This window comes from Streptomyces sp. RLA012, from assembly GCF_056270325.1.
Genome location: NZ_JBWDPA010000002.1, coordinates 9,446,821 through 9,677,506, shown reverse-complemented (window position 1 = coordinate 9,677,506; position 230,686 = coordinate 9,446,821). Strand labels below are relative to the sequence as shown.

183 protein-coding genes, 13 pseudogenes and 1 riboswitch are annotated in these 230,686 nt (G+C 70.0%); of the genes and pseudogenes, 92 read left to right on the top strand and 104 right to left on the bottom strand.

The features are described from left to right. Nucleotides 1-140: 140 nt before the first annotated feature. On the bottom strand, nt 141-464 hold the full coding sequence (locus RV986_RS43935) for a hypothetical protein (RefSeq protein ID WP_475922719.1): 324 nt from the start codon (nt 462-464) through the stop codon (nt 141-143). 495 nt (nt 465-959) lie between these two features. On the opposite strand from RV986_RS43935, the gene RV986_RS43930 reads away from it, so the two are divergent. Both RV986_RS43930 and RV986_RS43925 read left to right on the top strand, forming a co-directional pair. Next, entirely contained in the window at nt 960-1,607 is a 648-nt protein-coding gene (locus RV986_RS43930; protein ID WP_475922718.1) for a cysteine hydrolase family protein, read from the top strand. Nucleotides 1,608-1,759: 152 nt separating this feature from the next. Then, nucleotides 1,760-2,161: a DUF1622 domain-containing protein gene (locus tag RV986_RS43925; protein WP_475922717.1), complete on the top strand. Its 402-nt coding sequence runs from the start codon at nt 1,760-1,762 to the stop codon at nt 2,159-2,161. Between the two features lie 79 nt (nt 2,162-2,240). Here the strand turns inward: RV986_RS43925 and RV986_RS43920 are convergent. Further along, nucleotides 2,241-2,354 (bottom strand): annotated as a pseudogene (locus tag RV986_RS43920) (IS5/IS1182 family transposase); the annotation flags it as partial. Between the two features lie 3 nt (nt 2,355-2,357). Between RV986_RS43920 and RV986_RS43915 the strand changes: the two are divergent. Next, nucleotides 2,358-2,531 (top strand): annotated as a pseudogene (locus RV986_RS43915) (IS5 family transposase); the annotation flags it as partial. Nucleotides 2,532-2,553: 22 nt separating this feature from the next. Here the strand turns inward: RV986_RS43915 and RV986_RS43910 are convergent. Beyond that, on the bottom strand, nt 2,554-3,501 hold the full coding sequence (locus RV986_RS43910) for a pyridoxamine 5'-phosphate oxidase family protein (RefSeq protein WP_475922716.1): 948 nt from the start codon (nt 3,499-3,501) through the stop codon (nt 2,554-2,556). 558 nt (nt 3,502-4,059) lie between these two features. Between RV986_RS43910 and RV986_RS43905 the strand changes: the two genes are divergently transcribed. The 3 genes from RV986_RS43905 to RV986_RS43895 all read left to right on the top strand — a co-directional run bounded on the left by RV986_RS43905 (nt 4,060) and on the right by RV986_RS43895 (nt 8,563). Continuing rightward, nucleotides 4,060-4,926 (top strand): alpha/beta fold hydrolase, encoded by an 867-nt coding sequence (locus tag RV986_RS43905; RefSeq protein ID WP_475922715.1) that lies wholly within the window; start codon nt 4,060-4,062, stop codon nt 4,924-4,926. Between the two features lie 260 nt (nt 4,927-5,186). Beyond that, a complete protein-coding gene (locus tag RV986_RS43900; RefSeq protein WP_475922714.1) occupies nt 5,187-6,962 on the top strand; it encodes an MOSC domain-containing protein in 1,776 nt (591 codons plus the stop codon). Nucleotides 6,963-7,153: 191 nt separating this feature from the next. Beyond that, nucleotides 7,154-8,563 carry a dihydrolipoyl dehydrogenase family protein gene (locus RV986_RS43895; RefSeq protein WP_475922713.1) on the top strand — a complete coding sequence of 470 codons (1,410 nt, stop codon included), beginning with the start codon at nt 7,154-7,156 and terminating at the stop codon, nt 8,561-8,563. 34 nt (nt 8,564-8,597) lie between these two features. Here the strand turns inward: RV986_RS43895 and RV986_RS43890 are convergent, their stop codons facing one another. From RV986_RS43890 to RV986_RS43860, 7 genes are all read right to left on the bottom strand, one after another. Beyond that, the gene (locus RV986_RS43890) at nt 8,598-9,917 is read right to left on the bottom strand and encodes an IS701 family transposase (protein WP_475922712.1); all 1,320 of its coding nucleotides are present in this window, start codon (nt 9,915-9,917) and stop codon (nt 8,598-8,600) included. Between the two features lie 165 nt (nt 9,918-10,082). Next, nucleotides 10,083-10,781, bottom strand: coding sequence for a hypothetical protein (locus RV986_RS43885; RefSeq protein ID WP_266998003.1), 699 nt, complete (start codon nt 10,779-10,781; stop codon nt 10,083-10,085). Nucleotides 10,782-11,106: 325 nt separating this feature from the next. After that, a protein-coding gene (locus RV986_RS43880; RefSeq protein ID WP_475922711.1) for an IS3 family transposase occupies nt 11,107-12,359 on the bottom strand; the annotation gives its coding sequence in 2 pieces (ribosomal slippage) (nt 11,107-12,077 and nt 12,077-12,359; 1,254 coding nt in all). Beyond that, nucleotides 12,331-12,906 carry a hypothetical protein gene (locus RV986_RS43875; protein WP_475922710.1) on the bottom strand — a complete coding sequence of 192 codons (576 nt, stop codon included), beginning with the start codon at nt 12,904-12,906 and terminating at the stop codon, nt 12,331-12,333. Before RV986_RS43875 ends, RV986_RS43880 begins: the two co-directional genes overlap by 29 nt. Before the next feature lie 94 nt (nt 12,907-13,000). Further along, nucleotides 13,001-14,184 (bottom strand): IS3 family transposase gene (locus RV986_RS43870; RefSeq protein WP_475915484.1). Its coding sequence is split into 2 segments (ribosomal slippage): nt 13,001-13,920 and nt 13,920-14,184, totalling 1,185 coding nucleotides; the frame shifts between segments, so codons are not numbered across the junction. Then, nucleotides 14,114-15,337 (bottom strand): TIGR02391 family protein, encoded by a 1,224-nt coding sequence (locus RV986_RS43865; RefSeq protein ID WP_475922709.1) that lies wholly within the window; start codon nt 15,335-15,337, stop codon nt 14,114-14,116. Before RV986_RS43865 ends, RV986_RS43870 begins: the two co-directional genes overlap by 71 nt. Nucleotides 15,338-15,412: 75 nt before the next feature. Beyond that, complete coding sequence (locus RV986_RS43860) at nt 15,413-15,691, bottom strand: hypothetical protein (RefSeq protein ID WP_475922708.1); 279 nt, start codon at nt 15,689-15,691, stop codon at nt 15,413-15,415. Nucleotides 15,692-15,873: 182 nt separating this feature from the next. Between RV986_RS43860 and RV986_RS43855 the strand changes: the two genes are divergently transcribed. From RV986_RS43855 to bioD, 6 genes are all read left to right on the top strand, one after another. After that, nucleotides 15,874-16,215, top strand: coding sequence for a hypothetical protein (locus tag RV986_RS43855; RefSeq protein ID WP_475922707.1), 342 nt, complete (start codon nt 15,874-15,876; stop codon nt 16,213-16,215). Nucleotides 16,216-16,218: 3 nt separating this feature from the next. Next, nucleotides 16,219-16,443 (top strand): hypothetical protein, encoded by a 225-nt coding sequence (locus tag RV986_RS43850; RefSeq protein WP_475922706.1) that lies wholly within the window; start codon nt 16,219-16,221, stop codon nt 16,441-16,443. 171 nt (nt 16,444-16,614) lie between these two features. Then, nucleotides 16,615-16,986 carry a hypothetical protein gene (locus tag RV986_RS43845; protein ID WP_475922705.1) on the top strand — a complete coding sequence of 124 codons (372 nt, stop codon included), beginning with the start codon at nt 16,615-16,617 and terminating at the stop codon, nt 16,984-16,986. A gap of 924 nt (nt 16,987-17,910) precedes the next feature. Further along, nucleotides 17,911-19,092: a biotin synthase BioB gene (gene bioB, locus RV986_RS43840; RefSeq protein ID WP_475922704.1), complete on the top strand. Its 1,182-nt coding sequence runs from the start codon at nt 17,911-17,913 to the stop codon at nt 19,090-19,092. Beyond that, nucleotides 19,085-20,365, top strand: a complete 1,281-nt coding sequence (locus RV986_RS43835; protein WP_475922703.1) for an adenosylmethionine--8-amino-7-oxononanoate transaminase — start codon at nt 19,085-19,087, stop codon at nt 20,363-20,365. Before bioB ends, RV986_RS43835 begins: the two co-directional genes overlap by 8 nt. Before the next feature lies 1 nt (nt 20,366). Further along, the gene (bioD, locus tag RV986_RS43830) at nt 20,367-21,083 is read left to right on the top strand and encodes a dethiobiotin synthase (RefSeq protein ID WP_475922702.1); all 717 of its coding nucleotides are present in this window, start codon (nt 20,367-20,369) and stop codon (nt 21,081-21,083) included. Between the two features lie 109 nt (nt 21,084-21,192). On the opposite strand, the pseudogene RV986_RS43825 reads toward bioD, so the two are convergent. The 3 genes and pseudogenes from RV986_RS43825 to RV986_RS43815 all read right to left on the bottom strand — a co-directional run. Then, nucleotides 21,193-22,143 (bottom strand): annotated as a pseudogene (locus RV986_RS43825) (LuxR C-terminal-related transcriptional regulator); the annotation flags it as partial. A gap of 112 nt (nt 22,144-22,255) precedes the next feature. Then, nucleotides 22,256-23,641, bottom strand: coding sequence for a group II intron reverse transcriptase/maturase (gene ltrA / locus RV986_RS43820; RefSeq protein ID WP_475917391.1), 1,386 nt, complete (start codon nt 23,639-23,641; stop codon nt 22,256-22,258). Nucleotides 23,642-24,308: 667 nt separating this feature from the next. Continuing rightward, nucleotides 24,309-25,721: pseudogene (locus RV986_RS43815) on the bottom strand (LuxR family transcriptional regulator); the annotation flags it as partial. Between the two features lie 115 nt (nt 25,722-25,836). Between RV986_RS43815 and RV986_RS43810 the strand changes: the two are divergent. Then, the gene (locus RV986_RS43810) at nt 25,837-26,523 is read left to right on the top strand and encodes an esterase/lipase family protein (RefSeq protein ID WP_475922701.1); all 687 of its coding nucleotides are present in this window, start codon (nt 25,837-25,839) and stop codon (nt 26,521-26,523) included. A 149-nt stretch (nt 26,524-26,672) separates the two neighbouring features. Continuing rightward, nucleotides 26,673-27,398, top strand: a complete 726-nt coding sequence (locus RV986_RS43805) for a class I SAM-dependent methyltransferase (protein ID WP_475922700.1) — start codon at nt 26,673-26,675, stop codon at nt 27,396-27,398. Here the strand turns inward: RV986_RS43805 and RV986_RS43800 are convergent, their stop codons facing one another. Together RV986_RS43800 and RV986_RS43795 are read right to left on the bottom strand one after the other, a co-directional pair. Beyond that, complete coding sequence (locus RV986_RS43800) at nt 27,399-27,773, bottom strand: fic family toxin-antitoxin system, toxin component (protein ID WP_475922699.1); 375 nt, start codon at nt 27,771-27,773, stop codon at nt 27,399-27,401. It abuts the gene before it with no gap. A 4-nt stretch (nt 27,774-27,777) separates the two neighbouring features. Beyond that, nucleotides 27,778-28,053 carry a toxin-antitoxin system HicB family antitoxin gene (locus RV986_RS43795; protein WP_475922698.1) on the bottom strand — a complete coding sequence of 92 codons (276 nt, stop codon included), beginning with the start codon at nt 28,051-28,053 and terminating at the stop codon, nt 27,778-27,780. 152 nt (nt 28,054-28,205) lie between these two features. On the opposite strand from RV986_RS43795, the gene RV986_RS43790 reads away from it, so the two are divergent. From RV986_RS43790 to RV986_RS43725, 14 genes are all read left to right on the top strand, one after another. Then, nucleotides 28,206-29,081: an ABC transporter ATP-binding protein gene (locus tag RV986_RS43790; RefSeq protein ID WP_475922697.1), complete on the top strand. Its 876-nt coding sequence runs from the start codon at nt 28,206-28,208 to the stop codon at nt 29,079-29,081. Between the two features lie 7 nt (nt 29,082-29,088). Next, on the top strand, nt 29,089-31,656 hold the full coding sequence (locus RV986_RS43785; protein ID WP_475922696.1) for an ABC transporter permease: 2,568 nt from the start codon (nt 29,089-29,091) through the stop codon (nt 31,654-31,656). Nucleotides 31,657-31,809: 153 nt separating this feature from the next. After that, on the top strand, nt 31,810-32,688 hold the full coding sequence (locus RV986_RS43780; protein WP_475924651.1) for an LLM class F420-dependent oxidoreductase: 879 nt from the start codon (nt 31,810-31,812) through the stop codon (nt 32,686-32,688). 99 nt (nt 32,689-32,787) lie between these two features. Next, complete coding sequence (locus tag RV986_RS43775; protein WP_475922695.1) at nt 32,788-34,416, top strand: M1 family metallopeptidase; 1,629 nt, start codon at nt 32,788-32,790, stop codon at nt 34,414-34,416. Between the two features lie 228 nt (nt 34,417-34,644). After that, nucleotides 34,645-36,657 (top strand): N-acetylmuramoyl-L-alanine amidase, encoded by a 2,013-nt coding sequence (locus RV986_RS43770; protein ID WP_475922694.1) that lies wholly within the window; start codon nt 34,645-34,647, stop codon nt 36,655-36,657. Between the two features lie 301 nt (nt 36,658-36,958). Next, nucleotides 36,959-39,619 carry a Pls/PosA family non-ribosomal peptide synthetase gene (locus tag RV986_RS43765; RefSeq protein ID WP_475922693.1) on the top strand — a complete coding sequence of 887 codons (2,661 nt, stop codon included), beginning with the start codon at nt 36,959-36,961 and terminating at the stop codon, nt 39,617-39,619. 17 nt (nt 39,620-39,636) lie between these two features. Then, the gene (locus RV986_RS43760) at nt 39,637-43,035 is read left to right on the top strand and encodes a non-ribosomal peptide synthetase (protein ID WP_475922692.1); all 3,399 of its coding nucleotides are present in this window, start codon (nt 39,637-39,639) and stop codon (nt 43,033-43,035) included. 23 nt (nt 43,036-43,058) lie between these two features. Next, the gene (locus RV986_RS43755; protein ID WP_475922691.1) at nt 43,059-44,063 is read left to right on the top strand and encodes a TauD/TfdA family dioxygenase; all 1,005 of its coding nucleotides are present in this window, start codon (nt 43,059-43,061) and stop codon (nt 44,061-44,063) included. Then, nucleotides 44,060-45,130 (top strand): 2,3-diaminopropionate biosynthesis protein SbnB, encoded by a 1,071-nt coding sequence (gene sbnB / locus RV986_RS43750; protein ID WP_475922690.1) that lies wholly within the window; start codon nt 44,060-44,062, stop codon nt 45,128-45,130. The genes RV986_RS43755 and sbnB overlap by 4 nt, the downstream gene beginning before the upstream one ends. A gap of 214 nt (nt 45,131-45,344) precedes the next feature. Further along, a complete protein-coding gene (gene sbnA, locus RV986_RS43745) occupies nt 45,345-46,430 on the top strand; it encodes a 2,3-diaminopropionate biosynthesis protein SbnA (protein WP_475922689.1) in 1,086 nt (361 codons plus the stop codon). 199 nt (nt 46,431-46,629) lie between these two features. Beyond that, entirely contained in the window at nt 46,630-47,049 is a 420-nt protein-coding gene (locus RV986_RS43740) for a GNAT family N-acetyltransferase (RefSeq protein ID WP_475922688.1), read from the top strand. 176 nt (nt 47,050-47,225) lie between these two features. Then, nucleotides 47,226-48,674, top strand: a complete 1,449-nt coding sequence (locus RV986_RS43735) for a hemolysin family protein (RefSeq protein WP_475922687.1) — start codon at nt 47,226-47,228, stop codon at nt 48,672-48,674. Then, entirely contained in the window at nt 48,671-49,684 is a 1,014-nt protein-coding gene (locus RV986_RS43730; RefSeq protein ID WP_475922686.1) for a hemolysin family protein, read from the top strand. Before RV986_RS43735 ends, RV986_RS43730 begins: the two co-directional genes overlap by 4 nt. A gap of 216 nt (nt 49,685-49,900) precedes the next feature. Beyond that, a complete protein-coding gene (locus tag RV986_RS43725; protein ID WP_475922685.1) occupies nt 49,901-50,740 on the top strand; it encodes an SGNH/GDSL hydrolase family protein in 840 nt (279 codons plus the stop codon). 1,413 nt (nt 50,741-52,153) lie between these two features. Here the strand turns inward: RV986_RS43725 and RV986_RS43720 are convergent. Next, nucleotides 52,154-52,729, bottom strand: a complete 576-nt coding sequence (locus tag RV986_RS43720; RefSeq protein ID WP_475922684.1) for an acyltransferase family protein — start codon at nt 52,727-52,729, stop codon at nt 52,154-52,156. Between the two features lie 898 nt (nt 52,730-53,627). On the opposite strand from RV986_RS43720, the gene RV986_RS43715 reads away from it, so the two are divergent. Together RV986_RS43715 and RV986_RS43710 are read left to right on the top strand one after the other, a co-directional pair. After that, a protein-coding gene (locus RV986_RS43715) for an IS3 family transposase (protein WP_475922683.1) occupies nt 53,628-54,868 on the top strand; the annotation gives its coding sequence in 2 pieces (ribosomal slippage) (nt 53,628-53,901 and nt 53,901-54,868; 1,242 coding nt in all). A 344-nt stretch (nt 54,869-55,212) separates the two neighbouring features. Then, on the top strand, nt 55,213-56,034 hold the full coding sequence (locus RV986_RS43710) for an HARBI1 family protein (protein ID WP_475924329.1): 822 nt from the start codon (nt 55,213-55,215) through the stop codon (nt 56,032-56,034). Nucleotides 56,035-56,250: 216 nt separating this feature from the next. Here RV986_RS43710 and RV986_RS43705 read toward each other — a convergent pair whose 3' ends face one another. The 4 genes from RV986_RS43705 to RV986_RS43690 all read right to left on the bottom strand — a co-directional run bounded on the left by RV986_RS43705 (nt 56,251) and on the right by RV986_RS43690 (nt 69,255). Further along, nucleotides 56,251-57,639: an IS1380 family transposase gene (locus RV986_RS43705; protein ID WP_475916098.1), complete on the bottom strand. Its 1,389-nt coding sequence runs from the start codon at nt 57,637-57,639 to the stop codon at nt 56,251-56,253. A gap of 256 nt (nt 57,640-57,895) precedes the next feature. Continuing rightward, on the bottom strand, nt 57,896-58,303 hold the full coding sequence (locus RV986_RS43700) for a hypothetical protein (protein WP_475922682.1): 408 nt from the start codon (nt 58,301-58,303) through the stop codon (nt 57,896-57,898). Beyond that, the gene (locus RV986_RS43695; protein WP_475922681.1) at nt 58,300-64,707 is read right to left on the bottom strand and encodes an RHS repeat domain-containing protein; all 6,408 of its coding nucleotides are present in this window, start codon (nt 64,705-64,707) and stop codon (nt 58,300-58,302) included. Before RV986_RS43695 ends, RV986_RS43700 begins: the two co-directional genes overlap by 4 nt. A 129-nt stretch (nt 64,708-64,836) precedes the next feature. Then, entirely contained in the window at nt 64,837-69,255 is a 4,419-nt protein-coding gene (locus RV986_RS43690; RefSeq protein ID WP_475922680.1) for a LamG-like jellyroll fold domain-containing protein, read from the bottom strand. A 153-nt stretch (nt 69,256-69,408) separates the two neighbouring features. Between RV986_RS43690 and RV986_RS43685 the strand changes: the two genes are divergently transcribed. After that, nucleotides 69,409-69,681, top strand: a complete 273-nt coding sequence (locus RV986_RS43685) for a hypothetical protein (protein ID WP_475922679.1) — start codon at nt 69,409-69,411, stop codon at nt 69,679-69,681. Between the two features lie 559 nt (nt 69,682-70,240). Here RV986_RS43685 and RV986_RS43680 read toward each other — a convergent pair. The 5 genes and pseudogenes from RV986_RS43680 to RV986_RS43660 all read right to left on the bottom strand — a co-directional run. Then, nucleotides 70,241-70,834, bottom strand: coding sequence for a hypothetical protein (locus RV986_RS43680; protein ID WP_475924750.1), 594 nt, complete (start codon nt 70,832-70,834; stop codon nt 70,241-70,243). Between the two features lie 214 nt (nt 70,835-71,048). Further along, nucleotides 71,049-71,216, bottom strand: a pseudogene (locus tag RV986_RS43675) (recombinase family protein); the annotation flags it as partial. A gap of 237 nt (nt 71,217-71,453) precedes the next feature. Beyond that, on the bottom strand, nt 71,454-73,157 hold the full coding sequence (locus RV986_RS43670; protein WP_475924650.1) for an IS1182 family transposase: 1,704 nt from the start codon (nt 73,155-73,157) through the stop codon (nt 71,454-71,456). Nucleotides 73,158-73,297: 140 nt separating this feature from the next. Further along, nucleotides 73,298-75,001 (bottom strand): IS1182 family transposase, encoded by a 1,704-nt coding sequence (locus RV986_RS43665; RefSeq protein ID WP_475924650.1) that lies wholly within the window; start codon nt 74,999-75,001, stop codon nt 73,298-73,300. Nucleotides 75,002-75,185: 184 nt separating this feature from the next. Further along, nucleotides 75,186-75,470 (bottom strand): annotated as a pseudogene (locus tag RV986_RS43660) (recombinase family protein); the annotation flags it as partial. A gap of 190 nt (nt 75,471-75,660) precedes the next feature. Here RV986_RS43660 and RV986_RS43655 point away from each other — a divergent pair. From RV986_RS43655 to mug, 3 genes are all read left to right on the top strand, one after another. Then, nucleotides 75,661-76,011 (top strand): DUF4326 domain-containing protein, encoded by a 351-nt coding sequence (locus tag RV986_RS43655; protein WP_475922678.1) that lies wholly within the window; start codon nt 75,661-75,663, stop codon nt 76,009-76,011. 320 nt (nt 76,012-76,331) lie between these two features. Then, a complete protein-coding gene (gene purB, locus RV986_RS43650; protein WP_475922677.1) occupies nt 76,332-77,774 on the top strand; it encodes an adenylosuccinate lyase in 1,443 nt (480 codons plus the stop codon). A 44-nt stretch (nt 77,775-77,818) separates the two neighbouring features. Continuing rightward, complete coding sequence (gene mug / locus RV986_RS43645) at nt 77,819-78,316, top strand: G/U mismatch-specific DNA glycosylase (RefSeq protein ID WP_475922676.1); 498 nt, start codon at nt 77,819-77,821, stop codon at nt 78,314-78,316. A 216-nt stretch (nt 78,317-78,532) separates the two neighbouring features. On the opposite strand, the gene RV986_RS43640 is transcribed toward mug, so the two are convergent. After that, nucleotides 78,533-79,258: an ABC transporter permease gene (locus RV986_RS43640; protein ID WP_475922675.1), complete on the bottom strand. Its 726-nt coding sequence runs from the start codon at nt 79,256-79,258 to the stop codon at nt 78,533-78,535. Next, on the bottom strand, nt 79,255-80,196 hold the full coding sequence (locus RV986_RS43635; RefSeq protein WP_475922674.1) for an ATP-binding cassette domain-containing protein: 942 nt from the start codon (nt 80,194-80,196) through the stop codon (nt 79,255-79,257). The genes RV986_RS43640 and RV986_RS43635 overlap by 4 nt, the downstream gene beginning before the upstream one ends. Nucleotides 80,197-80,304: 108 nt before the next feature. Between RV986_RS43635 and RV986_RS43630 the strand changes: the two genes are divergently transcribed. The 3 genes from RV986_RS43630 to RV986_RS43620 all read left to right on the top strand — a co-directional run bounded on the left by RV986_RS43630 (nt 80,305) and on the right by RV986_RS43620 (nt 83,532). Continuing rightward, nucleotides 80,305-81,465 carry a sensor histidine kinase gene (locus tag RV986_RS43630; protein WP_475922673.1) on the top strand — a complete coding sequence of 387 codons (1,161 nt, stop codon included), beginning with the start codon at nt 80,305-80,307 and terminating at the stop codon, nt 81,463-81,465. A gap of 146 nt (nt 81,466-81,611) precedes the next feature. Beyond that, the gene (locus RV986_RS43625) at nt 81,612-82,274 is read left to right on the top strand and encodes a response regulator transcription factor (RefSeq protein WP_475922672.1); all 663 of its coding nucleotides are present in this window, start codon (nt 81,612-81,614) and stop codon (nt 82,272-82,274) included. A 100-nt stretch (nt 82,275-82,374) separates the two neighbouring features. Then, nucleotides 82,375-83,532 (top strand): ROK family transcriptional regulator, encoded by a 1,158-nt coding sequence (locus RV986_RS43620; RefSeq protein WP_475922671.1) that lies wholly within the window; start codon nt 82,375-82,377, stop codon nt 83,530-83,532. Between the two features lie 112 nt (nt 83,533-83,644). On the opposite strand, the gene RV986_RS43615 is transcribed toward RV986_RS43620, so the two are convergent. Both RV986_RS43615 and RV986_RS43610 read right to left on the bottom strand, forming a co-directional pair. Next, nucleotides 83,645-84,406: a GntR family transcriptional regulator gene (locus tag RV986_RS43615; RefSeq protein WP_475922670.1), complete on the bottom strand. Its 762-nt coding sequence runs from the start codon at nt 84,404-84,406 to the stop codon at nt 83,645-83,647. A 254-nt stretch (nt 84,407-84,660) separates the two neighbouring features. Continuing rightward, the gene (locus RV986_RS43610) at nt 84,661-85,545 is read right to left on the bottom strand and encodes an RNA polymerase sigma-70 factor (protein WP_475922669.1); all 885 of its coding nucleotides are present in this window, start codon (nt 85,543-85,545) and stop codon (nt 84,661-84,663) included. Nucleotides 85,546-85,737: 192 nt separating this feature from the next. Between RV986_RS43610 and RV986_RS43605 the strand changes: the two genes are divergently transcribed. Then, complete coding sequence (locus RV986_RS43605) at nt 85,738-86,568, top strand: alpha/beta fold hydrolase (protein WP_475922668.1); 831 nt, start codon at nt 85,738-85,740, stop codon at nt 86,566-86,568. Between the two features lie 156 nt (nt 86,569-86,724). On the opposite strand, the pseudogene RV986_RS43600 reads toward RV986_RS43605, so the two are convergent. Further along, nucleotides 86,725-87,276, bottom strand: a pseudogene (locus RV986_RS43600) (EamA family transporter); the annotation flags it as partial. Nucleotides 87,277-87,610: 334 nt separating this feature from the next. On the opposite strand from RV986_RS43600, the pseudogene pdxR reads away from it, so the two are divergent. From pdxR to RV986_RS43575, 5 genes and pseudogenes are all read left to right on the top strand, one after another. Further along, a pseudogene (pdxR, locus tag RV986_RS43595) lies at nt 87,611-89,074 on the top strand (MocR-like pyridoxine biosynthesis transcription factor PdxR). Nucleotides 89,075-89,207: 133 nt separating this feature from the next. After that, complete coding sequence (locus RV986_RS43590) at nt 89,208-90,800, top strand: alkaline phosphatase D family protein (protein WP_475922667.1); 1,593 nt, start codon at nt 89,208-89,210, stop codon at nt 90,798-90,800. A gap of 144 nt (nt 90,801-90,944) precedes the next feature. Next, nucleotides 90,945-91,331: pseudogene (locus tag RV986_RS43585) on the top strand (SWIM zinc finger family protein); the annotation flags it as partial. A gap of 8 nt (nt 91,332-91,339) precedes the next feature. Continuing rightward, complete coding sequence (locus RV986_RS43580) at nt 91,340-94,015, top strand: DUF7824 domain-containing protein (protein WP_475922666.1); 2,676 nt, start codon at nt 91,340-91,342, stop codon at nt 94,013-94,015. Between the two features lie 147 nt (nt 94,016-94,162). Next, nucleotides 94,163-95,599 carry a GNAT family N-acetyltransferase gene (locus tag RV986_RS43575; protein ID WP_475922665.1) on the top strand — a complete coding sequence of 479 codons (1,437 nt, stop codon included), beginning with the start codon at nt 94,163-94,165 and terminating at the stop codon, nt 95,597-95,599. Between the two features lie 33 nt (nt 95,600-95,632). On the opposite strand, the gene RV986_RS43570 is transcribed toward RV986_RS43575, so the two are convergent. Then, nucleotides 95,633-96,784, bottom strand: a complete 1,152-nt coding sequence (locus tag RV986_RS43570) for an RNA-guided endonuclease InsQ/TnpB family protein (protein ID WP_475924649.1) — start codon at nt 96,782-96,784, stop codon at nt 95,633-95,635. Nucleotides 96,785-97,347: 563 nt separating this feature from the next. Beyond that, nucleotides 97,348-98,541: a trans-sulfuration enzyme family protein gene (locus tag RV986_RS43565; protein WP_475922664.1), complete on the bottom strand. Its 1,194-nt coding sequence runs from the start codon at nt 98,539-98,541 to the stop codon at nt 97,348-97,350. 60 nt (nt 98,542-98,601) lie between these two features. On the opposite strand from RV986_RS43565, the gene RV986_RS43560 reads away from it, so the two are divergent. Beyond that, nucleotides 98,602-99,144, top strand: coding sequence for an Lrp/AsnC family transcriptional regulator (locus RV986_RS43560; RefSeq protein WP_475922663.1), 543 nt, complete (start codon nt 98,602-98,604; stop codon nt 99,142-99,144). Nucleotides 99,145-99,225: 81 nt separating this feature from the next. Then, nucleotides 99,226-100,917 carry a DUF885 domain-containing protein gene (locus RV986_RS43555; RefSeq protein WP_475924648.1) on the top strand — a complete coding sequence of 564 codons (1,692 nt, stop codon included), beginning with the start codon at nt 99,226-99,228 and terminating at the stop codon, nt 100,915-100,917. A 144-nt stretch (nt 100,918-101,061) separates the two neighbouring features. Here RV986_RS43555 and RV986_RS43550 read toward each other — a convergent pair whose 3' ends face one another. From RV986_RS43550 to RV986_RS43540, 3 genes are all read right to left on the bottom strand, one after another. After that, nucleotides 101,062-104,064, bottom strand: a complete 3,003-nt coding sequence (locus RV986_RS43550; protein ID WP_475922662.1) for an AAA family ATPase — start codon at nt 104,062-104,064, stop codon at nt 101,062-101,064. 34 nt (nt 104,065-104,098) lie between these two features. Further along, nucleotides 104,099-105,262, bottom strand: a complete 1,164-nt coding sequence (locus tag RV986_RS43545) for an exonuclease SbcCD subunit D (RefSeq protein WP_475922661.1) — start codon at nt 105,260-105,262, stop codon at nt 104,099-104,101. Nucleotides 105,263-105,331: 69 nt separating this feature from the next. Further along, complete coding sequence (locus RV986_RS43540) at nt 105,332-105,958, bottom strand: YigZ family protein (RefSeq protein ID WP_475922660.1); 627 nt, start codon at nt 105,956-105,958, stop codon at nt 105,332-105,334. 231 nt (nt 105,959-106,189) lie between these two features. Between RV986_RS43540 and RV986_RS43535 the strand changes: the two genes are divergently transcribed. Beyond that, complete coding sequence (locus tag RV986_RS43535; RefSeq protein WP_475922659.1) at nt 106,190-108,181, top strand: APC family permease; 1,992 nt, start codon at nt 106,190-106,192, stop codon at nt 108,179-108,181. Nucleotides 108,182-108,213: 32 nt separating this feature from the next. On the opposite strand, the gene RV986_RS43530 is transcribed toward RV986_RS43535, so the two are convergent. After that, nucleotides 108,214-108,759 carry a SixA phosphatase family protein gene (locus RV986_RS43530; RefSeq protein WP_475922658.1) on the bottom strand — a complete coding sequence of 182 codons (546 nt, stop codon included), beginning with the start codon at nt 108,757-108,759 and terminating at the stop codon, nt 108,214-108,216. Continuing rightward, nucleotides 108,756-109,496, bottom strand: coding sequence for a hypothetical protein (locus RV986_RS43525; RefSeq protein WP_475922657.1), 741 nt, complete (start codon nt 109,494-109,496; stop codon nt 108,756-108,758). Before RV986_RS43525 ends, RV986_RS43530 begins: the two co-directional genes overlap by 4 nt. A 308-nt stretch (nt 109,497-109,804) precedes the next feature. On the opposite strand from RV986_RS43525, the gene RV986_RS43520 reads away from it, so the two are divergent. The 5 genes from RV986_RS43520 to RV986_RS43500 all read left to right on the top strand — a co-directional run bounded on the left by RV986_RS43520 (nt 109,805) and on the right by RV986_RS43500 (nt 114,166). Further along, on the top strand, nt 109,805-109,987 hold the full coding sequence (locus tag RV986_RS43520; RefSeq protein WP_475922656.1) for a hypothetical protein: 183 nt from the start codon (nt 109,805-109,807) through the stop codon (nt 109,985-109,987). 55 nt (nt 109,988-110,042) lie between these two features. Continuing rightward, nucleotides 110,043-110,723, top strand: a complete 681-nt coding sequence (locus RV986_RS43515; RefSeq protein ID WP_475922655.1) for a response regulator — start codon at nt 110,043-110,045, stop codon at nt 110,721-110,723. Between the two features lie 126 nt (nt 110,724-110,849). Beyond that, nucleotides 110,850-111,611, top strand: a complete 762-nt coding sequence (locus RV986_RS43510; RefSeq protein WP_475922654.1) for an SDR family NAD(P)-dependent oxidoreductase — start codon at nt 110,850-110,852, stop codon at nt 111,609-111,611. Between the two features lie 210 nt (nt 111,612-111,821). Further along, nucleotides 111,822-112,994: an acyl-CoA dehydrogenase family protein gene (locus tag RV986_RS43505; RefSeq protein ID WP_475922653.1), complete on the top strand. Its 1,173-nt coding sequence runs from the start codon at nt 111,822-111,824 to the stop codon at nt 112,992-112,994. Between the two features lie 2 nt (nt 112,995-112,996). After that, nucleotides 112,997-114,166: an acyl-CoA dehydrogenase family protein gene (locus RV986_RS43500; RefSeq protein ID WP_475922652.1), complete on the top strand. Its 1,170-nt coding sequence runs from the start codon at nt 112,997-112,999 to the stop codon at nt 114,164-114,166. A gap of 166 nt (nt 114,167-114,332) precedes the next feature. Here RV986_RS43500 and RV986_RS43495 read toward each other — a convergent pair whose 3' ends face one another. From RV986_RS43495 to RV986_RS43485, 3 genes are all read right to left on the bottom strand, one after another. After that, nucleotides 114,333-114,851 carry a MarR family winged helix-turn-helix transcriptional regulator gene (locus RV986_RS43495; protein WP_475922651.1) on the bottom strand — a complete coding sequence of 173 codons (519 nt, stop codon included), beginning with the start codon at nt 114,849-114,851 and terminating at the stop codon, nt 114,333-114,335. Between the two features lie 139 nt (nt 114,852-114,990). Beyond that, entirely contained in the window at nt 114,991-115,656 is a 666-nt protein-coding gene (locus RV986_RS43490; protein ID WP_475922650.1) for an SDR family NAD(P)-dependent oxidoreductase, read from the bottom strand. A gap of 128 nt (nt 115,657-115,784) precedes the next feature. After that, nucleotides 115,785-117,179, bottom strand: coding sequence for an MFS transporter (locus RV986_RS43485; protein WP_475922649.1), 1,395 nt, complete (start codon nt 117,177-117,179; stop codon nt 115,785-115,787). 361 nt (nt 117,180-117,540) lie between these two features. Here RV986_RS43485 and RV986_RS43480 point away from each other — a divergent pair, with 361 nt between their 5' ends. Further along, the gene (locus tag RV986_RS43480) at nt 117,541-117,948 is read left to right on the top strand and encodes a CoA-binding protein (RefSeq protein ID WP_475922648.1); all 408 of its coding nucleotides are present in this window, start codon (nt 117,541-117,543) and stop codon (nt 117,946-117,948) included. A gap of 3 nt (nt 117,949-117,951) precedes the next feature. Then, on the top strand, nt 117,952-118,392 hold the full coding sequence (locus RV986_RS43475) for an N-acetyltransferase family protein (RefSeq protein WP_475922647.1): 441 nt from the start codon (nt 117,952-117,954) through the stop codon (nt 118,390-118,392). Between the two features lie 16 nt (nt 118,393-118,408). Here RV986_RS43475 and RV986_RS43470 read toward each other — a convergent pair whose 3' ends face one another. After that, nucleotides 118,409-119,257 (bottom strand): alpha/beta fold hydrolase, encoded by an 849-nt coding sequence (locus RV986_RS43470; RefSeq protein ID WP_475922646.1) that lies wholly within the window; start codon nt 119,255-119,257, stop codon nt 118,409-118,411. A 227-nt stretch (nt 119,258-119,484) separates the two neighbouring features. Here RV986_RS43470 and RV986_RS43465 point away from each other — a divergent pair, with 227 nt between their 5' ends. From RV986_RS43465 to ppk2, 3 genes are read left to right on the top strand one after another with little or no spacing between them, the layout of a single operon-like run. Continuing rightward, nucleotides 119,485-120,639, top strand: coding sequence for an inorganic phosphate transporter (locus RV986_RS43465; RefSeq protein WP_475922645.1), 1,155 nt, complete (start codon nt 119,485-119,487; stop codon nt 120,637-120,639). Between the two features lie 18 nt (nt 120,640-120,657). Further along, nucleotides 120,658-120,894, top strand: coding sequence for a hypothetical protein (locus RV986_RS43460; RefSeq protein WP_475922644.1), 237 nt, complete (start codon nt 120,658-120,660; stop codon nt 120,892-120,894). A gap of 21 nt (nt 120,895-120,915) precedes the next feature. After that, nucleotides 120,916-121,800, top strand: coding sequence for a polyphosphate kinase 2 (gene ppk2 / locus RV986_RS43455; protein ID WP_475922643.1), 885 nt, complete (start codon nt 120,916-120,918; stop codon nt 121,798-121,800). Nucleotides 121,801-121,839: 39 nt separating this feature from the next. On the opposite strand, the gene RV986_RS43450 is transcribed toward ppk2, so the two are convergent. Continuing rightward, on the bottom strand, nt 121,840-122,199 hold the full coding sequence (locus RV986_RS43450; protein ID WP_189184496.1) for an ArsR/SmtB family transcription factor: 360 nt from the start codon (nt 122,197-122,199) through the stop codon (nt 121,840-121,842). Between the two features lie 62 nt (nt 122,200-122,261). Between RV986_RS43450 and RV986_RS43445 the strand changes: the two genes are divergently transcribed. Continuing rightward, complete coding sequence (locus tag RV986_RS43445; protein ID WP_475922642.1) at nt 122,262-123,407, top strand: cation diffusion facilitator family transporter; 1,146 nt, start codon at nt 122,262-122,264, stop codon at nt 123,405-123,407. Between the two features lie 12 nt (nt 123,408-123,419). Here the strand turns inward: RV986_RS43445 and RV986_RS43440 are convergent, their stop codons facing one another. Further along, complete coding sequence (locus tag RV986_RS43440) at nt 123,420-123,983, bottom strand: YbaK/EbsC family protein (RefSeq protein WP_475922641.1); 564 nt, start codon at nt 123,981-123,983, stop codon at nt 123,420-123,422. Nucleotides 123,984-124,026: 43 nt separating this feature from the next. Continuing rightward, a complete protein-coding gene (locus RV986_RS43435; RefSeq protein ID WP_475922640.1) occupies nt 124,027-124,599 on the bottom strand; it encodes a helix-turn-helix domain-containing protein in 573 nt (190 codons plus the stop codon). Between the two features lie 107 nt (nt 124,600-124,706). On the opposite strand from RV986_RS43435, the gene RV986_RS43430 reads away from it, so the two are divergent. Further along, nucleotides 124,707-125,564, top strand: coding sequence for an EamA family transporter (locus RV986_RS43430; RefSeq protein WP_475922639.1), 858 nt, complete (start codon nt 124,707-124,709; stop codon nt 125,562-125,564). 124 nt (nt 125,565-125,688) lie between these two features. Here the strand turns inward: RV986_RS43430 and RV986_RS43425 are convergent, their stop codons facing one another. Beyond that, nucleotides 125,689-126,456 carry an acyltransferase gene (locus RV986_RS43425; protein WP_475922638.1) on the bottom strand — a complete coding sequence of 256 codons (768 nt, stop codon included), beginning with the start codon at nt 126,454-126,456 and terminating at the stop codon, nt 125,689-125,691. A 148-nt stretch (nt 126,457-126,604) separates the two neighbouring features. Here RV986_RS43425 and RV986_RS43420 point away from each other — a divergent pair, with 148 nt between their 5' ends. Further along, nucleotides 126,605-127,135 carry a gamma carbonic anhydrase family protein gene (locus RV986_RS43420; RefSeq protein ID WP_475922637.1) on the top strand — a complete coding sequence of 177 codons (531 nt, stop codon included), beginning with the start codon at nt 126,605-126,607 and terminating at the stop codon, nt 127,133-127,135. 14 nt (nt 127,136-127,149) lie between these two features. Here the strand turns inward: RV986_RS43420 and RV986_RS43415 are convergent, their stop codons facing one another. The 4 genes from RV986_RS43415 to RV986_RS43400 all read right to left on the bottom strand — a co-directional run bounded on the left by RV986_RS43415 (nt 127,150) and on the right by RV986_RS43400 (nt 133,334). Beyond that, on the bottom strand, nt 127,150-127,800 hold the full coding sequence (locus tag RV986_RS43415; RefSeq protein ID WP_475922636.1) for a DedA family protein: 651 nt from the start codon (nt 127,798-127,800) through the stop codon (nt 127,150-127,152). Between the two features lie 71 nt (nt 127,801-127,871). Continuing rightward, nucleotides 127,872-128,483: a carboxylesterase family protein gene (locus tag RV986_RS43410; protein WP_475922635.1), complete on the bottom strand. Its 612-nt coding sequence runs from the start codon at nt 128,481-128,483 to the stop codon at nt 127,872-127,874. A 195-nt stretch (nt 128,484-128,678) separates the two neighbouring features. Next, the gene (locus RV986_RS43405) at nt 128,679-131,135 is read right to left on the bottom strand and encodes a beta-glucosidase (RefSeq protein ID WP_475922634.1); all 2,457 of its coding nucleotides are present in this window, start codon (nt 131,133-131,135) and stop codon (nt 128,679-128,681) included. A 348-nt stretch (nt 131,136-131,483) separates the two neighbouring features. Next, entirely contained in the window at nt 131,484-133,334 is a 1,851-nt protein-coding gene (locus tag RV986_RS43400; RefSeq protein WP_475922633.1) for a TIGR03767 family metallophosphoesterase, read from the bottom strand. A gap of 365 nt (nt 133,335-133,699) precedes the next feature. Between RV986_RS43400 and RV986_RS43395 the strand changes: the two genes are divergently transcribed. Together RV986_RS43395 and RV986_RS43390 are read left to right on the top strand one after the other, a co-directional pair. Continuing rightward, nucleotides 133,700-136,078, top strand: coding sequence for a beta-galactosidase (locus tag RV986_RS43395; RefSeq protein WP_475922632.1), 2,379 nt, complete (start codon nt 133,700-133,702; stop codon nt 136,076-136,078). A 256-nt stretch (nt 136,079-136,334) separates the two neighbouring features. Further along, nucleotides 136,335-137,321: a LacI family DNA-binding transcriptional regulator gene (locus tag RV986_RS43390; RefSeq protein ID WP_475924647.1), complete on the top strand. Its 987-nt coding sequence runs from the start codon at nt 136,335-136,337 to the stop codon at nt 137,319-137,321. A gap of 73 nt (nt 137,322-137,394) precedes the next feature. On the opposite strand, the gene RV986_RS43385 is transcribed toward RV986_RS43390, so the two are convergent. Then, nucleotides 137,395-137,847 carry a DUF4442 domain-containing protein gene (locus tag RV986_RS43385; protein WP_475922631.1) on the bottom strand — a complete coding sequence of 151 codons (453 nt, stop codon included), beginning with the start codon at nt 137,845-137,847 and terminating at the stop codon, nt 137,395-137,397. Between the two features lie 225 nt (nt 137,848-138,072). Here RV986_RS43385 and RV986_RS43380 point away from each other — a divergent pair, with 225 nt between their 5' ends. The 3 genes from RV986_RS43380 (at nt 138,073) to RV986_RS43370 (ending at nt 141,611) form a co-directional block, all read left to right on the top strand. Then, complete coding sequence (locus tag RV986_RS43380) at nt 138,073-138,987, top strand: IS982 family transposase (RefSeq protein ID WP_475922630.1); 915 nt, start codon at nt 138,073-138,075, stop codon at nt 138,985-138,987. A gap of 44 nt (nt 138,988-139,031) precedes the next feature. Next, nucleotides 139,032-140,102 carry a DUF8017 domain-containing protein gene (locus RV986_RS43375; RefSeq protein ID WP_475922629.1) on the top strand — a complete coding sequence of 357 codons (1,071 nt, stop codon included), beginning with the start codon at nt 139,032-139,034 and terminating at the stop codon, nt 140,100-140,102. A 192-nt stretch (nt 140,103-140,294) separates the two neighbouring features. Continuing rightward, a complete protein-coding gene (locus RV986_RS43370) occupies nt 140,295-141,611 on the top strand; it encodes an MFS transporter (protein ID WP_475922628.1) in 1,317 nt (438 codons plus the stop codon). On the opposite strand, the gene RV986_RS43365 is transcribed toward RV986_RS43370, so the two are convergent. The 3 genes from RV986_RS43365 to RV986_RS43355 form a co-directional block, all read right to left on the bottom strand. After that, nucleotides 141,573-142,418: a spermidine synthase gene (locus RV986_RS43365; RefSeq protein WP_475922627.1), complete on the bottom strand. Its 846-nt coding sequence runs from the start codon at nt 142,416-142,418 to the stop codon at nt 141,573-141,575. The two genes, RV986_RS43370 and RV986_RS43365, sit on opposite strands and share 39 nt — an antisense overlap. Before the next feature lie 134 nt (nt 142,419-142,552). Next, nucleotides 142,553-143,734, bottom strand: coding sequence for an elongation factor Tu (tuf, locus tag RV986_RS43360; RefSeq protein WP_475922626.1), 1,182 nt, complete (start codon nt 143,732-143,734; stop codon nt 142,553-142,555). A gap of 318 nt (nt 143,735-144,052) precedes the next feature. Further along, on the bottom strand, nt 144,053-144,787 hold the full coding sequence (locus RV986_RS43355) for a DNA alkylation repair protein (protein ID WP_475922625.1): 735 nt from the start codon (nt 144,785-144,787) through the stop codon (nt 144,053-144,055). Nucleotides 144,788-144,836: 49 nt separating this feature from the next. Here RV986_RS43355 and RV986_RS43350 point away from each other — a divergent pair, with 49 nt between their 5' ends. Continuing rightward, a complete protein-coding gene (locus tag RV986_RS43350; protein WP_475922624.1) occupies nt 144,837-145,616 on the top strand; it encodes a TVP38/TMEM64 family protein in 780 nt (259 codons plus the stop codon). A gap of 79 nt (nt 145,617-145,695) precedes the next feature. Here the strand turns inward: RV986_RS43350 and RV986_RS43345 are convergent, their stop codons facing one another. Beyond that, nucleotides 145,696-146,865, bottom strand: a complete 1,170-nt coding sequence (locus RV986_RS43345) for a thiolase family protein (protein ID WP_475922623.1) — start codon at nt 146,863-146,865, stop codon at nt 145,696-145,698. Between the two features lie 102 nt (nt 146,866-146,967). On the opposite strand from RV986_RS43345, the gene RV986_RS43340 reads away from it, so the two are divergent. Continuing rightward, a complete protein-coding gene (locus tag RV986_RS43340; protein ID WP_475922622.1) occupies nt 146,968-147,429 on the top strand; it encodes a winged helix-turn-helix transcriptional regulator in 462 nt (153 codons plus the stop codon). Nucleotides 147,430-147,534: 105 nt separating this feature from the next. On the opposite strand, the gene RV986_RS43335 is transcribed toward RV986_RS43340, so the two are convergent. Genes RV986_RS43335 through RV986_RS43325 form a run of 3 tightly spaced genes read right to left on the bottom strand, consistent with a single transcriptional unit; the run spans nt 147,535 to nt 150,517 of the window. Beyond that, nucleotides 147,535-148,332 (bottom strand): cupin domain-containing protein, encoded by a 798-nt coding sequence (locus RV986_RS43335; protein ID WP_475922621.1) that lies wholly within the window; start codon nt 148,330-148,332, stop codon nt 147,535-147,537. Beyond that, nucleotides 148,329-149,270 carry a DUF6807 domain-containing protein gene (locus RV986_RS43330; RefSeq protein WP_475922620.1) on the bottom strand — a complete coding sequence of 314 codons (942 nt, stop codon included), beginning with the start codon at nt 149,268-149,270 and terminating at the stop codon, nt 148,329-148,331. The genes RV986_RS43335 and RV986_RS43330 overlap by 4 nt, the downstream gene beginning before the upstream one ends. Next, nucleotides 149,267-150,517 carry a Gfo/Idh/MocA family protein gene (locus RV986_RS43325; RefSeq protein WP_475922619.1) on the bottom strand — a complete coding sequence of 417 codons (1,251 nt, stop codon included), beginning with the start codon at nt 150,515-150,517 and terminating at the stop codon, nt 149,267-149,269. The genes RV986_RS43330 and RV986_RS43325 overlap by 4 nt, the downstream gene beginning before the upstream one ends. A gap of 331 nt (nt 150,518-150,848) precedes the next feature. Between RV986_RS43325 and RV986_RS43320 the strand changes: the two genes are divergently transcribed. Further along, entirely contained in the window at nt 150,849-151,724 is an 876-nt protein-coding gene (locus RV986_RS43320) for an undecaprenyl-diphosphate phosphatase (protein WP_475922618.1), read from the top strand. A 514-nt stretch (nt 151,725-152,238) separates the two neighbouring features. On the opposite strand, the gene RV986_RS43315 is transcribed toward RV986_RS43320, so the two are convergent. Both RV986_RS43315 and RV986_RS43310 read right to left on the bottom strand, forming a co-directional pair. After that, the gene (locus RV986_RS43315) at nt 152,239-152,754 is read right to left on the bottom strand and encodes a hypothetical protein (protein WP_475924749.1); all 516 of its coding nucleotides are present in this window, start codon (nt 152,752-152,754) and stop codon (nt 152,239-152,241) included. 158 nt (nt 152,755-152,912) lie between these two features. Beyond that, nucleotides 152,913-153,305: pseudogene (locus RV986_RS43310) on the bottom strand (sacsin N-terminal ATP-binding-like domain-containing protein); the annotation flags it as partial. A gap of 264 nt (nt 153,306-153,569) precedes the next feature. On the opposite strand from RV986_RS43310, the gene RV986_RS43305 reads away from it, so the two are divergent. Continuing rightward, a complete protein-coding gene (locus RV986_RS43305) occupies nt 153,570-155,117 on the top strand; it encodes a hypothetical protein (protein WP_475922617.1) in 1,548 nt (515 codons plus the stop codon). A gap of 148 nt (nt 155,118-155,265) precedes the next feature. Continuing rightward, nucleotides 155,266-156,506, top strand: a protein-coding gene (locus RV986_RS43300) for an IS3 family transposase (protein WP_475915430.1) whose coding sequence is annotated in 2 segments (ribosomal slippage) — nt 155,266-155,539 and nt 155,539-156,506 — 1,242 coding nt in all. Because the reading frame shifts where the segments join, the coding sequence is not laid out codon by codon here. Nucleotides 156,507-156,730: 224 nt separating this feature from the next. Here RV986_RS43300 and RV986_RS43295 read toward each other — a convergent pair. After that, complete coding sequence (locus RV986_RS43295; protein ID WP_475922616.1) at nt 156,731-158,419, bottom strand: serine/threonine protein kinase; 1,689 nt, start codon at nt 158,417-158,419, stop codon at nt 156,731-156,733. 319 nt (nt 158,420-158,738) lie between these two features. Here RV986_RS43295 and RV986_RS43290 point away from each other — a divergent pair, with 319 nt between their 5' ends. Further along, entirely contained in the window at nt 158,739-159,407 is a 669-nt protein-coding gene (locus RV986_RS43290) for an AAA family ATPase (protein ID WP_475922615.1), read from the top strand. Here RV986_RS43290 and RV986_RS43285 read toward each other — a convergent pair. The 3 genes from RV986_RS43285 to RV986_RS43275 are packed head-to-tail and all read right to left on the bottom strand — an operon-like array spanning nt 159,358 to nt 161,242. Next, nucleotides 159,358-160,299, bottom strand: a complete 942-nt coding sequence (locus RV986_RS43285) for an IS3 family transposase (protein ID WP_475915735.1) — start codon at nt 160,297-160,299, stop codon at nt 159,358-159,360. The genes RV986_RS43290 and RV986_RS43285 overlap by 50 nt on opposite strands. Next, nucleotides 160,287-160,577: a transposase gene (locus RV986_RS43280; RefSeq protein WP_102914224.1), complete on the bottom strand. Its 291-nt coding sequence runs from the start codon at nt 160,575-160,577 to the stop codon at nt 160,287-160,289. The genes RV986_RS43285 and RV986_RS43280 overlap by 13 nt, the downstream gene beginning before the upstream one ends. 35 nt (nt 160,578-160,612) lie before the next feature. Next, nucleotides 160,613-161,242: a hypothetical protein gene (locus RV986_RS43275; protein ID WP_475922614.1), complete on the bottom strand. Its 630-nt coding sequence runs from the start codon at nt 161,240-161,242 to the stop codon at nt 160,613-160,615. 185 nt (nt 161,243-161,427) lie between these two features. Here RV986_RS43275 and RV986_RS43270 point away from each other — a divergent pair. Then, nucleotides 161,428-162,611, top strand: a protein-coding gene (locus RV986_RS43270; RefSeq protein WP_475915484.1) for an IS3 family transposase whose coding sequence is annotated in 2 segments (ribosomal slippage) — nt 161,428-161,692 and nt 161,692-162,611 — 1,185 coding nt in all. Because the reading frame shifts where the segments join, the coding sequence is not laid out codon by codon here. Between the two features lie 136 nt (nt 162,612-162,747). Here RV986_RS43270 and RV986_RS43265 read toward each other — a convergent pair. Then, nucleotides 162,748-164,109 (bottom strand): UvrD-helicase domain-containing protein, encoded by a 1,362-nt coding sequence (locus RV986_RS43265; protein ID WP_475924646.1) that lies wholly within the window; start codon nt 164,107-164,109, stop codon nt 162,748-162,750. 88 nt (nt 164,110-164,197) lie between these two features. Here RV986_RS43265 and RV986_RS43260 point away from each other — a divergent pair, with 88 nt between their 5' ends. Further along, entirely contained in the window at nt 164,198-165,913 is a 1,716-nt protein-coding gene (locus RV986_RS43260) for an IS1182 family transposase (RefSeq protein WP_475922613.1), read from the top strand. Here RV986_RS43260 and RV986_RS43255 read toward each other — a convergent pair. The 3 genes from RV986_RS43255 to RV986_RS43245 are packed head-to-tail and all read right to left on the bottom strand — an operon-like array spanning nt 165,897 to nt 168,387. Further along, nucleotides 165,897-166,499, bottom strand: a complete 603-nt coding sequence (locus RV986_RS43255) for a UvrD-helicase domain-containing protein (RefSeq protein ID WP_475922612.1) — start codon at nt 166,497-166,499, stop codon at nt 165,897-165,899. The two genes, RV986_RS43260 and RV986_RS43255, sit on opposite strands and share 17 nt — an antisense overlap. A gap of 3 nt (nt 166,500-166,502) precedes the next feature. Further along, nucleotides 166,503-166,700 (bottom strand): hypothetical protein, encoded by a 198-nt coding sequence (locus tag RV986_RS43250; protein ID WP_475922611.1) that lies wholly within the window; start codon nt 166,698-166,700, stop codon nt 166,503-166,505. Between the two features lie 4 nt (nt 166,701-166,704). Next, nucleotides 166,705-168,387, bottom strand: a complete 1,683-nt coding sequence (locus tag RV986_RS43245; protein ID WP_475922610.1) for an ATP-dependent nuclease — start codon at nt 168,385-168,387, stop codon at nt 166,705-166,707. Nucleotides 168,388-168,727: 340 nt separating this feature from the next. Here RV986_RS43245 and RV986_RS43240 point away from each other — a divergent pair. Next, nucleotides 168,728-169,827: pseudogene (locus tag RV986_RS43240) on the top strand (integrase core domain-containing protein). Nucleotides 169,828-170,093: 266 nt separating this feature from the next. Here RV986_RS43240 and RV986_RS43235 read toward each other — a convergent pair. The 11 genes from RV986_RS43235 to RV986_RS43185 form a co-directional block, all read right to left on the bottom strand. Further along, complete coding sequence (locus RV986_RS43235; RefSeq protein ID WP_475922609.1) at nt 170,094-171,218, bottom strand: restriction system modified-DNA reader domain-containing protein; 1,125 nt, start codon at nt 171,216-171,218, stop codon at nt 170,094-170,096. Nucleotides 171,219-171,223: 5 nt separating this feature from the next. Next, the gene (locus tag RV986_RS43230) at nt 171,224-172,864 is read right to left on the bottom strand and encodes an AAA family ATPase (protein ID WP_475922608.1); all 1,641 of its coding nucleotides are present in this window, start codon (nt 172,862-172,864) and stop codon (nt 171,224-171,226) included. Between the two features lie 34 nt (nt 172,865-172,898). Next, nucleotides 172,899-174,050: an HsdM family class I SAM-dependent methyltransferase gene (locus RV986_RS43225; protein ID WP_475922607.1), complete on the bottom strand. Its 1,152-nt coding sequence runs from the start codon at nt 174,048-174,050 to the stop codon at nt 172,899-172,901. Nucleotides 174,051-174,160: 110 nt separating this feature from the next. Then, a complete protein-coding gene (locus RV986_RS43220) occupies nt 174,161-174,397 on the bottom strand; it encodes a hypothetical protein (protein WP_475922606.1) in 237 nt (78 codons plus the stop codon). Then, nucleotides 174,394-174,837 carry a restriction endonuclease subunit S domain-containing protein gene (locus tag RV986_RS43215; RefSeq protein ID WP_475922605.1) on the bottom strand — a complete coding sequence of 148 codons (444 nt, stop codon included), beginning with the start codon at nt 174,835-174,837 and terminating at the stop codon, nt 174,394-174,396. Before RV986_RS43215 ends, RV986_RS43220 begins: the two co-directional genes overlap by 4 nt. Then, nucleotides 174,828-175,733: a restriction endonuclease subunit S gene (locus RV986_RS43210; RefSeq protein WP_475922604.1), complete on the bottom strand. Its 906-nt coding sequence runs from the start codon at nt 175,731-175,733 to the stop codon at nt 174,828-174,830. The genes RV986_RS43215 and RV986_RS43210 overlap by 10 nt, the downstream gene beginning before the upstream one ends. Nucleotides 175,734-175,741: 8 nt before the next feature. Next, nucleotides 175,742-178,642: a DEAD/DEAH box helicase family protein gene (locus RV986_RS43205; RefSeq protein WP_475922603.1), complete on the bottom strand. Its 2,901-nt coding sequence runs from the start codon at nt 178,640-178,642 to the stop codon at nt 175,742-175,744. 221 nt (nt 178,643-178,863) lie between these two features. Beyond that, the gene (locus tag RV986_RS43200) at nt 178,864-179,868 is read right to left on the bottom strand and encodes an IS3 family transposase (protein WP_475916208.1); all 1,005 of its coding nucleotides are present in this window, start codon (nt 179,866-179,868) and stop codon (nt 178,864-178,866) included. 20 nt (nt 179,869-179,888) lie between these two features. Beyond that, nucleotides 179,889-180,272, bottom strand: coding sequence for a transposase (locus tag RV986_RS43195; RefSeq protein WP_475916209.1), 384 nt, complete (start codon nt 180,270-180,272; stop codon nt 179,889-179,891). 1,229 nt (nt 180,273-181,501) lie between these two features. Then, on the bottom strand, nt 181,502-181,639 hold the full coding sequence (locus RV986_RS43190) for a hypothetical protein (RefSeq protein WP_475922602.1): 138 nt from the start codon (nt 181,637-181,639) through the stop codon (nt 181,502-181,504). Between the two features lie 213 nt (nt 181,640-181,852). Next, nucleotides 181,853-183,436: an ATP-binding protein gene (locus RV986_RS43185; RefSeq protein WP_475922601.1), complete on the bottom strand. Its 1,584-nt coding sequence runs from the start codon at nt 183,434-183,436 to the stop codon at nt 181,853-181,855. Between the two features lie 697 nt (nt 183,437-184,133). Here RV986_RS43185 and RV986_RS43180 point away from each other — a divergent pair. Continuing rightward, nucleotides 184,134-184,271 (top strand): annotated as a pseudogene (locus RV986_RS43180) (undecaprenyl-diphosphatase); the annotation flags it as partial. Between the two features lie 1,163 nt (nt 184,272-185,434). Then, nucleotides 185,435-185,614 carry a hypothetical protein gene (locus tag RV986_RS43175; protein ID WP_405878241.1) on the top strand — a complete coding sequence of 60 codons (180 nt, stop codon included), beginning with the start codon at nt 185,435-185,437 and terminating at the stop codon, nt 185,612-185,614. A gap of 55 nt (nt 185,615-185,669) precedes the next feature. Here RV986_RS43175 and RV986_RS43170 read toward each other — a convergent pair whose 3' ends face one another. From RV986_RS43170 to RV986_RS43155, 4 genes are all read right to left on the bottom strand, one after another. Beyond that, nucleotides 185,670-186,410, bottom strand: a complete 741-nt coding sequence (locus RV986_RS43170; protein ID WP_475922600.1) for an SDR family NAD(P)-dependent oxidoreductase — start codon at nt 186,408-186,410, stop codon at nt 185,670-185,672. Nucleotides 186,411-186,583: 173 nt separating this feature from the next. Beyond that, nucleotides 186,584-187,717, bottom strand: coding sequence for a hypothetical protein (locus RV986_RS43165; protein WP_475922599.1), 1,134 nt, complete (start codon nt 187,715-187,717; stop codon nt 186,584-186,586). Nucleotides 187,718-187,908: 191 nt separating this feature from the next. Next, nucleotides 187,909-188,154, bottom strand: a complete 246-nt coding sequence (locus tag RV986_RS43160) for a hypothetical protein (protein ID WP_475922598.1) — start codon at nt 188,152-188,154, stop codon at nt 187,909-187,911. 357 nt (nt 188,155-188,511) lie between these two features. Further along, nucleotides 188,512-189,213: a maltokinase N-terminal cap-like domain-containing protein gene (locus RV986_RS43155; protein WP_475922597.1), complete on the bottom strand. Its 702-nt coding sequence runs from the start codon at nt 189,211-189,213 to the stop codon at nt 188,512-188,514. A gap of 205 nt (nt 189,214-189,418) precedes the next feature. On the opposite strand from RV986_RS43155, the gene RV986_RS43150 reads away from it, so the two are divergent. The 3 genes from RV986_RS43150 to lnt all read left to right on the top strand — a co-directional run bounded on the left by RV986_RS43150 (nt 189,419) and on the right by lnt (nt 193,988). Further along, nucleotides 189,419-191,482, top strand: a complete 2,064-nt coding sequence (locus RV986_RS43150; protein ID WP_475922596.1) for a restriction endonuclease — start codon at nt 189,419-189,421, stop codon at nt 191,480-191,482. Between the two features lie 242 nt (nt 191,483-191,724). After that, nucleotides 191,725-192,210 (top strand): nuclear transport factor 2 family protein, encoded by a 486-nt coding sequence (locus RV986_RS43145; RefSeq protein ID WP_475922595.1) that lies wholly within the window; start codon nt 191,725-191,727, stop codon nt 192,208-192,210. Nucleotides 192,211-192,365: 155 nt separating this feature from the next. Further along, nucleotides 192,366-193,988: an apolipoprotein N-acyltransferase gene (gene lnt / locus RV986_RS43140; RefSeq protein ID WP_475922594.1), complete on the top strand. Its 1,623-nt coding sequence runs from the start codon at nt 192,366-192,368 to the stop codon at nt 193,986-193,988. On the opposite strand, the gene RV986_RS43135 is transcribed toward lnt, so the two are convergent. Further along, entirely contained in the window at nt 193,906-194,817 is a 912-nt protein-coding gene (locus RV986_RS43135; RefSeq protein WP_475922593.1) for a Gfo/Idh/MocA family protein, read from the bottom strand. The genes lnt and RV986_RS43135 overlap by 83 nt on opposite strands. A gap of 197 nt (nt 194,818-195,014) precedes the next feature. Between RV986_RS43135 and RV986_RS43130 the strand changes: the two genes are divergently transcribed. Together RV986_RS43130 and RV986_RS43125 are read left to right on the top strand one after the other, a co-directional pair. Then, nucleotides 195,015-195,527 carry a DinB family protein gene (locus RV986_RS43130; protein WP_475922592.1) on the top strand — a complete coding sequence of 171 codons (513 nt, stop codon included), beginning with the start codon at nt 195,015-195,017 and terminating at the stop codon, nt 195,525-195,527. 130 nt (nt 195,528-195,657) lie between these two features. Beyond that, nucleotides 195,658-196,128, top strand: a complete 471-nt coding sequence (locus RV986_RS43125; protein WP_475922591.1) for a hypothetical protein — start codon at nt 195,658-195,660, stop codon at nt 196,126-196,128. A gap of 22 nt (nt 196,129-196,150) precedes the next feature. On the opposite strand, the gene RV986_RS43120 is transcribed toward RV986_RS43125, so the two are convergent. The 9 genes from RV986_RS43120 to RV986_RS43080 all read right to left on the bottom strand — a co-directional run bounded on the left by RV986_RS43120 (nt 196,151) and on the right by RV986_RS43080 (nt 205,638). Beyond that, nucleotides 196,151-196,750 carry a hypothetical protein gene (locus tag RV986_RS43120; RefSeq protein WP_475924645.1) on the bottom strand — a complete coding sequence of 200 codons (600 nt, stop codon included), beginning with the start codon at nt 196,748-196,750 and terminating at the stop codon, nt 196,151-196,153. Nucleotides 196,751-196,929: 179 nt separating this feature from the next. After that, nucleotides 196,930-197,613, bottom strand: a complete 684-nt coding sequence (locus tag RV986_RS43115) for a uracil-DNA glycosylase (protein ID WP_475922590.1) — start codon at nt 197,611-197,613, stop codon at nt 196,930-196,932. 128 nt (nt 197,614-197,741) lie between these two features. Next, nucleotides 197,742-199,322: an ABC transporter substrate-binding protein gene (locus RV986_RS43110; protein ID WP_475922589.1), complete on the bottom strand. Its 1,581-nt coding sequence runs from the start codon at nt 199,320-199,322 to the stop codon at nt 197,742-197,744. A gap of 211 nt (nt 199,323-199,533) precedes the next feature. Further along, on the bottom strand, nt 199,534-200,295 hold the full coding sequence (locus tag RV986_RS43105; RefSeq protein WP_475922588.1) for an SDR family oxidoreductase: 762 nt from the start codon (nt 200,293-200,295) through the stop codon (nt 199,534-199,536). A gap of 17 nt (nt 200,296-200,312) precedes the next feature. Beyond that, entirely contained in the window at nt 200,313-201,074 is a 762-nt protein-coding gene (fabG, locus tag RV986_RS43100; protein WP_475922587.1) for a 3-oxoacyl-ACP reductase FabG, read from the bottom strand. 159 nt (nt 201,075-201,233) lie between these two features. Next, on the bottom strand, nt 201,234-201,617 hold the full coding sequence (locus tag RV986_RS43095) for a DUF3037 domain-containing protein (RefSeq protein WP_475922586.1): 384 nt from the start codon (nt 201,615-201,617) through the stop codon (nt 201,234-201,236). Beyond that, a complete protein-coding gene (locus tag RV986_RS43090) occupies nt 201,614-202,414 on the bottom strand; it encodes a HipA family kinase (protein WP_475922585.1) in 801 nt (266 codons plus the stop codon). Before RV986_RS43090 ends, RV986_RS43095 begins: the two co-directional genes overlap by 4 nt. A 96-nt stretch (nt 202,415-202,510) precedes the next feature. Continuing rightward, nucleotides 202,511-205,180 carry a LuxR C-terminal-related transcriptional regulator gene (locus tag RV986_RS43085; protein ID WP_475922584.1) on the bottom strand — a complete coding sequence of 890 codons (2,670 nt, stop codon included), beginning with the start codon at nt 205,178-205,180 and terminating at the stop codon, nt 202,511-202,513. Between the two features lie 203 nt (nt 205,181-205,383). Continuing rightward, nucleotides 205,384-205,638: a hypothetical protein gene (locus RV986_RS43080; protein ID WP_475922583.1), complete on the bottom strand. Its 255-nt coding sequence runs from the start codon at nt 205,636-205,638 to the stop codon at nt 205,384-205,386. Between the two features lie 242 nt (nt 205,639-205,880). Here RV986_RS43080 and RV986_RS43075 point away from each other — a divergent pair, with 242 nt between their 5' ends. Beyond that, on the top strand, nt 205,881-206,354 hold the full coding sequence (locus RV986_RS43075) for a Rieske (2Fe-2S) protein (protein WP_475922582.1): 474 nt from the start codon (nt 205,881-205,883) through the stop codon (nt 206,352-206,354). Between the two features lie 23 nt (nt 206,355-206,377). Here the strand turns inward: RV986_RS43075 and RV986_RS43070 are convergent, their stop codons facing one another. Continuing rightward, nucleotides 206,378-207,016, bottom strand: a complete 639-nt coding sequence (locus RV986_RS43070) for a cysteine hydrolase family protein (RefSeq protein WP_475922581.1) — start codon at nt 207,014-207,016, stop codon at nt 206,378-206,380. Between the two features lie 194 nt (nt 207,017-207,210). Between RV986_RS43070 and RV986_RS43065 the strand changes: the two genes are divergently transcribed. Then, entirely contained in the window at nt 207,211-207,678 is a 468-nt protein-coding gene (locus RV986_RS43065) for a pyridoxamine 5'-phosphate oxidase family protein (protein WP_475922580.1), read from the top strand. A 50-nt stretch (nt 207,679-207,728) separates the two neighbouring features. Here RV986_RS43065 and RV986_RS43060 read toward each other — a convergent pair whose 3' ends face one another. After that, nucleotides 207,729-208,631, bottom strand: coding sequence for a LysR family transcriptional regulator (locus tag RV986_RS43060; protein ID WP_475922579.1), 903 nt, complete (start codon nt 208,629-208,631; stop codon nt 207,729-207,731). Nucleotides 208,632-208,706: 75 nt separating this feature from the next. Between RV986_RS43060 and RV986_RS43055 the strand changes: the two genes are divergently transcribed. Further along, nucleotides 208,707-209,675 (top strand): DMT family transporter, encoded by a 969-nt coding sequence (locus RV986_RS43055; protein ID WP_475922578.1) that lies wholly within the window; start codon nt 208,707-208,709, stop codon nt 209,673-209,675. Nucleotides 209,676-209,882: 207 nt separating this feature from the next. On the opposite strand, the gene RV986_RS43050 is transcribed toward RV986_RS43055, so the two are convergent. Then, the gene (locus RV986_RS43050; RefSeq protein WP_475922577.1) at nt 209,883-211,214 is read right to left on the bottom strand and encodes an aminotransferase class I/II-fold pyridoxal phosphate-dependent enzyme; all 1,332 of its coding nucleotides are present in this window, start codon (nt 211,212-211,214) and stop codon (nt 209,883-209,885) included. 47 nt (nt 211,215-211,261) lie between these two features. Here RV986_RS43050 and RV986_RS43045 point away from each other — a divergent pair, with 47 nt between their 5' ends. Further along, nucleotides 211,262-211,975 carry a pyridoxamine 5'-phosphate oxidase family protein gene (locus RV986_RS43045; protein WP_475924644.1) on the top strand — a complete coding sequence of 238 codons (714 nt, stop codon included), beginning with the start codon at nt 211,262-211,264 and terminating at the stop codon, nt 211,973-211,975. Between the two features lie 26 nt (nt 211,976-212,001). Here RV986_RS43045 and RV986_RS43040 read toward each other — a convergent pair whose 3' ends face one another. From RV986_RS43040 to RV986_RS43030, 3 genes are all read right to left on the bottom strand, one after another. Next, nucleotides 212,002-213,015: a DMT family transporter gene (locus RV986_RS43040; RefSeq protein WP_475922576.1), complete on the bottom strand. Its 1,014-nt coding sequence runs from the start codon at nt 213,013-213,015 to the stop codon at nt 212,002-212,004. Between the two features lie 202 nt (nt 213,016-213,217). Further along, nucleotides 213,218-214,228, bottom strand: coding sequence for an EamA family transporter (locus tag RV986_RS43035; protein ID WP_475922575.1), 1,011 nt, complete (start codon nt 214,226-214,228; stop codon nt 213,218-213,220). A gap of 149 nt (nt 214,229-214,377) precedes the next feature. Further along, nucleotides 214,378-214,974: a peptidase gene (locus tag RV986_RS43030; protein WP_475922574.1), complete on the bottom strand. Its 597-nt coding sequence runs from the start codon at nt 214,972-214,974 to the stop codon at nt 214,378-214,380. A gap of 170 nt (nt 214,975-215,144) precedes the next feature. Here RV986_RS43030 and RV986_RS43025 point away from each other — a divergent pair, with 170 nt between their 5' ends. Then, entirely contained in the window at nt 215,145-215,333 is a 189-nt protein-coding gene (locus tag RV986_RS43025) for a hypothetical protein (protein ID WP_475922573.1), read from the top strand. A 116-nt stretch (nt 215,334-215,449) separates the two neighbouring features. Then, nucleotides 215,450-215,878 carry a type II toxin-antitoxin system Rv0910 family toxin gene (locus RV986_RS43020; protein WP_475922572.1) on the top strand — a complete coding sequence of 143 codons (429 nt, stop codon included), beginning with the start codon at nt 215,450-215,452 and terminating at the stop codon, nt 215,876-215,878. A 137-nt stretch (nt 215,879-216,015) separates the two neighbouring features. Here the strand turns inward: RV986_RS43020 and RV986_RS43015 are convergent, their stop codons facing one another. Then, nucleotides 216,016-216,681, bottom strand: coding sequence for a PadR family transcriptional regulator (locus RV986_RS43015; protein ID WP_475922571.1), 666 nt, complete (start codon nt 216,679-216,681; stop codon nt 216,016-216,018). 149 nt (nt 216,682-216,830) lie between these two features. On the opposite strand from RV986_RS43015, the gene RV986_RS43010 reads away from it, so the two are divergent. Together RV986_RS43010 and RV986_RS43005 are read left to right on the top strand one after the other, a co-directional pair. Continuing rightward, the gene (locus RV986_RS43010) at nt 216,831-217,283 is read left to right on the top strand and encodes a hypothetical protein (protein WP_475922570.1); all 453 of its coding nucleotides are present in this window, start codon (nt 216,831-216,833) and stop codon (nt 217,281-217,283) included. 108 nt (nt 217,284-217,391) lie between these two features. After that, nucleotides 217,392-218,207, top strand: a complete 816-nt coding sequence (locus RV986_RS43005; RefSeq protein ID WP_475922569.1) for a PhzF family phenazine biosynthesis protein — start codon at nt 217,392-217,394, stop codon at nt 218,205-218,207. Between the two features lie 76 nt (nt 218,208-218,283). Here RV986_RS43005 and RV986_RS43000 read toward each other — a convergent pair whose 3' ends face one another. After that, nucleotides 218,284-219,084 carry a CPBP family intramembrane glutamic endopeptidase gene (locus RV986_RS43000; protein ID WP_475922568.1) on the bottom strand — a complete coding sequence of 267 codons (801 nt, stop codon included), beginning with the start codon at nt 219,082-219,084 and terminating at the stop codon, nt 218,284-218,286. A 243-nt stretch (nt 219,085-219,327) separates the two neighbouring features. Here RV986_RS43000 and RV986_RS42995 point away from each other — a divergent pair, with 243 nt between their 5' ends. Then, the gene (locus tag RV986_RS42995; RefSeq protein WP_475922567.1) at nt 219,328-221,103 is read left to right on the top strand and encodes a substrate-binding and VWA domain-containing protein; all 1,776 of its coding nucleotides are present in this window, start codon (nt 219,328-219,330) and stop codon (nt 221,101-221,103) included. 129 nt (nt 221,104-221,232) lie between these two features. On the opposite strand, the gene RV986_RS42990 is transcribed toward RV986_RS42995, so the two are convergent. Then, nucleotides 221,233-222,750: a glutamate-cysteine ligase family protein gene (locus RV986_RS42990; RefSeq protein WP_475922566.1), complete on the bottom strand. Its 1,518-nt coding sequence runs from the start codon at nt 222,748-222,750 to the stop codon at nt 221,233-221,235. Between the two features lie 537 nt (nt 222,751-223,287). Between RV986_RS42990 and RV986_RS42985 the strand changes: the two genes are divergently transcribed. Continuing rightward, nucleotides 223,288-223,884, top strand: coding sequence for a hypothetical protein (locus RV986_RS42985; RefSeq protein ID WP_475922565.1), 597 nt, complete (start codon nt 223,288-223,290; stop codon nt 223,882-223,884). A gap of 473 nt (nt 223,885-224,357) precedes the next feature. After that, entirely contained in the window at nt 224,358-224,564 is a 207-nt protein-coding gene (locus tag RV986_RS42980; RefSeq protein WP_475922564.1) for a DUF5999 family protein, read from the top strand. Nucleotides 224,565-224,697: 133 nt separating this feature from the next. Here RV986_RS42980 and gcvP read toward each other — a convergent pair whose 3' ends face one another. Beyond that, the gene (gene gcvP / locus RV986_RS42975) at nt 224,698-227,583 is read right to left on the bottom strand and encodes an aminomethyl-transferring glycine dehydrogenase (protein ID WP_475922563.1); all 2,886 of its coding nucleotides are present in this window, start codon (nt 227,581-227,583) and stop codon (nt 224,698-224,700) included. Between the two features lie 180 nt (nt 227,584-227,763). Beyond that, nucleotides 227,764-227,860: riboswitch (glycine riboswitch) on the bottom strand. Nucleotides 227,861-227,974: 114 nt separating this feature from the next. Between gcvP and RV986_RS42970 the strand changes: the two genes are divergently transcribed. Further along, complete coding sequence (locus tag RV986_RS42970) at nt 227,975-228,346, top strand: PRC-barrel domain-containing protein (RefSeq protein WP_475922562.1); 372 nt, start codon at nt 227,975-227,977, stop codon at nt 228,344-228,346. Here the strand turns inward: RV986_RS42970 and RV986_RS42965 are convergent. Beyond that, nucleotides 228,268-229,805, bottom strand: a pseudogene (locus RV986_RS42965) (DNA polymerase IV). The gene RV986_RS42970 and the pseudogene RV986_RS42965 sit on opposite strands and share 79 nt — an antisense overlap. 44 nt (nt 229,806-229,849) lie before the next feature. Next, nucleotides 229,850-230,494, bottom strand: a complete 645-nt coding sequence (locus tag RV986_RS42960) for a MerR family transcriptional regulator (protein WP_475922561.1) — start codon at nt 230,492-230,494, stop codon at nt 229,850-229,852. Nucleotides 230,495-230,686 lie beyond the last annotated feature (192 nt).

The following is a 230,686-nucleotide window of genomic DNA, read 5'->3' as shown; positions in this document are numbered from 1 at the left end:
CTTTCCGCCGGGTCTCGGAATTGGGCGAGCCCATCGCCCGCAGCCACACGGGAAAGTCGTTGGCGGACCGTACGCATGGCTCATCACCGCCCAGTCGATGCTGGCAAGTAGGGGGCAAGACTCTCCGCGGCGAAGGTGCATTAGGGGCTGAGCTGCGGGACCAGTGCATATAGGACGCTGGGCCGGATTTCCGGCTTGCCGACGTATCCGCAGGCATGCGGGCAGAGCACCCACTTCCAGGGCTGGGCGTACGGGGCTCGCTGGGACTCGGGGCGCGGCCCGGGGTCGTCGGCGGTGCAGCGGCGCTGGACACGGCCACGGCATCCGGTGCGCAAGCCGAAAGCCTCGCGGTACGGGCCGCACCGTTCGGCCTCGATGGTGGCGATCTCCCGCGGGAGGACGGGGTGCGGGGAGGGGCGTCCACTGCTGGCCGGGGGTGCTGGTGAAGACGTGCCGGCCGTCATCGACAAGGTCTCACTGATCGGTTCATCGAATAGTCGGAGGGCGCCCGCGGTCACGCGGCCCTTTCATGTGCTCGTTACGGGCCATCCCCCTTGGGCCGACAGCACTCCGCGCACCTGTCCAGAGTGGTGTCATGCCGGCAGACCACCGACCTCCCCGAATGCACGGAGCTAACTTCTCCTCCCCACCATCGCCGCAGACCGTTCACACCTCGGGGATGGCATGGACGTCGACCGAGTGCAGCAATTCACCGATGCAGAACACCCCGCGATGGGGCACAGTGGAATGGAGGGCCGGATGACCGGGACAGCGCCCTCTCAGGGCACACACCCCGAAGGTGAGCACGGCACTCGAGTGATGTCGCTTGGTATCGGAACAATCCGCACCGGCTCAGGGAAGAGACCTCGCGTCACCAGACCGGAATGTGCTTCGGAAGGACATCCGGTGTACCGAATACTTACTACACCAGTGGTTTGTTATTTCGTGAGGAGCGCCAGGTGGAAATCACGAAGACCGACACGGCCGTTGTGTTCATTGACCCACAGAACGACGTGCTGAGCGAGAGCGGAGCGAACTGGGACGCGGTGGGAGCAAGCGTCACAGAGAACAGGACCGTCGAGAATATGGAGAGAATCTTCGAGGCGGCGAAGGCAGGCGAATATGAGGTCTTCATCTCGCCCCATTACTTCTACCCGACGGACAACGGATGGCGAATGAACGGGCCGCTCGAGACAAACGAGCTCGAGACCCACACGTTCGCACGGTCGGGACAGCTTGATCTGACCGGGTTCCGAAACTCCGGGGCAGACTGGCTGGACCGCTTCAAGCCCTATATCGAAGACGGCAGAACGGTGGTCGCCAGCCCGCACAAGGTATTCGGTCCGGAAACCAACGACTTGGTACTGCAACTACGCAAGCGGGGAATACAAAGGATCATTCTTGGCGGGATGCTGGCGAACATGTGCGTCGAGTCCCATATGCGTCACCTGATCGAGGAGGGATTTGAGGTCGCAGTGGTCAGGGATGCAACAGCCGGACCCCGACACCCGGTCTGGGGCGACGGCTATCAGGCGGCGATCATCAACTACCGTTTCTTCGCCCATGCGTTGCTGTCGACTGACGAAGTACTCGATCGAATGCACTGAGGAGCTCGCAGCCGGAAATAGTGCTCACATAGTCCGATAGTTACGCTTTCAACAGCGTCGTCGGTCGCCTCTCTACTGCGCGGGAGTGCCGTGGAAACATGTCTACCCGACAATAGCCGGTGCTCGGAACGACGTGTCGGTAGCAACAGAGGTTGCCGACCACAAACGAGCGGATTCGGGTCGGCGCGAGAGGGCATACTGTGGAGTTCCAACACATCGTGGAGCTGGTCGGTCGAGCCGTTGACGCCGCCGGCGTAGCCATCATAGTCGTGGGAACGCTCTTGGCGACCGTTCTCGCGGCTATCCGGCTCAGTCGCCGACAGGCGGGTGTGTACCGCGGCTATCGCCGTCGCGTCGGGCGGTCGATCCTGCTGGGGCTGGAGTTCCTCGTAGCCGGCGACATCATCCGTACAGTCGCCGTCGCACCGACGTACGCAAGCGTCGGAGTGCTGGCCGTGATCGTGGGCATCCGCACCTTCCTCAGCTTTTCTCTCGAGCTCGAGATCACCGGGCGGTGGCCATGGCAGAAGCCAGTGGCCGAAGCCGAAGACTGACCCCGCGTGACGCCGGCGGGCAGCGGAGCGGCGCCATCCCTGCCGTGAATTCCTAGGCCGGAGCTCAGTCTCATCGATCTCAATTGGTGAGTCTGCGGCAGCAGACGAGGGTGCAGGCGATGCTCGTGAAGGAGCGGAAGTGCTCTGCTTTGCGCTCGTAGCGTCGGTGGAGGCGGCGGCAGCCGGCGACCCAACCGGCTGGCTCTTGCTGCACCGGCTCCTGGCGCGCGACTACGAAACCCACCCGCACCGCTCCGAAGCCATGATCCATCTCGCCATGACCGACCTGATAGCCCGCCGCCTCACCGGCGAGAACACCATCTCCTGGCGCGACCCGATATCACCGGATCAAATTCGCATCCCGGGATGAAACAACGGGAGAAAGCGACCTCTTAAAGGGCCCCTGGCGCTGCCGGCGCCACCGGCGGGTTGAACCGTGAATACTGCGGCGCGGACGAGACCAGGGCGCCGTCCGGGTGGTCGATCTCGACGACCTTGGCCAACTGGAACTCCACCGTTCTCTCCGCGCCGGGGAATCCAGCGGCGGTGTCCGCACTCCAGTCGATCACCGCCGTACCTGTCAGGTGCAAGGTCCTGCCGATCTCCCAGTCGATGAACAACAGGCCCGCGGCCGGGTTGACGGTGAGATTCCCCAGAGTCATCAGCATCGTGTTCCCTTCGTAATCGGGCCATTGGACCCGTTTCGGGGACAGGCTGGTGACGAAGCCGGGGTTGCCGCCGCGATGGGAGGCATCGGCGTCACCCGCCGTGGAAGCGGAGGCAATGAAGAACGTGTCCGCGGTGTCAATCATGCGGCGCTGCTCCGGGAGCAGTTCGCTGCCCTTCGATACCTGGGGCTTCGCGGGCGCAGGTGCTGCCTCCTGCGGTTCGCGGCTCTGGATGTATTTGGGGCAATTGCCGTATGCCTGGTCCACTGAAAGCCTGAGTCCCCCTGTCGCGGGCACGGTCCGGCCGTTGATCCTCAGTCGTCGACGGTTTTTCAAGTCGATGGCAAGAGTGCCCACAAGTGCAGGTGCCGCCAAGACCGCCGCCAGCGGGTCGACATCCAAAGGGCGCGCTCCGATGAGCACCTCGCGGGGGCCAAGCGCCTGCAGGAATCCCGGCTGTCCGTACACCATGGACGCCCACACTTGACCGTCCGGTGCAGTTGCTCCGACAACCAGGAACCGCAGATCGGCAAGGAAGTCGCGGGCACCACGGGGAAGTCTGTCGCTGATGATCGGCCGCAGGTGATCGGCGTGCTCACGGAATCCTGCGCGGTCCTGAGCGGCCAACTCACCCTTATGGTAGGAGGCCAGATGGGAGCTGCTATTGCGCATAGTGGCATTCCTAACTGCTGTCAGCGCCTTCAGACAGCGGCGTCATACGGGCGGAAGAAGAAATTTCATGCCGCGTATGACCGCGCTAGAGCTGGCTACCCCGCCAAGCCGACGGTGCGGTGGCCGGGAGCGGACGGTTCACTCCAGCGTAGACCCGCAGCCATCGCGAGGCGCCGCAGTGATAGGTGAAGACGCGTATTTGAAATTCGGGCTTACCCGAGGATGTGGCGTTGGGCAGACAAGGTGCGCTCCCAGAGCGGGACGTGGTGACCCTCCGCTACCTCCCCGTGCCTTAATGTGTCCGCGATTCTGGTTTCGCCATCTGCAAAGAAAATCTAAAAGGTCGCACTTATCCGTCTCTGTGTTGCTGTCCCCGGGGGGGCGGGTCTAGCGTGAACACGTTGCGCCCAACGCCGTCTGCCTCGACGCACCACGCCGCCGAGGGGAAAACACTTCCGAGCCTGAGGCAGTGACCACCCCTCCCTCTATCGCAGCGAAAGGGGTTGCCTGCGGGCGGATTGACGCATATTCCGCGCTCGAAGATCCCAGGAGGTCGTCATGCTCCCCACGCACCACAAAACAGCGACTGTTAACGGCCAAAAGGTCTTCTACCGCGAGGCTGGTCCCACTGAAGCACCGGTCGTCCTGCTGCTGCATGGATTTCCCAGCAGCTCACACATGTTCCGCCATCTCATCCCGGCACTGGCCGACCGGTATCACGTGATCGCTACCGATCACATCGGCTACGGCCAGTCCTCCATGCCCAAGGTCGGAGAATTCGACTACACCTTCGACAACCTGGCCAATATTACTGGGGGGTTGCTCGACCAGCTGGGAATCAAGCGCTTCTCCATCTATGTGCACGACTATGGGGCACCCATCGGGTGGCGGCTGGCCCTCAGTCCCTCCTACGAAGTCACCACGATTATCTCGCAGAGCGGCAACGCCTACATGGAGGGCTTCGCCAAGCCCTTCTGGGACGACCTGTTCGCCTACGCCACTGCTCCCGGACCTGACACCGAACCGGGCGCGCGGGCCAAGTTCGCCTCGGAGACGACCCGCTGGCAGTACGAGAACGGTGCCACCGACAAGAGCCTGGTCAGCCCGGACAACTGGCTTCACGACCAGGCCCTGCTGGACCGGCCAGGCAACGACGAGGTGCAGCTGGCACTGTTCCGCGACTACCCGACCAACATCGACGGCTACCCGCAGCTGCAGGAGTACTTCCGCACCAGCCAGGTGCCAGTGCTCGCGGTCTGGGGCGAGAGGGACGAGATCTTCGGGCCGGACGGCGCGCGGGCGTTCTCCCGTGACCTGCCCGACGCGGAAGTCCACCTGCTGCCGGCCGGGCACTTCGCCCTGGAGACGCACCTGGATGCCATCAGCGGCTACATCCACGGATTCCTCGGCCGCGTCCTCACCTGAGGCGCGGACGGAATCCTGGGCTGCACCTGGGCGAAAAGTAGGAGTCATGACCCATGAAACAGCCCACGAGGCGAGCACCCGCGAGACCGGCGGGAGGATTTTCCGGCTGCTCGGTGAGGGCGACACCGACCTGGTCGCTCGGGCCGTGACCGCAAGCGACAGAGAGGGCGGCCAAGAGGCCCGGAACCGGTGCAAGTCGCTTCCCCGTCAAGGCTCTACCAGTTCCTGACATGGGAAGTAGCGGTAAGAAAGGTGGCGTGGTGGCCACGTTGATGGCAGTGAACGTCGGGATGCCCCACGACGTGCCCTGGCACGGCAAGACGGTGCACACCGGCGTGTACAAGCAAACCGTCGCCGGGCCGCAGATGGTACGGCGCCTCAACATCGATGGCGACGGCCAGGGTGATCTGGGCGGGCATGGCGGCGAGCAGCGGGCGGTGCTGGTCTACCAGGCCGATTCCTACCTGTTCTGGGCGAAGGAGCTGGGCCGCGACGACCTGGCGCCCGGCCATTTCGGGGAGAACTTCACCGTCGACGGTCTGCCGGACGACGAGGTCTGCATCGGCGACCGCTACCGCATCGGCGGCGCCCTCTTCGAAGTCACCCAGCCGCGGGTGACCTGCTACCGCGTGGGCTTGCGTATGGGAGAGCCGCAGATGGCGGCCCTGCTCGTGGCCCACCACCGCCCCGGCTTCTACCTGCGGGTGATCGAGGAGGGCCAGGTCGAGGCCGGGCAGGAGATCGTCAAGGTGTCCACCGGCCCCGAGGCGATGACCGTCGAGGAGATCGACCGAGTGCTCTACCTGCCTGGACACACACGCGAGCAGGTCGAACGGGCCCTGCGGATCCCGGCTCTCAGTCCCGGCTGGCAGGGCTCCATGCAGACTCTCCTGGACCAGGCCGACAGCGACGCGGCCGACGGCTCCTCCGGCAGCGCCGGCCTGAACAAGGCCGCCACTGCCCCGCCGCCCAGCTGGCCCGGCTTCCGCCCGCTGACCGTCACGCGCATCCAGCCCGAGAGCCGGAGTGTGTTCTCACTGTCCCTGGCCGCAGCCGACGGTTCAGCACTGCCCACTGCTCTGCCCGGTCAGTTCCTCACCGTGAAGGTCCCGCTCGAGACAGACGTGCCGCCTCTGATCCGCAGCTACTCCCTGTCCGGCGAGCCCGGCACTGGCACGTACCGCATCAGCGTCAAAGTCGAACCGCACGGCGCTGCCAGCAACGAACTACGCGCCCACATACGCGTCGGCGATACTCTGGAGGCCGCCGCGCCCCGCGGAACGTTCTGCCTGTCCAAAGGCGACAACCCGGTGGTGCTGCTGTCCGCGGGAGTGGGGGTGACTCCCGTGCTGGCCATGCTCCACGCGCTCGCGCGTGACCGCTCCCCGCGCCAGGTGTGGTGGCTCCACGCAGCCCATGACAGCACCGAGCATCCCTTTGCTCAGGAGAGCCACGACCTGATCGAAGGCCTTGCGAACGCCCGGTCGAGCATCTTCTACAGCAAACCTAGCGACGCCGACCGTAGGGGCGTCGACTACACAGAGGCCGGCCGGCTCTCGACCAACCGCATCCTCGGACTAGGCCTGCCGACCGACGCCGACGCCTACCTTTGCGGGCCCGTGGGTTTCATGAACAGTGCCACCACCGCGCTCGTCGACGCCGGGCTGGAAACGTCGCGAGTGCACACCGAGATCTTCGGCGCCGGGCCCTCCCTCACCCCGGGAGTGAAAGGTTCCTCGACCGCACCCGCGCCCCACCAGCCCGCAGGCCCCGTCGGCACCGGTCCTTCCGTGTCCTTCGCCCGTAGCGGCCTCACTGTCCCCTGGAACAACAGTCAGGACTCCCTGCTCGAACTCGCCGAAGCGTGCGACGTCCCCGTCCAGTGGTCGTGCCGCACCGGGGTCTGCCACACCTGCGAACTCGCCCTGATGTCCGGCACCGTCGCCTACTCACCTGATCCGGTCGAACCACCAGCCGGAGGCAACATCCTCATCTGCTGCTCCAGGCCCACCGAAGGCGTCGTTTTGGATCTGTAAGTCGACCGGGATGCCGGTGCACAGACTGCATCGTCACTGCGAAGCCTCCACCTCCAGGCCCTTCGGCGAAACCTGGGGCGCAGGTAGTCCGCCGTCCGGCATGTCAGTCCCCACCCAGGACGCCCCAAGAGCCAGGAGTGATCTACCCACGACGACACGTGCCCCTCCTTCGGCGGACCGCGGCAGAGGGCATGCCACACAGGACGGAGATGGTCGACATGGTCGACCCGGTTGAGGAGTTCGACCTGCTCGTCGTAGGCGGCGGAAAGGCCGGCAAGACGCTTGCCATGGATTGGGCCAGGAGCGGCAAACGGGTGGCCATGGTAGAGCGGGGCATGATCGGCGGCACCTGCATCAACGTCGCCTGCATCCCCACCAAAGCTCTGGTAGCCAGCGCCCGCGCCATGCGCACCTTCGCCCGGGCGCGACAGTTGGGGTTTGTGACTGAAACCCCCGTGGCCAGCGCCGAACTGCTGCGCACGCATAAGTCCGGCGTGGTGGAAGGCATGGTCACCATCAATCACAAGCAGTTCGTCGACTCCGGCATGGACTTCATGCTCGGAGAGGCCCGCTTTACTGCGGAACGCACGGTGGAGGTGACCCTGAACAGCGGCGGCACCCGGAGGCTGCGCGGCGCCGAAGCGGTCGTCAACACCGGGACGACCCCACTCCTGCCCGACATCCCAGGCCTGGCGGACGCGCGCATACTCACCAGTGAGACCCTGCTGCACCTGGAGCGGCTGCCGGAGCACCTGATCGTGATCGGCGGCGGCACGGTCGGTCTGGAGTTCGCGGACATGTTCGCGGCCTTCGGCAGCCGGGTGACCCTTGTGGCCCGGGGCACGCGGCTGTTGGCGAGGGAGGACGAAGACATTGCGCAGGCGGTCACCAGCCTGCTAGCCGCCGGTGGTGTTGACGTACTCACCCACCGTTCCACAACCTCCGTCCGACGGGGCGCGGTCGGACGGATCATTGTGGCACTGTCCGACGGCACGGTGCTGAGCGGCGACGAGGTGCTTGTCGCAGTCGGCCGCCGACCCGTCACTGCCGGACTTGACCTCCCGGCCGCCGGGGTCCGGACCACAGCAGCCGGCTTCGTCGCCGTCGACGACCGCCTGGCCACCTCGGCCCCGCACACGTGGGCCGCTGGAGACGTCGCCGGCAGCCCGCAGTACACACACATCTCCCTGGACGACTACCGGATCCTTAAGGCCAACCTTGCCGGCGGTTCCCGCTCCACAAAGGACCGGCTTGTTCCTCACACCACTTTCCTCACCCCGGAACTAGCCCGCATCGGGCTTACGGAGTCCCAGGCCCGTGCCGCCGGACATCAAGTGCGCGTCGCCCGACTGCCGGTGGCCGCCATTCCGCGGGCGCGTACGATGCGGGATACGGACGGCCTCTGGAAGGCCGTGGTCGACGCCCGCACCGACCGCATCCTGGGCGTGGCCCTCCTAGGCCCGGAGAGTGGCGAGACCCTCACCACAGTGCAGACCGCCATGCTCGCCGATCTCCCCTACACCGCCCTCCGCGACATGATTATCACGCACCCCACGATGACCGAGGGACTGAATCTTCTCTTCGCCGTACTCCAGGACTAACTTGAGCTTCGCGGTTTTGGCGGGCCTGTTGTGATCATGCTGCGTGGGTGAGTCCTGCTTGGGCCCAGGCTTGCTGGACGGTCCGGATTTCGGCGTCGGTCAGCTGGCCTGTGGCAGCGGGGAGAAATCGGGCGGCGATGATCACACGGCGGAGCTTGGCGAGCATGTCGGCGAAGGCCGGGTCGGCCTTGGTGGTGTACCAGGGGGCCTGCTCGCGGCGGTCGGCGGCGTCGTTCGGGCGGTGGCCGTGCAGCGCGTACCAGACGACGGTGATCGAGTAGCAGTACAGGCCGAACGGGACGGTGCGACGCACCGCGTTCTCGGTGCGGCTGCGGGCCTGCCCGACGCCGAGCAGGGCGCGGGCCTCGGCGAAGGTGACCTCGATAGACCACCGCCAGGCGTATCTGGTGATCAGCTCGGTGGCCGGCGTGTCGGGGTCGGTGGTGACCAGGGCCAGGTCGTAGCCGGTGTCCGTGCCGTCGTCGTGGATCAGGATCACGCGGACGGTCTGGGTATGGAAGGAGCCGTACCACAGGCACCGGACCTCGGCGATCCGCACCTGGTCGGTGCGGTCATAGCGCTTGACCCGCGCGGTCGTGAAGGTCGCGGTCGCCGCGAGGTCGGCGGGCGTGCCCAGCCGGGCGCCTTTGAGTCGGGGGCGGCCGCGTCTGCCGGTCGGCGGTGGCGCGAGGTCGAACAGCACGGCGTTGGCCGGCAGCCGGGTGGTGAGGGTGATCGCCTCGGGCAGGTGGCGCAAGGCTTTGCCGTGATAGGCGGCGTCAGCCACGACATGCAGTCGCCGGTCCAGGCACACGGCCAGCAACTGGACCATCGACGCGGCGAGTTCGACCTTCGACGGCCCGGTCTTCGGCCGCCACAGCCGGGCTGCCACGGGCAGGCACACCGGCCGGGTGAGGAACGGCAGCTCCACGACGATCCCGACCACCACGAAACACGTCCCCCGCCCGACCGGCTTGGCACCGGCCGCCGCGCCGTCGTGCTGCCACGCGGCACCGAACACCTTCTTCCCGCGCCGCTTGAACAGCGTGTCGTCCACCGCGACCGTCACCGCCGCGCCGTGTGGCAGCAACGTCCTCACGATCAGGTGCGCCAGCGCGATCCCCAGGATCTCAACGTTCCAGCTCGCCCGGGAGAAGAAGGAGTGGGCCCGGTCGTGCGGCCAAGCGCGGGCCAGACCCGCCCCCGTCAGCATCCCGGTCACCGTGCCGGCCCCGGTCTGCGCGACCAACCCGGTCACCATCGCGGTGAAGGTCTCGAAGCTCGGCGCGGTGAACACACGCAGCGTCTCCAACACGGCCAGCAAGGACGCCGGTACCGGCGGACTCGGAAGCATCGGCGGATCCCCTCCCCGGCGTGGTCGCCACACCGCTGATGCTGCCGCCGTCCGGCCTGCGGACAGCCCGAACCAGCCGGCCCGTCACCCGCCGGGGTGATCGTCTGCCGGCTCACGCGCCCCGGACAGTTACCGGCGCGCCCGAAATAGCCGACGCCGCCGCGGCTACTCGGGGAAGGCGAGGGTGTAGTGGAAGCCGTCGTCGCCGACGGCGTGCCGCAAGGTCCGCACGATCGCCTCGGGATCGTCGTAGGGGCCGTTGACGTAGAACGGCTTGCCATCACGACCGAAGCGGATCGGGCTGGGGCCGGCTGGCTCACCAAGCACAACAGCGGCGGCATCGAAGTCCGCCTCGGGAGCGAACCCGAGCTCGCGGGCGTAGCCGGCCGCACCGAACACCAGGGCACGGGCAAGCTCGGCGGGAACCTGTACATGCCCCTCGAAGGCGCTGAAGTAGGCGTGCCGGTGCGCAGCCAGCTGACTCGGGGTCATCGGCTCCGGAGGCAGCGCGTTCTTCACCCCCAGACACCACACATCCAGCAGGAACCCGGCAACCTGGGCCTTCGCGGAGCGCGCGCTGTCCGCGGCGACGAGCACGGCGACAAGGCCGCGTACCTCCTCGGCGTCGGAAGCCCCCGGGTCAAGGCCCGTCCACTGCGACGTACCCTCAAGATCCACACTGCGGCTCCAGCCGGCGTTCACCCAGCAACGCGGCTCGCCACGGCCCGACACCGAGACCTGCACAGCGCCGTTGAGCACCCCGACGACATCCCTGACGCCCACCCCCAGCGTCCTCGCGATCGCCTTCGCCGACCGACCCTGCTGGTCCAGTTGCTGTACCTGCGCTACAAGCCGCTCATCCACGGTCCCACCCTACGGCCGCCGCCAAGGCAACAAACCCCATAGGGTTCGGCTCGTTTCGAGGGACGCCTGACCAGGGAGCCGTGCCGGCTCCGCGCCGCCCGCACGGTGCCGTTCCGCCCGGCGTCAGATCGGGCCGCCTCACCCGGTGTCCGGGAACGAAGGCAGGTCAAGTGGCTGACCGGAGCGGTCCGGCGCGATCTCGGTGCGGGAGAATTGCATGCACTTCGCTTGAAGCGGCGGGGACTGGAAACGGAGCGACAGCCACCGCGCCAGTCCCGACCCTACTCAGGCCCGACGCTGAATCGCCCCGGGTTCGATAGAGATCTCAGATTATGGTTGTGACCTGGGGTTTCGTGGATTCCATGTAGTGGTTGGCTTCGTACTCAACGGGCGGAACGTGCCCTATCTCACCGTGGAGTCGGCGGTGGTTGTACCAGTCGACCCACTCTGCGGTGGCCAACTCGACCCGGGAGAGCGACTTCCAGGGCCGTTGGGGCTTGATCAGCTCGGTCTTGTACAGGCCGATCGTGCTCTCCATCAGGGCATTGTCGTAGGCGTCGCCGACCGATCCGATCGAGGCGGCGATGCCGGCGGCGTCCAGATGCTCGGCGAGCCGGAAACTCGTATATTGCGACCCGGCATCCGAGTGGTGGATCAACTCGCCTGGCTGAACCGGGAGTTGGTCGCGGTCACGTTGCCACACGGCCATCTCAAGGGCGTCCAGGACGAAGACCGTTTCCTTCACAGTGGCCGCGGACCAGCCGACGATCCGGCGGGAGAACGTGTCCACGACGAAGGCGACGTAGACGACACCGGCCCAGGTCTTCACGTGGGTGAAGTCCGCGACCCAGCAGCGGTTCGGGGCGGCAGCGACGAAGTCGCGGTCCAGCAGGTCCGGCGCCCGTTCGGCCTGCCCGCCGGGCAGCGTGGTGATCACGCGTTTACCACGGACCGCCCCAGCGATGCCGAGTTCGCGCATCAGGCGTTCGACGGTGCAGCGGGCCACGCGGCGGCCCTGCCGGTTCAGCTCACGCCAGATCTTCCTCGCCCCGTAGACGTGGTAGTTGGCCTCGAAGACCTCGCTGATCTGTCTCTTCAGTTCGGCATCCCGCACGGTCCTGGCCGAGGGCGTGCTCCGACGTTTGTGGTGGGCGTAGTAGGTAGAAGGGGCGATCCTGCAGTCGTGCTCGGTGAGCGTCCTGCAGATCGGCTCGACGCCGCCGAAGCGGTCCCGGTGCTCGTCGATGAACGCTACGAGCGTGTGTGTGGCCGGTCGAGCTCGGCCGCGAAGAAACTCGCCGCGGCCTTCAGGATCTCGTTGGCCCGCTTGAGTTCGGCGTTCTCCTTCTTCAACGCCTTGAGCTGGGCGGACTCCTCCGTCGTCGTCCCCGGACGTGTCCCCGCATCGATCTCGTGCTGCTTCACCCAGTTCCGCAGCGTCTCGCGGGAGCCGATGCCGAGCTTCTCGGCCACCGCCTGCAGGGCGGCCGTCTCGTTCGGGTAGTCGTCGCCTACCTCGGCGACCATGCGCACCGCACGACGGCGGAGCTCAAGCGGGTAACGGGAAGGTCGTGCCATGACTCGATCCTTTCATGAAATCGAGTCTCCATTCGAACCGGGGCGATTCAGAGTGCCATTCGACGTAGTGGCCTACCTGATAGATCTCGCGGGTGGGCGCAACGCGCTGACTGGCGACTCCTCCTTCCAGGACTTCCAGCCGGACCCCGGAGACGTCGAGCAGTTGTTGCCCGAGGGCGTCCTTGTAGAGAGGGACGCCTACTTCCGTGATGCGGTACCAGGTCGAGCGTTGCGGATCGCGCACCAGCCATACAGGGTGCGCCGGCCCGTGGCGTGTTCCGTCGACAAGGTGGACGCGGTGCTCGCCGGGGGAGACGGCGGAGACGTCGACGACCAGGGTGCCCGGCTGGAAGCTGCGTGTGGTCAGTGGCACCGTCTCGTCCAGCCAGACCTGGACTCGGGATCCGGTCCGCTCGACCCACAGCGTGAGATCTCCCTGGTCGTGCTGGTATCCGCGGACCGCCGGCGCACGGTCGAGGTCACGGTCGAGCAGGTCCAGTAGCGAACTGGCGTGGGCGAGGATCCGAAGGCATTCCCGACGCGACACGCATGGCAGACTCGGCCGGTCCTTGTGGGAACGGTCTCCTTTGAAAAGTCTGAGGGGCCGCGCGTTTTCCGGACAGCTGCCGTGCGCCTGAAATCTACGCTGCGAGCCGCATGTTGCGATGCTCGAGATATGCCTCACGTGGCGTCAAGTATCCGATTGCCGAGTGAAGTCGCATGCGATTGTACCAAAATTCAATGTACCTCGTGATGTCCTGTCGGGCTTCCTCCCGCGTGCTATACGTGATTCGACTCACCCGCTCGTTCTTCAGGGCCCCGAAAAAAGACTCAGCCATGGCGTTGTCGTAGCAGATTCCGGTCCGGCCGGCGGAGCGCCGGAGGTTGAGCTGGTCGAGAGTCTTGCCATATTCGGCGGACATGTAGTTGCTGCCTCGATCGGAGTGGAATATGGCCTTCTTGGCGAGCTTTCGGTTGCGCGCAGCGTTCTTGATGGCTCGGGATATGAGTGGCGTTTGGTAGTGGTCGTCCATGGCGTACCCGATGACTTCTTTTGTGCAGCAGTCGATGACGGTCGCCAGATAGAGCCAGCCTTCGCCGGTAGGGATATAGGTGATATCCCCGACCATCTTTTCTCCTGGCCGTTCTGCGGTGAAGTTGCGGCCGACCAAGTCGGGCACGGGGAACGGCATGTCGGCCTTGGTCAGGCTGAAACGCTTGGGCTTGGGCTGGCAGGGCACCAGGCCCAGCTCCCGCATGACCTGGCGGACGAGCTCCAGCCCGGCCTGCACGTCCCAGCGGCGCAGCTGCGCGTGCACGCGCCGGTAGCCGTAGGTGCTGTCGGAGTCCTCGAATATCTTCTCGATAATGACCTTGAGTTCTTCCCGACGGACAGCCGTGGCGGATTCCGGCCTGTTGCGCCATTCGTAGTAGCCGGAGCGGGAGACGTCGAGCTTGGTGCACATGAAATCTACAGGGAATGCGTACTCCGCTGTGTCGAGTCTCGTCTGATCGATGAACTCGAACTTGTCACTTATCGGTGATCCTTCGCGAAGTACGCTGCGGCTTTTTTCAGGAAACTGTTTTCCATCTCCAGCTCGCGGTTCCGCCGTTCAAGTTCCTTCAGGCGTGCGCGCTCATTTACGGTCAGTTCCGCATCAGCCGAAGGCTCCTGCTGCATCTGATGCTTCTTCACCCAGCCGCGAAGGGTTTCCGAATTGAGGCCGAGCTCCCGAGCAACCTCGGTGACGGTCTTACTCGACCTCAGCGCGACCTGGACGGCTTCCTCGCGGAACTCCGGTGAGTACTTGCTGGGTGGTGCCACAGTTACCTCGTTTCCTTTGAACAGAGATCCTATTGGGTCTCTGTCCGGAAACCTCGGGGCACCTCAGTCCGATGGCGCCCGCGAACAGCTGGACCATGCGGTCCATGTCGCCGTCGCGGTCGGAGATCCGGATCGGGTTCTGCTTCTCCTTAAAGGCGGCCTTGATCAGCACGTCCCCGATTGCCGAGTTGCCCGACCGTTGCTGGACCTCGTCTTCCAAGCGTCGGAAGGCGGCGAAGACGGCTTCGTCGTACAAGTCGGCGCGCAGCGGCGCCTGGCAGGAGTCCACGATCTCCTCGCGCAGCAAACTGAGCAGCACGTCCAAGCCGTGATCCTGGACCGGCGTTGTCTGCTCCTCGGTGAACCCTGCCGGCCCTTCGGCGTGGGCCAGGGGCTGGGCGTCGGTGAGTCTGTGCAGTAGCGCCGATGCCGCTCCTGCGCGCTCGCGCTCGGCCGTCTCGGCGTATTCCAAGAGTCCGTCCACACCGTGCACGTGCCGGTACGGCCGCAGGCGCGGCCGATCTACGGTGAGCTGCCACAGCCAGGGACTCCTGGACGCCCAGCCGCTGCCACTCCAGAACCCTGGGAGCAGATCGACGAGGACCCGGATGCGCGCTACCTGTCCCCGCGTGGCTTCTACCTCCGGTGAAATCGCCCCTTCTGCCATATCCGGAGAGGCTTCGGAGGACGAAATCGCGGCCTCGCCAGACGCTGTGGGCGTGCCTGCCGCGGGGGGTTCGTCGATGTCGTTGGGGCTGTCGATGCGCAGGCCCTCGTGTTCGGTGAAGGCCTTGCTGCTGGAGACGAGCGGGGTATCGGCCGGGCTGGTATCGCTGCGTTCGAGGTCCACTGTCCAGGCCACGAACCGCTCAAGGAGTTGCAGGTCGTCTGGTCCGCCATCGCATGCGGTGACTCCTCGAAGGGTCAGCCGGACCGCGTCGTTGCTGGAGAAGCCATGCGCCTGCCAGGGGCGGAACAGGTACGCGTCAGGAACGGCGAGAAGCGCGGCCTGCGCGTCCTCGATACCCAGATGTCTGTCGACCCACAGGTCCACTGCGGTGAAAGTGGGCCAGTCACCTCGCTGTTTCATCAGGGCATACACCGCTTGAAGCAGTTCCCGGGTCCCGGCGTCGAGCCGTGCGTCGTCAGTCACACGAGGATTCTTCCGCGACCGAGGAGTGTGCGTGACCGCAATTCCTCGACGGCCGGTGATCAGGCTTTCTCACTGTTAGCCGGGGCCTACCGGGCGGCTGTTGTAGCGGATCAGGGGTGCGGGTTCGTGGACGCCGAGGGTGGCCAGGCGGTGTTGTTGGTGGGGGTGGAGCTGGTTCCAGGCGCGTTGCTGGGTGCGGATCCACTTGGTGGTGGTGCCGGGGAATGGGCGGCCGGCGGTGTGGTGGGTGTGGGCTTGGTGGTAGCTGTGGTTCCAGGAGGCCCGCCAGGGTGGGTTCCACCACGGGTCGAGTGCGGTGAGCTGTGTGTCGTGGGGCCAGGGCCGGCTTCTCACCCTCGGCCGCCACGACCCGACCGGCCGCCTCCGCCCCATCGGCCGCACGGTACTGCTGCGCCCCGACGCCGCCCGCCGAGCACCTGACCCCCGCCAGCTCCGGCCATCCCTGGACGGCGCGAAATTCTCCTCGGCATGGGGCACCCGCGACGTCCTGGACACCACCCTCGTCCGTGCAGGTCATGCTGACAGCGGCCGAGCAGCAGCGCGAGGTCAGGGAAGCGCTGCTGGACGGCTGGAACGCTGCCCTGGCCGACACCCGGGTCGAGGCCGAGTGCCGGCAGCTGCTGACGGCCTGGGCCGAGGCCCGGAAGGCAGCGGACATGCCAACCGAGCTGCTGACAGATTTCCTCAACCAAATCATCCTGGGGCACCTGGTTGCTTCTCCGGTCTCGGCCCTCATCTTCGGTGAGCCGGGGGTGGCCGACGGTGAGGCCGTCATCGACCTGCGCAAGAATCTCCGGCTGCCGCCGGCGCTGTCGTCCCTCGTATCCGGGCACGAGCACGCCTCGGCGGAGTTCTGATCGATGACCTCTACACGATGGGCGCGCCGCCGTGCGCGCAAAGCGGTACGGCGGCGCCTGACCCGCTTCGAGGTCCGGCTACGCAGCGCCTGTCCGGGGATCGGCTTCACCGCCCGGATCACAGCCACAGTGCTCACCGAGCCGCCCTACCCCAGCTCCGTCGATGAGATCACAGGGGCAGTGCGCACCACGCTCAGGGAAACTGCGAACGAGGTCTCGAAGACGTGAGACCCGGGCGACCTCGCCTCGGCGCGGGACGTCTGCGGCCAGCACCTCGCCGGACTGCGTCGGCTCCCCACAGACCCTCCCGTCGAGTTCACGGCTGAACTCACACTCGAGCTGCTGCCGGACGACCGCGCCGCAGTGGCTGCGCTGTTGGCCGCTCAGAGGCGGCAGTCCGTGAGCGACATACTGCGACAGCAGAAGACCGATGCACTTGGCGCGGAACTGACGCACCCCGCAGCCCTGTTGGTGCGATGGATCAAGCGGGACAACGCCGATTGGTCCCAACTCCCGGATTTCGCCGCCACGGTGGGCACGGTCGCGGAGGTATTCACCCGGCATCGCCCCGAGAACGAGCGGAGCGTCGAGTACGAGGCCGTCGAAGTGCTGCGTGAATTCCTCGCCAGCTTCCCTGACCACACCCAGAAACGCATGCTCTACACCCTTATGGCCGCAGGAATGGACAGCGCCCAGCGGCCGCACCACTCCGCGAAAGCACAAGCCTTGGTGAATGGTCACGCCGCAGCGGAAACGGGGGGTGCGTCATGAGCAGAGCGGCGGCTATCCGCCTCGGCCTCGAAGGCGTGGTGGGCCGGTGAGCACGTCATTTTGGCGATGGCTGCTGTCGCCCTGGACCAGCTGGCGGGCGTGGCAGCTGGCACGGGCCAGCCACGGCAACCTGTCCTTCGACGCAGCGTGGCGGCGCACCAGGCTTGACAAGCACCCGGACGAAATGCCCTACCAGCAACACGGACATCTCGCGGCAGCTAACGAGATCGACGACCCCGCCACCCGGCAACAGCAGTAGGGGAATGCCGTACGACGAACGACGCTCCAACCATCTGTGCTCAGCAGGCACGACATAACGCCCTACCGGGGCCTAAGGGCCTAGAGAGCCCCTGATGGGGCTTCACACAGACAGGAACCCCAGCGGACAACGCTGGGGTTCCTTTGCGTCTCAGAGGGCCGTACAGAGCCTCTGTGGCTACCGACCAGCCCACCGGCCGTATCCGGTAGCGGGATGCTCAGCAAGCCGTTCTCGCAGATATCCGGTTGTCCACTTGATTTCGAGGGGGCACCCGTCCAGCGTGCTGCGGAGCGTGATTGCCGCATGCGTGGCCCGTTCGCTCAAGATCCGGTCGTGCGCCTCCCGGTCCCCTACGATCGCAGGGTGGGGATGTCGAGAGCTTCCAGAACAGCCCGCACCAAGTTACGCACGGCGCTTGAGGGAACAGCCCATTCGGGGGTGTTGTAGGAACCCTCCATACTGATCCACTGGCCCTTGCGTCTCGCTCATGTCTCTCACCAAATCGGCGGTGAGATCCGGACTCTTGGCCTCTGACCTGGTCTTCCGTGCTCTCTGTGGACCCTACGTACTGGGGTGGTCGTGTTACATACCCCACACGTCGAACCGTCTCTGTTGTGCAAACTCTCCTTGGCCGCAGCGGCTCGTATACGTCAGGATCGGGCCTCATGGACCTGCTGAACACGCTGGTGGACAAGGGGCTTCGGCGCGAGCTGCCGACCCGTGACGAGGCGCTGGCCGTGCTGGCCACGTCCGACGACGACGTGCTCGACGTGGTGGCCGCGGCCGGGAAAGTCCGCCGGCACTGGTTCGGGCGTCGAGTGAAGCTCAACTATCTCGTCAACCTGAAGTCCGGTCTGTGCCCCGAGGACTGCTCGTACTGCTCGCAGCGGCTCGGCTCCAAGGCCGACATCCTCAAGTACACCTGGCTCAAGCCCGATCAGGCCTCGCAGGCCGCGGCCGCCGGGCTGGCCGGGGGCGCCAAGCGGGTCTGCCTGGTGGCCAGCGGCCGCGGTCCGACGGACCGTGACGTGGACCGGGTCTCCGACACCATCAAGGCGATCAAGGACCAGAACGAGGGCGTCGAGGTGTGCGCCTGTCTGGGCCTGCTCTCCGAGGGCCAGGCCGAGCGGCTGCGCGAGGCGGGCGCGGACGCCTACAACCACAACCTGAACACGTCCGAGGGGACGTACGGGGACATCACGACCACGCACACGTACGCCGATCGGGTGGCCACGGTCCAGAAGGCGCACGCGGCCGGTCTGTCCGCCTGCTCGGGGCTGATCGCCGGAATGGGCGAGTCGGACGAGGACCTCGTCGACGTCGTCCACGCGCTGCGCGCGCTCGATCCGGACTCCATTCCGGTGAACTTCCTGATTCCCTTCGAGGGCACCCCGCTCGCCAAGGAGTGGAACCTCACCCCGCAGCGGTGCCTGCGCATCCTGGCGATGGTCCGTTTCGTCTGCCCGGACGCCGAGGTCCGTATCGCGGGCGGCCGCGAGGTCCATCTGCGCACGATGCAGCCGCTCGCCCTGCACCTGGCCAACTCGATCTTCCTCGGCGACTACCTCACCAGCGAGGGCCAGGCCGGCAAGGCCGACCTGGAGATGATCGCGGACGCCGGGTTCGAGGTGGAGGGCGCGGGCGAGGTGACGCTGCCGGAGCACCGGGTGACGGCGGGCGGGAGCTGCGGCTCGCACGCGGAGGCCGGCTGCGGCTCGCACGAGGGCGGCGGGGTCTGCGGTCCGGCCCGTGACCGGGCCACGGCGGAGCAGCCCTCCGAAGCGCGCACGGATCTGGTCGCCGTACGCCGCCGAGGTGCCGGAACGGATCTCGCGCCCAATGCCTGACCTGTCCGTACGGGAACTGCTGGAGCTGGACCGGCGGCACGTCTGGCATCCGTACGGGCCCATGCCGGGCCGGCAGGAACCGCTCGTCGTGGAGTCGGCGAGCGGGGTGCGGCTGCGGATGGCGGACGGCTCGGGCGAGCTGGTCGACGGGATGTCGTCCTGGTGGTCGGCCATCCACGGCTACAACCACCCGGTGCTGAACGACGCGGCGCGCGGGCAGCTGGAGCGCATGAGTCACGTCATGTTCGGCGGGCTCACGCACGAGCCCGCCGTGCGGCTGGCGAAGCGTCTTGTCGACATCACGCCCGAGGGGCTGGAGCATGTCTTCCTCGCCGACTCCGGCTCGGTCTCGGTCGAGGTCGCCGTCAAGATGTGCCTCCAGCACTGGCGCTCGCTCGGGCGCCCCGGCAAGCAGCGGCTGCTGACCTGGCGCGGCGGCTATCACGGGGACACCTGGCAGCCGATGTCGGTGTGCGATCCCGAGGGCGGGATGCACGAGCTGTGGCAGGGCGTGCTCCCGCGCCAGGTGTTCGCGGACGCGCCACCGGTCGCGTACGAGGAGTCGTACGCCGATCATCTGCGCGAGCTGATCGGGCGGCACGCCGATGAACTCGCCGCCGTGATCGTGGAGCCGGTGGTCCAGGGCGCGGGCGGGATGCGGTTCCACTCCCCCGCGTATCTGCGGGTGCTGCGGGAGGCGTGCGACGCCCATGACGTGCTGCTGGTCCTCGACGAGATCGCGACCGGCTTCGGCCGTACGGGCACGCTCTTCGCGGCGGAACACGCGGGGGTCACGCCGGACGTGATGTGCGTGGGCAAGGCCCTGACCGGCGGCTACATGACGATGGCGGCCACGCTGTGCACGGCGCGGGTGGCCGAGGGCATCTCGCGCGGCGAGGTTCCGGTCCTCGCCCACGGCCCGACCTTCATGGGCAACCCGCTCGCCGCCGCGGTGGCCTGCGCCTCGATCGACCTGTTGCTGGGGCAGGACTGGCAGACCGAGGTCAAGCGGATCGAGACGGGCCTGCGGGACGGGCTGGCACCCGCCGCCGAACTGCCGGGTGTCCGGGACGTACGGGTCCTGGGGGCGATCGGCGTCGTCCAGCTCGACCACGAGGTGGACATGGGGGCGGCGACCGCGGCCGCCGTCCGCGAGGGCGTCTGGCTGCGGCCGTTCCGCGACCTCGTCTACACGATGCCGCCGTACGTCACGGGTGACGCGGACGTGGCACGGATCGCGCGCGCGGTGTGCGCGGCGGCGCGGGAGGGATGACATGGACGTTCTGGTGGTCACGGGGACGGGCACGGAGGTCGGCAAGACGGTCACGACGGCGGCCGTCGCCGCCGCGGCTCTCGCCGCCGGACGGTCCGTGGCCGTCCTCAAGCCCGCGCAGACGGGGGTACGTCCTGGCGAGCGCGGGGACGCCGACGAGGTGGCCCGGCTGGCGGGCGCCGTGACCACGCTCGAACTCGCCCGCTATCCCGAGCCACTGGCCCCCGCGACGGCCGCGCGGCGGGCGGGGCTGGCCCCCGTGCGCCCGCGGGAGGTGGCCGAGGCCGCGGCCGAGCTGGCCACGGAGCACGATCTGGTGCTGGTCGAGGGGGCGGGCGGTCTGCTCGTACGGTTCGACGAGGAGGGCGGCACGCTGGCGGACGCGGCGAGGCTGCTGGAGGCGCCGGTACTGGTCGTCGCGTCGGCGGGCCTCGGCACGCTCAACACGACGGAGCTGACGTCCCGTGAACTCCGGCGCCGGGGGCTGGACCTGACGGGGATCGTCATCGGCAGCTGGCCCGACTCGCCCGACCTGGCGTCGCGTTGCAACCTCGGGGACCTGCCGGTCGTGGCCGAAGCCCCACTGCTGGGAGCGCTGCCCGCGGGGGCAGGGGCCCACCCGGTCACCGACTTCCGTGCGAAGGCGCCCGGCTGGCTGGCCGCTCAGCTGGGCGGCACCTGGGACGGCGGCGCCTTCACTTTGGCGCAGGGGGTCTGAGCACCCGGTAAGGGGCCCGGGGGCGCGGGGAACTGCGCGCTCAACCCCCACCAGCCGGCCCGCAGCCGAAGAACCGCCCCCTCACCCCTCACCCCTCACCCCTCACCCCTCACCCCTCACCCAGCAACCGGACCAGCTCGATCCGCGACCGGATCCCCAACCGCGTGAAAACCCCGCGCAGATGGTGGTCAATGGTCCGCGGACTGAGCAACAACCGCGACGCGATCTCCCGGTTGGTGGCACCGTCGGCCGCCATCCGCGCGACCACCAACTGCTGCGCGGTGAGCCGGGCGACGAGGTCGTCGGCGCCCCGCGCGGGCGAGACGGGCTCACCCAGGACACGGAGTTCGGCCCGCGCCGCGGCGGCGCACTGCGGCGAACCGAAGTGTTCGAACGCTTCGAGGGCGCTGTGCAGCCGGTCGCGGGCCTCCGTACGGTGCCGCAGTCGCCGTAGCGCTCCGCCGAACAGCAGCTCCGTACGGGCACGTTCGAAGTCACGGGTGCCCGAGGCATGCAGATCGAGGGCGGTGCGGTAGTGCTCGACGGCCTCCGCGCCGGAGGCGAGCAGTGCCCGGCAGCGGGCGCTGAGGGCCAGGTCGTCGGGGCTGCGGACGGTACGCGCCCAGTGGTCGTAGTCGGCGTGGGCGGCCCGCGCCACCCGGGTGTCGCCGGTGCGGACGGCGGCCTCCACATAGTGCGGGGTGGCGAGATGGCGGATGGCCCGGTGCCCGTGCCCGGGGCCGAATCCGGCGAGGGCGCGCAGCCGGGCCGCGGAGGCGGCGCAGCGGCCGGTGCTCAGGTCGAGGAAGGCGAGCGCGAACAGGGCCAGTGCGGCGGGGAGCCCGAGTCCGCGGGCGAGGGCGTAGGAGCGGGCGGACTCGGCGCGCTCCCGGCAGACGTCCTCGTCGCCGGTGACCGCCGCGAACATCGCGAGGGCGGCCTGCAGATGACAGGCCCCGTTGTCCTGGCCGGTGGCGTACGCCTGGCGCAGTGCGTCGAGGATGGCGGCCTCGGCGGCCCGCGGGCGCCCGGTCCAGAAGTCCGCGTACGCCCGGAACTGTTGAGTCGGCCCGGGGCGCGGTGCCGGGATTGCTCCCGGTCCGTTTCCCCGGACCGCTCGCCGAACCCGCCGTACCGATCTCTCGGTAACGGGCTCTCCACGGTGTCAGCCGTCAGGCAGTGGCAGGCCAAGGGGTTGGGATCTTGTTGCCCCGGTAGGTGTAGCGGGTGACCGCCACCTTCTCGATCCGGAAGAACTCAATCCCGTCCGCTGCGATCCGCCAGCGCCCGGTGGCGGCGGTCAGATGGCGGCGGAGTTGTCCCCAGCTCCAGCCGTGGCGGGCTCTCAGCAGGTGGGCGAGTCTCCAGAACGTGAAGTCGTCCAGTTTGCTGAAGGTCCGTTTCGCCACGGCATGTTTGAAGTAGTTGGCCCAGCCTCGCATGATCTGGCCCAGCCGGGTCAGGGTCGATGCGAGGTCCCACTGCGATGTCTTGTGCGTCAGGGCACGGATCTTCGCCTTCAACGTCCGGACGGGCCGGGCATCGATGAAGGTGTAGACGTACCACTTGTTCGTCCCCCTCTTGCGTTTCCACCGGATACGGAAGCCGAGGAAGCTGAACCCGTCACTCATGTGGACCACCTGGGTTTTGGCTGGTGACAGCCGCAGCCCCATGGTGGCCAGCACACGGGCGACGTCTTCGCGCAGCGCTTCGGTGTCCTCACGCGAACCATGCACCAAGATCACGAAGTCGTCGGCATAACGGATGATCCGCCACGTCGGCCGGCCACGGGAGTGCCGGTAGGTTCGCTTTCCCCGGGTGGACATCGTCCCGCCGTCCTTCCACGGCGCCATCACGTGCTCGTCGAGCGCGGACAGCGCGATGTTAAAGATCAACGGCGACAGGATGCCGCCCTGGGGTGTGCCGGTATGGGTGTTGCGCTGCTCACCGAGTTCGGTGAGCACACCGGCCTTGAGGAACGCCTTGACCAGGGCCAGCACGCGCTTGTCCTTGACGCGTGTCCGCACTCGGTCCATGACGAAGGAGTGCGAAAGGTTGTCGAAGGCCGCCTCGATGTCCGCGTCCAGCACCCACCGGTAGCCCCGGGTGCCGAAGTGGTGGATCTCGGCGATCGCGTCGTGCGGCCTGCGCCGGGGCCGGAATCCGTAAGAGACCGGCACGAAGTCGGCCTCAAAGATGGGTTCCAGCACCAGTTTCAGCGCTGCTTGGACGACCCGGTCGGCAAGCGTGGGAATGCCCAGCTTGCGGACCTTTCCCGACCCACCCGGCTTGGGGATCTTTCGTTCCCGCACCGGCAGCGGCCGGAACGAGCCGTCCTTGAGGGCGGCCCGCAGATCATCCAGGAAACCGGGGACCCCGATCTCCTCCTCGACCTCAACGGCCGTCAGGCCGTCGACGCCGGGAGTGTTGGCCCCCTGATTGCCCGCGACCCGGACGAACGCCATGATCAACGTGGCCGGGTCGTACACGAAGTTGAACAAGTCATCGAACCGGCGGCCCGGATCGGCCGCCGCCCAACGGTGAAGCTTGGTCTGCATCCCCGATACCCACGTCCACGACCCGCCAGGTCCCGGACGCAGAGCGCCGCCGTTCAGCAGTGCATCTTCCGGCATTACAGTCTCCAGTCCTTCTCGAAACCGCTGCCGCCCTTCCCCATGCGCGCGGGCTTTCCCCGGCTCGGAGTACTACGGCGGCTCCGCCCCGTCCCAGGCCGATCGGCGGTCGGTGAGCCCAGCCCCAACCCCCGCGCTGGATACGCGGGCTGAGGGCAGACCCGGAACGGTTCCCGTGTTCACAGTGATTCGCTCGTCGAAGTAGGAGCCCGACTATGCCCCTGCGGCATCGCTGCGAGTACGCCGCAGTCCTTCCTCGCAGCCTCCCTGGCAGCTCATGCCCACCGCCTCAGGAGTTCCCCGCCCACACGCTCGACGGGTGCGCGCCGCCCCCGGCCCAGATCCACCAGGTTCGAGCCGGTGCCGCATCAAGGGGGTGTCACACGCCGGTTCCTCGCGTACTCCTCTCCGTCCCGCTAGCCGGACCCGCACCATCTGGCAGTACTGGCACGTCCCGGCGTTGTCAGGGCTGCTCCCACCCTCCCCGGCACCACCCGGCTCAGGCTGCCCCCAGCTCCACCGTCCCGCTGCGACGGGATCAGCGGCGAAGGCCTCTCACCCCCACTCGAACCACTGCGCCTCACGGCGCACCCATGGCCTGCGGCACAGTGACCGCGTCTCCCGCGGCCCGGGCGGAGGCGGCGGCGCGGACGGTCGCGGTGGCGGTCGCAGTGTGGTCGCCGAGCATCAGTGCGGCGATCCCGGAGTGGATCAGCAGGGTGGGGTCGCCCCCGGGCCCGCAGCGCCCGGCCGCTGCCTTGAGCACGTCCCGCGCGTCGTCGTACCGGCCCTCGAAGGCCGCGGCCAGCCCGCCCAGTGTGCCGGGTGGTGTGATGCCGAGTCGGTCGGCGACGCTCGCGGCCTCCCGGCAGCGGCGCAGGTCGCCGGTGTAGATGGCGGCTTCGGTGGCGCGGGCGAGGAGGTGGCCGGCGGCGGCTCGGTCACCGGAGGCGTCAGGGCCGCCGGAGCCGGGACGGCCGTCCGACGCCGCGCAGTTGTCGGACGGCGTGGTGGAGCCGTTGGACCGCACGGTGGAACCGTTGGACTGTTCCGCGGCTCCCGCGTACCGCACCGCGGCCGCCAGCAGTGCGTCGAAGGCGTCCGTCGCGTTGCCCGCACGGAGCGCCAGCAGTCCGCTCAGCGCGTCGTCGTCGGTGGACGCGACGAGGCGGCGAGCCCGGTCGGCGTCGCCGGACCGCCAGGCGTCGGCGGCGGCTCTGCCGAGCAACTGGGCCCGCTCGCGCGGCTCGGGGGAGAGCGCGGCGGCGCGTTCGGCGAGGGCGCAGGCCAGGGTGTGCTCGCCCGCGTCGCGCGCCGCGCACGCCGCCGTGCGAAGTTCGGCGGCGAGGCGTCGGCTGGGACCGAGTGCGGCGGCGCCCCGGTGCCAGGACCGCCGGGGCGACTCGCCCTCGCCGCGCAGCACCCGGGCGAGCAGCTGGTGGACCGCACGTCGGTCGGTCACGGAGGCGGTCTCGTACACCGCTGTCCGGGTCCAGGGATCGCGGAAGACGATTCCGTCCGCCGTGGCGTGGGCGAGTCCGGCCGCCTCGCCCACCACGAGGGGCCGGGTGTCGAGCCGGGCCGCGGTGACGGCGCGCAGGAAGGCGTGGGTGTCGACGGGGTGTTGGTCGGCCGCCGCGAGGAGCAGGAGCAGCCGGGTGGCGTCGGGCAGGGCCCGGACCTCCTGACGGTAGGCCCGCAGAAGCGCCGGCGGCCGGGCCGGAAGCGGGTCGAGACCGGTCAGTTGCCGTTCGGTCAGGACCGAGGCGAGTTCCGCGGCGGCGCGTCGGTCGCCGTGCGCGGCACGCAGAACCCGCACGCGTACGCCTTCGGGAAGGGAAGGACCGAGCCCCGGCTGCGCGGGGTCGTGTTCGGGCCGTGGGGGGTCCTGTTCGCGCTGTGGGGGGTCGTGTTCGGGCTGTGGGAGGTCGAGGCGTCGCCCCGCGGGGCTGAGCTGCGGTGGCGAAGCGGGCGGGAGAGGCGGGGGGTTCACCGAGGTCACCACACGAATGACGTTACTGGCGAGTTAACTGCCCCGTAAAGACCGGCGATTTCGCCGATGCGGCGCGCGTAGACCCCGCCTGACACTCCAGACAACCCCACCCGCATCTGGAGGCACCATGAAACGCCGCATGCGTCGCATCGCGACGTTCTTCTCGGCCGTGGCCGCAGCACTCCTCGTGTCGCTCTCCCTCTCCGCGGCCCCCGCCCAGGCCGCCACCCACAACCCCGTGATCTTCGTGCACGGGCTCAGCAGTTCGGCGAGCAGCTGGAACGACTGGATCGCCGACTTCAAGGCCGACGGCTACTCCGGCTCCGAGCTGTTCGCGTGGTCCTACGACTGGGGTCAGTCGAACGTGACCACGGCCCAGCAGCTCTCCACCGAGGTCAAGACGGTCCTCGCGCAGACCGGCGCGTCGAAGGTCGACCTGGTCGTCCACTCCATGGGCGCGATGAGCGCGCGCTACTACCTCAAGAACCTCGGCGGGACCTCGTACGTCGACGACTTCGTGTCCACCGCCGGGGTGAACCACGGGACCACCGTCGCCGGGTGGTGCACATGGCTGTACACCTCGTGCGCCGAGATGTACACCGGCAGCTCGTTCTTGACCGCGCTGAACTCCGGCGACGAGACGCCGGGCAGTGTCGCGTACGCCAGCTACTGGTCGAACTGCGACGAGCTGCTCACCCCGGACACCAGCGCGATCCTGAGCGGTGCCACCAATGTGGAGGTCGGCTGCATCTCGCACACCGACATGAACAACGACTACGGCGTCTACGAGCAGGTGCGCGCCTTCATCGCCTGACGCCCGGACCGACAGAACCGACAGGACCGACAGGACCGACAGGACCGACAGGGCCGACAGGGCCGACAGGGCCGACAGCAGCGTTGAGCGTGTGAGGGACGTCCTGGGGGACAATCTCGGTAAGGTCCCGTCCTCCCGGGAGGTCCGTCATGCCGCTCAGGTCAGCCGGCTCCGGCACGGTGTCGCGGGACGCCGTGCACCATCCGCTGTTCGCCCGCTACTACGCCCGCCTCAGCGTGACCGCCGAGACCCGGCTGGGTATGGGCGGCGTACGCGACCGGCTGCTCGCCGGGCTGTCGGGTCGGGTCATCGAGATCGGCGCGGGCAACGGTCTGAACTTCGCGCACTATCCGGGCACCGTCTCCGAGGTCGTCGCCATCGAACCCGAGCGCCTGCTGCGGCAGTTGGCCGTGGAGGCGGCACTGCGCTCCGAGGTACCGGTCGACGTGGCGCCGGGCGCGGCGGAGGCGCTGCCGGTCAAGAGCGAGGCGTTCGACGGGGCGGTGCTCTCGCTGGTGCTGTGCAGCGTGCGCGATGTGCCGCGGGCCCTCGCCGAACTGCGGCGTGTGCTGCGGCCCGGTGGCACCGTGCGGTTCTTCGAGCACGGCAGGGGCGGCGGGCGCGTGATGGGGTACGCCCAGCGCGGCCTGGACCGCACGGTGTGGCCACGGCTGAACGGCGGCTGCCATCTGGCCCGCGACCCGGTCGGCGCGCTGCGCGACGCCGGCTTCGAACTCGGCCCGTACCGGCGCGTGCTGATGCCGGAGAAGGGGCCGCGCCTGCCCACCTCGTACTGCGTGCTGGGCACCGCGTGGCGTCCGGGGCTCAGGGAGACCCCCGAGACCCCCACGGCGGCCGCACAGCCCGAGGAGTAGTCACAGACTCCACTGCCGCAGTTCCCGCGCGATCTCGTGCACGGTCGCCTCGCCGCCCTTCACCAGGCGGGCGAGGTCGCGCACCTGCTCGGGTGAGGTGACGACCTTGAGGCCGCTGGCGACGAGATAGGCGTATGCGACGGCCGAGGCGAACATGGCGTTGGAGCGTTCGAGCGCCGGGACGTGCAGCAGGAGCTGGAGCAGCGCGGCGGCGCGGGCGTACGGGCTGTCGTAGACGGGGACGCCGAATATCTCCGCCTCGTGCCGGCTGACGGCGGCGACGAGGGCGCCCCAGTCGGTGACCTGGGGGTCTCCCGGCGTCTTCTGTTCGGCGATCATGAGAAGCCAGGCGAGGTCGACTCTGAGACCGCTCAAGGGATCAGCGACGACCTTCGCGCGAGCCGTCTCGCCTGTCGTCGCGCGGCCGTTCGCGCGGGCCCTCCCGGTCCGGGCCGAATTCCTCGGCGAAGACGTTCTCGTACTGCTTCATGAAGTCGGCGGCGGCATCGACGAAGGTGTGGCCCACTTCCCCGGTGTCCTGTCTGACCAGTTCCTCGATGTAGCGGTTCACGCTCATGCCGCGTGCCAGGGCCCGCTCCCGGGCGGCCCGGGCCGTGCCCTCGTCCACCCGTACGTTCAGCTGAGTCTTCGCCATACCTCGAAGCTAGCGCCGATGTGCTAGCACCCGCAAGGGCGGATCCCCGGGACCGAGACCTCGTGTGGATATCGGGTATCGAGTGTGGGCGGCATCACACTACGCTCGGCCGGGACACAGAAGTCAGGACGTCCATCGCCTAGGAGGCGGTCTTGTCGACACCCGCTGTGGAGCACGCCGTCGGACGAGAGGACGCCGACGGGATCGCCGCCCGCGCCCGCGGTCTGACGAAGGCGTACGGATCCGGCGAGACGACCGTCCTCGCCCTGGACTCGGTCGACGTGGACATCGCACGCGGTCGCTTCACCGCCGTCATGGGCCCGTCGGGCTCCGGGAAATCGACGTTGATGCACTGTCTGGCGGGGCTCGACACCGTTTCCGCCGGACAGGTGTGGCTCGGCGACACCGAGATCACGGGGCTGAAGGACCGCGAACTGACCCGGCTGCGCCGGGACCGGATCGGGTTCATGTTCCAGTCGTTCAATCTGATACCGACGCTGAACGCGGCCGAGAACATCACCCTGCCCATGGACATCGCGGGCCAGAAACCCGACCGGAAGTGGCTGGACCAGGTCATCGACACACTCGGGCTGCGGGACCGGCTGAAGCACCGGCCCTCGCAGCTCTCCGGCGGACAGCAGCAGCGCGTCGCGTGCGCACGGGCGCTCGCCTCCCGCCCCGAGCTGATCTTCGCGGACGAGCCGACCGGCAACCTCGACTCCCGCGCGGGGCTGGAGGTCCTCGGCTTCCTGCGCGGGGCGGTCGACGAACTGGGCCAGACCGTCGTCATGGTCACACACGATCCGGGCGCGGCCGCCCACTCCGACCTGGTGCTCTTCCTCGGGGACGGGCGGATCGTGCACGAGATGCAGCGGCCGACCGCGGAGGCGGTGCTGGAGCGCATGAAGCGGTTCGACATGGGGCGAGCGCCCTTCGCCGGCGGGGATGCGCCCGGTGCCCCGGCCCCTGAGGGCGCCTCCGACGACGTAACCCGGGACCCGCTCGACAAGGACCGAGGAAAGGACTGAGGCTGCCGTGCTGAAGGCGACCCTGCGGAGCTTCCTCGCGCACAAGGGACGGCTGCTCCTGTCGGCGCTGGCCGTGGTGCTGTCCGTGGCCTTCGTGGCGGGCAGCCTGATCTTCTCGGACACCGTCACCCGTACCTTCGACCGACTCTTCGCCTCCACGGCGGCCGATGTGACCGTGTCGCCCAGGAACGACCTCGACGCACAGATTCCCACCGGCGCCACCCCGACGCTGCCCGCCGCGCTCGCGGACCGACTGGCGAAGGTCGACGGCGTGGCGGCCACCCATGTGGACGCGGGTGTCGAGAACGCCACGGTCGTCGACAGCGAGGACAAATCGGTCGGACCGACAACGGGTGCGCCCACCATCGTCACCAACTGGCAGCTCACCGAGCGCAGTCCGGTGAAGCTGACCTCGGGCCACGAGCCGAAGGGGGACGGCGAGGCGCTCCTGGACGCGGACACCGCCAAGAAGAAGCATGTCCGCGTCGGCGACACCCTGTCGGTGCAGGCGCAGCCGGGCACGTTCAAGGTGCGGATCGTCGGTATCGCCACCTTCACCACCACCAACCCCGGTGCCGCACTGGTCTTCCTCGACACCCCGACCGCGCAGACGAAGCTGCTCGGCAGCACGGAGGCCGCCACCAGCATCTCGGTGGACGCGGCACGGGGAGTCGACAACGCGCAGCTCAAGCAGCGCGTCGCCGCCGCGCTCGGCACGAAGACCTACGACGTGAAGACGGCCGACGAGCAGGCCAAGGACTCCGCCGCCCGACTCGGCGGATTCCTGGACGTCATCAAGTACGTGATGCTCGGCTTCGCCGGAATCGCCGTGCTGGTGGGCGTCTTCCTGATCGTCAACACCTTCTCCATGCTCATCGCCCAGCGCACCCGCGAGCTGGGCCTGCTGCGCGCGCTCGGCGCCGACCGGCGGCAGGTGCGCCGCTCCGTGCTCACCGAGGCGCTGCTGCTCGGCCTGGTCGGCTCGACGCTCGGTCTCGCCGCGGGGATCGGGCTCGCCGTCGGACTGATCCAGCTCATGACGGCGTTCGGGATGAACCTCAAGTCCACCGAGATGGTGATCGGGTGGGCGACCCCCGTCGCCTCGTACGTCGTCGGGGTCGGCGTCACGTTCGTGGCGGCGTATCTGCCCGCCAGGCGCGCGGCCGTCGTCTCCCCGATGGCGGCCCTCGCGGACGCCGAAGTCGCCGGGGTGGGAAGGCCGTTGCGGGTACGCGCCGTGGTGGGCTCGGTCGTGGGCGCGGCCGGTGCCGCCGCGCTCGCCGGGTGCGCGGCGGCGTCGAAGACCTCGTCGTCCGCCTCCCTGCTGGGACTCGGGATCGTGCTGACCCTCGTCGCGACGGTGATCGCGGGTCCGCTGCTGGTACGACCGGTGATCCGGGTGCTGGGCGGAGCCTTCCCCGCCCTGTTCGGGTCGGTCGGCCGGATGAGCCAGCGCAACGCGCTGCGCAATCCACGGCGCACGGGGGCCACCGCGGCCGCGCTGATGGTGGGCCTCGCGCTGGTCGGCGGGATGTCCGTGGCCAGCGCCTCCATGAGCAAGTCCTTCGACCAGCAGATCGACAAGACGCTGGGGGCCGACTTCATCGTCCAGAACAGCAACTTCGTGCCGTTCACTCCGGAGATCACGGACAAGGTGCGGGGGACCGCGGGCGCCGGGCTCGTCGTCCGCCAGCGGTTCACACCGGTCGCGGTGCGGCTGCCGGACGGCAAGCGGATCGAGACGACCGCATCGGCCTACGATCCGCGGCTCGACGACGTCGCCCACATCGCGTACGACCAGGGGGACACCGCGGCGGCGCTCGGCGACGGGCACCTCGCCATGGCCGCGAAGTTCGCACGGGAGCACGGCGTGCGGGTCGGCAGCACGATCCCCGTCGAATTCCCCGCCGGACGCAGGGCCGAGCTGACGGTGGCGGCGCTGACGGGTCAGGACGCCGTCCAGGGCTTCGGGATGCAGGGCGGCCTGTACTTCGGCTTCGGCACGATCGAGAAGTACGTGCCCGGCGGGCAGGACTCGGCGCTGTATGTGAACGCGGCCCCCGGCACGAACGCCGACCAGTTGCGCACGCGTCTGGAGCAGACGCTCAAGCCGTATCCGCAGGTGCAGGTCCGCGACCGGGCGGACTACAAGAAACTGGTTCACGATCAGATCGCCGTGCTGCTCTACCTCGTGTACGCACTGCTCGGACTCGCCATCGTCATCGCGGTGCTCGGTGTGGTGAACACCCTCGCCCTGTCGGTCGTCGAACGCACCCGCGAGATCGGGCTGTTGCGCGCCATCGGGCTCGCCCGGCGCCAACTGCGCCGGATGATCCGGCTGGAGGCGGTGGTGATCGCCGTGTTCGGCGCCGTCCTCGGTCTCGCGCTGGGGCTGGTCTGGGGCGTGTGCGCCCAGCGGGTCCTCGCGCTCCAGGGCATGAAGGCGCTCGCCGTCCCCTGGACCACCATCGTGGCGGTGGTGGTGGGTTCGGCGGTCGTGGGCATCGTGGCGGCGCTGCTGCCGGCGCTGCGCGCGTCGCGGATGAACGTACTGGCGGCGATCGCGCACGAGTGATGTACTCGCGTCCGCCCCTCCCCCCCTTCACCCCCCTTCACCCGCTGAGCGTTTCGGCTTTCGCCCACTGAGCGTTTCGCCCACTGAGCGTGCATCGCCTGTGGACGCACCTGTGAACACCCCCGTGACCGAGGAGAGTTCGTGCCGACGCCCCTGCCTCCCGTCCGCCCTTTCCGTTTCGGCGTCAGCATGCTGGATCCAGCGCCCGGTGACGAGTGGCGCGCGAAGTGCCGCCGGGCCGAGGAACTGGGCTACGACGTGATCCTGGTCCCCGACCACCTCGGCATGCCCGCCCCCTTCCCCGCGCTGGTGGCCGCGGCCGACGTCACCGAACGGCCGCGGCTCGGCACCTTCGTGCTCAACGCGGGCTTCTGGAATCCCACCCTGCTGGCCCGCGAGGTGGCCACCACGGACGCGTTGACGGGCGGCCGCCTCGAACTCGGGCTCGGTACCGGATACGTCCGGGCGGAACACGACGCGGCGGGCCTTCCCTGGGGTTCGGCGGGTGAGCGGGTCGACCATCTCCGGCGTACGGTCGAGGAGTTGGACCGCCTCCTCGGCTCGGACGAGCTCCCCCACTCCCGGCCTCGCGTGCCGCTGCTGATCGGCGCCAACGGCGACCGGATGCTGCGGCTCACCGCCGAACACGCGGACATCGCGGCGTTCACCGGGGCGCGCACCGGGCCGGACGGCAGGCTGAAGCCGCTCACGGCCGCGGAACTGGACGAACGCGTCGGCCGGTACCGGGAGCTGGCCGAGGGACGCAAGGAGCCCGCCGAGTTCAATGTGCTGATCCAGATCGTCGTCGTCACCGACGATCGCGGCGCCGCGATTCAGCCGTGGCTGCCCCGCATTCCGCAGCTGCCCGAGGACGAGGTACTGGAGCTGCCGATCGTCCTGGTGGGAACGCTGGATCAGATCGTCGAGCAGGTACGGGCCCAGCGGGAGCGCTACGGGTTCTCGTATCTGACGGTTCTGGAGCCGAACATGGAGGTGTTCGCTCCGGTCATGGAGGCGTTGCGCGGCGAGTGACCGTTCTCCCGGCATTCCCATATAACCCGCATAACCCATATGGAGGATTACGCGATGAAATAAACCATTTTTATGATCTCGTGCTGCCATAGTGCGGCCATGGAGCCGACCCGTACGTCCTCCGACGCCGACCGGTGCCAACCGGACCGGCGGGGGCACCCCCGCCGCGGCGTCCGTGGCGTCCGTGCCCTCCGTGGCCTCCGAACCGGTCGTCGTACGGCTCTCGCCCTCGCCCTCTCCGGTGCCGTCGGGATCACCGGTGCCGCTGTCCTCGTCGGCACCTTCCCCCACGGGGACCACCGCTCCCCCGCCCACCCCGGCACCCTCGCCACCGGCCCCTCCGCCGCCTCGTCCGGCGTGGCCCCGTCCCCCGGCGCCAGGGGCATCGGCGACCCGCTGCTGCCGCTCGACGGCAACGGCGGCTACACGGTCCGCCGCTACACGCTCGACTTCGACTGGCGGGCCCCCGGGACACCCTTCGACGCCGGGACCACCATCAGCGCCACCGCCACACAGGCCCTGTCCCGCTTCGACCTCGACTTCGCGGGCAACACGCTGCACACGGTCACCGTGGACGGCGTACCGGCGACGGCCGTACGCGACGGGGACGAGCTCGTCGTCACTCCCGCCCGGCCGATCCCCCGGGGCGGCACGTTCACCGTGCGGGTTGCCTACACCGCCGACCCGACCCGGCGACGGCACCGCGGCGACGCGATCGACGAGTACGGCTGGGTGCCCACGCCCGACGGCACCGTGGTCTATCCGCAGCCCAACGGCGCCAGGATGATCTTCCCGGCGAACGACCACCCGAGCCTGCGGGCACCCATCACCTTCCACATCACCACTCCACCGGGCCTCGGCGCGGTGGCCAACGGCCGGCTCGTAGGGCGCGACCGCCGCCCCGACGGACGGGTCCGCTGGACGTACGACTCCGAGCAGCCGGTCGCGGCGCAGCTCGTCCAGATGGCGATCGGGAAGTTCACGTTCGTCGAAAGCACCGGTCCGCACGGGCTGCCCGTCCGGGACGTGGTCCCGGACGGCCTGGTCACCGACACCGAGGCGTACCGCTCGCTCACCCCCGAACACCTGACCTGGCTGGAACGACGGCTCGGCCCGTACCCCTTTCGGCGCTACGGCGTGCTGGTGGGCGACACCGATCTGCCGGTGGCGCTGGAGACCCAGTCGCTGTCGCTCGTACCGAGGGGCGACCTGCAGGGTGACCGGGTCGACGCCGAGCGTGACCTCGTGCACGAGCTGACCCACCACTGGACCGGCGACAGTGTGGCCCTCCGGCGGTGGTCCGACCTGTGGCTGAGCGAGGGGCACGCCCGCTTCTACGAGCGCCTCTACTCGGACGCGCACGGCGGCGCCGGCATCGAGGACGCGATGCGGGCGGCGTACGAGCAGCACGACCAGTGGCGTCACGACGACGGGGCACCCGCCGAACCCACCGAGCCGACGCTGTTCAGGCAGATGCGCTACGACGGCTCGGCGCTGGTGCTCTACGCCCTCCGGGAGAAGGTCGGCGAGGGGACCTTCTCCCGGATCGAGCGGTCCTGGGTGACCAAGTACCGGGGCCGGGCCGCCGGCACCCGGGACTTCGTCGCGCTCGCCTCCGAGGTCGCAGGCGAGGACCTGAAGCCGTTCCTGACCCCGTGGCTGTACGGGCTCCACACCCCGCCCATGCCGGGGCACCCCGACTGGCAGGTGGACCCGGTCCAGGACTGAGCGGTCACCCCACCGGAGCCCCACCGCATCGTGCGGTTCGGGGCCCCTCTTCGAGGCCCCGCCGGAGCGGACGTTCTGCCGCCGACCGGGTGGCCTCTGCCGGGCTGCTGGGCCACACCGGTGACGCTTGGCGCGACGTCGCGTGTCGGGCACGGAAACGTACGAGGGGTGATGCAGAGGGCAACTCCTTTGTCCTGATTGCGACGATCACGGTTGGAGACCCTTGCGATGACGAAACGTTCCGCCCTGCGTGTCCCCAGCGCCGTACGCAGGCGCCGCCGCACCGTCCGCGTGACCACCTCGGCCGCGCTCCTGGTGCCGCTGCTGGTCGGCCCGGCGGCCTGCTCCGGCGGGACCGGCGACCGGCGCCTGCAGAACGCCTTCACGGAGGCCGCGGACGAGTACCACGTGCCGCGGAGTGTGCTCCTGGGTGTGGCCTACCTGCAGTCGCGATGGGACTCCCGGCCGGGCGCCCCGAGCGTCGTCGGCGGGTACGGGCCGATGCATTTGGTGGACGCCCACCTGGCCCGGACCACGAGCCCGGACCCGGCGGCATCGCACCGCGGGAGTGCCCAGCCGTCCGAGGGGGCGGCGGGGCCGTCGGCCTCGCCCGAGGCGACCTCCTCGGGCAGCCGCTCCGCCAAGCCGGCGGACCTGCGCCGGGCCGCCCGCCTGATCGGGGCCCCGGCGGGGCGACTGCGGACGGACGCCGCCGCCAATGTGCGCGGCGGCGCGGCCCTGCTGGCGGAGACCCAACGGCAGCTCGGCAAGCCGCTCAGCACCGACCCGGCGGACTGGTGGGAGGCGGTGGCGCGCTTCCCGGGCACGGCCGACACCACGGCGGCGGCGACGTACGCGAACGACGTCTTCGCGGTGATCCGCAAGGGCGCGCAGCGCACCACCGACGCGGGGCAGCACATCACCCTCCCCGCCAGCCCGGGCGTGCGCCCGCACTCCGCCGGCCCGCAGGGCGCACGGCGGCCGAAGGAGGTCGAGTGCCCTGCGGAGCTGTCCTGCGACTGGCTCGGCGCGCCGTACGTCGAGATCGACGACGAGGGCGACTACGGCAACCACGACCTGGCCGACCGGCCCAGGGACCAGAAGATCGAGTACATCGTCATCCACGACACCGAGGCGGATCTGCCGTCCATGCGCCAGACCGTGCAGGATCCGACGGAGGCGTCCTGGCACTACTCGATCCGCTCCAAGGACGGCCATGTCACCCAGCACGTCAGGACCAAGGACGTGGCCTGGCACTCCGGGAACCAGTTCGTGAACGCCCGCTCCATCGGCATCGAGCACGAGGGATTCCTCAGACAGCCCAACGCCTGGTACACGGAGCAGATGTACCAGGCCTCGGCCCGCCTGGTGCGTTACCTGGCGAAGAAGTACGACATCCCGCTCGACCGGCAGCACATCTTCGGGCATGACAACGTGGCGCCCCCGACCGCCTCGACCGTCCCCGCCATGCACGACGACCCCGGCCCCTTCTGGGACTGGCGGCACTACTTCGACCTCCTCGGCGCGCCCCTGCGGGCCACGGCCGGACCGGACAGCGACATGGTCACCGTGCTGCCGGACTTCGCCACCCACAAGCCGCTGTTCACGGGGTGCACCAAGAGCGGTGTGCCGTGTGCGCCGCACGGCTCCAGCGCCGTACGTCTCCACACCAGGCCGGACGACAAGGCCCCGCTGATCCAGGACCCTGGCCGGCGCCCGAACGGCGACGACTCCACGGAGGACGTCAACGACCTGGGGTCGCGGGCCTCCGCCGGACAGACCTACGCGGTCGCCGGACGCAGCGGCGACTGGACGGCGATCTGGTACCTGGGCAAGAAGGGGTGGTTCAAGAACCCGAAGAAACACCCGACGGCCGTCGGTGCGACCGGCCGGATGGTGACTCCGAAGGACGGCTTGGACGAGATCCCGGTGTTCGGGCGCGCCCTCCCTGAGGAGGACGCCTACCCCGAGGGAGTGGAGGAGCAGACCGAGTCGCCGCTCCCGTACAGCCTCCTCGCGGGCCAGCGGTACGTGACGCAGGCCCACCCCGTCGGTACCTACATCGACAGGTCGTCCTTCGTCGACACACCGAACATGGTGGTGAAGGGCCGGGAGGAGTACTACGAGATCCAGTTCGGCCACCGGATCGCCTACGTCCGGGCGAGCGACGTGGACGTGGTGGACACACCGGCCGCGGCGAAGCCGCCGTCGGGACACCCGACAACCCCTCCCCGACAGTGACGGGGCCCACCCCCGCCGGGATACGGCGCACGCCACTCGTATGCAGTAGGGCGGGATCTTTACGCGGCCCACCGGCGGCGCGGCCCCCTGGCGCCGTCGAGAGCCACTCCCGCCCCACGGCGATCGAGTTCGAGTGGCAGCCCCCCGATGATCGGCTAAGACTGAGGCAACGGCTTTGCGACCGAACAACAGAACTCCACCCCTTGACTTCCGGATTACTCGCTCCGGCCATCAAAAAGCGCGAGTGCAGGGCGCCGACCGTGATTACGGGCGACGCGCGAAAGTTCCTCGAGGAGCTCGCATGGAGGACAAATCCGTCGAAGTGTTGACGCCGGGCACGGGTGAATCCGCGATCGACAAAAGCAGGTGCACCGGCCCGAATACCGGCATCGAGAGAAATCTCGCCGAGGTGCTGGCCGATGTCATCAACGTCGAACGAGTGTCGCTCGACAGTCACTTCTTCGACGACCTCGGCGCCAATTCGTTGGTGATGGCCCAATTCTGCGCACGGGTCAGGAAGCGGACCGACCTTCCCTCGGCGTCGATAAAGGACATCTACCGGTACCCGACGATCCGAAGCCTGGCGACGGGGCTCGCGGACAGCGCGCCCACCGCCACCGAGCCGTCGGTTCCGGTGCCGGCCGAGGCGGTGACCAAGGCGAGCACGGCGCGGTACGCCGTCTGCGGGACGCTGCAGTTCCTGCTTTTCCTGGGTTATTCCTCCGTCGTCGGACTTGTCACCGACCGAGGCTACGCTTGGGTCTCCGCCGGCTCGGACCTGATTGGCATCTATCTGCGCTCGTTGGTCTTCGGTGCCGCCGGCTTCGTCTGTCTGTGCACCTTCCCGATCGTGGCCAAATGGCTTCTCGTCGGCCGGTGGAAACCGCGTGAGTTCCCGATCTGGGGAATGACGTATCTGCGCTTCTGGACCGTCAAAGTGCTGATCCACGCCAACCCCATGATCTTCTTCGTCGGCAATCCCCTGTACGTGCTGTATCTGCGAGCCCTGGGCGCACGGATCGGCAAGGGGGTCACCATCCTCTCCCGCAGCCTCCCGGCCTGCCCCGACCTGCTCACGGTCGGCGCCGGATCGGTGATCCGCAAGGACTCGTTCTTCCTCTGCTACCAGGCGCACGCCGGCCGTATCCAGACCGGCCGGGTCACCCTCGGCCGGGATGTGTTCATCGGTGAGAAGACCGTGCTCGACATCGACACGTCGATGGGCGACGGAGCGCAACTCGGTCACACGTCGACGCTGTACAGCGGCCAGGCGGTCCCGGACGGCCGGCACTGGCACGGGTCCCCGGCGCAGCCCACGGAGCACGACTATCTGAGGATCGAGCCGGCCAAGTGCGGCAGCCTGCGCCGGGCCGCCTTCGGCTTCATCACCGTGCTTCAGCTGTTCTTCGTCTACGTGCCGCTGACGGTCGGGGGCGCGTACATGCTGATCAACCTGCTTCCGGCGCTGCACAACCGGCTGGGCCCGGGCTCGGTGGGGTACACCTCATCGTCTCTCTACGTCGACGCGCTGGCCCTGTCCTTCGTGCTGTTCTTCGGCTTCGTCGTCGTGGGCCTGGCCGTCCTGTTCACCGTTCCGCGCCTGCTGAGCCGGGCCATCAAGCCGGACAAGGTCTACCCGCTGTACGGCTTTCACTACTCGGCGCACCGCGCGATCGGGCGCATGACCAACTTGAAGTTCTTCAAATGGCTGTTCGGTGACAGCTCCTACATCGTCTACTACTTGCGCGGCCTCGGATACGACTTGTCCCGGGTCGAGCAGACCGGGTCGAACTTCGGCACGGAAGTGCAGCACGAGACCCCGTATCTGGTCACCGTCGGCAGCGGAACGATGGTCGCCGACGGACTCTCCATCGTGAACGCCGAATTCTCCAGTACGTCTTTCCGGGTGTCCCGCGCCTCGATCGGGCCGCACAACTTCATCGGGAACAACATCGCCTATCCCTCCGAGTCCAGGACGGGCGAGAACTGCCTGCTCGCGACGAAGGTGATGATTCCGCTCGACGGCGTGGTGCGCGAGGGGGTGGGCCTGCTCGGCTCACCGTGCTTCGAGATTCCCCGGTCGGTCGAGCGCGACTCCCGGTTCGACCATCTCCGGGACGGCGAGGAGTTCCGCCACAGCCTCGCCGCGAAGAACCGCTACAACCTCCGCTCGATGGCCCTCTTCCTACTCGTACGGTGGTTCTACTTCTTCGTCCTCACGGTGGTCGGCCTCTCGGACGTCGATCTCTACGATTCCTACGGCCATGTCCTGATCGCCGTGTTCCTGGTCTTCAGCCTTGCCTTCACTCCTTTCTACTTCGCACTGGTGGAGCGCTGCATCGCCGCATTCCGCACGCTGGAACCGAAGTTGTGTTCCATCTACGACCCGTACTTCTGGTGGCACGAGCGCCTCTGGAAAGTGCCGGACACCTACCTCAATGTTTTCAACGGAACTCCCTTCAAGAACATGATCTGGCGAATGCTGGGAGTCCGGCTCGGCAGCAGGGTTTTCGACGACGGCTGCTATTTGACGGAGCGGACGCTCACCACCATCGGCAGCGACTGCACGCTCAATGCGGGAAGCAAGATCCAGTGCCATTCGCAGGAGGACGGCACCTTCAAGTCCGACCGCAGCACGATCGGCGACGGCTGCACCCTCGGTGTCGGCGCCCATGTGCACTACGGCGTGACGATGGGCGACGGCGCCGTGCTCGCCTCCGACTCCTTCCTGATGAAGGGCGAGGAAGTCCCGGAGCGCGCTCGCTGGGGCGGAAACCCCGCCACGGAGACGCGAGACGCCCCCTATCAGCCGGCCGCGTCGGCACGGGTGGCACAGCGGGAGCGTGTCGGTCAGCACGCACAACCGGCCGACCGACACGACCGGCCCGCAGAACCGCCAAAGGAAAAACGACGGCTGTGGCGCCGCCCCGACCGGCTGCCCACAGCGCCGTGGCGACCGTGAGTGGACGGGACGATTCGATGGGAGTGCACGTGGAAGCCGACCGGGAGTTCTGGCGCGGCGAGCTCGTAGCCGGTGGATTCACCGCGATCCCGCGGTGGACACACCATCCGGTGACGGGCGTCGCCGAGCACGGGACGAGCGTCCCGGCAGACGTCGCGGGACCTTTGCGCCGGCTGGCGGAGGAGCTGGCGGTACCGCTCAGCTCGGTGCTGCTGGCCGCGCACGCCAAGGTGCTCGCCGCGCTGTCCGGTGAGCGCGAGATCGTGTCGGGCTATGTCGCCGCCGAGGGCGGACGGCCGTTGCCCTGCCGGCTGACGACCGAACCCGATTCATGGCGGGCGCTGCTGCTGAACACCCGCCGAGCCGAGTCGGAACTGCTGTCGCACCAGGACTTTCCGGTCGATGGTCTCAGGCGCGAGCTGGGCCTGACCGAACCCGCTTTCGAAGCAGTGTTCGACCCGGGTGGTGTCGGCGGTGACCTGGCCGAGGACACCGTGTTGTGGGTGGGGTTCGCCCGGCAGGACGACCGGCTCGTGCTGCGGCTGCGGTACCGGACGGACGCGCTCGACGCGGACTGCGCCGACCGCATCGCCGGCTATCACGTCACCGCGCTCGCGCTGATGGCCGCCGAGCCGGACGCCGAGCACGCGCGGCAGAGCCTGCTCTCCCCCGAGGAACTCCGCTTCCAGCTCGACGGACTCGCCGGACCGCGCCGGAAGCTGCCGGACCACCGGCTGCACGAACTGTTCGAACAGCGGGTGCGGGCCCACCCGGACACCGTCGCGGCCGTACACGGTGAACGGCGGTGGACCTACCGCGAGCTCAACTCCCGGGCCAACCGTCTGGCACGCGCTCTGCTGGCGCGGGGGCTGCACCCGGAAGGCGTGGTCGCGGTGGTGACCGAGCGCAACCTGGACTGGCTGGCCGCGGTCCTGGCGGTCTTCAAGGCCGGGGGCGCCTACCTGCCCATCGAGCCGCACTTCCCCGCCGGGCGCATCGCCACCACGCTCTCCCGTGCCGAGTGCGCCCTCGTACTGACCGAACCCGGCAGCACCACCACCCTCGACCACGCCCTCGACTCCCTGCCCGGAATCCGCACGGTCCTCGTCGACAACGCCTACGAGGAGGATCACGCGGACGGTGATCTGGGCATCGTTGTCAAGCCCGACCAGCTCGCCTACATCTACTTCACCTCCGGCTCCACCGGGGAGCCCAAGGGCGCGATGTGCGAGCACGCGGGCATGCTCAACCACGTCCACGCCAAGATCGACGACCTGGAGATCGGAGAGGGACAGGTGGTCGCCCAGACCGCGCCCCAGTGCTTCGACATCTCCCTGTGGCAACTGGTGTCCGCGCTCCTGGTCGGCGGGCGGACCCTGCTGGTGGAGCAGGAAGAGATCCTGGACGTCCAGCGGTTCCTCGACAGGATCGTCGACGGCCGGGTCGCCGTCCTCCAGGTCGTCCCCTCCTACCTGGACGTCGTGGTGTCCTGCCTGACGCGGCACCCCCGCGAGCTGCCGGACCTGCGGTACGTGTCGGTCACCGGCGAGGCGCTGAAGAAGGAGCTCGCACAGCGCTGGTTCGCCGCCCAGCCCGGGATCAAGCTGGTCAACGCCTACGGGCTGACCGAGACCTCGGACGACACCAACCACGAGATCATGGACCGCGCGCCCGCCGGAGGCCGGATCCTGCTGGGGACCGCGGTCAACAACGTGCACGTCTACGTCGTCGACGAGCACCTGACCCCGGTGCCGCTGGGCGCCCCCGGTCTGATCGTCTTCTCCGGCGTCTGCGTCGGCCGCGGATACATCAACGACCCCGAGCGCACCCGACAGTCCTACCTGGCCGACCCGCACCGCGCGGACGCCCGGCTGTACCGGGGCGGCGACTACGGCCGCTGGCAGCCCGGCGGCAAGCTGGAGTTCCTCGGCCGCCGGGACACCCAGGTGAAGATCCGTGGCTTCCGGATCGAGATCGGTGAGATCGAGAACACCCTGCTGCGGGTGCCCGGTGTGCGCGACGGTGCGGTGGTGGTGGCCGAGCGGGCCGACCAGAGCAAGCACCTGGTGGCGTTCTACTCCGGTCCACAGCCGCTGGAAGCCGAGGTCCTGCCGGACCGGCTCGGCGAGTCACTGCCCGAGTACATGGTCCCGTCGGCCTTCCACTGGCGGGAGAGTCTGCCGCTGACGGCCAACAGCAAGATCGACAGGAAGACCCTGCGGGCCCTCGCCGGAGAGCTCGACGTCGTCCAGGACGACTACCACGCGCCGAACACACCGACCGAACAGTGGCTGGCGGCCGCCTGGGCGAAGGTGCTCGGCATCCCGCAGCACCGGATCGGACGGCGGGACCACTTCTTCGACCGGGGCGGCACCTCGCTGTCGGCGGTGAAACTGGCGGTCGCCCTGGACCGAGCGGTGTCCCTCAAGGACGTCACCCGTCACCCGGTCCTCGCCGATCTGGCCGGTCTGGTCGACGGCCGGTCCGAGCCGCGTTCCGGGCCGCTTGAGCCAGTGTCGCAATCCCGGCCGCTCCAGTCGCCGTCGACATCGTCGACATCCCGGCCGCTCCAGTCACCGCCGGGATCCGGGCCCCTCCAGTCACCGCCGGGATCCGGACCGCTTCGGTCGCTGCCGGAATCCGGGCTGTTGCAGCCACTGTCGGAATCGGACGGTGGGCAGGCCGCCGCCCTGGTGTGCTTCCCGTACGCCGGCGGCAACGCGGTGAACTTCCAGCCGATGGCCAGGGCACTGCCGGACGGCGGTCCCGCGGTGTACGCCGTCGAACTGCCCGGTCACGACGTCACCGCCGAGAGCGAGCCGTTCGCACCGATGGCACAGGTGGTCGAGCAGGTCGTCGCCGAGATCATCCGACGTGGCCTGACCAGGGTCCTGCTCTGGGGCCACTCCGCGGGCACCGCGTTGGCCGTGGAGTCGGCCAGAAGGCTGCGGGAGCGCGGGGTCGACGTCCAGCGGGTGTTCCTCGGCGCACAGCTGCTCGGCGACGCCGCCGACCGGCGCGCCGCCATCGGCGAACTGACCGCACTCGGCGACGCCGAGATCGCCGCGAGGCTGAGCGCGGACGGCGGCTACCCCGAGCTCGGTGAACTGGGCGCGCGGCACGCCGAGCACGTCGGTGCCGCCTACCGGCACGACTGCGTGTCCGCACACCGCTATTTCGCCGACGCGCTGGACAGTCCGCCGGCGCCGAAACTGTCCGTGCCGGTCACTGTGGTCGTCGCCGCCGACGACCCGAGCACGGCGCACTACCCCCGCCGCCATCGCGACTGGCAGCTCCTGGCCGAACAGGTCGACCTGCACGAGCTCGGCGACGGCGGCCACCACTTCCCCCGCACCCGTCCGGCCGACGCGGCACAGGCCGTGCTGCGCGCCGCCGAACTGTTCGCCTCCTCCTGAGTGGCGACGGAAAGGAAAACGAGATGTCCTCCACCTCCACGGCGTCGCTGGTCGACGTGGAACGGAAACCCGGCAGGCCTCCGCTCCTACGGGTCGAGGCCGCCGGCCATGCGCCGAACTGGGCGGCCGAGCACCGGGACGCGCTGCGCGCGGTCGTCGCCGAGCACGGCTGCGTCCTGGTCCGCGGCCTCGGGCTGCGCGACGCGGCCGAGACCGGCGCCGTCTTCTCCAGGCTGGCCGCCGGTCTGATGACCGAGAAAGAGGTCTTCGCGCCCCGCGAGACCTACTCCGACGGGGTGTACTCCTCGACGAAGTGGCCGCCGAACCAGCCGATGTGCATGCACCACGAACTGAGCTACACGCTTGAGTTCCCCGGCCTGATGATGTTCGCCTGTCTCAGCGCGCCCACCGACGGCGGAGCGACCGCGGTGTCCGACTCACCGACCGTGCTCGACGCACTGCCCGCCGAGCTGACCCAGCGGTTCGAGCGGGAGGGCTGGCTGCTCACCCGCAGCTACAACGACGAGATCGGGGCGTCCCTCGCCGAGGCGTTCGGCACCGAGGACCACGCCGCCATCGAGCGCTACTGCCGCGCCAACGCGATCGAGTTCGAGTGGGGTCCCGACGGCGGACTGCGCACCAGCCAGCGCCGCAGCGCCGTGGTACGTCACCCGGTCAGCGGCCGGCGCTGCTGGTTCAACCAGATCGCGTTCCTCAACGAGTGGACGATGGCCCCCGAGGTACGCGAGTACCTGCTGGACATCTACGGCGCCGACGGACTGCCGTTCAACACCCGCTTCGGCAACGGCGACCCGATCGGTGAGGACGTCGTGGAGCTGCTCAACAGCGTCTACGAGGCCAACACCGTGCGCGAGCCGTGGCAGGCCGGCGATCTGATGCTGGTCGACAACGTTCGCACCGCGCACAGCAGGGAGCCCTTCGAGGGACCGCGCGAAGTGCTCGTCGCCCTGGCCGACCAGGTGCGTCTGGCCGACTGCTCACCGACCGTCGAGGTGACCTCACGATGACCACCATCGGTTCCACCGCAACGGAGTCCGCGATGGCCGCGCCTATCACCGTGCCACCGTTCGCGGTGATTTCGGGTGCCCAGGTCCAGCGCGCCCTGCACGGACGCGAGCAGCAGATCGTGGAGTTGGTCGAGGCCACCTACCAGGTGCACGGCGCCGGTGATTCGGTGAACCCGCCGTCGTACTTCCTGCGCTTCCCCGACCGTCCGTCCTCGCGGATCATCGCGCTGCCCGCCTCGATCGGCGGGGAGGTACGGGTGGACGGTCTGAAATGGATCTCCAGCTTCCCGGAGAACGTGAAAGCGGGCATTCCGCGGGCCTCGGCCGTGCTGATCCTCAACGACCACGACACCGGCTACCCGTTCGTCTGCATGGAAAGCTCGATCATCAGCGCCACCAGGACGGCCGCGTCGGCAGCGGCGGCCGCCGACCGGCTCAGCCGCGGCCGGCCGCGCCCGGCACGGGTCGGGTTCTTCGGTACGGGCCTGATCGCCCGCTACATCCACACCTTCCTGGCCGGCACCGGCTGGTCGTTCGACGAGATCGGTGTGCACGACCTGTCCGCCGACAGCGCGGCGGGCTTCCGGTGCTACCTGGAGCAGGCCGGCGCCACCGGCCGGATCACCGTGCACGACAACGCCGAGCAGCTGATCCGAGGCAGCGACCTGGTGATCTTCGCCACCGTCGCCGGTCAGCCGCATGTCGGCGACCTCTCCTGGTTCGCCCACCATCCGCTGGTGCTGCATGTGTCGCTGCGCGACCTCGCGCCGGAGATCCTGCTCGCCTCGACCAACATCGTCGACGACATCGAGCACTGTCTGAAGGCCGACACCTCGCCGCATCTGGCCGAGCAGCTCACGGGCAACCGGGACTTCGTGCACGGCACGCTGGACGACGTGCTGGCCGGACGGGTGACGGTGCCGACGGACCGGCCCGTGGTGTTCTCACCCTTCGGCCTCGGGGTACTCGACCTCGCGGTCGGCAAGTACGTCTACGACGAAGTGGCCCGGCGCGGAGAGTTGCACGTCGTCGACGACTTCTTCCACGAACTGAGCCGGTACGGATGAGCGCGCCCAGAGCCCAGGAGGCCTGCGCGGGGCTGATCCGAGGAGAGATCACCGGTCAAGTCGCCGCAGATCAGGCCACACGAGACAGCGGCCCCTGACGCAGGGCCCCGTCCGGCCCGGTGGGACACGGGCTCCCCGCCCGCATGAACGAGAAGCCCGCCCACGGTCGGACGGACATTCCGAAAGTGCTCTGCTCCAGATAGAGGAGACCGTCGTGCCCGTCATTTCCGTTCCCCACGCCTACAACGAAGAGGATCTCTACGTCGACCTCCGGTCGATCTTCGGGCACTCGCTCTTCCTGAAGTGTGAGGGCTTCAACTTCGCAGGCTCGATCAAGTTGAAGGCCGCGCTCGAGATGGTGGAGGCCGCCGAGCGGGATGGAGTCCTGACACCGGATTCGATCCTGGTCGAGTCCTCGTCCGGAAACCTCGGCGTGGCGCTGAGCATGATCGCGGCGAGCAAGGGTTACCGGTTCCTGTGTGTGACGGACTCCCGCGGCAATCTGTCGACCAGGATGATGATGGAGGCGTTGGGCAGCCAGGTGCACATGATCGCCGGGCAGGAGGAGGCCAACGGCGGTTATCTCGGCGCGCGGATCGAGTACGTCCGTGCGCTGTGCGCCTCCGACGACCGGTACGTGTGGCTCAGCCAGTACACCAATCCGAGCAACTGGATGGCCCACTACCGCAGGACGGCGCCGGAGATCGCCCGCCAGTTCCCGGAGCTGGACGTGCTGTTCGTCGGGGCCGGCACCACCGGCACCCTGATGGGGTGCGCGCGCTACTTCCGGGAGTGGCGCCGCCCGGTGCGGGTCATCGCCGTGGACAGTGTCGGCTCGGTGTCCTTCGGCGGTTCGCCGGGCCGCCGGATGATTCCCGGCCTGGGAATGAGCATGCGTCCGCCGCTGCTCGACGAGTCCTATGTGGACGAAGTGATACGGGTCGAGGAGGCGGACACGATCCGCACCTGCCACCGTCTGGCCAGGCACGGATTCCTGTTCGGCGGCTCCACCGGCACGGTGGTCAGCGGCGCGACGGACTGGTTGGCCCGGCAGGACGGGGGCGAACTCAGCGCGGTGGCCGTCGGCCCGGACCTCGGAGAGCGCTACCTCGACACCATCTACCAGGCCAGCTGGCTGCGGGATCTCTACGGCGAGGACGTACTCAACCCCGAGGAGGAGACCACCGGTCCCTGGACGGCCTCCCCCACGCCGCCGACAGAGTGGCGCCGCGGGCGGGACCTGCAGCCCGGCGACCCCAAGGGCAATCCACGCCCTCAGCTCCAGGACCGTAAGACCTAGGACCGCGGCTTGCGGCTTGCGGCTTGCGGCTTGCGGCTTGCGGCTTGCGGCTTGCGGCTTGCGGCTTGCGGCTTGCGGCTTGCGGCTTGCGGCTTGCGGCTTGCGGCTTGCGGGAATCCAGGACCGGGCCCGCCCCTCTGTCGACCCCCGGCGGGGAAACCGTTCGCCAGATGGCCCGGAGTTTTGCTTGGCTCACGCCATGAGCGATCTCCACATCCGCCGCGCCACCCTCGCGGACATCGACACCGTCCTGCGGTTCTGGCGCGAAGCCGCGGAGGGAACGAGTATCAGCGACGACCACGACGGAGTGGCCCGACTCGTCACCAGAGACCCCGAAGCCCTGCTCCTCGCCGAGCGCGACGGCCTGCTCACCGGGACCGTGATAGCCGGCTTCGACGGCTGGCGCTGCTCCGCGTACCGACTGGCCGTACACCCCGACTGCCGTCGGCAAGGCATCGCCACCGCCCTACTGGAAGCGGCGGGACGGCGATTCATCGCCCTGGGCGGGCGACGGGTCGACGCCATGGTCCTGGAAGCCAACGCACGCGCACACCACACATGGGGAGCGAGTGGTTACCATCGCGAGGACCACTGGCGGCGCTGGGTAAAACCACTGTAGCCACCGGCAGGATCCCCGGGGAGGTGCGTGAGCTCGCCCGACATGACGGCCGACGCCGCTCGCCGCCACCGAGCAACGTCGCGTACGGCCAGGGGGTCCGCCCTCCCCACCGAGCGACTTTGCCGATCCTTTACCATGGGGGAACCGGCGGCCGATCATGGGACGGAGGTGACCCGATGACCGAAGTACTCCTCCTCCTGGTGGCGGTCCTGCTCTCCCTGGCCTGTGGCGCCTTCGTCGCCGCGGAGTTCTCGCTGACCACGGTCGAGCGCAGCGAGCTGGAGCGCGCCGTGGAGCGGGGCGAGCGAGGGGCGTCGGGTGCCCTCAAGGCCGTACGGAACCTCACCTTCCAGCTGTCCGGCGCCCAGCTCGGCATCACCGTCACCAACCTGGTCGTCGGCATGCTCTCCGAGTCGTCGATCGCCAAGCTGATCGCGGGTCCGCTGGAGTCGATCGGCATCTCGCCCTCGGCGTCGAACTCGCTGGCGCTGGTCGTCGGTACGGCCCTGTCGACGGTCTTCCTGATGGTCGTCGGCGAGCTCGTGCCCAAGAACTGGGCGATCTCCGCACCGCTCGCGGTGGCCAGGCGGGTGGCGACGCCGCAGCGCTGGTTCAGCGCCGCGTTCCGGCCGTTCATCAGCCACCTCAACAACACCGCGAACCGTGTCGTACGCCGTTTCGGTCTCGAACCCGCCGAGGAGCTGGCCTCCGCGCGCGGACCCCAGGAACTGGTGGCCCTGGCCCGGCACTCCGCCAAGCAGGGCGCCCTGGAGGCGGACACCGCCGAGCTGTTCGTCCGTACGCTCAATCTGGCCGATCTGACCGCGGAGAACGTGATGACCCCGCGCGTCCAGGTCATCGCGCTGGACGTCCAGGCGACCTGCGAGGACGTGGCGAACGCGACACGGGCGACCGGGCTGTCCCGCTTCCCCGTGTACCGCGGCAATCTCGACTCGGTCGTCGGCGTGGCGCACATCAAGGACGTGCTGGCCGTGCCGGCCGAGCGGCGGCCCCGGACCCCCGTCTCCCAGCTCATGCGCGAACCCCTGTTCGTACCGGAATCACTGACCGTCGACCGGCTGCTCGACCGGCTCTCCGGCAAGCGCACCATGGCCGTGGTCATCGACGAGTACGGCGGTACGGCCGGGGTCGCCACCCTGGAGGACATCGTCGAGGAGGTCGTCGGCGAGGTCCGCGACGAGCACGACCCGCACGAGACGCCCGACCTGGCTCCTGCCGGCACGGACGAGGAGGAGCGGACGCTGTACTCGGCCGACGGATCCGCCCGCACCGACCAGCTGGCCCGCGTCGGACTGCGGGTGCCGGACGGACCGTACGAGACACTGGCCGGTCTCCTCGCGACCGAGCTCGGCCGTATTCCCTCCGTCGGGGACACCGTCGAGGTCGCCGGGTGGCGGCTCGACGTGGTGGACGCCTCGGGGCGGCGCGCCGCACGGGTGCTGCTGCACGCGCCGCGCGACGGGCAGCATCCACGCGAGGGGCGGCAGCCACGTGACGAGCGGGGGTCGCGCGGCGAGCGGCAGCCGCGCAACGAGGGGAAGCCGCGCGACGAAGACAAGCCGCACGAGGAGAAGCCGCGTGACGAGGGGAAGGAGGCGCGATGACCGCCGTACAACTGCTGATCGGGCTGGCGACGCTGATCGTGAACGCCTTCTTCGTGGGGGGCGAGTTCGCGCTGATCTCGGTCCGCCGCAGCCAGATCGAGCCGCACGCCGACCGGGGTGACCGGCGGGCGCGCAGTGTGCTGTGGGGTCTGGAGCACGTGTCGGCGCTGCTGGCGGCCGCGCAGCTGGGCATCACCCTGTGCACCCTGGTCCTGGGCATCGTGGCCGAGCCCGCGATCGCGCACCTGCTGGAGCCGGTGTTCCACGCGATGGGCGTCTCCCAGAGCGCGGGCCACGCGATCTCCTTCGTGATCGCGCTCGCCCTGGCGACGTATCTGCACATGCTGCTCGGCGAGATGGTGCCGAAGAACATCGCGCTCGCGGAGCCGGTGCGCACCGCGCTGGTGCTCGGCCCGCCACTGGTCGGACTCTCGCGTGCGCTGCGCCCGGTGATCTTCACCATCAACGCCTTCGCGAACGGGCTGCTGAAGCTGCTGCGGGTCGAGACGAAGGACGAGGTCGCCGCGGCCTTCTCCGACGACGAACTGGCGCGGCTGGTCAAGGACTCCGGCGCGGCGGGGCTCATCGACGGCCGTGCCCAGGAGCGCCTGTCCGACGTGCTGGAGCTGGGACGCCGGCCCGTGCGCGATGTCGTGCTCCCGCTGGAACGCATCGTCTACGCGCGCGTGGGCGTCACCCCGGAGGAGCTGGAGCGGCTGTCCACCGAGTCCGGCTTCTCGCGCTTCCCCGTCGTGGACGAGGGGCGGCGCATCGTCGGCTATCTGCACGTCAAGGACGCGCTGGACGCGGCACCGCGCGACGTGCCGTTCCAGGTGCAGGACATGCGGCCCATCGCACGGGTACGGGAGAGCACCCCGCTGGACGACGTACTCACGGCGATGCGGCGCAGTCGTACGCATCTCGCGGCGGTCATGGGCAGCGACGGACGGCTGGCGGGGCTGGTGACGATGGAGGACGTGTTGAGGGAGCTGTTCGGCCAGACGGTGTGACTAGCCCGGAGCCGGCGGGCGTCGGGGGCTTCCGGGCTCCGGTGAGCGTCGGCGGCTTCTGGGCTCTGACGAGCGTCGGGGGCTTCCGGGCTCCGACGAGCGTCGGCGGCTTCGGGGCTCCCACGGCTTCCGTGGCTCCCACGCGCCCGTGGCGCCCGTGGCTTCGGGGGCCCGGCCGACCGGCGGGTATGCGTGCGGGTTAACATCTTGTCCGCCATGCAGACGAATGCCACCTACACCAGTCTTGTCGCGCTCGGCGACTCCTTCACCGAGGGCATGTCGGACCTCTTGCCCGACGGCTCCTACCGCGGCTGGGCCGATCTCCTCGCGGGCCGGATGGCCGCGCGAACGCCCGGTTTCCGCTACGCGAACCTCGCGGTGCGCGGCAAGCTCATCAAACAGATCGTCGAGGAACAGGTGGACGTGGCCGTCGCGATGCGGCCGGACGTGATCACGCTGGTGGGCGGCCTCAACGACACACTGCGGCCCAAGGTCGACATGGGCCGTGTCTGCGGGCTCCTGGAGGAGGCCGTGGAGCGCCTCGCCCCCGCCTGCGAGCGGCTCGTCCTGATGCGCAGCCCGGGCCGCAACGGTCCGGTGCTCCAACGGTTCCGGCCCCGCATGGAGGAGCTCTTCAGCGTCGTCGACGACCTCGCGAAACGGCACGACGCCCTCGTGGTCGACCTCTACGGCGCCCCCTCGCTCGCCGACCCCCGGATGTGGGACGTGGACCGGCTGCATCTGACGGCCGAGGGGCACCGCCGGGTCGCGGAGGCCGTCTGGCAGACCCTCGGCCACGAGCCCGAGGACACGGACTGGCAATCGCCGATGCCGCCCACGGCGCCGCCCGGCTGGGTCGCCCGCCGCACCGCGGACGCCCGCTTCGCCAAACAGCATCTGCTGCCCTGGATCGGGCGCCGGCTGACGGGACGCTCATCGGGGGACGGCCGGACAGGCGCCCACTTTAGCGCTGAGCTGGGCAAAGCCTTCTGGGTCACCCCTGCAGACCACACAAACCCCGGCCCTGTGACGGACTGGCGACGGGTGGAGCCCTAACCCGGAGCCCCGCCCCGCTGCCATGCACCGTTAAACGCAGGGCCTCACCCGCACGACACCTGCGGCCGACGCACCGACGTCACGCCGCAAGTCGTACAGCATCCTGAGCGAGGACCTGCGTCCTGCCGACCTCAACGACCGGCCGCCTGTAGCTCACGGCGAGCCCGGAGCGTGTGATGAACTCCACCAGTTCGCATCGCAGCACACCCAAGGCCGGAACAGCCGCTACGTCCAGGGCAGCAGCCAACGCGGGTATCTCGGCAGCCACCTCGCTGTCGCGCCACATGGAAGCGGCCCACGGGATCGGCCACGGATACGCGCGGCAGGTCCGCCCCATCGTCGTCGAGCTTCTGATCCCGGCTGGGGCTATGGTGCGGGTGGGGAGCCATGATCTTCCTCCGGCGGCGCGATGTTCAGAGGCTCCGAAGATCCAAAGTACTCGCCGCTTGGCCTAACCGGAATTCACGTGTAGAGAGATGCCAGCCCGCACGTCATCAGGTCCGATCAAGGTCTGATCAGTTGCACCAGCACCGCAACGTCAACGGCGACCCAACCGCGCACCTACGCATTACGAGGACCATGCGCGTTCGTGTTAGGTCGTGCCTCGTCGTGCTGTCCAGTGACGTTTTGCCTGATCAGAGCACATGCAACACGTTGACCAGTACTACCCCGTGATGCGCTGTCCAAAGGCGTCTGTCCACCGACTGTCCACCGGCGCGGCCGTCACAACGATCGGCCAGGTCACCGAGGCCGCAGGCGAAACCGCCGCCCATGAGATCGATAGGGACGAGGAAAGCTGCTTGTCCGAACCACACAATCACTCCTGGCCGACGGTTCGCCACAGTCTCTAGACGTCCCCGGAAACAGTGCAGGCACGGCCTCCAGTGATCACGGAGTTTCGAGTTCCCTGATCACCGAGAAGGCCGTGCCTGCTCCCGCATCTTCACCGATCCCCGCGTTTGTGGTCCCCATGAGCAGCACCGCGAACGGCGCACAGGCCGCCCAGTTCGCCTGCGAGAACCGGACGGTCATCGAGGGCTCGGGCCCACGTCCCCTGTCGGGCGCGGTCCTCCTTCGGCTGACCTGCGCCGAAGGCTACCGAGAACCTTGTGGGGGGGTTGTCCAGCCGTGGGCCGGGCGTCCCTTTTCGCTATCTGGCGGCGCGGGGCGAGGCGCGAGGTTTTGCTCTTCCGGATGAGGCCGAGGGTGAATCAGTCGGCGGAGGTTGAGGGCGGCGGCGCGGGGTGCAGCCAGATGTTGTCGGCAAAGACTCCGCAGAAGAGAACCTGGCGGCTACCCCTGGTGACGAGCCAGACGATGGCCCGCTCGACAGGCGGCCGCCATGGGCGGTACTCGTCCCAGACGGCGTCGGGTGGCGGGCGGCGGCCAGCAACTGGTGCTGAGGGTGGACGTTCACGGTGCGTCCGGTCTTGGATGTTGTGGTGCAGCGTCCTCGCAGGAGACAGCCACTGCAGACCCGCTAAGCCGTTCACGGTCTCTCGCACTCCTACCGGTCCAGTGGGAACGACCCAGCACGATCATGGATTTCCAGGATCTGTTCCCGCTTGAAGGGCATCTCGAATAGAACGCGCCGTTCGGTGTTGGGGCGGTGAACATGTCCTGAGTGAGAAAGCCGTACACCAGAATTGACGCGCCCGTAGGTGGTCCGAAGTGCGAAGCCGGCACCACGAACCAGGAAATGATCAGGCTGATGACCAGCGCTGCCCAATACGGAGGCAAGATGCGCCAGGCGCGTCGGCGCAGGAACTGGGCGACGCCGCCCGACCGCCAACCGTGACGCGCCGGGGAGATCGCCAGGGAAAAGCCAGACAGCACCAGAAAGAAGACGACGGCAAGACGCCCGAACATCAGCCCATCCAGCCATGGAGGCGCCGAACTGTCGGGATACCCCGGGAACGTGTACAACCAGCAGTGGAACAGGACCACGTACAGCGCCGCCAGGCCGCGGAGACCATCCAGACCCAGCACTTACCGACGGACGTGTGCTCCGCTCGCCCTCTCCTCCTGCCCCGCTGGGACGGCCAAGTCAAGAGCGCTACTGACCGGACGGCTCGAATCCACTGAAATCGTTCAGCCCTTTTTCTGGGCACCGCATTTGCAGCAGGCCGCCGACGCCTCGACGGTCGCTGCACGATGCAACCTACGACAGGCGCATGCCCACCGACCCGTTTCCCTGGTAGTACGCCGGGCGGCACGGTGCCCACCCACAATGACTGATACGTGACGTCCGGCTGAGCAGTTCAACAGACAAGCCGACACGGTCCTCATCTCGCCCGGGTGGACCTGCGCTCATGCAGAGAAAAGGCCGTAAGGCGTCGTTGCCGGTGGTGCTGATCCTGGTCTTGGGCCGGGTACCGTTCTTGCGCAGGCGGACCGGACGGCCGTAGCGGCGTCCGTCCCCAGTTCACTTCAGCCGGTCCGGTCAGCAGATGTGGGGCAGTGCCGGCGAGCTCTTCCAACGCGGCCCGCACCGCCTCGGCCCGCGTGCTGATGAACGCGCACCATGGTGAAGTCCACCGAGACGGCCCCGGTCAGATCCTCGTCAGCGTCGGCCTGACCGTCAGCGCGGTGAACACTCGTTTGGTGTGCCGTCGATGGCCCGCATCCGCCGGAGGTTGCAGGCACCCTTCCAGTTGCGATACCTCCCCGGTGGAGGGACCCACTGCGATCGTCCGGAACCTCGTGACGATCGCATCGACCACCTTACGGTGGTCCCGCCACCAGCCACCCCGCTCCGGCGTCCGGTCGCCCACATTGCCGTCAACCACTGCCGTCATCCCACGCAGAAGCCCCGCCGGTTCCGGCGGGGCTTTGAACCGTTCCGGGTTTGATCGAGGCTCGATCTTTTGGAAGGATCGAGTCCGTTATGGCGAAGCAATACCCGAAGGAGCTCAAGGAGCGGGCCGTGCGTCTGGTCCTGGATACGCGTGATCAGTACAAGACGGAGTCCGCGGCGATCCGGTCGATCGGAGCGAAGCTCGACATCGGGCCGGAGTCCCTGCGGAACTGGGTGCGTCAGGCCGAGGTCGACGCCGGTGCCCGGACCGGGACCACGACCGAGGAATCCGCCCAGCTCAAAGCGCTCAAGAAAGAGGTCGCCGAGCTGAAGCGGGCGAACGAGATCCTGAAGGCCGCAGCGAGTTTCTTCGCGGCCGAGCTCGACCGGCCACACACACGCTCGTAGCGTTCATCGACGAGCACCGGGACCGCTTCGGCGGAGTCGAGCCGATCTGCAGGACGCTCACCGAGCACGACTGCAGCATCCACCCGTCCACCTATTACGCGTACAAGAAACGTCCCACGTCGGCCCGTGCCCTGCGAGACGCGGAACTGGCGCCGCTGATCGTCAGCATCTACCAGGACAACTACAGCGTCTACGGAGCCCGCAAGATCTGGGCCGAGCTCAAGCGCCAGGGCCATCAGGTGGCCCGGTGCACCGTCGAGCGGCTGATGAAGGCCGAGGGCCTGGTCGGGGCGGTGCGCGGCAAGAAGGTCGTCACCACCCAAGTGGCGGACAGGGAGGCCGAGCGGGCTCCGGACCGGCTCAGCAGGCAGTTCGTGGCCAGTGCTCCGAACCGGGTATGGGTCGCGGACTTCACCTACGTGGCCACCTGGTCCGGCACTGTCTACGTCGCCTTCGTCGTCGACACCTTCTCCCGCCGGATCGTCGGCTGGTCCGCAGCGACGAACAAGCAGACCCCGCTGGTGCTGTCCGCACTGGAAATGGGGCTGTGGCAGCGTGACCGGGCCGGAAACCCCGTCACCGCAAGGGAGTTGATCCACCACTCCGATGCCGGATCGCAGTACACCAGCTTCCGGCTCGCCACCCACCTGGCCGCCGAACAGATCGCCGCGTCCATCGGCACCGTCGGGGACGCCCTCGACAACGCCCTGATGGAATCGACCATCGGGCTCTACAAAACCGAGCTCATCAAGCCGCAGCGGCCCTGGAAAGCCCTGAGCAACGTCGAGTTGGCCACCGCTGAGTACGTCGATTGGTACAACCACCGTCGACTCCACGGTGAGATCGGCCACGTCCCACCCGCCGAATACGAAACCACCCACTACCAGAACACGCAAAAACAGCAGGTCACAGCCACAATCTAGAGTCTCTACCGAACCCGGAACGGTTCACTTCGCGTATGCCTCACGTGCTTGGCTGTAGTCGGGACAGAACTGGTTCAGCTCTGGCCGCTGCTCCCAGAGAGCCAATCGACCAGCTTCTCGAACTCTGCGCCCAACCGGTCCGCATGCACGTCGGACAAGTACTTCTCACGGGGATACGTGTCGACGTCGTAGTCAATGAGTCTTTCCCAGTAAGCGCTCGTCGCTCGCTGTGATCGCGATGCTGGCGCTGCGGCCCGCGTGGTCCCCAAGTCCGGGCAGGCGTAAGGCCCCTGGTAGGAACGATCTTGCGAAGAAAAGATCCGACCGAGGGGCCTCACGTGTCGATCAGTGTCACATACACCGCCGTGCTCGATGTGAAGCGGTCCACCGCCGAGCACCTGGCCCGGCTGCTGCGCGATCACCGCATCGTGGCCGGGACCCGCAAGGGGCGGCGTGCGCTGGGCTGTTTCAAGCAGGCCGTGCTCGTGCTGCGCTGGTTCCTCGACGGCACCCGACTGGCCCAACTCGCCTGTGACAACGGCCTGTCGGCCTCCACCGCATACCGCTACCTCCACGAGGGGCTGACCGTTCTGGCGGCCGGGGCACCGGACCTCGCCACCGCGCTGGAGCGTGCGAAGGCAGCCGGGCTGACGCATCTGAACCTCGACGGAACGGTCATCCGCACGGACCGCGTCGCCGCCCCCGGCCCCAACGGCGCGGACCTGTGGTGGTCCGGAAAACACAAGCACCATGGTGGGAACGTGCAGGTCATCTCCACCCCGGACGGCTGGCCGATCTGGGTCTCACCGGTTCGCCCGGGCAGGGAGCACGACACCACCTGCGCCCGCCACCACGGCCTGACCGACGCCCTCAACCGGATCGCCGCCGAGCTGGACATGCCGACCCTGGTCGACCTCGGCTACGAGAACGCCGGCGACGGGTTCCGCCACCCCGTCAAAAAGCCCGCCGGAGGCGAACTGACCGAGGCCCAGCAGACCTACAACAAGGTCATCCGCGGCATCCACGGCGTCTGCGAGCGCGCCAACTCCCTGCTCAAGACGACCTTCAAGGCCCTGCGCAGAGTCAGCCTCGACCCCAGCCGCATCACGAAGATCGCCGCCGCAGCCCTCGTCCTGCTCCAGCTCGAGTACGACCGCACCATCTGAACGATCACACAACGTCATGATCCATTACTGGGAAAGGCTCAATGGCCGACACCTGAACCCGGATCCACCGGCTTGATTCCCGGTTGATCGTTTCGGGGTCGCGCAGGCCGTGTCGGGGCTGAGTTGCGGATTCGGGCATGGGGTGGCCGCTGGTCTACCCAGCTCTTCCACTTTTTCCACAGGTCTCGGGCCCTTTCGGGCAGGTCGGTCAGGGAGTCAGAGGACGGGTGGTGCATGCACCGTGCTGAACAGCTGGGCGAAGTCCTCGCCCCAGGGCCAGCGTTCGGGCAGGTGCAGGGTGAGGCGGCGGGCGGATCGGGCCAGACGGGCGGGCACGTTGATCAGGTGGTCACGGATGGTGGCGGTGGTCGCCCTGGCATGGAATGTTCCGGCCAGGGCGCCGGCGGCGCGGGTCAGATTGTGTGCCAGGGCCGCCAGGGCGAGCCACGCGGCATTGGCCTGGAAATGCCCGGACGGCGCGTGGGCGAAGGCGCTGTTCTTGACATCGGCGATCACCTGCTCGACGACAGCGTGCCGACGGTGATCACGCTCGGCATCCCTCAAGGCGAGCGGGGAGTCGGTGAACGCGGCGTGGTAGCGCCAGGTGTTGAACAGGGTGCCCTGCCCGACGGGGACGGCGTCAGGGTTCAGGCGCTTGACGCGGCGCACGATCAGACGGGCGGTGACCTGCTGCTTCTTCGGCTTGGAAGTGAACGCGGTGTAGGGGACCTCGGCTATCTCTGCGTCGGAGATCCAGCACTGGCCCTCCTCGTCCCAGACAGCCTTGGGGTACTTGATCGGCGTCCAGGCGGTCTCGTCGATGTGGGCGATGGCGGCCTTGACGGAGGCGTTCATCCGCACGGTGACGGAGAAGCGGGCACCCAGAGCGCGGCAGGCGTTGATGACGTCGGCGCCGTAGAACGCGGAGTCCGCCCGCAGTACCAGCAGGCCGCTCGCGCCGCAGGCACGGGCGGTGCGGATGGTCTCGGCCACGAACGCTGCCGCCCCGCGCGCTGAGTTCGAGGGCCCTTTACGCAGCCTGGTGGCGGCGATCACGGGGGCGGACAGGGGTGTGGAGACGATGCCGAGCAACGCGTTCAGGCCCTTGACCTTGCTGTATCCGTAGCCTGCACCCTGTTTGGCGTAGCCGTAAGTGCGGCGGATGGTGTCGTCGATGTCCACGTAGGCGACCTGGTCCGCGCCGGTCAGCAACGGGGTGTGACGGGCCAGTTCGGGCAGGAACCGGCGGGCCACGGCATGCAGTTGCTTCACATGCCCGTGCGTGAAGGAGCGCAGGAACGACCCCAGCGTGGACGGGGCCCGCACCCCGGAGAACAGGCGGCCCATCGCGCCATGCCGCAGCCGGTCCATGTCCTCGATGCTGTCGGCGCCCGCGGCCATGCCGCCCACCAGCGACATCAGCTTCGCGGCGGGGAAGGCGCCGGTGCCGTCCTTCGAGACCGGCAGCCTGATGTGCTCCCCGGCCAACGCCGGCAGACCGCACCGCTCGGCCAGCCGCACCACCGGCTCCAGCCCGCCGTACGCGACCAGGTTCGGATCATCGAACGTGGAAGAGACCGCCGCCGCGGCATGGGAGGATTGCATCTCGGAAGTGCCTTGCCGATCGTGCCTGATGTGGTCCTAGAGAAACCCCATCATCGCAGGTCACAAGGCACTTCTTCGTTTCCGGAGAAACTATCCACAGGCATCAAGCCGGTGGATCCGGGCTGAGTGGAACGCCCATCCATCGAGGCTGCCACCCACTGTTGCCGCCAAGATCCGCACATGCCCCGCCAGTGAATACCTGGCGGAGCATGTGAATTGATTCGGGAATGCTCTTGTCCGTCGCTATGAACGACCGTCAGGCAGACATATCCCGTTCGTTCCGAAAAACGGCGACAGTGCCGGGCTCACCCTCGACCAATCTCTCATAGAAAGATGGATCATTCGCCCACTCCTTGAAGGTGATCAGCGAACTTCCGACGCGATCCTGCGTCATGGCGTTTGCGGTGTAGTTCACGACCCAATGGGCAGGCAGTGATCCGTCCGACACTCGAAACAGCGGACTCGGGTACCAGACAGGATAGGGGAGGTCCCGCTCATCGAGAAGGTAGTACCAGAAGGCTTCCTTCAGCGCAGTGATCGCATGGACGGTGTACTCCTTTCCGACGGAGAGAGGGAACACTTTTTCTCTGGTCAATCCCCATTTGGAGTCGAGCATGGGCAGAGGTAGTTGCCCTCCGGAGTTACTGATTACCTGTACCTTCATCTTACGTTTGGCTCCATCTGTGGAAAGTCACGCTTGAACTTGAACTCGACATTCATCCCGGTGTCGAGATTCCTGAACCAGTGAACGTTTCGGATGGCTTTCCCTTTGGCGTCGTCCAACGTGGACTCCATCTTCACCCACTCGCCCGGACCATAGTTCGCCTCCAGCCTGGGAGCATCGCCGAGGTCTCGGATGATCACCTCTCCCGCACCATGCTTCGCCGCACGCAAGGTGATCTCGTCATAGTAATCATGGGGAACCTGATCGGGGATCGCCCCCTTGCGCACTGCACCGCTGGCGGGCGATTCAGCGGCTTCACCCTCTGCGGATCCGGCGGCACCGCCCAGATATCCCAGCAGGGCTATGCCGATGGCTTCTTCGATGACGTTGCCGCGTGCGACGGCCCGGGCCTTGCTGCTGCATTCGGCGGCGTTGTAGACGCAGTAGGTGGCCGCGATCTCCTTGGCCTTCTTGACGCTCTTGCCGCCGTGCAGCACGTAGAGGTAGGCCTGAGCGCATCCCTCTCGCCCGTAACAGGCGCTGCCGTTGAAATGGGTGTTTTCGTGGGCCGGATTGAACCAGAAATCGCCTTCGGTACCCTCGCCGATACTCCTGGGGGACCAGAAGTTGTCCGCCAGAGTGTTGAGGTCGTTCGTGACGGGGGTGTTCACCGCCACCCAGGTCTTCTTCGCCGCGTGGGAGCGCTTGTAGATGTTGCCGCGGTGGTAGTCGGACGTGCCGGTCTTCGCGTCGTAGCCGACTTCCTGCTGCTCGTGCTTGCTGCAGTACTTGACGTCGTACTGGCAGGAGTTGGGCTTGGAGCCGATCTCCGTGCCCGCCGGGTCGGAGTAGGTCAGCGGGTTGTTGTTGGCGTAGCTGTAGCCGTTCATCTGCTGCGGGTCGCCGGCCGTGAAGACCGGGTCGACCGACAGGAAGCGGCCGGTGGCGGGGTCGTACTCGCGGGCGCCGAGGTGGGTGAGGCCGGTGGCGGTGTCGGTGGTGCCGCCGACGAAGCCCTTGGTGCCTGTCCAGGTGTTCGACGCCGTGCCACGCGATCCGCCGAACGGCAGGCTGCGGCGCTGGGTCAGCGCCTGGGTGCCGGCGTTGACGGACAGCTGGGCGGTGCCGTGGTGGTCGGCCAGGGTGAAGGAGATGGTCCCGTCGTTGGCCTGGACCGCCTGGTGGCCGCCGCCGAGGCTGAAGTAGCGGGTGCCCTTGGCGGTCGTGGCGCCCTTCGCCAGCGTGATCTCCGTGGCGCCCAGATAGAGCGTGGTCTCCGTCGGGGTGCGGCCGATCAGACGGTTGCCGTCGGCGTCGTACAGGTACTCGGTGACCTTGTCGCTGCCGCCCTCCACCGGCTGGGTGACCTTGGCGAGATGGCCCTCGGCGTCCCAGTCCAGGGTCTGGGAGGTGCCGTTGCCCAGCAGCCGGGTGTGGGTGTAGCCCGCGACGTCATAGCCGAAACTGTCGGTGGACTTCACCGTCCCGGTGGTGGTGTCCACCGAGCCCAGCGTGTGCGGCCGGACCGCGCCCGGATCGGGGTAGTGGTAGCTCCGGCCGGTGTCGGAGGCGCCGGTCGTGGTGGCGTGCTGGGTTTCGGTGAGCCGGTTGCCGACCTTGTCGTAGGTGTAGGAGGACCAGTACGGGGCCGGGCCGCCGAGCACAGCGGTGGTGGGTGTGGCGGCACAGCCGGTGGCCGGCTGGGCCCAGGCCTCGCTCACCCGGCCGAGGTAGTCGTAGTCGAAGCACTGGTTGTCGGTGCCGGAGCGGGAGGTGTCGGAGACGGACAGGACGTTGCCCGCCTCGTCGTAGGAGTAGGTGTTGTACTGGTCGACGCCCGCGATGTCCTGGCGGTCCACCCGTGAGGTGGCCAGCCGCTGGGTGCCCCACTGGTAGGTGTTGGTCTCGTAGGTGGACTTGCCGCCGTTGGCGGCCAGCGAGTACTGCAGCGGCTTGCCGGTGAGGCTGTAGCTGGTGCTCGCGGTCAGGTTCAGCGGGCCGCTGACCTTGACGGGCCGCAGGGTGTTGTCCTCGTAGGTGTAGGCGACGGTGTCGGCGGCCAGGTCACCGGCCTTGGGATAGCCGACGCCCTGCACCGTGCCCGAGGCGTTGTAGGTGGTCGCCGACAGATAGGTGCCCTGCAGCGCGCCCTCGGCCGACGGGATCGTCACCGAGGTACGCAGCGGCCGGTACAGCCGGTCGTAGGCGACGACGCTCGTCTTGTACTCCTGGGTGCCCACGTAACGCGAGCTGGACGCGAGCTGACCCTTGGCGCCACTGATCGTGTCGTAGACCCACTTGGCGCGCAGCGTGCCGGTCGAGGAGGTGTCGCGCAACTCGGTCTTGCGGCCCAGACCGTCGTAGACGGAGGCGAGGACCGTGCCGCGGGCGTCCTTGGTGCTGGTCAGCTGGGAGCGGTCGTCGTACTCGTTGTGGCCTGCGCCCTTGTCGGGGTCGGTGGTGTCGGTGAGCCGGCCCATCAGGTCGTACGTCCACGTCCAGGCGTTGCCCGCCGGGTCGGTGACCTTGGTCAGTTCACCGCGTGGGCTGTAGTCGTAGGCGGTGGTGTCGTAGGCGGCGTCGGCGGCACGGGCGTGCAGCAGGCGCAGTTCGGTGGTGTTGCCGCGGGCGTCGGCGAGGGTGGTCTGCGCCGTGCCGCCCACCGGCGGGATGACCGTGGTGCGGTCGCCGCCGTAGAGGGTCTTCGTGACGCCGAGGACCGCTCCGCCGTCGCCGTTGCCGGCGATCTGCCGCAGCTCGGTCATCCGGCCCAGGCCGTCGTAGGTGTAGCGGTTCTGGGTCTCGACGCTCAGCGCCTTCTCGGGCTTGAAGAGGGTCGTGGACGGAGCAGTGGTGTCGGTGTAGTAGGTGGCGAACTCCTTCGCGACCAGGCCACGTTCGTCGTAGAAGGTGTCCGCCAGCAGCGTCCCGCCCTTCGGGCCGGGGGCCTGCGTCTGGCGGGGCCGCAGGAAGCCGTCGTAGAAGGCGTACGAGGTGTCCTGCACCCCCGAGTTGCCGATGGTCTTGGTACCCACCGCCACCGGTTTGTTGTCGATGATGGTGTAGCTGAACTCGTAGGTCGGAGTCTGTCCGGTGAGCCGGTCCGCCAGCCACACCTTGGTGTTGCGGCCCAGTGCGTCGTAGGCGTAGGTGATGACCTTGCCGTTGGTGTCGGTCTCCGTGAGCGGCTGCCCGCGCAGCCCTTCGTAGGCGGTGGTCGACGTCTGGGCTGTGGTGCTGTCGCCGGCCGTGGCAGGCGGGGTGGTCACCGTGCTGCTCGTCGGGAAGCCCGTGGTCGGGATGTACGCGGTGGTCGTGGTCCGTCCGTCGGTGCGGGCGGTCCTGGTGAGCGTGCCCGCGGAGGTGACCGTGACGTCGGCGGTCAGATCGGTGGTGGTCAGCGCCCGTCCGTAGCCGTCATAGGTGGAGGCGGACTCCAGATAGGCCGCGCTGGATCCGCTGTATGCCTTGAGTTTCGCGGTCCTGGTGGCGTCGCCTTTCGTCGCCGCGGCGCCGTACGCCCCGCCGTCGTAGGCGGTGCGGACGTCGGACATCACATCGGCCGGGCGGCTGGTGCTGACGTCGCACGCCTTGGCGACCGTCTCGACCCGTACGGGGGCGTCGACGGGGACGCTGCCGGAGACGTAGGTGGTGCGGGTGCACTGGTCGTCCTTCGCCGTCGCCGTGTCACCCAGATCCTCGCTCTGGGTGACCAGGCCGGTGGTCGTGTCGTGGGTGTCGGACCCCGACGTAATCCGCCACTTGTCGCCCGCCCCGTCGTCCAGCGAGGTCCACGACTTGCTGGAGGCGTTGCCGGTGAGGTTGGCGGTGACGGTGCCCCAGGTGCGGACCTTCTTCGCGGTCTGCTGGTACCAGGGCCGGTTCACCGTCTTGGAGAGCACATTGCCGCCGGGAGCGGAGTAGGTGACGGTCTTGTACGCGAAACCGGCCTGCGACTCGTGGTCGGTGATCGGGTCGCCCTCACCCGTGTCGAGGGTGACCGACACGCTCTTGGTTCCGCCGGAGGACGTCTTGCGGTCGCCGTCCATGCCGCGCAGGAAGTAGGTGTCTGTCTGCGACTTCATGGCCGACGCGCCGCCCTGGCCGCCGGTGCGCACTCGTACGTGGCCGTAACCGCGCCACTGTGACCAGGTCTTGGACTTCTCCTTGGTCATCCCGTCGTCATCGTCGTAGTGCCAGGCGGCGCCGTCCAGGTAGTCGTACATGGTGACCTGGTCCGGCGCGCCGCCGGTACGGTCGGTCGAGGTGACCGTGTCGACCACGTACTTGTTGAACCACTGCAGGTCCGGGTCGTCGGTCGTGCTGCCGCCGATGTACTGCGGGAAACACCGGGTGGTGTTGGTCTCCGGGGTGGGCAGCGCGGCGGCGTCACAGACCGGGGCCGAGTAGCCGACGTCGATCTGGCCGCCGGACTCGTCGGCGACGGTGGACAGCCGGGACTTGATGTACGGGGCGTAGCCGTCGCCGGTCTTGTCGAGCCGGTTGGCGAGCTGGGTGTAGGCGAGGGTGACCTTCGGCAGGGTGACCGAGGTCGTGGCGTCGTAGCCGGTGCGCTCGATGGAGTCGAGCAGCAGCTGGTAGTCGGTGTCGGCCATGCCCCACCGGTGGGTGAGTTTCCAGCCGTCGACGTTGCTGTAGGAACCGGACACCAGCACCTGGGTGGTGACGCCGGTGAGCCGCTTGCGGGTGAAGAACGCCGGGGAGGATCGGCCCTTGTCGCAGTCGGTGCCCGCGTCGCAGTTCAGATCCCACGGGGTGTCGTACCAGTACTGGGCGTCCGTGGAGATGGACGAGCACGTGGTCGAGCTGTCGGGGATGCACCGCTCGCTGCTGGTGAAGTCGACCTTGGCCAGCGCCTTCGTCGAGTACATGGCGGTGGACTTCAGCCCGTACTCGATCCGGTCCACCGTCCCGCCGCGTACATACGGCGTGTCGTCGGCGGCGGTCAGGTTGCGGCCGTAGGAGTTGGTCTCCTTGTCGTAGTAGTACGCGACCGCGTTGCCGTGCGGGTCCACGACGTAGTCGAGGTTCCAGCGCCAGCCCTGCTGGCACCAGGACGCCGCGAACGTCGAGGCGTTGCACGGCTCGGCGGCGTTGTTGCCGAAGACCGGCACCGTCCATGTCGAGTCGGTGGTCTCGTTGCCGCTCGCCCAGCCCGGCAGCCGGTTGTAGCCGAAGTAGTACTGGGTGCCGTCGGGGGTCGTCACCCGCCAGTACTCGTCCTTGCGGGCACCGTTGGAGCGCACGTCGGTCGACGAGCCGTAGATCCGGTCGATCTTCGTGCCGTCGTCGTTCTGCAGCTTGAAGGAGTCGGTGCCGTTGGGCACCAGCTCCCCGCCCGAGCCGTTCAGCGACAGCGTGGCGTTGTCGTACGCCCAGCACAGGTCGCCCGGCTTGTTCCCGTCGGCGTTGGTCGCCCCGTCGTCGGAGCAGCTCTTGTAACTGCGCTCGATGAAGCCGGGCGACAGGTCGAAGCCGTCACCGACCCACGACGCCTGGTTGTTGGTGTTGCCGGTACGGCCGTCGACGCCGCCGGAGGAGTACGAGAGTCCGACCTTCGGGGTCAGCCCGCCGGGTACCTGCGGCACCGCCATGTCGTACGACCACGCGAACGAGCCGCTGCTCTGATCCGTGCTCCAGGTCGACGAGGCGGACAGGGACGTGGCTTTGTAGTCGCCCGTGGCGCTGCTCGCCGAAGCGGTCGCCGCGAGGACGGTCGCCGTACTCGCGCTGAGCGCGACAGAGTCCGCGGTCAGCGTCTGCTTCTCGGTGTCGTTGACGCTTTCCACCGGCTGGGTCGTACGGCACTGCTTCTTCTGCGGCGTCGTCAACGCACACGCGGGCAGCCGGACCAGGGTCAGCCGAGACGCGTAACCGCCGCCGTACAGTCCGGCGAACGAGGAGTAGTCCAGCCCGGCGCGCACCTTGCCGGCGCGCGTACTTTTCTGACGGGGAGTCAGCGTGAAGACCGGTCCGTCGACCCCCGTCTTCCGCGCCGCTTCGCGGGACAGCGCGCTCACGGTATAGGTGCCGGTGGCCGCGTCCGCGGACCGCTTGACCCGCGTGTCCAAGGTAAGCGGTAGCCCCTTGACCCGGGTCGCCTCCGGCCGCAGCGTGACCGCCGCCGCGCTCGCCTTCGGCCAGCTGGTGGCCGGCGCCTCGGCGGGCGTACGGGGCCCCTTCATCACCTTACGGGGCACCGCCTTGCCCGCCGGGCCACCGGGGACCGGCGACTCGGCCTGCGGCAGCGCGGGCTTGCGCCAGCCCTGGGCGACGGCGGGTACGCCCGACGCCTGTAACAGTGTCGCGGTCAGCACGGCGGCCGTGGCCATGGCCACCCGGCGCCATGGCCGGCCTGTTCTTATGCGTGGTCTGGTCTTCATGCGGGTCTGTCTTCCTCCCGTTGAGTACTCCGCGGGCAGCGGGGAGCCGCGCACTGCGCAGTGAGCTAGTTGGCCTGGGAACGGGCCGACCGTGTGCGGCGGCCGGCCCGTTCCCGGTGGCTGAGCCGGTCAGTCGCCGCTGGGGACGGTGGTCTCCACGCCCGGCGCGCCGACGGCGAGGTGATCGATCTGGGTCTCGGTCAGTGCGCCCTGGAAGACCCAGACGTCGGAGAGCGAACCGGGGAAGTACTGGCCGGACGTGGTCCCGGTCGTGTCACGGCCGAGCTGCAAAGTCCTCGCGGCCTTGTAGGTCAGTACGTCGTCGGCCCATGACACGGTGTCGGTGCAGCTCGCGTCGTCCTGCACCCCGTCGTCGTTGCTGTCGGCGCATGCGGTCTCCTGCAGCTCGCCGTTGACATAGAGGCGGACCTCTTTGGAGAAACCGTCGTAGACAAGAGCCACGTGGTTCCAGTCGGTGGGGCCGTAGAACATGCCGTTGCCGATGTCGGAGACAGCGGCAGAGTCGCTGTCGGAGTCAGCCGTGACGATCCGCCAGCGGCCCGGATCGGTGGCCGGGGTGGCGCTGGGTTCGTAGCGCACCGCGAACGCACTCTTCTTGGATCCGGGAGCGCTCATGACGGTGACCGGACTCGTCGGAGTAGCGGCCGCCTGGACGAAGGCGCTGACGGTGAAGCTGGCGCTGGTGTCGACCGGCACCACGGGAGCCGCCGCGTAGTCGTCCGTGCCGTCGAGGGTGACGGTGCCGTCGACCCCGCCCAAGCCGGCGTCGACCCCACCTGTCCCGGCCTGGGCGCCGTTGTAGAGGGTCATGGCGTTACCGGAGGACGAGGCATCGGGCGAGGTCAGCGGGGTGCCGGTGGCCGTCTCGAACTTCCAGCGGCCCTTGACCACCGCGCGCTGCTTGAACAACTGCTGCACCTCACCGGCCGACACCGGGCGGTCGAACAACCGCACGTCGTCGATCTGGCCGGGGAAGAACGAAGTGGGCGAGCCCTGGAACGCACTGGCGCCGATCTGCAACGCGCCCCCGGCGTACCAGGTCGAGGGCAGGGCAGTGGTGCCGGCCAGGCTCCCGTTGACGTACAGCGAGAGCTTGTCGGCCTCGGTGTCCTGCACGCCGACCAGATGCGTCCATTCACCGCCGTACGCGGTGGTGCCCTCGGGCTGCAGGGCCCGCACCACCGTGGAGTCGGCGGTATCGGCGCTGTGCTGGTTGAACACCCAGCGGTCGTAGGAGCTGGAGTAGTACAGCTCCGGCCCCGTCACCACGTTGCCAATCTGCGAGGCGACGGTCGCGGCGTGGGTCGGTTTGGTCTTCGGCAGCTTCACCCAGGCCGAGACGGCGAAACTGTACGAGGTATTGATGTGCGGGCCGCCGGTGGTGGCGTAGTCGTCAGTCCCGTCCAGCGTGAGCGCGTTGCCGTCCACCCCGGCCGCGCCCGTCGTCGCGCCGCCCTTGAGGACCGCGGGGTTCACATCGGCCCGGCCGCTCAGAGCGGTCGCGTCGGCAGCGTCGTCCATGTGGAAGACCGCGCGGGCCGGACGGCCGCCGATCGAGTTCGAGCTGTACAGGCTCGCCACGTCGGCCGCCGACAGCGGCTTCTCGAAGGTCTTCACCTCGTCGATGGCGCCGGGGAAGGGCGCCGTCGGCGTGCCGCTGAGGAAGCTGCCGCCGATCACCATGCCGCGCCGCGCGTTCCAGGCCGTGGAGTAGGCCGTGGACCCGGCCGGCGCACCGTTGACGTACAGCTTCAGCAGTTGCTCGCCGGCGGAGTAGATGCCGACCAGATGCGTCCACTCCCCGGCCTTGACTCCGCCCGCGGCGGCCTGCATGGCTCGGACGGGGGTGCCGGAGGCGGTGTCGGAGCTGTACTGGTTGAACACCCAGCGGTCGTACCCCTTGGAGTAGTACAGCTCGAAGCCCGGTGCGTTGTTCCCGCGTTGGGAGGCCACGACGGCCGCTCCGGACGGCATGGCGGACAGCTTCACCCAGGCGGACACCGAGAAGCTGACGTCGGTGTTGATGGTGGCGGTGTCGGTGGCGGCGTAGTCGTCGACGCCGTCGAACTGCACTGCCTTGCCGAACTTGCCCTCCACGTTCGGTGTCGGGCCGTTGTGCAGGGTCGCGGTCTGCTCGGGTGCGCTGCCCGCCGCCTGGGTGGCGCCGGCCGCCTCGTCCATGGACCAGTCGGCACGCTCACGCTGCCCCGACTTGACCCGGAACTGGTAGGTGCGGATCTCGGAGCCGTTGCCCGCGGCGTCGAAGGACCGCGCCGTGAAGGTGTTGAGGCCCGGCTTGAGCGGCAGTACCGGCACGGTCTTTGCCGCTCCGCCCGAGGTGGTGACCGTGTTGGCCGAGACCGGGTCGCCGTTGAGGCCGAACCAGTACTTCGTCACGTCGGAGACGGCCCCGGTGATCACGAAGTCGCCGTACTGACCCACTCCGTCGTACCAGGGGTCGTCGGGGTCGTCGGGATTGGAGGACGGGTAGATGGCCGAAGAGATGGCCGGCGCCTTCGGCACGCTCGTGTCGTACACGAAGTAGCAGGCGGTCGGATCACCTGTGTACGACCACGGTGAGTACTGGGCCCCGTCGTAGGACTGGACGTACCAGTTCACCGTCTTGTTAGCGGGGATGGAGGACGGCAGGGTGATCGCGAAGTCCGAGCCGGATTTCTTCGCCGTCGTCAGACCGGACTTCCAGCGGGTGACCACACCCTTGCCGTCACCGGTGTCCCAGCTCGCCCGGAACTCTACGGAGACGGAATCGCCGTCGGGATCGGTGACGTCGTTCGCGTAGATCTTGCCCAGAGTGCGCACCCGTGCGGCGGCTGCGGGTTTCTTGCACGATCCGCCGTACTCCATGGTCAGCTGCGACATCTTGACCTGCGGCGGCGGACGGTTGTACTGCACGCGCAGATAGGCGTCGTCCGAGAACCGCTTCCAGGCGTTTCCGTCGGTCTCGCTCGCGGCCTTCATGCCGAAGGTCATCGTCGACCACTTCTTGTCCGCCGCCTGCTGCACCGCGGACTTCACGTCGAACTCGGCGTCCTTCGCGGCGCAGCCGGTGAATCCGTAGGCGAAGGACTCCGTCTTGAGGTGATCGATCCAGAAGGCGTCGTTGTCCTGCGAGTTCCAGGTCGTCGAGGAGGAGATGTCCTTGGTGCGCCACAGCTCCACGCCGCGGGCGGAACAGGACGCCGACCAGGTGTTTCGGACCACGAACTCCGCCTGCAGCACGGTCCGGCCGGCGAACTTGGAGGTCGGGATGCGGTAGAAGAGCCGCTTGGTGTCGTAGGGCGCGCAGTACGACCAGTTGCAGTACCCCAGGCCCGCGTCCGAGTCGAAATTGAACTTCCACTGGGGCGACGACGCCCAGTATTTGGAGGCCATCGTCCACGCCGCGGCCTTCGGGGAGTACCACTGGGGGTCGATGAACACGGGGTACACCGTGTCCTTGCCCCTGAGTACGCCGGTGTCCGGCGTCAGCACCAGCGCATCCTGCGCGGCAGGAACGTCCACGCCGACCGGCGCCACATTACCGGACTCCGCGGCGACGGCCTCGGAGGCGTCCGACCTGCCCTCGGAGGCGGTGGGGCTGGCGGTGGCAGTTGGGCTGGCGGTGGCGTCGGTGCCGGCAGCTGCGGCTACCGAGCTCCGTGAGGTGCTCGGCGACGCCGTTCGGGCGAGTCCGGTGGGGGACTGGGGCTGGGACTGCGTCGCAGTGCCGGGCGCCTCGGTGCTGGAATCCCACATCACGGGGCGGGGAGCCTCGAAGACCGCACTTCCGGCACCCTGGTCGATCGCTGCCAGGCCGCCGTCACCGGTCTCCTTGACCTGCATGCCGTAGGCGTCCAGCTTCAGGCGTAATTCGCTCAGCTCCGTGCTCGCCGCAGCCTCGGCCGATTTGACGACCAGAAGCTGGCTGAAGCTGTCCTGCTGCGCCGTCATCCGCAGATCGACGCCGGGCAGCACATCCGGATAGGTGGCGGTGTTCCCGTTCAGCTCCGGGGAGGGCAGGTCCTTGGGCCAGGACAGCGCCAGTTCACGGCCGTTCTTCGCCATCCGCACCAGCGGGGCCGAACCCCCGCCGGAGAACGTCAGACCGACCGTCGTGGCCTTGGGTACCACCGCTCCGTTCGCGCCGCGGGTCAAAGTGGTGTCGATGTCCCGCCACACGCCATCCACCCGGGTCCGCACCGGACGCAGATGCTCCCGGGCTTCCAAGTGCCCCTCCGGGGTGGCGTACACCTCGCTGCTTTCACCGCGCAACGAGAGGATCTCCACCGGCTTACCCGTGCGCGCCGCCTCGGCCAGCGCTTTGGTGTCCTCGCCCCCTCCAGCGGTCTCAACCGCCCCGCCCGTTTCGGTGGTCTCGACGGCCTTGGCGGCATCGACGGCCGAGGTATCGGCGTTCTCGCCGACCACTGCCATGGCGCTGTTGGATGCGCTCGCCGCCAGCACTAAGGCCGCGGAGAGCACCACGCCGACTGAGCGCAGCCGACGTCTCCCCCCGTGCGTATTCATATGAACTGCTCCCCCACCACGCCGCGTTGGGCTATGACCGGATGTGTTCGATCAAACGATCAAGTCGCAACATACGGACACCTCCAGCCCGCTAACCAGAGACTCACAAGTGGACAAAGCCCACAAGATCCACTAATTAAACGAAGTCGGGGCGTGAAGTACTTCACGTTTACTCCACAAAATCGCCACGATTCGGCACCAGTGGCCCAATTTGTCATGTACGCCTGCGCCAGCACGCCCCCGAACATCCGAAGCGCGGATGACCCGGCGCTGACACAGCAGATGGCGACCATCATGGCGATCGAGGCGACCGCGATCAGCGTGCCCGTGCCGACCGAGCCGGAGAGGGCGGAGACCGGCAGCGTCCCCCTCCGCCGGGCCGGGCTCGGGAACGAGACATGTCGGTTCTTCGACGTTGAGCGGTGAATCCGTTCCGGAATTGGCGAATCCGGGCCACTCGAAGCACCAGCAGGACCTGGTCACGACCACCTGAGCTGGCCCAAATCCGCCAATCGCTGTCTTGCGCGACGGCCACGTCGCACGGTCGCCGGTGTGTGCACCGCCTAAGGGCGTGCAGATAGGTGTGTGCTCATGGGCGGCGGTTCGGGCGTTCGTCCCAGCGGTGGGTCGTCCATGCCTGACGGATCAGGCTACGCATGGCGAGTCGTCCTCGTGGCCCGCGACGACGGGGAACTCGCAGCCCCCTCCGTCGATCTGCCAGTAGTCCCACCAGGTCTCCACCCCAGCTCGCCAGGGGCGAAGTGACGGTTGTACTCGTGCGGGGCCTGGCGGCGCGGATCGCCTCGGCGAGGTCCCCCGGCTCGCACCGGGGGACTCACACGGTAACTCGCTCTTTGGCCATGGCGCTTGCGTCTCCCTCCTGTATCTCGGCCTCACGTTTCCTGCGGCGTGACGCAATCGGGGAGCCGACCGCCGCAGCCGCGCCGCCAGGTTGACGCTGGCTGCTCCTGCATCATGTTGCTGACTACCCGTTGTCCGTCGGAAGCGCCGACCCTTCGTCGGCAGCCCACTCCACCGTCACACGGGAATCACCGTTCCAGCGTGCACCCTGGTATGGGGCCTTACGCACGGTCACGCGGTCGATGGCAAGGCGCAGGAGGCTGCGCCGCATGTCCAGCTCTGCCGCTTCCCACGTTTCCCGCAACAGTTGGCCGTCGTCCACGATGCTCGTGTCGATGACGGCACGTGGGGCCACGGCGTCCAAGTGCTTCTGCGCGGCCTCCACGGCGTCAATCGCGTCACGATGCAGCGGAGCGAAGTAACGGGCAGCCGGACCGTCGTACAGCCCGGCCTGCCTGTCCGCCATGAGGCGCCCCAGGGACGATTCCGCAGCGTCGAGGGCTTCCCGTGCTCCCCTCACCTCTTCGGTCTCCTCGGGGAGCGTCAGAGCCGTCCAGCGCTCCGCGATCTTGACCGCCAGGGCGTCGGTCGGTTCCAGCGCCGTGACGACGTTGAGCCAGCGGCCGACGATCCCGTTCGAGCGCGTCGGCGTACGCGGACGCTGGGGCCGGGCAGATGCCGCACGCCCGCTCCTTCTCGCACTTGTACGAGAGCCCACGGAAGGTCATCGCGAGCTTGCACCCGTCACAGCGCAGCAGGTCCGTGAGGAGGTGAGATGCCTTGCCAGGGCCCGGAGTTCCGTCGCCAGCCAGCGGACGGACTTTGCCCGCCGCCACGCCCTGTGCATGCCGCCGGCCAGCCTCATCCACCAGCTCCGTGCGCAGGCTGACGCGCTCCCCTGCCTCATTCCGGTAGGCGACGAGCCGCCGCCCCTCCTTGATCACCTGCCATCCCGCGTAGGCAGGGTGCGAGATGGTCCGGCTAATCGCTGCGTGCCGCCACGCGCCCCCAGACTGCCCCGGAATGCCTCGCGCGTTCAGGTCACCGGAGATCGTCCGCGCAGATTCGCCACCGCTCACCCTCCGGAAGATCTCCAGCACGATTTGGCTGTGTCAGGGTCAGGCACGAGCTGACGGCGCTTGCCGATGATCTCTACGCGGTAGCCGTACGGGGGCTGAGCCGTAACCCACTGCCCGTCTTCCCGCTGCTGCTTGGTGTCCCTCGTACGCGCGGAAAGCTGATCGCTGTATTCCTTGGCGTCCATCGCCCGGTTCAAAATCCAGCGCTTGTCTCGCTCGTTCGCGGAGTCAAGGCTGTCGACCCTGTTGCCCATTCGGCTACGCGGCGAGGCTGAGTTCGAGTCGGGCGAGGTGGCTGGTGTGGCGGCGGTCGAGTGGTTTGCCGTTCCACCAGGCGTTCAGGCGGATGAGGTTGAGGGCGACGGCGCTGTGGACGTGTTCGAGGTGGGTCTTGGCCAGGCCGCGGTAGCGGGCCCGGCGGCTGTCGGTGACGGCGAGGGCCTGTCGGATGGTGCCCTCGACGCCGGAGCGTAGGGCGTATGCGTCCTGCCAGTGCCGGTCGGCCTGCTCGGCGCGGGCGGTACGCAGGGCTTCGGTCAGCGGGCGCGGGTTCAAGGTGAGCTGGCGGAAGCCCCGGCGGCTGGTGGTGCACAACTCGCGGACCGGGCAGGGGCCGCAGGCCGGTTTGGTGAAAGCGACCACGATCATCGGATAGCCGTGCTGGGTGCACGGGCTCCAGGAAGAGCTGGTCTGCCCCTGGGGGCAGGTGACCTGCTGGTACTTCCAGTCGATGGTGAATGCGTCGGCCTGGAAGCCGGCGTTCTCGCGGGCCTGGCGGGACTGGTCGAGCAGAACCGGGGTGATCAGTGCGATGCCGTAGGTCTGGCGGGACTTCACGATCAGGTCGGCGCTGGGGTAGCCGGAGTCGAGGTAGTGCTCGCCCGGGAGCAGGCCGCGGCGCTGCAATTGCTGGTGGATGCCGTCCAGGGCCTTGGTGTCGGGGACGGTGGAGGCGGTGGTGGCCACGTTCGTGATCAGGTTCGGGGCGGTGCGCTCCTTTTCAGGCGCGCCCGTGCAGCTCTCGCTCACGTGCAGCTTGAACCCGTTCCAGAACGTGTCGCGCTTGGCGGACCAGCGGGTGTCGAGGTCGTAGGGGGAAGCGATGCGCAGATGGCCGGGCGGAAGCCCGTCACCACCCTCCTCGGTCCTGGTGCGCCGGGCCACGACCTCGCGCCCGCCCCGTGCGGTGGTGCGGGTGTAGTTCTGCAGCAGCACGGTGCGCAGGGTCTGCACCGCGGGCAGCTCTCGCAGCCAGGGTTCGGAGCGTGGATCGTAGACGGCGCTGAGCAGGGCGAAGCCGTCGCGGGCGTAGGTCAGCGCGAGCTGGTCGCGCTTGGTGGCGGAGGAAGGCATGCGCCAGGTGTCGATCCGGGTGTCGTAGCGGCGCGACCAGCCGGGCACGTCCAGCACGCCGGCGACCCAGTGCGGCGCGGCCACCGTCAACGCCTCCACCGCCGCCCGCACGCTCTCCCCTGCCAGCTCCAGGCGGTTCAGGTCCCGCACCGCGGAGACGATATGGGTGGAGTCGGTGCGCTGCTTGCCCCCGGCACCGGCCAGACCCTGCTCCGTCAGCCTGGCCAGCAGCAGGTCCAGGACCTTCTCCTCCAGATGGTGCTCGACCACCCGGGTACGGAACTGGGACAGCACGGTGAAGTCGAAGCCGGTGTCGGTCAGCTCCAACCCGAGCGCGTAGGCCCACGAAAGCCGGTCACGCACCGCCTCAGCGGCTTGGCGGTCCGTCAAGTTCTCCGCCATCTGGAACACCGTCACCAACGCGAGCCGACCCGGGGACCAGCCCGCCGGCCCTGTCGCGCCAAAAGCCTCCGCGAACTCCTCGTCCGGGAACAGTTCCCCCAGCCGGTCGCGCACCGCCACCGGCAACGGCACCTGCCGCCCGTAGTTCTTCGCCCGTACCGCCCGCGCCACCACGGGATCCGGCTCCGGCCACGACCGCGGCTCCATCGACACGCCCATCCCACCCCACGACCGGGGACCAGGAAAGAACCGACCGCACCACCAACCCTGCCAGCACCACCAAGCCGCTGTCAGCCTTCAACTGCCAATAGGCAACAGGGTCGCTGTCGACCCTGTTGCCCATTCGGCTACGCGGCGAGGCTGAGTTCGAGTCGGGCGAGGTGGCTGGTGTGGCGGCGGTCGAGTGGTTTGCCGTTCCACCAGGCGTTCAGGCGGATGAGGTTGAGGGCGACGGCGCTGTGGACGTGTTCGAGGTGGGTCTTGGCCAGGCCGCGGTAGCGGGCCCGGCGGCTGTCGGTGACGGCGAGGGCCTGTCGGATGGTGCCCTCGACGCCGGAGCGTAGGGCGTATGCGTCCTGCCAGTGCCGGTCGGCCTGCTCGGCGCGGGCGGTACGCAGGGCTTCGGTCAGCGGGCGCGGGTTCAAGGTGAGCTGGCGGAAGCCCCGGCGGCTGGTGGTGCACAACTCGCGGACCGGGCAGGGGCCGCAGGCCGGTTTGGTGAAAGCGACCACGATCATCGGATAGCCGTGCTGGGTGCACGGGCTCCAGGAAGAGCTGGTCTGCCCCTGGGGGCAGGTGACCTGCTGGTACTTCCAGTCGATGGTGAATGCGTCGGCCTGGAAGCCGGCGTTCTCGCGGGCCTGGCGGGACTGGTCGAGCAGAACCGGGGTGATCAGTGCGATGCCGTAGGTCTGGCGGGACTTCACGATCAGGTCGGCGCTGGGGTAGCCGGAGTCGAGGTAGTGCTCGCCCGGGAGCAGGCCGCGGCGCTGCAATTGCTGGTGGATGCCGTCCAGGGCCTTGGTGTCGGGGACGGTGGAGGCGGTGGTGGCCACGTTCGTGATCAGGTTCGGGGCGGTGCGCTCCTTTTCAGGCGCGCCCGTGCAGCTCTCGCTCACGTGCAGCTTGAACCCGTTCCAGAACGTGTCGCGCTTGGCGGACCAGCGGGTGTCGAGGTCGTAGGGGGAAGCGATGCGCAGATGGCCGGGCGGAAGCCCGTCACCACCCTCCTCGGTCCTGGTGCGCCGGGCCACGACCTCGCGCCCGCCCCGTGCGGTGGTGCGGGTGTAGTTCTGCAGCAGCACGGTGCGCAGGGTCTGCACCGCGGGCAGCTCTCGCAGCCAGGGTTCGGAGCGTGGATCGTAGACGGCGCTGAGCAGGGCGAAGCCGTCGCGGGCGTAGGTCAGCGCGAGCTGGTCGCGCTTGGTGGCGGAGGAAGGCATGCGCCAGGTGTCGATCCGGGTGTCGTAGCGGCGCGACCAGCCGGGCACGTCCAGCACGCCGGCGACCCAGTGCGGCGCGGCCACCGTCAACGCCTCCACCGCCGCCCGCACGCTCTCCCCTGCCAGCTCCAGGCGGTTCAGGTCCCGCACCGCGGAGACGATATGGGTGGAGTCGGTGCGCTGCTTGCCCCCGGCACCGGCCAGACCCTGCTCCGTCAGCCTGGCCAGCAGCAGGTCCAGGACCTTCTCCTCCAGATGGTGCTCGACCACCCGGGTACGGAACTGGGACAGCACGGTGAAGTCGAAGCCGGTGTCGGTCAGCTCCAACCCGAGCGCGTAGGCCCACGAAAGCCGGTCACGCACCGCCTCAGCGGCTTGGCGGTCCGTCAAGTTCTCCGCCATCTGGAACACCGTCACCAACGCGAGCCGACCCGGGGACCAGCCCGCCGGCCCTGTCGCGCCAAAAGCCTCCGCGAACTCCTCGTCCGGGAACAGTTCCCCCAGCCGGTCGCGCACCGCCACCGGCAACGGCACCTGCCGCCCGTAGTTCTTCGCCCGTACCGCCCGCGCCACCACGGGATCCGGCTCCGGCCACGACCGCGGCTCCATCGACACGCCCATCCCACCCCACGACCGGGGACCAGGAAAGAACCGACCGCACCACCAACCCTGCCAGCACCACCAAGCCGCTGTCAGCCTTCAACTGCCAATAGGCAACAGGGTCGCTGTCGTACTCAAAGATCAGGCGGCCGGGCTCGGTGCCGTCTGCCGGGTCGATCACGTCGAGGACAGCACGGGCACCTTGGCGAGAGAACCGGTCCACCTTATAGCACCACAGCGCCGAGGTCTCATCGTTCCGTAGCGCTGCTAGCGCCTTGTCGAAGTCGGGACGCTTGGCATCCGCCTTGTAGCCGGACGCCAGGTCTACCCACACATGACGGACGGTGTAGCCGTTGCGGTCGGCCCAGCGACGCCCGGAGGCCTCCTGCGCGTCGATGGACTGCTCTCGGCGGTGGTCGTCCTCCCGCAAGTTCTTGCTCTTGCGCAGGTAGAGATCTATCAGAGGGTCGACGGCCATCGGGGATGGTGCTCCTTGTGCTCGGATTGCGCCGCCCCCCTTGCCGTACCCGCCCTCTGCCCTACGAGCAGGGAACTTGGGGGGTCACACCATCCGGTGACGGACGCCCGGCCAAACGGCCGGAGCTGCTGCCGTACGAGGGTCCCGTGGGATAAACAGCGGAAGAAGGCGTGTGTCCGAAGGGAGCCCCATGCCCACCACCGTGATCAACCTCAAGGGCCACATCCACGAATTCGGCCCCCGGCTCGAACACGCCCCCGCGGACCTCGTCTACATCGGGCGGCGCTGGACCATGGGCCACTGGGACCTCCCGCAGCATCCGCTCTACAACCCGTTCGCCTACGACACCGCCACCAAGAAGCGCGACGGCACCCGTGCGGAGATCATGGAGAAATACCGGGCGTATCTTCTCGAACGCCCCGACCTGCTCGCCCTGGTGCCCGCCCTGCGCGGCAAGACGCTGGCCTGCTGGTGCGTGCCCGAGCTGTGCCACGGCGACATCCTGGCAGAGATCGCGGACGGCCCCGCCCCGGCCTCGTAGGTTCCCGTGACCTGTGGAGCGTTTCACGGAGAAAACGGCAGCAATGCCCCCGCAGGCACCACCCACCGCAGAAACGAGCAAGGCACCGGCGGCCAGGACAAGAGCGGAGACGATCGCCGGCCACCCCACCCGCCGCCCGCCCGGTCGCGGTGCAGTCATCGCTCAGCCCCTGCCCGACCAGGCTGGTCCGTGGGGCTGACTTCAGTGTCCGAGATTCCCCGGACGCCCGCTCGTCGGCCGCCCGGGAAGCCTCCGACCTGGTCTCCCTGGACTGTACGGACGGTCCGGCCCCCCAAAGACGCCGGGTAAACTCCGTACACGTGACTGCCACGCCCGCAAAGCCCCGTATCCCCAACGTCCTCGCCGGACGCTACGCCTCCGCCGAGCTCGCCACGCTCTGGTCCCCCGAGCAGAAGGTGAAGTTGGAGCGTCAGCTCTGGCTCGCCGTACTGCGGGCGCAGAAGGACCTCGGGATCGAGGTGCCGGACGCCGCCGTCGCCGACTACGAGCGCGTGCTCGACCAGGTCGACCTGGCCTCGATCGCCGAGCGCGAGAAGGTCACGCGGCACGATGTGAAAGCGCGGATCGAGGAGTTCAACGACCTCGCCGGGCACGAGCACGTACACAAGGGCATGACGTCCCGTGACCTCACCGAGAACGTCGAGCAGCTGCAGATCCGGCTCTCCCTGGAGCTGATGCGCGACCGTACGGTGGCCGTGCTGGCGCGGCTCGGCAAGCTCGCGGGCGAGTACGCCGAACTGGTCATGGCGGGCCGCTCGCACAACGTGGCGGCGCAGGCCACCACTCTCGGCAAGCGCTTCGCGACCGCCGCCGACGAGCTGCTCGTCGCGTACGGCCGCGTCGAGGAGCTGCTCGGCCGCTACCCGCTGCGCGGCATCAAGGGCCCGGTCGGCACGGCACAGGACATGCTGGACCTGCTGGGCGGGGACGCGGCGAAACTCGCGGAGCTGGAGCAGCGGATCGCCGGGCACCTCGGCTTCTCGCAGGCGTTCACCTCGGTCGGCCAGGTCTATCCGCGCTCGCTCGACTACGAGGTCGTGACCGCGCTGGTGCAGCTGGCGGCGGCGCCGTCCTCGCTCGCCAAGACGATCCGGCTGATGGCCGGGCACGAGCTGGTGACCGAGGGCTTCAAGCCGGGCCAGGTCGGCTCCTCGGCGATGCCGCACAAGATGAACACCCGCTCCTGCGAGCGCGTCAACGGCCTCATGGTGATCCTGCGCGGCTACGCCTCGATGACCGGCGAGCTGGCCGGCGACCAGTGGAACGAGGGCGACGTGTCCTGCTCGGTGGTGCGCCGGGTCGCGCTGCCGGACGCGTTCTTCGCGCTGGACGGTCTGCTGGAGACGTTCCTGACGGTGCTCGACGAGTTCGGCGCGTTCCCGGCGGTCGTGGCGCGTGAGCTGGACCGCTACCTGCCGTTCCTCGCGACGACCAAGGTGCTGATGGGCGCGGTGCGCGCGGGCGTCGGACGCGAGGTCGCACACGAGGCGATCAAGGAGAACGCCGTCGCCTCCGCGCTCGCGATGCGTGAGCAGGGCGCCGAGCGCAACGAGCTCCTCGACAAGCTCGCCGCCGACGAGCGCATCCCGCTGGACCGGGCGCGGCTCGACGAGCTGATGGCGGACAAGCTGTCCTTCACCGGCGCCGCGGCCGACCAGGTCGCCGCGGTCGTCGGCCGGATCGAGGAGATCGTGAAGCAGCACCCGGAGGCCGCGGGCTACACGCCGGGGGCGATCCTCTGACGCGGCTCACTCCCGCGGACCTGGAGGCCGCCCGCGACCGGCTCGTGCCGGATGTCGTCGCGGACGGCCTCCAGGTGCTTTTCTGCGGCATCAATCCGGGGTTGATGACCGCGGCGACGGGCCACCACTTCGCCCGTCCCGGCAACCGGTTCTGGCCCGTGCTGCATCTGTCGGGGTTCACTCCCCGGCTCATGAAACCGTCGGAACAGGGCGAGTTGCCGTCGTACGGGCTCGGCATCACGAACGTGGTGGCGCGCGCGACCGCCCGGGCCGACGAGCTGACCCCGACGGAGTACCGCGAGGGCGGACGCCTGCTGAGCGCCAAGGTGGAGCGGCTGCGGCCGGACTGGCTGGCGGTGGTCGGCGTGACGGCGTACCGGGCGGCCTTCGACGACCGCAGGGCGGTCATCGGCCCGCAGGAGCGGACCATCGGGGCCAGCCGGGTATGGGTACTGCCCAACCCCAGTGGGCTCAACGCCCATTGGACGGCGGCGACGATGGCCGAGGAGTACGGACGCCTGCGGGTGGCCGCCGAAGGCTAGGGCCGGTCACGGTGGGGCGATCTCCGCGACGGGGGCGAGCAGCCCGAACTCCTGGTCGGCGCCGAGCCGGGAGCCACCGAGAGCGGCCCAACGGCCATGGCGCGCAGGAAGACGCCGTTACCGGCTGATGTGGTCCGACTCCCCCACCATGACCTTGTACTACCGGCCGGCACTGACAACTCGTACTACCGGCCGGCACTGACCATTGGCGTCCCGTCAGGCGTCGCGGCGCCGTACGCTCCACGCGCCCGCCGCGAGGGCGGCCGCCGTCCAGGCCGCGGTCACCGTGAGCCCGGTCCACGGTCCGAGGGCGCCGTCCCAGGTCGCGTGGAGGACCACTTGGCCCGCTCTGTCGGGCAGGAAGTCGGCCGCACCGCCCGACAGTCCCCCGATCACGAAGGAGACGATCAGGAGGAACGGGACCAGGATGCCCAACGTGGCGACCGCGCTGCGCAGCACCGCCGTGAGCCCGGCGGCGAACAGGGCCATCAGGGCCAGGTAGAGGCCGCAGCCCACCGCCCCACGCACCCCTTCGCCCCAGGCCGGCCCACTCGCCCCGGTCCCGAGGGCCGCCTTGCCCACGACCAGGCTCGCCAGCCCCGTCACCAGACCGACCGCCAGCATGGGCACCCCGATCGCCGCCGCCTTGGCCACGAACCACAGCCCTCGCCGAGGCACCGCGGCCAAGGACACCCGCAACGCGCCGCCCCGGAACTCGGCGGCGACGGCCTGCGCGCCGAACGCCACCGCCGCGATCTGCCCGAAGCTGACGCCGAAGAACACCGAGAACAGCGGGTCTACGTCCTGGCCCCCGGAGTCGTCGAGGCCGGCGAGCGCCGAGAACACCGCCGTCGTGAGGAGCACAGCGAGCAGTGCCGCCACCAGCGACCGCAGCGTGCGGATCTTGATCCACTCCGCGTGGAGTACGGGTGGGAACGTCATGGTCGGACCTCCTGGGGCCCTGTCGGGGACGGCGCGGCGGCGAACTCGGCCTCGCCCGCCGTCAGATCCAGATAGGCCTGCTCCAATGTGCCCTCCTGCGCCGCGAGTTCGAGGATCGGCAGCCCGGCGGAGGACGTGAGGTGCCCGATGTCCTCCACGCGCGCGTGCGCGACGGTCCACCGTCCGTCGTCGCCCTCGACGGCCTCGTGCCCGTGGCGCGCGAGCAGGACGCCGAGTGCGGCACCGTCCGTGCTGCGCACTCTGACCCGGGGCCGCACGCGCGCGTGGATGAACTCCCGCAGGGGGGTGTCGGCGAGGAGCCGGCCCCGGCCGAGGACGACGAGGTGATCGGCGAAGGCCGCGGTCTCGCTCATGAGGTGGCTGGAGACGAGTACCGTGCGGCCCTCACGGGCCAGTCGGCGCAGCAACTCGCGGATCCAGATGATCCCTTCGGGGTCGAGCCCGTTCGACGGCTCGTCGAGCAGCACCACGGGCGGGTCGCCGAGAAGCGCGGCGGCGATGCCCAGACGCTGTCGCATGCCCAGGGAGTACGTCTTCGTCCGACGCCGCGCGACGGACGCGAGGCCCGCCTCCGCCAGCACGGCGTCCACGCGGCGTTCGGGGATGCGATGGGTCGCGGCGAGCGCCCGCAGATGGTCGCGCGCGCCGCGCGCACCGTGCGGGGCCCGCGCGTCGAGCAGGGCCCCGACGACGCGCAGGGGTTCGTCGAGTCCGGCGTAGGCACGGCCGCCGACGGTGGCGGTGCCGGAGGTGGGCCGGTCCAGGCCCAGTACCAGCCGCATGGTGGTGGACTTCCCGGCGCCGTTGGGTCCGAGGAAGCCGGTGACGCGGCCGGGAAGCACGCTGAAGGTGAGGTCGTCCACGGCGCGCCGACCGCCGTACGCCTTGGTCAGGTTCTGGACGTCGATGCTGGTCATGGCCTCAGCGTGGCGACTGCCGACCGATCGGCGCCTCCCCCGCGGGTGGAGACCGTCTCCCCCGCACGGGGGAAGCCCGTTGCCGCTACCGGCTGACACGATGACGCGATGGCCCGCTTTCTGCGCCCGCTGCTCCGGGGGACGACGTACACGCGCTTGCTGCATCTGTGGGTGCCGATGCTGTTCGTCAGCGTGTGGCTGTTCATCGACATGTCGAGGCCGTGGGTGCCCGCGGTGCTCCTGCTTCCCCTGGGGCTGATCCCGGCCGTCCGGCTCGGTGAAGGGGTGCAGGCGCAGTTGCTGCTCACGCCGGACGAGCGAGGGAGCGGGGACGCGGGCATCTCGGTGGCGCCCTCGGTCACCTGGCGGGACCGGTGGCGGACCGTGCTCTGGCTCGAAGTACGGATGGGCCTCGGGGCGGTGGCGATGGGCGTCACCGTCTGGATGCCCGCGGCCTCGGTCGAACTGGCCGGAGCCGCGTCCGGCCGGCCGCCGGCCACCCCGCTGCCGGGCGTGTCGCTCCCGCAGTGGGTCTGCGCCTTGCTCGTGCCACTGCCGCTGCTCGCCCTGTACGGGGCGGTGGTCGGCCTCGGCGCGCTGATCACGGTGATCGCGCGCCGGCTGCTGGGCCCTTCGCCCGCCGAGCGGCTGGCCGCCCTGGAGGAGCGCACCGAGCAGCTCCTGGAACGCACCCGCATCGCCCGTGAGCTGCACGACTCGATCGGTCACGCGCTGACCGTGGCGGTGGTGCAGGCGGGCGCGGCGCGGGCGGCGGCGGACCCCGTCTTCACCGACCGGGCCCTGGGCGCCATCGAGGACACCGGCCGGGCCGCTCTGGAGGACCTGGAGCGGGTGCTGGGGGTGTTGCGCGAGGCGGGGCGCCCCGTGAGCGGCCGGCCCACGCTGACCGAGGCCGACCGGCTCCTGGAGTCGGCGCGCACCTCGGGTGCCGAGGTCGACGCAGAAGTGACGGGCCCCTTGGAGACCGTGCCGGGACCGGTGTCCCGGGAGGGCTACCGGATCCTCCAGGAGTCCCTCACCAACGTGCTGCGGCACGCGGGGAGCGTGCCGGTCCGGGTCCGTATCGCGGTCGACGGCACAACGCTCGGCCTGGAGGTCCGCAACCCCCTGGCCGCCGAAATCCCGGGGCCCGGCCGGGGCAGCGGACTGCGCGGCATCCGGGAGCGGGCGGCACTGCTCGGCGGGCAGGCACGAACAGGTCCGGAGGACGGCGACTGGAGGGTGCACGTGGAGCTGCCGTTGCGCTGACGCACGCCGATCGAGGTCTGCCGAACACCGCGAGCCAGGCCGATCAAAGTCCACCGAACACCGCGAGCCAGGCCGATCGAGGTCCACCGAGCACCATGATCCACTCCGATCGAGGCCCGCCGAAAGTCGTGATCTAGGCTGGCCGGATGCCGGTCACCGTTCTCCTCGTCGACGACGAACCTCTCGTACGGGCCGGTCTGCGGGCCGTCCTGGAGGCGCAGCCCGACATCGAGGTGGTCGGCGAGGCGGCCGACGGTGCCGCGGTGATCCCGCTGGTACGACAGCTGCGGCCGGACGTCGTCGCCATGGACGTCCGGATGCCTCTCCTGGACGGCATCGAGGCGACGCGCGCGGTGCTGCGGACCGTGAGCGATCCGCCGAAGATCCTCGTGGTGACGACGTTCGAGAACGACGAGTACGTCTACGAGGCGCTGCGCGCGGGCGCCGACGGGTTTCTGCTGAAGCGGGCGCGCCCGGCCGAGATCGTGCACGCCGTGCGCCTCGTGGCCGAGGGCGAGTCGCTGCTGTTCCCCGCGTCCGTACGGCGGCTGGCGGCCGAGTACGGGGACGGCGCGGGCGATCCCGCCGCGCGGGTGGCCATGGAGCGGGCCGCACTGACCGAGCGGGAGGCGGAGGTGCTGCGGCTGATGGCACGGGGGCTGTCGAACGCGGAGATCGCCGGGCAGCTGATCGTCGGCACCGAGACGGTCAAGTCGCACGTCAGCGCCGTGCTGGCGAAGCTGGGGGCCCGGGATCGTACCCAAGCGGTGATCGCGGCGTACGAGTCGGGGTTCGTGGCCCCGGGCTGAAAGCGACCCGCGGGTAGCAAAGAGTGTCCCCGGCTCTCGCGGGGGTGCGCCGCGCCGAGTACGATCCGGCCAACACGCGCGCGAGCTGGGAGGACGGACGTTGGGGCAGTTGACCGGCGGGGACCCCTCTCTGCTGCGAAGGATCAATTCCGCGGTGGTGCTGCGCGCGTTGCGTGCCACGGACTGCGCGACCCTCACCGAGATCACCCGGGTGACCGGATTGTCCCGGCCCACGGTCGAGGGCGTCGTCGAGGGGCTGATCGAGGCCGGGCTCGTGGTCGAGAAGGCCGCCGAGGAGGGCGCCGCACGGCGCCAGGGGCGTCCCGCGCGACGGTTCAGGTTCAGGGCCGAGGCGGGCCATCTGCTGGGCCTGGAGATCGGCCCCCATCGCGTCGCCGGGCTGCTCGCCGATCTGGACGGCCGGGTGCTGGGCGCCATGTCCAAGGACGTGGACGAGACCGCCTCGGCGGACGAGCGGCTGGAACGGCTGCGGACGGCGGTCGCCGAGCTGCTGCGCCGGGCGGGCGTCGCCCGCAGCTCACTGCGGGCGGTGGGCGTGGGCAGCCCCGGCATCGTCGAGGCGGACGGCACCGTACGTCTCGGCACGGCGCTGCCGGAGTGGACGGGGTTGCGGCTGGGCGATCGGCTGAGCCGTTCCTTCAAGTGCCCTGTGCTGGTCGAGAACGACGCCAACGCGGCGGCGGTCGCCGAGCACTGGAAGGGCTCGGCCACGGAGTCGGACGACATGGTGTTCGTTCTCGCCGGGCTGAGCCCCGGCGCCGGCGCGCTGATCGGCGGGCGGCTGCACCGGGGGTACGGCGGCGCCGCCGGCGAGATCGGGGCGCTGCATCTGCTGGGCCGCGAGGCGACTCCCGAGACGCTGCTGTCGACCACGGACGAGCCGCTGCACCCGCTCGACGAGCAGGCCGTCGCCGAGGTCTTCACGCTCGCCAGGAGCGGTGACCTGCGGGCCCGCGCGGCGGTCGACCGCTTCATCCAGCGCCTGGTGCACGACGTGGCGGCCCTCGTCCTCGCCCTCGATCCCGAACTGGTCGTGATCGGCGGCTGGGCGGCCGGTCTGGACGGGGTGCTGGAGCCGCTGCGGCGGGAGCTGGAGCGCTACTGTCTGCGGCCCCCCAAGGTGGCGCTCTCGCTCCTGGGCGAGGCGGCCGTCGCGACGGGCGCGCTGCGGCTGGCCCTCGATCATGTGGAGGAGCAGCTGTTCGCGGTGGAGGGGACCGTGACCGCGCATCGCTGAGCGGCGGTTCGATCAGCGCCGCAGAAACGTCACGCCCCGGAGTGCTCCGGGGCGTGAGGGGTTCGGTACGACGGGCGGCACGCCGGTTGTCGTGCCGCCCGGGAAGCCCGGCTCAGGAAGCCCGGCGCTGCGGGTCGTGGTGGATCTCCACGCCGCCGACGTCACCGAAGGTCAGCCGGCAGGTGTCGGCGCGGTAGGTGGCCACGGAGACCGCGGCGGTGCGCCCCTCGGCGAAGAAACGGGTCGTGACGACGAGGACGGGCGCCCCGGGCAACCGGTCGAGTTCCTTGGCGTCGTCCGCGCGGGCCGAGCCGAGTTCCACGGCGCGGTCCTGGCCCTCCAGGTCGAGGCGCTGCAGTTCGCGCAGCACGGCACGCGCGCGTGCCGCCCCCGAGGGCGCGTCGACCGCGGAGAGGTCGGACACCGAGGACGCCGGGACGTAGAGCAGCTCGGCGGCGACCGGCTGACCGTGGGTCACCCGGGAGCGGCGGATCGTGTGCACCTCGTCGTCGTGGGCCGTCTCCAGGACGTCGGCCACGGCGGCGGGCGGGACCGCCGCCGCGCAGTCCGTGGACTGCCAGGCGTCGTCGGCCGCGCCCGGCCACACTTCCTGCTCGGAACCGACGGCCACCCCCACCCGGGGCGGAGCGACGGTCGTGCCCACCCCGCGGCGGCGCTGCAGACGCCCTTCCAGTTCCAGCTGCTCCAGCGCCTGGCGCAGCGTGGCACGGGCGACGCCGAACCTGGCCGCGAGGTCGCGCTCATTGGGCAGGATCTCGCCCACGGAGAATTCGGAGTCCAGTGCCTGGCTCAACACTGTCTTGAGATGCCAGTACTTCGGCTCCGGCACCGTTTCCAGCTGCGTGGTCCCCACCCTGTCCTCCGCAATCGCCGTGGCCCGGCGGCGTTTTAGCGCCCTTGTTTATTAAAGGTTCTTACACTATCCATGCGACGATAGGGCCGCCCTCACCCTTGGTCAAGACCAATCCTCGATCCCTTGTGGTTTGCTCAGCCGTCTCGCCGCGGAGCGTTCACAGGGCGTTCGCGCTGGGCGACGTTCCCGACACAACGCCGAAAGCCCCCGTCCAGAAGACAGGGGCTCGCGGGTTCGCCCCGGTGTCGCGGTGGCTACCGGCTGCCCAGGGACACCAGCTTCTCCGGGTTGCGCACGATGTAGATGCACTGGATCCGGCCGTCCACGGCGTCCAGCTGGAAGACGCTGTCGGGCTTGCCCTCGGACAGTGCGAGGAGCGCGGCGCCGCCGTTGACCTCCAGGAGGCGGAACGAGAGGTCCGAGACGCCCTTCTGGGCCACGCCGTAGAGGAAACGGCCCACCTTGTCGGCGGACTGGATGACCCGCAGCGGCGCCTTCGCGAGTCCACCGCTGTCGCCGACCAGCCGGACGTCCGGGGCCAGCATGGCCACGAGCCCCTCCAGGTCGCCCTCGGCCGCCGCGGCGAGGAACCGCTCGGTCAGATCACGGCGTTCGGCCGGGTCCACCTCGTAGCGCGGCCGCCGTTCCTCGACGTGCTTGCGTGCCCGCCCGGCGAGTTGGCGCACGGCGGGCTCGCCGCGGTCGAGGACGGCGGCGATGTCCGCGTACGGGTAGCCGAACGCCTCCCTGAGGACGAACACCGCGCGCTCCAGGGGCGACAGGGACTCCAGGACGACGAGGACGGCGAACGAGACGGAGTCGGCGAGCACGGCCCGCTCGGCCCCGTCGGGGACGGTGTCCCCGAAGTCGGTGACATACGGCTCGGGCAGCCACGGCCCCACGTACGCCTCGTTGCGCGACTGCACTTGGCGCAGCCGGTCGATGGCGAGCCGGGTGGTGACGCGCACCAGGTAGGCGCGTGGTTCGCGCACCTCGGTCCGGTCGGCGCCGAACCAGCGCAGCCAGGCTTCCTGGACCACGTCCTCCGCGTCGGCCACTCTCCCCAACATGCGGTAGGCGACGCCCATCAGGACGGGACGGTGCTCTTCGAAGACCTCGGTCGCGGTGTCGATGGCCACGGTCCCATCCCATCCGACCCGTCCCGCCGTGTCCAGGCGGAATCGCCGTCTCGCCGAGCGGAAGGGGCCGCGGCTCGATGGCGGCACATGGGTACGGACTCCCGGGGACCGGGGGCTACCCGTCGGTAGCAGTTGCTGACAAGCTGTCTACGAAGATGTCTCCCAGCGTGTCACCAGACGAGGAGCAGCATCATGTCCGCCACGGTCTCCGTCAGCCTCCCCTCCGCGCCCGGCCCGCGGACCGTGACCATGTCCTACGCGCGCGTGGGCACCGGGGAGCCGCTGCTCCTGCTGCACGGCATCGGCCACCACCGGCAGGCCTGGGACCCGGTCGTCCACATACTGGCCGCGGAGCGCGAGGTGATAGCCGTGGACCTGCCCGGGTTCGGTGAGTCCCCGGCGCTGCCCGACGGGCTCACGCCGGACCTCGGGACGGTGGTGCCCGCGCTCGGCGCGCTGTGCGAGGCGCTGGAGATCGGGCGTCCGCACGTGGCGGGCAACTCCCTGGGCGGCCTCCTGGCCCTGGAGCTGGGCCGTGAGAAGCTCGTACGGTCCGTCACCGCTCTCTCGCCCGCCGGGTTCTGGACGCCGGTCGAGCGGCGCTACGCCTTCGGCGTGCTCATGGCCATGCGACAGGGCGCGCGGCGCCTGCCGCTCCCGGTGGTCGAGCGGCTCTCGCGGACGGCGGCCGGGCGGGCCGTCCTGACGAGCACCATCTACGCACGGCCCGGCCGTCGTTCACCCGATGCGGTCGTCGCCGAGACGCTCGCGCTCGCCCGTGCCGAGGGATTCGCCGAGACGCTCCGGGCCGGCTCCACGGTCCAGTTCTCGGACGACATCCCGGGCCTGCCCGTCACGGTCGCCTGGGGCACCCGGGACCGGCTGCTGGTGCGCCGGCAGGGGATCCGCGCCAAGCACATCATTCCCCGGGCCCGGCTGGTGCGGCTGCCCGGCTGCGGCCACGTCCCGATGAACGACGACCCGGCCCTCGTCGCCCGCGTCCTTCTCGACGGCAGCCGCTGAGGGCTCGGCACCGACCGCCGAGGACTCGACGTCACTCGTCGAACGCCTGGCGGCAGCCGCTGGGCGGCGCCCGGCCGGGCTCGGCGCGCCGGAGCCCAGAGCGACTCCGGCGCCGACCAGCGCGCTGCCCGCGGCCTGCGCGGCACCGTACGCGCCGGTGCCGACGAGCGGCGCGGTGCAGGCCGCCGCGACCGGGATGAGGCCGGAGAAGAGCGTGGCGCGCTCCGCGCCGATGCGCTGCATGCCCATGTACCAGCACACGAAGCCGACGACCGTGACGACCGCCGCCTGCCACAGCAGCGCGGTGGCCTCGGTGGCGTCCGGCTTCCGAAGCCACGCGCCGCCGCCGGTGAGGATCCCGGCCACCGCCGATTCGACCGCGGCGATCCCGCAGACGGTGGCCGACAGCAGCCGTGGACCGAGCGGGCGCAGCAGGGGCACGGCGAGGACCGCGAAGCCCACCTCGCCGGCCAGCGCGCACAAGGAGTACGCGATTCCCGCGCCGTCGGTGTGTCCCCATCCCTGGACCGTGCAGGCGCCCACCGCGACGAGCAACGCCCCGTACAGGACCCGCCCTTGTGGACGACGGTTGTCAAGAAGGGGCACGACAACGGCCACCACGACGGGGGCGCAGCCCACGAAGACGCCTGGAACCGCCGGTTCCGCGGTGCGTTCCGCCGCGATCACGGCGAGGTTGAAGCAGACCATGCCGATGGCCGCGAGCAGCGCGAGGCGCCCCCACTGACGTGCCACGAGCCGCCCCAGCGGTGCCGCGCCGCCCCGCCCGACCAGCGGCAGGAGCAGCACACAGGCGGGTACGTGGGCTGCCGTCCGACCTGCGGCCGCGAGGCCGTAGCGCAGGAACTGGCCGCCCGCGTACGGGTAGTGGCCCAGGACGCTGTTGGCGGTGAAGGAGCCTCCGACGAGGACACAGGCGAGGGCGGCGAGCAGCGAGCCCCGGGTGGTGGCGTTCATGGCGGTGACGCTATGAGCGGACGCGGTCCGGTTTAAGGTCCACTGTCATGACGCCATCGGGGACCACTTGACGCCGTCCGGTACCCGTCCGGGGGAGGCGCCCCGCCCCGCTCGGCCGGACTCCGCGCCGTGGACGGCCGCCTGGGAGCTGCTCCTGCCGGCCGCTTCGGCACCGCCACGCGCGCGTGGGCGCACGCTGCAGGCCGCGCTGCGCGAGGCGGTGCGCACGGGCCGGCTCGCGCCGGGCACCCGGCTGCCGTCCAGCCGTGAGCTCGCCGCCGATCTCGGGGTGTCGCGGGGGCTGGTCACGGAGGCGTACGAGCAGTTGACCGCGGAGGGGTATCTGCGCAGCGACCGGGGCGCGGGGACCTGGGTCGGCGGTGCCGTCCGGGCCGCGCTCCCCCGCGCGCGTGATCTCGCGCCGCGCTCCGCCGGGGCCCGCGCCGACTTCCTTCCGGGGACACCCGACCTGTCCCTGTTCCCGCGCACGGCCTGGGCGGCCGCCCAGCGCGGGGTGCTCGCCGAACTGCCCCACCATGCGCTGGGCTATCCGGATCCGCGCGGTCTGCCCCGACTGCGCACCGCCCTGGCCGAACTGCTCGCGCGGCGCCGTGGCGTGGCCGCGGAGCCGGAGCACGTCATCGTGGTCTCCGGGGTCGCGCAGGCGATGACCCTGCTCGGATTCGTGCTCCACGCGCGCGGGGAGCGCGCTGTCGGTGTCGAGGACCCCGGAAGTCCGGAGCACGGTGCCCTGTATGCCGCGACCGGCGTCGACACCGTACCGCTGCCCCTGGACGGGGCGGGGCTGGAGACCGGGCCGCTGAAGGCGTCGGGTGTACGGGCCGTGGTGACGACGCCCGCCCACCAGTTCCCCTCGGGGATCGCGTACTCGGCGCGGCGCCGCGCGGAACTCCTCGACTGGGCCCGCTCGGTGGACGGTCTGGTGATCGAGGACGACTACGACGGGGACTTCCGCTACGACCGTACGCCCGTGGGGGCACTGCAAGGGCTCGACCCCGAGCACGTCGCCTACACGGGCTCGGTCAGCAAGTCGCTCGCGCCGGGGCTGCGGCTGGGCTGGCTGCTCGTACCGGCGTCGCTCGCCGAGGCGGTCGTCGAGCGCAAGCGCACCATGGATCTGGGGAACCCCGTCGTCGACCAGGCGCTTCTTGCCCGTTTTGTGGAGCGGGGCGACTACGACCGGCACCTGCGGCGCTGCCGGCGCGCCTAGCGGGAGCGGCGCGACACACTCGTGTCCGCCCTGGAGGAGCACTTCCCCGGCACGGAGGTGTCCGGGATCGCGGCGGGTCTGCATGCCATCGCCGTACTGCCCGAACGGTACGGACCACAGGACGACTTCCTCGCTCGGGCCGCGGCGGCCGGAGTGGCGGTGCGTCCGCTGACGGACTACGGGCGGGCGGTCGACCACGGCGGCGTACGACTGGTGCTCGGTTACGCGCACCAGTCCCCCGCGCGGATCCGCGAAGGTGTCCGGCTGATGGCCGCGGCGGTGCGTTCCCGAGGCACCTGACGCGGGCCTGGAGTCGTACACCGGTCCGCTTGCGCTCGGGGTCAGTTGTTCACTTGTGGTTTCCGTGTGCGCTGCGGCGCACCAGTAGTTGTGGCCTTGCACACCGGCCGACTCCGTCCCTGGAGGCGCATTCATGTCACACCGTCCGCAAAGCCCCTTCCCCGGTCGTCGCAGCGTGCTGCGCGGCTCACTCGCCGCGTCGGCGGCACTGGCCCTGCCCACCGCGCTCGGCGCGGCGCCGGCGTTCGCGCTGTCCGGGCGGCCGAAGGCGGGGTGGGGCGTCCAGGCCGGAGACGTGACCGCGAACTCCGGACTGGTGTGGGTCCGCTCCGACCGCCCCGCCCGGATGATCGTCGAGACCTCCGCGACCGAGTCGTTCCGCAACCCGCGCAGGTGGCACGGTCCGCTGCTCGGCGCGGACTCGGACTTCACCGGTACCACGCGGCTGCGCGGGCTGCCCGCGGGCGAGCAGATCCACTACCGTGTGCTGCTCGCCGATCCCGACGACCCGCGGCGTACCGGCGAGCCGGTGGCGGGCACCTTCCGCACCGCGCCCTCCAAACGGCGGCGGGACGTCCGGTTCGTCTGGTCCGGCGACCTGGCCGGGCAGGGCTGGGGCATCAACGAGTCGATCGGCGGCTACCGGATCTTCGACGCGATGGCGAAGACGGACCCGGACTTCTTCCTGTGCAGCGGCGACAACATCTACGCGGACGGCCCGATCTCGGCCACCGCGGCGCTTCCGGACGGCAGCCTCTACCGGAACGTCACCACCGAGGAGAAGTCGCACGTCGCGGTCTCCCTGGCCGACTACCGGGGCAACTTCCGCTACAACCTGCTGGACTCGGCGCTGCGCCGGTTCAACGCCCAGGTGCCGAACATCATCCAGTGGGACGACCACGAGGTCCGCAACAACTGGTACCCGGGCGAGGTCATCGGCACCGGTACCCCCTACCCGGCCGGCACGAAGCTCGACGACATGGCGGTCCGCGCCCGGCAGGCGTTCTCGGAGTACTTCCCGATCTCCACGATCAGCGGGCGCCCGGACGGCCGGATCTACCGGACCGTCCACCACGGTCCGCTCCTGGACGTGTTCGTGCTGGACATGCGGACGTACCGGAACGCCAACTCGCCCGACGACCAGACCACGGACCCGCAGGGCATCCTCGGCCGTGAGCAGCTGGAGTGGCTCAAGCGCGAGCTGGCCGCGTCACGCGCGGTGTGGAAGGTCATCGCCGCCGACATGCCGCTCGGCCTGGTCGTGCCCGACCCGGTCGAGGGCAAGCCGAACATCGAAGCCGTCGCCCAGGGCGACCCGGGCGCACCGCTCGGGCGCGAACTGCAGATCGCCGAGCTGCTGCGGTTCATCAAGCACCGGCGGATCACCGGCACCGTGTGGCTGACGGCCGACGTCCACCACACCTCCGCACAGCACTACGACCCGTCGCGGGCCGCGTTCAAGGACTTCGAGCCGTTCTGGGAGTTCGTCTCCGGACCGCTCAACGCGGGTGCCTTCCCGGCGAACGCGCTGGACGGCACCTTCGGCCCGGACCGGGTCTTCGTGAAGGCGCCGACCGCCTCGAACGTCTCGCCCGCCGAGGGCTACCAGTTCTTCGGTGAGGTCGACATCGACGGGGACAGCGGGGAACTGACGGTACGACTGCGCGAGTACGACGGCACCGTGCTGTTCACTCAGGTGCTGCAGCCGGGGCGTGTGGGCCAGTAACTCCCGCCGTCTCCCGTATCCTCGAAGTGTCGGGCCGCGCACCGGAGTCATCCCCCGGTGCGCGCTCACGTCACCGAAACCGGTAGGCGAGCAGGTCTTCGCAGGTCAGGGCCGATTGTCAGTGGTCGCCCCTACGGTTTTCCCATGACGCGATCACTGCAGGCCGTGGCCTACCCCCGACACTCCGCGCCGGAGTCCGCACCGGGCGTACGGCGCTGGGGACTTGAGACCTCGCGGGGCGCGCCCCCCGCGGGGACCGAGGACCATCCGCGGTTCTTCGCGGACTTACTGACCTCGCCCCGGGTCGCCGCGGCCGGGCCGCTCGCGGACGTGGCGGCGGCGCGCTACCACCAGCGGCAGCCGCGGGCCTCCCTCGATCCGGTGGTCACGGGCAATCGCGACCGGCTCCGCTTCGAGTCCCATGTCGACGTCAACAACCCCCTGCGCGAGGCCCTCTCGCGGATCGGAACGGACGATCCGCTGCATCCGCGGGCCGAGTTGACGGGGCCGGGCGCGGCACGCCTGGACGGGGATGCGCGATGAATTCCCTGTTGGAGACGGTGCGCAACGGGCGGACGGCCGAGACCGTGACCCTGCTCGACGGGATGACGGACGCCGAACGCCGCGCGCTCGTACCCGAGTTGAAGGCGCTGCGCAGCGAGTTGCGCAGCGCCCCGTGGAACGCGGCGTCCCGCCGCGCCTGGCCCACGCTCCATCTGGCCGGGGCCGCCTGCCAGACCGGCGCCGCGGGGGTGGCCGCCTGGATCTCGGCGGCCGACATGCAATGGGCCCAGGCCTCCCCCGCCGTACTGCTCGATGTGCTCGGCGACCGCGAGCCCGAGTGGCTCGCGGATGTGACCCACCGGCTGGCACAACGCCCGTTCGCGATGGGCAGTGTCCCCTACGAACTGATGGCCGGTCTGGTACGGCTCTCCGGCTGCCCGGTGCCGACGACCGACGCCTATGTGCAGGGCTGGATGGAGCACATCGGAGCGGTCTGGCAGCGCGGGGACACCGTTCTGGACCGGCTGCGGAAGGACCCGTATCTGCGGGAGCTCGTCGCCGCGCTGTTCGAGATCGACGGCATCGGCAGCCGGGTGGAATGGCGGTACGGCGAGGGGTCGAACAGCTGGACGTACGCACTGGCGCGGCTCACCCAGGAGGGCGCCCTCGACCGCAAGGTGATGGTCGACGCCTGCTTCGCCCGGCTGTTGCGCGGCGGCGCCGCCACCGAACTGCGGGCGTTCCTGAACCTGTTGACCTCCTTGGACCTCACCGCGGACGAGCAGCGCGAGCGTGCGGCGGACTGGCTGGCGCTGGCGGCGGAATCCGTGGTCCCGGTGGCTTCCCAGGCCCAGTCGGTGCTCGCCTCCCTCGCGCTCGAAGGGACACTGCCGCCCGGGCAGCTGGCCGAGATGACCTCGTGCGTGCTGTTCCGGACGGAGAAGAAGCTGGTACGGGCCCAGCTCATTCTGGTGGGCAAGGCACTCAGGCGCGATCCGTCCACCGCGGCCGAGGTGGTGCCCGCGGTGGCGCGGGCCTTCGGACACGAGGACACGGACCTGCAGGAGCGTGCGCTGAAGCTCGTGGAGCGTCATCTCGGCGGACTCCGGGCCGAGGGCGCCCTCCGGGAGGAACTCGCCGACGCGGCGGCCCGGTTGAGCCCGGGGTTGCGGGTGCGGGCGGAGCAGCTGCTCGGTGGCGGGCCATCGGCCGCCGCCCCCGAGGCCCACGAAGAAGTACTGCCTCCGGTGCCGGAGCGGTGGCGGCTCGCACCCGCTCCGCAGACGCGGGCCGAAGTCGTCGAGGAGTTGGGCTCACTCCTGGGCTCGCGAGGCGAACTGAGCGCGTTCGAGCGCACCTTGGACGGACTCGTGCGCCATGCGTACCAGGACGGGCAGGGGCTCGCGGAGGCCTTGCGGCCGTGGGCCTCGCGCGGCTGGTGGGCGACTGCCGCCCCGGAGGACATCGACCGATACTTCCGGGGCAACAGCCACAGTCTCGAACTGATCCTGGCGACGCTGCTGGGCCACACCCGCACCGCGTTGCTCCACGACATCGTGCGGCGCGGCGCCACGGGCCCCGGTTGCGTGCACTCCGGGGTCGCCGATGCGTTCCACGCCCGTCTGCGGGAGGTCGCGTACCGGCTGCGTACCGACCCACAGCCGTTCCTGTTGTCCACGCCGAGCTGGTCGACCGGACTGCTGGAGCCCGAGGACCTGGTGTCACGGCTGGAGACCTACCGGCGGCTGGACGCACGGCCCGGAGCAGCCGACTTCGCCCAGGCGCTGCTGCGACTGCGCGAGGACGACCGAGCGGGCGCCGAGGCGGCGGCGGACCGAGCGCAGCGGCTGGGCACCGCCGAGGGCGAGCGGCTCGCCCGGTGGCTCACCGACGAGAGCCCGGCGCCGCCACCGGGCAGACGTCGGACGTCGGGGGTGCGCGTGCTGGTCGAACTCGGCGAACTGGCGCAGCCACAGCACTCGTTGCCACCGGAGTTCCAAGCGCTCGGCCGCCGGGTGACCCCCTTCGCGGCACACCGGTACTGCGGCCACCGGGTCGGCGGGGAGGCGCGGCACTGGCTCGGCGTCCTGCCCGGCCGACGGGAACTGGTGGCGGCGCGGATGCTCCGGGACCTCTCCTCGCTCGCCGTGGAGGACACCCGGGGCGCGGCCGCGATCCTCCCCCGCCTCGCCGAGGCCGACGGCGAGGCGGGCGAGTGCGTGCACCTGTGTCTGGCGTACGGGCTCGGGGCGCGGCATCCGGAGGACCGGCTCGCGACGGTGGACGCGCTGCTGGTGCTCGCCGCACGAGGGCAGCTCGACGCGGGGCGGCTCGGAGCGGATCTCGGGCAGTTGGTGCGCTCGGGGGCCGTGAAGCCGTCGCGGCTCGCGGAGGCGATACGGACGGCGGCGGCGACCGGCGCCCGCGCCACCGTCTGGACGGTGCTCCGCCAAACGCTGCCGATGCTGCTCGCCGACCTCGCGGCACAGGGGGCGGCGAAGGAGGCGGCGAAGGGGGCGGCCGGCGCGCCCCCGCGCGGGCTCGGGGATCTGCTGGCGGTCGCCGCGGAGTGTGCCGAGCGCTCCGGGGCGCACGGTGATCTCGCTCATCTCGCGCAGACGGTCGGCCGGGGCGGCTCGTCCAAAGTGGTGACACAGGCCCGGCGGCTTCGGGACACGCTGACCCTCCCCACCGCCGCTGCGCCCGTCTGACCAGGCGCGTAACCCACGCGATCCGATGGAGGCAAATCAACCGCAAAAAGAACCACAAAAAGGATAGAACGACACTTTACCGATCAGTCACAGACCGTTCGTGATCACGCAACACCACTCCTTCACAGTGACTGCATGACTCCAGACATGTCTGATGTGACCCGGGCGAAGCACGGTCGCCCCGTCCACCACTGGCGACGGGACGTGGTCGAACTCGCCGCGCTGTTCACGGCCGTCGCGGTCGCCGACGCCGTCGCCAACCTGATCGGGCACGGCCCCGACGGCCCGGCCCTGCTGGTGATCTCGGCCGTCATCCTGGTCGCCACGGCCGGATTCCACACCTGGTGGGCACGCCGCCACGGCCACGCGCCCCCCACGGGCGATACCGGCGCCCGGATGCTCGCCGACGGGCGACGCGCCGGGCAGGCCGAAGAGGCCCCTGCCGCGCCGGAGGCCGTCACCGGAGCGACGGCGCTGTGGCGGATGCGGACGACGGTGAAGGACGAGCCGGGTTCGCTGGCCGCGCTGTGCACGGCGCTGGCACAGCGGCAGGTCGACATCCTGAGCCTGCAGACACATCCGCTCGCGGACGGCACCGTGGACGAGTTCCTGCTGCGCGCCCCCGCGGAGCTGGCCGCCTCGGAGGTCACCCGCGCACTCTCGCTGGCGGGCGGCACCGAGACCTGGATCGAGCGGGCCGACGCCCACGATCTGGTGGACGCGCCGACGCGCGTGCTGGGGCTGGCCACTCGCACGGCTTTGGACGCTGCGGAACTTCCGCTGGCCCTCCGGCAGTTGCTCGGTAGGTGCACCATTCGTTCGCTGCCCGCCACGTCTCCGGGGTCGGGTCGAGCGGAAGAGGGTGTTCCGGTCGAAGGGGTGCTGGAAGACACGGTGATGCGCTTGCGCGCGCCGGAGGGTGGGGTGATCACGCTGGAACGGCCGTATCTGCCGTTCACGCCGACCGAGTTCGCTCGGGCACGGGCGTTGGTGGAACTGGACGCGCGGCTGGGTCCGCGCATCCCGCGCAGCCAGGACATGCTGACGCTGCCGGAGGGCAACTCGATCACGGTGCGTCGCGCCGACGTCTCCGACCTCGACGCGGCGAAGGCGATGCACGAGCGCTGCTCGTCGGGCACGTTGAGCATGCGCTACCACGGGCCGGTCGGTGACGTGGACCGTTACCTCAACCACCTGCTCAGCCCGCGCTTCGGACGCACCCTCGCCGTGCAGACGGCGTCGGGACGCATCGTCGGGCTCGGCCACCTCCTGTGGGACGGCGACGAGACGGAGATCGCGCTGCTCGTCGAGGACGACTGGCAGCGGCGCGGTATCGGCAGCGAACTGCTCAACAGGCTCGTGACGATGGCTGTCGAGGCGAGTTGCGAGAGCGTGTACGCCGTCACGCAGGCCTCCAACACCGGCATGGTCGCCGCGATGCGCGGACTGGGGCTGCCCCTCGACTATCAGATCGAGGAGGGCACCCTGGTCGTCACGGCCCGCCTGGACGCGACCCCGGTGGCGTCCCGACCGCCGTACGACCAAGGACAGAGGCAGACGCAGACGCGCACGCAGAAGAATTGAATCCTCCCCTCCCTAAGGGAGGGGATTCCTGGCTCAGGCAGCCATCCGGGGCGGCGCCCCGGATGGTCTTATGCCCTCGACACCAGCCGGGTTGAGACCAGCCCGGACAAGCATCACGCGTGCGGAGTTCTTGTCCCGTGGGGACACGGTGTTGCACACGGTGCAGGTGTAGATGCGCTCTCCCAGCGGCAGTGCGTGCTTGGCTCTCGCTCCGCAGTGCGCGCAGTCCATCGTGGTGTGCGCGGGGTGTACCAGGTGCACGATGCGTCCGTGCTTGCGGCCCATCTCGATCAGGGCCTGTCTGGTGGCGCCGATGGCGGCGTCGGCGGCCTTCTTGGCCATGGTGGTCCTGGCGAGGAACTTCGGCTTGAAGTCCTCGACAGCGATCGCGTCGTGGTCGGTCACGACCTTCTTCGCCCACTTGCGCCCGGTGTCCTGCCGCCGGCGGGCGATCTTCTGGTACGTCTTCGCCTGCCACTTCCTGGCCTCGCGGTAACCCTTGGAGGCCGCTTGCCCCTTGGCGGGCTTGCGGCGGGCCATCATCCGGTCGTACCGGGACAGCTTCTCCTTGGCCCTGCGCCCGTGCTGGGCGTGGGGGAGGTCGTGGGCGTCGCTGGTGGTGGTCGCAGTCTCCTTCACACCCCAGTCGATGCCGATCACGCGGCCGGTCCCGGGGAGCGGCCGCACCTCGGCGGGGACGACGAAGCTCGCGTACCAGTGCCCAAGGCTGTCCTGATATACGCGCACCGATGACGGGTCGGCCGGAAGGTCTCGCGACCACACCACCGTCAAGGCGATGCCGCCCGCCAGACGCAGCCTGCCGTCTTTGAGGCGGAAGCCGCGCCGGGTGTAGTTCAGCGTTGGCAGCGTCTCGCGCTTCTTCTTCCACTTCGGCATCCCGGCCCGGCGGTGCTGCGGAACCCGACCGCGGATGTCCTTCTGAGCCTTGGCCTTGGACCTGCCGAAATCCCGGATGAGTTGCTGCTGCGGAACGCTGGAGCCCTCACGCAGCCACGGCGTGCGAGCACGGGCGTCGGTCAGCATCTTGTCGAGCTGCGCCGGGCCGCAGGTGCGCTTGTCGGTGCCCTCGGGACGGTTCTTGTTCCAGGCGTGGGCCTGCTTCGACTTGGCCACGCACTCGTTCCACACCCACCGGCACCGGTCCCACTCCGCCATCAGCAGCATGTGGGCGGTGGACGACACGCGAAGCCGGAACGTGTACCGGGCATGCCCCGCTCCGTCGGCCCCTGCCGCTTCCGCCACACCCTCACCCCCGCCCGAAGTTCCGGTCACCCACCCCTGCCGGACGACCATACGTACGAGATCCACACGCCCGCGCCCCTGTCTTGTCACGATCACACCCATCAGCGAACATGAGCACATATGTTCGCCCACACTCGGCTCCGCCGAGCAAGTCGCAGCGGCGCTCCGCGCCCAGGAAGCGGGATGCGGCGACGCTCCGCGTCGCTGTCACGGGATGCGATTCCTCCCCGGCGTAAACGCCGGGGCCTCCTCGCAAGAGACCAGGTGAACAAGTAGGACACGGGCGAGACGCCGAGCGGCGAGCGGCGAGCGGCGAGCGGATCGTACGGAACGGTCCGCCGCCGGTTCCGCTCCCTCGCGAGGAGAAGCGGGCACGACGTCGAAAGGCCCCTCGCATTCGTGCCGTGCCCGGGGCCTCCCGCCGCCCGGCCACCGCCGGACCCGCGCACTTCTCCCCCGAGGTCCGCCCCCGGCTCCTTCCCCGCTTACCCCAGCGCGCCGTCCAGGTCGGCCCACAGGTCCTCGGTGTCCTCCAGCCCCACCGACAGGCGAAGCAGCCGGTCACCGACCCCGGCGTCCCGGCGGTCGTCCGCGGCCACGATGCGGTGGCTGATGGACGCCGGATGCTGGATCAGGCTGTCGACGCTGCCGAGGCTCACCGCGGGGGTGATCAGGCGGACCCCGGCGATGACCGCGTGCGGGTCGCCGCGCACCTCGAAGGCGATCATGGCGCCGCCGATGCGCGGATAGTGGACGCGGGCGACGCGCGGGTCGGCGGTGAGCCGGCGGGCGAGTTCCGCGGCGGTCGCGGACGCGGCCCGAACCCGTACGGGCAGGGTGGACAGTCCGCGCAGCAGCAGATAGCCGGCCAGCGGATGCAGCACACCCCCCGTGGCGAAGCGCACCTGGCGCAGCTGTCGGGCGAGCTCCTCGTCGCAGGCCACCACTCCGGCCATGACGTCCCCGTGTCCGCCCAGGTACTTGGTGGCGCTGTGCAGGATCAGTCGCGCGCCCTGTTCGGCGGGGCGTTGCAGCACCGGCGTGGCGAAGGTGTTGTCGACGAGCAGCGGGACGGCGCCGCAGGCGTGCGCGACGGCGCGCAGGTCGAGTTCGGCGAGCGTCGGGTTGGCCGGGGACTCGACCATGACCAGCCCGGTGTCGGGGCGCAGGGCGTCCGCGATGCCGGCCGGGTCGACCCAGGTCACCTCGGAGCCCAGCAGTCCGGCGGTGAGCAGGTGGTCGCTGCAGCCGTAGAGGGGCCGTACGGCGACCACATGGCGCAGACCTCTCGCGTTGCGTATGAGCAGTACGGCGCTCAGCGCGGCCATGCCGCTGGCGAACGCGACCGCGCTCCCGGTGCCTTCGAGACGGGCGAGAGCGGTCTCGAAGCGGGCGACGGTCGGGTTGCCGAGGCGGCCGTAGACGGGCGGCCCCTCGGGTTCGGCGCCGTCGGCCGCGAACGCGTCGATGCGGGCGGCCTCACCACGGCTGTCGTACGAGGGATAGGTCGTGGACAGGTCGATCGGCGCCGCGTGCAGCCCCTGCCGGGCGAGATCCTCCCGCCCGGCGTGCACGGCCTCGGTGGCGAGCGCACGGGCCGTGGGCGCGCCCTGGCCGGTTCCGTTCAGCCGGTCCTGGGTGTCGGACGAGTCGGATGGGTCGTACACCACGGTTTCCATGGGCAGCAGCCTGAACACCGACCGGGGTCGAGGCGCTGAACTCCGTGTTACGTTCGGGCCATGGCCGAATCCGTCGTACTCGATCCGGTGGATCTTCATCTGCTGCGACTGCTGCAGAACGACGCACGGACGACGTACCGCGATCTCGCCGCGCAGGTCGGCGTCGCCCCCTCGACCTGCCTGGACCGGGTGACCAGACTGCGCCGCGCGGGAGTCATTCTCGGCCATCAGCTGCGACTCGATCCGGCGAAGCTGGGGCGGGGCCTGGAGGCCCTGCTGTCCGTGCAGGTGAGGCCGCATCGGCGGGAGCTGGTCGGCCCGTTCGTGGAGCGGATCAGGGAGCTGCCGGAGTCGCGGACCGTCTTCCACCTCACCGGGCCCGACGACTATCTCGTGCACGTGGCGGTCGCGGACATGGCCGACCTGCAGCGACTGGCCCTCGACGAGTTCACGTCCCGGCGTGAAGTGGCCCGCGTCGAGACCCGGTTGATCTTCCAGCAGTGGGACTGCGGCCCACTGCTCCCACCCGCCGCACCGGCCGCACCCGTCCCACCCACCCCATCCGCCCCGTCCGCGACTACGCCATCGTCGAAATCAGGCTGATCACGGCTCGGAGCCCGTCCGCCCGAGCTGACGTGGCGCCTGTCCTCGTATGAGGATGTCCGTATGTCAGAGACGACGCGCATGTCAGAGACGAAGAGCCCGCTGCCCCGCGAGGTCGCCGACGCGTATGTCGACGACCTCGTCGCCCTCGACCCGGTCCTCGGTACGTACCTCGGTGTGAAGGAGAGTTCCGGCAGGCTTCCGGACCTCTCGCCCGCGGGACTGGAGGCCGTCGCGCAGCTGGCGCGGTCGACCCTGGTGCGGCTCGACGAGGCGGAGCGGCGAGCGGGCGCGGACAGCGGCATCGAGCGGCGCTGCGCCCGGCTGCTGCGCGAACGGCTCACCGCCGAACTGGCCGTGCACGACGCCGACGAGGGGCTGCGGTCCGTCGGCAACATGGACACCGCCGCGCACTCCGTGCGCGAGGTGTTCACCATCGCGCCGACCGAGACGGACGAGGACTGGGCCGCGATCGCCGAACGGCTGCGCGCGGTGCCGGCCGCGCTGGCCGGGTACCGCGCGTCCCTCGCCCTCGGTCTGGAGCGCAAGCTGTACGCGGGCCCGCGCCCGACCGCGACCTTCATCGGGCAGCTCACCGAGTGGTCCGGCCCGGACGGGCAGGACCACGGCTGGTTCGAGGAGTTCGTGTCGGCGGGCCCCGACGCGCTGCGCGAGGAGCTGGACGCGGCCGCCCGGACGGCCACGCGGTCCCTGGTGGAGCTGCGGGACTGGATGCGTGACGTGTACGCGCCCACGATCGCGGGCGCGCCGAACACGGCGGGCCGTGAGCGATACGCGCGCTGGGTTCGCTACTACAACGGTTCGGACCTCGACCTCGACGAGGCCTACGCGTACGGCTGGGCCGAGTACCACCGGCTGCTCGCCGAGATGAGGACCGAGGCCGAGAAGGTCCTGCCGGGCGCCGAGACCCCGTGGGCGGCGCTCGCGCACCTGGACGAGCACGGCAGGCACATCGAGGGCGTCGAGGAGGTCCGGGACTGGCTGCAGGGCCTGATGGACCAGGCAATCGACGCGCTGGACGGCACCCACTTCGAACTCGCCGAGCCGCTACGGACGGTGGAGTCCCGCATCGCCCCGCCGGGCGGCGCCGCGGCCCCGTACTACACCTCGCCGTCGGCGGACTTCTCACGGCCCGGCCGGACCTGGCTGCCCACGATGGGGCTGACCCGCTTCCCCGTGTACGACCTCGTCTCGACCTGGTACCACGAGGGCGTGCCCGGCCATCACCTCCAGCTCGCCCAATGGGTGTACGTCGTCGACGACCTCTCCCGCTACCAGGCCACCGTCGGCCAGGTCAGCGCCAACTGCGAGGGCTGGGCGCTGTACGCGGAGCGGCTGATGGACGAGCTGGGCTTCCTTCAGGACGCGGAACAGCGGCTCGGTTACCTGGACTCGCAGATGATGCGCGCGGCGCGGGTCGTCGTCGACATCGGCATGCACCTGGAACTGGAGATTCCGGCGGACTCCCCGTTCCATCCGGGCGAGCGCTGGACGCCCGAGCTGGCGCAGGAGTTCTTCGGCGCGCACAGCAGCCGTCCGGCGGACTTCGTCGAGAGCGAGCTCACCCGCTATCTCTCGATCCCCGGTCAGGCCATCGGCTACAAGCTCGGCGAGCGGGCCTGGCTGCTGGGCCGCGAGAACGCGAAGAAACGGCACGGGGACGCCTTCGACGCCAAGGCCTGGCACATGGCGGCCCTGTCGCAGGGGTCGCTCGGCCTGGACGACCTGGTCGACGAGCTGTCCAAGCTCTGACCGGCACCGGCACCGGCACCGGCGGCGGCCCGGCGCACAGCGGACCGGCGGCGCCCGGCGCACCGCACGACGTGAGCCCGGCCGCCGGGGCGCCCTCGCGACCGTCCGGTGCGCCGGCCACCGAGCCCCCCGGCGCACCGCTTCTCAGTCCTGGACGCCCCGCTGCCGTACGACCGATCCCGTTCGGCCCTTCACGACCTCCAGCTGGGCGTGCACGCGCCGTCGCAGGTCGGCGACATGGCTGACGATGCCCACGCTGCGGTCGCGCTCCCGCAGTGAGTCGAGCACGTCGAGGACCTCGTCGAGGGTCTGCTCGTCGAGGCTGCCGAAGCCCTCGTCGATGAAGAGCGTGTCGAGCCGCACCCCACCGGCCTCGTCCGTGACCACGTCCGCGAGGCCGAGGGCCAGCGCGAGCGAGGCGAAGAACGTCTCGCCCCCGGAGAGCGTCGCCGTGTCGCGCTCCCGGCCGGTCCAGGCGTCCACGACATGCAGGCCGAGCCCGCTGCGGCCGCGTCCCGCACGGTCGTCGGAGTGGACCAGGGTGTAGCGCCCGGAGGACATGCGCCGCAGCCGTACGGTCGCGGCGGCGGCGACCTGCTCCAGGCGGGCGGCGAGGACGTACGACTCCAGGCGCATCCTGCGCTCGTTCTCCGCCGAGGTGCCCGCGGCCAGCCCGGCCAGGCGTGCCACCCGGTCGTACTCCTCGCGCAGCGGCGCGAGACGGCGTACGGACGTGTCCGCGCGCGCGGACAGCCGGTCGAGTTCGGCGCAGCGCCGGGTGGCCGCGTCCTGGGCGGAGGCGGTCTCCCGCAGCCGGCGGGCGGCGGCCTCGGCGCCCCCTTCCGCGGCGGGCAGGTCGACGGCCGGCTGCTGGGCGGCGGCGGCCGTGTCGGCCTCGGCGAGCACGGCGCGTACCGCGGCCTCCTCCGACTGCCAGGCGTCGAGGCGCCGTTGGAGGTCCCGGTGGGCCGCGTCGTCGAGGAGCGCGTCGGCCGCGGCCTGCGGGGTGTCGAACCCGGCGCGGAAGGCGGCGTCGGACAGCCGTGCGTCGGCGTCCTTGAGGCGCTGCGCGGTGTCCTCGGCCGCGCGCACGGCGTCCGCCGCCTCCGTGAGCAGGGCGGCCTGCCGCTCCAGCTGCGCGGCGCGTACGGCGACGCTGTCGGCGGCGCCTCGGGCGCGCGCCAACTCCTCCTCCAGCACGGCGCTTTCGCGGTCGTTGCGCTCGCGGTGGGAGACCCGGGCGGCGGCGCGCAGCGCCACCTGCTGCTGGGCTTCGACCCGCCGTTCGTGTTCGAGTTCGGCCTGCGCGAGTCGCTCGCGCGCGGTGTGCAGCCCGGAGGCGGCGGTGCGAGCCTCGGTGTGTTCCCGCTCCAGCTCGGCCGCCTGTTCGGCGAGTCGCTCGGTCGGCGCGTCGCCCGCCTCGGCGGTCGCGGCGGCCAGCGCCTCGCGGACGACGCCGAGCCGACGCTCGTCCTCGGCGGCCTGCTCGTCGGCGAGCCGGTGGGCGGCGAGGGCTTGCTCCTCGGCCTCCCGGTCGACGTGTCCGGCGATCTTCCGCGCGGGCGCGGGGTGTTCGGTGCCGCCGCACACGGCGCAGGGCTCGCCGTCGACGAGACCGGCGGCGAGTTCCGCGGCGATGCCCTGCAGGCGCTGTTCCTTCAGGTCGAGCCAGTGGACCCGGGCGTCCGTCGCGCGTTCCCGGGCGGCGAGGGCCCGGGCGCGGGCGTCGTCCGTGTCCCGGGCGAACTGGTCGCGCTGCCGGGCCGCCCTGAGCCGCGCCTGAGCGGGATCGCGCTGCACATGGAGCTGCTCGGCGCGCGTCGTGGCCTCCTGCGCGGACTCGATGCGCGCCTGGAGTCCGGCGCGGGTCGCCTCCCAGGTGGCGAGCCAGCTCTCGGCATCCTGGCGGACGTCCTCGTCCTCGCGCTCCTGGCGGTCCAGGGAGGCGCACTCCGTGGTGAGTTCGGCGAGGCGGCGTTCGGCTCGGCGCGCCGACGCAAGGCCGCCCAGCTCCTCGGCCGCCTTGCGCGCCGCCGCGGCGAGCCCCGGCGCTCCGTCTCCGGCGAAGGTCTCCGGCAGGGCGCCGCGGGCGCGTGCCTCGTCCGCGGCCGCGCGCCGGTGCTCGGCCTCGGCGGCGTCGCGCAGGTCGAGCGCGGGCGCCACCGCTTCGGCCTTCCGCGCCCGCTCCATGCGCGCCTGCGCCTCCCGGTGGGCGTCGGCACGCTCCTCCAGCCGCGCGGCGCGCTCCCGCGCCTCCGTGAACCGGCGCTGCAGCCGCGCCACTTCGCGTACGTCGTCGAGTACGCGATCGGCGGCGGCCTGCGCCGACTCGGCGGCCGTACGCGCGCCGTGCGCGAGGGCCAGCCGCTCGCGGGCCGCGCTGCGGGCGACCGCGGCCCAGGTCAGCACGGACTCGGCGAGGCCGGGGTCGCCGGGCGCGAGCTCGGGCAGCGCCACCTCGACGATGTCCCCGGCGGCCTGCTGCATACGGTGGGCGTCGGCGAGCAACGCCGCGTCGCCGTCCCGTACTTCGGCCTCCGTCGCGCGGCGCCGCTCGGTGAGGCGCTTCTCGACCTCGGCGAAGCGGTGCGTGTCGAAGAGACGGCCGAGCAGCTTGCCGCGGGCCTCGGCGTCGGCCCGCAGAAAGCGCGCGAAGTCCCCCTGGGGCAGCAGGACGACCTGGCAGAACTGCTCGCGGCTCATGCCGAGCAGCTGGGTGATCTCCTCGCCGATCTCCTGGTGGGAGCGGCTGAGGTCCTTCCAGGAGCCGGCCGGCGCGTCGTACTCGCGCAGCCAGCCCTGTGCCTTCTCGGTGGTCGTGCCCGTTCCACGCTTCTTGGGACGGGCCCAGGGCGGCTGCCGGGTGACCTCCAACCGGCGTCCGGCGACGGTGAGTTCGAGACGGATCTCGGTACGCGTCGCGGGCGCCGCGTGGTCGCTGCGCAGGGTCATGCCCTGGCCGCTCTGGCGGGCGCCCGGCACCGCCCCGTACAGCGCGTAGCAGACGGCGTCGAGGACGGACGTCTTGCCCGCGCCGGTCGGGCCGTGCAGCAGGAAGAGCCCGGCGGCCGACAGCTCGTCGAAGTCGACCTTCTGTGTGGTGCCGAAGGGCCCGAAGGCGGTGATGTCCAGGCGGTGCAGCCTCATCGGGCTCCCTTCCGGCCGAGCGCGCGCGGTGTGGTCACCGGGCGACCTCCCGTACGGCCTCGTCGGCACGGACGGTGTCGAACGCGTCCCGCAGCACGGCCTGTTCGTGGGCGTCGGGTCCGGCGCCGCGCACATGCGCCACGAAGTCCTCCGCGATCTGCTGCTCGCTGCGGCCCGCGAGCCGCCGGGCGTACGAGACGTCGGGGTCCTCGGGGGCCCGCTCCGGGTCGAAGACGAGGCTGAGCGTGTGCGGGAAGCGCTCGGTGAGCCGTGCCATGGGCTCGGCCGGGCGCACCGGGTCGGTCAGGGTCGCCTCGACCCACGCGTCCTCGTGGCGCTCCAGCCGCGGATCGGCGAGCAGGTCTTCGAGGTGTCCCCGGAGGCGGGCCAGCTTCCGGGGGACGGGGCAGTCGATCCGCTCCGCGCCCAGGGAGCCGTCGGGGCCGAGGTCCACCAGCCACATGCTCTTGCGGTGGTCGGCCTCCGAGAACGAGTACGGCAGCGGGGAACCGGAGTAGCGCACGCGCTCGGTGATGGTCTGGCTGCCGTGCAGGTGGCCGAGTGCCGCGTAGTCGACGCCGTCGAAGACCCCGGCGGGCACGGCGGCGACCCCGCCGACGGTGATGTCCCGCTCGCTGTCGCTGGCCGCCCCGCCGGTGACGAAGGCATGGGCGAGGACGACGGAACGGGTGCCCGGCGCGCGGGTGGCGAGGTCGGCGCGGACCCGGTCCATGGCGGCGGCGAGCACCGCCTCGTGATCTGCCTTGTCGACCCCGAACTCGTCCTTCACCAGAGCCGGTTCGAGGTACGGCAGTCCGTAGAAGGCGACGTCGCCGTGCGTGTCGGCGAGCACCACGGGGGTGCCGGAGGCCGCGGGCTCGGTCCGCAGATGGATGCCCGCCCGGTCGATGAGCCCGGCGCCGACGCCGAGCCGGCGCGCCGAGTCGTGGTTCCCGGAGATCATCACCGTGGGCACCCCGAGGTCGGCCAGACGGTGCAGGGCGTCGTCGAAGACCTCGACGGCGGCCAGCGGCGGCACCGCCCGGTCGTACACGTCCCCGGACACGACGAGCGCCTCGACGCCGCGCTCACGCACGGTCGTGACGAGGTGACCGATGTACTCGGCCTGGGCACCGAGCATGTTCACTCGGTGGAAGGCCCGGCCGAGATGCCAGTCGGACGTGTGCAGAATCCTCATGATCCCCGAGACTAACGGGCGGGTCGGACATCACGGGCGGCTACTCCCGTATCGGTCCGCGCTGTCCGCCTATGCGTCCCCGTACGCCTCTCCACCCAGTTCGAACCCGGCCGTCCCGGCCGTCGCATCGGCGAGCCACGCCCGGAAGGGCTCGACGTCGGTGTCCGGCAGTCCGATCTCGATCGTGACGGCCTCGCCGTAGCGCACGTCACGGACCTCGCGCCCGGTGGACCGCAGGTCGTTCTGTATCTTGCCGGCGCGCTGGTGGTCGACGGTGACCGTGGCCAGCTGGAAGCGTCTGCGGGTCAGTGTGCCGAGCGCGTCCAGCGCCTCGCCCACCGATCCGCCGTACGCCCTGATCAGTCCGCCCGCGCCGAGCTTGACCCCGCCGTAGTAGCGGGTGACGACGGCGACGACGTACCGCATGTCGCGGCGCAGCAGCATCTGCAGCATGGGGACGCCCGCGGTGCCGCCCGGTTCGCCGTCGTCGCTCGCCTTCTGGACGGCGGCGTCGGCTCCGATGACGTACGCGTAGCAGTTGTGCGTGGCGTCCGCGTGCTCCTTGCGGACGCCCGCGATGAAGTCCTGGGCCTCCCGCTCGGTGGCCGCCGGGGCGAGGGCGCACAGGAAGCGCGAGCGGTTGACCTCGGTCTCGTGCACACCCGCGCGGGCCACTGTGCGGTACTCGTCCTGCATCGGCCCAGCGTATGCGCTCCCAGCCCGGGTCCGGGACGGCGGACCCGAGGCGGCAGGACCCCTGCCGTCGCCCGGGCCGCGGTCCAGCCCCTGCCCATGGCTGCTCCCCCACCGCGGTCGGCCCCGGCGCGGTCGGCCCCGGCGCGGTCGGTCCGGGCGATGTGGTGGATACTCGCTCCTCGTTGCCCGAAGCCGGATCGCCGGCCCGACCGATCGCAGGGAGATCGCAGCATGACCGGCACCCAGGTGGACAGTTCGGACTCCGCCGAGCCCCGAGAACGGGAACCCTCAGCAGCCGCGCCACGCTGGCGGGCATGGCTTCTGGAGGGGCTCAGCGAGCAGTCGGCCAGGCATCCCGGGCCGCACGCCACCCCGGACGCGGAGCACCAGGGCCACAAGTGGTGGCGGGTGATGTGTCTCACCGGCGTCGACTACTTCTCCACGCTCGGCTACCAGCCGGGTATCGCGGCCCTCGCGGCAGGCCTGCTCTCCCCGCTCGCGACGCTCGTCCTGATCGCGCTCACCCTGCTCGGCGCGCTGCCCGTCTACCGTCGGGTCGCCAAGGAGAGCCCGCACGGCGAGGGCTCCATCGCGATGCTGGAGCGGCTGCTGCCCTGGTGGGCCGGGAAGATCTTCGTCCTGGTGCTGCTCGGCTTCGCGGCGACGGACTTCCTGATCACGATCACCCTCTCCGGAGCGGACGCCTCCGCCCACGTCGTGGAGAATCCTTTCGCTCCGCACTGGATGCACGGCGGGAACACCTGGATCACCCTCCTTCTGATAGCCGCGCTGGGCGCGGTCTTCCTGAAGGGCTTCAAGGAGGCGATCGGCATCGCGGTGACGCTCGTGGCCACCTATCTCACTCTCAATGTCGTCGTGCTGGGCGTCTCCGCCTGGCAGGTGCTCAGCCACCCGGTCAAGATCGGCGACTGGACCGACGCGATGACGGCCGAACACTCCTCGCCGCTCGCGATGATCGGCGTGGCGCTCCTCGTCTTCCCCAAGCTGGCGCTCGGCATGTCCGGCTTCGAGACGGGCGTGGCGGTGATGCCGCAGGTCGAGGGCGACCCGACGGACACGTACGAGAAGCCGACGGGCCGGATCCGCGAGACCCGCAAGCTGCTCACCACGGCCGCCGTGATCATGAGCTGTTTCCTGCTGCTCTCCAGCCTGGCGACGACGATCCTGATCCCGCAGGACGCGTTCGAGAGCGGCGGCCCCGCGAACGGCCGCGCCCTCGCCTACCTCGCGCACGAACACCTGGGCGAGGCATTCGGCACCGTCTACGACCTGTCGACCATCGCGATCCTCTGGTTCGCGGGTGCCTCCGCGCTCGCCGGTCTCCTCAACCTCGTACCGCGCTATCTGCCGCGCTACGGCATGGCCCCCGAGTGGACACGCGCCGTCCGCCCCCTTGTGCTCGTCTTCATGGTGGCCGCGGTCCTCATCACGCTGTGGTTCGACGCGAACGTCGACGACCAGAGCGGCGCCTACGCGACCGGTGTCCTGGTCCTGATGCTCTCGGCCTCCTTCGCCTCGGCGGTCGCCGTGCACCAGCGGGGTCACCGCCGCGCCGCGGTCGGCTTCGCCGCGATCACCGCGGTCTTCGGCTACACCCTGGTCACCAATGTCATCGAACGCCCCGACGGCATCAAGATCGCGCTGATCTTCATCCTGGCGATCCTGATCACCTCGTTCGCCTCCCGCGTGCGCCGCGCCTTCGAACTGCGCGCCGCCGAGGTCACGTTCGACGAGACGGCGGCCCGTTTCGTCGACGAGGCCGCGGCCGACGGACCGCTGCTGCTGATCGCGAACGAGCCGCACGAGCACAGCACCCGGGAGTACCGCGCCAAGGAGTACAGCCAGCGCGAGCAGACACACATCCCGGACGGCCGGCCCGTGCTGTTCCTGGAGGTCTTCGTGACCGACTCCTCGGACTTCACCGCCGATCTGACCGTGCACGGCGACGAGAAGCACGGGGTGCGCAGGCTGCGGGTCGAGGGCGCGACCGTGCCCAACACGATCGCGGCCGTCATGATGCGACTGCGCGACCACACCGGCCAGGTCCCGCACGCCTACTTCAACTGGACCGAGGGCAACCCCCTGAGCCAACTGGTCCGCTTCCTCGTCTTCGGCGACGGCGAGGTCGCCCCGGTCACCCGCGAGGTGCTCCGCCGCGCCGAGCCGGACCCGGAGCGCCGACCCCGGATCCACGTGGGCTAGCCGTCGGTTCTCACGCCCCGGTCTCCCGGTCCTCAACCCTTCTTCTTGCCCCGCGGCACGGTCATGTCCGTCAGCAGCGCCGTGCCCGGGGCGAGCGCGTCCCAGGAACTTCCGTGCCAGGCCAAAATGGCTATCGCGGAGGTCGGGAACTTCGTCCGTACGTCGTCCAGCGCGTCGTCGAGACTGTCCCCGGCCAGGTCCAGCACCAGCTCCTCCAGCCCGGGGTTGTGTCCGATCAGCAGCAACGTCCTGATCTGGTCGGGGACTTCGTGCAGTGCTGTCAGCAACTCGGACACGTCGGCGGCGTACAGCCGTCGATCGAGCCGTACGGGCGGCGGGGTGCCCCACTCCCGCGCCGCCAGCTCCCAGGTCTGGCGGGCGCGTACGGCGGTGGAGCACAGGGCGAGGTCCGGCAGGCAGTCCGCCTCGGCGAGGGCGCGTCCGGCGGCCGGGGCGTCCCGGCGGCCACGCGGGGCGAGCGGCCGCTCGTGGTCGGCGACGCCCGTGGGCCAGGCCGACTTGGCGTGTCGCAGGACGACGAGTCTGCGCAGGGGGCCGCCTCCGGCACGAGCGATCACCGCTGCGCCCCGATGTCACGGGTGAGTTCGAGCCCGAGGAGACGGTCCGCGTAGGCGTACGTCTCGAAGCGGGCGCCGTCCGGCATGTCCTCGGCGTGTTCGACGCGCCGCAGTACCTCAAGCACGGCGGGCACGTCGAGGTCGTCCTCCCAGGCGGCACGCAGCTCTTGCCGTACCTGCTCGGGGACCGGCTTGGACGGCCGGGTGGCCCAGCCGGCGACGGCCTTGCGCCAGCGCGCGAGCGTCTCCCGGGCACCGTCGAGGTCGGCGGCGGCCATGTCGACGGGCTGTCGGCGCGGGGCCGCCAGCAGGACCATCCGGAGCAGCGCCGGGTCGGCCGTGCCGCTCACCGGGGCGACCTCGACCCGGATGCCCTCGGGAGCGGGGGTATGGGGAGCGGGGTCCTTGGGAGGGCTGTCGTCGGGCGCGGTGTCATCGGGAGCTGTGGCGTCGGGCGTGAGTACATGGAGGGCCGGGCCCAGGCCGCCGTGGTCGCCCTCGGCCCGGCGGATGCCGAGCGCGTCGGCGCGCGCACGGAGTCCGGCCGGCGGGTCGGCCACCGTGACGACGGGTGTTCCCCCGATCTCCAGGGCCCTGGCGAGCACGTCGGCGACCAGCAGCACCCGCAGGGCGGACAGGTCGTCCCGCTCCACGTGCGCTTCGACGCGGGTCAGGCCCCGACGGGCGCGGACGGCATCGATGGGCTCGCCCGTTCGGGCGTCGGTGATACGCAGCACGGGGTGAGCGTAGGCGGGCGGGGGTCCCGGTGCGGGGAGGTGGGACCCAATTCCGGACATGCGCAGTCGCCCCGGGACCCGAGGACGCCCACGTGGGCGGGGTGCTCCGCACCGATTCGAGGGCTGCCGCGCCCGGGCGGGTGAGTGGGACCACCCCGGTGGTGTAGCCCGCTGCACCAGGGGTTCGGGAGGGCGCTCCCTCGTGACGGCGGCCGGGAGACGGAATCGTTGTTCCCGGCCGAGGACAACCCGCTGACCTCGGAAATCACCCCTCTCACCCATCCCCCGTACGGAAGGAAACACCCCCCATGAAGACGTTGCTCTCGTCGAAGCCGGTCCTCTGGTTCCTGTTCCTCTTCAACCTCGTCGTCGCCGCGGCCGCGCCCTTCGTCGTCGACGGTGCGCAGGGCCTCATGACGGCCGTCGGGATGGGTGTCGTCTCCCTCGGGGCGGGCGTCAGCCTCCTCAAGGACCGCGGGCGGACGGCCTGACGGTCGCCGTCGAGTTCCCACCGCACACGCCGCGCCCGGAAGAGGACCGCACCCCATGACCATTCGTGTCCTGCTCGCCGACGACCAAGCCCTCCTGAGAGCGACGTTCCGCATCCTGATCGACTCCTGCTCCGACATGGAAGTGGTCGACGAGGCCTCCGACGGCCGGGAGGCGGCCGCGCTCGCCCGCGCCCACCGCCCCGACGTCGTCCTCATGGACGTCCGGATGCCCGGCGCCGACGGGCTCACCGCGACCACCGCCATCTGTGCCGACCCCGATCTCTCCACCACCCGTGTCCTCATCCTCACCACCTTCGAGACCGACGAGGACGTGGCCCGGTCCCTGCGGGCCGGAGCCAGTGGCTTCCTCGGCAAGGACGTCACCGCGGACGCGCTCCTGAACGGCATCCGCACCGTGGCCGCGGGCGACGCGCTCCTCTCCCCCCGGGCCACCCACACCCTGGTCACCCGCTTCCTCGCCGCTCCGGCGCCCAGCGCCCGGCTCGCGCTCCCCGACGCCCTGGAAGCCCTCACCGCCCGCGAGCGGGAGGTGACGGCACTGGTGGCCGAGGGCAGGTCCAACGACGAGATCGCCGAGGAACTCGTCGTCAGCCCGCTGACCGTGCGCACCCACGTCCACCGCGCCATGACCAAACTGCGCGCCCGGGACCGCGCACAACTGGTCGTCATCGCCTATCAGTGCGGCCTGGTGCAGGTCCCGCGCTCCCCGGAGTGAGCGGGTTCGACGGCGCGGGGCCCGTCGCGGGCACACCGGCACCCTCCGCGACACGGCCGCTCCTTCCGTAGAGAAGAACCTTCTGTTATAGGTAGAATCATATTCTCACAGGGGAGAGGCGGCGGCATGCAGGGTCTCAAGGACAAGGTCGTCCTGATCGCCGGAGCGGCCACCGGGCTGGGTGCCGCCTCCGCGGAGCGGCTGGCACAGGAGGGCGCCAGGGTCGTGGTGGGCGATCTCGACCTCGCGGGGGCCGAACGGACCGCGGCGGCCATCGCGGACACCGGCGGTCGGGCGGTCGCGGCACAGTTCGACATCTCCGACGACTCCTCGGTCGGGGAACTGGTCGCTGCGACGGTGCGGGCCTACGGAGGCCTGGACGCCGTACACATCAACGCCGGCGACATGAGCGCGGTCCAGAAGGACACCGACGTGGTCGACATCGACCTCGCGGTGTGGGACCACACCATCGCCGTCAATCTGCGGGGTCACATGCTCGTCAGCCGCCACACCATCCCGGCACTCCTGGAGCGGGGCGGCGGAGCGATCGTCTACACGTCCTCCATCGCCTCCTTCACCGGGGACCCGAGACGCCCCGCCTACTCCGCGACCAAGGCGGGCATCAACGCCCTCACCCGCCACGTCGCCTCACGCTGGGGCACGGAAGGCATCCGCGCCAACGCCGTCGCCCCCGGGTTGATCCTGACCCGCGAGATCAAGGAGGGCGCGCCGCCGGACATGCTGAAGGCGATGCTCGCCCGGACGCGCAGCACGCGTCACGGCGAGAGCGGCGACGTCTCCAGCATGGTCGCCTACCTGCTGTCCGACGAGGGCTCCTGGATCAACGGACAGGTCATCAACGTCGACGGCGGCACCGTCCTGCGCTGACCCCGCCCGCCGGCCCCGCCCACCGATCCCACCCACCGACTCCACCCTTCTCGCCATCAGCATGCGAGAATGCCGTATGTCAGATTGAGAGAATGTGACTTATGCCACTCTCTTATTCATGGTGGCCTGAGGCAACGGTGAGCAGGATGGTCACGTGTCAGGAGAAGGCGGAACGGCTGGTCGCGACCACTTCAAGAGAGGGCAGGACTAGTGGACCTGGACTTCACGGACGACCAGACGGCACTGCGCGACACGCTGCGCACGTTCTTCGAGAAGGAGTCGTCCACCGCGGCCGTGCGGGCGGCGGAGCCACTCGGGTTCGACGCCGCGCTGTGGCGCAAGGTCGTCGATCTGGGGCTCGGCGCGATCGCCGTACCCGAGCAGCGCGGGGGCGGCGGCGCCGGCTTCGTGGAACTCGCCATCGCGGCGGAGTGCCTGGGGCAGTCACTGGCCCCCGTACCGCTGATCGAGGCGGCGGTGGCGAACGAGCTCCTCGCATCGCTGTCCGTCGCGAGCCCGTCGCTGCCCGACGGGCCGGACGCCCGGCTGGAGCCCCTGGCGGCACGCGCGGTCGCGGGCGAACTCCTGGCGACCCTGGCCCCACGGCCGGCGACCGGTGACACCGCCCGGCTGGTTCCGGCGGGCGCGGTGGCCGATCTCGTCGTCCTCCTGCGGGGTGACGAGCTCCTCCTGCTCCGGCAGCCGCACAGGGGCCCCGCCGCGCCGGCCGGCGCCGTCCACAACCTCGGGGCGCTGCCGCTCGCCGACTGCCGCGTCGACGCGGAGAACACCGTGGTGCTGGCACGCGGGCCGGCCGCCGTCCGCGCCCACCGCCGCGCACTGAGCCGGTGGGAACTGCTGACCGGCGCGGCGCTGTTCGGCCTCGGTTCGAAGGCCCTGGACATCGGCATCGACTATGTGATGCAACGCAAGGCGTTCGGCGTGCTCATCGGCACCTTCCAGACGATCCAGCACCGCCTGGCCGACGACGTGATCGCCCTGGACGGCGCGCGACTTCTGGCCTACGAGGCGTCCTGGGCCCAGGACGAGAACCTGCCCACGGCCGACACCCTGGCGACCATGGCGTTCCTGTTCGCCTCGGAGACCGCCTTCAAGACGGCGTCGGAGGTTCTGCACTTCCACGGCGGATACGGCTACACGCTGGAGTACGACATCCAGCTCTACTTCCGGCGGGCGAAGGCCTGGTCACTCGTCGCGGGCGACTCCCGCGCGGCGTACGCGCGGCTCGCGCAGCGCGTCTTCGACGAGGAGCGGGCAGAGGACGCCCTGACACCAGCGGGACCGAAGGAAGCGCCGGCAACACCAGCAGCACCGACGGAAACATCGGAAGCATCGCAAGCATCGGAAGAGAGGGCGGGCTGACGATGGACTTCCGCGAATTCGACGAACTGGCCTCGCACCGCGAGGCGGCCTGCGCATGGATCGAGGCACATGTGCGACCCGAGTGGGTGGAGGAGCAGCGCGTCTCCGGCACGCACCAGACACCGCAACTGCACGCGCTGCTCGCGCGCGACGGGATCCTGGCGGCCGACTGGGCGCCCGAATACGGCGGGAGTGACGTCGATCCCGGCTTCGCCCGGGCGGTGTTCGACGAACTCGGCCGCATGGGGCTCGTATCGGACGGGTGGTCCACTACCTCCATGGTGCTGCGCACCATCGAGCACGTGGGAACCGAGGAACAGAAGCGCGAGTACCTCCCGGCCGCGCTCCGTGGAGAGACGCTGATCGCCCTGGGGTACAGCGAGCCGGACTCCGGCTCGGACGTCGCCGCGGCGAAGACCACCGCGGTCCGGGACGGCGACGAGTGGGTGATCAACGGCCAGAAGATGTTCACCAGCACCGCCCAGTTGTGCACCCACGTGTTCGTGCTGGCCCGCACCGATCCGGACGTGCCCAAGCACAAGGGGCTCTCGATGTTCCTCGTGCCGACCGACAGCGCGGGGTACGACATCCAGCCGATCCACACGCTCGGCGGGCAGCGCACCAACGCCACGTTCTACGCGGACGTACGGATCCCGGACTCCGCGCGTCTCGGCGGGGTCGACGAGGGGTGGAGCGTCATGCACGTCGCCCTCGTCCACGAACGTTCGGCCGCCAGCCCCGGTTCGGAGGGCGCGTCCCCGGTCGAGGATCTGGCGCGCTGGGCCCGCACCACGCGACGCCCCGACGGGAGCACCGTCCTCGACGACCCGCTGGCCGCCGAGCGGATCGGCAGGATGGTGGTGGACGAGGAGGTCACACGCCTCCTCGGTCTCCGGAACCGATGGCGCGCCCAGAAGGGCGAACTCCCCGGTGTCGAGGGCTCGATGTGGAAGCTGTTCACGACGGAGGCCGCCCAGCGCCACTACAGCGACATCCTCGACATCCTGGGCGCCGAGGGCGTACTGGCCCCCGAGGCGGCCGACGCTCCCCGTGGCGGCAAGTTCGAGGAGGGGTTCCGGTCGGCGGTGGTCGGCACGATCTACGGCGGGACGAGCGAGATCCTCCGGGAGATCATCGCGGAGCGCCGCCTCAGACTCCCCAGGAACCGATAGGAACCGACAGGAAATAGGACCCGAGAGGGAGCGCAGAGGCCGCAGAGACCACAGGGATGGCGAGACAAGGACACCGCCACCGCGCGCCCCCGACCCCCGACCCGCGACCCGCGACCTGCGACCTGCGACCTGCGACCTGCGACCACACTGCACCGCGGCGACAGCGTCAGGCTTCGTCGGAGTCTTCGCGCTCCGGTTCGATTTCGTCCTCGGCGTGCTCGACGAAGTCGTCGGCCAGACGATGGCACAGCGTGGCGAGTTGCCCCAGCTCTTCCGGTGACCAGTCCGCCAGCGCCACCGACATTCCCCGGCAGCTCGCCTCGCGGACACGGTCGACGGCGTCCTGCCCGACCGGCGTGAGCTCGATGCGCTGGGCACGACGGTCGGCCGGGTCCGGGACCCGCGTCAGATAGCCCGACTTCTCCAGCTGCTTCACCTGCCGGGTCACATGCGACGCCTCTACGGACAGCAGGTTCGCCAGCTCGCTGGGCCGCAGGGAACCGGTATCGGCGATCTGCCGCAGCAGCGCCACGGCGGCTCGGTCCAGCGGGAGTCCGGCCAGCGCCATGAGGCGCTCGTGCTGGCGAACCCTGCTGGTCAGATACGAGATGCGGGTGAGCGCCCGCTCGATCTCGGCCAGGTTCGTCAACGCGTGACCGGCTGCCGCCGACGGTGGTGTGGACATGCGACGACTTTAGCGTCTACTTGCATGAGTCAAGTAACTCGACGCCTCCCGCGGCCGGGCTTCAGTCGCCGGGCTTCACTGGCCGGGCTTCACTGGCCGGGCTTCACTGGCCGGACTTCACTGGCCGGACTTTCGCGGGTCAGGAGTCGAGGTCGTCGGCGAAGTGCCGGAACCCGTGCCGGTCCCGGTGCATGCTCCACAGGAAGTCCGCGAGCGTGGCGGGGTCCTTCCTCGGGTGCCCGGGAACGATCGCGCCGGGGATGACGAGCTGGGCGACATGAATGCCGTCGTCGGCGAGCGCGCCGTGCAGCAGGTGGCCGTAGGCGCTCTCGGCGGCGAAGGCGATCGAGGTGCCCGCGCGGTCGGGATGGGGAACCACGGCGGTACCGCCGTTGACGAGGAGGACGGTGCCGCGGCCGAGCGCCCGCATGCCGGGCAGCACCTGGTGCACGGCCACGGCGGGCCCGTAGACGGAGAACTCGATCGGGGCCACCAGGTCGGCGGCCGTCGTCTCCAGGACGGGCCGCATGAACTCCCGCTGCGGAACCGGGCTGTACTGCATCACTTCGATGGGACCCAACTCCGTGGTCGCGGCGTCGAGGGCCGCCCCCAGTGCGGAGGGATCGCGGACGTCGGCGGCGAATCCGCGTGCTGTCAGGCCTTCGCCGACAAGGTCGGCGGCGAGGGCTTGTGCCCTGTCCTCGTCGCGTGAGACGAGGGCGACGTCGAAGCCCTCGCGGCCGAACCGCCGTGCGACGGCGGCGCCGAGGCCGGGTCCGGCTCCGATGATGGCGATGGTGGTCATGGTCGTTCTTCCTTGGGGCCTTGGGGTGGGGCGGCGTACGAGGGAGGTGCGAGGGACGGAGGAGATGCGTACGAGATGCGTACGAGGGGAGCATGCCTCCAGTCGGTGGCGGCCGCTCGTGACGCGCGTCACTTCTGCGGGGCGGGCTTCAGCGTCAGCGCGGCCGCCGCGGCCACGACCAGCAGCACGGTGGAGATCAGCAGGCTGACCCGCATGCCGTGCACGAAACCGGTCCGATGCGCGACGAGAGCGCCGAAGACCGCGACGGCGAGCGCGCCGCCGACCTGACGGCTGGTGTTGAGCACGCCGCTCGCGGTGCCGGCCCGCTCGGCCGGAACGTTCTCCAGCAGCACGGCGGTCAGCGAGGGCACGGCCATGGCGCCGCCCACCCCGACCGGGACCATCAGCAGGGCCGGCAGCCAGGTCGCCGAGGTCGACGGGGCGACGCACAGGACGACCATGCCGACCGCCATGAGGAACAGGCCGAAGGCGATCGGCACCCGCGCACCGAACTTCTCGGCGATCCGGGCGGCCACCAGGTTCATGAAGGCGGTCACGATGGTCATCGGCAGGAACGCGAGGCCCGTACCCAGGGACGACAGGCCACGCAGCTCCTGGAAGTAGAGGCTGAGCAGGAACACCAGACCGTAGAAACCGACGGTGAACGCGAAGCCGCCGAGCAGCGGGATCACGACGCCACGGGAGCGGAACATGTCCAGCGGCACCATCGGGTGCTTCCCGCGCGCCTGGGACGCCAGGAACACGACCAGCGCCAGTACCGCGACGCCGAGCGCGAGCAGCACCCGCGGCGTGCCGAAACCGTCGGCGCCGGCCTCGATCACGCCGTACGTCAGACCGCACATCGCCAGTACCGCGGCCACCTGCCCGGTCCGGTCGAGCGGGGCCTCCTGGCGCGGTGAGCGCGCGATACGGCTGAACAGGACCAGCGCCACCACACCGACCGGCAGATTGATGAAGAAGATCGCCCGCCAGCTCAGCAGGGTCAGGAAGCCGCCGAGCACCGGTCCGGCCGCCGACGCGACCGCGCCGCCCATCGCCCAGAACGAGATCGCCCGCGCCCGCTCGACCGGGTCCGGACAGGCCTCGCGGATCAGGGCCATCGACGCGGGCAGCATCACCGCGGCGCCCGCTCCCTGCACCAGCCGCGCCCCGACCAGCACGCCCAGGTTCGGCGCCAGCCCGCAGGCGACCGAGGCGGCGATGAACACCGCGAACCCGGCCGCGTACGCCTGCCGCGCACCGATCCGGTCGGACAGCGCCCCCGACGACAGGAGCAGCCCCGCGAACATCAGCGTGTAGCCGTCCACCACCCACTGCAGGCCGGTGATGCCCCCGCCGAGATCGTCCCTGATCGCGGGCAGCGCGACATTGACCACGAGAGCATCGAGCGTGACCACGAAGAAGCCGAGCACGGCCGCCGCCAGCGCCGCACCTGCGGCGGAGCGACCTGGCCCGGAGGCGGCGGCGAGGCGTGACCGCGCTGGAGTGAGCGGGACTGACATCGGGACTCCTGCACAGGGGAAGGGATCTTCACTGGGCTTCCAGCCTGCTGTTCGCGCACGCATCCAGGCAGACCGTGCCGTGCCGGGGAGCCGTACGCGGGGGTGTGACAGGTCCCCCCAACCCCCGCCCGTCCGCTCCGCCCCGCAGGCCGTGGACCGCCGCGCTCCCGCCGGACGCACGGACGCCTTGGACGCCCGGACGGGAATCACCGGGTACCCCGCACTGTTTCTCGGCTGAGCCCGCAGGGCAGTTCCCCGCCGACTCACGTCAGCACATTGACGTCCACAACAGTTCACGACAGTTCGTGACAGGTCATGGCAGTTCATGACAGTTCATGACGGGAAACCTAGGAGGCCGACCGTGTACGGCGACCCGGCAACGATCCGCAAGATCCTGACCGAACTCGGCGACACCTGGGCGATCGTCGGCCTCTCGCCGAACGAACGCCGGGCGGCGTACGGAGTCGCCGACGTGCTGCGGCGCCACGGCAAGCGGATCGTCCCCGTGCACCCGAAGGCCGAGACCGTGCACGGCGAGAAGGGGTACCCCTCGCTCGACGCGATCCCGTTCGACGTCGATGTCGTCGACGTCTTCGTCAACAGCGGCCTCGCCGGGCCCGTCGCCGACGAGGCCGCGGCCGTGGGCGCCAAGGCCGTCTGGTTCCAGCTCGGCGTCATCGACGAGGCAGCGTACGACCGGACCCGCGCCGCCGGACTCGACATGGTCATGGACCGCTGCCCCGCCATCGAGATCCCCCGGCTCGGCTGACCGGTGTCCACCCTGAGTTTCCGGCAGCCGGACGACGACACCGACCTCGAAGACTGGCGGTACGTCCACAACGTCATCGTCCCGCCCGCCGCCCTGTCGCTCGACGAGGTCCGCGAACGTGCGGGACGCAACCAGCTGGAAGTCGCCCGTCTCGGCGACGTCGTGGTGGGCTGCACGACCGTGCGCCCGCCCAAGGACGGCAACGCGACGGCGACGGTGATCGCCCGGGTGCTGCCCGACCACCGTGGGCAGGGATTCGGCGAGCAGCTCTACGAGCGCGGCCTGGGGCAGGCGCGGGCGCTGGGCGCCGACGTGATCGAGACGGTCGTACTGACCGCCAACGAAGCGGGGCTGCGGTTCGCCCTTAAGTACGGATTCGTCGAAGTCGAGCGGTACGTGCTGCCGGGCGAGACCGCCGAGTGGATCGACCTGCGGCTGGCCTGACCCGTGTCCCGTCCGGTCACCGTGCCCGGTCGAGGAAGGCCGCCACGGTTTCCGTGAAGCGCCGGGGGTCGTCCAGCCACGGGAAGTGGCCGGCCCCCGGCTGGACGATCAGCTCGGCCTCGGGGAGCAGCTCCGCGACGGCCGCGGCCACGCGCGGCAGCGGGCCGCCGTCCAGCGCGCCCGCGAGCAGCAGGACCCGCGCGCCCGACGCGGCGACGGCGGCACGGGTCGTGGCGGGCTCGAAGGCGCCGGCGGACGCGTACCGCTCCGCGGCCTCCTCGTTGGTCTCCGCGACCTCGGTCGCCGCGTGCGCCCGCGCGGTCGCGTCCCAGCGGCCGTAGAAGAACGGGGAGACGGCGTCCCAGTCGGCGTCGTCCACCGAGCCCGCCCGGATCCGTTCGTAGGCGGCGTACGCGTCCTCGAACCACGGCTCGGCCGTGCGCAGCGCGGCCGCCTCCCGGCGGTGCTCCTCGGTGTAGTCGATGCCGAGGGCCCGCGCGCGGCCGGTGACCAGCGTGAGAGTGCGGACGCGACGCGGATACCGGGCCGCGTGAAGCAACGCCAGGTCGCCGGCCGCCGAGTGGGCGAGGAGATCCACCTCCTCCAGCCCCAGGTGCGCCCGGAACGCCTCGACGTCGTCGACCTGCCGGTCGCAGCGGTACGTCGCCGGGTCGGCCGGGACCGCCGAGTCGCCGGTCCCCCGCAGATCGAGCAGGAACAGCCGCCGGTGCCGCGACAGCCCACCGAGATCACCGAGGTAGGCGGAGGCACGCATGGGGCCACCGGGCAGACACAGCAGCGGTTCGCCCTCGCCCACCGCGTGATAAGCGAGTTCGGTCCCGTCGGGAGCGCGGAAGATCGGCATGCCGTCATCCTGACGACCGCCCGCGACGCACGGCAAGCGAATTGAGGTCCGGCACCCCGCCGCCGGCCTCGGCGCCCGGAGCATCGGTCTCGGCGCCCGGGGCATCGGCCTCTCCGCCCGGGGCGCCGGTCTCTGCGCCCGCGCCCGCACACGCACCTTCACTCGGGCACACACCGCCTTCGTCTCCAGTTCGCCCGGCGGACGCCTCGGCTCGCTTCCATCGAGGGATGGACCACATCACGTTCCTCGTGGCGGTCGTCATCGTCACAGCGCTGGCTTTCGACTTCACCAACGGATTCCACGACACGGCGAACGCGATGGCGACGTCCATCGCGACCGGGGCCCTCAAACCGAAAACGGCGGTCCTGATCAGCGGCGTCCTGAACATCGGCGGGGCGTTCCTGTCCACCGAGGTCGCGAAGACGATCTCGGGCGGCATCGTGGACGACACCCTGGTCACGCCAGGCATGATCTTCGCGGGTCTGGTCGGGGCGATTCTCTGGAATCTGCTGACCTGGCTGCTCGGGCTGCCGTCCAGTTCCTCGCACGCGTTGTTCGGCGGACTCATCGGGGCGGTGTGGGTCGGCGCGGGTGAGCACGGCGTGCACTTCAGCAAGGTGGTCGAGAAGGTACTCATCCCGGCCGTGGCCTCGCCGGTGGTGGCGGGCGTCGCCGCACTGCTGGCCACCTACCTCGCGTACAAGATCACCTCACGGGCCCGCCCGGACTCGGTGACCAAGGGGTTCCGGCTCGGCCAGATCGCCTCCGCCTCGCTCGTCTCGCTGGCGCACGGCACGAACGACGCGCAGAAGACGATGGGCGTGATCACGCTCACGCTGATCTCGGCGGGAGCGCTCGGGCACGACGCCGGTCCCCCGGTGTGGGTCATCGCGTCCGCCGGTCTCGCCATCGGCCTGGGCACCTATCTCGGCGGCTGGCGGATCATCCGCACCATGGGCAAGGGGCTCACCGACATCCAGTCGCCGCAGGGCTTCGCGGCCGAGGCCGCCGCCACGACCGTGATCCTCACCTCCGCCCACCTCGGTTTCGCGCTCTCCACCACACAGGTCTGCTCCGGCGGCATCCTGGGCGCCGGTCTGGGCAGGCGACTGGCCGAGGTCCGCTGGGGCACGGCCGGCCGCATGGTGATCGCCTGGCTGGTCACCCTGCCCGCCGCCGCGCTGGTCGGCGGGGTCTCGGCGAGCGTGGTGAAGCACGGCGGCACCTTCGGCACCGTGGTGATCGCGCTGTGCGCCGCCGTCGTCGCCACGTTCATCGTGATCGCCTCGCGCCGCAACCCGGTGCACGCGAACAACGTGAACGACACCCACGAAGTCACCGTCCGCACCACGGCGCCGACGAACGTCGGCACGGCCGCCTGACCCAGGGGAGTACGTACGATGCATCTGGACTGGACCGCACTCGGCGAGGTCACCGCGGTGAGCATCGGAGTGACAGTGGCCGTGGTCGTTGTCTTCGCGCTCGGTGTCCTGGGTATCGCTCAGGTCGAGGCCGCGCGCGAGAATGACGGCGGCGGCACCCACGCCCTCGGCCTCGCACAGGCCGGGCTCTGCTTCCTGGCCTGCGCGGCCGTCGTCGCGTACGGAATTTATCTGATCGTGCCGCAGTTTCACTGAAGCAAAGCCGGGGAGGGCGCGATGACGCCATTGCTGACGGGTCTGACCGTCGATTACAGCGACCACGACGATCCCGTACTCATCCGGCCGGACGGCAGTCCGGTGGAGACCTGGCGGGAGAATTACCCCTACCACGAGCGCATGGAGCGCAAGGAGTACGACTGGCACAAACGCCTGCAGCAGATCGAACTGCTGAAGCTGCAGAGCTGGATCAAGGCGACCGGACGCCGTCTCGTCATCCTCTTCGAGGGACGCGACGCGGCCGGCAAGGGCGGCACGATCAAGCGGTTCACCGAGCACCTCAATCCGCGCGGAGCGCGGGTGGTGGCTCTGGAGAAGCCGACCGAGCGCGAGCGCGGACAGTGGTACTTCCAGCGGTATGTGGAGCATCTGCCGACCGCGGGCGAGATAGTGATGTTCGACCGGTCCTGGTACAACCGGGCCGGGGTCGAGCGGGTGATGGGCTTCTGCTCGGACGACGAGTACCGGCGCTTCATGCGGCAGACGCCCGCCTTCGAGCGGATGCTCGTCGACGACGGCGTGGATCTGATCAAGTTCTGGTTCTCGGTGTCGCAGGGCGAGCAGCGCACCCGTTTCACGATCCGCCAGGTCGATCCCGTACGGCAGTGGAAGCTCAGCCCCATGGACCTGGCCTCACTCGACCTCTGGGACCACTACACCGCCGCCAAGGTCGCCATGTTCCGCGAGACGGACACCGGGCAGGCGCCCTGGACCGTGGTGAAGAGCAATGACAAGAAGCGGGCCCGTGTCGAGGCGATGCGCAGCGTCCTCGCCCGCTTCGCCTACGCCGACAAGGACGAGGAGGTCGTCGGCAGCCCCGACCCGAGCATCGTGGGCGCGGCGGCGAACCTGCTGGAGGCGGGCGAGGACGACACCGGCGACTGAGCACGGCGCACGCGGCTGAGTACGGTGCACGGCACAGCCTCAGTCGTGCGTCGGCCGGTCGTTGATGCGGTGGTCGGCCAGGCTCAGCGCCTCGTCGACCACCCGGCGCAGATGACCGTCGCCGAGCGAGTAGATCACCCGGCGGCCCTCCTTGCGGGTGTTCACCAGGCCGGCGAGACGCAGTCGGGCCAGATGCTGGCTGACGGCCGGGCGTGCGGCGCCGCACGCCTCGGTGAGCGTGGTGACATCGGCCTCGCCGCCGGTCAGGGCATGCAGCAGGGCGAGACGGGTGCGGTCGCCCAGGAGGGCGAGAAGTTCGGCGGCCAGCGCGAACTGTTCCTCGCCGGGGGTACGCGGGTGCGCATCATGCGCAGGTGACAGGTGCATGCGTGCGCTCATACGCACATAATGGTCCCGTGGGCACCGACACGTCCACTCCCGCGCACCGGAAGGGGACCCCCGTGAGCGACCAGCACGACGAACAGGGCCACGACCAGGCCGAGGGCCACAGCCATGCCCACGATCACGGCCGCTCCGGACACGACCACGCGAGGGCACATCCGCACCCACACCCACATCCGCACCCGCACCCGCACCCGCACCCGCACAGCCACACGCCCTCCGGCCCCCTGCCGCGTCTGCGCCACCTCCTCACCCCCCACTCCCACGAGACCGGCGACAAGCTCGACCCCGCGCTGGAGTCGTCGGCGCGCGGTATGCGCGCCCTCTGGGTCTCCCTCGCCGTCCTCGGTACGACCGCCCTGGCGCAGGCGGTCGTCGTCGTGCTCTCCGGCTCGGTCGCGCTGCTCGGCGACACCGTGCACAACGCCGCCGACGCGCTGACGGCCGTACCCCTCGCCATCGCCTTCGTACTGGGCCGCCGCGCGGCGACGCGGCGCTTCACCTACGGCTACGGCCGGGCGGAGGACCTCGCGGGCATCGTGATCGTGCTGACGATCGCCGCGTCCGGGACCTTCGCCGCCTGGACCGCGGTCGAGCGGCTGATCGACCCGCGTCCCGTGCACCACGTTCCGGTCGTCGCGGCGGCCGCGCTGATCGGATTCCTCGGCAACGAGTGGGTCGCCCGGCACCGCATCCGCGTCGGCCGCGAGATCGGCTCCGCCGCACTGGTCGCGGACGGCCTGCACGCCCGTACGGACGGATTCACGTCGCTGGCCGTGCTGGTGGGCGCGGGCGGTGCGGCGCTCGGGTGGCAGCTCGCCGACCCGCTGGTGGGGTTGGCGATCACGGCCGCGATCCTGCTGGTGCTGCGCGACGCCGCCCGCGAGGTGTTCCGGCGTGTGATGGACGCCGTGGACCCGGAGCTGGTGGACGTGGCCGAACGGGCGCTGCGCGAGGTCCCGGGTGTGCGCGGGGTGGGTGAGCTGCGACTGCGCTGGATCGGACACCGGCTGCGCGCCGAGGTGGCGGTCGTGGTGGACGGCGAGGCGAGCGTACGGCAGGCGCACGGCATCGCCGTCGAGGCCGAACACGCCCTGCTGCACGCCGTACCGAAGCTCACCGCGGCCCTGGTGCACGCCGATCCGGCCCCCGCGCCGGGCGAGACGGACCCGCACCTGGCGCTCGCGCACCACGCGCCCGCGTAGGCCCTCGAACCGTCAGGCGATCCCGATCCCCAGCCCCTCCAGCACCACCGCGTTCGGCAGCTCCGCGAACGCCTTCCCCGGCACCAGCAGCTTCCCGCGCCGCCGGCCGCTGCCCACCAGGACGTACGGCAGGTCGACGACCGCCGAGTCCACCAGCACCGGCCAGTCGTCAGGCAGTCCGATCGGGGTGATGCCGCCGTACTCCATGCCGCTCTCGCCGGTCGCCGTGTCCATCGGCGCGAACGAGGCCTTGCGGGCGCCGAGTTGGCGGCGGACGGCGCCGTTGACGTCGACGCGGGTGGTGGAGAGGACCACGCAGGCGGCGAGCGTGGTCCCGCCGCCGCGCTTGCCCGCGACGACCACGCAGTTGGCGGACTGCTCCAGCAGTTCCTGGCCGTAGTGCTCGACGAAGGTCGCGGTGTCGGCCCACTCGGGGTCCGTGTCGACGTACACGATCTGGTCGGCGGGGACGGTCCCGCGCCAGTGGCGTACACCGTCCGCGACCGGGCGGGTGAGCTCGTCGAGGCAGTCGGGGGCGGGTACGGCGTGATCGAAGTGTCCGATGGGAGCGCGCATGACGGCACGCTAACAGCCGCTCGGGCACGCCCGGCCGGGTGTCTCAGTGCACGAGCGGGACCGATACCGCCATGACCATCTCCACCGGGACGTCACCCTTGTTGGCGTACGTATGAAGGGTGTCGGCCTCGAAGGACACGCTCGCGCCCTCGGGGACGAGGTACTCGACCCCGTCGACGGCGAGGGTGAGTTCGCCCGCCGTGACATGGACGAGTTCGACCGTTCCCGTGGGGTGCGGATCCGAGGGGCTGCCGTCGCCGGGCATCAGCCGCCAGTCCCACATCTCCAGGGGCCCCGGCGCCTCGGTGCCCGCGAGGAGGCGGCTGTAACTGCCCGCGTCCGTGTGCCAGAGCCGTACGGCCTGGTCTGCCGGGACGATCCGGACCTTGGGCCCCTGCTCGTAGTCGAGGAGGGTCGTGACGCTGACGCCGAGGGCATCACCGATCTTGACGATGGTGCCGATGCTGGGGTTGGTCCTGGCCTGCTCGATCTGGATGAGCATGCCGCGGCTGACTCCGGCGCGGCCGGCGAGCGCGTCCAGGGTGAAGCCGCGCTCGGCACGCCAGCGCTTGACGTTGCGCGCCAGGGACTGGGTCAGCAGGTCGAGATCCGACACTTTCCGTCCACTATCTTTCGTCCAATATTCTAAATAGCATAGTTCAATAGAATGAACTATGCTGTGGTGCACCTGATCGTTCACTGAACTGTACTGCGAGGCCGGTCATGACAGCACTCTTCGCCCTGGCCACCAGCCTCCTGTGGGGCCTGGCCGACTTCGGCGGAGGCCTGCTGACCCGACGTACGCCCGCGCTCACCGTGGTCGTCGCCTCCCAGTCGATCGCTGCGGCGGTGCTGGGCGCGATCGTGGTCGCGACCGGCGGCTGGAGCGAGGCAGGACCGCAGCTGTGGTTCGCGTTCGCCGCGGGACTGGTGGGGCCGGTCGCGCTGCTCTCCTTCTACAAGGCGCTCGCCCTGGGCCCGATGGGGGTCGTCTCACCGCTCGGCGCCCTGGCCGTGGCGGTCCCCATCACCGTGGGGCTCTTCCTCGGGGAGCGCCCCGGCCTGACGCAGGTGGCGGGCATCGCGGTGGCCGTCGTGGGCGTCGTCCTCGCGGGCGGTCCCCAGCTGCGGGGCGCCCCGGTGCAACGGCAGGCGATCCTGCTCACGCTGATCGCCGCGCTCGGCTTCGGCACGGTGTTCGTGCTGATCGCCGAGGCGTCGTCGTCGGTCACCGGGCTGTTCCTCGCGCTGTTCGTGCAGCGCGTGACCAATGTGGTCACCGGTGGCGCGGCGCTCCTCGTCGCCGTGCGGCGCGGCTCCCCCGCCCTCCCCGAGGGCGGCTTCCCCTGGCGCTCCCTGCCCGCGCTCGCCTTCGTCGGCCTCGCGGACGTCGCGGCGAACGGCACGTACGCGGTCGCCGCCCAGCACGGCCCGGTCACCGTGGCCGCCGTGCTCGCCTCGCTCTATCCGGTGGTCACGGCCCTGGCCGCGCGCGGCTTCCTCAGCGAGCGGCTGCGCGGGGTGCAGGCGGCGGGCGCCGGCCTGGCACTGGTCGGCACCGTGCTGCTCGCCACGGGCTGACGCAGAAGGAAGCAGAAGGAAACAGAAGGAAGCAGAAGAGAGGGGAAGGGAGGGGAAGGGAAGGGAGGGGAAGGGAAGGGAAGGGAAGGGGAAGGGAGGGGAAGGGAGGGGAAGGCAGGGGACTTCAGGACGACTCGACGTCCAGTTCCGCCAGCCGTGCCACGGTGTCCTCGTCCAGCTCCGACAGCGCGAGCAGCTGCTCCGGCGTCACCCCGTCGGGAATCGGCACCGGCGCGGGCGTCCGCAGCGGCGGCTGCCACCCGTCCGCCGAATCCCAGCGCCGCACGACCCGCGCCGGGGCACCGGCCACGACCGAGTGGTCCGGCACCGCGCCGCGTACCACCGCGCCGGCCGCCACCACGACGTTCCGCCCGATCCGCGCCCCCGGCAGGATCACCGCGCCGGTGCCGATCCAGCAGCCGGGCCCTATCTCCACCGGCTCCATCCGCGGCCACTGCTTGCCGATGGGCTCGTGCGGATCGTCGTAGGAGTGGTTGGTGGACGTCACGTACACATACGGACCGAAGTAGCAGTCGCGGCCGATCGTGACCGTGGTGTCGGCGATGACATGGCTGCCGCGGCCGAGCACGACACCGTCGCCGACCCGCAGGATCGGGTCGGGCCCCAGGTCGAGATCGGGCATCAGACCGGCGGTGAGGGTGACCTGTTCGCCGACGATGCAGTGGGCGCCGAGGTGGATCCAGGGTTCGCCGAAAACGGTGCCGAGCGGGAAGGCGAGTCTGGTACCTGTTCCCATCGCGCCGAAGCGCAGCCGCCCGGGGTGCTCCGCGGTCACCGAACCCGTGCGCTGCACCCAGGCCCAGCCCGCGTGGACGGCGCGCTGCACGAGGCGGCGCCGCCATGACGAGAACACGTTCTTGCTCCTGGGCACCCGCTCACGGTACTCAGGGCGACCTGGGCCCAGCAGAGATCACGACTGTGATCTTCACCCCACCGGGACGGGCACGATGGCATACGGTGCCGCTGTACCGGCCGCGAGGCGGCGACGACGAAGACACGGCCACGACGAGGAGACGGCGATGACGCAGCGGGCGCTGATCATGGGGATCGGCGGCAAGGACCCGAAGGTGGACCCGGAGTCGTTCACGGCACCGACGTCCGTGGTGATCGGGGACGTCACCCTGCGCGCGGGCGCGAGCGTCTGGTACGGCGCGGTGCTGCGCGCCGACTTCGGCCCGATCGTCATCGGCGCCGACAGCAACATCCAGGACAACTGCACCCTCCATGTCGACCCCGGCTTCCCGATCACGGTCGGCGAGCGCGTCTCGGTCGGCCACAACGCCGTGCTGCACGGCGCCACGGTCGAGGACGACTGCCTGATCGGCATGGGCGCCACGGTCCTGAACGGGGCGGTGATAGGCGCCGGTTCCCTGGTGGCCGCCCAGGCCCTGGTCCCACAGGGCATGCGGGTACCCCCGGGATCACTCGTCGCCGGTGTCCCTGCCAAGGTCAGGCGCGAGCTGACGGAGGAGGAACGCGAGGGCCTCACCCTCAACGGCACCTTCTACGTGGACCTGGCGAAGGCCCACAAGGAGGCACTGGGCGGCTAGAGGCCCTGGAGCGCCTACTCGGCAGCCGCGACCGGCTCCCGCTCCCCGGTCTCGATCTCCGCCGCCGCCTTCTTCGCCTTGCGCTTCACGATCAGCATCGAGGCAAGTCCGATGAGCACGGCCAGTACGAGTCCGACCCACGAGAACCGCTTCAGCCAGGACTCGGCGACGACACCCACGTAGTAGATGACCGCGGTGGTACCCCCGGCCCAGATGATCCCGCCCAGCACATTGGCGATCAGGAACTTCCAGTACGGCATCTTCAGCACACCCGCGAGCGGCCCCGCGAAGATCCGCAGCAGGGCGATGAAGCGGCCGAAGAACACGGCCCACATGCCCCACTTCTGGAAGGACCGCTCGGCCGTCGCGACATGCCCCTCGCTGAAGTGTCTGGGGAACTTCGCGCCCAGCCAGGCCAGCAGGGGGCGCCCGCCCTTGCGGCCGATGGCATAGCCGATCGAGTCGCCGACGACGGCGCCGACGACGGCGCACGCCCCGAGGATGACGGGGTTGATGCCCGAGTGCTGCGAGGACAGCAGCGCCGCCGAGACCAGGATGATCTCGCCGGGCAAGGGGATGCCCAGGCTCTCCAGACCGATGACCAGGGCCACCAGCGCGTAGATGCTGACCGCGGGCACCGTCTCGAGCCAATGCTGGACGTCCAACGCCGGTTCCTCCCGAATCGCACACTTCCCGGCGTGCGCCCGCGCCGGGCGCACGCCGGGAAGCCTACCGCTCAGCCTCGCGCGGCGGCGTCCCACAGGTCGCACCGATGTTCCTGGTGGACGGTCGTGCTCACGACATTTCCGCCCCCGGACGGCGCCGGATGTTCGGCGAGCGGGTAGCGCCGCAGCACCCGCTCGCCCAGCTCGGCGCCCCAGACCTCCTTCACCACCGCCGGGTACCGCTCGGCGGTGAGCGGCGTGCCCGTGTTGTCGAAGCGGCTGAAGGCGAACAGCCGGCCCTCGTCCTCGTTCGCCCCGTCCAGTACCGGGACCCCGACGGCGGCCCCCTTCGCGTACGCCTCGAAGGGCTGCACGGGCAGGAAGGCGCCGCCGACGACGGGCCCCCGGTCGAATCCGCCCTGCGCGGCGAGGATCTCCTCGGCGGACTTCCCCCGCAGACACACCACGGAGAGATCGGCGCAGCCCGCCTTCCTCGCGAAGGCGGCACCGGCCGCGACGGCCGCGTCATGAGTGCGCGCCGCGCAGTTCCCGTACGCACCGCTTTCCACGATCCCCGCCCGGTACAGGCCCTTCGAGGTCGGCGCGGCCAACTGGGTGCAGACCGAGCGGCCACCCGCCGACTCGCCCGCGATGGTGACGCGGCCCGGGGCACGCCAGACCATCACCGGCCGGCTTCCGGTGCCTTCGGGGACGTACCCGCCCCTGGGGACGTACACATTGAGGTCGAGGCAGTCCTCGGTGTGACTGGGCCGCTCGTAGCCGGGGTCCCCACTGGACGTCTGTACGGACGGCGGCGACGAGCGTCGCGCCCGCCACCAGCGTGCGCAGACGGCCGGTGCGGACGCTGTGCCCCCTGTTCACGTGTCCACCTCCACGCTGCCGCGCAGCCGCAGGTCCCGCGACGACGAACCCGCCCACACCGTGCGCCGCCCGGTGCCGAGGACCCAGTCGTGCCGGTGCGCGTCCCAGGAGGACAGCGTGCGCCGACTCAGGCGCAGCGTCACCCGGCGCCGCTCCCCCGCCCACAGCGCGAGCCGCCGGTATCCGGCCAGCGCCCGTACGGCCTGGTCGAGCCGGAGGTCCGGCGACGGCCCCAGGTAGACCTGCGCCACCTCGATGCCGGCGCGCCGGCCGGTGTTGCGCACGGTGAAGGCGACCTCCCGCCCCCGGACCCGCAGATCCTCGTACGCGAACGAGGTGTACGAGAGTCCGTGCCCGAAGGGGAACAGCGGGCGCACGCCCTGCGCGTCGTACCAGCGGTAGCCGACGTGGATCCCCTCCGAGTACTCCTCGGTGCCGTTCACGCCCGGATAGCGCCGCGGGTCGCCGGCGACCGGGTGGTGGGCGTCGTCGACCGCGAAGGACTGGGTGAGCCGGCCGCCGGGGTCGCAGTCGCCGAACAGGACGGCGGCGGTGGCGGCCGCGCCCTCCTGGCCCGGGTAGTACATCTGGAGCACGGCGGCCGTGCCGTCCAGCCAGGGCATGGACGTCGAGGAGGAGGTGTTGAGCACGACGGCCGTCCGGGGGTTGGCCGCGGTGACGGCCTTGATCAGCTGCTCCTGGTTGCCGGGCAGCGCGAGGGTGGCGCGGTCCAGGCCCTCGGTGGCGTCCTCGTAGGCGAAGAGGACGACGCTGTGGGCGGCGCGCGCGGCGTCGACCGCCTCGGCGACGTCCTGCGCGCGGGTCGCCCCGGTGATGCGCCGCAGCCGGAAGAGCTGTCCCACGTCGACGCCCTGGGCGGTGATGGAGACCTGGTGCCTGCCCTGGGAGAGCTGCAGGGCCTTGCGGCGTACGGCGAGTCCGTCGGGCGCCACGGAGACCAGACCACCGTTGAAGAACTCGCCGAAGCCGGGCAGCGGCGGGAAGAGCTCGACGCCGTCGACGACCACCTTGGGCCGGATGCCGGAATAGTGGATGACGAAGGTCCACTCGTCGGCGTCCGCGACGGTGAGCGTCCCGGTGTACGTGAAAGTTGTTCCGGCGGCGACGCTCTGGCCCTCGGTGTCGATGCCCGAGGTCAGCGCCCCGCCGGGGATCGCCTTGCCGAAGAGGTCCTCGCCGAGCGCGTACGCCACCCGCGCTCCGTGTCCGGCGCGGGAGCGGATGGCGTCGAGCGGGCTGTCGGCGTGATCGGGGACGACATGGGCGCTGCCGCCGCCGCTGACGAACGGGAGGGAGCCGGTGGGGCCGACGACGGCGATCGTACGGGCGGCGGCGCCGGTCAGCGGCAGCACGTGGCGCTCGTTGCGCAGGAGGACCGCACCGGCCTTGGCGACCTCCAGGGCGACGGCCGCGCCCGCCTTCGGGTCGCGGTCGGGCCGGGTCGGGGCACTGCCGTCGAGCAGCCCGAAGCGGTCCATCACGGCGAGGACGCGGCGTACGGCCCGGTCGACGTACGACTCGGCGACGGCGCCGCCGCGCACGGCCGTCGCCAGGGCGGTCCCGAAGTACGTCCCGCCCGGCATCTCCATGTCGAGGCCCGCGGTGAGCGCGGTCACGGTGCTGTGGGCGGCGAACCAGTCGGTCATCACCCAGCCGTCGAAGCCCCACCGCTCGCGCAGGACGTCGGTGAGGAGCGTCTTGTTCTCGCAGGCGAAGGTGCCGTTGACCTTGTTGTACGCGCCCATGACCGCGCCGGTGCGGGCGGCGACGGCCGCCTCGAAGCCGCGCAGTTCGACCTCGTGCATGGTCTGCTCGTCGACCCGCACGTCGACGGACATGCGGTCCTGTTCCTGGTTGTTCAGCGCGAAGTGCTTGACGGTCGCGATGAGGCCCTCGCCCTGGATGCCACGGATCTCGGCCGCCACCAGATCCCCGGCCAGCAGCGGATCCTCGCTGAAGGTCTCGAAGTTGCGGCCCGCGTACGGGGTGCGGATGAGGTTGACCATCGGGGAGAGCAGCACGTCCTGGCCGAGGGCGCGGCCCTCGCGCCCGATGACCTGCCCGTAGCGGCGGGCCAGGCCCGGGTCGAACGCCGACGCGAGCAGGACGGGGGCGGGCAGCGCGGTGGCGTGCCGGGTGACGCGGACACCGGCCGGGCCGTCAGCGAGCCGGAGCGGGGGGATGCCGAGACGGGGGACTCCGGGTACGTATCCGGCCTGGCCGAGCGAGGCGGGGTCGGTGGCGCCGTGCAGCAGGGATATCTTCTCGTCAAGGGTGAGCCGGGCGATCAGACCCTCGATGCGAGGGCCTGCGCCGGATCTGGACTCCGCGGGGGCGAGCGGCGCGGAACCGGTGGTGGTGGCCGCCGCCGCGACCGCGATGGCGCCGCCCAGCAGACGCAGGGTCGAACGCCGGGAAAAGGTGTGGGACATGAGCCGTCACTCCTTCGGTGCGCGGGACACGTCATTGTGAACCGTGTGTACACGCGATGCACACACGCCGACGGCAGCCGCCGCGTTCGGCCCATGAACGCCCTGCGCTCCGGTCCGCACCTGCCGTGTCGTCAGCCATCACGGGTACGGCGGAAGACTAGGACCACTGGTGACTCGTGCCAATGAATTGAACAGAAACGGCCGACACCCCGCCAACAAGCGAAGCGACCCCCGTAGGCCCCACCGAAGGGATCATCGATGGGGCCTACGAAGAGGCCTGCGGAGGGACTCGCGGGGCGGCTTGTCGAGGGGTTCGTGGAGGAGCCTGTGGAAGGGCTTGCGGAGAGGTCACCCCGCCGCGGGACCGGCCGCCACCACCAGTTCCGCGTTGCGGTCCCCGGCTCCGCCCGCCCAGCCCTCCTGGACACCGGCCGTCATGCCCGCGGCCAGGCCGGGAGCGTTGTACGCCAGTTCCCGGTACAGGGAGGCGAGACCCACCGCCGACAGGTCGTCGAAGTCCGGGGCCGTGCGGTGCGGGGCGGCGGACTCGACGAGGGTGGTGAACAGGGACACCGTCCCGTCCCCGTTGTCGGCCAGTTCGATGAGCCGGGCGTGGTGCGGATAGTCCACGTGGGAGGCGGTGTTGACCTCCCAGAAGGAGCGGGCGGGCGTCGTGTGCGGGTGCGGTGTGATCCGGTTGACGTGACTGTGGCCGTTGATCCAGGCCACCACGTTGGGGAAGCGGCCGAGCAGGGCGATGACCTCCGCGCCGTCGTGCCGCGGCTCGTCCGTGCGGGCGGCGTCGGGGCGCCGGGTCATGCTGGGGCTGTGGTGGTGGCTGAAGACCAGGATGTGGGCGTCGTCGGCCCCGGGGTTGCGGACGAGCCGGCCGTCCGCGTCGTAGGACCGGGAACTGTGCGCTGCCAGGGTCTTTTCCAGCCAACGGAGTTGCTCGGTGCCGAGGGAACCCTCGTAGTGGCCACTGCGGTACGTCGTGTCGATGCTGACGCCGAGGACGTTCTCGGCCACCCGGAAGGTGTAGTACATCCGGTCGCCGTCCAGATTGTCCTGCGTATAGCCGTGGCCGACCGGACCGGCACCGGTGTGCGCGGGATCGAGGTGCGCGGCCAGATAGTCGTGCGGGGTGCACAGCCGGCGCCGCTCGTCGGCGGTCACGGTCCGCGCCGAGGCCGCGTTCCTGGTCAGGATGGCCTTGAGCACCTCGCTCTTGGGATCGTCGCCCGACCCCAGGGCCTGGGCGTAGGCGGCCGCGTCCGCGGCGGGGACCGACAGCAGTTTGCGGGTGCCGACGGCGAAGTCGTTCAGCTCGGGTGACAGACATCCGCCGGGCAGATCGTCGTGGTTGCCGACCGTGGAGTACCAGGGGATGCGCACCCCAGGGCTCGTCACCGGTCGTGTGACCGCGTCGAGGAAGCCGGGGATCAGGGGCAGCCCGCGCCGCTTGTCCAGGTCGCGCACGGCCGGGTCGCCCGGGTGCCAGTACAGCGGAAGGCCGGAGTTCTGCGCGCCCTCGTACGTCGTCGGGTCACCGGTGTTGGGGGTGATCCGGCCCCCGCTCATCACCGTGAGGAACCACTCCAGTTCGATCGCCGAGTTGTTGTCGACGTTGTCACCCGTCGTCATCACGAAGGCGGGGCGCAGCCCGGTGTACGGACCCCCGCCGAGCGCGTTCACCTGCTCGACGAGCGCGACCGCCCCCGCCACCGTCAGCGCCTCCTGCGCCCGCCACGAGGAGGCACCGCGCGCCCTCAGGAACTCGGTGCGCAGCGGGTTCTGCACATCGGCGAGATGGAGGTCGGTGAACTGCACGAAGCACGCGAGCGCGGTCCGCCGGTCCTGGCGCCCGCCACCGGGAGCGGCGAGATCTCCCCGTACGACCAACGGCCAGCCGGGGCCCGAGACCAGCCGGCGGTAGGTGGTGGTGTGCGCGGAACCGCCGAGTCGGGCCGTCGTCTCCAGAGTGGTCGCGGCGTACGGCACCGGCCGCGGGGCGCTGCGGACCGGCTGCCGGGCGACGGTCTGCACGACGGGCTGGACGGCGGGGTGCGGGCGCTGTCGCGGCAGCGCCACGCCGGCCGCCCCCGCACCGGTTCCGGCGACGGCGGCACCGGAGGCGAGGAGAAACCGGCGACGGTTGATGGCTGATACGGGCGCGGATACGGGTTCGGTTCCGGCCATGGGGCGACCCTCCGGGGCCTCGGAGCGAATCACTGAACGGAACCACTCATTCAGGCCACGGGGACACGGGCGTGGCGTCGCCGTGAACGCCTCCGGAACAGGCGGAACGCGACGCGACCCGCACGTTTCCGACGGCGCCGCCCGGCCACCGGGAGGGCCGACCCGGGCCGTTCCGCCACCGGTGGCAAAGTCCCTTGACGCAGGTGATGTTACCGATAACATCACATGGTCTGGGAACGCTCCCAAGCCCTACGTCCGAGCCCGAGCCCCAGCCCGAGCTCAAGCTCGGGCACCCGCACCCGCACCCGCACATCGCCGCAACCGACGCCCTCCTCCTCCCCCAACCCCGGACCGGAGAAGTCCCGATGCCGCATCTCCTGCGCGTCCCCGCGCCCCCCGCACCGCCCCTGACCGGCCACCTCCCCTTCGCCGACGCCCCCGGGGTGCCCGAGCCCGTCGAGGTGACCAGCCGCTATCTCACACGCGGCGGTCGCCCCTGGTTCCCGGTCTCCGGCGAGTTCCACTACTCCCGCTACCCGGCACGGGAGTGGGAGGAGGAGCTGTTGAAGATGAAGGCGGGCGGGGTCACCGTCGTCGCCAGTTACGTCGTCTGGATCCACCACGAGGAGGTCGAGGGTCACGTCCGCTTCGACGGTGACCGCGATCTGCGGCGCTTCGCCGAACTGTGCGCCCGGCACGGCCTGGACTTCATCCCGCGCATCGGCCCCTGGTGCCACGCGGAGGTCCGCAACGGAGGCTTCCCCGACTGGCTGACGGCCCGCGCCCGCACGCCCCGCACCGACGACCCCGCCTATCTGGAGCCCGTACGCGGCTGGTTCGCGGCGATCGCCGAACAGCTGCGCGGACTCGACCGGGCGCACGGCGGTCCGATCGTCGCGATCCAGATCGAGAACGAGCTCTACGACCAGCCCGGCCACCTCCTCACCCTGAAGCGGATGGCGCAGGCGGCCGGACTGAGCGCGCCGCTGTGGACGTCGACGGCCTGGGGCGGGGTCCGGCTGCCGCCCGACGAACTGCTTCCGCTGTACGGCGGCTACACCGAGGCCTTCTGGACGGAGGCGGACGGCGGCTGGCCGGACACCTGCCGCAAGCACTTCTTCTTCACCCACCAGCGCGACGACGAGGGCATCGGCGCCGACCTGCGCCCGACGACCGTGCGCGGCGGTGACCCCGCCCCCGCGGACCGCTTCCCCTGGGCCACCTGCGAGCTGGGCGGCGGGATGGCCGTCGCCTACCACCGCCGGCCGCGCGTGGAGCCCGACGACATCGGCGCGCTCGGCCTCACCAAGATCGGCTGCGGTTCGGTCTGGCAGGGCTACTACATGTTCCACGGCGGCACGAACCCGGTCGGTGAACTCAGCACGCTCCAGGAGTCCCACGCCACGGACTACCCCAACGACCTGCCCGTCCTCACCTACGACTTCCAGGCACCCCTCGGCGAGTACGGCCAGGTCCGACCGTCGTACCACGCACTGCGCCTCCAGCACCTGCTGCTGGCCGACTTCGGCGACCTGATCGCCCCCATGGAGTCCGTCCTGCCCGAACGGCAACCCACGTCCCAGTCCGACCGGGAGACCCTTCGCTGGGCGGTCCGCAGCGACGGCACCTCCGGCTTCCTCTTCGTCAACAACCACCAGCCGCACGAACCCCTGCCGGCGCACTCCGGCACGACCTTCGAGGTCGGCTTCCCCGACGCCCCCGCCCTGACGTTCCCCAGCACCCCGGTCACCGTCCCGGCCGGCGCCTACTTCTGCTGGCCGCTGCGCCTCGACGTCGCCGATCTACGGCTCGACTGGGCCACCGCCCAGCCGGTGTGCCGCGTCGAGGACCACGGACGTACGGTCCTGGTGCTGGCCGCCACCGACGGTGTTCCGGTCGAACTCGCCCTGGACGCGGACACGGTGGCATCCGTCGACGCGCCCTCCGGAGCGGTCGACCGGGCCGACGGCCGTGTTCTGGTCACCGGTCTGCGTCCCGGTACCGACGCCCTCGTCCAGGTGAAGACCGCGGACGGCAACGACATCGGTCTGCTCGTCCTCGACGCCGCCACCGCCCGCACCGCCTACCGGGGTACGGCGTGGGGCGCCGAGCGGCTGGTCCTCTCCCCGGACAGTGTCGTTTTCGACCAGGACGAACTCCGCGTGCACAGCTCGGCGTCACGGCCCTCCTTCGCCGTACTGCCCGCGCCCGCACCGCCGTTGACGGTGGCCGGGGCGCCCCTGTCGGCGACGGCCGACGGCGTGTTCACCCGCTGGACGACCGAGGAATGGGCCGACGGGGACACCGCGCCCGCCGCCACCCTGGTGCGTCCCGCGGGCCCGCCGCCCGTGAGCGCGACCGGTCCGCTGGGCCGGGCGAGCGCCCCGGCGGACGAGCACTTCGCCACCTCCGCGGCCGAGTACCACGTGAAGCTGCCGGACGACCTCCCGCACCGGCCGTCCGGCACCCTCCTGCGCATCCACTGGACCGGCGACGTGGGCCGCGCGTATGTCGGCGACACCCTCGTCGCCGACCAGTTCTTCTCCGGGCGCGTCTGGGACATCGGCCTGGACCGGCTGCCCGTGGCGGCCCCGCGCCCCCGCGGTCTGCGGCTGCGGTTACTGCCGCTGGCCGCCGACGCTCCGGTGCACCTGCCCGAGCGGGCGGGCGACGTCACGGGCCGGGCGGCCGTGTGGCGCGTCGAGTGGGTGACCAGCCGCGCCTGGGCGGTCCGGGCGGGCTGACGAGGGGGAGGCGGACCCGGCGGGCCTATCCTGTGGGCCTGCCGGGCGGGTCGGGACCGACCGCCGCCACGACGTCGGAGGATGCGCCCCCATGAACCGAGGTGCCACGGACGGCGCCGCCTCCACAGGACCCGGGACACCTGGCGAGCCCGGGACACCCGGCGGACCCGAGGCACCCGGTGGGCCCCGGGCGGCAGGCGGGCCCGACGCCCCCAGGGGACGCAGCCGGCGCAGCTTCGCGGGGGCGCGTCCGGTGATGGACGACGTGGCCCGCCTGGCCGGTGTCTCGAAACAGACGGTCTCCCGGGTACTCAACGACAGCCCCGCGGTACGTCCCGAAACCCGGGAGGCGGTACGGGCGGCCATGCGCGCGCTCGGCTACCGGCCGAGCCGCAGCGCTCGTTCCCTGGCCAGCGGCCGGACCCGGATGCTCGGAGTGATCTCCTTCGACGCGGCGCGCTACGGGCCCGCCTCCATCCTGAACGCGATCAACGCCGCGGCCCAGGAAGCCGGTTACCTGGTCAGCTCGATCGCGCTCGACACGGCCGACCGGGACACCCTGGTACGCGCCGTGCGTACGCTGTCGGCCGAGGGGGCGGACGGTCTGATCGCCATCGCCCCCCAGCGCTGGGTGGGCAGGGCCCTGGCGGAGGCGGAGCTCGACGCCCCCTTGATGGTGCTGGAGAACGACCTCGGGGACGACGCCTCCTATGTCACCGCCGACTCCCACGACGGAGCGCGTCAGGCCACCGAACACCTGCTGTCGCTCGGCCACACCACGGTCCGGCACATCGCGGGCCCCACGGGCTGGCTGTCCGCCGAACGCCGCGCCGAGGGCTGGCAGGCCACGCTTCGGGCGGCGGGCGCCGAGGTCCCCGAGCCGCTCTTCGGCGACTGGAGCGCGGACTCCGGGTACGAACTGGGGCGCCGGCTGGCCGCGTGCCCGGACGTCACGGCGGTGTTCGCCTCCAACGACCAGATGGCGCTCGGTGTGCTGCGCGCCCTGCACGAGGCCGGGCGCCGCGTCCCGGACGACGTCAGCGTCGTCGGTTACGACGACATCCCCGAGGCCGCCCACATGCTGCCCCCGCTGACCACCGTACGCACGGACTTCGCGGCGACCGGCCGCCGCTCGCTGCAGCTCCTGCTGGCCCGCATCGACGGGTCGGACGAGCCGCGTCCCGATCACATCGAGCCGGTCCGGCTCGTGGTCCGCCGCAGCACGGGCCCCGCGCCGCGATAGCGACGGCGGGACAGGCCGGCGGGTCCCGCCCGGCGCTCGCCGGAGGGGACCCCTGCCGCCCCGAACGCTCGGCTCAGCCGTTCGGCCGCAGTGTCCACACGACCGTCATCTCCCCCGTCACGGCGCCGTCCCCGCGCTGGATGGTGATGGCGACGGGGAACTCGGGGCGACGGCCCGCGTCGAGTTCGGCGACGACCTCGGCGACCGGGCGGCCGAGGGTCGCGGTGGCCGTGACGGGCCCCATCGCGAGCTTCTTGTAGGCGATCTCGGCGCTGACCGCGAGCGGCACGGCGCGCGACAGCTGCTCCCCGAACGCGGCGAGGACGATCGCCCCGCTCGCCGACTCGCCCAGCGTGAACATCGCTCCGGCGTGCGGACCGCCGACGTGATTGTGGTAGTCGCTCTGGTCCGGCAGGGCCACCACGGCCTTCTCCGGAGTGGTCTCCACGAAATCGAGGTTCAGCGTCCGGGCCATCGGCACCGTGGCGGCGAGCATCTCGCCGATCGTCATCTGGTCTGCGCTCATGAACAGCATGTTACCCATGGGTAGGAAATCTTGACCAGCACCGGGTGGTGATCGTCGTATCAATACGCCGCACGTGGCCGGGAGAACGTACGCACGCCCCCTCCGGATCCTGACCGGTACATGGCTGACGAGCTCCAGTGACCGAAACGTGTCACAGCCGCCACTAGATGAATGAGTCCAAGGGATGGCCTGCGGACATGAGACGAGGGCGTCCAATGTCAGTGTGTGAAGACAGACCTGGACACCCTCGCAACGGCACTCTATGCCCGGATCGACGACGAGTTGAAGGCTTCGCCGTGGCTGGCCCCGTACCGGCCCGCCGTCGGGATCGCACCCACGCTCAGTGACGCCGAACTGGTCACGCTCGCGGTCACGTCGGCGCTGCTCGGTTACACATCCGAGCGGCGCTGGCTGCGCCGCGTCGGGCGGGATTTCGGCCACCTCTTCCCCTACGTGCCCCAGCAGTCCGGCTACAACAAGCGGCTGCGCGCCGCGTCCTCGCTGCTCACCAGCATGATCCGGATCCTGGCCCGGGACACCTCGCTGTGGAGCGACGACGTGTGGCTGGTCGACTCCACCCCGGTCGGCTGCGGATGCTCCCGCGAGACGGCCAGACGCTCGGACCTGGCGGGCTGGGCCCAGTACGGCTACTGCGCGTCGCACTCACGGTACTTCTGGGGGCTGCGGCTGCACCTGGTGTGCACGCTGGGCGGGCTGCCGATCCTGTTCGCCCTCACCGGCGCGAAGGCCGACGAGCGCGAGACACTGCGCGACATGCTCGACACCGCGCCCGATGTCGAAGCAGCCCGCCCCGGGCAGACGATCATCGGGGACAAGAACTACTACGGCCGCGAGTTCGAGTGCGATCTTGCCGAGCGTCACCTGGAGTTGCTGCGGCCGGCCCGCAAGGGGGAGGCCGAACGGGCCGGAGCACACCTGTTCAAGCCGCTGCGGCAGGTCATCGAGTCGATCAACCAGACCTTCAAGGGGCAGCTCGACCTGGAACGACACGGCGGCAAGAGCCCGGCGGGGGTGGCGGTCCGCGTTCTGTGCCGGATCCTCGCGCTCACAGCGGCGATCTGGCACAACGACAAAACCGGACAGCCGATCAAGCGGTCACTGACCGCCTACGATCACTGACCGCAACGACACCCCTTGGACTCATTCATCTAGGGTGGTCGCCCATGTGGCCAGGACAGCAGCCGCCCGGGGGCGAGCAGAACCCGCAGGACCAGAATCCGTACCAGCAGCCGGGGTACCAGCAGCCGAATCCGTACCAGCAGCCCGGGTATCAGCAGCCCGGACAACCGCAGCCCGGACAACCGCAGCAGCCCGGGTATCCGCAGCCCGCCCCCTACGGCCAGCCGCAGTGGGGAGCTCCTACGGTCCCCCTCGGGCCGCCCCAGGCCCCCGGTGGGCCGGACGGCGGTAGAGGTGGCGGCGGCAACAGGACGAAGGTCACCGCGATCGTCGCGGCCTCGGCCGTCGTGATCGCGGCGGGCGTCACCGGCTTCCTCGTCCTGGGCAACGACAAGAAGGACGACCGCGCGGGCGGCGACGCGTCCAAGTCGCCCACGGCGTCCGCCACCGCCTCCCCCAGCGCGAGCGGGAGCGGCGAGAACCCGCGCGGCACCGACGAGGAGAAGCCGACGGTCGCGGGCTGGAAGGTCGTGGTGAACCCCAAGTGGGGCACCGCCTTCGACGTCCCCGCCGACTGGAACGTCCGCACGCCCGGTACCTTCATCGGCTTCGAGGACGAGAAGAAGGGTGACGGTTCCGCCCTCATCGGCATGTCCGCGCCCGCCTTCCTCCAGGAGAAGTGGTGCACGTCCGACGACAACAAGGACGGCCGTACGGACGACACGGCGCTGGCCGCGACGGGCACCAAGGGGCAGAGCGGTGCCAAGAACACCGACGACGTGGCCCGCAACGACTCGGCGTGGTGGGTCTTCGGCGGCTACACCGACCAGGAGACCGCGTCGAAGAAGCTGCTGAAGATCGGCAAGGCCGAGCCGTACACGACCGCTTCGGGCATCAAGGGCAGCGTCGCGACGACGTACTCGGCGGGCGTCCCCAAAAAGGACAAGTGCGACTCCGACGGCAAGGCGACGACGTTCGCCTTCAAGAACTCGGCGGGCGACTTCGTGTCCTGGACGTTCTACGGTGCCAAGGGCGTCAAGGACGAGGTGCCGGACGCCACGGTGCGGAAGATCCTCGGCACGGTACGGCTGTACGGCGACCCGACGGGCACCTGAACGACCCTGCGACCCGGCGCCGGAACGACCGTACAACCCGGCGCCGGAACCACCGTGCGGTCCGGCGCCCGAACCGCGGTACAACGGATTCCTGAGCCCGCCGTCCGGGGGTCGGCCGGGCGCGGCTCAGGCGTGTCCGGTCCTCGCGCAAGCGGTTTGGCAAGCCGGGGCCGCGGCGGCGATAGTCGGCCCGTGACCCCTGCCGCCAACACCTCCCGCGACCCTCGCCGCCCGTCCTGGGCGGGCCGCAATTACACCCTGCTGACCGCCGCCGCGGTCGTCACCAACCTGGGCAGCCAGGGCGCGCTGATCGCCGCGGCGTTCGCGGTGCTCGACGCGGGCGGCGACGGGGCTGACGTCGGGCTGGTCGCGGCGGCGCGGACGCTGCCGCTGGTGCTCTTCCTGCTGATCGGCGGCGCGGTCGCGGACCGGCTGCCGCGCCATCGGGTGATGGTCGCGGCGAACGTCCTGAACTGCGTCTCGCAGGCGGTGTTCGCGGTCCTCGTCCTCGCCGGTGAGGCACGGCTGTGGCAGATGATGCTGCTGTCCGCGCTCGGCGGCACCGGGCAGGCGTTCTTCAGCCCGGCCGCCGAGGGCATGCTGATGTCCACGGTGAGCGGGGAGCAGGCGAGCCACGCCTTCGCCATGTTCCGGTTGGCGATGCAGGGCGCCGGCCTGGGCGGCGCGGCTCTGGGCGGGGCGATGGTGGCCGTGGTCGGGCCCGGCTGGGTGCTCGCCGTGGACGCGGTGGCGTTCGCGGTGGCCGGGGCGCTGCGGTCGTTCCTCGACGTGAGCCACATACCGCCGCGCGAGCCCGGCGGCGGGCTGCTCTCCGATCTCCGCGAGGGCTGGCGGGAGTTCGTCGGACGGCCGTGGCTGTGGACGATCGTCGCCCAGTTCTCCGTCGTGGTCGCGGTCGTCGGCGCCGCCGACGCGGTGTACGGTCCACTGGTCGCCCGGGACAGCCTCGGCGGACCCGGGCCGTGGGGGCTCGCGCTCGGCGCGTTCGGCGCCGGAACCGTCGGCGGCGCGCTGCTGATGACCCGCTGGAAGCCGCGCCGCCTGCTGTTCGCGGGCACCCTCTGTGTCTTCCCGCTCGCCGCCCCGGCCGCCGCGCTCGCCGTGCCGGTCCCGGTGGGTCCGCTGTGCGCGGTGATGTTCGTCAGCGGTGTGGCGATAGAGGTGTTCGGGGTGTCGTGGATGACCTCGCTGCACCAGGAGATCCCCGAGGAGAAGCTCTCCCGCGTCTCGGCGTACGACTGGTTCGGTTCGGTCGCGATGGTCCCGCTGGCCACGGCTCTGGCGGGCCCGGCGGAACAGGCCTTCGGCCGTACCGCCGCCCTGTGGGGCTGTGCGGCGCTGGTCGTCGTGGTCACGGCGGCGGTGCTGTGTGTGCCGGACGTACGGAATCTGACGCGGCGGACCAAGCCGGTGGCGCAGAGGGTGGCGACGGCGGAGGCCGAGTTCTGGTCAGCCGATGCTGAAGGCTCCGCCGGGCGGCTCGGGTGAGGGGACCGCTTCCTCGTCGCGCACCGGGTCGGCGGCGCCGATGAACTCCCGCAGCGCGGGGCCGTGTTCGACGCGCGCGGGGAAGGCGTCGGCGGCGGTGCGGCGGGCGAGGGCGGCCGTGTCGAGCGGGCGGTGGGAGGCCACCAGTACCGCGTTGCCGAAGCGCCGGCCGCGCAGTACGCCCGGTTCGGCGATCAGGGACAGCTCTTCGAACACGGTCGCGAACGTGGCGAGTTGGGAGCGCAGGAAGGCGAAGGGCGCGGCGTCGGCGAGGTTGGCCAGGTAGACGCCGTCCTCGCGCAGCACCCGCTCGGCGGCGCGCGCGTACGTCGTGGAGGTCAGGTGCGCGGGCACCCGGGAGCCGCCGAAGACGTCCGCGATCACGATGTCGGCCGAGGCGGGCGCGGCGGATTCGAGCCAGCCGCGGGCGTCCGCGCCGTGCAGCGTGATGCCCGCGTCCTCGGGTACGGGCAGGTGCTCGACGACCAGGTCCAGCAGGCCCCGGTCGGCCTCCACCACGTGCTGCCGTGAACCGGGCCGGGTCGCGGTCACATAGCGGGGCAGCGTCAGCGCTCCGCCGCCCAGGTGCAGCACGTCCAGGGCCCGCCCGGGCGCCACGACCGTGTCCAGGACGTGCCCGAGCCGTCGTGCGTACTCGAACTCCAGATGCGTCGGTTCGTCCAGATCGACGTACGACTGCGGTGCGGCGTCGACCGTGAGCAGCCACGCCCGCTTCCGGTCGACGTCCGGCATCAGCTTGGCGGTCCCGTGATCCACGGTCCGTGTCACGGGTATCGGCTCGTCCACGGGTCCATTGTGCCGCCGGTGCCGACCATGCGGTGCGGCCGTCGGTCGAGTGTGGCCGGGCGGGGGCACTGGCCATCGGCACGAACGGGTGCCCGCTCCCCTCGGAGCGGGCACCCGTGTCCTGCCCCCGGCCGTCAGCCGACCGAGGTCACCGTCCCCGCGCCGACCGTCCGGCCGCCCTCGCGGATCGCGAAGCCGAGGCCCGGCTCCAGCGGTACCTCGCGCCCGAGCTCGACCGTCATCGTGACGGTGTCGCCGGGCCGGGCGACCGCCCGCTCGCCGAGGTCGACATCGCCGACCACGTCCGCGGTGCGGATGTAGAACTGCGGCCGGTACCCGGTGGAGACGGGTGTCGTACGACCGCCCTCGCGCCCCGACAGGACGTACACCCGGGCCGAGAAGCGGCGGCTGGGCACGACGCTGCCGGGCGCGGCGACGATGTGCCCGCGGCGTACGGCGTCGCGGGGCACCCCGCGCAGCAGCAGCGCCACGTTGTCCCCGGCCTGTGCCTCGTCCATGGGCTTGCCGAAGGTCTCCAGACCGGTGACCACCGTGTCGACGGCGGCGCCGAGCACTTCGACGCGGTCGCCGACCCGGATCGTGCCGCGCTCGACCGCCCCGGTGACGACGGTCCCGCGCCCGGTGATCGTGAGCACGTTCTCCACCGGCAACAGGAACGGCGCGTCGAGGTACCGCTCGGGCATGGGCACATAGGTGTCCACCGCGTCGAGCAGCGCGTCGATCGCCGCCGTCCAACGGGGGTCGCCCTCAAGGGCCTTGAGACCGGACACCCGTACGACGGGTACGGACTCGCCCCCGTAGCCGTGCGCGGAGAGCAGCTCGCGGACCTCCAGCTCCACGAGGTCGGTGAGCACAGCGTCGTCGCCGTCCTCGACGGCGTCGGCCTTGTTCAGCGCGACGACGATGTGGTCGACGCCCACCTGCCGGGCGAGCAGCACGTGCTCGGCGGTCTGCGGCATGATCCCGTCGAGCGCGGAGACGACGAGGATCGCCCCGTCGAGCTGCGCGGCGCCGGTGACCATGTTCTTGATGTAGTCGGCATGGCCGGGCATGTCGACATGCGCGTAGTGGCGGGTGTCGGTCTCGTACTCGACATGCGCGATGTTGATGGTGATGCCGCGCGCGGCCTCCTCCGGAGCGCGGTCGATGCGGTCGAAGGGGACGTACGTGCCGGAGCCGCGCTCGGCGAGGACCTTGGTGATGGCGGCGGTCAGGGTGGTCTTCCCGTGGTCGACGTGACCCATCGTGCCGATGTTCAGGTGTGGTTTGGTGCGGACGTATGCCGTCTTGGGCATGGCGGTACCTCGAAGCCTCTTCAGTGTCAGCGGAGCTGAGTGACGGCCCCGGCGCGAAGCGGCCGGGACGGGGACCCCAAGGACTTGCCGACCCTCCCCCTGCGGGGTCCGCCGGACGATCCGGGAAGGGTCAGCTTCGGGCGCCGTCGACGGCGGCCACGATGATCGGGACGGCAGCCTTCGGCGCATCCGCGACTGCGGATGCTGCGAAGAGGAAGGCGTGCCGGAACATGACGCGATCATCGCCGACGGATCCGGCCACGTCGAATGGTTTTTCTCGCCACGCGTGCCCGTGTGGCGAGCGTTTCTGAGGGTGTCTCAGGGGCCGATGTTCTTGAGGGCCTCGCGTACGGAGAGGGGCGCGAGCCGCCCCCGTTCCCGGGCGACGAAGTCCCGTACCGCCTCCGGGTCCGTCTTCGCGTACTCGCGCAGGCACCAGCCGATCGCTTTACGGATGAAGAAGTCGGGATGTCCGGACTGCCGTACGCAGTAGGCGAAGAGCCGCTCGGTGTCGGTCGCCTCCTTGTAACGGAGCTGGTGGAGCAGGGCCGTCCGCGCGACCCACCGGTCGTCGTCAGCGATCCACGCGTCCATGTCGCTCCCGAGCTTCGGATCGGCGGCCACCAGGCCTCCCACTACGTGGGAGGCGAGTGCGTCGACGGTGTCCCACCAGGAGACCGTGCCGACGAGCCGACGCGTCACCGGGAGGAAAGCGGAAGAGAGTTGCCTCACATGGCGGCGCAGATAGTCGACGGCGAAGTAGTGGTACTCGCGCTCCGGCAGCGCCCAGCAGCGCAGGGCCACAGCGGTGCAATCGGCCTCTACAGGGACCCCTGTTCCCAGGAGGACCGTGCGGGACAACGCGCGGCGATCGGACGTGGTCAGGCCGAGGAAGGGGGCGACGTCCTTCATGTACGCGCGCATGGACGCGGCCCGTTCCGGATCGGCGGCCGCGGCATAGGTCGCGGTGAGCCGTTCGAGCACGGTGTCGGCGAGGGAACTGTTCGGCACCTCGAACCGCGCACCCGATGTTCCGGAAGCTGTGACGCCCATGAGGGGAACCATACGGCGATCACACACACGGGTCGGTTACTGTCGCCGAATGCTCGATGCCACCACCCGCTCTGGGGGCACCGCCACAGCCGTTCCCCCGGCTCCCGCCGCTGAGCTCTCCCTGGCCGCGGAGTTCGCCGTCTCTACGCCCACGGGCCTCGCCGCCCGCTGCACAAGAGTCCTGCTCTCGCCCTGGTCCCGGCTCTCCCTGCTCCTGGTGCTGCTCGCGGCGGCCGCGTCGAGCGTGCTGCTCTTCGAACCGCAGCGGCTGCTCTCCGACGGCTGGCCGCCACAGCTCAGCGGCGCCGCGGCTGCCACGGTGTTCGCGGTGGCGTACGGGCTGTGCACGGTGGCGTTCGTACCCCGGCCGCTGCTCAACCTCGCCGCGGGCGCGCTCTTCGGCTCCCAACTGGGCCTCGGCACCGCGCTCGCGGGCACGGTGCTCGGCGCCGGTGTCGCGTTCGGGCTCGGCCGGATCCTCGGGCAGGACGCGCTGCGCCCGCTGCTGCGGGCCCGCTGGCTGAAGGCCGCCGACGGCCAGCTCAGCCGGCACGGCTTCCGCACGATGATGATGGCCCGGCTGTTCCCCGGAGTGCCCTTCTGGGCGGCGAACTACTGCGCGGCCGTCTCCCGCATGGGCTGGCTGCCGTTCCTCCTCGCCACCGCCCTGGGATCGATCCCGAACACCGCCGCGTACGCCGTCGCGGGCGCCCGGGCCTCCGCGCCGACCTCCCCCGCCTTCCTGATCGCCATGGGCTTCATCACGCTGCCGGCCCTGATCGGCGGGGTGGTGGCCTGGCGCAAGCGCCACCACCTGCGCGGACACTGATCAGCCTCCGGCACGGCAGCCGGCGAGGAGCGGTGCGGTCCCGGGTCGTCCCGGGTCGTCCGTCCGGGACCGTCCGGGGTTACACGGCCTCCAGCACCATGGCGTTGGCGAGTCCGCCCGCCTCGCACATCGTCTGCAGGCCGTAGCGGGCTCCGCGCTCGCGCATCGCGTGGACGAGGGTGGTCGTCAGCCGGGTGCCGCTCGCGCCGAGCGGGTGGCCGAGCGCGATGGCCCCGCCGTGCACGTTGACCCGGGACAGATCCGCGCCCGTCTCCTGCTGCCAGGTCAGCACGACACTCGCGAAGGCCTCGTTCACCTCGAAGAGGTCGATCTCGCCGAGGGTGAGCCCCGCCCTGCGGAGCACCTTCTCGGTGGCCGGGACGACGCCCGTGAGCATCAGGAGCGGGTCGGAGCCGGTGACGGCGAAGCTGTGCAGGCGGGCGAGCGGGCGCAGGCCGAGCCGGGCCGCGGTCTCGCTCGACGTGATGAGCACGGCCGACGCGCCGTCGTTGATCGGGCTCGCGTTGCCCGCCGTGACCGACCAGTCGATCTGCGGGAAGCGCTCGGCGTAGGTCGGGTCGTAGTAGGCGGGCCTGAGCCCGGCGAGTATCTCGGTGGTGCTGGCGGGCCGGACGCTCTCGTCGCGCGTCACGCCCTCCAGGGGCGCGACCTCGGCATCGAAGAGGCCGTTGTCCCACGCCGCGGCCGCCTTCTGGTGGGAGCCGACCGCGAAGGCGTCCAGCTGCGCGCGCGACAGCCCCCACTTGGCGGCGATGAGCTCGGCACTGATGCCCTGCGGCACCAGGCCCTCGGGGAAGCGCGCCGCGATCCCGAGGCCGAAGGGATCCGCCGCGCCTCGGACGTTCGAGCCCATCGGCACGCGGCTCATCGACTCCACACCGCAGGCGACGACCATGTCGTACGCCCCCGACAGGACGCCCTGCGCCGCGAAGTGCACGGCCTGCTGGGACGAGCCGCACTGGCGGTCCACGGTGGTCGCGGGCACCGTCTCGGGAAAGCCCGCCGAGAGCACGGCGTACCGGGTGATGTTCGCGGCCTGCTCGCCCACCTGGCTGACGGTGCCGCCGATGACGTCGTCGATCAGCGCCGGATCGACTCCGGAGCGCTCGACGAGGGTGCGCAGTGTGTGGGCGAGGAGCTCCACGGGGTGGATGTGGGCGAGGGAGCCGTTCGGCCTGCCCTTGCCGATGGGGGTGCGTACGGCTTCGACGATGACGGCGTCACGCATGGTTGATCTCCAAACTCACCGAGTTTGTTTTCCAAACCCACTAGGTGACTCAAGAGTAACTCAGTGGGTTGGACAAACCAACCCACCCCCTAGACTGGTGGCATGAAGGACGCCCGCCCCTGTTCGATCGCCGACACACTCGCTCTCGTCGGCGAGAAGTACTCCCTGCTGGTACTGCGCGAGGTGTCGCTCGGCGCCACTCGCTTCGACCAGCTCGTCCGCAACATCGGCGCACCGCGCGATGTGCTCACCGCCCGGCTGAAACGACTCGTCGAGGCCGGCGTGCTGGAGAAGGTCGAGTACAGCGACCGCCCGAAGCGCTACGAGTACCGGTCCACCCAGGCCGGTCTGGAACTGGAGCCGGTGCTGCACACGTTGATGGCGTGGGGCGACCGCCATCTCCAGGAGGGCGGTTTCCGTCCCATGGTGCTGGAGCACACCTGCGGCCATGAGCTGGTCCCGCAGGTCGTGTGCCGGGAGTGCGGCGAGGTGGTCGAGCACGGCCATCTGACGGCCCACCCGCAGACCCCGGGCTGGACGACGACGGGGCCTGCGGTGGCGTAGGGACGGACCTGCGGTGGCGCGGGCCCGGAAGAACCCCCGTAGGGGCCAATCGGTCCCCACGAACCCCCGTAGGGGCTAATCGGTCCCCACGAACCCCCGTAGGGGCTAATCGGTCCCCTTGTAGACGTCGAGCCGTCCGCACATCCCGAACCTGCCGTGCGCGGACGGCTGTTCGGCCCGTACGAGGGCGTCGGCGAGGTGGGAGACGTCGCCCCGCTCCAGCCGGTCGAGCTGCTCCCCCGTGGCCGCGGCGGCGGCCTCGGCGCCGCGCCGCCACCGCTCGCGCCACTCGGCGAGCCGGGGCCGCACCAGCGCGGCGGCGGCCTCGGCGCCGCGCCGCCACCGCTCGCGCCACTCGGCGAGCCGGGGCCGCACCAGCGCGGCCGCGGCCCGGTGGAACGCGGCGAGCGGCTCCGGCCCGTCCGCCTCGCGCAGCGCCCGGTACCCCTCCAGGGCGAGGTCGCGCCGGGCCCGGGCGACCCGCTCCTGCTCCTCCTCGGGCGCGTCGGCCGGAATGACCGTCGCGGCCGCGTACGTCCCGGGGTCGGTCAGATACTCCGGGGGCAGCGTGAGTACGGCGTCGCCCGCCTCCGGCAGCCCGTTGTTCTGCATGAGAACGGTGATGCGCAGATCGTCCTCGTTGACGAGCCGGTGGATGGTGCCCGGCGTGAACCACGCGACCGTGCCGGGTTCGAGCGGCGTGACCTCGTACCCGGACGTCGTCAGCGTCTGCACCGCTCCGCGTCCGCCGGTGACGACGTACGCCTCCGCGCAGGTCAGATGCAGATGAGGCGTTCCGCCGGAGACTCCGTCGGCCGCGGGCCAGTCGTACACGCACAGGTGCGAGACGGCGACGGCTCCCGGCAGTCCGGTGAACACCGGGGTCTCGTGCAGGTCGCTCACCACGGGTGCTCCTCCAGGTATGTGGCGACCTCCTCGCGCTCCCAGGCCCCGTCGGCCACCACGACCCGGTAGCGGCGGGTGAGGGTGTCGCCGGGGGCGAGTTCGAGCTCGTCGAAGAAGGCGAACGAGGGGGCGACGGCGGCGAACGGGTCGTTGCGCACGAACCAGTGGGCCGGGTGGGCGCCCACCTCCCCGGCATGGTCGCTCTCGGGGGCGTGCACGAACACGAGGGTGGCATGGCCGTCGGCGCCGTCGTGCTCGCCGGAGTACGCGAGCCAGGGCGCCTGCCGCCCCATCAGGCCGGGCCCTTCGGAGTCGGGCCCGATGATCCGGCCGTCCCGGAAGGCACGCGGTCCGCGCCAGAACAGGCCCGTGTAGCCGGCCATCTCCCGCCCCGCGGTGGTCGGACTGCCGAAGCGCAGCGGTTCGTCGCGCCGGTTGGTGACCGCGGTCGTCCAGGTCAGCGCCCACGAGCCGGCCGCTGGATCGACGTCGTGCACCTCGACGCGGCGCTCCTCCTCGGCCCACAGCTCACCGTCGTACGGATGCCAGGTCAGCCGCTCGGCGATGACCGCGCGGGCCCCGTCCGAGGCCACCTCGTCGAAGCCGACGTGGGCCATCGACCCGACGCGCTCGGGGAGTTCGAGGTATCCCTCCCCGTGGACGTACGTGTTGCCGCCCCACAGGTTGGCACCGGAGAGGTGCGAGGCCGTCATCTGGAGGCCCTTGTGCCAGCGGTGGTCGTTGGGCCGGTAGTCCGTGACGACGTCGCCCGCCAGCGTCCTGAGGGGATGCAGATACGGCTTCGGGGCCTCCCAGGCCGCCTCGGGCCGGTAGACGTAACTCAGCAGCTCCACGCCGGTGCCGGTGTCACTGATCGTGATGCGATCACCATGGGCGTGGACGATACGCAGCGCACCCTGCGCGGACCCGGTCACGCCGACACCTCCTGGCTCACGGTGGACGGGGACTCACCGGGGGCCGCCGTGGACGCGGCGGGCGGCGCCCAGCCCGGCGCACCCCCGTGCAGGGCCGTGTAGAACGGATCCCCGGGACCGACGTCCCCGGCATGCACGGTCGTGTCCGTGAACGCCGACTTGTAGAGCGCGGTGATCAGTTCCAGGCTGGTGCGCCCGTCGGCGCCGCTGCTGCGCGGCCGCTCGCCCGCGCGCATGCTCGCGACCAGCTCCCGCAGCTGCTCCAGGTGCGAACTGGGTACATCCGGACCGAAGTCCCGCCAGGCCGCCACGTCCTCGTCGGACACGTCAGGGGCCGGGGTGATCCGCCAGTTGTCGTTGCTGTGGCCGTAGAGGTGGGTGAGCTCGACGGTGGCGCGTTCGCAGTCGATGCGGATGCGGCTCACCTCGTCGGGGCTGAGGACGCTGTTGACGATCGTGGCCAGCGCGCCGTTCTCGAAGCGGACGAGGGCGGTCGAGACGTCCTCCGTCTCCACGTCGTGCACCAGGCGCCCGGCCATCGCCCGCACCTCGCTCCACGGCCCCATCAGGTCCAGGAGCAGGTCCATCTGATGGATGCCGTGCCCCATCGCGGGCCCGCCGCCCTCGGTCTCCCAGCGGCCGCGCCAGGGCACGGCGTAGTACGCGGCGTTGCGGTACCAGGTGGTCTGGCAGTGCGCGACGAGCGGGCGGCCCATGGTCCGCTCGGCGATGAGGCGCCGCACATGCCGGGAGCCCGAGCCGAACCGGTGCTGGAAGACGATGGCCGCGTACGGGCCCCGGTCCTTGCCCTCCTGCGCCTCGACGGCGTCGAAGTCGGCGAGCGTCAGGACCGGCGGCTTCTCGCACCACGCCCAGGCTCCGGCACGCAGCGCGGCGACGGTCTGGTCGCGGTGCAGGGTCGGCGGGGTGCAGATGGCGACCAGGTCGGGCCGCTGCTCCCGGAGCATGCGGTCCAGATCGGTGTACGCGTGCGGGATGCCTGTCTCGGCGCAGAACTTCTGAGCGGCGTCCTCCGCGATGTCGACCGCGGCGACGATCTCCGTCTCGCCCTCCTCGGCGAGCCGGGCGAGCGCGGGAACATGGCTCCCGCGCGCGATGGCGCCCGTACCGATGACGGCGGCCCTGACGCGGCGGCCCTCGAACGGGAGCGCGGGACGGCTGGTGGCGGCCTCGGGGCTGTTCGACGAGGTCGCGGGGCTGGTGGCGTTGTTGCGGGATGTGCTCATGTGCGTGATCAGCGCTCCATCGGACGTGACGTCAGACGTTGGCCAACGCATGGTGTCACCGAAGCGGAACCGGCGACAGCAAGCGCTTTCTCTCCCGCGCAACGTATGCGGCGGTCCAGCGGCAGGTCAACACCCCGGTCACACGATGGACAACGTTGCCGCCCGCCCCGGGGCGCGGTCGCGCACGTACCGCGGATGTACGGCTGCGAAACCCCTGTGGTCGGACTGTCACAGCGGGACGCTACGCTGCCCCCAACACCCGTGATCACCGCCCATCGCGGCACGGCGTGTCCGCCGCCCTCCTCGATCAGCGCTTGGACCACCTCACTTCATGTCTTGGTTTGAATCCCTCATCCTCGGACTCGTCCAGGGGCTGACCGAATTCCTTCCCGTCTCCTCCAGCGCGCATCTGCGCCTGACCGCGGCGTTCTCCGGCTGGGAGGACCCAGGAGCGGCCTTCACCGCGATCACCCAGCTCGGCACGGAGGCCGCGGTACTGATCTACTTCCGCAAGGACGTGGGCCGGATCCTCGCCGCGTGGTTCCGCTCGCTCACGAACAAGGCGATGCGCAGCGACCACGACGCCCAGATGGGCTGGCTGGTCATCGTCGGCTCCATACCGATCGGTGTGCTCGGTCTGACCCTCAAGGACCAGATCGAGGGCCCCTTCCGCGATCTGCGGATCACCGCGACGATGCTCATCGTCATGGGCGTCGTCATCGGCGTCGCGGACCGGCTCGCGGCGCGCGACGAGACCGGGGGGAAGCACCGGGCGCCCAAGCAGCGCAAGTCCCTTGAGGACCTGAGCGCCAAGGACGGCCTGTTGTTCGGCCTCTGCCAGGCGATGGCACTGATCCCCGGCGTCTCGCGGTCCGGCGCGACCATCAGCGGCGGTCTGTTCATGGGCTACACCCGTGAGGCCGCGGCCCGTTACTCCTTCCTCCTCGCCATGCCGGCCGTGCTCGCCTCGGGCACGTTCGAGGTCAAGGACGCCACCGCGAGCGGCGAGGTGTCCTGGGGGCCGACGATCTTCGCGACGGTCATCGCGTTCGCGGTCGGTTACGCCGTCATCGCGTGGTTCATGAAGTTCATCTCGCACAAGAGCTTCATGCCGTTCGTCTGGTACCGGATCGCGCTCGGTGTGGCGGTGATTGTGCTGGTCAGCATGGGTGCGCTGAGCCCGCACGCGGGCGAATCCGGCGGCTGAACCAGGGCCGCGCAGGTAGCGGTATCTAGCATTTCCTAGCGCCTGATTGCAGCACCACGCCATGATCATCTCCCACTTGTCTCCCACTCATCTCCCACGGGGGAGGCGGGATACGCCCTCTTAGGGCGTGTGCGTCCGCAACGTAGGGGATGACGCGGAAGGGCCCGCACTCCGTGCGGGCCCTTCCGTATAGAGGGTGGAACGGGTCATCTGAGGTTCATGTCCGGCCTAGGCCGCGACCCTCTCCATGAGGAAACGCAGCCGTTCGTCCACCGTGTCCCAGGCATCGCCGGTGAGGGCGTCCAGCGCGGCGGCCGTGAGGGTGAGCCGGCCGAGGCGTGCCTCCACGCTTTCACACGTTGCCGTACGGGCCGGTCAAGGCGCTCATGCAGACCGACCCTCGGGCCGGTCACCGTCGCGGCCTCCAGCTCCAATAGCGAGCGGCGAGCAGTGCCTCGCGGGCTGCACAACGCCGCATCCAGGACCCTGCGGGCGGCGCCGGCCTGGATGACCATCATGCTGACGTTGTGGGTGACGCCGCGCCGACGAACGCCATGCACGGATGGCCGAGTTGGAGGGACGGAGGGCGGAGGAACTGCGCCGCGCCGCCGAGCAGGAGCGGGCCCGGATCGCCCGCGAACAGCCGCCAGATACGTATCCCGGACGCCACCGCGGCCAAGGGAATCAGGATGAGGAACGGCACGTACTCGGTCGGGACGTCGGGCAGTTCCGGATTGCGGGCCAGGAGACTGATCACGAGCAGGCACGCCGGGACGCTCGCCAGGGTCGGCACCGGGTACGGGCTGTGCACGACGGCGCTGTAGGTGGCAATCACGAACATGTAGAAGATGCTTCGCGCCAGGCTGTCCGGGGCCATGAGCAAAGCGGCCACGACGCCCCACAGAACGGTCAGCGGGAAGCGCCGACGCAGAGCCAGCGGCACGGTGGCCACGAGCATCGGCCCGACCGCGCCGAACCACGTGCTCGCTCCCTCCGGGCGCACCCGCAGCACCCCCACTCGGCAAGCCACGCGTCCACCTCGTCCGCGCCGAGCACGCCCGGCTCCAGCGGAACCCCTAGAACCGTCCAAGTGTCGCTGGCGAACCAGTCGGGCGCCGGGAACGGCTCGGCCACGGAAATGTCCGGATCCCCGACGCGAAACCGGTAATGCCCGCAGTGAACTTCCAGATGCGGGGAGAGGGACTGGAGGGTCATCAGGCCGATCCCGAACCTGCCGGTGGATTCCGCCTGCTCTGCCTTGCTTGTCAGCCAGGGCATCGTCAGGGCCGGAACGTCCGGCAACCGTACGGGGCTGCCGTTGTGGGCGACGAGGAGTTCCTGTCCCCTCGTCAGAATGCGTACGTCCGTGGCGCCGAGGTCCTCGGCATTCTGCACGATCTTCGAGAGTCCCTGGAGACGGTCGCTCGACAGATTACCTGCGTGATCTCGGGTACGTCTCAGCGCGTGCCGTACTTGACCGTCCAGTCGCGCGAACCGGCTACCGAGTCGCTCGACCGCCGCCTCAGTCGCCGCCTCACCCTCCGGCTCCGGTATGACGGCTCCTTCTGGGATGCCCTCCATGGAGAAGAGCGCATCGGCGGACGCAATTCCCCACTCTTCCGCGGCCCTTCGACGCACCGCTTCCCCGTGCTCATCCCTGTCCCCGCTTGCCTCGGCGCTCCCCCACGACACAGGGTGCTGAGACCAGCGCAATCAGCGCATGCCAACGCAAGGACCTGCCGCCGTACGATCCGAGCCCAAAGAGCAGCCCCGGCACGCTGTTCGACGGGTTGAGCCCGGCAAGCCACCTACACCATTGGCTGACCTCAACACGACCAGGTTCGGGTGGTGGAACCCGAACGGGCGACGGGAAGCGTTCCGAGCCTATTCATCGGCCCTACCTTGGTGGTCTGCCCGCAGCTCGTCGAGGTGGAGCCGAAGCTCGTGAAGTACACGCTGACTGAACAGCAGGCTGCCATGCTCCGCCAGATCGGTGCAGCGTCCAGTGCCGTGCCCATCGCTCCCAAGAGTTCGAACACGGCTTGGGCCCTTGAGCAGCGTGGGCTGATCAAGCGGAACTGGCGCGGTAGCGGGCACGTCGCAGTGGTGACGTCGGACGGCCGCTACTACCTCAAACACGGCAAGCATCCCAAGGAGGTCCAAGCCGAGAAGGAGCGCTTGGCCGGTGATGCCGAACAGGCCGAGCGCGCTCCTACCGACGGAGCCGAGCTGATCGCTCGACTGCAGTCCGCGACTATCTGGAAGCTCACCGTCCCTGATCCGGGCCCGCAGACCCGGGGGCGGTGGCGGGCGGCCTCCTACGACGCGCTCCATCACGATCACGTGCCAGGCGAGCTCAAGCTGCGCTGGACCGGACGGCAGCGTGGCGACTGCGTCTTCACGTTGGTCGACGAGGAAGCCGAGAGAGCTGCGCAACCGCCGCCGGTACCGACCATCGACGTCCCCGACGTGCTGGGCCGTCCCCATCAGCTCGTCCGTGCCACGTGCAAGGCCCTCGGCAGGTCCAAGACCGTAGTCGACACCCGCGGGACGCCCGAGGTCATCCCTCTGCACGTGTCGCGGGAGCGGGCCGACCGTGCCCTGCGGATCATGCACGCGCTCCTTACCGAGGCGGAAAGCCGCGGCTACCAGGTGGAGACCCGGACCGATCTCCATCGCGGCCAAGCCGAACACCAGATGGTCATCGTCATCCGCGGACACGCGCTCCCGCTCGCGATCACAGAGCAGACGACCAAGGTGCCACACGAGCCGACCACTCAGGAGATCCGCCAACAGCTACGCAATCCTTGGACGCGTATCCCCAAGTACGACCACGAGTTCAACGGACGCCTCGAACTCGGTGCGCCCGCCAAAAGCTGGTACCAGCATTCGTACACCCACAGGGACAGCGCACGGTGGACGCTGGAGTACCGCCTGGGGCACCTTCTGCACGATCTCGAACAACGTGCCGAGGCGGCCGAACGACAGCTGCGGGAAGAGGAACTCCGCAAGGCCGAGCAGCGACGCCGCTGGTACGCGGCTGTTGCGCAGGCACGGGTGCGACAAGTTGAGCGGCATCGAGCGAATGTCCTGGTCGAGCAGATGGAGGCACGGCGTCGGGCCGACGAGATCCGCGCCTTCTGCCGCGCGGCCCGCACGAGAGCCGACGGCGCATCCGCTGCGGCGGAGGAGCTGGAGTGGCTGCAGTGGGCTGAGGCGTACGCAGACCGGATTGATCCACTGTGCGCGCCGCTGGGAACTCCGCCGGATCCCCCGGCCAGCCGTGAGGCTCTGCGCGAACTCCTTCAGGGCGATCTCTACACCCATCCCTGGCCGTTCGACAGCAAGGGGCGCTGGGCGCCGCCCGAAGAGGATGTCGCACGCCCCCCCTGATCAGGTAAGCGCCTCCGCCCTGTCTGTGAAGGGACAGGGCGGAGGATCGTTCATGCGGCGATGGTGAGCGGAACGCCCAAGCGCTCCCAGGCACTGAACCGTTCCGGGTTTGATCGAGGCTCGATCTTTTGGAAGGATCGAGTCCGTTATGGCGAAGCAATACCCGAAGGAGCTCAAGGAGCGGGCCGTGCGTCTGGTCCTGGAGACGCGTGATCAGTACAAGACGGAGTCCGCGGCGATCCGGTCGATCGGAGCGAAGCTCGACATCGGGCCGGAGTCCCTGCGGAACTGGGTGCGTCAGGCCGAGGTCGACGCCGGTGCCCGGACCGGGACCACGACCGAGGAATCCGCCCAGCTCAAAGCGCTCAAGAAAGAGGTCGCCGAGCTGAAGCGGGCGAACGAGATCCTGAAGGCCGCAGCGAGTTTCTTCGCGGCCGAGCTCGACCGGCCACACACACGCTCGTAGCGTTCATCGACGAGCACCGGGACCGCTTCGGCGGAGTCGAGCCGATCTGCAGGACGCTCACCGAGCACGACTGCAGCATCCACCCGTCCACCTATTACGCGTACAAGAAACGTCCCACGTCGGCCCGTGCCCTGCGAGACGCGGAACTGGCGCCGCTGATCGTCAGCATCTACCAGGACAACTACAGCGTCTACGGAGCCCGCAAGATCTGGGCCGAGCTCAAGCGCCAGGGCCATCAGGTGGCCCGGTGCACCGTCGAGCGGCTGATGAAGGCCGAGGGCCTGGTCGGGGCGGTGCGCGGCAAGAAGGTCGTCACCACCCAAGTGGCGGACAGGGACGCCGAGCGGGCTCCGGACCGGCTCAGCAGGCAGTTCGTGGCCAGTGCTCCGAACCGGGTATGGGTCGCGGACTTCACCTACGTGGCCACCTGGTCCGGCACTGTCTACGTCGCCTTCGTCGTCGACACCTTCTCCCGCCGGATCGTCGGCTGGTCCGCAGCGACGAACAAGCAGACCCCGCTGGTGCTGTCCGCACTGGAAATGGGGCTGTGGCAGCGTGACCGGGCCGGAAACCCCGTCACCGCAAGGGAGTTGATCCACCACTCCGATGCCGGATCGCAGTACACCAGCTTCCGGCTCGCCACCCACCTGGCCGCCGAACAGATCGCCGCGTCCATCGGCACCGTCGGGGACGCCCTCGACAACGCCCTGATGGAATCGACCATCGGGCTCTACAAAACCGAGCTCATCAAGCCGCAGCGGCCCTGGAAAGCCCTGAGCAACGTCGAGTTGGCCACCGCTGAGTACGTCGATTGGTACAACCACCGTCGACTCCACGGTGAGATCGGCCACGTCCCACCCGCCGAATACGAAACCACCCACTACCAGAACACGCAAAAACAGCAGGTCACAGCCACAATCTAGAGTCTCTACCGAACCCGGAACGGTTCAGAGATGTCGGGTGGCGTCTCCCAGGAGACACGACCGGGGCGCCACAGGGACGCCGTTCGTACTTCGCTGCGGCTCTTCTGGAAGGCCCGGTTGGCGCTTCCGCCACCTGCTGGGCTTGGAGATTCCGGCCGCATTGCGGCGTTGATCGCGGGCCAAACGCCTCCACCCGCCGCTTCAGCGGCGTGGCCGTCAGCGCGCTACTGGTAGACGGTGGTGATCGGCGTGGAGACTCTGGCTCCGCTGCTGGGGGCGGCGTAGGAGATGGTCCACACGGCGGATGTCTTGTTCGGGTAGCCGTACAGGTAGCCGCCGTTGTCGCAGCCGTAGTTCAGGCGCTGTCCCGCCAGCGTCGCGGTGCCGCCCCCGGCGAACGAGCAGCGGGCGCCGTTGGCCAGGACGAGGATGATCGGTTCGATGTCGGGTCCGCCCGGCATGTGGTTGTTGTTGCCGGGAAAGCCCTCAGCGACCGACAGCTCGACCATGCGGTCGGGGGCTCCGTCCAGACACAGCGCGTTGGTGTCCGAGGGATCGGAGTCCGGTGAGAAGCAGGGGTCGAGGATCCGGTCGCCGGCGGTACAGCGCCAGGCGTCGGTGCGCATGGTGGACTCGGCAGTCCCGAAGCAGGAGCCGCTGGCCCAGTCGGTGATGGTGATGCCGGTTGCCGGGGTACCGCCCGGTGACCAGGGACTGAGGGTGACCACCTGGGTCTGCGCCGGCGCGGACGAGACCGCCGCGGTCGGGGTCTGTGACTCGCTGGTGGCTGGATGAGCGAGGCGTGACGTGGTCGCTGCCGGTTCGGCGGCAGGCGTGGAACGGGCCGCAGTTGCCTGTGGGGAGTGGGTGGCGCTCGCGGGGGCGTGGCTCGGGGCCAGCGCAAACCAGGTGCCCGTCGCGGCCGCGGCAAACACGGCGGCCGCGGCGACGATGAGCCATGCGCGCCTGCCGGGACGGCGTATGTCGGGAGCGGGCCAGGCGGGGTCTTCCACGGTCGGGGGGTGCCACTGCTCGGCGATCAAGTTCGGGACCTCGGTCGGCCGGTCGTGGACATCTCCAAGGACCTGGGTCGCCTGCTCGCCGAGCAGTTCGCCGGTCTTCTGTGCCACGACGGCGCACGACGGCTGGTAGGCCGGGTCTTTGGCGAGACACGCCGTTACCAGGCTGAGCAAGTCATCGGGGACGCCGACGAGGTCCGGCTCGCCGCTGAGGACGCGGAACGCGACGGCCTCGGCGTTGCCGGTGCCGAAGGGGTGGCGGCCGGTGGCGGCGAAAGCGAGCAGCGCACCCCAGGCGAAAATGTCCCCGGGCGGCCCGGTAGTGCCGTCCCGGTAGTACTCGGGGCTCAGCCAGCCCGGAGTCCCGGTCAGCATGCCGGTGCGGGTGACCGCGGTGCCGTCGGCGACGTGGGCGATGCCGAAGTCCAGCACCCGCGGCCCGTCCGGGGCCAGGATCACGTTCGCGGGCTTCAGGTCGCGGTGGACCACTCCGGCGGCGTGCACGGCTGCGAGTGCCCCGGCCGTACCTGCCGCGAACAGGTGCAGCTGGATCCCGGTCAGTGGCCCGTGTACCGCCGTGTGATCGCCGAGCGTCGAGCCGGGTACGTAGGCAGTCGCCAGCCACGGAATGTCCGCTTCGGGATCGGCCTCCAGCAGCGGTACCAGGCACGGACCCGAAACCCGCCGCAGCACCGTGACTTCGCGCCGGAACCGGGCCCGGAACTGGTCATCCGCCGCCTGCCCGGCGTGCACAGCCTTCACCGCTACCCGCTCGCCCCGCTCCCCCACCGCGGCGTACACGGTGCCCATCCCACCCGCGCCCAGCACCCCGACCACCCGGAAACGCCCGATCCGGGCCGGGTCCGAAGCACGACGAGCAGCAATCCGCGACACGAACAAGACCCCTGCCGAGAACGATTATGGACGAGATGTGAACCCTAGCGGGGATCGCCGACGCCGCACGCCAGTTGGCAACAGACGGGGTCCGTCCATGCCTTGCTCGCCCGGTCGGCCGCATAGCATCCGGCAGGCTCCCCACCACATTTGCCAGACGCCGCCCGGCGGTGGGCCTGTTGCTCCCCGAGCGGTCCACCCCTTGACCAAAAACTCCCCCCAGCAGCTTTTCGTAACACATACTGCTTGTCGCCTCACGTGCCACAGGTTGTACGGCGTGGTGATGGCACGGAATCCGTCGGGCTGCTCCGGGAGCACCATGCACGTCACCCACGCCAAAGTGGCTAACTTCCGCGCTTTACGTGACGCGGAGATCCAGATCGACGCGTCGACGACACTGGTCGTGGGCCGGAACAACAGCGGCAAGACATCATTCGTCAATCTGTTCGAGAAATTCTTCAGCCCGAGCGACGATGTCAAGTTCGTCCTTGAGGACTTCACCACGAGTCGCATTGCCGACCTGGAGCACGCTCGCCGACAGTTCACCGATGCCGCGCAGCTGGACACTGCGGGCGACCAAGAGGCCGCTGGAGCCCTGCGGAGCAAGGCGCTTGAGCTGGTGCCGGCCATTCGTCTCTCGATCACGGTCGAATACGACGAGGAGGACGATCTCGCCCCCATCAGCGCCGCGATCCTCGATCTTGACGAGACCTGCCGCAGTGTCCGCATCGTTGCCACGCTGGCTGCCGGCGACCCGGTGAAGCTCCTTGCGGACTTCAGCGAAGCCGCTCGCCGTGCTGGGAGCCAGTTCGACAGCTACAAGTGGCTGCGTCGGAAGTTCAACGAGTACTTCACGGCGACATACCGTGCGGTGAGCCCCGTCGATGACTCGGTCAGCCGTGAACTCTGTCAATCCCCTGGTTGCGTAGAGACGTTGGTTATGCGGCCCGGCCTTCCTGATCGGTCCGAGCTCGCGCTTCCTGGATGATCCGTTCGAACTCGGCGGGTGGCTTCCCCCCGGCCGCGCTGTGACGGCGTTTCGTGTTGTAGAAGTCCGCGATCCACGTGGCGGTCTTCAGCCGGGCCTCGGTGCGGGTGGCGAAGGTGTGCCGGTGGATGTACTCGACCTTGAGGACCGAGTGGAACGACTCCGCGGCGGCGTTGTCCAGCGCCGACCCGACGCGCCCCATCGACTGCACCACGCCCCACCTGCCGCACAGCTGCTGGAACGCCTCGGACGTGTATTCGCTGCCGCGGTCCGTATGGAAAATGACGCCGTCGACCTGGCCGCCCCGGGTCGCGATCGCCATCTGCAGGGCCGCGCTGACCAGCGCGGCGTCGTGCCGCGCGCCCATCGCGTAGCCAAGGGCGCGGCGGGAGAAGGCGTCGTGGACGGATGCGAGGTAGAGCTTGCCCTCTCCGGTCTCGATCTCCGTCATGTCGCCCCACCACAAGACGTCGGGAGCGATGGCGTCGAACTTGCGTCGCACCAGGTCAGGAGCGGTCTTCCGCTTGCCTGGGCGGGTGAGCGAGCGGCGTCGACGAGGCGGCTTGCGGCCCTGCAGGCCGAGTTCGGCCATGATCTCGGCGACGGTGTTCTGCGACACCTGCCAGCCCTCCTCCCACAAATCCAGCGTGATCCTCGGCGAGCCGTACGTCCGGCCGGAGCAGTCGAAGAAGTAACGGATCCGCTCGGCCAGCTCTGCGCGTCTGATCTCGCGTTTTGTCGGCTCGGACGGCCTGCGGCGCCACTTGTAGAACCACGCCTCCGACACGCCCAGGGCCCGACAGGAGGTGCGGTGCGAAATGCTGTGCACGGTCTTCTGGTCGCTGATCACCCCGACAAGCAACGCCGGGTCCGCCACAGCTACTTCACCCACAAGACCATGCAGCGTTTGAGCACATCACGCTCCATGGCCAGCTCCTTGTTGTCCTTCTTCAGCTGCGCGTTCTCCCGCCGCAGCCGCGCGAGCTCCTCGCTCTCACCCGTCGCCGTGGCCCCGCCGGCCCTGCGAGCCCGCGACACCCAACTCGCCAGCGTGGTCTCGTTGATCCCGAGATCCTCCGCGACCTGCGCGATCGGCTTGCCGGTCTCGGCGACGATCCGCACAGCCCCCTCACGGAACTCCGCGTCGAACTTCCGCCTCTTGCCTGCCATGACCCTCAACTTCCCCTGCAGTCAGGGTCTCTACGCTACGAGGGGAAGGTCACGATGTGCCGGCGGACCCGGGCCGAGGGGCGTTCGGCCCCGAGTTGCAAGAGACCTACGGCCAAGACTACTTCGAAGGTGTCACTGTCCTGCTCGATCTTCTTGGCCATCCGGTACAGCTGCTGGTGCAGTCGTCGCTGCGGCTCGGCCGCCAGTTCTTCCTGCGACCATCGCATCCACTTGCCGGCCCAGGTCTCGTACGCCTTGCGTTCCTCGGAACTGCCGCGCTCCAATTCCAGCTGGTTCTCCTCCCCACCAGCCTGGATGTCGACAGCTTGACGATCATTCGACGTGTCGTCGATCAGTCCGGGAGGCTGCGGACCGACCATGGTGGCGGCCTCGGCGGACACCCTCCCTTGCAGGATCGCCGGCAGCGGCGGTGCTTCTTTGGGCGGACGGTGCTTGACCACCAGGATGCGAGGGTCAGCGTCCGCAGCACGGCGCACGATCCCGTCGGGGGCATCCGCGAGCCACACCGTTTCCGGGTACTTGGCACAGTTCCGGACGGTCTTGGAGATGGCACCCCGCACCAGCTCCTGCAGGCAGTCGATCAATACGCGAGTGTCACGGACGGCTTTGGGATCGCTGCCATCACGTACTGCCGGGCGGGCCATCACATCCCCCAAACGCCTGCCACTGTGGCAAGCCTTTCAGGATCCATGGCCGCTGCACGCCAGGCAATGTGGCGGGACTCACGCACAACCATTTCCGGACATGAAGACGGTCCGGTGTATGAGGTGCCCCGAGGTTTCCGGACAGAGACCCAATAGGATCTCTGTTCAAAGGAAACGAGGTAACTGTGGCACCACCCAGCAAGTACTCACCGGAGTTCCGCGAGGAAGCCGTCCAGGTCGCGCTGAGGTCGAGTAAGACCGTCACCGAGGTTGCTCGGGAGCTCGGCCTCAATTCGGAAACCCTTCGCGGCTGGGTGAAGAAGCATCAGATGCAGCAGGAGCCTTCGGCTGATGCGGAACTGACCGTAAATGAGCGCGCACGCCTGAAGGAACTTGAACGGCGGAACCGCGAGCTGGAGATGGAAAACAGTTTCCTGAAAAAAGCCGCAGCGTACTTCGCGAAGGATCACCGATAAGTGACAAGTTCGAGTTCATCGATCAGACGAGACTCGACACAGCGGAGTACGCATTCCCTGTAGATTTCATGTGCACCAAGCTCGACGTCTCCCGCTCCGGCTACTACGAATGGCGCAACAGGCCGGAATCCGCCACGGCTGTCCGTCGGGAAGAACTCAAGGTCATTATCGAGAAGATATTCGAGGACTCCGACAGCACCTACGGCTACCGGCGCGTGCACGCGCAGCTGCGCCGCTGGGACGTGCAGGCCGGGCTGGAGCTCGTCCGCCAGGTCATGCGGGAGCTGGGCCTGGTGCCCTGCCAGCCCAAGCCCAAGCGTTTCAGCCTGACCAAGGCCGACATGCCGTTCCCCGTGCCCGACTTGGTCGGCCGCAACTTCACCGCAGAACGGCCAGGAGAAAAGATGGTCGGGGATATCACCTATATCCCTACCGGCGAAGGCTGGCTCTATCTGGCGACCGTCATCGACTGCTGCACAAAAGAAGTCATCGGGTACGCCATGGACGACCACTACCAAACGCCACTCATATCCCGAGCCATCAAGAACGCTGCGCGCAACCGAAAGCTCGCCAAGAAGGCCATATTCCACTCCGATCGAGGCAGCAACTACATGTCCGCCGAGTATGGCAAGACTCTCGACCAGCTCAACCTCCGGCGCTCCGCCGGCCGGACCGGAATCTGCTACGACAACGCCATGGCTGAGTCTTTTTTCGGGGCCCTGAAGAACGAGCGGGTGAGTCGAATCACGTATAGCACGCGGGAGGAAGCCCGACAGGACATCACGAGGTACATTGAATTTTGGTACAATCGCATGCGACTTCACTCGGCAATCGGATACTTGACGCCACGTGAGGCATATCTCGAGCATCGCAACATGCGGCTCGCAGCGTAGATTTCAGGCGCACGGCAGCTGTCCGGAAAACGCGCGGCCCCTCAGTACCTCTCTCCAGGTCCTGCCGGGCTATGGACGGAGCAGCGGCCGCAGCACGGCGCATCACGAGACGGCACAGGCCGCGCTGTCGCAGGTTCTAGCGCAAGCTGATGTCGTGGACAGACCAGCCGCGGGCCGTCATCGCCTCGACGTACGGTTCGGCTCGTGTGCGGTGCGCGGCAAAGGCGAGCAGGTGAGTGGGGCGGGTGGCGCCCACGAAGACGAGTTGTGCCGCGCGCTGGATCGTGACCAGGGCCCGGGAGGCGTCCTGTTGTCGGCTCAGGAGTCCGAGGACCTCGTGTACGTCGTGCTTCTTGCCGCTGCGTTCCAGGCATTCGAGGATGAGTGTGGCCGCGTGGGTTTCGCCCTTGGCGCTCTGGATCGATCCGGCAACCGACGCCACCACGCCCTGGTCCGCATCAGCCGGCGCATCAGGCAGGGGCGCTGGCTGGGCGACGTACGGGATGTGGGCAAGGGGATCTGCGAGACGGGCGACCCCCTTCAAGGGGCTCTGAGTCAGGTCCGGCAGCAGCCGCAGAAGCCGGGCGGTGAGGACAGTCCATTCGACGTGGCTGTCGAGTGGGCTCGTCAGCATGTCGTGCAGGAGCAGGCGTGCCCGGCCTCCGGCGGTGGCCGGGTCTCGGTCCAGTCGTCTCAGCGGGGGCAGACCGCCGGAACTGGCAAGTCGGGCTACGTCACGGACTGCGTTCCACAGGAGCGTGACGGCTGCGTGGTTGTCGCCGGATTGCCGCTGGGCCTGGGCGGTACGTGCCGTCGTGATGAAACTGCCGGTTGTCTGGACCGGCGTGGCGGTGAAGCCGGGTACGTAGCAGGAGAGGGATTGTGGAAAGGCCTTGGCGCTTCCCCGCGTGAGGCGGGCGCCCAGGACGCGGGGCGGGTTGTCCAGCAGCAGCTGGCGGGGGACCGTGGCCGCTGCCATCCGTTCGAAGGCCGGTACGACCTCGGCGACGGTGTCGTCGTCGAAGAGCAGCAGGGCGACGGTACCGTCGTGGCCGCCGCCATCGATGCGTTGGCGGCGGTGGACCGTGAGGTCGCTGGCGAGTGCTGCGATCTTGCTGCCGAACCGGCGGCTGACGGGGAGTTGGGCGGCGTGCGGCAGGGGAAACGACGAGGGCTGTGCGGCATCCGGTGCGTCGGCGAAGATGCGCTGGTTGACGTCACCCACACGCTGCACGACCGTGCCCGGCGGGCCGAAGACCTTGTCGAGCAGGCGTTGCTGGAGGTCGCTGGTGTCCTGCATTTCGTCCAGGAGAACGAAGGGAAAGCGGTGGGCGACAGCCAGCGCGAGCTGGGGGTGATGAAAGAGGTGGTGCTTGGCGAGGGCGAACATGTCGTGGTAGCGGAAGACGCCTCGCTCGGTGAGCGCTTCCTTGAGAGCGGCGAATTGTTGGCCACTGTCGCTGGACGCTTTGAAGGGCGGGGTGACCCTGTTGCCTATTGGCAGTTGAAGGCTGACAGCGGCTTGGTGGTGCTGGCAGGGTTGGTGGTGCGGTCGGTTCTTTCCTGGTCCCCGGTCGTGGGGTGGGATGGGCGTGTCGATGGAGCCGCGGTCGTGGCCGGAGCCGGATCCCGTGGTGGCGCGGGCGGTACGGGCGAAGAACTACGGGCGGCAGGTGCCGTTGCCGGTGGCGGTGCGCGACCGGCTGGGGGAACTGTTCCCGGACGAGGAGTTCGCGGAGGCTTTTGGCGCGACAGGGCCGGCGGGCTGGTCCCCGGGTCGGCTCGCGTTGGTGACGGTGTTCCAGATGGCGGAGAACTTGACGGACCGCCAAGCCGCTGAGGCGGTGCGTGACCGGCTTTCGTGGGCCTACGCGCTCGGGTTGGAGCTGACCGACACCGGCTTCGACTTCACCGTGCTGTCCCAGTTCCGTACCCGGGTGGTCGAGCACCATCTGGAGGAGAAGGTCCTGGACCTGCTGCTGGCCAGGCTGACGGAGCAGGGTCTGGCCGGTGCCGGGGGCAAGCAGCGCACCGACTCCACCCATATCGTCTCCGCGGTGCGGGACCTGAACCGCCTGGAGCTGGCAGGGGAGAGCGTGCGGGCGGCGGTGGAGGCGTTGACGGTGGCCGCGCCGCACTGGGTCGCCGGCGTGCTGGACGTGCCCGGCTGGTCGCGCCGCTACGACACCCGGATCGACACCTGGCGCATGCCTTCCTCCGCCACCAAGCGCGACCAGCTCGCGCTGACCTACGCCCGCGACGGCTTCGCCCTGCTCAGCGCCGTCTACGATCCACGCTCCGAACCCTGGCTGCGAGAGCTGCCCGCGGTGCAGACCCTGCGCACCGTGCTGCTGCAGAACTACACCCGCACCACCGCACGGGGCGGGCGCGAGGTCGTGGCCCGGCGCACCAGGACCGAGGAGGGTGGTGACGGGCTTCCGCCCGGCCATCTGCGCATCGCTTCCCCCTACGACCTCGACACCCGCTGGTCCGCCAAGCGCGACACGTTCTGGAACGGGTTCAAGCTGCACGTGAGCGAGAGCTGCACGGGCGCGCCTGAAAAGGAGCGCACCGCCCCGAACCTGATCACGAACGTGGCCACCACCGCCTCCACCGTCCCCGACACCAAGGCCCTGGACGGCATCCACCAGCAATTGCAGCGCCGCGGCCTGCTCCCGGGCGAGCACTACCTCGACTCCGGCTACCCCAGCGCCGACCTGATCGTGAAGTCCCGCCAGACCTACGGCATCGCACTGATCACCCCGGTTCTGCTCGACCAGTCCCGCCAGGCCCGCGAGAACGCCGGCTTCCAGGCCGACGCATTCACCATCGACTGGAAGTACCAGCAGGTCACCTGCCCCCAGGGGCAGACCAGCTCTTCCTGGAGCCCGTGCACCCAGCACGGCTATCCGATGATCGTGGTCGCTTTCACCAAACCGGCCTGCGGCCCCTGCCCGGTCCGCGAGTTGTGCACCACCAGCCGCCGGGGCTTCCGCCAGCTCACCTTGAACCCGCGCCCGCTGACCGAAGCCCTGCGTACCGCCCGCGCCGAGCAGGCCGACCGGCACTGGCAGGACGCATACGCCCTACGCTCCGGCGTCGAGGGCACCATCCGACAGGCCCTCGCCGTCACCGACAGCCGCCGGGCCCGCTACCGCGGCCTGGCCAAGACCCACCTCGAACACGTCCACAGCGCCGTCGCCCTCAACCTCATCCGCCTGAACGCCTGGTGGAACGGCAAACCACTCGACCGCCGCCACACCAGCCACCTCGCCCGACTCGAACTCAGCCTCGCCGCGTAGCCGAATGGGCAACAGGGTCCGGGGTGCCATCAGGGCCCGTCGCGATCAGGTCTCCGGCGTCGCAGACGTAGCGGGCCTCGGCGACGAGTGCGGGGCCATTCGTGCGGTGCCCGAGTGCGGTGTTGAGTTTCCGGAACCGGGGGTGGCGTTCGAGCAGCCGGAGGGCTTCGTCCGCGTAAGTGTCGTCGTCTACGGTCTGGACTTCAATGCCCCGGGACCGTAGGGCCGGCAGGGCGAGGAAGGTGTTGGTGAAGGCCTGGATCGTGCCGATGAAGTGCGGGTACTGCAGCAGGCGGCGTCCCGCCGGTGTGGCGGTGAGGCGGTGGGTGATCTCGTCCTTGGCCGTGTTGGTGTGGGACAGGACGCAGATGCCGCGCGTGGGCGAGGTCCATCCCTGGCTCAGGAGGGCGAGTTTGAGGCCGATCAGGCTGGTCTTGCCCGAGCCGGGAGCTGCTTGCAGGTCCAGGGATTCCGCGCTTTGGATGAAGTCCCACTGTTCCTGGTGCGGCAGTTCGAGGCCGAGTTGCTGAGCGAGTGCCTCGACCTTGTCCTTGATGAAGACGTCGGGGGCGTAGAGGGGTGTCATCGCTCAGACCTCGCTGCACAGATACGTGAAGGCGGCCACGAGGTAGGGCGGCAGATCGCCATCGGTCACCGAGGTGGTCTGCAGGAGGCGGGCCGCGTGTTGGGCGGCGATCGGCTTGTTGCCCCGGCCCATCCGCAGCGGCTCATAAATGTCCAAGGCCGCCTTCTCCAGCGGGACGTTGCTCTCTCGCCACTTCTTCACCTCCTCATGCGCCAAGCGGTCCAGCTCGGCGAGCCTGTCCGCAGTGGGCCAGGTGGTCTTGGAGGCGACAGCAGCGCGGACGGCCTGGTGCATGAGGGTCGCCATGGTCCAGGAGGCTGCGGCCAGGTCGTACTCCAACGTCCAGTGGTCGGAAACGAAGGTGCGCACGTGGCCGCTGTCCTTTTCCTTCAGCGCTGCGACGTGATCGGCGATCTGCTGCCCGGTCATCTCCGCCGAGCACTTCAGCTGCTTGCGCATCTCCTCCGAAGTGCCAGCGGGCACCAGGTCCCGGTCCCGGATGCAGGCAGGCCACCGCGACCGGTATCTGCTCGCCCTCGCGCTGGAAGATCCGGCTGTAGCGGAAGAGACCGACGCCGCCGACATTGACGACGCTGACGCCGCATTCGCTGAACGACCGGCCGACAGCCTGTGCGAGGGCGGGCAAAACGATGGCTTCGGCGTCGCCTTCGACGATGGCGACGCTGCGGGCGAAGAACAGGTTGGCCTTGGTCACGTCGAGGAAGCGGGTGAGGAAGGCGTAGTCGCCCTCGTCGAGACAGGTCAGTCCCGGGGCCAGGCGGAAGGTCGATCCGCGGGCGACGAGCGTGAGGTGTTCGACCGGGATGGCCGAGGCCAGGTTGGGGCTGTGGGTGGTGAGGACGACCTGGACCGGCGGCGTCCGGGTCGTCTTGGCGGCCTCGGCACGATCCCGCAGGAGGTCCATGATGCGGGTCTGCAGCTGCGGGTGGAGGTGGGCTTCGGGTTCCTCGATCAGCAGCAGGGGTGCGAAGGCGCTGTTGCTGAGCAGCACCAGTTCGGCAGCCATGAACAGAGCGTTGTTGTAGCCCAGACCGTGCCGGGTCCACTCCCCCGTTCCCGCGAACAGCGTCAGCTCCAGCCGCTCCAGCGCACGGGCCAGGGTGGCGTCACCGGCGACGCCGATCTCGGCGCGCAGGACGTCGGAACCGATGGAGAACTTGTTCAGGTAGCCGGTGTTAATGTCGTTCCGGGCCGCGGCCACCGCCTCGTTGTCACCGATGTGGCGTTCCGCGCGGCGCAGGATGCCGACCAGGGTGGTGGCGCTGTCATCCTCCTTGTCGAAGTCGTCCGCGCCCTGGGCGCGCATGGCCGGGTAGCCGGCGAGGATCTGCGACAGCCGCGATCCCCGGCCGGAGCGCAGTTCGGCCTCGGCATCCCGCAACGGGCGCAGGTAGGTGGCCTTCAGCAGTTCGCGGGCGGCACCGTCCAGAGCGGGTCCCTGCCCGTCGCGTCCCGTGCGAGTGGTTACCGAGACCCTGTGGGGAGGCAGCGGCTCCATCAGCTCCGCTTTGACGGTGACATAGAGGGCGACGTTGCCGTCGCCGTCGGTGGTGAGCAGTTCCAGGAAGACCGCTTGTTCTTCTGTCGTCAGGTTCTTGAAGCCACAGGTGATCTTGAAGGTGCCTGCTCGGCCGCCCGGTCCGACGTGGAAGTCGTCGCGCGTGATGCGGTAGAAGTCAGCCGCGGTCGTCAGCAGGCAGAGGCGGATCGCATCGATGATGGCCGTCTTGCCGCTGTCGTTCTCGCCGACGAGGACGTTCGTGGCGGGACCGAAGTCCAGGCACAGACTGGCGTCGTTGTCACCGTCCTTCTGCGGCGCCGCGCCGAAGATCCGGAAGTTCTCCGCGTACAGGCAGGCAAGGTACAACGACGTCCCCCGAGCGGTGAGGCCCGAGCCCCGGATGGCCCAGGCGGCTTCAACCGCCTCAAGTGCCCTACTCGTGTGCGGTTCTGACGCATCATACGATTCATCACAACACTTGGGCCTCGTTAGGAGAATCCGCTCCCAAAGCTGGAAATAGACACCTCAGATCGTCGACTCCAGCAGCAGGGCGAGATCGTCATTGCGGCACGGCCTGCAAGGAGACGGTGCGCCTGCCGAAAAACTCATCCGTCCTGGTGGGGGCTGGTGTACGGGTGGTGTCGAGCGCGGGCGCTTGGGCGGGTGCTCTGGGCACCTGGTGAGTGCCCCGGCAGGATGGCCGGTCGTGCTGCTTCGACTTGCCTATCTGGCTGTGGCGAACGTGTTCGCCCTGCTGCGGCTGCTGCCGGTGAGCAACCAGAACAAGGACGCGGAGACCCTCGCGCTGCGTCAGCAGATCACGGTGCTGGAACGCCAGCTCGGCCGGGATCGGGTGCGGTTCGCCCCGAGTGACCGGGTGTTCCTGGCCGCGCTGCTGCACCGGCTCCCGCGCGGTGTGCTGCGCCGGGCTCGGCTGCTGGTGCGCCCGGACACTGTGCTGCGCTGGCACCGTGACCTGGTCCCGCGCCGCCACGCGGCCCGTTCCCGGCCGGGGCGTGCGGGACGGCCACGCACGGTGCGCTCGATCCGCGCTCTCATCCTGCGTCTGGCGAGGGAGAATCCCGGGTGGGGGTATCGGCGCATCCACGGTGAGCTGCTGGTCCTGGGCGTACAGGTGGCCGCCTCCACGATGTGGGAGATCCTGAAAGAGGCGGGGATCGACCCGGCACTCGAGCGGGATTCCAGCACCTGGACGGACTTTCCGCGCTCCCAGGCCGGTGCCCTGCTGGCCTGCGACTTCTTCGAGACCATCACTCTGTCCGGGACGCGGCTGTACGTGTTCGCCGTGCTCGAGCACGCCAGCCGGCGCATCCGCGTCCTGGGCTCGACGGCGCACCCGACCGCCTCCTGGGCGGCGCAGGCCGCGAAGAACCTCGTCATGGACCTCGAGGACACCGGCTGCCGGGCACGGTCCTCATCCGGGACCGCGATCGCGACGGCACGTTCCCCGCCCTGTTCGACGCCGTCTTCAAGGACGCGGGGATCGGCGTCGCGCTGACCGGCGTCCGGATACCGCGCATGAACGCGCTCATTCAACGCTGGGTACAGACCTGCCGGCACGAGCTGCTGGACTGCACCCTGATCTGGAACCAGCACCATCTGCTCCACGCCCTGCGCGAGTTCGAGCAGCACGACAACTCCCACCGGCCCCACCAGGGCATCGCAGGCGCCCGACCACTGCACGCTCTGCCCCCACCGATCACCGATTCGGAGCAGCTCACCCACCTCGACATACGCCGACGTGACCGCCTCGGCGGCATCCACGAGTGCCGACATGCAGCCTGACCTGCACGGACGAGATCCTCGGCAGGGACAGGGAGCAGTTCACCGAACGCGACCGCACCGGGCAGCGGGCACGGAGCGCGAACTGCGTGAGGATCAGGCGGCCTTGAGGCGCGCCGCGATCGTCAGTGCGCGCTGCGCCCGGCCAGCGGTCATAACCCAGTCCAGGTCGCCCGCCGTCGTGGGCGGGGGCCAAGAAAGTCCCGTGCCTGCCGCGGGCGTTGCCCTCGCACCTTGTCCTTGGCGTCCCCATGCCTCGCCTGCGGCGTTCAGGCTGGTGCGGGTGGCGGGAAGTACGTGGCGCGGAACTCGGCGAGGGTCTGCTCCACATCGGCGATGGTCAGACGCCAGAAATCCCAGCCGTCGATCTTGTTGCTGCCGGTCGCGGCCCTGGCGGCGGTGGTCGGGGTGCGCCAGGGGCGGCCCAGGACTTTGATGTGGCCCTCGTGGTTCAGGACTGCCTGGTGCGCCTTCTTCTCGTGCCGGCCGGTGAGGGTGATGCCGGCCTTCAGGTCGTCCGGGTCCAGATGTTCCAGCAGGTCTTGCAGGTCGACTCGGGAACGTGTCGGGTCGATGGTGGGTGTGGTGCCGGGCGTCGTTGCGGCCGGGGTGGGCGCGGCGGCGGGCCGGTCGCAGGCGCGCTGCAGGGCCAGGGCCATGGCGGCTGCCGAGCTGTATGGCGCCTTGGGTCCCACCTTGTCGTCGATCAGCTGCTGGATGTCGGTCTTGTCACCGTAGCGGGCGAGCACGCCGACCTCCCGCATGAGGCGGCTGCGGAGCGGGACGAGGTGGGAGTCGTTGAGCGCGAGGATCCGTATGGTTTCGTCGGCGCGGCACAGGCCGCGTTTCGTTTCGGCCAGCGAGTAGGGGGTGTTGCTGCGCCGGGCGTAGCCGGCGCTGTCGAAGCCGAGCAGGTCGGGGTCGCTGTGGTGGGCTGGGTCCAGGAGCAGCGGCTGTTCGCGGTCCAGGTCGTCGGCTGACGTGCGGGCGCGGGTTCCGCCTACGAGCGGGAACTGGCTGCCCTTGGCGCGGCCTTCCCGGACACCGTTGTAGCGGGCTCCGCCGCTGTTGCAGTGTCTGCAGGCGATGCGGTAGTTCGACACGTCGTAGGCCAGCCACCAGTAACCCGGGTGGCCGGGCACGTCGAGTACTTCGGATTTCGGCCGGTAGTGGTCGACGGTGATGTCCGCGCGCACGATGAGGGTCTCGCAGTACCAGCACTTGTCGCCGACGAGTTCGAGGAGCAGGTTGCGTACGGCGTCCTCGGTCCAGTGCATGGTGAATGTGCGCTTGGTGCCGGCGGCGACGGCGGCCCTGACCGCGTCGAGGGTGCGTTTGGCCTTGGTTGCCCAGGCCGGCGGGGCGGTGAGCCCTTGCATGTTCACGTGTCTCATCAGCGTCAGATCACCGACGAGAAGCGCTCGTGGAACAGCTCGGCGACCAGGGCCTGCAGTCGTTCGGGCGAGGGCGGGTTGGGGCCTTGTGCGGCCTCGAGGAGCGCGAGGCGTCTGCGGTGGAGCTCGGCGAGGAAGGCCGCTACGAGCGGATCACGGTCGGAGTTGGGAAAGTCCATGGTCTCCAGCTGGGCGGTGACATCGCGCAGTGCGGCCTGTTTGACCGGGTCGCCGTCCGCCTCGGGGAGCAGCGCGTACTGGCGGTCGATCAGTTCCTGGGTGTGCTCGTCCAGTTGGGTGGGCAGGTCGAACAGGTCGGTGGTCAGCAGACCGCCGGCGCCTTGTCCGCGCGGGTTGGCCCGGGGTATCACCGCGGTGGCTTGGCCCTCCACGTCGGTGGTGACGACGCGGATCTGCTCGCGGGTCATGTTGGCCACCAGGAGCGGTTCGTGGGTGGCGGTGAGGAACTGCGAGTGCTGGTGGGGTCCCAGCACGCTGCGCACGGAGGAGTACCAGCGCCGGCTCCACGCAGGGTGGAAGTGGGAGTCGGGTTCGTCCAGAAGGAACAGCGACTCATGCGCCCGCTGCAGTCTCAGCAGGCCCAAAATGGTCAGAAGTTGCTGCTCCCCCGAGCTCAGATCGTCCAGGCCGACGGTGAGCACGCCGGGTTTGTCCAGGCGGACACCGACGGTGAGGTAGCCGGCATCCAGCAGGGTGGCCAGCAGGCCGAACATCGACAGGTCGCTGTCGAAGAGGTTACGGAAGGCGCGGACGTCCTCCGCCGTGCCCAGGACGATCTGGAACCCGTCGGCCGGGCTGCCGGCCCCGTCCACCGGGTCGGCGTCGGGGATAAGACCGAACCGCCCCGATTCAGCGGCGGCCGCGAACAGGGTGCGGGCGGGCCCGCCCAGGCCCCAGTACGGGAGGGCGGCCAGGTGCGGAGCGCGTGCGGCGCGCGGCGCGCGGATCCGCAGGACCGCGGAGGCCACCCGCTGCAGGTAGGAGTGGCGGCGCAGGTAGGTGCCGAACGAGTCGGACCAGTGAGTGGTCTGCGCGAGGAGCAGCAGCGGCAGATGCGCGGGCGTGCACAGGAACACCGGCGTGTACAGCGGGCAGTTGATGGGCAGGGTGAGCTGCTCGGTCCACAGCTCTCCCTCGTCCGACAAGTGGTGTGCGCGCCACTCCTCGAAGTCCTTCATCCACTGCCGCCGCCATTGGCCGATCCGACGCGCAGCGAAGCGGCGGTACTGCTCGAACTCGCTGGTCCAGGGGGCCTGAGCATGCGCCTGGTAGCCGAAGACGTGATCGGGCAGATGCTGCGCCCACACCGCGCGGGCCACACGTATCGGCCGGCCCAGGGAGGTACTCACAGTCAGCTCGGGAGAGCTATCGGGGGACGTCTGAACCACCCGGACCCTCCTGTCCTGGACCTCGTAGTCGAGCTCGAAGGCGAACCCCGCACGGCGCCCCGGCCGGTGCAGGGCACCGAAGATCTCGGCGAGCGCGTGCAGGACCCGCGACTTGCCGCCGCCGTTGGGGCCGATCAGGGTGGCGATGGCATGGCCGCCGTCGAGGGCGCCCGTGAGGTCCAGCTCGAAGTGGTGCAGGCCCCGGTAGGAGGGAAGGCTCAGTCGCAGCAGCCGCACGGCATCCCCCCGGTCGTGGCGCCCCTGGTCGCCATCACCGCTCCGCCTCACCATCTGGGCTGTCGGCGTGCACGCCGTAGGGGCGCAGCGCTTCGGTCAGGGAGGCGAACTCGGCCAGGGCGGCGCCCAGTTCAGCGGTGATCTCCTGGGCCATGCGGTGCAGGTCGGCCTCGGGCTCTTCCAGCGTGAAGGGCCCGGGCGGGGGTTCGGCGACCTGAAGGTCCAGGTTGACACCGCTCCTGGCGAGCAGCTCCTGGACCGCGAAGGACCGGAAGCGGGGTGTCTCGACTCGTTCGCTGCGGGGCCGTCCGGGCCCGTAGGCGGACACGAAGCCGCCGTAGTCGGGGCCGGCCGGCGCCATGGGCTTGGCCGTCGCCGTGTGCGGGGAGCGCAGGTCGTACACCCACAGCCGTGTCGTGGACGGGCTGCCGTCGGGGCGCGGGTCGGGCTTGTCGAAGAACAGGACGCTGGCCTTGACGCCGCCGGCGTAGAAGATTCCCGTGGGAAGCCGCAGCAGGGTGTGCACATCGCACGCGGACAGCAGGCGCCGCCGGATCAGCTCACCGGTCCCGCCTTCGAACAGCACACTGTCGGGCACCACGACAGCGGCGCGGCCGTCGGTCTCCAGCAGGCTGTGGATGTGCTGGAGGAAGTTGAGCTGACGGCTGGTGGTGAGGGTCCAGAAGTCCTCCCGGTAGGGCTCCTCGCTGGTGGAGCGGCGGCCGAACGGAGGGTTGGTCAGGACCAGCGTCGCCCGCTTGACCGGCGGGCGGGCCAGCGCGTCCCCGACGGTGATGCACGGGTGGGCCTCGTCGGCCCGGGTGACGCCGTGCAGGACCAGGTTCGTCGTGGCCAGCCTCGCGGTGGCGTCGACGAGTTCGGTGCCGAAGAAGGCGCCCTGGTCGAGCCGCTTGCGCTGGGCCGCGGTGACACCTGAAGGAAAGTGGTCGACCAGGTAGTCGAAGGCTTTGATCAGGAAACCGCCGGTGCCGCAGGCCGGGTCGGCAACGGTGTCGTCGATGCCGGGCTGGACGCACTGCACGATCGCCTCGATCAGCGGCCGGGGGGTGAAGTACTGGCCGGCGCCGGTCTTCGTGTTCGCGCTCATGCGGACCAGCAGCGCCTCGAAGACGGCACCGATGTCGCCTGCGGACCACTGGTAGCGGTCCACCACGTCGACGATCAAGCGGTGCAGGAGGGCAGGCTCCGGGATGCGGTTTTGTGCCCGCCGGAAGAGCAGCCCGAGCGTTCCGGGCCGGGCGGCGAGCAGGTCCAGGATCTGCTCGTAGACCGGGATCAGGTGGTCGCGCTCGGTCGAGGTGAGCTGCGCCAGGCGTCGAAACCGAGTACGTCCTGCCCGTTGAGGGGGCGTTGGCGTTGTTCGTGGGCGCGCTTGAGGACGATCAGGCTGGCCAGCTGCTCGATGTACTCCAGGCCCGAGGTGCCGTTGTCGCGCAGCACGTTGCCGAAGTTCCACAGCCGGTCCACCAGGGCCTGGTCGTATCCGGGGCGGGAGGAGATGGTGGGGTTCACAGCACAAACTCCTGTTGCCCGGACGGGGAAAGCGGAGGGGGAAGGTGACCGGTGAAGGCGCGTTCCAGGAGGTTACGCCGCAGCCGTCCGGCCACCACGAGAGCGCGTTCGGCGGCCGCGGAGGCCGCGTTCAGGGCCGTGGTGTGCGCCTGGACCACCGCGACCAGATGGTGCTGCTCGTCTACGGGAGCGACGGGCACCGGCATGAGCCGGATCCTGGTCAGGCTGATGGACGCCTGCCCCACGCTCTGGGTGGCGTTGCGGTTGCACCACTGGAGGCCGAAGCCGTTGGCGTGCCAGGCCAGCAGGACGGGGTGGAGCTGATGGGCAGTGATCCGGACACGGAAAAGCTGGCTGTTGAGGACGCAGTGGGGCAGCTGCTCCTCCCAGATCCAGCCGCGGCCCAGGCTGTCGCTCGATCCGCCGCCGGTCAGCAGCACATCGCCTGCCCGCAGCCGGGCTTCCTGGGCCCGTGGTGGGGGAGCCGGATCGTGCGGACGTCGTCCAAGTCCAGGCGGCCGCGCTGCACGTTGGCGACCCGCAGGCAGGAGACGTCCACATCGGCGGGATTCCACTCCTGCTTGCCGGGCGGGGTGATGCCGCGGGTGACCTCGGCGACGTCGTGCAGGCGGGTCCATCGCCAGTGCGCGGGCAGATGGGGCAGTGTCCCGTCACCGGCACCCGCCACCCGGGGCAGGCTCGCGGGAACGCGAGCGGTTTCACCAAGAGCGCCGCGCCCTGCCCGCGCGGTCAGGGTACGGCTCAGGACGTCGGCCTGGTCGAGGGCGTTGCCGGTGCGGATCGTGGTGGCGTCGATGCGGGCGAGGTGGTCCTCCAACAGGCCGACGATCCGACGCTGTTCCACCACAGGGGGCAGCGGCAGCAGGACGTCGGCCAGATTACCCTGGTTGATCCGCCAGATCGCTGCGCCGCCCTGGCGGGCACGTGCCTCGATCTGGCGCCGCATGACCGGCGACTTCCACAGGTGTGCGAGGTAGCGCGGATCGATGGCATCGGGGCGTACGCGCACTCGGATCATGGTGTCGGGGATGGCCGTTGGGGTCGGGGGATCGTCCACCAGGGCGCCCTCGCCGACCAGGGAGAGTGAGCCGTTGACCCGGCCGACCAGCACATCCCCGTGTTCGGCCAGCAGTATCGCGCGGCCGTCGTCACTGCGGGCGCTGCTCTTGGACTGGGTGAAGTCCACCCTCGCTGCCCGAAGCGCCGTCATACGCAGTACGGGCAACCCGTCCTCGCCGGGGCGCGGGGACCGGCCGTTGACCAGCGGTTCGCTCAGCACGTCGGCCAGCCGGACGACCCTCCAGCCAGCAGACACCTCATTCATCACGCCAGGGCCCTGTGCAGTTCGTCCAGGAGGTCGATCGCGGCGTCGGGCCCGAAGGCGTCAAGGAAGCCGTCCGTGCCGCCGCGCGCCGAGAAGGGGACGCCGTCCAGATACGCCGGGGCGAAGCGGGTCTCGGCGGCCACCACGTCCGCGATCTTCTCGATCCACCACAGCTGGGCGGAGCTAAAGGGCCCGGCCCGCTCAATGAACTCGGCCAGACGCCAGCGCACCGTCTCCGCTTCTCGGCGACGCCTTTCGGATGCCGTCACCCGCAAAGGGGCCGGCCGGTCGTACAGGCCGAGCAGCGCCTCTTGGAGTTCGGGGTTCTCGGCGAGCGGGAAGAGGGCCACGCGCCGCTCGTCCTCGACGGCTTTCTTGCCTCCCGCCCGGCGCAGTGGTGCCAGGTGATCCGAGTCGACCGAGTCGAGGAGACGGGTCACCAGTTCCTGCAGCGGCTGGCCCGCCAGCTTCCGGATCTCGGCGCCGTCGGCGTCACTGAGCGCGGGGATGAGCCGGGCTAGCCTGATGGCGAGTTCGGCCGTCTCCTGCGGCGTCACCAGGCCCTCCGTGGCACGGTTCAGCAGGCGCTCCAAGGCGACCCGCCCCGCCTGCCCGGATGCATCAGTCAAATTCACCAGCGGCTGGAGGTGACGCGAAGCGCCCACCGCGTCGACGACCACAAGCTGCGTCTTGGCAACCGCCCCCGGGGTGACGGCTCGTAGTTCCGCGGACGCGATGGTCTGAGTCCCCAGGGCCAGCAGCTGCTCGTAGTAGGCGGCGGAGCGCACCTCGCGCAGGATCAGCAGGCACTCGATCGCCCGCATGTCACTGAACCCGGAGGTCAGATCCGTCACGACCGCGATCCGGAACTGCGGTGTCGTGCGGAACTCCCGCAGCAGGTGCACCGCATGAGCGTCGCGGTGCGTGATCCGCCGGCAGAAGACGTCCCCGGCGCCGAACACGTCGCAGATGCGCTCAACGACCTCGTCCGCATGCGGTCCGTCCTGCGCCAACACCACGGTCTTGGGGACCACGCCGAGCGCGCCGCCCTGCTGCGTCCGGTCGGGGAACAAGGTCGGCAGCGCGTCACGGAAAGCCGTCACCACCGCGGCCAGGTGCTCGGAGGGGATAGCTCGCGCCGGGCCCTGCCCTGCGGTGGAGGCCAGCTCCTCGTCCAGGTCCTCGTACCGGGCGCGGCGCGAGCTCCTGGCTTCCACACCGACAGCGTCGACGGGGGTGGCGAACGCCGGCTGCCCGTCGTCGGTGACCCGGATCTCGTAGACGGAGCAGTCCACGGCGACGCCGTCGGCGACGGCCTGTTCATAGCTGTAGGAGTCAACCAGGTTGCCCTTGAAGAATCCCAGAGCGGTAGCGGTCGGAGTCGCGCTGAAGCCGACGACAGGAGCGTCGAAGTATTCAAGGAGGGCACGCCGCTGTCCGTAGAGGGCGCGGTGGCAGTCGTCGACGATGACGAGATCGAACGCGTCGGGCGGCAGCGCCTCGCAGTAGGTCACTTCCAGGGGTGTGGCATCGGGATGCGCTTGCCGTTCGGCGGTCTCGTACGCCGACACGCGGTCGGATCCGTCCTCGGGTGCCGGCGTGCCGGCGAGTATCGCCGATAGACGCTGCACCGTGGCCACGGCCACGGAAGCCGACGAGTCCAGGCCGTCCGCGGTCAGCTCCTGGACGTGGTACACGTCATCGAGAGGGCGCCCTCCGTCCGGCATGCTGAACTGGCGCAGCTGAGCGATCAGTTGCTTTACTGCCAGCTTTCGGTCGGCCACGAACAGGACCCGGCCCGCGCGCGCGTACCGGAGCTGCCGGTAGGCGGTGAACACCCCGGTGAAACTCCGCCCGGAGCCGGTGGCCATGTGCACCAGCGCCCGCCGCTGACCGGCCGCAAGGGCCTGCTCGATGGCCCGCAGCGCCCCGTGCTGGGGGTTGCGGAGCTGGTCGAATCCCTCGTCCTGCCGCAGCAGGTAGGCGGCCTGTCGGGCCCGGTAGGTCGGCGCCGCGCTGTCCGCCTCCGCCTCGCGCTGCCAGCGGGCCAGCGTGCGGGGCTGGTGGAAGCCGCTGACGAGGCGCGCGTGCGGTTCGGGGTCATTGGCGTCGCAGAACAGCAGACGCCGGCCATCGCTCACATACCGGTACGGCAGCGGCGAGCGCCACACGGACCACGGCAAGGAGCCCGCCGGGGCCTCGGCCAGTGCGCCCGCCTGCTCCATGGCGTCGGTGAGATCGGCACCGTCCCGCTTGCACTCGACGATCCCGACCACCTGTCCACCGACCGTCAGCAGCATGTCGGCGCGCCGTCCTCCAGCCAGGCGGGGCTCCACCAGGACGCAGCCCAGGGAGCGGTTGAGCTGAGTCTCCTCACCAGCGCCCAGCACGTCCCATCCCGCCTTGGCCAGCCTGCGCTGCACTTCCGCGGCAATGTCGGATTCGCGCAGCGGCTCATGGGCGGCATCGCGCGCGCTGACGATCAGCTGTTCACGTTCGGCGACAGCCAGGGTCACCGGCGAGACGCGCAGGTCGAATTCGCGGCGCAGACGGGGCAGGTCCTCTTCCAGCGCAGCGACCCGCTGCGCCAGAACACTCAGATCGGACGCAGCGGCGTGGACGAAGTTCATAGACTCCGCGTCGCCGGTCAGGGCGCGGAAGAACCAGGCGGCCAGCATGAAGCAGCGCTCGACCAGATGCGCCGCCGCCTCCCGCCCCTCGCGTGTGCTGCCGTCGAAGCGGTGAAGGTCGTTGAACGCGTCCAGGACCTGCGGCACGAGCACCCCGGCGCGAGACAGGATGTCCAGACGGGCCGGCTGATCACCCGCGGGCAGGCGCACCCCGGTCCGGTGGCCGACCTCAGCGGCGAGAACCTCACCGAACTGGCGTGCCGCCGCCACCGCATCAGCGGGAGCAGTAGCCGCGCGGGCCTCACAGGATGCGCCGTGAAGAACAAGAAGAGGCTCGTAGGGAAGCAGGAACCCGAAATTGGCTGACGCGAGAGCCAGGTCCGTGAACCGGCTTTCGAGCACGCTCGGCTCCAGAGCCACGCCGACCCTCCCTACCTGCACTGCGGCGCCGCAGAACGGAAGATTTCAAGTCCAGTGAGACGGTCGTGACGCTATGAGGTTTGTGGTGCGGGTTTCCTGCGCTTGGCCGGGTCGTTGATCCAGGCCGTCTGGGGTATCTCGGGTGGTCGGGGGCGGCGGCCGAAGCGTTCGGGGTGGTGGGTGTATGCCTCGGCGAGGGTGACCGCGCGCTGGTCGCGGACCTCCTCGGCGGTTCCGAAGTGGACGGAGGCGGGGGTGTGCCAGCCGATGCCCGAGTGCCGGTGCTCGTGGTTGTAATACGCGATGAACGCGTCGAACCACTCGCGGGCGTGGGCCAGCGAATCGAACCGTTCGGGGTAGTCCGACATGTACTTCGTGGTCTTGAACTGGGCCTCGCTGTAGGGGTTGTCGTTGGAGACCTTCGGCCGCGAGTGCGACCGCGTCACGCCCAGATCGATCAGCAGCTGGGAGACCTTCTTCGACGTCATCGAGGTGCCGCGGTCGGCGTGCACGGTCTGAGGCACGATGCCGTTGCGGGCGATGGTCTCGCGGATCAACTCCTCGGCCCGCACCGCCGATTCGGCCCGCTCGACGGTGTGCCCGACGATGTATCGACTGAAGATGTCGATGATCACGTAGGCGTGATACCAGACGCCCTTGACCGGTCCGGCTGCCTTGGTGATGTCCCAGGTGAACACCTGCGAGGGCCCTGTGGCGACCAGCTCGGGCACCGCCTTGGCGGGATGGGTGGCCTGCCGTCGGCGCTCCCCGGACTGATCCTGCTCGCGCAGGATCCGGTACATCGTCGAGACGGAGCAGTGATAGCGCCCGGCATCCAGCTCGCGGGCCCAGATCTGTGCGGGCGCCAGCTCGGCGTACTCGTCGCCGTTCATCAACTCCAGGACCGCAGCCCGCTCTTCGGCCGTCAGGGCCGACGGCTGCACCTGCGGGGCACGTGCTCTGCGTGGCGGCGGGGGCCGGAGCCGGCGGTAGTGCGTGGCGCGGGAGCGGCCGGTCAGCCGGCAGGCGGCTGTGACGCCCAGCTGAGCCTCGACGCTGGTGAACGCTTCGTCCACGACAGGGGCGGCGGCAGGCTTCAGTCCGCGCTCTCGGAGATCATGTCCAAGAGCGCGGAAGCTTTTCCCATCACCTCGAGCGCGGCCTTGTTCCGGGCCAGGTCCTTCTGCAACCGCTCCACCTGCTGCCGCAGCTTCTCGTTCTCCACCTCCGCGGCAGACTTCTTCGCGCGGGCCGGGCTGGTCCGGCGGTCGACCAGGTTTTCCATGGCCCCGGCATCCCGGGCGGTCCGCCACTCCTTGACATGCGAGTGGTAGAGCCGTTCCCGGCGCAGGACCGCACCCTTCTCGTTCCTGGGCGCGGCGTCGTACTCGGCGACGATCCGCAGTTTGTACTCCGAGGTGAAAGTGCGGCGCTTCGGCCTCGGCGCCGGGTCGGACCCGACGGGCTCTGTGCTGGGCATAAGGGACGGTTCTCCTGTCGTGCCCTCTCAGGCTAACCCCGCAGAACGGGATGTCTCACCCAAGGCTGACAGAGAGGGGAATCCGCTACAGAACGGCTCTCACCCTACCGTCCGGCCCCTGCGCACTGACCGACCGGGACTCACGTGCGGGCGCGGTGCGGTTCGCCAAGGCATACGCGGGCCGGGTACCGGGGCGAGCCCGTGACCGTCCATCAGCGCTGCACGGAAGTGATCCAGAACCAGTTCTCAGGCGTCGCCGACAATTAACATAGAGTGCGTGAAACTTGAAATCGAACGCATTAAGAAGAAATGCACATCGGGGACTCCGCGCGATGGAATCGCGGAAGCATGGCAACACTCTCGGCACCACCGGCCCATGCATGGTTGGCCACACAGCCACGCTCCGGCCCTCCAGCCAGGGACGACACACAGCGTTCGTCAAGGACCGTTCCCCGTCCCGACCCTGCGACGCCTGCCGAGCGCCCCAGCAACTCATCGACCGCAGCCGCGGCCGCTGTCGCCCTCCGTCCGATCCCCGCACCGGCCATCCAAACCGGGGGCACCGTTGCCGCGTCGATAGCCGCACACCGCGCAGGACTGGCTCGCAAGGCGGCAGCCGGTGCCGAGCAGGCACCCCGCCCAACCCACAGTGGCCGCGAACCGACGCCCCAGACCGCAGCCGCACAGCGCACGGATGCCGATGCCCTGGCCCGAGGGCGCTTGGGTCCCCGGGGGGACCGGACGACGGGCCGGCGCTGCCGGAGTCCACGGAGCTGCCTCACTCCCCTGCTGGCCGTCGGAATGCATGCCGCGATTTGCCCCGCCCAGCGACGCCGCGATCCAGCATCACGGCCGTCGCCGTCGGGGATGTACACCTTGGCAAGGAAATCACTGACAAAGCCACCAGGCAGTTCCAGTGAGGCCATGTAGCTCAACAGCGTGCGCGCCGCCTCACCTTGTTGACTCGTCAGTAGGTAAGGCAGTGGCCGGATGCGGTCTTCGGCGCAACCTTCCCAACGCGCGCCGAAGACCGCCGGTCACTGCGCGTACCCCGTCTGGAGCGACAGCGCGCCACCCGTTTCACTCGAGCAGCGCAGCATCAAGAGCCCCCGCAGCAACCTCCAGGGCCCGCGTCACCACCGTCCCCGCACGACAGTTCGGAACACTGACGAGGGTTGGCGTACCCCTGACCGTGGTTCCGGGGACGAGGTAACGGGCGCTCTGCCGCCTCATCGCTGGTCGAGCGACGCGACCCCGGCTGCCATGGCCTTCTGGGCACCGGAGGCGAGGTTACCTGGGGCGCCGATGCGGCCCAGGGCGTCCCACTGCTCGGGGGTGACCAGAACATCGATCTTGATGTCCTCCACGGGACCGAAGGTGCCGTCGGCGCGCTTGTCGAAGAACGTGCCGCGGCCCGCCCCAGGGTTTCATGTGCTGACACGGTGCTGACGTGTCAGCACCGAACTGCCGTGATTCCTGGCTGCCGAGCCCCTCCAGCTCCCGCACCGAACCCGTGCTGCTCCGGAAACACGGCCACGGGAGGAAGATCCGGGGCGCTCCTGGCTGAGGTCTCCCGGCCGTCAGGCGCGCAGCAGGGTGACGGTGCGCCCGGAGGGCGTGGTCCGCTGCGAGAAGGCGGTGCGCTCGTGGACCGGGGCTGCCTGCGGGCGGGTGTCGAAGACGACGAGGGTGCCCGTGGACAGCTCCATGCGGTCCAGGTAGTCGTCCAACTGTGCCAGCCCCTCGGCGAGGGGGTCGGTGCGGCCGTGGCGCCACACCTTCAGCTCCAGCGCCTCGCGCTGCACCGCCCGCGAACCGTCGGCAGCGGTGTACGGCTGGCGAATCAGCAGGTCCACGCGCCGCCGGCCGACCCCGTACTCCCGGTCGATGAAACCCGCCCCGTTCACGATCCGGTGCAGGTAGGCCATCATCACCAGCTGTGCTGCGGCCTCCGGGTAGGTCGAGGCGGTGGCCAGGATCTCGCCGTTCTCCCGCCAGAACTCGGCGAAGGAGCACAGCAGCTTGTCCATGTCGATCCGGCCGTCCGGCAGCCGGAAGCTGCTCGGGGCGGCGACGACCTGGCCCTCCGTGTTGTTTCCCAGGACCCGGACAATGACCTCCTGGTAGATCGGATTGGCCACTCGCACCGGCGCGTCCGGAGCGACCAGCCCCAGGTCGCGTACGTACGCCAGATCGTCGTCGTACGTGTCCGTCGGCAGGAGCAGCTCGCCCGCGATCACCGGCTGGATCACCCGCCGCACCCGGTCCTCGCCCAACCTGGCGGCCAGCGAGTCCAGATGCGTCGCACGCGCCAGGATCAGCCGCTCCTTCGCCTCCTCCATGTGCTCGGCCGTGATCGGCGTGTCCGACGGCACCCCCATCTCCTCGACGACCTCCCGGGCCAGCGCGTTGACCAGCCACGGCTGTCCCTGGGTAAAGCTGAAGGCACGCTCCAGCGCATCCACCGTGAAATCCTGGCCCGTCTGCGTGGTGTGCTGCCCGTACAGCTCGGCGACCTCGGCCTCGGTGAAGTCGCCCAACCGCAGCGACGCCACCTTGATGTTGAACGGACTCGACGTACCAAGGCGCCCCGGATCCCCGCCCGAGGCCGCCTTGTAGTCACGCACATCCCGCAGCCCGCACAGCACCACCGCATGCGGGAAGCCGCCACGGCTGACAGTGAAGCCATCGCGCAACTGGCGCAGCACACTGCGCAGGCTCTCCCCCCGCAGCGCGTCGATCTCGTCGAAGAACAGCACCAGCGGACGCGGACAGCTCCGCACCCACTCAGCCAGCCCCCGCGTGAGCCGGGACCCGGGCACCGCGTCGGGCCAGGATGCGGGGGGCGCGAGCTCATCAGGCAACCCCGCGGACTCCGCGGACCGCCGAATCGCCTCCAGCACCAGCAGCTCGGCCTGGCCGTAGTCCTCCCCGGCCACCTCCGCGCTCTCGCACGAGAAGTGCAGCGCCGCGTACCGGCCCGAGGCCGTCAGTTCCAGGGCCATCGCCGCCAGCACCGTCGTCTTCCCGGTCTGCCGTGGCGCGTGCACCACGAAGTACTGGCCCTGCTCGATGTACCCGCGGGCCCTGGGCAGCCGCTCCTGGGCCGGCACCATGTAGTGACGCGTGGGGACGCACGGCCCGGCCGTATTGAAGTAGCGCATACCGCGCACGCTAGCCGACGGCACCGACAACCTGAGGCGACCGTGCACCCGACCACCGGCTACACCGCCCCGTACGGGCACGAGTGCCAGAGCAGCGGTGCCCCGGTGCGGGGATCACCCGGCGGGCAGACGCAGAAACGCGGCCAGCGCCCGCTGGGGTGCGGTGACCGCTGGAGCGCCTCCGGCGACAGCCAGGGCATGCAGGTCACCGCGGCACAGCTCTTCGCGTGCCGATCAGCTCATCCGGGGCACCGCTGTCGTCCCAGTCGGCCTCATGCATCCTGCCCTTGCCGAAAATCTCATCCGGGCTGGTGAGCGACCGAGGCGCGCACTGCGGCCAGTGCCTTGTTGGACAGTTTGGCCGCGGGTCAGGGGCCGGTTCCCCGCGACCACGAACGCCGGAAAGCGGCTGTACCTGCTTCGTCACGGCGGCAAGGAGTGGCTGGATGAAGATCGACACAGTCGCATCGCCGTGGAGACCCGCATGGGCCGCGAGGTCGCCGGCGTGGATGGTCTCTACTCGCACGTTGCCCTGGCCATGGAGCAGGAGATTGCCGATTCGCTGCAAAGCAGGTGGTTGCGCCGTTCGTGGTCGGCGAGGGAGGGCACTGGAAAGGCGCCATCTCCCACTGCTCTACCATTCGATCTTGAAAAGTGGTGGAAACCAGCAGGTCAAAGCCGCTCAGGACACGTCGACATAGTTTCGTTCATGAAGTTCATCTCGCACAAGAGCTTCATGCCGTTCGTCTGGTACCGGATCGCGCTGGGCATCGTCATCATCGCGCTGGTGGCGACGGGCGGGCTGAGCCCGCACGCGGCGGAGTCGGCGGGCTGAGACTGCGGCACACCGCTCGGGCACGCCGCTCGGGCACGCCGTTCGCCACTGCCGTCGCCACGTGGACACCCCCTTCGTACGCGCATCCGGTGCGGGCCGTGGGCCAGCAGGCCCGCACCCAACGCCCACCTGCGTGAGGCGAGTTCGGGGTCGCGGGGCGGTGTGACTCCGCCGATGCGCTGCCTCATGGCGCGCGACGTTGCGCTTCCGAAGTCGAAGCGCATGGCTGAGGAGTGGGCGGCTCCCAGCGAAAGGTACGCGCTCGGGCACGGAGAGGCACTCGCTCGGCTCGACATCCGCGCCGAACGGCACCGCCCCTCTCGGCTGCCGGATGCTGTTGGCGAATCCGGTCGGTCATGTCGGCTGCCCAGCATGTGTGCCGGAAGTCGTGAGCACTAAATCGATTTAGTGCTCACGACTTCCACGGAGGATGGCTCCGCTGCGGATTTGCCTACAGGGTCCGGCTGCCGGGGGGCCGGACACCGCGACCGCCGACGCCCCGGCCTCCGGCACCCTGGCCGTCGGCGACCCCACCGCGGGTACGGACCCGAGCGCAGGCCCCGGCGCAGGTACCCCCGCGCCCAGCCACCCCGTACGCGGCTCGGCCACCCGCCGTCCCCTCATGGCGGCGCTGGATCTCCTCGGCCGAGGCTGGACGCTGCGCCTGAGCATGAAGCCCCACGGCACCAGCCGCCCCGATCGGCTTCCGCGAGCTCCGGCGCCGCTGCGACGACATGTCCTCCAGCGCCCTGCCCAGCCGCCTCACGGAACTCCGCGAGACGGGCATCGCCGCGTCGACGACTTCAGCCAATTCGTTTTTGTTGGCCTCAACGGCTTCGACAACCCCGCCGGCCTGGCACCTCACCCCGCTCGGCAGCGACCCGGTCGCGGCGACGGCCCTCGTTCGGACTGGTCCCGCGTCTGGGCCGAGCGACGGTGAGCGGGCCTCGACCGGCCGCGCGAACGTCCGGCGACCGGCGCCCCGGGCGGCTACTCGGGCGGCGACTCGGGCCTTCTTGCCCCCGGAGCGACAGAGCCCGCTCCCGTCGATTCCCCGCCCTCCACGTCCTGCCACGCCATTCCACTTCGGCCGTGACGAACCACATACGGGCTGAGTAGCCGCCCGGTAGCGCAGTGTCAGTCCTTGCCCCTAGGCTGGTCTCATGTCCCCCGATTTCATGCCCTCTGGTTCCGTGCGGTCCGCTGCCGCGTTAAACGAGCAGATCCGCGCCCTGTGGACGCGCGCGGGCGGCTCCCTGTCCGCCCAGGAGCGGGCGGAGTACGAGCTGCTGGTCGTGAAGTGGGCGGAAGCGATACGCGGAGAGATCATCGAGGCGGCGTGAGACCGGGCAGGGGAATCTGCGCGCAGCCCGAGGGGTGACCACCCCCCGTCGAGGCTCACCGTCCCCCGGACACCCGCAACACCGCCCCCGTCGTGTACGACGCCTCGGGCGACATCAACCACGCGATGGCGGCGGCGACTTCCTCGGCCTGACCCACGCGGCGCAGCGGAATGGACGAGGCAGCCCGCTCCGCGCGGCCCGGATCACCGCTCGTCGCATGCATCTCGGTGTCGATCATGCCGGGCGCGACCGCGTTGACCCGGATGCCGTCCGGGCCGAGTTCCTTGGCGAGACCCACCGTGAGGGCGTCGACGGCGGCCTTGGTGGCCGCGTAGTGGACGAACTCCCCGGGGCTGCCGAGCGTGGCGGCCGCCGAGGACACATTGACGATGACACCGCTCCCCCAGGCCGCCATGGACCGGGCGGCCCGCCGCGAACACAGCAGTGTGCCCAGGAGGTTGACGTCCAGCACGCGCCGCAGATCGGCGGGGTCGGTGTCCGCGAGTCTGCCGAGCGGACCGGTCACACCGGCGTTGTTCACCAGCCCGGTGACCGGGCCCAGCCGGTCCGCCGCCGTGTCGAAGAGCCGCTCGACGTCATCCGCGTCGGAGGTGTCCACCCGCACCGTGACACAGCGTGCCCCCGCCGCGCGGACGGTGCTCGCGGTCCACTCCGCCGCCGCGCCGTCGCGCACGTACCCCACCGCCACATCGTGACCGTCCGCCGCGAGCCGCGCACAGGTCGCGGCACCGATCCCCCGGCTACCGCCCGTGACGACGGTGACATGACGTGTCATACGTGCCTCCTGGTGGCGAACTGGCGATCCGGGTCCACAGCGAGCTCGTACTTGTTTTCGATCACTCTACGATCGCGGACGCACCCCGGGCACCGATGCCCACTCGAACCGGGCACGAACACGTCGTTCACACCGAGCGGGCGCGGGTGCGCCAACACGCCGCCCTCGACCGATCAGTAGGCAGCGAGTGCTGTGTCTATGCGCCGCGAAGTGCCCTTGTGCGTGACCCACCTGCTCAGGGTCTCCAGCTCCGACCGTGCCGTCCGGTCCCCGATCCGGGCCAAGGCGACGATGCCCGCCTCGGCCACTTGAGGCGAGCGGGGAGCGTTTCCGGACCGATGGTCCAGGGAGGTCTCGACGAGGCCGACGAGGGCATGGACCGTGTCCGGCCGAGGCGGAAGGAAGGAGAGCATCCAGGCGAGTCCGCGCAGAACGTGGGAGTTGTAGGGGTCGAAGCGTGCGTTCACATCGAACGGAAGGTGCGGATGGCCGAGAAGCGGGATTGTTCGATCCAGACCAGCCAGTTCGAACCACCTCAGTACCGCTCGCCGTGCCTCCTCCGGGCCTACGGCGTCCAGCAGGCTCAATCCGGTCCGTTCCCATTTCGCCGACGGTGCGCCGGCGGTCGCGGGAGCGGCATGGGCCAGCAGCCGTTGCCACGACTCTCCTCCGGCTGTCGCTTCCTTGAGCGCCTGCTCGGCCCACGGTTCCCCGGGATTGAGCACCGGACCGGGGAACTTGGCCAGCAGTTCGCGCATCCCGGGTTCAGTGCCGTTCGCGGCCACCTGCGTGCGCCGGCAACCTGGCTGGTTCGCCGCCGCGTTGGTGCGCCGAAAGGCCGCCAGTATCGTCGGATCGGGAGTACGCCCGGCGGCGAGTTCCGCATCGGCCAGTTCCCAGACCCGATGGTTCGACCAGATGAAGCACTGGTCTCTCAACCGGGAGAGCTGGTCACGGCGTTCGGCAGCAAGCAGATCCCCGTCGAGACCGCGGACAACTCCAGAGGCGACCATGAGCAGTTCGGTGCGGAGGTAGTCCAGGTCCCGCCTGAACTCCCCCGCCGTCCAATCGTCTTCCACGTGGCCGTGCCAACGGGCCCATATGCCCGCGAGCTCAAGCCGGTCCTTGTCGGGCAATGCCCGCAAGAGCTCCATGTTCTCGCGCCCCACGCCCGTCATGGAGCCGTTCTGGCACGCGGCCCGCATGACGGCGCGGGACAACTCCTGCAGCTCGCCACGCTCCGCGAGGGCCCGGAACCGGGCGGCCTGTTCTGCGACCAATTGAGTGTTCCGCATCCACCTGCTCATGATCGGGAGAGTAGACGGGGCCACTGACATCGAACGTGTCCCCGCCTCGTCCCAGCATGAGCCCGCCAGCCCGGCAGCCCGGCAGCCCGGCAGCCCGGCAGCCCGGACCACGATCTGCGGCCACCCCGCGATCGTGGATACGCCGGCGCGCCCTCGCCGAGCGGGGTACCGGCGCGCATCTCCTGAGGGGATCAGTTGAGTTTCGTACAGTTCAGACCTCCGCCGGGCGCAACCCACAAGGGGCAGCCCCAGGTATCGGTGCCGTCGGTGATCGTGCGGTAGATCTCCTGCTGGAGGGTGGGACCGGTGCAACCGTTCCCGAGCACGAACCAGTTGGCAGGGGACCAGGGGAACGGGGCGACGACCCACCGGATACTCAAGCTCTTGCAGACGTAGTCGGCCGAGGCCGTCGTGGAGACCGAGGCCGTCGTGGACACCGAGGCCGCCTGGGCTGCGGGGGCCAGTGCAAAACCCCCTCCGAGAACTAAGGCTGCGCAGGCGCTGAGGCGTAAGGCCAGCTTCACGTGAGTCTCCCGTCTTCGACCCCGGGCCACGCTGACGCGGGGTTCGTGTGACGAGTCTCGGCGGGAGGGGCCTAGGAGAATTCTTAGAACCTATGAAATAAGTGATCATTTGGGTGGTCGGCGGGCCGCCGAGGGCAGCGTGGGACGTCGAGCCGCTGAATGTGCTGGGTACACCGGCGCCGCGGCAGGGCAGGCAGGGCGCTCGCGCACACACGTCCCAGTGCCGGCCACAGGCCTTTGTTCGGGACTGCGGCCGGCACGGTGGTCAGGTCAACGCGCCGTGTCGCGGAGGAGGACGAACGTGCCGCGGCTTTCGTCGCCGTTCGGCAGGCGCCAGTCGGCAACGACATGTCCTCGCGCCTCCCCGGCCGTGATGGTGCGGGGAACCTGCTCGTCGGGCTGAAGGACACGGATCACGTCGATGGTCAGGGTTCCCGCCAACCCACCGTCCGGCCCGTCTTCTTCCTTGGTCTCCACCACGACGGCGGTGCGGTGCTGCCCGTCGTCGACGGCCGTCGACACGACCACGGTCGAGAAGCCGACTCCGGTGAAGTGATTCGTGACGGAGGGGGCGGGCGTGTCGGTCTCGCTCTGAGCCTGCGGCACGGCGCGGCCCTGGAGGAGACCGAGAAGTTGAGCGACGAGGACCGGGTCATGGGTCCCGTCGTACACCCACCGTCTTCCCAATACCCCGTGCTCGGTCGTGCCGATGAGCGCCTGATCGGCTCCGTCGAGCGGCGCCCCGCGGTAGCTGAGCGGCACGTGGTAGGAGCGCGGTCGCTCGCCGGACGTGTCCGTGACCACCATGAACTCGATTCCCACCTCCCCTTGCGGATCATCGAGCCGGAAACCACCAGCCTTGCTCAGGTGCGGCTCACTCGCCGTGTCGACGTACCACGGCTGCCTGGGCAGCCAGCCCGCGAGCAGCTCCAGCTTGCTGGGCGTCAGTGTGGTCCTGTGGATGACAGCCATGCTTCGTGAACGTCGTCCGCCGGCACGGGATTCCCCTCAGACGCGGCAACAACCGGGTTACCCCCAGTCGCGTTGGCCTGCGGCGATGGCGCGAGCGCGTCGCCTTTGACAAGTGGATACGCGAAACGGCGGTTACTGGATAAAGTCGTCTCGTTACACCTGGTTGTGGGGACAACCAGAGCGCCTCGGGGAGGGCCCGCAACACATGAGTCGTCGGTCTACCGGCTTGGTCGGAGTCTGGGCAGAAGTACAACGCCAGCAGCAGCGTCAGCAGGAAGTCGAAGCCAGACGGCGGAGGCAGGAAGCCCAGCAAGCACGTGCCTACCAGCGGCGGGCCGCCCAGAGCCACCGCGAGTACCGACAGGCGGAGGCACTGCGTCGCACGGAGGAACTGGACGCACAAGTTGCGTCGCTCCAAGGTCTTCTCGCCTCGGGTTGTCAGGCTCCGCCTTTCAGGGCTTCGTCCCTCACGCGCCCCGAAGAGGTCCAGCCCTTCGCTCCAGGGCCGTTGGCACAGCCCGTGCCCATGCCGGACTTCAACCACTACCAGACGCAGAGCGGGTGGACTGCCGGTCGCCGGGCCCAAGCGCAGGCCGAAGCACGGGCGCGCTTCGAGCGGGACTGGAGCGCCGCCCGGACGGCGGAGACTCAGCGGCAACATCAACTGGCCGCGTACCAACGGGAGTACCAGCAGTGGGCAGATGCCCAGCTGGCGGATGTGCGGCGGCACAACGCCGGCGTCGTCGAGGTGACCGAAGGTGTGAGGCGTCGCGATCCCGACTCCGTGGTCGAGTACTTCTCCGCCGCGCTCTATGCCTCGACCGCGTGGCCGGAGGGTTTCCCCCGTCAGGTGGCGGCAGCCTACGATCCGGCAGCTCGCCAGTTGGTGCTGGACTGGGAGTTGCCCGCCGTCGGCATCGTCCCCGAGGTCAAATCGGTCCGGTACATGTCCGGGGTGGACCAGGACAAGGAGACCCCCCGACCGGCAGGCCAGCGGCGGGCCCTGTACCGGGAGGTTCTCGCGCAGTGCATGCTCCTCGTCCTGCACGAACTCTTTGCCGCGGATGAGCCGGGCGCGCTCGAGTCGGTGACCTTGAACGGGTTCGTGGACGGGCATGACCCTACGACGGGCCGACCGGGCCACATCTACCTGGCGACCGTCATGGCGTCGCACTCGACGTTCCTCGACCTGCACTTGGCGCAGGTCGACGCGGGCAGCTGCCTGGCCGACGCACTGCACGGGCAGCTCTCGGCCCGGCCCGACCAGCTCACGCCGGTGCGGCCCAGCCGCCGGCCGCAGGACGTCGGGAACCGGGTCGTGGCTCATGGCGGCGATGAGGAACCCGACCTGTACGACATGGATCCGATCGCCTTCGAGAATCTCGTCGCCGATCTCTTCCGGACCATGGGGATGCAGGCGGTCACCACCCAACGCTCCAACGACGGCGGGGTGGACGTCGACGCGCTGGATCCGACACCGATCCGCGGCGGCAAGATCGTCGTGCAGGTCAAGCGCTACCGCAGCACGGTACCGCCCACCGCTGTGCGTGACCTGTACGGGACCGTGCAGGACGCCGGCGCCAACAAGGGCGTCCTGGTGACGACGTCGGGGTTCGGCCCTGGCTCGCACACCTTCGCCAACGGCAAGCCGCTGGAACTGATCTCGGGTACTGAACTCGTCGACCTGCTGCATCGCCATGGGCTGCGTGGACGACTGGGCGAGGGCGGCCGTCGATCCTCGACTCGGCCGACCCCGTCGGGTGCTCCGGACCTCCGCCTGCCCGACGACTACAACGTCCTGGGCATGTCCTGGACCGGAAGCGTCGCGTTGGACGTGTGTGCTCTCGTCTGCCGCGGCAATCGCGTCCTCAGCGACGAACACTTCGTCTTCTTCAACAATCCGCGGACACCGGACGGCTCTGTACGTGCCCTTCCGGCCACCGCGCCCGACAAGGCCGCGATCTGTGTGTCCTTCGACGGGTTGCCCGAGGAAGCCGACCGATTCGTGCTCGTGGCCGCCATCGACCCCGAGGTCAACCCCGAGGCAGACCTCTCCGGTTTCACGGACGCCCGCATCCGCCTGCTCGGCCCGAGCCTCACCGAGCTGGGACAGCTCGAAGTCTCCGACGGCCGGCCGGACGAGACCGCCTTGGTGCTCGGTTCCTTCCGCCGACGGTCGAACGGGGACTGGGACTTCGTCCTGGGCGGCAAGGGCTACACGCGTGGGCTCGCAGAGCTCGTGCAGGATTTCGGCATCGAGGTGGAGTAGATCCCCCATGGGTCACAGTCGCTGCACGGCGTGGTGAGGCCGAGCGCGCCCGCACCGACTTCGGGTACCACATGATCCGCACCACGCCCGGCACCAGACCCGGAATGGCAGCAGTCGGGCTTCCACGCGGAGGGGAAACGTCCTGTTCACGGGATCAGGGGCGGCAGGAGCAACACGCCGTGGCTGCCGAATATCGGTGCACTCCCCTTGGCTGCGCACGCCCTGTGGTCAACACTGAGCCGATGACGCAGCGTGTGGAGCTCGCGACCGTGATGGACCGGTTCGCGGTGGACGGACTCGTCACCGAGTATGCGGTGGCGGTCGACGACGGCAACTGGGAGACGTACCGGAGGCTGTTCGCACCGGACGGACGCGCCGACTACCGGTCGGCAGGCGGCATCGAAGGCGGTGCCGACGAGGTGGCGGGGTGGCTGGCGCGGAGCATGGAGCTCTTCCCCATGCGCCAGCATCTGATCGTGAACCGGCGGCTGCGGTTCGGGGTGCTGGACCAGGACACGGGCGACACGGCCCGGATCCAGGCGGACTACATCAACCCGATGCGGTTCGCGGGTGACGACGGCGGCTCCACCGCGCCCGACTTCGTGTGCGGCGGCCGGTACGCCTTCGGGCTGGTGCGTACGGATCTCGGCTGGCGCCTGCGCGAGGTCGTCGTCCAGGAGAAATGGCGCCGCACCCCACAGCCCCACCAGGAACCCGCCGCCACCTGAGCGGATCACCCCGGCCTGACAGCCCTGGCCGAACGGTCCCGGCCGAACAGCCCTGACCTCGAAGCCCTGACCTGAAAGCCCTGGCAGGAGGCCCTCTGTCGGAGATCGTCTCCGACGCGCACACTGGAGGCATCCCGCGGGGAGGGAGGCACTGTATGAAGAGGCCCGAGCGTTGGTCCGGCCGCTGGCCCGACAGATGGCTCGGCGGTGGGTCCGCCCTTTGGCTCGCCTCCCCCTGGCGGCGCGCGATCGTCGCCGCGCTGGCCGGCGCACTGCCGATGTTCGCCTTTCCCGCCCCGTCCTTGTGGTGGTTCGCGTACATCGCCCTAGTGCCCTGGATTCTGCTGGCCCGCTCGGCCCCGACGGGGAAGCGGGCGGCGTACGACGGCTGGTTCGGCGGGCTGGGTTTCATGCTGGCGGTGCACCACTGGCTGCTGCCCAGCCTGCATGTGTTCACGGTGGTGATAGCGGCGCTGCTCGGTGCGCTGTGGGTGCCCTGGGGCTGGCTCGTACGACGGTTCCTCGCCGGGGTGCCGTCGGGCGGGCGGGTCGCTGCCGCGCTCGTCGTGCTGCCGTCGGGGTGGCTGATGGTCGAGCTCGTCCGGTCCTGGCAGGGCCTCGGCGGGCCCTGGGGGCTGCTCGGGTCGAGCCAGTGGCAGGTGGAGCCCGCACTGCGGCTCGCGTCGGTCGGCGGGGTGTGGCTGCTGAGCTTCCTGGTGGTGGCGGTCAATGTCGCGGTCGCCGTACTGGTAGCGGTGCGCGAGTCCCGTATGCCCGCTGTCGCCGGACTGGTCGCGACGGCCGCCGCGACCTCGGCGGCCTGGGTGTGGTCGCCGCGCCCGGACGTGGACGGCCAGGTCAGGATCGCCGTCGTACAGCCCGGGGTGGTCGGCGGCAAGGACAGCCCCGAGAAGCGCTTCGCGCTTGAGGAATCGCTCACCCGTACGCTCGCCGGGCAGGACGTCGACCTGGTCGTCTGGGGCGAGAGCAGCGTCGGTTACGACCTGGCCGACCGCCCCGACCTGGCGAGCCGGGTCGCCGCGCTGTCCCGTCTGACCGGCGCCGACATCATGGTGAACGTCGACGCGCACCGTTCCGACCGGCCGGGGATCTACAAGAGCTCGGTCCTGGTGGGACCGCGGGGCCCGACCGGCGACCGCTACGACAAGATGCGGCTGGTGCCCTTCGGCGAGTACATACCCGCGCGTTCTCTGCTCGGCTGGGCCACCTCGGTGGGCAAGGCGGCCGGTGAGGACCGCAGGAAGGGCACCGAGCAGGTGGTGATGAACGTCGGGCACGGGCTGCGGGTCGGCCCGTTGGTCTGCTTCGAGACGGCATTCCCCGACATGAGCCGGCATCTCGCCCAGGACGGCGCCGAGGTGCTCCTCGCGCAGTCCTCGACCTCGACCTTCCAGCACAGCTGGGCGCCCGAGCAGCACGCCTCGCTGGCCGCGCTGCGGGCCGCCGAGACGGGTCGTCCGACGGTGCACGCGACGCTGACGGGTGTCTCCGCCGTCTACGGTCCGAGCGGCGAGCGGATCGGCTCCTGGCTCGGCACGGACGCGAGCGCGGCGGCGGTGTACGACGTGCCGCTGGCGCGGGGCGTCACCCCGTACGTCCGGTTCGGCGACTGGCCGGTGCACGCCGCTCTGCTGATCCTGGCGGCCCTGTGCGCGACGGAGGGGGCGCGGGCGCTCAGACTGCGGCGGACCGCTCCCGCACCGCGTGCACCACGCGCTCGCACAGTTCATGGGTCGCCAGCGCGTCACGGGCGCTGAGCACCTTGCCCGCGCGTACGGCGTCGAGGAAGGCGAGCACGCCCTGCTCTATGCCGCGCTGCCGGGCCACCGGTACCCAGTCGCCGCGCCGCCGCACGGACGGCTGCCCCTTGTGGTCGATCACCTCGGCGAGGTTGACCACCTGACGCTTGGTGTCCTGCCCCGAGACTTCGAGGATCTCCTCGGCCGAGCCGCTCAGCCGGTTCATCACACCGAGCGCCGTGAAACCGTCCCCGGCGAGTTGCAGCACGACGTGGTGCAGCAGGCCGCCCTCCACGCGGGCCCGCACGGTCACGTCGTCGATCGGCCCGGGCGCCAGGAACCGCAGGGTGTCCACGACGTGGATGAAGTCGTCGAGGATCATCGTGCGCACGTCCTCGGGCAGCCCTATGCGGTTCTTCTGCATCAGGATCAGGTCGCGGGGATGATCGGCACACTGCGTGTACCCGGGCGCGTGACGCCGGTTGAAGCCGACGGCCAGGCTGATGTTCCGCTCCTCCGCGAGCCGCACCAGACGCTCGGAGTCGGCGAGTTCGTACGCGAGCGGCTTGTCGACGAACGTCGGCACGCCCGCCTCCAGGAGCCGCGTCACGATCTCGGGGTGCGCGACGGTGGCCGCGTGCACGAACGCCGCGTCGAGGTTCTGCGCCAGCAGATCCGACAGGTCGGTGTGCCGTTGTTCCGGCGGCAGGCGGAGGCTGTCGCCGACCCGGGCGAGCGTCGCGGGCGTCCGCGTCTGCAGATGCAGCTCGACCCCCGGCTGGACGCCGAGCACGGGCAGGTACGCCTTCTGCGCGATGTCGCCGAGTCCGATACAGCCGACCTTCACGGGGCCCTCCTTCAGTCGCCGACGCGGGCCTCGCCGGAAGCATACGGCCGCTGCGGCGGCCGCCGGTCGACGATGCCGTCGAAGCTCCGCAGGAACAGCGCGACCCGGCCGCCGTGGCAGGCGGGCAGGGACTCGGCGACAGTCGGGGGGTAGGAAAAGCCCTGGTGAACAGCCGCGCGCTCGAAGAAAATACGGGCATGACGAAGCAGCGCACCAAACCCGCCACCAACGCCGACGAACGGTCCATGCTGGAGGGCTGGCTCGACCACCACCGCGAGACCCTGGAGATGAAGTGCGCGGGCCTCGACGACGCCCAGCTCAAAACCGCCTCGGTCGAGCCCTCCGAGTTGTCCCTGCTCGGTCTGGTGCGGCACATGGCGGAGGTGGAGCGTGGCTGGTTCCGCAAGGTTCTGGTGGGCGACGATCCGGGGCCGATCTACTACAGCGAGGAGGACCAGGACGGAGAGTTCCATCTCACCGACGCGGACACCTGGGACGAGGCGTACGCCACCTGGCAGGCCGAGATCGGGATCGCCCGGCGCAACGCAGCTCGTTTCGCGCTGGACGACGTCGGCAAGGTCAGGAGCAGGTTCTCCGAGGACCCCATCAACCTGCGGTGGATCTACACCCACATGATCGAGGAGTACGCGCGTCACAACGGTCACGCGGATCTGATCCGGGAACGGATCGACGGCGCCACCGGCGAGTGAGGCAGGGCTCATGGCGGCGGGTCACCGTGCGGGCGCCGGCGCCCTCCGGAGGTGCGGAAGGATCACCCGTGTGGGGCATCCTCCACTCGTCCGCTCCCCAAAGCGGGCCGGACACACCAGAGTTGAGCGGGTGCATCGAACGACGACCGCCGCAACGCTCCTGGTCACCGTGGCCACCGCCGCCCTCTCCGGCTGTGTGACCGTCCAACGACCGCCCTCGCCCGCCCTGCCGCCCTCCCCCGCCCTGCCGTCGCCGCGTCCGGAGGGCAGAGCCGGGCCGCAGATCGTGCAGGCACCGGCGCGCGAGGCGCTGGAACTCATCGGGCCGTCCCGGAAGCCGTCACCGAGCGCTCCGGCGCCGCACCGTACGCCCGTCCCGGCACCCGCCGCCCCGCAGGCCCCGCCGCGCCACCCGGGCGCCGCCCATCACCCACACCCGCAGCCTCACCCTCACCCACTGCCCCATCGGCCCGCACCCCGCACCGACGTCGCCCCCGAGCAGCCGAACAACACCGACGTGTGTGCCCTCGGCCGGAAGTACGGAGGCTGGAAGGCGGACAGTCCGGAGGCGGTCATCTGCAAGGGGTCGTACGGGCATTGACCACGGCCGGTGTCCGCAGGATCTAGGGGCGCTGTCTCGGCGGCCCCAGGGTCTCCCCTCCGGACCCGCCGAAGGGACCGGGCCGCTCGACGGTGCCGGACCCCTCGACGGTGCCCGGCCCCTCCCCCGGCCCTCCGTGCGAGCGGCCCTCCCCGTCGAGTCTCAGCTCCAGACGGCCGATCGCCGCCCGCACACCGTCCCCGTAGGGGTCGTCCCCGAGGGCGCCGACCGCACCGCGGGCCCGGCGCAGATGGCTACGGGCGGCTTCGGAGCGACCGAGTTTCACATAGTCCGCCGCGAGGTTGAGGTGCAGCGACGGGTAGAACGCGCGCACCGCGAGCGACTGGTGGTGCTCGGCCACCCTGCCGTCGGTGAGCTCCTCGGCCGCCGACAACGCGCGCAGGTCCCAGGCCAGTTCGTCCGCGGGATCGTCCTGTGTGTCCGCCATGTAGTGCGCCAGGGTGCAGCGGTGCAGGGCGTCGCCGTCCTCACCGATCTCCGCCCACAGGTCCAGGAAGCGGCCCCGAGCCTCCTCGCGGTCGCCGCCGTGGTGCAGCATGACGACCTGTCCGATCCGGGTCATCATGGCGTCCGGCGCCACCTGCTCCTGTTGCTCCGCCACCGCGTCCTCCAGGCTCGTCACTGTCCCTTCCGACGCTAACCGGACCCACTGACAATCACGCTCAGGCGCCCCGTACACCGCCGGCCCGGCGCCGTGACGACCGGCCCGGACCCCCACCCGGCCCGGCCCCGATCAGCCCAGGTCCCGATCAGCCCCGGGCCGGAAAACGTCAGTCGGTATCAGCCCAGGTCCGGGATGCGCCAGTCGATCGCCTGGTGCCCCTGCGCCGCGACCGCCTCGTTGATCTGCGTGAACGGGCGGGAGCCGAAGAACTTCTTGGCGGAGAGCGGCGAGGGGTGCGCGCCCTTCACCACGACATGCCGCTCCTCGTCGATGAGCGGGAGCTTCTTCTGCGCGTAATTCCCCCACAGGACGAAGACCGCCGGGTCGGGCCGCTCGGCCACGGCCCGGATCACCGCGTCCGTGAACTTCTCCCAGCCCTTGCCCTTGTGCGAGTTGGCCTCACCGGAACGCACGGTCAGCACCGCGTTCAGCAGCAGGACGCCCTGCTCGGCCCACGGCATCAGATAGCCGTTGTCCGGGATCGGGGTGCCCAGCTCCTCCTTCATCTCCTTGTAGATGTTCCGCAGGGAGGGCGGGGTCTTGACTCCGGGACGGACCGAGAAACACAGGCCGTGGCCCTGGCCCTCGCCGTGATACGGGTCCTGGCCGAGGACCAGCACCTTCACCCGCTCGTACGGCGTCGCCTCCAGCGCGGCGAAGACCTCCTCGCGCGGCGGGTAGACCGGGCCCTTGGCGCGCTCCTCCTCGACGAACTCGGTGAGCTCCTTGAAGTAGGGCTGCTGCAGTTCGTCACCCAGGACGCCGCGCCAGGACTCGGGCAGCATGGCGGTGTCGGTCACGTCAAGTTCCTCCGATGTGCGGTCACTTCCAGGCCTCAGAACCTACAGGCGACCACTGACAATCGGCCCCGCGCCCCATACCGCCCCCACTGGACCTGCCGGTGGTCCGCCCGTGGCCGGGCGGCGATCTACCAGCTGGTCTTGCGGTGCAGCTCCCACATCATCATGATCGTCGAGGGGTCCAGGGCCTGCTCGCCGCCCGAGATCTCCTCGTTCGCCGCCACGAACTGCCTGCCCTGCCACAGTGGCAACAGCCGGGCGTCGTCGACGAGGATCTGCTGGGCCTCCTCGAACTCCTCGACCACGGCCGCGCGGTCGCTCTCGCGGCGCGACGCGGGCAGCAGGATGTCGGTGATCCGCGGCGCCGGATAGGGCGTGCCGAGCGCGTTCTGCCGGCCCACGAAGGGCGCGATGAAGTTGTCGGCGTCCGGGAAGTCGGGGAACCAGCCACGCCCGAAGACCGGGTACTCGCCATTGCGGTACCCCTCTTCGTACGTCTTCCAGGGGCGGCCGTTGAGCGAGACACGGAACAGGCCGGAGTCCTCCAGCTGGCTCTTGATCTCCTGGAACTCCGGGGCGGTCTCGGACCCGTAGCGGTCGGTCGTGTACCAGAGGGTGAGCGGGACGCGGTCGGTGATGCCCGCCTCCAGGAGGATCTGCCGGGCCTTGGACGAACTGGGGTCCCCGTAGTCGTCGAAAAAGCCCGTGGTGTGCCCGGTCAGGCCCGCGGGGACCATGGAGTACAGCGGTTCGACGGTGTCCTTGTAGACCTTGTGCGCGATCGCCGCCCGGTCGACGATCTGGGCGACCGCCTTGCGGACCGCCGGCTTCCCGGCCCACGGGTCCTTCGGGTTGAACACCAGGTAGCTGATCTCGGTGCCCGCGCCCTCGACGAGCTGGAGGCCTTCCCGCCCGGCGTGGCTCCGGAGCGAGACGACGTCCTTGGAGGCGAGGCCACGGAAGGTGACGTCGATCTTCTTGTCCCTGAGTGCCTCGACCATCTGTGCCGAGTCCTGGAAGTAGCGGATGGTGACCGCGTCGTTCTTGCGCCGGGCGAAGCCCTTGTAGTGGTCGTTGCTGACCAGTTCGGCCCGTTTGCCCTCCTCGTAGGAGCGCAGGCTGTACGGCCCGGACCCGAAGACCTTGCCGTCCTTGCGCAGCGAGCGGGCGGGGTAGTCCTCGGGGTCGACGATCGACATGGCCGGCGTGGCGAGGACGAACGGGAAGGTGGCGTCCGCCTTGTTGAGGTGGAAGACGACCTCGCGCTCGCCGAGCACCTGGATCCGGTCGAGGCTGCCCAGCAGCCCCGCGGGACCACTGGGCAGGTTGATCTTCCTGATCCGGTCGATCGAGTACTTGACGGCCTCGGCGTCGAGCGGGTCCCCGTCCGAGAACCTCATGCCGGAGCGCAGCTCGCAGCGGTACGCGAGGTTCGTGGCGTCCGTGAACGCGCAGCTCCGGGCGGCGTCGGGCTGGGGCGCCGCCGCCCCGGAAGGGTAGCTCAGGAGCGTCTGGTAGATGTTGCGGAACAGTTCCCAGGAGCCGTCCCAGGAGGCGGCCGGGTCCAGCGTGCTCGGAGAACTGGTGGTGCCCACGACGATCGGTCCCTTGTCGTCGGACGACCCCGGGGAGAGGACGCCGCACCCGGCCGCCAGGGCCATGGACGTGACCGCCACCAGTTGCCGCAGACATCGGTTCCGGTTGAACACGCGCACGCTCCTCGATCTGCCGTACCAAGGGTCGGCAGACCATACCGCAGCGCCCAGCCGGGCAACGGGTGTTCCTGGCAGGGCACTTGATCAGCGCGTTTGTGACTACGTTGTCATTCGACTGGGTGTCTCTCATACGCCGACGCGGGCGCCGATTCTGTCCATCGGCACCCGCGTCGAAGCTCAGTTCGTCCTGTTTCGGGGCTCCCCGTCAGCCCACCCCGGCGTTCAGGAAGATGCCGCCGTCGACGACGAGCGTCTGCCCGGTGATCCAGTCCGACTGCGCCGAGGTGAGGAAGGCCGCGGCGCCCCCGATGTCGGAGGGCACGCCGAGCCGGCCGAGCGGGTAGGACGCGGCCGCCTCCGCCTCCCGGCCCTCGTACAGGGCCAGTGCGAACTTGGTCTTGACGACGGCGGGCGCGATCGCGTTGACCCGCACCTTGGGCGCGAACTCGTGCGCCAGCTGCACGGTCAGGTTGATCATGGCGGCCTTGCTGATGCCGTACGCGCCGATGAACGGCGAGGGCGAGATGCCCGCGACGGACGCGATGTTGACGATCGCGCCGCCGTTCTCGCTCTGCCAGGCCTTCCAGGTCAGCTGGGCGAAGCCGAGCGCCGAGATGACGTTGGTCTCGAAGACCTTGCGCGCCACGTCCAGGTCCAGGTCGGCCATCGGGCCGAACACGGGGTTCGTACCGGCGTTGTTGACCAGGTAGTCGACGCGGCCGAAGACCTCCATGGTGCGCTCGACGACCGCGGCCTGGTGGGCCAGGTCGTGCGCCTTGCCGGCGACGCCGATGACGCGGTCGGCACCGAGCGCCTCGACGGCCTCCTTCAGGGCGTCCTCGTTGCGGCCCGTGATGCACACTCGGTCACCGCGCGCGACAAGGGCCTCCGCGACGCCGTAGCCGATGCCGCGACTCGCGCCCGTGATCAGCGCGACCTTGCCGGAGAGTTCGGGAAGGGTGGTCATGTCCGTGTCCTTTGGCGTCAGTTGAGCGGTCCGCCGGCCACGTACAGCACCTGGCCGGAGACGAATCCGGCGGCCTCGCCGGTGAAGAAGGCGATGGCGTTGGCGATGTCGTCGGGGTTGCCGACGCGCTGCACGGGGATCTGGGTGGCGGCGGCGGCCTGGAACTCCTCGAAGCCCATGCCGACGCGCTCGGCGGTGGCCGCCGTCATGTCGGTGGCGATGAACCCGGGCGCGACGGCGTTCGCGGTGACGCCGAACTTGCCGAGCTCGATGGCGAGGGTCTTGGTGAGGCCCTGCAGACCGGCCTTGGCGGCGGAGTAGTTGGCCTGGCCGCGGTTGCCGAGCGCGGAGGACGACGACAGGTTGACGATCCGGCCGAACTTCGCCTCCACCATGTACTTCTGGCAGGCCTTCGCCATCAGGAAGGCGCCGCGCAGATGCACGTTCATGACCGTGTCCCAGTCGGACGCGGCCATCTTGAACAGCAGGTTGTCGCGGAGCACGCCCGCGTTGTTCACCAGGACGGTCGGCGCGCCGAGCTCCTCGGCGATGCGCGCGATCGCGGCCTCGACCTGGGCCTCGTCGGAGACGTCGCAGCCGACCGCGAGGGCCTTGCCACCGGCGGCGGTGATCTTCTCGACGGTGTCCTTGCACCCTGCCTCGTCGAGGTCGATCACCGCGACGGCGCGGCCCTCGGCGGCCAGTCGTACGGCGGTCGCGGCGCCGATGCCGCGCGCGGCACCGGTGACTACGGCGACACGCTGCTCAGTGGTGGACATTGCTGGTTCTCCTCGCCCTTGAAAAGCCCTGCGGCCTGACATGCCCTGCGGCTCACACGGTACGCCCGTCCAGTGAGCAACCGCTTAGTACCTTCAGCAGACGTGACGCTAGAAGCCCTGGCACCCGGTGTCAACGGCACACGGCGCACGTGTGATCCATCACCTGACCAGCAACTGGAGCAATCGCTCCGCCTCCGCCTGCGGATCGGCGGTGAGCCCGGTGTGCACGGGGCCCGGCTGCACGACCGTCGAACGAGGTGCGATCAGCCAGCGAAAGCGCCGTCCGGCATCGTCGCCAGCGGCCTGACCTGCGGCTTTCCCACCCGCACAGACCCCTTCGACCGCCCGCAGCGCGGCCCGTACACCGGCCACGTCGGCCTCCGGATCCAGGGCCAGCAGCTTGGTCTCGTCCAGATGCGTACGCACCCCGACGAAGGACTTGGCGCGGCAGTACACGAGTACGCCGGCGTTGAAGCACTCGCCACGTTCGACGCGCGGCACGATCCTCAGCAGCGCGTACTCGAAGACGTCCCGCTCGCTCACTTGGCCCCCTCGATGCCCGTGTGGCTCTCGCTGCCCTTGATGCCTTCGATGCCTGTGATCCGCTCGTGGATACCGGCGGCGCGCGCCAGCAGTGGCCGGGCGTAGGCGCGCCGCAGCGCGTCCGTCGAGTCGAAGCCCGGTTCGTCGGCCAGCCACTCCTCCGGGATCGCGGCGGTCACCTCGGCCAGCAGGTCCTCGGTCACCAGCGGCGCCAGCTCGGCCGCCGCGGTGGCGACGTCCGGGGCGAAGGGCGCGAGCGCGTGGTCGGCGGCGTCGTAGGGCTTGGCGGCGGAGGCCGCCGCGCCGGGCCAGTGGTGGTGCCAGATCATGGTGGCGCCGTGGTCGATGAGCCACAGGTCGCCGTGCCACATCAGCAGGTTGGGGTTGCGCCAGGAGCGGTCGACGTTGTTGACCAGCGCGTCGAACCAGACGACCCGCCCGGCCTCCTCCGGAGTCACCTCGAAGGCGAGCGAGTCGAAGCCGATCGCGCGGGAGAGGTAGTCCATCCCGAGGTTCCGTCCGCCGCTCGACTTCAGCAGCTCCTGAACCTCCTGATCGGGTTCGCCGAGCCCCATGACCGGGTCGAGTCCGATCGTCACCAGGCCGGGCACGCGCAGGCCGAGCCGACGGGCGAGTTCACCGCAGACGACCTCCGCGACGAGTGTCTTGCGCCCCTGCCCCGCGCCGGTGAACTTCATGACGTACGTCCCGAGATCGTCGGCCTCGACGAGCCCCGGCAGCGAGCCGCCCTCACGCAGGGGCGTGACGTAGCGGGTCGCGATCACTTCTCTGAGCATGTGGCCAGGCTATCCGGCAGCCGATCTTTCAGAACGCGTGTCCCGAGCACCTCGTCGGCACCGCAGTCGTACGGCTCATCGTGGCTGTCGTACGGCTCATCGTGGCTGTGGTGGCTGATGGGACCAATCGGCCTGACCGAGTTTCATGGCCAGTTCACGGCGCGTACTGACGCCGAGTTTGACGTAGGCGTGCTGGAGATGGTTGTCGACCGTACGTACGGACAGGTGTAACACCTCGGCGATCTCCTTGCTCCGCAGGTTGGCGGCAGCGAGAAGGGCGATCTCGCGTTCACGTTCCGTGAAGGTGTGGGTGGCCTCCGCGGTCGTGAGGATGGGAGTGCTCACCCCGGGACACCGGGCGGCGAAGGAGCGGGCCAGTTGGCCCGCGGTGGTCGCGCGGCGGGAGTGGCCCGCCCGGCGCCATGCCGCGGCGGCCGACGTCGCGGCTTCGGCGGCGAGCAAGTACGCCCCGATGGTGCCGAGTTCGTCCACCGCCGCCATCAGCCGGTCGGGATCGTCGGCGGCCAGAGCGGCGCTGAGGTGGACACGGGCCGGGGCGAACGCCCCGTCGCAGTGCCTGCTCAGCTCGGCCAGACGTCCGGTGACCTCCTTGGCGCCGCCCAGTCGGGCGATGTCCGTCAGAAGCAGCATCTCCGAGGTGAGTTGTCCGGTCTCGCGGGCGTCCGCGGCGGCCTCGGCCAGTACGCTCCGGGCTTGAGGCAGGTGACCGCGGGCGGCTTTGAGCCATGCCTCGCCCAGGCGCTCTTCACCTGCCTGGTGGCCCATGACCGGGTAGGTCCGCATCTTGACCAGGGCCGCCTCAGCGGTGTCGAAGTCGCCGAGCAACGCGGCCGCGGCGGCCAGGCCTCCCCAGGACTGGAACAACGGCCGGATCTGGTGATGGATCTGGCCCTGGGCGATGGCCTCGGCGTACCAGCGGCGTGCGGTGGCCGCGTCGCCGGCCAGCCATGCCGCCCTGCCCCGGAAGGCCGCGGCCCATCCGCGTGTCTGGGCCGAGTCGGTGTCCACCAGGTCGGTGAGGATGCGGTCCGCCACGTTCGCGGCCTCCGCCAGATTCCCCGCGTCGGTCAAGGCGAAGATCACCGGCACCAGTTGCGACGCCGGGTGTGCGGGGCCCAGTGTCCGATCGTTCGCCTCCAGGTGGGCGGCGTGGCTCGACCGTCCCCAGTCGACCGCCTCGCGGGTCCGTCCGACGTAGGCCAGCCCTGCCGTCCTGGACATCGCCGCGACCAGCCAGGAGTTGATGTCCTGGGACTCCTCGATGTCGGCCTCCAGGCCGTCGAGCAGCGCCAGGCCCTGGGCCGGTCGGCCGGAAACAGTCATCAGGGACGCCTCGTTGAGAGTGAGGAGGCGTCGACACGCACGGCCGGTGACGTGCCGACGGGCGGCCTCGTTGACCTCGAACGCCTTCTGGGTATGTGCGGCGACCCAGAAGAGGTTCCAGGTGCGGACCATCGCCGCGGCGGTTCTGTCCTCCTCCGACGCGGCCCGGCTCTGGGCTTCCGCGAGCATCTCTTCCGCCGGCTGCCAGCGCCCGAGCTGACAGAGGGAGTCTCCTTGGAGGAGGAAGGACCGGTACGTGCGGTCCGCCTCGGGAAGAGTCCGCAGCAGGGCTATGACCTGTTCGTAGTCGTGAACATGGCGGGCCAGGGCGGCTGCCCGGAGGAGCAGCCCGGGATCGGCCGTGCCGGTGGCGGCCAGACGGTAGATGGCCACACGCAGGGCGTCGTCGTGGCGCCGGCCGCCGTGCGCGCCGATCCTCTCGACCTGCTGGAGCAGCAGTGTGCGACGGCGTACGAGCGAGAGGTCCTCGCGCAGAGCCTCTCCGTAGAGCGGGTGGCCCAGGACGACGAGTGCGCGCCGCTCGTCCTGTTGGACGTGGACCAGTCCGGCCTCGTCCAGTTCGGCCACCATGTCCATCGACGCGGCTGAGGCCGCGTCGGCCAACGACACCGGCCCGCACACCGCGAGCAACTCCAGAACTCTGCGCGCGGCGGGTTCCACGGCGGTGAGGCGTGCCCTGATCAGCTCGCCGAGCCGTGGCGTGGTCGGCAGTGCTCCTTCGGCGAGTGTCCAGATCTCTCCGTCGCTCGACAGCGTCTCGGCTTTCAGCGCTCCGTGCACCAGCTCACGCACGTACAGGGCGTTGCCCCCGGAGGCCTCGAACAGGCGGTGGACGGTGCGGTGGCCCAACGGCGCGCCGAGCGCGGCGCGCAACAGTCGTTCCGCCCCGTCCTGATCGAAGGGTTCCAGGTCGATCCGGCAGACCGAATCCCCCCGGGCAAGTGCCTCGACCGCGTCCGAGACCGGACCGCCGGTGCGCACCGTGGCGATCAACCGGATCGCGCCGGCGTCGAGCAGATGGCGCAGAAGCGCGGCCGACGCCTTGTCCAGCAGGTGCAGGTCGTCCACCAGGACCACCCGCCGTCGGTCTCCTTGAGGGCCGGCCAGCAGCCCGGCGATCTCGGCGAACCCGGAGACCGGGTCGGACAGGTCCACGCCTGCCGGTATCAGATGGGCGACCGCGCCCATCGGCGCGGCCGCGGCCGCGGCGCTCGCGGTGACCCGGATCCCCTTGGACTCTCCGTCCAGGGCCCGGGTGAAGAGTTCATCGGCCAGTCGCGATTTGCCCACTCCGGCCTGCCCGAAGACCACCACGGTGCGGCACGAACGCCCGCGCCATGCCCACTCGAAGGCTTCCAGCTCCCGGTCCCGTTCCACGAACGGCCACGGCGACTCCAGCATGCCCACTCCAGACTTCGCGGCACTACTGACACGAGTTCCCTCAGGCTGGCACGCCGGTGGCGATGTACGGAGGCGGCAGGGCTGAGCGACGGTGAGTTTGCCGTCGGGCCGGGGCGGCACGGCAGAGATCTTCATGCGGGGAGACGGGGAGGAAGAGCATGACGTTCCGCCTGAACCCCGTCACCCGGCAAGGCCCCGCGATGTCACTGCTCACGCTCCTGCCCCTCACGTCCGTCGACGATCCCCTCCTGACCACCCGTGACCCGGGGCGCATCACCTCCGCACTCGGCCGATGGGGCGCCCGGTTCGACCGCCGGCCCGTGCGAGACCTTCCACGGGACGCCACCGACACCGATGTCCTGGACGCCTACCGCGACGACATCGCCGCCTTCATGGAGCACCGCGACCTGAGGCACACCGAGGTCGTCCGCATGGTTCCCGACGACTCGGCCCATCATCGGACGCACCCCCCTCCTGATCCTGAAGCAGAGCCGCGTACGACACCCCGACCGCGTGACCGGCCCCCGCCGGGGGTGTGCGGGCAGACGCTCCTCGCCGTCGAGCGACGGTCTCCGCGATCGCGGCGCCTGTCGCCCCGCTGTCAATTCGGTCAAGAAGTCCTCAACCTCCTGAACAGGGCAGACGGGCTGACCGTACTTCTTTATGGATCACCATCACATCCGTTGAAGGGAACGTCAGCATGGCCAGCGAATCGCTTCACCCCGTCCCGGCCCCGTCCCGCCGCACCGTCGTGGCGGCGGTCGGCACGGCGGGACTCGCCGTCGCGCTGACCGCGTGTGGGTCGGACGACAAGTCCTCCGACTCCTCCAGCAGCTCGAACTCCAGCTCCAGTGCCGGCGCGAGCAGCGGGGGCGCGGCCGCGACCGGCACGGTCCTCGCCAAGACCACCGACATCCCGGAGGGCGGCGGCAAGGTCTTCGGCGACCAGGGCGTCGTGGTCACCCAGCCGGCCGCCGGCACCTACAAGGCCTTCTCGTCCAAATGCACCCACCAGGGCTGCGCGGTGAAGGACATCTCGAACAACGTGATCACCTGCCCGTGCCACAACAGCCAGTTCTCGGCCACCGACGGCAGTGTGAAGAAGGGGCCCGCGACGCAGCCGCTGGCCGCCGCCAACATCACCGTGGACGGGGACTCGATCAAGCTCGCGTGATCCCGTTCCCACCGGGCCGGGATTCAGCGGCGCGGTCGTTTGAAGCAGGCCAGCACCTCGTCGGTCACCGTGATGGTGGCGACGAGGGCGAGCGTGTTGCGGATCATCGCGGGGGTGTAGTCGGACGGCACCCCCGCGATGGCGTCCGCGGGAACGACGGCGGTGTAGCCGCGGTTCACGGCGTCGAACACGGCGTTGGGAACGGCCACGTTCGCCGAGACGCCGGTCACGACGAGAGTGCGGCAGCCCAGGTTGCGCAGCAGGGCATCGACGTCGGTGCCCGCGATCGGCGAGAGCCCGTGCAGACGTCGTACGACGAAGTCCTCCTCGGCGACCTCGATGGGGGCCGCGATCCGCACCGCCGTGGTCCCCGAGAGCTGCTGCACAGGCAGCCGTTCGGCCGCGCGGAACAGCCGGGCGTTGTGGTTGGCACCCCGTCCGTCGGGCCGCCGCTCGGCGATCGCGTGGATCACCTGGACTCCGCTCTCGTGGGCGCCGGCCACCAGCCGGGCCACATTGGCGAGCGCCCCCGACGAACGCGCCTCCTTGGCGAGTTCGGGCAGCGCGCCGTCCGGGCCCACGACGCCCTGCTGGCACTCCACGGTGAGCAGTACCGTGGTGGCGGGATCGAGGAGTGTGCTGAGCTGTTCGTACGAGGGCACGGTTCCCCCTTGTCGTCGAGGGTCGGGGCGGGCGAGCGTAACGACCATTGCGTGTGGACGGAAGACGGCCCATGCTTTTCTGACGCGATGTCAGAGGATCTCTGTCGATGCCGAAGATCGACGCAACTGCCCGATGCGGAAGATCGACGCGGAAGATCGACGCACAGAGTCGACGTGGAAGAAGAGGTGACCGCATGACCGTCACTCAGCGCAGGGGTCGGAAGATCATGATGACCCCGGGCGAACTGGACGAGTTCCTGACCACCCAGCGCACCTGCCGTGTCGCGACGGTGTCGACGGACGGCACCCCGCACGTGAGTGCCCTCTGGTTCGTCTGGGACGGCACCTCGCTGTGGCTGTACTCCGTGGTACGCAGCAAGCGCTGGACGGAGCTGCGCCGCGACCCGCGGATCGCCGTGGTGATCGACACCGGCGAGGAGTACGGGGAGCTGCGCGGCGTCGAGCTGTCCGGCACCGTCGAGTTCGTGGGCGAGATCCCGCGCACCGGTGAGCTGTGCGCCGAACTAGACGTCCCCGAGACTCTGTTCACGCGCAAGAACTTCGGTCTGGAGGAGATGCCGCACGACGGGCGCCATGCGTGGGCGCGCCTGACCCCGACGGCGATCGCCTCCTGGGACTTCCGCAAGCTGCCGCCCCTGTAGGACTCGCCCGGGCCGTCACCCCGGCCCAGGGCCGGCGGCTCGGTCGGCGCTCAGCCGACGCTCTCCCCCGCCGCCCGCAGCGCCGCGACCGCCGCCCTGATCGACGGGCGGCGGTCGGCGTCCGCCCGCCACACGACGTAGACATGGCGCCGCACCCGCTGGCGAAGCGGCACCGTGAGGACGCCCTCGGGCATCGGATGGCGTCCGAGCAGCGGCGCGATGCAGACACCCAGCCCCGCGGCGACCAGGCCGAGCTGTGTATGCGTTTCCGCGGCGCGATGGCCGATGTGCGGCTCGACGCCCTTGGAACGCAGCGTGAACATCAGCCACTCATGGCAGAACTCGCCCTCGCCCCAGGTGATCCACTCGTCCTCGGCGAACTCTTCGAGATCGACCTCCGCCCGGTCCGCGAGCCGGTGCCCGACGGACATCGCCACATCGGCCGGATCGTCCAGGACCGGGGCCTTGACCAGGCCGTCCGGCAGCGCCATCGGCTTGTTGTACCAGTCGAGCACGACCGCGAGGTCGAGATCGCCCCGCACCACGCCCGCGACCCCGGCCTCGGGCTCCAGCTCCCGCGAACGCACCCGCAACCCGGGGTGGTCGGCGCGCAGCGCGGCGAGCGCGGCGGGGAACAGCCCGCGCGCGGCGGTCGGGAACGCGGAGAGCCGCAGCTCGCCGATGACCTGCCCGCGCTGCGCCTCCAGGTCGGACTGAGCCAGCTCGACCTGCGACAGGATGCGCGCGGCATGCTCCGCGAGCAGCCGCCCGGCGTCCGTGAGGCGCACCCCCCGCCCGTTCTTGGCGAGCAGCTGCTGCCCCACCTCACGCTCCAGCTTCGACATCTGCTGGGAGACGGCCGAGGTCGTGACGTGCAGTCCCTCGGCCGCTCCGCTCACCGAACCGTGCCGGGCGAGGGCGTCGAGGGTACGCAGGCGCTCCAGGTTCAACATGTAAGTAATACTACGAGGTACCGCTCGAAAAATCTCGCTTGTGCTACGAGATTGCTGTGCTTCATCGTGGACCGTATGAGCTCCGTCGCCACTCCTCGAAGCGCCACCGCCGATGCCACCGTCGATGCGACCGGCAACGCCACCACCGACCCGGCCTCACTCCGCCGCCTCGCCCTCGACTGGCGGATCCGCTTCGGCGCCCTCGCCCTGATCTGGGGTTTCAGCTTCCTGCTCATGAAGGTCGGCACGGAGGGCTACGCACCCTTCCAGGTCACCCTCGGGCGGCTGGTGTTCGGGACGGCGGTGCTCGCGGTGGCGATGGCGGTGAAGGGGGAGCGGCTGCCGCGCGGCGCACGCACCTGGGGCCATCTCGTGGTCGCGGCCTTCCTGCTCAACGCGCTGCCGTTCTCGCTCTTCGCCTACTCCGAGCTCACGATCCCGTCCACGCTCGCGGGCATCTGCAACGCGACCTCGCCGCTGTGGGGCATGGCGCTGTCCCTGGTCGCTCTCTCCGAGGACCGGCCGACCCGCCGCAGGGTCGCCGGTCTGGGCATCGGCTTCATGGGCGTTCTGACGGTCCTCGGCGTCTGGCAGGGCTTCCACGGCCTGGACGCCGCGGGCACGGCGATGGCTCTGCTGGCCTCGCTGAGCTACCCGATCGGCTGGATCTACGTCCGGCGCACCTTGGCCGGCACCACTCACTCGCACCTGTCGATGACCGGCGCCCAGCTGCTCCTGGCCACCGCCCAACTGGCCTTCGTCACCCCGCTGTTCACCACCCTGCCGAGTCACTTCCCGGTCGTTCCGCTGCTGGCGATCGTCGTCCTGGGAGCCCTCGGCACGGGCCTGGCCATGCTCCTCCAGTACGGCGTGGTCGCGGAGGTCGGTCCCACGACGGCCCAGATGGTCACGTACTTCGTCCCGGTCATCGCCACCGCCGCGGGTGTGGCGATCCTCGGCGAGTCGCTGACCTGGTCGACGCCCGTCGGCGCGGTGATCGTGCTCGCGGGCGCGGCGCTCACACAGACCAGAGCCCGCCGCTGACTCGGCCGCGGCGACGCACGCGTCGAGCCCGAGCGCGTACGAGGCAGACGCACCGGCGCACGGGCTGACGTCCCCGCGGTTCAAGCCAGACCCATCCGTCGTACGGGTCGGACGAACGACATACGGGTGAGGCGACTGACATACGGGGAAGGCGACTGGCGTACGGGCGAGACGACCGGCGTACAGGTAGGACGACCGGCGTACGGGTCAGACGTACCGGCGTACGGGCGCCGAGCCGATGGCCGAGGCGACGGCGTCCGCCAACGGCCCGATGTCGTGCGGCGTGAGGGTCGAGACGGTGATCCTGATCCCGGGCGGCGCGTTCATCCGGAAGCGCGCCCCGGGCGCGACGGCCCAGCCGGCGTGCAGCAGCCGCGCGACCGCTCCGGTCTCGTCCGGGACGGGAACCCAGACGTTCATGCCGCTGCGCCCGTGCGCCTCGATACCGCGCTCCTTGAGGGCGTCGATCAGCGCCTCCCGGCGCCGCCCGTACGCCGCCGCCACGGCCCGGACGTCCACCGCGCCGCTCGTCCACAGGTGCGCGACGGCCCGCTGCAGCAGATGGCTCACCCAGCCGGGCCCCAGCCGCTGCCGCCCATGCACCCGATCCACGGTGACGGGATCCCCCGTGAGCAGGGCGAGTCGCAGGTCGGGGCCGTACGCCTTGGCCACGGAGCGCACCAGGACCCAGCTGTGCGTCACCCCGGCCAGGGGGTGCAGCGGCACGTCGACGATCCGATGCCCGTGGTCGTCCTCGACGAGCAGGACCTCCGAGTGCCGCTTGAGCACGGACCGCAGGGCACGCGCGCGTGCGGCGCTCACCGCGGCACCGGTCGGGTTCTGCGCCCGGTCCGTGACGATCAGCGCGCGGGCCCCGCCCTCCAGGGCACGTCGTACGTCCTCGGTAAGCGGACCCTCGTCGTCGACACGCACCGGAACCGTACGCAGTCCGAGTGCCGGGACGAGGTCCAGGAGACTGCCCCAGCCGGGATCCTCGACGGCCACGGTGTCCCCGGGCTTGAGATGGGCCACCAGCACGCGCTCGATGGCGTCGAGTGATCCGGAGGTGACGACGACCGGCCCGTCGGGCACCCCGTCCGCGTCGAGGTCGGCGCGGGCGAGCCGGGCCAGCCCCGGTTCGACGGCCGCCTCCCCGTACAGCACGGGGTCCCGGTCCGACCCTCCCGCCGCCACCGCGAACGCCTCGGCGAGGCCGGGCAGCAGGGCGCGGTCGGGGTTGCCGTCCACCACGTTCCGCACGCCGTCCGGCACCTCGATCCGGATGTACTCGCGTCCCGTCGTGGCGGGCTTGGAGCGGACCCGGCTGCCGCGCCGGCCCGCCGTCTCGATGACCCCGCGCTCGCGCAGGGTGCGATAGGCGGCGGCGACGGTATTGGGATTCACCCCGAGCTGTTCGGCCAACTCCCGCATAGGCGGGAGCAACTGACCCGGTTCGAGCGCTCCGGCGCCCACCGCACGCTCGACGCTCGCGGAAATGTCTGCTGCACGACGGCCTTCGATTCGGTACTCTCCTAGCACAAAGCAGATTATGCACTAGTGCAATGGAGGACGCAATGGCGGACGCGATGCCGGAGACAACGACAGGGACGACGACACAGACAGAAACCCGACCGGGGACGACGCGGCCCGCTGCCTACACGCCGACCGACCGCACCGTCCCCACCCGCTCCAAGGAGCGTGCCGTGTACGACCACGAGCTGGTCCACGCGGTACTGGACGAGGGCTACGTCTGCCACCTCGGCTTCGTCCGGGACGGCGCCCCGGTCGTGCTCCCCACCCTGTACGCCCGGGCCGGCGAGCGCCTGTACGTGCACGGCTCGACGGGTTCGCGCCCGCTGCGGATGACCGGTCAGGCCGACCCCGGGCTGCCGGTCTGCCTGACCGTCACCCATGTCGACGGCCTGGTCCTGGCCCGGTCCGCCTTCCACCACTCGATCAACTACCGCTCGGTGGTGGTGCACGGCATCGCCCACCAGGTGACCGACCCGGAGGAGAAGCGCCGGGCCCTGGACGCGCTGGTCGACAGTGCCGTCCCCGGCCGCTCGTACGACTCCCGCCCGGCCAACGCCAAGGAACTGGCCGCCACGGCCGTGATCCGTCTCGACCTGAACGAGGTCTCCGCGAAGCTGCGCACCGGCGGCCCGAACGACGACGCGGAGGACCTCGGCCTCCCCCACTGGACCGGAGTCGTCCCCCTCACCAAGGGACACGGCACCCCGATCCCCGCCGACGACCTGGCCCCCGGCATCGAACTCCCCGACTACCTGACAACCCCGTGACCACCTGACATCCCTGTGAGGGTGTCTCAGACGAGCGCCCGCTCCTGCTCGGGCACCCCGCGGGTATCACCCCGGGCGCTCCTCGCCTCGGCCACCGCCAGCCCGGCGACCGCGCCCAGCATCAGCAGGGTGCCCGCGAGCGTGGCCACGGACAGTCGCTCGCCGAGCAGCCCGACGGCCAGTACGGCCGCGCTCACCGGCTCCAGAAGCATGATCACGGAGACGGTCGCGGAGCGGACGACGGCGGCGCCCGCGAAGAACAGGGCGTAGGCCAGTGCCGTGGGAACGGCGGCGATGTACGCCAGCAGAACCAGCACCTGCGCCGGGCGGGCGGCGTGCGGGACCAGCCCCTCGGCCAGACCGAGCGGCAGCAGGCAGACAGTGGTGACGGCGAACGCCCACACCGTCGCGCCGGACCCGTCGACCCGTCCGGCGCGGCCCCACCAGCGGGTGAGCAGTGTCATCGTGGAGTACCCGGCCGCGGACACGACCGCGAGCACGACGCCCCAGGGACGCACCGTCGCGCCCCCGCTGCCCAGCACCAGCACCCCGAGCCCGGTGAGCGCCCCGACGACGGCGACGGCGCCGCCGCGCCCGAGCCGCTCCCCCAGGGTCAGCCGCGCGCCGAGCGCGATGAGCACGGGTCCGGCGCCCAGCGTGACGACGGTCGCCACCGCCAGCCCGGTGGCCTCGACGGCGGCGAAGTAGGCGGTCTGGAAGACGGCGAGCCCGCAGCCCGTGACGCCGATCCGCAGCGCCTTGCGCCGGAGTGGCTCCCGCACGACGGGCACGACCGGCCTGCGCCGCCGCAGTCGCGCGGCGAGCAGCAGGACGAGTCCGCCCGCACAGCGCCAGAAGGAGAGGGCGACCGGCCCCATGTCACTGGCCCGGTAGACCAGTGACGCGGCCGCGCCCGCGGTGCCCCAGGCGGCACCGGCGACGATCAGATAGAGGAGACCTCGCCCGAGGGACAGGCCGGAAGCAACACCGGAAGCAGCGTTCGGCACGTGTTCTCTCCGCAGATACACAGGTGCGCGCATGCACAGAAGGCAGATGCGCGGAAGTTCGGGAAGGGACCGCGTCGCAGTCCGTGCCGGGTCGGCAGGGACGTACGGAAAGGTCCTCGGACTTCTTCTGCGGGCAGCGCCGTTCCCCCGGCGACTCGGCCGGGCGAGGATTACGGAAGGCCCGCCTCAGGCGGCGGGAGGCGGCAGAACGAGCGTCGAAGGCATGGTCAGCACCCTAGACGGCGGTCGTAGGGGCCGACAACTCCCGTTCGGCGCCCTTGCCGCCGCCCGCGACCGGGCCGTCCGAGGGTTTCACGGGCGCCGACGACTGCGCGATGAACGCCCCCATCAGCACCACCGCGCCGCCGACGATCTGCGGCGCCGAGAGGTGCTCACCGAGCAGGACCCAGGCGAGGACGGTCGCGATGACCGCCTCCAGGCAGGCCACGACGCCCGCGACCTGCGGAGAGAGCCTGCGCACGGAGAGCACTCCGGTGACGTACGCGACGACGGTGGCGATCAGCACGATCCAGGCGAGGAGCAGCGCGGCGGGGACGGACGTGCCGTTCATGTCCGCGCCGCCCCCGAGCACCGACCAGTCCATGGTCCAGGGACGCGCGACGACCGTCAGGACGAGGGCACCGGCCAGCATGCCGTACGCGATGACACCGAGCGGGTCCGGTGCCTCGGCGCCCGCGTCGCTGCCCTGGTCGGACAGGACGAAGTAGCCGACCTGGCAGCAGGCGGCGCCCAGCGCGAGCAGCAGCCCCACGGAGTCGAAGCTCAGCCCCGACCACACCTGGACGACACAGGCCAGTCCGCCGACCGCGAGGACGACCCCGAGGGCCGCGGCGCGCGTCACGGGACGGCGCTGCACGAACCGCACCCAGCCGAGCACGAGCGCCGGCGCGAGGTACTCGACGAGCAGCGCGACGCCGACGGGGACACGGGAGATCGCGGCGAAGTAGCAGGCCTGGACACCGGCCACGGCGAGCAGTCCGAACCCGGCGAGCAGTGCGGGCCGCCGGCGGACGAGTGCACGATGGCGTACAGCCAGCGGCAGCATCAGCAGGGCGGCGCCCGCGGCTCGCAGCCACACCACGTGGAGCGGGTCGAGACCCGCCTCGATCAGCGGCTTCGCCGCGACACCCGATCCGCCGAAGGCGACCGCCGACGCCAGGGCGAGGCCCAGGCCGACGCCCTTTCCACGGTTGCCCTGACTGCTCTGAGACGTATGCACCGGCACATGATGACAGGCGACGACATGAGCGTCACCCCCGATGACACCTGTCTCAACGGCTGGACCGGACGACCGGACGCGACAGCCGGACCGGACGCCGGACACGATGGCCGGGCCCGGCAACCGAACCGGACGGCCGAACCGGACAGTCGGACTCAGTGGCCCTGCTCGCCGCCCCCGGCGTACCCCTCGAATTCGAAGTCGAACTCATGTGTGCCCTCGGCATCGAACGACGCTTCGAGCGCGGCCTCGATCCGCAGCAGCAGCGCCCGGGCGTCGACACCGGCGCGCCCGAGAACCTCGACGGCCCGCGACTGCGGGTCGGAGACGATCCCGGCGAGCAGATCAAGACAGCGGGCCCGCTCGTCGCCCCGCAGTTCGGCCCGCCCGCAGGCCCCCTCCATGGCACCGGACGCCGCGGGAGACCAGCCCGCCTCGGCCACGACGCGCACGGCGCCGGAGTCCTCGACGGCACTCTGCCAGCGCAGGCCGTAGCCGATGCTTCGCTGCACGAGATAGCCGAGCAGCCGGGCGACCTGCGGGGCGCCGTCGAAGACGGCCCGCACCCGCGGATCCGCCTCCAGCAGCGAGTGCAGCAGATGCGCGGTGTCGATCTGCCGGTCCCCGTCCCGCAGCGCCCGCCTGCGCGCACCGGAGACCACCGAGGCCAGCTCGGCACCGAGCCTGGCATCGAGTTCCGTGCGGGGGGAGCCGCTCTCGGCGGCCGCTTGCTGAGGAATACGCGGTGACACGACCCCCACCCCATCAGTTTCTTCGGTGCTGGGCATCCTCGGTGCGCAGCATTTTCGCGTCCGACACTGGGTGGGCATCCGTGCGTACGTTCTCCTCCTTACGGATGACTTCGCGTCGTTTTCCCCCTGGGGCGTGCACCGCCCCGCTGCGGCTCTCGTCCCTCACGGACATGGAGAGCAGGTGCTGGCTGGTGGCCCTGACCGCGGTCGACGGCAGGCAGTACGTGTACCGGATGTACGCCCCCGCGAACGCACTGCTCGCCGACCTGTTCTGGGAAGCATGGCACTGCCACGACGAGGGGCCCCACCCGCGCGCGTGGGACCTGTTCGGCGCGACGGTGAAACGACGGGTGGGCTGACGCCACCTCCACACTTTCTGACGGTTCATCAGTATTGAATGTTTCGGGCACCCCGGATACGTTCCGCGACACCGTAGCTGCGCCGGGCGCAGCGCCCGACACGAAGGGGTGGTCGCATGGCCGAAGTCAGCGCGGAAACACGTATCGAGGCGCCCGCCGACAAGGTGTGGGCGCAGCTCACGGACTTCTCCTCGTACGGGAAGTGGAACTCGACCCACACCAATTTCCCCAAGGGCGGCCCCACCTCACTGGAGGTGGGCGGCACCTTCGCGGAGAACATGAAGCTCATGGGATTCCCGGCCGAGGTCGACTGGACCATCGAGGAACTGGAGCCCGCCCGCCTCCTGGCCATCCGCGGCAAGGGCCCGATGGCGGTGACCGTCGCCACCCGCTACACCCTGACCCCCGACGGCGACGCCACATCGGTGCGGATCGACGGGGAGTTCACCGGCGCGGCCGTCTCCCTGATGGCCGGCAAGCTCAAGGACTCGGCGACGGCCGCCCTCAACGAGTCCTTGCGCAAGCTGGGCGGACTGGTGACCTGAGTCCGGCACCCGGTCCACGACTCGTGCCTGATCCGGGACATGCGCCTGGTCCATGACCCCCACCCAGCCCCCGTACGCGGAAAGGCGCCCCGCGGAGACACTTCCACGGGGCGCCGTCACGTACCACAGCATGCCCGTCAGTCCTCGTCGGCGAGGATGAGGTACAGCTTCTTGCGGGCTTCGTTGATGACCGCCAGCGCCTTGTCGCGCTGGTCCTTGCTGCCGGTCTTCCAGACCTGACCGAAGGCCTCCATGAGGCCGAAGCCGGCCTGCCGGATCTCGTGCAGCGTCTCCCAGTCGACCCCGCGCCCGGCCTCTTCCCAGGGCGCGTCGGGGCCGGCGTCGGCCGTGGCGCGGCCATCGTCGGTGAGCGAGAACAGATTCTTGCCGCCCTCGGCCGCGCTCGCGATGAGGCCCTCGTCCTCCAGCAACTGGAGGGTCGGGTAGACCGAACCGGGGCTGGGCTTCCACGCCCCGCCGCTGCGCTCGGCGATCTCCTGGATCATCTCGTAGCCGTGCATGGGCCGGTCCTTGAGCAGGGCCAGGATCGACGCGCGTACGTCACCGCGCCGCGCCCTGCCCCGCGGTCCGCCGCGGCCACCGCGCCCGCCCCAGGAGCCCGGGCCGAAGCCGGGTCCACCGAAACCGAAGCCGGGGCCGCCAGGGCCACCGCCCGGACCTCCCGGCCCGAAGGGCCCGAAAGCCCCGCGCCGCCCCTCGAAGCGGCTCCGGTCACGCGGGCCGGGCCCGCCGTGCCGCCCATGGCCACGCTCGAATCCAAATTCCTGTCCTTGGGAACGCATCGCCATCACTCCATTCATTCGTTGATCGGTCGCGATGCTTCAACGATATATCGGAATAGCTCGCCTGACAACCCCAGGTTCCGCAGCCCGGGTCCGACCCGGGCTGCAGCGCTCTGGGCAGGACATTCCGTCGAGGCGAGAATCGGGGCATGGGGGATCAGGGCATGGGGGATCAGGGCATCAGGGATGTCGGTTCGTGGTCGCTCGACGAGTCCTGGGACTGGGTGACCGAGACGGCGCGTCTCGGGGACGCCTCGGTCCGGGACCGCCCGTCGTGGGTGCCGCCCGTCGAGGAGGAACTGGTGCGGGCCGCGCGGGCCGGCGGGCTCAGCCAGTGGCACCCGTTCACCAGCCACAACCACCTGAGGTTCAGCACCGAACCACCCACCTTCACCTCCGCGGACGTGGATGCGGACGTGCTGGTCCTGCCGGGTTCCGTCTCGTTCGACAAGGGCGGCCCGGACGGCAGCCCCGTCTTCCGAGTGTGGTCCGGGCTCCTGATGGGCACTCCCGACCCCACACTCGTCCTGACCACGCCCGACGCCTCCATCGCCGTCACGGCCCTGGAGCGGCTGCTGACCGGGGACAGCCCCGACGAGTGAAGCGGGGGCGCGGCGGTCGCCGACCAGCGACCCGCACCGCCCGCGGAGGGTCCAGATCCCCGGGATTGGCCTTGTCCCGCGGCCCGCTCGGGCCACTAGCGTCGGGGCATGCGGATTCGAATCGTCGACGCCTTCACCGACCGTCCCTTCACCGGCAACCCGGCCGGAGTCCTCCTCCTGGACTCCGACGCCTTCCCGGCGGACGCCCGGCTCCAGAGCGTGGCCCTGGAGGTCAACCACGCGGAGACGGCGTTCGCGCACCGCCTCCCCGAGGGTGGTGCCGCCGACTGGGCGCTGCGCTGGTTCACGCCGGTCGCCGAGGTCGCGATGTGCGGGCACGCGACCCTCGCCACCGCACACGTCCTGCGCACCACCGGCGCCCACACGGGACCCGTGCGGTTCGCCACCCTCAGCGGCGTCCTCATCGCCACGCCCCACGAGGACGGCTCTCTCACGCTGGACTTCCCCACCGCGCCGCTCACCCCGGTCGGGCTCCCGGACGGCGTCGCCGAGGCCCTGGGCGCCGAGCCGCTCACGACCTTCGACACCGGCCCGAACATCGGCGACCTGCTGATCGAGGTCGCCGACGAGAAGACGGTCCGGGGACTCGTCCCCGACGTCAAGGCCCTCGCCCGGTACTCCGAGCGTGGCATCATCGCGACCGCCCGCGCCGAAGACCCCGCCCAGGGCTACGACTTCGTCTCGCGCTGCTTCTTCCCGAACGTCGGCATCGACGAGGACCCGGTCACCGGCAGCGCCCACACCGCTCTCGCGCCCTACTGGTCCGAGCGTCTGGGCCGCCCCGACCTGACCGGCCTGCAGGCCTCCCCGCGCTCCGGCCTCGTCCGCACCGCACTGCGCGGCGACCGTACGCTGCTCACCGGCCGCGCGGTCACGGTGATCGACGGCGAACTGCTCGCGTAACGGCACACGAAAGGGGCGTACGAGAGTGTCGTACGCCCCTTGAGGACCCGCCTTGAGGACCCGCTCACGCGCTTGCTCAGGCAGTCGGCAGCCAGCTCACCTTCCCCGCCAGCAGCGCGTACCCCACGAACGCCCCGATGTCGAGCAGCGAGTGCGCGACCACGAGCGGTCCGACCCGGCCCCAACGCCGGTACAGACAGACGAAGACCACGCCCATCGCCATGTTGCCGACGAAGCCACCGAAGCCCTGGTAGAGGTGGTACGAGCCGCGCAGTACCGCACTCGCCACCAGCGCGGTCCCCGGCGTCCAGCCCAACTGCCCGAGCCGGCGCAGCAGATACCCGACGACGATGACCTCTTCCAGTACGGCGTTCTGCACGGCCGACAGGATCAGCACCGGGTACTTCCACCACACGTCGGGCAGCGCTTCGGGCACCACCGTGAGGTTGCCGCCGAACGCGCGGGCCGCCAGGTAGAAGGCGATCCCCGTACTGCCGATCACCGCCGCGATCGCGGCCCCGCGTCCGAGGTCCGGCCAGGGCCGCGTACGGTCGAAACCGATCACGCGCAGCCCCTCACCCTCCCTCAGCAGGAGATGCGCGACCAGCGCGACCGGCACCAGAGCCGAGGCGATTCCGAACAGCTGCCAAGCCAGATCCAGCCAGGGGCGGCCCGGCGCGGCCGAGGCGTTGAGGGTGGCCGCCTGATCCTTGAGCCCCCCCGGTTTGGTGACCGACCCGATAAAGCTGATCAGCGCCGACACTCCGCTCGCACCGAGCGAAAGGCCCAGAACGAGCAGAGTCTCGTCCCGGAGAATCCGTCGCGTCAGCCGCTTCTCGGGAAAAGAATCGGCCACCGACCCCGCCTCCACCTGCACTCCCGCCTCCAGTTGTGTAATCCGGCCTCATCCCCATCTTCGCCCCGCTAGGGTCTCGAAAGAAGTTGCGAAGATCGTGCGCGACAGGCCGTCGGGGGGACGGACGCCGTACGGGGCGTACCTCCCCTTTTTCTCTGCCTCACGGCTGTTTCTTACGGCTGCCTCGCGGCTCCGACTCAATCGCTCCGACTCGATCGCTCCAGCTCGAAGGCTCCGGCTCATACAGGGAAGGGCACCACCTTCATGGGACGTCACAGCTTGCCCGACGAGTACGGGGCGGGCGCGGCCGACCCCCGTCCACGCGCGCGCCGCCGCACGGTGGCCATCGCGACGGTGCTGGTCCTCACGGTCGCCGGGGGCACCGCGGTCGCCGTCCAGAGCGGTCTGCTCTCCTTCGGTTCGTCCTGCCGGGACAACGCCGTGCACCTCAAGATCGCCGCGTCCCCGGACGTGGCGCCCGCGCTGCGGGCCGCCGCCGACCACGCCCGCGACCAGAACATCACCTCCGACGGTCACTGCATCGCCATCACCGTGACCGCCCGCGAGTCGTACAAGGTCGCCGACGCACTGGAGGCGGGCAATACGTCCGACGCGCAGGTGTGGGTACCGGACTCCACCCTGTGGGTGGACCGGGTCTCCGGGAAGGGCAGGGCGACCGGGGTGGCCCAGGCGGGGAACATCGCCTCCTCACCGGTCGGCGTCGCGATGGTTCCGTCGGCCGCGAAGCCGCTGGGATGGCCCGGCAAGACATACACCTGGACCGAGTTGGCCGGCGCGTCGATGGCGAACGACCAGCTGAGGCTGGGTGCGGCCGACCCGGCGCGCAGCGCGACCGGTCTGCTCGCGCTGACCCGGTTGAGCACCGCCGCGGCCAGGACCAAGGACGGTGACACCCAGGCCGCGGCGATGGCGAAGGCGCTCTCGCAACGCACCTCCGACAGCGACAGCCAGGTCCTGGACACCCTCCCCCGCGACTCCTCCGGCACCGAGCAGGGCAATCCGAAGCGCAACCAGGCGCTGATCCTCTCCGAGCAGTCGGCATTCGCGTACAACTCCTCGGCCGACGGCGGCAATGGTCTCGACCTCTTCTACCCCAAGGACGGATCTCCGCGGCTCGACTACCCGTTCACGCTCGTCGACGAGGTGCGGCTGAGCACCGACCAGAACCGTGCGGCGCTGCGCTTCATGACGCTGCTGGGTGAGCCGGACGGGCTGCGGATCCTGGAACAGCACGGATTCCGCACGGACGACGAGAAGGTCTCGGCCGCGCTCGTCGCCAAGGCCGGCGGCCGCGCCCCGCAGCCGTTCGCGAGCGCCGCGGCCGAACCCGCCCCGGCCAAGGCGCTCGACGAAACCCTCGGCACATGGACGATCACGGTGCAGAGCGCCCGGATCACCACGGTCGTCGACGCCTCCGGGTCCATGGCGCAGCCCGTGCCGGGCACCGGCCAGACCCGTATGGACGTCACCAAGGCGTCCCTGCTGCAGGCGCTCGCCACCTTCACCCCGGAGGACGAGATCGGGCTGTGGAAGTTCTCCACCCGCCTGGACGGCGACCGCGACTACCAGGTGCTGGTGCCGACCGAACGCCTGGGCGACAGCACGCGCGCGGGCACGGGTACCCAGCGCGACAAGCTGTCGGCGGCCTTCAGCGCCCTGGAACCCGTCCCGAACGGCGCGACGGGCCTGTACGACACGACGCTCGCCGCGTACAAGGCGGCCACCTCCTCGTATGTGAAGGGGAAGTTCAACGCGGTGGTCCTGCTGACCGACGGCGCCAACCAGGACCCGGGAAGCATCTCGCGCTCGGCCCTCGTCACCCGGTTGCAGCAACTCACCGACCCGCAGCGCCCGGTGCCGCTGATCGCGATCGCGGTGGGCCCGGACGCCGACAAGCAGGAGGTCGAGGAGATCGCCAAGGCGACCGGCGGCTCGGGTCAGCAGGTCAACGACCCCGCGCAGATCCACGCGGTGATCCTCAAGGCCATCGTGGCGGCGAGCAGCCAGAGCCAGGGCTGACACCCACCCACCGCGGAGACACCGGCACCAACACCGGTTCCCCAGGAACGGACACCGACACCGGGCCACCGCCCCAAGAACAGACACCCGCACCGGGCCACCGCCCCAAGAACGGACACCGGCTCCGGCTCAGCCCAGCGGCACCGGCTCCGGCAGCCCCACCGGCCAGGTGTGCACCGGCTCGCCGAGGTGCATCAGCTCGCCGTAGCGCCGGGTGGTCGCCGCCAGCGCAGCGTCCCTGCCGAGGCCCTTCTCCAGCGCCTGATGGAAGGTGGCCGCCTGCCAGGTCGCCCCGTTGGCGCGCAGCCGGCACCGGTCCTCGATCACGCCCAGGTAGAAGTCCCGGTCGGCGGGCTCGACACCCCACGCGTCCAGCCCCCCGGCGGCGAGCGGCAGCAGCTCGTCCCGGACCAGGTTCACGGCCTCGACCCGGGTGGTGCCCCCGTACCGTCCGCGCCGCGGCCATTCCAGGCTCGCGTCGATGCCATGGCGGCAGGCCGCGTCGAAGTTGGCGGCGGCGGACTCGAACGGCAGCCGTGTCCACACGGGCCGCGGCTCCTCGGCGAGCGCCCGGACGAGCCCGTAGTAGAAGACCGCGTTGGCGACGACATCGGTGACGGTGGGCCCGGCGGGCAGCACACGGTTCTCCACGCGCAGGTGCGGGACACCGTCGGCGATGCCGTACACGGGCCGGTTCCAGCGGTAGACCGTGCCGTTGTGCAGCGCGAGTTCGGCCAGCCTGGGGATGCCTCCGGCGTCGAGGACCGCGAGCGGGTCCTCGTCGTCGCAGACGGGCAGCAGAGGCGGGAAGAAGCGCAGATTCTCCTCGAAGAGGTCGTACGCCGAGGTGATCCACCGCTCGCCGAACCAGGTGCGCGGCCGCACCCCCTGGGCCTGGAGCTCCGGCGGCCGGGTGTCGGTGGACTGCAGGAACAGCGGCGGCCTCGACTCGCGCCACAGCTCACGGCCGAACAGGAAGGGCGAGTTGGCACCGACGGCGACCTGCGCGGCGGCAACGGCCTGCGCCGCGTTCCACACGTCCGCGAAACGCGCCGGGGTGACCTGGAGGTGCAACTGCACGGAGGTGCAGGCGGCTTCGGGCGCGATCGACTTCGACGTACAGACCAGCCGCTCCACGCCGTCGATGTCGAGCGCGAAGTCCTCGCCGCGGGCGGCCACGATCTGGTCGTTGAGCAGGGTGTAGCGGTCCACGTCCGACAGGTTCGAGGAGACCAGGTCGTCGCGGTCGAGCGTCGGCAGAATCCCGATCATCACGATTCCGGCGTCGACTTCCCCGGCTTTTCGATGGGCATATGCGAGCGAGATGCGCAGCTCCTCGGCGAGCCGGTCGAATACCCGGCCACCCAATCGATGTGGGGCTATGTTTACTTCCAGATTGAACATGGCAAGTTCTGTTTGAAAGTCTCGGCTCGCAATCCTTTCCAGTACTTGCGCATTCATCATCCTGGGCATGCCGTCAGGTCCGGCGAGATTCAGCTCGATCTCCAGACCCATGAGATTCCTCGGACGATCGAACCGCTTCTCCTCCAGCAGCCGCGCCAGCCCCGTCAGGCACTGCCGGAGCTTGTCGCGGTAGCGCTGGCGATCAGACAGGCCGTACGGCCCTGCCACGACCTTCTCTCCCATCGAAGCGTCCCTCCTCGAATGGGCAGGCCGATCCTCCGGCCCCTGCTGTCCCGCAGGATGATGCCCAGGCAACACGATCGATAACGCCCTGTACAGCCTTGTCGACCGCTACGCTGGTACCCGTTGTCCAGAGGCACATTCACGGGGCATGGACCACAGCACACTTTCAGCCTGACACGATCTCGTGAAAAACGCCGACGAGAATCGGCCGACCGCTCAGGCGAAGTATTCCGAGGTCACCGTCGGGCGGTGACGCAAAATCGGGATGAACCTCTCGTTTCGTCGACCGAATACCGCCTTGCTCTTCATATTCGCGACGGCTAGATGAAACACCGTATGAACACGCGTCGTATAAACTCCGCGAACGAGGCAGAGAGTTGGCGCTCGCGGTCCGAGGTCCTGTCGTCGAGGTGACGTGCGGCAGGCGACACCCTGTCGGCAGATCCAGACCCCTCGCCCCTCCGACCCCGAGAGCTGACAGCGCCGTCCGCCCCCGCCCTCGCGTCACTGTGCCTGTCGAATGAGAGGCGACCCACCATGCCGCTGCATGTCCCCCCGGCTCCCGCGCCCGCCCTGCGCACCGTCCTCACGGCACTCGGTTCCCCCACCGCCGTCCGCGAGGCCCGTACCCCGTCCCTGCGCATGGCGCAGGGACCCGTCACCCCCGAACTCCCGCTGCCCGTACATGTCCTGGACCGGGTCACGCCGGCGGGCGCGTCGGCGGGCGCCTCGACCACCCGGCTCGCCGGGTGGCGCTTCCTGATCCGTTGCGGCGACCGCTCGGTGGCAGCCGCCGACACCATGCTCACCGCCGACGGCTGGGCCTTCTCGCACTTCTTCGAAGGCCCGTACATCGCGGCCACCGAGCGCGCCCTGCGCCAGGCCGAGAACATGAAGCAGCCGTACCAGCCCCGCCTGCTGTCCGTGCCCGAGCTCTACATGCTCACGCTGTGGCTGCACGGCGACTGCACCGCGGACGGCGCCGACGGACATCCGGCCGCCACCGACCTCCTGGTGCCGCTCGCGCCCGCCCCGCCCGGCATCGCCGCACACCGCCCGCACCGCGTCGCCGAACTCCTGCCGGTCCTCACCCACCGGCTCACCCCCGCCCCGCTGCTCAGCTCGCCCGCATAAGCGCTCGCCCAGGCACACACGCGCCGCTCGTTGCCCCGCCGCCGCTTCGCCGGCAGCGGGGCACGGTGCTGCCACGGTGCGTCCAGCCTCCGAGCGAGCCCCCGTCGAGCCTCTGAGCGAGCCCCCCGTCGAGCCCCCAGAGCCGGCCGCTCGTCGAACCCCGAACCGGGCCGCTCGTTCGGGCCCAGCAGCGCTCGTACGAGGGGAAACGCGCCCCCGGCTCCCCTCGGACTAGCCCCATCCGACCACCGCGAACCCCCCGAAGGGACCGTGCAGTTGGAATGAACCGTCCGCTCGGGTGATGCGTCTCCAACCTGTGAGGAGCGGTGCCGCGAAATCCCTGCGGATTGACGCCCGTAGGGCAACACTGGGTTCCAAACACACACCAACGGGGGGCGGCCATGAGTACTTCGAGCCGCGGGACAGACACCACAGCCATCACTCATCTCTCATCCCAGCGAAAGATCCCATCCATGTGCCAGCACCAGCCACCGTGTCCGACAGTCGAATCAGCCGACCGGGAGTCCGCCCGCCTCGTGGCGCACCACCCGGAGCAGGGATGGAGCCTGCTGTGCAACGGCGTGCTGCTCTTCGAGGACACCGGTGAGCTCCTGCCGGACGGCCAGATCATCGCCCCGCACCGCCCGCTGGGCAGCGAACACGTGATGACGGCCGCCTGAGCCGCACAACCGGGTGGCCGGACCAGCCGCCCAGACACACGAGGGGCCGGCCCGGAGACGTACTCTCCGAACCGGCCCCGACGCATGTCCGAGGGTGATCACTCCCCGTAGCCATCTACGTTCTGAGCGCTGATCAGTCCTCGTAGGCGTCCAGCGGCGGGCAGGAACAGACCAGGTTCCGGTCGCCGTACGCCTGGTCGATGCGCCGCACCGGCGGCCAGTACTTGTCCGCGGCCGAGACCCCGGCCGGGAACACGGCCTCCTCACGGGTGTACGCGTGCTCCCACTCCCCGCCGAGCGCGGCGGCGGTGTGCGGGGAGTTGCGCAGCGGGTTGTCGTCGGCCGCCCAGACACCCGAGCCGACCTTGTCGATCTCCGCACGGATGGCGATCATCGCCTCACAGAACCGGTCGAGTTCGATCAGGTCCTCGGACTCGGTCGGCTCGATCATCAGCGTGCCGGCCACCGGGAAGGACATCGTCGGCGCGTGGAAGCCGTAGTCGATCAGCCGCTTGGCGATGTCGTCGACGCTGACGCCGGTCGCCTTGGTCAGCGGGCGCAGATCGATGATGCACTCGTGCGCGACCAGTCCGCCCGGGCCGGTGTAGAGCACCGGGAAGTGCGGCTCCAGGCGCTTGGCGATGTAGTTGGCGGACAGCACCGCCACCTGCGTGGCCCGCTTGAGGCCCTCGCCGCCCATGAGACGGACGTACGCCCAAGAGATCGGCAGAATGCCCGCAGAGCCCCAGGGAGCGGCCGAGATCGGTCCCACACCGGTCTCGGGACCGGCCGCGGGCTGCAGCGGGTGGTTCGGCAGGTAGGGCGCCAGGTGCTCGCGCACACCGACCGGGCCGACACCGGGACCGCCACCGCCGTGCGGGATGCAGAACGTCTTGTGCAGGTTCAGGTGCGAGACGTCACCACCGAAGTGGCCCGGCTTGGCGAGCCCCACCAGCGCGTTGAGGTTGGCGCCGTCGACGTACACCTGCCCGCCCGCCTCGTGCACCTGCGCACAGATGTCGGCGACGTGCTCCTCGAACACACCGTGCGTCGAGGGGTACGTGATCATCAGCACCGCCAGCTCGTCGCGGTACTGCTCGATCTTGGCCCGCAGGTCCTCGACGTCGATCTCGCCGTCCTCGGCGGTCTTCACGACGACGACCTTCATCCCGGCCATCACGGCGCTCGCGGCGTTCGTGCCGTGCGCGGAGGACGGGATCAGACACACCGTGCGCTGCTCGTCGCCGTTGGCGCGGTGGTAGCCGCGTACGGCGAGCAGCCCGGCCAGCTCGCCCTGGGAGCCCGCGTTCGGCTGGAGTGACACCTTGTCGTACCCGGTGACCTCGGCGAGCCGCTCCTCCAGCTCCTGGATGAGGGTGAGATAGCCCTGCGCCTGCTCGGCGGGCACGAAGGGGTGCAGCTGGCCGAACTCGGGCCAGGTGACCGGCTCCATCTCGGTGGTCGCGTTGAGCTTCATGGTGCAGGAGCCCAGCGGGATCATGCCGCGGTCGAGCGCGTAGTCACGGTCGGACAGCCTGCGCAGGTAGCGCAGCATCGCGGTCTCGGAGCGGTACTGGTGGAAGACCGGGTGCGTGAGGTAGTCGTCGGTGCGCAGCAGCGCCGCGGGCAGCGTTTCCTCGGCGACGGCGTCCAGGGCCTCGATGTCACCGTCGACGCCGAAGGCGGTCCAGACGGCGCCCACCTGCTTGCGGGCGGTGGTCTCGTCGCAGGCGATCGACACATGGTCGGCGTCGACGAGGTGGAGGTTGACACCCTGGTTGCGCGCGCCGGCCACCATCTCGGCGGCCCGGCCCGGCACCCGCACGGTCAGCGTGTCGAAGTAGGCACCGTGCACGACCTCGACCCCGCCCGCCTTCAGGCCCTCGGCGAGGATCGTGGCGTACCGGTGCGTACGCCGCGCGATGGTCCGCAGGCCCTCGGGCCCGTGATAGACGGCGTACATGCCGGCCATCACCGCGAGCAGCACCTGAGCCGTACAGATGTTGCTGGTCGCCTTCTCGCGCCGGATGTGCTGCTCGCGTGTCTGCAGGGCGAGCCGGTACGCCTTGTGTCCGTCGGCGTCCACGGAGACGCCCACCAGCCGGCCGGGCAGGCTGCGCGCGAAGTTCTCACGCACCGCCATGTATCCGGCGTGCGGACCGCCGAAGCCCATCGGCACTCCGAAGCGCTGGGTCGTACCGACGGCGATGTCGGCGCCGAGCTCACCCGGCGAGATGAGCAACGTGAGGGCAAGCAGATCGGCGGCGACGGTGACGACCGCGCCGAGCTCGTGCGCCTGCTCGACGACGGGCTTCAGGTCGCGTACGGCACCGGAGGCGCCCGGGTACTGGATCAGCACGCCGTTGATCTCGCGCCCGGCGATCTCGGCCGGGATGCCCTCGCCCAGGTCGGCGACGACGACCTCGACACCGGTCGGCTCGGCGCGGGTCTCGATGACGGCGATGGTCTGCGGCAGGGCGTCCGCGTCGACCAGGAAGAGGCCCTTCTTGTTCTTACCCATGCGCCGGGACAGCGCCATCGCCTCGGCGGCCGCGGTGCCCTCGTCCAGCAGGGAGGCGCCGGAGGTCGGCAGTCCGGTCAGCTCGGCGACCACGGTCTGGAAGTTGAGCAGCGCTTCGAGCCGCCCCTGGGAGATCTCCGGCTGGTACGGCGTGTACGCGGTGTACCAGGCGGGGTTCTCCATGACGTTGCGCAGGATCACCGGCGGCGTGAACGTGCCGTAGTAGCCGAGGCCGATCATCGAGTCGAGCACCTGGTTGCGGTCCGCGAGGGAGCGCAGCTCGGCCAGTACCTCGGCCTCGGTGCGCGCGCCCGGCAGCTCCAGCGCCTCGGCGTTCTTGATGACGTCCGGCACCGCGGCGGCCGTCAGCTCGTCGAGCGAGCCGTACCCGACCTGCGCGAGCATCTTGGCCCGTGCCTCGGAGTCGGGCCCGATGTGGCGCTGTTCGAAGGGGATTCCCTGTTCGAGCACGGAGAGCGGAGTGCGGTGGGCGGTCATTGCGGAGGCCTCCTGGTCTGACGCGACCTTCGAGGGGCACCCCGGCGCGGGTACCCCGACGGCCTCCCCCTCTGTCATCTCAACCTGAGAGCTTCACCGGCCCGCCCGCTCGCTGCGACCCGGCTTTCACCGTCGGTGAGAGCGAGGGCCATCGACCCTCGCCCTGCTTTCCAGAGTGACCTCGTCCGTGCGGTACGTGAGCCTGAGAGATTCCGGGGAGGATTTGCTCCTTCGGCGCCTCCGATGGTGTCTTGGAGGACTCTCCCGCGCGGGGTCAGCAGCCGCCTGCCAGCCTACCAGCGAGGGCAACGCACGAGCTTTCGAGTGGCCACCTTCCTGAATGTGCTCTTTTGTAGTGCTTACGGATGAGTTGCCAGCGAATGGAGGGACCGTGCAGACCGACATCGATCCGCGCAACCTGATCGGCCGCAAGGCGCTCGACCGAAATGGCGCCAAGATCGGCACGATCGACGAGGTCTATCTCGACGACGCGACCGGCGTCCCGGAGTGGGCGGCCATACGCACCGGCCTGTTCAGCAGGGACGCCTTCGTGCCTCTGGAGCCCAGCGAAATCGTCGAAGGCACGCTGCACGTCCCCTTCGACCGAGCGCTGATCAAGGACGCCCCCGATTTCGGCGTGGGCCGCCATCTCTCCCCCGACCAGGAACTCCAGCTCTACCACCACTACGGCCTGGACGTAGCGCCCCCGCCGCCGCCCGCGGACCGGGACTTCGGCCGTCTGGCGGGCACGGACGAGGGTTGACCCGCCCCGAAAGGGGCGCGGGGAACCGCACGACCAGCCACAAACAACCCGCGGCGCCGAACCGACTTCACCCCTCACGGCGATCGCTGACCACCCCCACCACCAACGGCAACGGCTCCGCCAACTCCAACGCAACGTCATCCGTACGAAACGTCCGCACACGCCCGGGCTCGGAGTAGGGCGTCTCGAACCGCACGGTCACCCGCCCCAGCCCACTCCCCTGCACCCACCCGTGCCCGTACTCGACATGCCGCACGTCATGCCCGGCGGGCCACCGCCGCTCGGCGGGCGGCACCTGCTCGGCGCCCGGTTCCTCCTCGTCCGGATGATCCGGCACCGTCGACTCCTCCACGGCGGCCTCCGCCTCCGCGTGGGCCTCCGCCTGAGCTCTGGCCTGGGCGAACAGATCCTCCTGCGTGTAGTCGGCGAGCCCCGACACGCCGACCCCCAGCAGCCGTACGCCCCCGGTCGTGTCCACCGCCTCCAGAAGCCGGGCGGCGGCCTCCCCCACGACCGCCGGGTCGTCCGTGGGCCCCCGCAGCGTCTCGGACCGGGTCAGCGTCGAGAAGTCGTATCTGCGCACCTTCAGCACGATGGTCCGCCCGGACAACCCGGCATCCCGCAACCGCCGCACACACCGGCCGGCGAGCCGCTGCACCTCCAGGCCGACCCGCACCCGGTCGTGGATGTCCACGTCGTACGTGTCCTCCACCGACACGGACTTCGTCTCCCGCTCGGCGACCACGGGCCGCTCGTCCTGCGCCAGCGCCATCGCGTACAGCGCGTGCCCGTGAGCCTTCCCCAGCAGCCGTACGAGCTCGTCCTCGCCCGCCTCGGCGATCTCGTCGACCGTGGTGATCCCGGCCCGGCGCAGATGGTCCCCGGTCGCGGGCCCCACACCCGGAAGCGTCCGCACCGACATCGGCCCCAGCAGCGCGCGCTCCGTCCCCGGGTCGATCACCACAAGACCGTCGGGCTTGGCCTGCTCCGAGGCGATCTTGGCGAGCATCTTGGAGGCGGCGAGCCCCACCGATCCCGTCAGCCCCGTGACGGCCCGGATGTCCGCGCGCAGCTTCGCCCCCGCCAACCGCGCGGAAGCATCGTCCCAGGCCGCTTCGCCGGCCTCCAGATCGACGAACGCCTCGTCCAGGCTCAGGGGCTCCACCAGCGGCGACAGCGCCCGCAGCAGCCCCATCACCTGCTCGCTGATCTCCCGGTAGAGACCGAAGCGCGGCACGAGATACGCGGCGTTCGGCGCCAGCCGGCGCGCCTGGGCCATGGGCATCGCCGAGTGCACCCCGAAGACACGCGCCTCGTACGAGGCGGTGGCGACGACTCCGCGCGGTCCGAGCCCGCCCACGACGACGGCTTTCCCGCGCAGGCTCGGCTTGGCCGCCTGCTCCGCCGAGGCGAAGAAGGCATCCATGTCGAGATGCAGGATCGTTGGCGCGGTTCTCACATCTCCGATGCTGCCCTACGCCACTGACAATGCCTCTGCGGGCCTCAGACGGCCCGGTTGCGCCGGCGCGCCAACTCGTCCGCCGGATTGTGCCCGAGGAGCGTCTCTCCCGTGTCCACGCGCTCCCCGTGCAGCTGCGAGAGTGCGTTCTCGACGTCCCGCCACACCACGCCCACGGCGATCCCGAAGACGCCCTGCCCGCCCTGCAACAGGGCGTGCACCTCGTCGGGCGAGGAGCACTCGTACACGGTCGCGCCGTCGCTCATCAGCGTCATGCGCTCCAGATCCCGGAAGCCGCGCTCCCTGAGGTGCTGAACCGTGGTGCGGATGTTCTGCAGGGACACTCCCGTGTCGAGGAACCGCTTCACGATCTTCAGAACGACGACGTCCCGGAAGCTGTAGAGCCGCTGCGTCCCCGACCCGTAGGCGGGCCGCACGCTGGGCTCGACCAGACCGGTTCTGGCCCAGTAGTCGAGCTGCCGGTACGTGATACCCGCGGCGGCGCACGCCGTGGGTCCGCGGTAGCCGACCTCCTCGACGACCGCCCCTCCCTCTTCGGGCTCACCAGTCACCGCTGTCGGCCGCTGCGGAACGTGACCGGCCGCGCTGCCGTGAAGCGGGTACGGGCCACCCTCCCCCAGACTGCGTCCGGGGGCACCCCCAGCCGTACCGTCGCCGCTGCTTCTCACGCCGACCTCCGTCCTTGACCTGCCTCCTCGACGGTAGGCAGTCACCAGGGGCGCGTCAACGATCGCCACACTCGGCACGCCGAGTGATAATCACCCTAGGAGTGGTTTCCCGTGTCCCACCGCGGGGAAAGGCTAGCCGAATGCTCTCGGAGCGAGCCGCAGCGCGCCACACCGGCCCGGGGCAATTGCCGC

Bases quoted from the DNA above. Each gene is read 5' to 3' on its own strand.
- RV986_RS43935 (WP_475922719.1), bottom strand. From the start codon at position 464: ATGACGGCCGGCACGTCTTCACCAGCACCCCCGGCCAGCAGTGGACGC.
- RV986_RS43910 (WP_475922716.1), bottom strand. From the start codon at position 3,501: ATGCGCAATAGCAGCTCCCATCTGGCCTCCTACCATAAGGGTGAGTTG.
- RV986_RS43905 (WP_475922715.1), top strand. From the start codon at position 4,060: ATGCTCCCCACGCACCACAAAACAGCGACTGTTAACGGCCAAAAGGTC.
- RV986_RS43895 (WP_475922713.1), top strand. From the start codon at position 7,154: ATGCCACACAGGACGGAGATGGTCGACATGGTCGACCCGGTTGAGGAG.
- RV986_RS43890 (WP_475922712.1), bottom strand. From the start codon at position 9,917: ATGCTTCCGAGTCCGCCGGTACCGGCGTCCTTGCTGGCCGTGTTGGAG.
- RV986_RS43855 (WP_475922707.1), top strand. From the start codon at position 15,874: ATGCTGACAGCGGCCGAGCAGCAGCGCGAGGTCAGGGAAGCGCTGCTG.
- RV986_RS43850 (WP_475922706.1), top strand. From the start codon at position 16,219: ATGACCTCTACACGATGGGCGCGCCGCCGTGCGCGCAAAGCGGTACGG.
- bioB (WP_475922704.1), top strand. From the start codon at position 17,911: ATGGACCTGCTGAACACGCTGGTGGACAAGGGGCTTCGGCGCGAGCTG.
- RV986_RS43835 (WP_475922703.1), top strand. From the start codon at position 19,085: ATGCCTGACCTGTCCGTACGGGAACTGCTGGAGCTGGACCGGCGGCAC.
- bioD (WP_475922702.1), top strand. From the start codon at position 20,367: ATGGACGTTCTGGTGGTCACGGGGACGGGCACGGAGGTCGGCAAGACG.
- ltrA (WP_475917391.1), bottom strand. From the start codon at position 23,641: ATGCAGACCAAGCTTCACCGTTGGGCGGCGGCCGATCCGGGCCGCCGG.
- RV986_RS43810 (WP_475922701.1), top strand. From the start codon at position 25,837: ATGAAACGCCGCATGCGTCGCATCGCGACGTTCTTCTCGGCCGTGGCC.
- RV986_RS43805 (WP_475922700.1), top strand. From the start codon at position 26,673: ATGCCGCTCAGGTCAGCCGGCTCCGGCACGGTGTCGCGGGACGCCGTG.
- RV986_RS43795 (WP_475922698.1), bottom strand. From the start codon at position 28,053: ATGGCGAAGACTCAGCTGAACGTACGGGTGGACGAGGGCACGGCCCGG.
- RV986_RS43775 (WP_475922695.1), top strand. From the start codon at position 32,788: ATGGAGCCGACCCGTACGTCCTCCGACGCCGACCGGTGCCAACCGGAC.
- RV986_RS43770 (WP_475922694.1), top strand. From the start codon at position 34,645: ATGACGAAACGTTCCGCCCTGCGTGTCCCCAGCGCCGTACGCAGGCGC.
- RV986_RS43765 (WP_475922693.1), top strand. From the start codon at position 36,959: ATGGAGGACAAATCCGTCGAAGTGTTGACGCCGGGCACGGGTGAATCC.
- RV986_RS43760 (WP_475922692.1), top strand. From the start codon at position 39,637: ATGGGAGTGCACGTGGAAGCCGACCGGGAGTTCTGGCGCGGCGAGCTC.
- RV986_RS43755 (WP_475922691.1), top strand. From the start codon at position 43,059: ATGTCCTCCACCTCCACGGCGTCGCTGGTCGACGTGGAACGGAAACCC.
- sbnB (WP_475922690.1), top strand. From the start codon at position 44,060: ATGACCACCATCGGTTCCACCGCAACGGAGTCCGCGATGGCCGCGCCT.
- RV986_RS43740 (WP_475922688.1), top strand. From the start codon at position 46,630: ATGAGCGATCTCCACATCCGCCGCGCCACCCTCGCGGACATCGACACC.
- RV986_RS43735 (WP_475922687.1), top strand. From the start codon at position 47,226: ATGACCGAAGTACTCCTCCTCCTGGTGGCGGTCCTGCTCTCCCTGGCC.
- RV986_RS43730 (WP_475922686.1), top strand. From the start codon at position 48,671: ATGACCGCCGTACAACTGCTGATCGGGCTGGCGACGCTGATCGTGAAC.
- RV986_RS43725 (WP_475922685.1), top strand. From the start codon at position 49,901: ATGCAGACGAATGCCACCTACACCAGTCTTGTCGCGCTCGGCGACTCC.
- RV986_RS43705 (WP_475916098.1), bottom strand. From the start codon at position 57,639: ATGCAATCCTCCCATGCCGCGGCGGCGGTCTCTTCCACGTTCGATGAT.
- RV986_RS43700 (WP_475922682.1), bottom strand. From the start codon at position 58,303: ATGAAGGTACAGGTAATCAGTAACTCCGGAGGGCAACTACCTCTGCCC.
- RV986_RS43695 (WP_475922681.1), bottom strand. From the start codon at position 64,707: ATGAAGACCAGACCACGCATAAGAACAGGCCGGCCATGGCGCCGGGTG.
- RV986_RS43690 (WP_475922680.1), bottom strand. From the start codon at position 69,255: ATGAATACGCACGGGGGGAGACGTCGGCTGCGCTCAGTCGGCGTGGTG.
- RV986_RS43670 (WP_475924650.1), bottom strand. From the start codon at position 73,157: ATGGAGCCGCGGTCGTGGCCGGAGCCGGATCCCGTGGTGGCGCGGGCG.
- RV986_RS43665 (WP_475924650.1), bottom strand. From the start codon at position 75,001: ATGGAGCCGCGGTCGTGGCCGGAGCCGGATCCCGTGGTGGCGCGGGCG.
- RV986_RS43655 (WP_475922678.1), top strand. From the start codon at position 75,661: ATGCCCACCACCGTGATCAACCTCAAGGGCCACATCCACGAATTCGGC.
- RV986_RS43640 (WP_475922675.1), bottom strand. From the start codon at position 79,258: ATGACGTTCCCACCCGTACTCCACGCGGAGTGGATCAAGATCCGCACG.
- RV986_RS43635 (WP_475922674.1), bottom strand. From the start codon at position 80,196: ATGACCAGCATCGACGTCCAGAACCTGACCAAGGCGTACGGCGGTCGG.
- RV986_RS43630 (WP_475922673.1), top strand. From the start codon at position 80,305: ATGGCCCGCTTTCTGCGCCCGCTGCTCCGGGGGACGACGTACACGCGC.
- RV986_RS43625 (WP_475922672.1), top strand. From the start codon at position 81,612: ATGCCGGTCACCGTTCTCCTCGTCGACGACGAACCTCTCGTACGGGCC.
- RV986_RS43605 (WP_475922668.1), top strand. From the start codon at position 85,738: ATGTCCGCCACGGTCTCCGTCAGCCTCCCCTCCGCGCCCGGCCCGCGG.
- RV986_RS43590 (WP_475922667.1), top strand. From the start codon at position 89,208: ATGTCACACCGTCCGCAAAGCCCCTTCCCCGGTCGTCGCAGCGTGCTG.
- RV986_RS43580 (WP_475922666.1), top strand. From the start codon at position 91,340: ATGAATTCCCTGTTGGAGACGGTGCGCAACGGGCGGACGGCCGAGACC.
- RV986_RS43575 (WP_475922665.1), top strand. From the start codon at position 94,163: ATGTCTGATGTGACCCGGGCGAAGCACGGTCGCCCCGTCCACCACTGG.
- RV986_RS43570 (WP_475924649.1), bottom strand. From the start codon at position 96,784: ATGCTGCTGATGGCGGAGTGGGACCGGTGCCGGTGGGTGTGGAACGAG.
- RV986_RS43565 (WP_475922664.1), bottom strand. From the start codon at position 98,541: ATGGAAACCGTGGTGTACGACCCATCCGACTCGTCCGACACCCAGGAC.
- RV986_RS43560 (WP_475922663.1), top strand. From the start codon at position 98,602: ATGGCCGAATCCGTCGTACTCGATCCGGTGGATCTTCATCTGCTGCGA.
- RV986_RS43555 (WP_475924648.1), top strand. From the start codon at position 99,226: ATGTCAGAGACGAAGAGCCCGCTGCCCCGCGAGGTCGCCGACGCGTAT.
- RV986_RS43550 (WP_475922662.1), bottom strand. From the start codon at position 104,064: ATGAGGCTGCACCGCCTGGACATCACCGCCTTCGGGCCCTTCGGCACC.
- RV986_RS43545 (WP_475922661.1), bottom strand. From the start codon at position 105,262: ATGAGGATTCTGCACACGTCCGACTGGCATCTCGGCCGGGCCTTCCAC.
- RV986_RS43540 (WP_475922660.1), bottom strand. From the start codon at position 105,958: ATGCAGGACGAGTACCGCACAGTGGCCCGCGCGGGTGTGCACGAGACC.
- RV986_RS43535 (WP_475922659.1), top strand. From the start codon at position 106,190: ATGACCGGCACCCAGGTGGACAGTTCGGACTCCGCCGAGCCCCGAGAA.
- RV986_RS43520 (WP_475922656.1), top strand. From the start codon at position 109,805: ATGAAGACGTTGCTCTCGTCGAAGCCGGTCCTCTGGTTCCTGTTCCTC.
- RV986_RS43515 (WP_475922655.1), top strand. From the start codon at position 110,043: ATGACCATTCGTGTCCTGCTCGCCGACGACCAAGCCCTCCTGAGAGCG.
- RV986_RS43510 (WP_475922654.1), top strand. From the start codon at position 110,850: ATGCAGGGTCTCAAGGACAAGGTCGTCCTGATCGCCGGAGCGGCCACC.
- RV986_RS43500 (WP_475922652.1), top strand. From the start codon at position 112,997: ATGGACTTCCGCGAATTCGACGAACTGGCCTCGCACCGCGAGGCGGCC.
- RV986_RS43495 (WP_475922651.1), bottom strand. From the start codon at position 114,851: ATGTCCACACCACCGTCGGCGGCAGCCGGTCACGCGTTGACGAACCTG.
- RV986_RS43490 (WP_475922650.1), bottom strand. From the start codon at position 115,656: ATGACCACCATCGCCATCATCGGAGCCGGACCCGGCCTCGGCGCCGCC.
- RV986_RS43485 (WP_475922649.1), bottom strand. From the start codon at position 117,179: ATGTCAGTCCCGCTCACTCCAGCGCGGTCACGCCTCGCCGCCGCCTCC.
- RV986_RS43470 (WP_475922646.1), bottom strand. From the start codon at position 119,257: ATGCCGATCTTCCGCGCTCCCGACGGGACCGAACTCGCTTATCACGCG.
- RV986_RS43465 (WP_475922645.1), top strand. From the start codon at position 119,485: ATGGACCACATCACGTTCCTCGTGGCGGTCGTCATCGTCACAGCGCTG.
- RV986_RS43460 (WP_475922644.1), top strand. From the start codon at position 120,658: ATGCATCTGGACTGGACCGCACTCGGCGAGGTCACCGCGGTGAGCATC.
- ppk2 (WP_475922643.1), top strand. From the start codon at position 120,916: ATGACGCCATTGCTGACGGGTCTGACCGTCGATTACAGCGACCACGAC.
- RV986_RS43450 (WP_189184496.1), bottom strand. From the start codon at position 122,199: ATGAGCGCACGCATGCACCTGTCACCTGCGCATGATGCGCACCCGCGT.
- RV986_RS43440 (WP_475922641.1), bottom strand. From the start codon at position 123,983: ATGCGCGCTCCCATCGGACACTTCGATCACGCCGTACCCGCCCCCGAC.
- RV986_RS43430 (WP_475922639.1), top strand. From the start codon at position 124,707: ATGACAGCACTCTTCGCCCTGGCCACCAGCCTCCTGTGGGGCCTGGCC.
- RV986_RS43420 (WP_475922637.1), top strand. From the start codon at position 126,605: ATGACGCAGCGGGCGCTGATCATGGGGATCGGCGGCAAGGACCCGAAG.
- RV986_RS43410 (WP_475922635.1), bottom strand. From the start codon at position 128,483: ATGGTCTGGCGTGCCCCGGGCCGCGTCACCATCGCGGGCGAGTCGGCG.
- RV986_RS43405 (WP_475922634.1), bottom strand. From the start codon at position 131,135: ATGTCCCACACCTTTTCCCGGCGTTCGACCCTGCGTCTGCTGGGCGGC.
- RV986_RS43400 (WP_475922633.1), bottom strand. From the start codon at position 133,334: ATGGCCGGAACCGAACCCGTATCCGCGCCCGTATCAGCCATCAACCGT.
- RV986_RS43395 (WP_475922632.1), top strand. From the start codon at position 133,700: ATGCCGCATCTCCTGCGCGTCCCCGCGCCCCCCGCACCGCCCCTGACC.
- RV986_RS43390 (WP_475924647.1), top strand. From the start codon at position 136,335: ATGGACGACGTGGCCCGCCTGGCCGGTGTCTCGAAACAGACGGTCTCC.
- RV986_RS43385 (WP_475922631.1), bottom strand. From the start codon at position 137,847: ATGAGCGCAGACCAGATGACGATCGGCGAGATGCTCGCCGCCACGGTG.
- RV986_RS43375 (WP_475922629.1), top strand. From the start codon at position 139,032: ATGTGGCCAGGACAGCAGCCGCCCGGGGGCGAGCAGAACCCGCAGGAC.
- tuf (WP_475922626.1), bottom strand. From the start codon at position 143,734: ATGCCCAAGACGGCATACGTCCGCACCAAACCACACCTGAACATCGGC.
- RV986_RS43355 (WP_475922625.1), bottom strand. From the start codon at position 144,787: ATGGGCGTCACAGCTTCCGGAACATCGGGTGCGCGGTTCGAGGTGCCG.
- RV986_RS43350 (WP_475922624.1), top strand. From the start codon at position 144,837: ATGCTCGATGCCACCACCCGCTCTGGGGGCACCGCCACAGCCGTTCCC.
- RV986_RS43345 (WP_475922623.1), bottom strand. From the start codon at position 146,865: ATGCGTGACGCCGTCATCGTCGAAGCCGTACGCACCCCCATCGGCAAG.
- RV986_RS43340 (WP_475922622.1), top strand. From the start codon at position 146,968: ATGAAGGACGCCCGCCCCTGTTCGATCGCCGACACACTCGCTCTCGTC.
- RV986_RS43325 (WP_475922619.1), bottom strand. From the start codon at position 150,517: ATGAGCACATCCCGCAACAACGCCACCAGCCCCGCGACCTCGTCGAAC.
- RV986_RS43320 (WP_475922618.1), top strand. From the start codon at position 150,849: ATGTCTTGGTTTGAATCCCTCATCCTCGGACTCGTCCAGGGGCTGACC.
- RV986_RS43290 (WP_475922615.1), top strand. From the start codon at position 158,739: ATGCACGTCACCCACGCCAAAGTGGCTAACTTCCGCGCTTTACGTGAC.
- RV986_RS43280 (WP_102914224.1), bottom strand. From the start codon at position 160,577: ATGGCAGGCAAGAGGCGGAAGTTCGACGCGGAGTTCCGTGAGGGGGCT.
- RV986_RS43275 (WP_475922614.1), bottom strand. From the start codon at position 161,242: ATGGCCCGCCCGGCAGTACGTGATGGCAGCGATCCCAAAGCCGTCCGT.
- RV986_RS43260 (WP_475922613.1), top strand. From the start codon at position 164,198: ATGGGCGTGTCGATGGAGCCGCGGTCGTGGCCGGAGCCGGATCCCGTG.
- RV986_RS43255 (WP_475922612.1), bottom strand. From the start codon at position 166,499: ATGACACCCCTCTACGCCCCCGACGTCTTCATCAAGGACAAGGTCGAG.
- RV986_RS43235 (WP_475922609.1), bottom strand. From the start codon at position 171,218: ATGAGACACGTGAACATGCAAGGGCTCACCGCCCCGCCGGCCTGGGCA.
- RV986_RS43195 (WP_475916209.1), bottom strand. From the start codon at position 180,272: ATGCCCAGCACAGAGCCCGTCGGGTCCGACCCGGCGCCGAGGCCGAAG.
- RV986_RS43185 (WP_475922601.1), bottom strand. From the start codon at position 183,436: ATGCGCTACTTCAATACGGCCGGGCCGTGCGTCCCCACGCGTCACTAC.
- RV986_RS43175 (WP_405878241.1), top strand. From the start codon at position 185,435: ATGTCCCCCGATTTCATGCCCTCTGGTTCCGTGCGGTCCGCTGCCGCG.
- RV986_RS43170 (WP_475922600.1), bottom strand. From the start codon at position 186,410: ATGACACGTCATGTCACCGTCGTCACGGGCGGTAGCCGGGGGATCGGT.
- RV986_RS43165 (WP_475922599.1), bottom strand. From the start codon at position 187,717: ATGAGCAGGTGGATGCGGAACACTCAATTGGTCGCAGAACAGGCCGCC.
- RV986_RS43155 (WP_475922597.1), bottom strand. From the start codon at position 189,213: ATGGCTGTCATCCACAGGACCACACTGACGCCCAGCAAGCTGGAGCTG.
- RV986_RS43150 (WP_475922596.1), top strand. From the start codon at position 189,419: ATGAGTCGTCGGTCTACCGGCTTGGTCGGAGTCTGGGCAGAAGTACAA.
- RV986_RS43145 (WP_475922595.1), top strand. From the start codon at position 191,725: ATGACGCAGCGTGTGGAGCTCGCGACCGTGATGGACCGGTTCGCGGTG.
- lnt (WP_475922594.1), top strand. From the start codon at position 192,366: ATGAAGAGGCCCGAGCGTTGGTCCGGCCGCTGGCCCGACAGATGGCTC.
- RV986_RS43130 (WP_475922592.1), top strand. From the start codon at position 195,015: ATGACGAAGCAGCGCACCAAACCCGCCACCAACGCCGACGAACGGTCC.
- RV986_RS43105 (WP_475922588.1), bottom strand. From the start codon at position 200,295: ATGACCACCCTTCCCGAACTCTCCGGCAAGGTCGCGCTGATCACGGGC.
- fabG (WP_475922587.1), bottom strand. From the start codon at position 201,074: ATGTCCACCACTGAGCAGCGTGTCGCCGTAGTCACCGGTGCCGCGCGC.
- RV986_RS43090 (WP_475922585.1), bottom strand. From the start codon at position 202,414: ATGCTCAGAGAAGTGATCGCGACCCGCTACGTCACGCCCCTGCGTGAG.
- RV986_RS43085 (WP_475922584.1), bottom strand. From the start codon at position 205,180: ATGCTGGAGTCGCCGTGGCCGTTCGTGGAACGGGACCGGGAGCTGGAA.
- RV986_RS43080 (WP_475922583.1), bottom strand. From the start codon at position 205,638: ATGATGGGCCGAGTCGTCGGGAACCATGCGGACGACCTCGGTGTGCCT.
- RV986_RS43075 (WP_475922582.1), top strand. From the start codon at position 205,881: ATGGCCAGCGAATCGCTTCACCCCGTCCCGGCCCCGTCCCGCCGCACC.
- RV986_RS43065 (WP_475922580.1), top strand. From the start codon at position 207,211: ATGACCGTCACTCAGCGCAGGGGTCGGAAGATCATGATGACCCCGGGC.
- RV986_RS43060 (WP_475922579.1), bottom strand. From the start codon at position 208,631: ATGTTGAACCTGGAGCGCCTGCGTACCCTCGACGCCCTCGCCCGGCAC.
- RV986_RS43055 (WP_475922578.1), top strand. From the start codon at position 208,707: ATGAGCTCCGTCGCCACTCCTCGAAGCGCCACCGCCGATGCCACCGTC.
- RV986_RS43045 (WP_475924644.1), top strand. From the start codon at position 211,262: ATGCCGGAGACAACGACAGGGACGACGACACAGACAGAAACCCGACCG.
- RV986_RS43040 (WP_475922576.1), bottom strand. From the start codon at position 213,015: ATGCGCGCACCTGTGTATCTGCGGAGAGAACACGTGCCGAACGCTGCT.
- RV986_RS43025 (WP_475922573.1), top strand. From the start codon at position 215,145: ATGGAGAGCAGGTGCTGGCTGGTGGCCCTGACCGCGGTCGACGGCAGG.
- RV986_RS43020 (WP_475922572.1), top strand. From the start codon at position 215,450: ATGGCCGAAGTCAGCGCGGAAACACGTATCGAGGCGCCCGCCGACAAG.
- RV986_RS43015 (WP_475922571.1), bottom strand. From the start codon at position 216,681: ATGCGTTCCCAAGGACAGGAATTTGGATTCGAGCGTGGCCATGGGCGG.
- RV986_RS43010 (WP_475922570.1), top strand. From the start codon at position 216,831: ATGGGGGATCAGGGCATGGGGGATCAGGGCATCAGGGATGTCGGTTCG.
- RV986_RS43005 (WP_475922569.1), top strand. From the start codon at position 217,392: ATGCGGATTCGAATCGTCGACGCCTTCACCGACCGTCCCTTCACCGGC.
- RV986_RS42995 (WP_475922567.1), top strand. From the start codon at position 219,328: ATGGGACGTCACAGCTTGCCCGACGAGTACGGGGCGGGCGCGGCCGAC.
- RV986_RS42990 (WP_475922566.1), bottom strand. From the start codon at position 222,750: ATGGGAGAGAAGGTCGTGGCAGGGCCGTACGGCCTGTCTGATCGCCAG.
- RV986_RS42985 (WP_475922565.1), top strand. From the start codon at position 223,288: ATGCCGCTGCATGTCCCCCCGGCTCCCGCGCCCGCCCTGCGCACCGTC.
- RV986_RS42980 (WP_475922564.1), top strand. From the start codon at position 224,358: ATGTGCCAGCACCAGCCACCGTGTCCGACAGTCGAATCAGCCGACCGG.
- gcvP (WP_475922563.1), bottom strand. From the start codon at position 227,583: ATGACCGCCCACCGCACTCCGCTCTCCGTGCTCGAACAGGGAATCCCC.